Origin of the sequence: Porphyromonas sp. COT-108 OH2963 (genome assembly GCF_000768895.1) — a bacterium.
Taxonomy (GTDB): domain Bacteria; phylum Bacteroidota; class Bacteroidia; order Bacteroidales; family Porphyromonadaceae; genus Porphyromonas_A; species Porphyromonas_A canoris.
Genome location: NZ_JRAP01000006.1, coordinates 1 through 199,586, shown reverse-complemented (window position 1 = coordinate 199,586; position 199,586 = coordinate 1). Strand labels below are relative to the sequence as shown.

Here is a 199,586-nt window from a genome sequence, read left to right as displayed (position 1 = left end):
TTCCGGCTTAACGTGTTTAATTTTTCAATGAACACGTTTACCGATTTCATTAAACACGTTTACCGGATTCGATTAACGTGTTTAGCCAAAATCATTAAAACGCTATACATCAGCATCTTATGTGTTTTCACCCTAAAATGTACCCGAAAAGGCAAATTTCTTTATTAGGAAACATTTACAGGTAAAGGTGTTAAATTTCACACCTATTAACGCGAAAACAGCCCATGAAATGCTCTAAGAAAATTTTTTCTCCGAAGATGAGATTTTACCATATCGCTCTCATTCAAAAGATCTTATCTTAAAACGACTTGGCAAATTCGCCTCCTCCAAGCCGAAAATCACCCCTTCTCCCCTCCGTTTTCCGCATGACGTTTTTATATAAAAAGACCGACGCGCTCCTCCAAAAGCACATCGGTCTTCTACCTTGTTCCTAAAATAATTCTGCCGAACTAAACCAGCTGTTTCGAGTCTTGGATAAACTTTGCCAAGCCGGTATCGGTAAGAGGATGATTGAGCAACTTCAGAATAGAGTCCAAAGGCGATGTAATGACATCCGCACCGATCTTTGCACAAAGTGTTATATGCAGCGGAGAACGGATGGAAGCCGCCAAAATCTCAGTAGTGTATCCGTAGTTGTCAAAGATCACACGAATATCTTCTATAAGATTAAGCCCATCCTGACTAATATCGTCCAAGCGTCCCAAGAATGGCGATACATAGGTAGCTCCTGCTTTTGCAGCCAAAAGTGCTTGTGCCGGAGAGAATATAAGAGTGCAGTTTGTTCTGATACCTTTTTCTGTCAGCTCCTTGATCACTCTTAATCCATCCTTAATAATGGGAACTTTGATGACAATCTTTTCCGGACATATCGCAATAAGCTCTTCGGCTTCTGCCATCATCTCTTCGTATGTAGTAGAGAGAACTTCAGCGCTAACCTTGTCTTCCACTATGTCGCAGATAGCCTTGTAATGTTTCATGACAGCATCTTTTCCGGAGATTCCCTCTTTTGCCATCAGGGATGGATTGGTAGTAACCCCATCCAAAATACCAAGTTCGTGGGCTCTCTTGATCTCGTTCAGATTCGCTGTATCTACAAAAAACTTCATATATAAATGGATTGATATAATGTTCTGTTCAAAAGTAGTGAAAAAAGCGGAGAGCGACAATAGGCTCTTCCATACCTTAGTCCCTATATATAAGAGCCGTAGCCATGGCGGCAATACCCTCCTCGTTCCCTGTGGCATCGAGCCTTTCGTGAGTGGTTGCCTTGATCGAAATATCTTCTTGAGGGATATTCAGGACTCTTGATATATTGGCTTGCATCTCCGGGATATGAGGGTTCATCTTCGGAGCTTGAGCTATAATGGTGGAGTCTATATTGCCTATGGCGTATCCTTTATCCTTGAGAAGGGCTGCGACCTCTCCGAGCAAAAAGAGACTGTCTGCCCCTTTGTACTTGGGGTCTGTATCGGGAAAATGGTAGCCGATGTCCCTTAGGTTTGCCGCCCCCAAAAGCGCATCGGAGATGGCATGAAGGAGAACATCCGCATCGGAATGCCCTAAAAGTCCGACCGAATGAGGTATGCGAACCCCTCCGATAATGAGATCTCTATCCGGAACAAGCCTGTGAATGTCGTATCCGAACCCTACCCTTATGTTCACTCCCATAGTCTTATCTTTTTGTTTCTGTGGATGAATGGATTAAAACGAGCCGGTAAGCGAAAGACGGAGCGTACCATTCTGAGGATTGCGTGCGCTTATGGCAGCAAAGTAGGCAAAGTCGAAACGGACGAACTTGTACTTTACGCCGACACCCATAGAGAATCCACTGTCCGATCCTTTCGAGGGATGCATATACTTGTAACCGAGACGAAGAAAAGCCAGATCGTTGTACCCTGCCTCGATACCCAGTGCCGGTGTGTACTCTCTAAGCTCTTCACCAAACCCTTCCGGAGCATCAGAGAATGAGGCAAATATGCCTTGAAGTGCGGTAGTGGAGTAATACTCGTCTATGAGATCCGTGGTTCCGTCCGAGTCTTTCCCAATAGGATAAGATGGCACAAGCAGTTTTTCCAACTCCAGATAAGATGCCAAGGAGATATTTTTGGCAAATCGGGTCTGATACCCGACCCCTGCGCGCAACATGGTCGGCATGAAAAGAGACTTACTGCTCTCGCCTATCTTCAGCTTCGGACCGATATTCAGGAGAGATGCTCCGGCGGTCAGTTTGTGCTTCTTTTCGGCATCCAGATAGTCGGTGAAAAGTGCTCCCAAATCGAAAGTAAAGTTACCCACAGAGGGATAGTAGGAGAGATGCCCCGATGATCCTGCGGTATAGAAATATCTCAACCCCGTTCCAAAAGACCACTTATCGGAAAGAGCATAAGCGTAAGAGAGCTGTGCCGATGCTTCAAAAGGGCTGAAGGTATGTGTGATAGAGCCGGACTTCCCAAAGACATGCACATCGTCAATATTCATTCTACGGAGGGAAACGCCGAAAGTATGCTTCCGCTCCGCTCCCAGAAAGGATGGACGGAAATATCCGGTCAGGTCTGCTATACCGATTCCATCCGTTATTGCACTCAGCCATGAGAGATAAGCGACAGAAACGCCATAGGAGTTACCGGTACGAGAGAGCTTTGCGGGGTTGAAGTAAGCAGAGACAGCATCCGCTTCCGTTGCGACACCAAGACCTCCTAATGCCGCACTGCGAGCATCCGTGACTATGGATAAGGAAGATGCGGCAGTAACAATGGGAGAGAGAGCCGGCAGATAAACATCCGACGATGAAGCGGTTTGGGCGGAGAGCTTATTGATGCTCAGGAATGAGACCAAAAAGATCAGCAGGAAAGGATTTACAAAGTAAGCTCGCTGTCTCATAACGTATGCTGTATAGTGTCAATATTTTTTCAAAAAAGAAGAGGTGTACCAAGTGCCAACCATAAGCCCTCCTCCCACGATATTACCAAGGGTTGCCGGCAGAAGGTTACCCCAAAGGAAGTCTGTGAGAGAAACATCCGCACCCTCCATCATACCGAGAGGGATGTAGAACATATTGGCGACACAGTGTTCGTAGCCCAGCGCCACGAATGTCATTACCGGCCACCAAAGTCCCCAAATCTTACCTATCGTGGTCGTAGCACTAAGCCCCATCCAGATGGCCAAACAGACCAGCCAGTTGGCACCAATCCCTTTCACGAAAACTTTCCAAAAGGGAGCGGAAGTTTTATACTCCGCTATTCCGATGATCGTACTGTGCCAAGGGTCTTGCGCAAAGAGTCCCACGAGATAGACCAAGAGGTACGCAAAGCAAACCGCACCTACAAGGTTCATGATGAAGACCAGTGTCCAGTTCCGAAGAAGCTTTTTCAGACCAAAGTCTTTATTCCAAAATCCCGGCATCAAGACAGCATTGTTGCTGGTGAAAAGCTCTGCCCCTGCAATAACGACAAGGATAATGCCCACGGGGAAAGTCATTCCCGACAAGAGCATTCGCAGTCCGGGGTTCTCGGCAGTAAGTGCCGGCATTCCTCCGGAGACAAGAACGGAGAGCGTCCCTCCCATTGCGATGAAAGCTCCACCGAGAAAGCCCAACAGAAGTGTCTTTATGAGCGAATAGTTTGCTTTTGAAATGCCCAGATCTTTTGCAGCCATCACTATGGCATCGGGCGATAATATATTCATTGTTTAGCTAAGTTCTAATGTGTTCTTTATCGAAGAGACAGTCTGGTCAAAAGCTGTGCTTCTTCTTTTTGATTTGTGTCCTCCAATAAGAGGCAGAGGTTGTCTCCTATAGCTGCCGTGTCGAATGCCTGCCGGAGAGGGAGCAGGAAAATGTCTCCAATCTTAATGGTGTGATACCTGCTTAGACGAGCAAGAGTCTCTTCTGCTTTGGTCAAAAGCTCGACGGGGATATGAATCTCTTCTTGCGCTTCTCCTTTTTGATGGAAAACTTTCACCGCACCATTCTCCCTGATAAGTTCGGGGGAGAATCCTGTCTCGCCCCAAACCAAAGCACCATCGAAGCCGTAAGCAGAGAAGGTCGGTACTCCTTGGGAAGAGAGTGTGTCGAGCAGCTCAGGCAATAGAAGAGAGTAACCAACGGTTATGGCAGAGTAGTAACGATGTATAAATCTGGGAGCGATGCTCTTGCCTATACGATTCATCTTCAATACCAGCACAGGCATTACGGCAACAGGCTCGCCCTCTTCAATGGGAGGGAAAACCGGCTTTCCGCTCTTTACATAAGCAGAATCGGGTAGGAGAACCACAGCATCATCCGAAAACTCAGACTGTGTTCTCTTACCCGAATACAAATGTCCCGAAAGACTGAATATCTTCATTTATTATCCGTTTCTACCTTGCCTTGTACACCGGCAGTCTGTACAGTGTCAACTCTTGAGTCTGTTGAACATCACTGCAAGATGTGCATACATGGAGGTATTTTGCACTACAATATCTTCAGGAACTTTTATCCGAAATGGGGTAAAGTTCCAAACGGCTCTGATACCTTTGCTCACTACAATATCCGTCACTTCTTGCGCTTTAGAGATCGGGACGGTAAGCACTCCGATAGAGCCGGGAGTTTCTTTCATCACCCGATCCAACTCGTCCAAATGATAAATAGGAGTGTCCGAAATGGTCGTTCCACAGATAGACGGATCGACATCAAAACCTGCGACAATCTCCATGCCGTACTGGCTCAGTCCTTTATCCGCCAAAAGAGCAGCACCTAAGTTGCCCACCCCGAACACGTAAGCCTTGTGAGTCTGAGTGAAACCCAGAAAAGACTCTAAGACAGAAACCATCTGATCCACCCCATAACCGACACGTGTCTTACCGGAAATATCCACGTAAGAGAGGTCTTTGGCTACCAAAGCCGGATCTATACCTATACACTTTGCTATGGCAGTAGAGGAAATACTTTTGAGTCCTTCTGCTTGCATCAGTTTTACATGAGCCAAATACCACGGCAATCTGCGCAGTGTTGGCTCCGGTACTTGAGTTTGTTTGTCTATTCGTCCCATCTGAAGTTTTATTCTACCTCTAATTTATCATATAAACAGCAAGATCATCAGCTGTGCGACCACTACTCGTAGAAACATTGTCAGCGGATAAACGGTTGCGTATGCAATGGCAGGGTCATCATTTGTGGCAGTTGCATTGGCATAAGCAAGCGCAGGAGGATCTGTGGTACTACCGGATATAAGTCCCATCAACTTTAGATAGTTCACCTTGAAGACTCCTCTCGCAATAGCTCCGACAACGAGTAGCGGTAAGACGGTTATGATAAAACCATATCCTATCCACTGCCAACCTCCTTGATTTACGATTGTATCTATAAACCCGTTACCGGCTCCGATACCAACGCAAGCCAAAAAGATGCTTATACCAATCTCTCGCATCAACAAAGTAGCACTGTGGGTGGTATAAGTAACCATCTTAAATCTGTATCCAAAGCTACTAATAAGTATGGAAATAACCAATGGACCGCCTGCCAATCCTAACTTAATAGGTTGAGGAATACCTGGAACAAGAATAGGAATAGAGCCGAGAATAATACCCAAAGCAATACCTATAAATATGAAGAACAAGTTGGGCTCGTGAAGATGCTTTACCTTATTCCCCATCATCTTTTCCACTTGAGCTATTGCAGGATCACTACCAACAATGGTAAGCTTATCTCCAACCTGAATATGCAAGTCCGGAGAAGCTACAAGGTCTATACCGGAACGTGTAAGTCGGGTAAGATTCACACCATAAAGTTTTCTCAACTGCAGATCAGCGATTTTCTTTCCGGACAGTCTGCCATTCGTTACCAGGATTTGGCGGCTCACAAACTCCGCATGAGCCGGAACCCACTGCTTTCTATCCATGACGATCTGCTCTCCTATGATGGTTGTGATGGCATCGACATCGTCTCTCTGTGCGATCACAAAGAGCTTATCTCCGGTATGCAGCTCGGTTTGTCCGTTTGCCACCTCTATCTTTCCGGTCTGACCGGAGAGATGACGCGAGACAACAAAATCTCTTCCTTCCAATGCTTTTACTATATCAATGATAGTACGACCATTCAGAGCCGGATTTGTAACGAGTAAGGACAACGGAACGAGAGTTTGAGTTTCTTCTTCCGCTCCTACTGTTCTGCTTTTCTTCTCTTCTTCAAGATTGATTCTGAAAACAACCCTTATCAGAATAAGAGAGAGAATAATCCCGACGACACCCAAAGGATAAGCTACCGCATACCCCATGGCAATGGTAGGATCCGCAGCTCCGGTAACGTCGGAATAAGCTTGTTGAGCAGCTCCCAAACCTGGAGTATTGGTAATGGCACCGGACATGATCCCGACCATCGTAGGAACGGGAATCTTTGTCATATAATGTATGGCAAGGGTTGTAATGGCTCCCAAAAGGACAATCGAAGCCGCCAGCAGGTTGTAGGTAACTCCCCCTTTCTTAAAGTTGGAGAAGAAACTCGGTCCAACCGCCATACCTATCGAATAAACAAAAAGAATGAGACCAAACTCTTTGAAAAAATGAAGGACTTCATGATTGACATGCCATCCTAACTCTCCAAAGAGTATTCCCACAAAAAGAATAAAAGTAACACCAAGACTGATCCCGCCAATCTTGATCTTACCCAACTGGATGCCCAGTGCTATCGTCAGCGCTATAATAAGAACAGACTGTGCGACACTTTGCACCGTAAATAACTGAGTAAACCACTCCATAATTCAGACCTAAGTTTAGTTTGACTCTTTCAAGTATATAATGTTAATGTTGTAAGGTTCTTATTAGATTTACCGGCGGGACAAAGGTAACAATAATATACTAAAGTCAAAAGATGTCAAGGCTGCAACTAACGCGGTTTTTGTATCTCTTTCGGCTGTAATGTTTCTACCGGAACACCCTTAAACGGGAAGAGGGAAAAGCAGACACGGAAAGGGAGCATGCGGAGGGAATAAAAAGAGAGATCTCGCCCCTCTTATTCAGAGGACGAGATCTCTCACAAATTATTATTAACACCAAAAACTTCTACATAAAATTGTTTTGAAGATTGTGTTTCAGAGGATAGCCAAAGAGAATATTACTCTTGTGTAGCTGCAACCTCTTGTTCAGCAGCTTCTGCCACAGGCGCAGACTCAGATACCACTTCAAAAGGAATCTCCACACTAACTTCTTTGTGAAGAGCAATCTTAGCGATATAGCTACCAACTTCTTTGATATTACCCGGAACTGAAATCTTCTTACGATCTACGCTGTAACCTTTTTCTTCAAGTTTTTCAGCGATCATAATATTGTTTACAGATCCAAAGATTGTTCCTTGTGCACTTGTCTTAACCGTAATGGTTAGAGAAACACCGTCCAGCTTTTGAGCAAAATCCTCAGCGTCTTTCTTGATTTGAGCAAGCTTGTGCGCTCTTTGTCTAAGGTTTTCAGCTAGTACTTTCTTGGCAGACTCTGATGCTATCACAGCCATACCTCTAGGGATTAGAAAGTTGCGGCCATAACCATCCTTCACCGTAACGATATCGTCCTTGAAGCCAAGGTTCTGCACGTCTTCTTTCAAAATAACTTCCATATTCTGTCTCCTTTATATTAGTTGTTTCTTACTATTACTACAAAAACTCTTATTTCATAAGGTCTGTCACGTAAGGCAACAACGCGATATGACGAGCTCTCTTCACAGCTTGAGCCACACGACGTTGGAACTTGAGTGAGTTACCTGTGATACGACGAGGAATAATCTTTCCTTGTTCGTTAAGGAATTTCTTTAGGAACTCCGGATCTTTGTAGTCTACAAACTTAATACCGGCTTTCTTAAACCTGCAATACTTCTTCTTGTTAACGTCCACAGAGAGTGGAGTAAGATAACGGATTTCTGATTGTGATGCCATAATATTAAGCTTCTGTTTGTTCTTCATTAGGGGTTACTACTTGAGCTTCTGTTGTGCTCTTGTTGCCTTTGAGTTTTCTTCTCTTTTCGGCATACTCTGCGAAGTGTTTGTCTTGGCGGAAAGTCAAGAAACGTATAACACGTTCGTCACGACGGAATTGCAATTCCAATGTCTCAATAAAAGAAGGCTCTGCCTTAAACTCTACAAACTGATAAAAACCGGTAGATTTCTTAAGGATTGGGTAAGCCAACTTCTTTAGGCCCCAATTTTCGTGGTTTACAAGTTCTCCTCCGTTTGTTTTGATGAGGTCTGTAAACTTATCTACCGCTTCCTTCATCTGAACTTCAGACAAAACGGGAGTTAAAATGAAAACGGCTTCGTAATTGTTCATAAAACGTTTACTATAAATAAATTATACGTTAATATTTTTGTACCGGCAGGGCTATATCCTGCCACGCGAGGCACAAAGTTAGATAAAATAGCCGGAATAGACAAACCTCCCCGCCATTATTCAATTATCGCCAATGCGTTTCAGGGTAATGACAACCTCCTCATCCGGCATTGCAGAGCGGTCTCCCAATATACTTGCATCGGTCAGTTTGAGCACCAAATCCTCTTCTGTCGAAGAGATGATGTCAAACTTTGCCGAAGCCATCCCGGCACTTAGAGAGAAGACACCGTCCAAAATCTTCCAGTTGAGCGTCCACTCTTCCGGCATGATATTCATCTGTTTAAGCACCGGAAGGTCCGGGAAGATCTTGTTCAAGTCTATGTTGGCAATGTTTATCGTACCGTTTGCCTTCAGGTCTATGCTCGGACTGTCGGACACCTCAATGCTTTTTGTACCCAGTTTGAGTTCGGTTGCACTCCATTTGCCTGCCAGATTTTTCTGTGCTTCCTCATCTCCTTTCTGACAAGCGGTAAAACCCAGAAAGACAACCATGAGAAGCAGTAGGGTATTTACCCTTTGGATCGTTCTGTTCATGTTCCTAATTATATATGTATGATGTTATACTCACTCTATTGCTCCACGCCATCTCTTTTGAGCAGCGCATCTATCTTGGCATCCCGACCTCTAAACTCTCTGTAAAGAATATCCGGATCCCGAAGATCTCCCTGCTCCAAAATGTGATGTAGAAACTTTGAAGCCACCGTTCCGCTCCATAAACCCTCCTCCAAGAGGTAGTCGAACGCATCGGCATCCAGCACTTCCGCCCACTTGTAGCCATAATATCCGGCAGCATATCCCCCGCTGAAGATGTGGTTGAATGCCGTTGAGATTGCTACCTCAGAGGGTGTATCTATCAAAGTGGTAGCCTTGCAAGCCTCGGCTTCTGCCTCTGCCACCGTCGGGATAGCCTCTATGTCCGACAGCGTATGCCAGAACATATCGAGATACCCAAAGTTCAGCTGACGAAGCCCTGCATATCCGGAAAGGAAGTTTTGGGTAGACAGCAGCTTCTCCAAAAGCTCTTTCGGAAGCGGCTCGCCCGTTTCGTGATGATGCGCAAACGATGCCACATAATCCGGCTGACGCAGAAAATTCTCCATCCATTGCGAGGGCAACTCCACAAAATCCCGTACTACATTCGTTCCGCTTAAAGATCCATGCTTCACTCGGGTCAGTAGTCCGTGAAGAGCGTGTCCGAACTCATGCAGGAACGTATTCACCTCATCGTAGGTGAGCAGAGAGGGCTGAGTGGAAGTGGGAGGAGTAAAATTCATGACGATACTCACCACCGGCAGATGGGCAATACCCTCTGCATCCATCCAATGTTCCGAAAAGTTGGTCATCCATGCCCCGTTTTGCTTACCCGGATTGGGGAAGAAGTCCGTGTACAGAATACCCACGACCTCTTCGGTAGAAGTGCGTACCACTCGATATGCAGCCACATCCTCTCTGTAAACAGGAGCATCGGAGTCCGGGCGAAACTCTATGCCGAAGAGTGTCGTAGCCAGTCCGAACACCGCCTTTATCACCTTATCCAATGAGAAATAGGGGCGAAGCTCTTCGGCATCGAACTTCAACATACGTTGGCGATACATTTCGGAAGCAAAAGCCCAGTCCCAGGGCTGAAGACGATCCTCTTTCCCGATAAAGCCTTCCGAGACAAAGAAGCGTCTCACCTCTTCCAGCTCTGCTTCCGCTTTCGGTTTATATGCCGCTTTGAGGCTGTCGAGCATTTTATAGACCCCTTTCGGAGAGTGTGCCATCTTCTTTCTCAGAGAGAGATGAGCGTAGGTCGGCTCTCCGAGTATCTGTGCCATTCTGAGTCGCAGTCGGGCTATCTCTCTCAGGAGATCCCCGTTGTAAGTCTCCGACTTTTCGGGATGATTGCCCAGCGTCTGCCTTTCCATATAAAATTTACGGCGCAGCTCCCTATCCTCGGCGTAGCTCATCACGGCAAGGAAAGAGGGTGCGGAAAGGTCGAAAACCCAGCCGTTCAGCCCTTTGCTCTTGGCTTTCTCGTGAGCTATGGCAAGTGCCGTGGCAGGGATACCCTTAAGATCCGCTTCGTTCTCCGTACGAAAAATGAAAGCGTTCTGCTCTACCAGCACATGGTTGGCAAATGCAAGTGTATGGCTGCTAAGGGCAGACTTGATCTCTTCCAGCTCTCTCTTCTTCTCCTTTTCGAGGTATGCACCGCTGTCTCTGTACCCCTCGTAGGTGCGTTGAAGCAGTCTGCGGTCTGCTTCGTCTTCGGGGTGAGGTTGTTTCTCATACACTGTTTTGATGAGCCGCGCCAGATCGTCGTCATACTTCATGGCATTGCTCCATTCGGTCAAGAGGGGCACAAGACGCTCTGCCTCTGTCTGACGCTCATCGGTACTGTCCGTATGCAGGAGGTTAAAGAAAAGATTGCTTGCCTGTTCGAGTGCTTGTCCGCTCCGTTCAAGGGCAAGAATCACGTTTTCAAACGTAGCATCCTTTTCCGCTACGCTCTTTATCTCCGCCACTTCTCTCTTATGTGCTTCTATCCCTTCCGTGATCTTCCGGCTGAGAGATGCCGTGGAAAGATCGGAAAAGTCGGGATAAATTATCGTTGATTCAGATTTCATATTTTCCATTATTATCCGGACAAAGTTACTATTTTTGGACGATGCTCTATCTAAAATACCTGATAACGGTGGTGATACCCATTTCCCTGGTTGCCACACTCCTCTACCGCCTGTACCTCTACGGTAAAAGGCGAAGAGCCTCCGCATCTTTCAAAAAGGGCAGTAGGCTCTATCCCGAACCGGGAACACCTTCTTCCGCTCTCTCTGCCCGAACGCTTCTCCGCTATCTGCCCCAAAGCGACAACCCCGATAAGGCAGGAAAATACCTTATCATAGATGTGCAGACAACCGGACTATTCGATAAACAGCGCCCCGATACGGATCCGCCCCTGCCTTTGGAAGCGACCCTGCTGTTGGCTGATGGAGAGCTTTCTCCCATCTGTTCGCACACCTCTCTGATCTACCAAGAGAGTATCGGCTCTCCCGAAGCCGTAAGCGTGCACCGGCTTTCTGCGGAACGTGTCCGGCGATACGGCTTGCCCATAGACGCTCTTGCCCCTGTCCTGCTCCGGTATATGGAGCGGGCGGATATTCTTGTCGGGCACAATCTACCGTTCGATCTGGCTGTACTCCGCCACGCACTGCCCCGACACGATGCTCTGCACACTCTCATGGAGCAGAAAGAGCAGCTCTGCACGATGGCTCTTGCCCTGGAGAAGCTGCCGGAAGAGGTATCGCAAGGGCGATTCTTCTCTCTAAAGCAGCTGTCCCGACTCTTTGGCGCAGAGTGGCACGACAAAGCAAATAGTGCGGTGTCCTACGCCAATGCTCTCTACACTCTCTTTGTCTTAAAAAAGTTGAGCTGAACGCCCACCCTTCCAGGCTGAGATTTTTATATATTCCATCCCTCTCCGTCTGTGCCCAAATTGCGCTCTCTATTTTGATCGGAGGGGTCGTTTTCAGAGTACGACCAAATTGTTAAATTTACCCCATTTTATTAACACAATTTCCGATATAGGTTCACTCAAAACACTAAACGAGCATATTGTTTCGGCTTAACGTGTTTAATTTTTCAATGAACACGTTTACCGATTTCATTTAATACGTTTACCGGATTCGATTAACGTGTTTAGAATTTTTACTTATAACATTGACAATTAAGACTTTGAGGTTTTTCATCCTCTTTTTGCCACTTTTCGACCGAAAAATGAGTTAGGATTTATTCACAGATGAGGGTGTTAAAATTTACACCTATTAACTCGAAAACAGTCCATCAAACGGACTAAGAAAAAATTTTTTCCAAATTCGGGCTGATTTTATAAGCAGCTATCAAACAACAAGATAAGAGAAAACAAGAGGCGCAATAGAGAAAAAAGCATCTAAAAAAGTGAAAAATCGGGGCAAAAAAAACCGGTTTTCATTTTTGTATAAAAATTTCACTCTGAACGGCATTCTTGTTCAAGCAAGGTACTGTCCCGGCATACATCGCCGGCTACTGTTTTTCCATTTTCAGGCAGGAGTAAAAAGAGCTTTGCCGAGACATTCGGAAAGGGAACGAAAGAAACATCCGGAGTGCGGAATACCCCCCTTAAAGCAGGAGGCCGGAAACAAAAAAGCGTCCGGAACAAAGATCCGAACGCTTTCCGTATCATCTCTCCGTAAAAAGAGTATCCTTTTTCTCAGCAACAGCCACAACCGCCACTGCTGCAGCCACCACTGCCACAGTCTCCGCCGCTACAGCATCCGCCGTTTTGAGGGAAGAACATCTCGATCTCTTCCGTAGTGGCTTCGTGTACTTCTGTTATCTCTCCGATGAAGTGCAGGTCATTTCCGGCAAGAGGGTGGTTAAGATCCACTCTTACGTGTTCATCGGCAACTTCGACCACCGTACCTATCAACTGATGACCTTCAGCATCCATCAAAGGCACTTGCGCTCCTTCAAAAACCATCTCGCTATCGAACTCACCTTCTACCATGAATATCTCTTTAGGAAGATTGGTGATGTATTCGTCGGAATGCTCTCCGTAAGCATCTTTTGAAGAGAGTACGAAGTCGAACTTATCTCCCGGCTCCAAACCAAGAAGGTGTTGCTCGAAAGCGGGCAACATCATGCCCAGTCCGTGAATGTACTGAAAAGGTACTTCGCTTGTAGTCTCTTCTACCAGCTCTTCCCCTTCTACGCCTTTGGTCTGAGCATAAAGCTTATATTGTGCTTCAACAAATAGATTTTTGTCTACTTTCATTTTGGTGTTACTTTGATATTGAATTTGTTGTATTGGAAATATTTCCGGTGTCAAAGATACGCAGTTTTTTGCAATTATACCGAACATATACCGCTCTTCCTTTTTCTTTTTGTACTTTTGTATGAGGACTTTTAGAGGAGAAAGCTTATGCTGTATGCCGTAGGATAAAGGTCTCACTATGTTTACAACACGAAGATTCTGAGATAAAGAAAATGAAATCCCTTACAAAGTTCGTCATCAATATCGGTCTGATGATTCTTCTTGCCATAGCAGGCATCTGGATCATCATGGCTCTGCTGAAAGTGTACACCAATCACAACGATGCGGTAGTGGTTCCCGATATCAAAGGTATGACGATAGAGGAAGCACAGACCCTTTTGGCATCGCAAGACTTGATGCTGAACGTAACAGACTCAGTGTATAGCTCCACCCATCCGAGAGGGGTTATCTTGGAGTTTACACCCGGTGGAGGTGCCAAGATTAAAAGGCATCGCTCCGTCTATGCTACCATAAATACATTCCAGATAGCACAAAAACGCATCCCGAAGATCAGCGAAGTCTCTATGAGACAAGCAGAAGCTCTGCTCCGCAGTAGCGGTTTTACCAATATCACCATCTCTTATGTGAGCGGGCCGTATAACGATCTTGCCCTGCGTGTAACAGATGCTTCGGGACGAGAACTCAAGGAGGGAACGCTGGTTGCATACAACAGCAAGCTCATCTTGGAGGTCTCTTCCAATAACATCAATTCGCTCTACAATGAGGATGCCATGCTTGCTCCGGAAGATTCTTTGGGAACAGGCGAAGATGAAGCACAAATAGATGAGGACTTTCTCTGATGCAGGACTTGGATTTAGACAACTCGCCTCTGTCGGATGAAGAAGATGAGGTCATAGAGCTATACGAACACTTCAGCGTCAAAGTGGATAAAGGGCAAGCCCCTTTGCGTATAGACAAATACCTCGTCCACCGTATGCCGAACGTCTCACGGCATCGCATACAGCAGGCAGCCGATGCAGGCGCTATCTTTGTATTCGATCGTCCGGTCAAGAGCAACTATAAAGTAAAACCTCTGGACGAGGTAAGTCTGCGTCTCGAAAGGCCTCCTTATGAGTTTGAAATCATTCCGGAAAACATCCCACTGGAGATCGTGTATGAAGACTCCGAGCTGCTGGTGGTGAATAAACCTGCCGGGCTGGTGGTGCATCCGGGTCATGGCAACTATACAGGCACGCTCCTGAATGCGCTTGCCTACTATTTGAAGGATGATCCGAACTATGATCCGAATGATCCGAGAGTAGGTCTGGTGCATCGGATAGACAAGGACACGAGCGGACTGCTCGTGGTGGCAAAAACGGCTGAAGCCAAAACGCATCTCAGCAGACAGTTTTTCGACAAGACCACAACAAGGTCTTACCGCGCGTTGGTATGGGGACGACCCGAACCCAAAGAGGGTACAATAAAAGGAAACATAGCGAGAGACACGAAAGACCGAATGCAGATGGCGGTCTATCCGTACGAGGGAGAGATAGGAAAGAGTGCCGTTACACACTACAAGACATTGGAGACGCTGGGCTACGTAACATGGATAGAGTGCAGGCTCGAAACGGGACGAACCCACCAGATACGTGCACACATGAAGCACTTGGGGCATCCGCTGTTTGCAGATGAGCGGTACGGTGGTGAGAAGATACTCAGAGGACAGTCCACGGCAAACTATAAAAAGTTTGTGAGCAACTGCATGGCGATATGTCCCCGACAGGTATTACACGCCGCAACTCTCGGATTTGGACATCCCGTTACAGGCGAACAGATGGAGTTTTCTGCCCCTCTACCCGATGACATCTCCATGTTGCTGGAGAAGTGGAGACGATATGCCAACGAGGGCATAGAGTAGTAAATAGCACGAGTAAACGAATATGAAGCAAGGAGCTGAAATGAATAAAATCAACATAGCCGTTATAGCCGGAGGAGATTCCGGTGAATATGGTGTCTCTCTAAAGAGTCAGGCAGGTATCTTATCCTTTTTGGACAAGGAAATGTTCTCTGCCGTTCCGGTCATCATCACCTCTAAAAAGTGGGTGGCAACGGATGAAAACGGCAAGGAGTACCCGATAGATAAAAACGACTTCTCCTACTATCCCAACGGAGAAAAGGCTCGGTTCGACTTTGCCTATATTACCATCCACGGCACTCCGGGTGAAAACGGACTTCTTCCGGGCTATTTCGAGATGCTTGGGATCCCTCATTCCACTTGCCCTGCTTTCGTTTCCGCTCTGACCTTTAACAAGTTCTTCTGCAACAGAAGCCTTTCGACTCTTGGTTACAATGTTGCCAAAGCGATTCTTCTTCGCGAAGGAGACACCTACGATAAGCAGGAAATCGTCAAAGAACTTGGGCTTCCGCTATTTGTAAAGCCGAATGCCGGAGGCTCCAGCGTGGCTACAACCAAAGTAAAAAAGGCAGAAGAGCTTGAAAAAGCCGTAATGGATGCCACCGCAGAAGGAGGAGACGTGATCCTCGAACAGCTCCTGACCGGCACGGAAGTAACGTGCGGCTGCTACAAGGATAGCGATGGCATACATGTGCTTCCGGTAACCGAAGTGGTGAGTAAAAACGAGTTTTTCGACTTTGATGCGAAGTACAACGGACAGGTTGAAGAGATCACTCCGGCACGTATCCCGGCAGAACAGTTTGCTCTAATCCAAGACCTGACCGTTCGCATCTATTCTACTCTCAATGCAAAAGGCATCATCCGGATAGATTACTTCATATCTCCCGAAGGCACACCCTATCTGGTGGAAGTCAATACCACGCCCGGCATGACCCCCACAAGCTTTATTCCGCAACAGGTAGAAGCTGCAGGACTGTCCATGAAAGAGGTCTTGAAAGAGATCATCCTGTACAACCTGAACGCCTGAGTATATGCCCCGATAGAGCAGACACTATCGCACTGATCAACCAACACAAAATCGAAACTGAAAGTATGGAAACAACCAACATATCCAACGATCTTTACAAAGACATAAGACCGCTAAACGAAACAGAGATACCGGAAGCATTTGCACAGCTATTGCAGGATGAGACGCTTCGTGCCCTTATTCCTCTGATGCTGCCGGGGCATACGGCAAAAGATTTGGAAGCGTTGCAACCGCGGATCCGAACCATTTACGACTTCAAGAAACACATCTCTCTTCCGGTCGTAATGCAGATCGCCAAGAAAAGTTGCTTTTCTCTCTCTGCTTCCGGCATGAGTAAAATAGAGGGAGATAAGGCTTACACCTTTATCACAAACCATAGAGACATTGTCTTGGATGCCTCTTTCCTCAGCGTCTTACTCTTTCAGAACGGCAAGCTGTTCCCTCAAATCGCGATAGGCGATAACCTTCTCATCAAGGAGTGGATAAGGCAACTCGTCAGGATCAACAACTCTTTTATCGTCAAACGAGCGGTATCCGTCAGAGAGATGCTCGCCGAAAGCAAAAAGCTCTCTTCCTATATCCGCCACACCATTACCGAGACCGGCGAACCGGTATGGATAGCTCAAAGAGAGGGTAGAGCCAAAGACTCCAACGACCGGACGCAGACAGCCATGCTGAAAATGCTGACGATGAGTTCGGACAAAGATACCGACACCGCTCTCCGGGAGTTGAAAATCGTTCCCGTATCGCTCTCTTACGAGTACGACCCATGCGACTATCTCAAAGCGCAAGAGATGTTACAGAAAAAGATCAATCCGGATCACAAGAAGAGCCAGATGGATGATCTCAAAAACATGCAGCAGGGTATCGTAGGCAAGAAAGGGCGTGTACACCTTTCCGTATGCGATCCGATGGGCGACTTTAGTACCGGACTCCCGACGAAAGAAGCCCTTCAAGCCTGGGCAGAAGAGATAGACAAGCGGATACACAAAAGATATAGACTCTATGAAATAAACTACATCGCCTATGATCTTCTCAACGGAACAAAGAAGTATCAAGGCAGTATGTACGGAGAAAAAGATCTGGAAGAGATAGAGCGTTACTTCGCCGAACAGATTGCGAAGATAGAGATATCGGGAGGAGAAAAGGATGAAGCATTTCTCAGAGAACGCATTCTGGAGATGTACGCCAACCCTCTCATCAACAATCTCAATGCGTAAAGAACAGACACAGAACATGAAAACACTATTGATCGTAGATCCACAAATAGACTTCATATCGGGATCATTGGCTGTACCCAAAGCTGAAGCGGCAATGCTGAAGCTGACGGAACGGATAGAGAAAGAGGCTCTTGCTCCCACCCAAGCGTGGGAACAGATCGTAATTACCGTGGATGCTCACCCGATAGACCACTGCAGCTTCGTGGCTCAAGGCGGAGAGTGGCCGCCGCACTGCATCAAGCAGAGCGTGGGAGCTGCTATATACGAACCGCTGATGCAGGCTCTCATCAAGCTAAAGGGCAGTTCTGCTGCTCCTCGCATCACTATTGTGGAGAAAGGGAAGCTGCAAGAGAAAGATGAGTATAGCGCATTCGGAGAGAGCCTGCCCGAATATCTCCGATCCTCTTCCTCTGTCGAAGTGTGCGGCATAGCAGGCGAATATTGTGTCTTCACCACGCTGAGCGATCTCATCAAGCATGGTATGCCTCCCCGGAATATCGTCATACTGAAAGAGTGCATCGGCTCTTTCGACGACGGAGAAACCGTAGAAAAATTTGCACAGACACATCAATGTAACATAGCATAACAGATATAAAGAACAACGAAAATGAATTGGTTTGAATGTAAAGTAACCTACGAGAAAGAAGAAAATCAGGACGGAAAGATGAAGAAAGTGTCCGAAATCTACCTTTTGGATGCTCTTTCCTTTACCGAAGCAGAGAATAGACTTGCCGAAGAACTCGGTCCGCGTGGTCCGTTCATCGTGGACAGCGTGAAGAAGGTAAAGTATGCCGAGATATTCACAGACGAGAACGGCGACAAGTTTTACAAGATGAAGGTCGGCTTCATCTCTTTGGACGAGAAAGCAGGAGTAGAAAAGAAGAAGTACGTCAATATGCTTTCGCAGGCAGCAGACGTAGAAGGTGCCATAGCTCTACTGCACAAAGGAATGAGCGGAAGCATGATGGACTACGAGCTTGCCGCCGTCAGTGAAACCATGATAATGGACATCCTTAGAGGTAACGCATGAGCATCCGAGAAAATATAGAAGCTATCCGGCAGACACTTCCGCAAGATCGGAGTGTCACGCTGGTGGCTGTCTCAAAATATTATCCGGTCGAGGCTCTCATGACAGCCTATGAGAGTGCCGGTCAGAGAGTGTTCGGAGAGAACCGTGTACAGGAGTTGAGAGCCAAGTACGAAGTAGCACCGAAAGACATCGAATGGCATCTGATAGGTCAGTTGCAGCGTAACAAGGTGAAGTATATTGCGCCTTTCATCCACACGATCCACAGTGTGGACTCTGAGTCGCTACTGGAAGAGATAGACAAGAGAGCAGGACAGGCAGTGGGTCGCACGGCTCCGCTCCGTGTCTTGTTGCAGATCCATATCGCACAGGAAGAGACCAAATCCGGACTCTCACCGGAAGAGTTTCGCGCCCTTATCGCCTCCAAGCCATGGCAGAAGTACAAGAATGTCGAGTTTGCAGGCGTGATGACCATGGCAACCAATACGGACGACGAAGCACAGATACGCTCGGAGTTCAAACAAGTATCCGATCTCATGAAAGAGGTACAGGCAAAAGCCGACGAACTTGAGCTGCCTGCCACATTCAAAGAGCTTTCCATGGGAATGAGCCACGACTACAAGATCGCCCTCGAATACGGCGCAACCATCGTAAGAGTAGGTTCCAAAATCTTTTCGGAGTGAATAAGATCGTCATCCTCTACATCGGCAAGACGGACGACAAAGGTTTGGAGTCTGCCACACAAGAATACTACAAAAGATCCGGAAGGTATATCTCTGTGGAAGAGATAGCCATTCCGGATATAAAAAACAGGAAATCGCTCGACCCCGAAGAGCAGAAAAAGAGAGAGGGCGAACTGATTTTGAGCAAACTCGAAACATCGGACAGAATAATCCTTTTGGATGAAAGAGGCAAGGAGCGAACATCGTCCGAAATGGCGGTTTGGCTCGATGGACAGATACAATCATCCTATAAAAGAATGGTCTTGATCATTGGCGGACCTTACGGATTTTCGGATGAAGTTTATGCCGTGGCACACGAAAAAATCTCTCTTAGCAAGCTCACATTTTCCCACCAAATGATACGCCTCTTCCTTGCAGAGCAGGTGTATCGCTGGATCTCCATCATCAAAGGTCTCCCCTATCACCACGATTGAGAGACGGATCACATCCGACCCTCACTCCTGGCACACTCCTCCAGCTCTCTCTACCTGTCAGCCGTCAATCTTGAAAATAAGACCTTTGAAAAAGAGAGCTTCTTGGCAAAAGATCTCAAAATAGCACCTTCTCTCCCTTTCCTCCTCTGTCCGACTGTCGCTTTACCTAAAACGACAAAACTCATCTTCCATGCTTCTCTTCCTGTCTATCATCGAAAAGAGAAGTGAAAGCAGAACAAAAAGAAACTTAATCCGTTCCCAAACAGAAACGATAGTATTAAAAACTTGCTCTAAACGTATTCTGTTCTGTAAATCAAGGCTCGATTTACAGAAATCAAAACCTAACTCTCACAAATCAAAGCTTAACTCCTACAAACCAAGCCTTGTCTGTTACAAATCAAACTTTGCTTTCTATTTTTTTACTCGTTCAGAAGAGAAAATAAACAGGAAGAGCGATCTTTTTAGACCGCTCTATAACAACTTTTATACACTGATTTTGGGAAGACTCTGCTACTTCCTCTCAAGCAAAGAGAGTAAAAAGCTGAGAGCTGCTTCAGTTAGAGCTTGGATGCGCTCCTGCCTGCTCTCTTGAGGTGGTAAGGTTACTTTCAGCGTGTGTATCTCTCCACACACCACAGCTGCTACCCACATCTCTCCGGGCAGATGCCCACAATACGGAGAATCACCGGCTACTCCGGTAGTGGATAGCGTTATGAGAGAGGAGGATGAAGAGCCTCTCTCCCATAGAGACTGCGCCATAGCCACAGCAACATCCTCTCTTACAAGATCGCTGCTCCACTCTTCACGCCATTCGCTCAACAGCCATTCTCTTTTGGTTTCAGGCGTATAGGTTACCATGCCACCACCGAACCAGAGAGAAGATCCATCTGTTTCCGTAAGGCGGTGAGAGATATTCCCTCCGGTACAGCTCTCGGCTACTCGCAGGGTGCAACCACGTTCCAAGAGAAGTTGTGCTATCTCTTGCACCTGTTTTAGTGTATTCATCTAAATGCTTACTCTGGAGTAAGGCTCCAAGTCGAAACCGCTTCTCTCTCCTGCTTTATAAGCAAAAGCACCTGCCATGGCTACCATCGCAGCGTTGTCCGTAGTGTATGCAAACGGAGGAATATAGATGTTCCAGCCATAGCGTTTACCGTAATCTACAAATGCAGAACGAAGACCGGAGTTGGCAGAAACACCTCCGGCTACTGCCACTTCCTTGACTCCATACTGCTTGGCAGCCTTAACCAGTTTCTGCATCAATATCTCTATGATGGTGTGTTGAAGCGATGCGCAGAGATCTTCTTTGTTTTTCTCAATAAAGTCAGGGTCTTTTTCCAGCTCGTCTCTCAGTGTATAGAGGAAAGAGGTTTTGAGTCCGCTGAAGCTGTAATCGAGTCCGGCAATCTGAGGCTTCGCAAAAGCAAATCTTTTCGGATCTCCCTCTTTTGCCAACCTGTCCACAACAGGACCGCCGGGATAACCGAGTCCCATAACCTTTGCACACTTATCGAATGCTTCTCCGGCTGCATCGTCAATGGTCTTGCCCACAATATCCATCTTGGAGGGAGACTCTACCAAAATGATCTGAGAGTTGCCACCGGAGACGAGAAGGCAGAGAAAAGGAAACTCCGGAACAGCTACACGAGTGTCGGGAGTCTGGATATAGTGCGCCAGAACGTGTGCCTGCAAGTGATTGACATCTACCATAGGAATTTTAAGCCCCATTGCCATCCCTTTTGCAAACGAAGTGCCCACATGGAGAGAGCCTAAAAGTCCCGGTCCTCTCGTATAAGCGATGACGTCTATATCTTCTTTCTCTATACCGGCACGCTTGATAGCCTCCGAGACAACCGGTACAATATTCTGCATGTGAGCACGTCCGGCGAGTTCGGGCACTACGCCTCCATACGCCTGATGAACAGCCTGACCGGCTATGACGTTAGTGAGTATCGTATCCCCTCTAAGTACTGCCACAGAAGTGTCGTCGCAGGAAGACTCTATCCCTAAAATGACTTTATCGGTATCTATGAGTGATGTTATATCCATTGTTGTTCTGAGTTGTTATAATTTGAGAATGTCCACAGCGATCTATACAACGCGAGGCACTTCTCGTCCTCCGTGGAAAAATCCGATAACGGCATCGGACAGCTCTTTGAGCATCTCCATACGGGCATCCACGGTCTGTGTTCCAATGTGTGGAGTAAGAGATACATTGGGCAGAGAGTAGAGTTCCAATGAGGGAATATCTTTATTTTCAAATACATCCAACCCGGCTGCGGCAATAGTGCCACTGCGTAAAGCCTCCACAAGAGCCGCTTCGTCCACCAATGCTCCTCTGCCTGTATTGATCAGAATAGCAGTAGGCTTCATCATCTTCAATGCTTTAGCATCTATGAGGTGATGCGTCTCTTTGGAGTAAGGAGCATGAAGAGAGACCACATCCGCCTGCTTAAGGATCTCCTCCACAGAGGCGTAGGTGAATGCAAGTCCGGCTTCTTCCGCTTCGGGATAGCGTGTGCGTTTATTGTAGAGAATCTTCATGCCACACGCTTGTGCCCTGCGAGCAAAGGCCTTTCCAATATTACCCATTCCGATAATGCCAAGCGTTTTGCCATGGATGCCTGTTCCAAGATTGGTCAAACGGGAAATCTTCAAGGCGTGCTGCTCTTTCCGCATCAGCGCATCCCAGCGAGAGATGTTTCGTGTAGCATCCAACAACAAAGAGAGAGCAAGGTCGGCAGTGGGTTCTACTACCGATCGAGGAGTGTTGGTAACGGCAATCCCTTTAGATGCTGCATACTCTATATCTATATTGTTATAGCCTACGGCGTAGTTGGAAATAAGTTTGAGCTTCTTTCCGGCATCTATTATCTCTCTATCTACGGGGATATCAAATACCGAGCAGAGCACATCGCAGTCTGCCACTTGTTCTACAATCTCATCGTGTGTAAAGTCTCTACCTTCGGGAGGGAATACGACTTCAAAATGTTGTTGAAGCTCATCCCAGCCCTCTCTAAGCATATTAAAAGCGACTAATAGTTTCATCTTTCTGCGCTGTATAATATTGATATACCTATTTTTTCTCTATTCGTCTAAGAACCATAGCCGTACGAGCCGGCAAGTATAAAGACAAAATCCCCTTGCCCTCTATCGTATAGCTGACATCTGGAGCGGTAAAGTGATGTACTGTTTTATCTATCCGATCGTAGCCGCCAAAGGCTGTGTCATCGGAAGAGAAAAGGACTTCGTACTCACCGGAAGGGGCTATGATGTTATAGTCTGTATAAGAATTGGACGGACTGAAGTTGTAAACAAACATATACTCACCTCTTGTGTAAGCCAACACCTGCTCTTCATTCTGTTCCCAGATAGAGTTTAGAGGAAGAGAAGCAAAGTCTCTGATACCGGAGATAAAGTGTATCATCTTCTTGTCAAACTCATCCAGGAGTTGATACCTCAGAAATCCGTTCTCTCGAAGAGACCATTGGCGACGAGCATACTTATAGCTCCAATCATTGCCTTCACGGGGAAAGTCTATCCATTCGGGATGTCCGAACTCATTTCCCATAAAGTTCAGGTAACCTCCATTTATGGTTGTAGCGGTAACCAGACGTATCATCTTGTGCAACGCAATACCACGCTCCACGTTCATATTGGAATCTGCTCTATCCATGTGCCAGTACATATCGGCATCTATAAGGCGGAAGATGATGGTCTTATCTCCTACCAATGCCTGGTCATGGCTTTCGGCATAGCTTATTGTCTTCTCATCGCCTCTCCTGTTGGTACACTCCCACCAGATAGAGCCCGGTGTCCAATGTTCGTCCGGATACTCTTTGATGATCTTAATCCAGAAATCGGGGATATTAAGAGCCATTCTGTAATCGAAGCCATATCCGCCACTCTTTACCGGTAAAGCAAGACCGGGCATACCGCTGACATCTTCCGCAATGGTAACAGCTTCGGGATAGACTTCATGCACAAGCTCATTTGCCAAAGCCAAATAGGTAAGAGCATTTTCGTCCTGCATATCGTTGTAATAGTCTCCATAGGTACAGAAAGAAGCTCCGATACCATGGTGCAGATAGAGCATAGAGGTTACGCCATCGAAGCGGAAACCATCAAAGCAAAACTCTTCCAGCCAATACTTGCAGTTGGAGAGTAAGAAATGAAGGACTTCATTCTTACCATAATCGAAAAGTTTCGTGCCCCACTCGGAGTGTTCTCCCTTTCCTCCGGGATAGAAATACTGCTCTTCAGATCCGTCAAAACGAACCAGTCCGTCCACTTCATTGGCTACGGCATGGGAGTGAACAATATCCATTATCACTTTTATGCCCAATCGGTGCGCTTCGTCAATAAGTGCTTTCAACTCATCAGGCGTACCATACTTGGAAGATGGAGCAAAAAAAGAGGAGACCTGATAACCAAAGGAAGCATAGTAGGGGTGTTCGTGTATTGCCATCAACTGTATGGCATTGTAACCCGATTCGGCTATCTTCGGAAGGACATTCTCTCTAAACTCATTGTACGTTCCTATCTTCTCTTCTTCGGTAGCCATTCCGACATGACACTCATAAATTAAGAGTGGCTGATGATTGGATGTCGGTCTGCCGTGCTTAAAGGCAAAAGGAGATTCCGGCTCCCATACCATCGCAGAAAAGATGGCGGTATCCGGCATTTGGACAACATACTTCGCCCAGGCAGGTATGCGCTCGCCACTACCTCCGTTCCACTCTACAAAGAGTTTGAAATGATCTCCATGCTTGAGAGCATTCAAAGGAAGAGAAAGCTCCCATATACCATGATCTAACGGATGAAACTTAAATGCCTCCTCTATCTTCCAGCCATTGCCATCGCAAAGAAGGTAGAGAGCTGTGGCGTTAGGTGCCCACTCTCTGATAACCCAACCGGTCTTCTCTCTGTGAAGACCGAAATATAAATATCCGTCAGCAAAGCGAGAAAGTGAGCCGGACACGTTAGAGGTCAGCTCTTCTCTCTTACTCTTTATGTTCTGATTTCTCTTGTTTATTATATCAGCATAAGGCTTAAGCCAAGGATCATTCTCTATTATCGGAAGATTCATACGTCTGCTCTAAAATCTTTTGTTGTCTCTATATCTCAATGACAGGTCTGCAAAAGCATCTATTCGTCTATCTCTCAAGAAGGGCCACCAACGACGGACATTTTCTGAACGGCGTAAGTCCACATCAACGACTCTGACCTCTTCTTCTGTATTGGAAAACATTGCCAGAAGTTCTCCTTGCGGTCCGGCAACAAAAGAAGAACCCCAAAATGTTATACCATTTGTACGTCCGGAAGGATCTTCTTCATAGCCTACTCTATTTACTGCTACCACAGGAAGTCCATTGGCAACAGCATGACCTCTCTGCACGGTAATCCATGCCTCTCTTTGTCTATCTTTCTCTTGTGGAATATCGGTGCTTTCCCAGCCTATCGCCGTTGGATAGATGAGCATTTCGGCTCCTGCCAAAGCCATAAGCCGTGCTGCTTCCGGATACCACTGGTCCCAACAAACCAAAACACCCAGCTTACCCACAGAGGTTTCTATGGGATGAAAGCCAAGATCTCCGGGTGTGAAATAAAACTTTTCGTAGTATGCCGGATCATCCGGAATGTGCATCTTTCTGTATATTCCGGCAATAGATCCATCCTTTTCATGTACTACCGCAGTGTTGTGATAGAGTCCGGTGGCACGCTTTTCAAATAGTGAAGTTACCAGTACAACACCTGCCTCTTTTGCAATAGCCCCGTAGAATGTGGTCGATTCTCCCGGTATAGGTTCTGCCTGATCGAAGATGTTCACATCTTCTTCTTGGCAGAAGTAAAGACCATTATGCAGTTCTTGCAAAACAACCAACTCGGCTCCTTGCCGGGCGACATCCAATATTTTACCACGTAAACGCTGTTTGTTCTCTTCTCTATCGGGAGTATTGTGCTGCTGTATGAGTGCTACTTTCATATCTTAGATGTTTTGAACAAAACCTTTAGGAAACTGCATCGTGATACAATGCAACGATCCGTGCTGACGCACAACAGTGAAACAGTTTATTGCGACCACCTCCCTGTCCGGGAAAGTTTCTTTTATGACCGCTATTGCTTCCTCATCTTCGGGAGCGTTGTATACTGGGAGTAAAACCGCTCCATTGATCAAGAGAAAGTTTGCATACGTAGCAGGCAGTCGCTCTCCTCGCAAGGGATCATAAACAGGAGAAACAAAAGGCAGCTTTACCAAGCGATAAGGCTCTCCCTTAGTATTTCTCATGGCTTGAAGTTCTTGCTCCATCCGCACCAATGAATCGAAATGAATATCACTCTTATCCTTAGGAGCACCTACGTAAGCTATGGTATCCGGACTGCAAAATCTTGCCAATGTATCTATATGTCCATCTGTATCATCTCCGGACATTGCGTCGACAGAAAGAGAGACCACCTGTTCTACTCCAAACTCCTCCTTCAGCACATCAAGGATCTCCTGCTTGGAGAGTTTGCTATTCCTATTGGGCTCGTACTGTACAGAGCTTGTCGTAAGTAGCGTGCCGCATCCATCGGTTTCTACTGCCCCCCCTTCGCAGACAAAATCTTTCTTTCTGTGGCAACCGACATTCGGGGCAAACACGCCATGTTTCTGCAGTGAGGCTGTTATCTCATTATCCTTATCCCAACCATACTTCAAGCCCCAGCCATTGAAAGCAAAGTCAAGAAGCAGAGGCTTGCCATCTTCCATCAAAGATAAAGGAGCTGTATCCCTTGCCCATGTATCATTCAAAGGAATATCGGTAATTATCCGCAACGTGTGTGGGAAAGATAACTCCTGAAGATGGAGAAGAGTTTCCGTAGGCTCTATGCAGGCAATGACCAGAGGTTGAAATCTCAAAATCGCTTTGGCAATCTGCTCATAGCAATGCTCTATATCGGAAAGGATGTAGTTCCAATCCATACTCTTATGAGGCCAGCAAAGCAGCACTGCATCTTGAGGTTCAAATTCGGGAATAAATCTTCTACGCTTATTGATATTGTCGGACATATGCAGTCTGTTATTTAATAAAAGAACAAAGGATCTCACCCTCGGAATCAAAAACCGGGGAAGATCCTTTGATGCTATAAAAAGATGGCTATTCCGAAGAGTAGCTACATCACTATCTCTATTTTATAATCTATCCTTATTATTGTACAGCAGTATCTCCCGGTGTTGTAGTCTCTGTAGCCGGAGTAGCTGTCTCTTCAGGAGTTGCACTGAAAGGAGTTGCTTCTGCAGGAATTGGCATAGGAGCCTTTTCTACCATCTCTTCAATGTCGGATACTTCTCTTGTACTTTGTGTTGTGGGAGCGTATCTTGCTGCAATGATAGAGAAGAATACCAAAAGTCCGGCAAGAGTCCATGTCGCCTTTTCAAGGAAATCTGTTGTCTTGCGCACACCCATGATCTGATTGTTTGAAGCAAAGCCGGCAGCCAAGCCACCACCTTTAGACTCTTGTATGGTTACAATAGCAATCAGCAAAAGAGCCAATACAATTATTAAGATAGATAAGAATGTGTACATTTAAGTTCTATTATTTGTTATTAATCTATTCAGAAACCGAATTTGCTCTGCAAAGTAACTATTTTTTTGCGGATATTTCAAACGCAGAGAAGAAATTATCTTCTTCGCCTGCTCATATTTACCTTGTCTTATATATAGTTTTGCCAGAGTTTCCGTAAGGAGTTCATCTTCTTCGGGCAAAGTGGCATCATCATTCTTGACGATGCTTTCAGCCGTACTCTTTTCCTCTGCCGGATGTTCCACCGGAGCAGATAGATCGTATTCCGGTATCGCGTATAAAGGCAACGGTTCTACCGGACTTTCGGCAAGATTACTCTCTGCAGCCGTCTCTTGGATAAGAGAAGTTATCACATCCCAAGTCTCATCTTGAGAGGCGGAAATGCTCTTACTTTTATCGCCGTGGGCTTGGGGCTCTTCGCCATACCATGTCAAGCCATACTCTTGTCCTTTCAAAAGAAAAAAGAGTCGCTCCGGACGGGAGATGTGAATACTTCTCCGCCGAAGTTCGGATGCAAATCGAAGGTCTTTACATTTATAAAGAGCCTTCAGCAGCAACATGTGCAGAGGAGTAGCATACGGATAAGTGGCAGACAGAGAGTACAAGTCTTCTATATGTTCTGCCTGTATATCCTCCGGATTTCTGAGTAGAGAGTAGAGTTGGTCTAAGGTCATATCAATCGTTCTATCTTACCAGTCTTCCACCGTAGCATTGAAGATCTGATTGATAATATCTTTAGAGATGTCATCCACCAACGCATCCTGCACATCGTTGAACATGAGTCCGCTGTCAAATGAAGCGTATGCCGTAAACTCTCTTTCAAAGCTCTTTTTCTCCTCTTTGTTATTGACGTAGCGCACCTTCACTCTCATTGTCAGACGTGTCTTTGCTGCGTAAGCATTTTCCTGTATCGCCTCTGCCGTAAGATCGTATCCTACTATTTCGCCTTCAAGCTCCAGGTCTCCCCTGTCCTTGTTCTGTGTAAGACGGGTTCGCTTCTGGAATTGGTCTCTAAGCTCTTCCGAAAACCTTGTTGCCAAAGGAGGATAAACGGTTGGAGCAAGATTTCCAAAATCCTTTATGGAGATACTCTTTATCTTGGTGTAGTCTATACTTGTTCCGCTCAGCTTATACGAGGGGATGCAGCTGCTCACGGCAAAAGAAGCCACCGAGATCAATAGTATAAAGAGAGAGAAAACAATCCTCTTTTCGGCTATCTGTTTCATATCGCATTCTATCCGGTTCTTACTCTATCCGGTGTTCTTTGAGTTTTCTATAAAGTGTTCGTTCCGAAATCTTCAAATCTGCTGCACTCTTCTTTCTGTTTCCTCCGTTTCTGGAGAGCACTTGAAGGATATACTCTCTCTCCATCTCATCCAGCGTGGGAGGAGTTTCCGCTTCCGGTATCTCCTCTACATCCTCCACCTCATGGAGGAAGCTGTTTTGCGGAACAGTCATCGAGGGAGATTTGGTCGGGAGCAAAGCCTGAGAGACATGTGCATAACCGGAGTGTGAAGGCATACCGCTTATTCCACCTGATGCTGCTCCTGCCATGCTGTCCTTTAGCATCCGGGAGAGTTCTGCCACTTCCATCTTCAGGTCTATAAGCATCTTATAGAGGATCTCGCTGTTACCCGTATGCCCTTGCCCGAATGGAGGTATATCCCAGCCGTTCTGTTCCTCCATCTTGGAGTGTTGCTCCACCACGGCAGGCAGTCTCGTAAGAGCATTGGACGGCAGATAAGAGAGCAGCATATCTCTCGTAATCTGCCTCTCATTAGAGACCACACTGATGCGCTCTACCAGATTGCGCAGCTCGCGAATGTTCCCGGGCCAAGAGTAGAGCATGATGGCTCGTTGCGCTCCTTCGTCCAAGCGGATGGGAGGCATACGATACTTGTCTGCAAAGTCTGAGGCAAATTTCCGGAATAGCAACGGGATATCCTCCCCTCTATCCCTTAAAGGAGGAAGCTCGATAGTAACCGTATCGAGACGATAGTAGAGATCCTGTCTGAACTTTTTCTTCTTTATCGCCTTGTCCAACTCTACATTGGTTGCCGCCACAACGCGGATATCGGTTCGTTTTACTTCGGAAGAACCCACTTTCATAAACTCTCCGGACTCCAACACTCTTAGCAGACGGGCTTGTGTCGGCATCGGTAACTCTCCCACCTCATCCAGAAAGATCGTACCGCCGTTAGCCACTTCAAAGTAGCCGTTACGCTCCGAAACCGCATCCGTAAACGAGCCTTTCTTATGCCCGAAAAGCTCCGAGTCTATCGTCCCTTCGGGTATAGCACCACAGTTTACTGCTATATAAGTCCCGTGCTTACGTGCGCTATTCTGGTGTATAATCTGTGGAAAAACCTCTTTCCCGACACCACTTTCTCCCACGACAAGTACGGAGACATCCGTCTTTGCAATCTGAAGAGCCACCTCTATGGCTCTGTTGAGAGCATCACAGTTGCCTATAATTCCGAATCTTTGCTTGACTTGTTGAAGTTCCTGTTGAGATATCATGACCTATTCTTCCTCATTCGTATGTCCCGCTCTTGCCTCTTGCCGTACTACGCAAAAGAGCAAACCAAGACCCCATACAAAGTTACTATTTTTCTTTCAATCCAAGCAGAGCAGGCATCCTCTTCTATCTCTGCTTATTCATAGGGTGATGCAGCAGAATTTCCTCACGGAGAGACTCCCGGCTGATGTGTGTATAGATTTCGGTCGTAGTGATATCGGCATGTCCGAGCATTGCCTGAATGGCTTGCAGGTGAGCACCGCCTTCGAGAAGATGAGTAGCGAAAGAGTGGCGAAAAGTATGCGGAGAGATCGGTTTCTGAATATCTGCCGCAGCTGCTATCTTGCGGACAATGACAAACACCATCTGCCTTGTGAGTGCTTGTCTGTTGCGACTGATAAACAGATGATCCCTGTATCCGGCTTTCGGTTCAAGTGCATAGCGATCTTTTTGCAAGTACTCTTCCAAACGTGAGATACCTAAAGGAGAGACAGGCACGAGACGCTCCTTGGAACCTTTACCCAGAATGCGGAGATACCCTTCTTCCAGAAAAAGTTGCGAAAAAGTGAGTTCACACAGCTCCGAAACCCGCAATCCGCAGCTGTACAAAAGCTCTATGATCGCGAGGTTTCGCCGTCCGTAGGGGTCTTCTTCCGGGTCTATTGTGGAGAGCATGCGGTCTATCTCCTCCGTTGTGAGCACTTCGGGCAGACGCATACCTATCTTGGGAGCTTCCAAAAGCTCGGTAGGATCTTCCGTGATAAGCTCTTCCAGAAAAAGGAATCTGTAAAAAGCCTTCACTCCCGCCACTATACGAGCTATCGAACGAACCTGAATACCAAGATCGTAAAGGGTGGCAAGAAAGTGTTGTAGATTTTCGTAGGAGAGAGATAAAGGGTTCAGAGAAAGGGATTGTGCGTACTCGTAAAGATGTTTAAGGTCGGAAAGATAGGAGTCGCATGTATTTGGAGAGAGCTGCCTTTCCGCTCTCAAATGGAGGTAAAAATCTTCTACCAGCCCGTTGGTTTCTCTTAGGAATTTTCCTGTCATCCCCTCTTGAGCCATGACACAACCTGTTCAAACAGCTCTTCGGAAACGGTTGCCGGCAGGAAATATGGGATAACCCGATCTTTGCGCAGGCTTTCTCGCACAAACGACGAAGAGATCTCCATCATCGGAGCATCTATAAGTCGGATTCTGTGAGCAAGGTGGTTCAGCTCCGCAGGTACTTCCCCGGTATATCCGGGACGCGGATAAGCCCATATCTCAATCTCTGCAAGCAGATCCGATATTCCGTACCAACGTGGAAGCTGTTCCAGATTATCCGTACCGACAAGAAGCACAAACGACCGCTCCGGACGGTTCTGCTTCAATGCCCTGACGGTATGCAGTGTATAGCTGGGGCGTGGCAGTGTGTCCTCCACGAGTGATAAACCGAATCGGGGATAGCCTGCTATGGCACTCTCAACCCAAGCCTTTCTCAGCTCATCGGGCAACAGATGATTCTGTTCCTTGAGCGGATTGTGCGGCGATACCATAAACCACAGTTCCTTAACCTCATCCATACACTCGCAAACATAGTTTGCCAGCGCAAGATGACCCATGTGCATCGGGTTGAAAGAGCCGGGGAAAAGCACCGTTTTATCCTTCATGACGCTATGAAACGAGTGAAAATCTTTTCCGCTTCATTGCAAGCGGTGGAGAGGTCATCATTGACAACAACGGCATCGAAGCGGTCTGCATGCCCGATCTCCCACTCTGCCTTGGCAACGCGCTCGGCTATCTTGTCCGCTTCATCTGTGGCTCTTGCGGAGAGTCGCTGCTCCAAAGCCTCTATGCTTGGCGGCATAATGAAGATGGTCTTTGCTTCATCGCCGTAGATTTTCTTCACATTGAGTGCACCCACTACATCTATATCGAGAACGACATTAAGACCGGCAGCCACTTTTCTATCCACTTCGCTGCGCAGCGTACCGTAGTAGCGTCCTTTGTAAACCTCCTCATATTCGAGAAACTCCCCGGCAGATATTTTGGCTTCAAACTCTTCGGGGGTCAGAAAATAGTAGTGCTCGCCCTCTTTCTCCTCGCCTCGTGGAGGACGAGAAGTGGCTGAAACAGAGAAAACAAACGGAATACCTCTCTCTCTCAATGCTGATATAATGGTGGACTTACCTGCTCCGGACGGAGCGGAAAAGATGATTATTTTGCCTCTTTTTGCCATACTTTTCTGTTTAGAGAACATTCAAAACCTGCTCTTTGATCTGTTCCAACTCATCTTTCATCTTTACAACAATCTGTTGCATCTCTGCTTGGTTGGACTTGGATCCCATTGTATTGATCTCCCGACCGATCTCCTGAGCTATAAAGCCGAGTTTCTTACCTGCGGCAGGCTCTTCCATGGTTTTCAGGAAGTATGCCAGATGATTCTCCAGTCTCTTTTTCTCCTCCGTAATATCGAGCTTCTCTATATAGTAGATAAGCTCCTGCTCCAGCCTTCCGGCATCATAAGAGACATTCTGCAGCTTTTCGAGCGACTCCGTGAGTCGGACACGAATATCGGCTACTCGCTGCTCTTCGTAGAGAGAAATACCTTCGTAATGTTGGCGAATATTCTCGATATTTCCACGCAAAACGCCCTCCAGCATCACCCCTTCCTGCGTACGGAAAGCCTGCAACGCCTCTATGGCAAGAGCCAATGCCTCAAAGAGCGTATCACGATAAGATGCGGTCTCCTCCGGAGCCGTCTCGTTATTGACGGAAATAGCGTCCGGCATACGCATGATAGAAGCTGTTACATCCAGAGGATGGGGCATACCGGTCTCCTGACACAGGGCAGAGATCTCCTCCCAGTACTGAAGTATCACTTCTCTGTTCAGTGTGGCAGATCCTTTCTTTTGCTGTCCTTCCATCGAGACAGCCACCTCTACCTTTCCTCTTACTACCTGTGCTGCAACCTCTTTACGCAACTCTATCTCAAACTCTCTCAATAAGTTCGGCATACGAACGGAAAGATCGAGCTGCTTAGAGTTGAGCGTTCTTATTTCTACTGAGATTTTCACACCATCGTTTTGGCTTGTTCCCTTACCAAAACCGGTCATAGACTGTAACATTACTTCCTCCTTCTATAATGGTTTATCTCTTCAAAGTTAAGAAAAAATAGGGAGTTTCGGACACGGCTCTCGTTGGGGAGAGGGGACGATTCTTTTATTTTTATATATTCCATCCCTTCGCCTCCTCCTATTTTTCCGCTCTCTATTTTGATCGAAGGGGTTGTTTTCGGAGCACGAGAGAATTGTTAAATCAGCCTCGTTTTATTAACACAAATTCCGATACAGGTTCATCCAAAACGCTAAACGAGCATATTCTTTCGGCTTAACGTGTTTAATTTTTCAATGAACACGTTTACCGATTTCATTTAATACGTTTACCGGATNTCATCCAAAACGCTAAACGAGCATATTCTTTCGGCTTAACGTGTTTAATTTTTCAATGAACACGTTTACCGATTTCATTTAATACGTTTACCGGATTCGATTAAAGCGTTTATCCAAAATCATTAAATCGCTAACAATCAGCCATCTACGCATTTTTACCCTAAAATGCACCTGAAAAGGCAGATTTCTTTATTAGGAAATATTTACAGGTATGGGTGTTAAAATTCACACCTATTAATGCGAAAAACGCCCATGAAACGGACTGAGAAAAAATTTTTTCCAAATTCGCGATTTCCCATAACAATCTAAATACAAGGCCATTATAAAACAGAACCTCAACGCTTGCCGGAAAAAACAGAGAAAAGAGAGCCTTTGGAGCCACTTTTTTCAAGTGGCACTTTTATATAAAAATTCGGGCAAAATGAGAGAAAAACACCCTCATTCTGCCCGAATATGAGACTATATTTATAATATCATCCTATATTTTGAGAGGAGTTGGAGCTGCTCTACGATGCTTTCAACCGCCATCGTGAAGAGAACCTGCTCTCTCTGCGATTACCTTTTCCCTACTCACTGCTTGGAATAGGTGTGAGGGAAGATAGCATGATGCACAACCTCCGCTACGGTAGGATGCGGAAACGGAATACGGGTAAGCTGATCCAACGTGAGTCCTAAAGAGACCGCCATGGCAACAGGCGTGATGTACTCGGAAGAGAGATGCCCGAAGATATGCCCTCCGACGATACGTTCTCTCTTGCCATAAGTGATGATCTTGCAAAAACCTTCGTTCTCCCCAAACTCTATAAGATGACGACCGGCGTATGCAATGGGCACTTTGTGGATGTTGTACCCTTTTCGCCCGATGGTATCCTGCTCCGTCATCCCCACTCCAGAGGCTTCGGCATGAGTGTAAACCACCTGAGGAATATCCTTATAGCTCATGCCGTCTTCGATGTTCAGGATATGATTGATGGCTACTTGGGCTTCTCTACGTGCCGAATGCGCCAAGAGAGAAAGTCCGTTGATGTCTCCACAAGCGTAAAGCCCTTTGAGAGAGGTCTCCAAGTGCTTGTCCACAAGGATATAACCTTTCTTGTACTTCAGACGAAGCTCTTCCAAACCAAGCTCTTCCACATTTGCACTTCTGCCCATGGCTATAAGAGTGGCATCGGAAGTAACGTTCTTCTGCCTGCCTTGATGCTCGAATGTGATGGTATGACCCTGAAACTTCTTCAGCTTGGTTCCGGTATAGAGCTTTACTCCATGCCGTACAAGCTCTTCTTCGACAGCGGTACGAATATCTTTATCCATCTCTTTGAGAAGATGAGGAGAGCGTTGGATAAGTGTGGTCTTCACGCCCATGTTCACAAAGAACGAAGCCATCTCGACTGCGATAGTGCCTCCGCCCACAACGGATATGGACTTCGGAAGCTCTTCGAGCATGAGCACGTCACTGCTGGTCCAGTATGGGCAGGTCTCTATCCCCTCAAAAGTCGGGACAGAGTTACGGGATCCGGTAGCCAACATCACCTTACGAGCTTGGTAGCGTTCCTTTTTGCCTTTTACTCCGATCACAAACGTTCCATCCTTGAGACGGCTATCTATGTAGGCGTGACCAAAGCACTGCTCCACACCCATCTCTTTGTAAAACTCCTCGATACCTGCTCCAAAATCTTTCACATAAGACTTCTTGCGCCTCTGAAGAGCTTTCATGTTCACGGAAAGTGCATCTATCTCCAGCGCATGCACCTTTGCACTCTTCAACGAGTGATAAAGATGCGCCGTGTGCAGCAGGATCTTCGAGGGGATACACCCTTCATTCAGACAGGTTCCTCCGTAGTGCTTCTTCTCAAAAAGAAGCACACGAAGACCGTTTCGAGCAGCATACTCCGCAGCATTAGAACCGGCAGGACCGCCTCCAATAATGGCTATATCGTATGTCATGGCTCTCTACTTTCTCTCCTTGATCCAGTTATAAGCATTGACAAATGCTTCCATCCAAGGCGTTACATCTGCTCCATACCCTTCGCCAATGTAGTCCGCCGCTTGCCAAGGGAAGACACATCTTTCGGGGTGAGGCATCATCGCGAGGTGTCTTCCGCATGGAGACGCCAGCGCAGCGATATTATAATCCGAACCGTTAGGATTACCGGGATACTCGGCATAGCTGTACTGTGCCACCACGTTGTATTCGCTCACCGGCAGAGGCAGGGCAAAACGTCCCTCTCCATGTGCTACCCAGACGGGGATAGAGCTGCCGGACAGAGAGCCGAACATAACACTCTTATTCGCCGGAATGTCTACGCTCACGAATGAAGACTCAAAACGTCCGGAGCGATTGTGCTCCATCCGGTGCTTTTCCGTATGAGACGGATAAAGTACACCCAGTTCCGCCATCAGCTGACAGCCGTTACAGATACCCAGACTAAGGGTATTTTCTCTGGCATAGAAGGCATCAAGAGCTTTTTTTGCAAGCGGATTATGAAGAAATCCTGCCGCCCAACCTTTAGCCGAACCGAATACATCCGAGTTGGAGAAGCCTCCGCAGAATACGAGGAAGTCTATATCTTCCAGCGTTTCACGTCCTGAGGTGAGGTCTGTCATGTGTATATCTTTGACATCGAAGCCGGCAGTGTAGAGGGCATAAGCCATCTCCCGCTCTCCGTTGGTACCTTTATCTCTCACGATGGCAGCACGTATGCCGGAGGCTTTATTCTCTCTGTCCGGAACGATACCGAGACTATCGAATGTTCCCTTAAAGTTTGAACCGAACTTATATTTCAACGGTTGGAAGCCCAGATTGCGTGCTCTCGACTCGGCTTCCGCCTTAGAGCTTTGAAGTGTTTCCATACTGAACGATGGAGCAAACCATGCAGCTCGCATCTCATCCACAGGAATTGAAGCAGAGAATGCCTTACCGACAGAGATTTCGAGCTTTCTATCTTCTATCAGAGAGCCTATCTTTTCGTATGCCACACCTGCTTCGTCCAGGATCGAAGCCACTTTTGCAAGATCCGAAACCTGTACAACGACACCCGGATTCTCGGCAAACAGTCTGGCTATGGCATCGCATCCTTCGGGCTGAGTGAGATTAACCTTAAGCCCACCCTTGCTATTGGCAAACAACATCTCCAGTAATGTTGTAACGATACCACCTGCAGAAATATCGTGAATGGCATCTATGAGACCTTTTTTCACGAGCGACTGCACTGCTTCAAAGGCATCCGCAAAATATTCTGCGGATCCCACTTCCGGTGCATCCGTACCAAGAGCGTTCAGCGACTGATAGAAAGCAGAACCGCCCAACGCCAACGGAGCAAACGAGAAGTCTATATAGAGTATGGAGGAGTCCTTTTTACCATTTTGTATAACCGGAGAGACTATCTTTCTTACATCCGACACCTCTCCGGCGGCAGAGATAATAACCGTTCCCGGAGAGAGTACCTGCTTGCCGTCGGGATACTTTTGGGTCATGGAGAGAGAGTCCTTACCGGTAGGGATATTGATGCCCAAATCTATTGCCAACTCGGCACAAGCCTCCACCGCATTGTATAAGCGTGCATCTTCTCCCGGATGCTTGCAGGGCCACATCCAGTTGGCAGAAAGAGAGATAGAGGAGAGCCCGTCCCTCAGAGGTGCTCCCACGATGTTGGTCAAGGCTTCGGCGATAGCCATTTCAGAGCCTTTCCGGGAGTCGATAAGTGCCACTTGAGGCGCATGACCTATTGATGTTGCCACACCTGCCTTTCCTTTGAAATCGATAGCCATGGCTCCGAGATCCGCCAACGGCAACTGTAGCTCGCCCACACACTGTTGCATAGCCACTTTACCCGAAACCGAGCGGTCCACTTTATTTGTAAGGAAGTCTTTACATCCTACCGCTTCCATCGCCAATACTTCCGGCAGATACTCCATGAACTTCTTCTCATCGTAAGAAGCGTTGGCGTACTTACGCTCTACGCTGTTATCCGTCATCACGGTCTTGGGTGCAGAGCCGAACATATGTTCAAGCATCAGGTCGATAGGGCGTTCGCCATTATCCTTTTCAAAGATGAATGCCATGTCATTGGTCGTTTCGCCCACGACATAGAAAGGAGCACGCTCGCGCTCTGCTATCTTCTTCATCTCTGCTATATCCTCTTTGCCGACCAAGAGACCCATACGTTCCTGACTCTCGTTACCGATGATCTCTTTCGCCGAAAGTGTAGGATCTCCAACGGGAAGCCTGTCCACGTTGATTTTACCTCCGGTCTGTTCGACCAGTTCGGACAGACAGTTGAGGTGTCCGCCGGCTCCATGGTCGTGGATAGATACTATCGGATTGGAGTCTGCCTCTGCCATTGCACGTACGACATTGGCTACACGCTTTTGCATTTCGGGATTGGAGCGTTGCACTGCATTCAGTTCGATGGCTCCGACATAGTGTCCGGTGTCCACGCTGGATACCGCTCCACCGCCCATACCGACACGATAGTTGTCTCCGCCCATCACCACAACGCTCTCGCCCGGCTTCGGTTCTCCCTTGAGGGCATCGCGTTTATTGGCAAAGCCGATACCTCCGGCGAGCATGATCACTTTGTCATAACCATAAGAGGGTTGCCCTTGCTCTTCATGTTCGAAGGTGAGAACGGATCCGCAGATAAGCGGCTGTCCGAACTTGTTTCCAAAGTCGGAAGCTCCGTCCGATGCTCTGCTCAAAATATGTGAAGGGCTATGATAAAGCCACTTACGCTCTGCTATATTCTTTTCCCAACCGTGACGGCTCTGCGGATGACGGGTATAAGAGGTCATGTAGACCGCTGTTCCTGCAAGCGGAAGACTGGCACGTCCGCCGGCGAGACGGTCTCTAATCTCTCCTCCAGAGCCTGTTGCCGCACCATTGAAAGGCTCTACGGTTGTAGGGAAATTGTGTGTCTCTGCCTTGAGAGAAAGTACGGTCTCTATCTCTTTAGTCTTGAAAAGAGAAGCGCGATCCGCTTTTTCGGGAGCAAACTGCATGGCTTTCGGGCCACGGTTGAATGCTACGTTGTCTTTGTAAGCAGAGACAAGATTGTTTGGATTCTGCTTCGAGGTCTCCTTTATCATGGAAAAGAGAGACATCTCTTTCTCTTCGCCATCCACCACGAAACGACCTCCGAATATTTTGTGACGGCAATGCTCGGAATTGACTTGTGAGAATCCGAACAGCTCGGAATCTGATAACGGTCTGCCAAGCTGCTCTACAACACCTTTAAGATAGACGATCTCCTCTTCGCTCAAAGCCAGCCCCTCCTGTTCGTTATAAGCCTCGATGTCTTCGATGTAGTGTATCGGTTCAGGCTCGCAATCCACACGGAACAGCTCCTCATCCAATCTTTCATAGCAGCTGCTCAAAAGAGGATCAAAGTCTTTTGCGCCCGGAGTGAATCGCTCTATACGATCGACGCCCGAAAGGTTCATGTTCTGAAGCACCTCTATTGCATTCGTGCTCCAAGGGGTGATAAGCTCCGGTCTTGGTCCTATAAAGGGTCCGGCAACCGACTTTTCCTGCAAATACTTGGCACCTCCGAACAGCCATTCGAGGCTTGATATCTGTTCGGCACTGAAAGCGTCTCGGTGTCTGAGCGCATAAACATCTCCCTCAGGATGGCGAAAAAAGGATAGAATCATGTCGTTTATAACGTAAAGATTAAAAGCGGAAGGAGCATTCCCTGCCACACATATTAAGTAAGAGACAAAAATAGCAATTTTTAGCCGATTTGCATGGTGTTGTTCAAAGAGGATTCTATCCCGTAACGGCAGGATGATTTTGATAAGATTATCTTCCGGCTTTTACCCAAAAGTCTATCTTTTTCACCCTGAAATCTCCCACTCACGAGAGGTACTTTTATATAAAAACGAAGCTCTGAGATTTCTCCCCAAAAGGGTCTGTTTTCTCTCGAAGAAACGGAGAAAAAAGAAGATTGATAGAGTAACCAACTCACAATAAGATCATTACAAATCAGCTCGAATTCGGAGAAAATTTTTTCTCAGTCCGTTTCATGGGGCTTTTTCGCGTTAATTGGTGTGAATTTTAACCCCCACTTCTGTGAACGTTTCCTAATAAAGAAATCTGCCTTTTTAGGTGCATTTTAGGGTGAAAATGCGTAGATAGCTGATTGTTAGCGATTTAATGATTTTGGCTAAACACTTTAATCGAATCCGGTAAACGTATTAAATGAAATCGGTAAACGTGTTCACTGAAAAATTAAACACGTTAAGCCGAAAGAATATGCTCCTTTACCGTTTTTGCTTAACAGGTATCGAAATTTGTGTTAATAAAACGGACTGATTTAACAAATTTGGTACCCCTCTGAAAACGACCCCTCCGATCAAAATAGAGAGCCGAAAAAAAGTGAGCATTTTTCGGGATGGAATATATAAAAATGAGGATTGGAAAGCCTCTCTGTTTTGCTCCCGAAAAAGTAGCGAAAAGGATATAAAAAAGCGGAATCCCGATATTTCGGATCGGGCTTCCGCTTTATGGATTTCAAGCATCCCTTAGCTTGGGAAGCTGTATAGTTGCTTAAACGATTATAAGTTGCGTCCGTGGCATTGTTTGAACTTCTTACCGCTACCGCAAGGACAAGGATCGTTGCGACCGATACGCTCCGGTGCGACATAAGGTTGAACACGTTCACGTCCTGCCGCAGATGCTGCCATTCCGGCTTCTCTTTGGGCATCCTGCGCCTGCTGTACATCATCTTTGTGCTCGGTGTAGCGGGTGCGAGGCTTCGGCATATCTCTATCCGGAGCTTGTCTCAGTGCGGCTGCACCCTCCGGCTGTCCCTCTTCCTGCGGAGGGATAGGCAGCTTACCACGCATGATAATGGCGGTGGCTTTCTTGTTCATATCCTCTACCATGGTCTTGAAAAGCTCGTATGCCTCCACTTTGAAGATGACAAGAGGATCTTTATTCTCGTACGATGCGTTTCTTACGGCACGTTGGAGCTCGTCCATTTCACGCAAGTGTTCTTTCCAAGCCTCGTCTATCGTATAGAGCAGAATGGTCTTTTGGAATGCCTTAACGATAGCCTGACATTGTGTGGAATCTGCTTCCGCAAGATCGACAGGCACGTTATACACGCTCTTTCCATCCGATATAGGTACGTGAACAGTGCGTATGGCGTGTCCCTGTTCCTCGAATACACGATGAATAACCGGGTAGGTATCGGACTTTATCTTCTCCGATCTTCTCTTAAGAGCCTCCAATGCGGCATCTGTCAGATAGTCTCCGATCTCAAGCGGAGAGGCTTTCTTGAACTGCTCTTCCGTGATAGGACTTTGGATCGCAAACACTCGAAGCACCTCCACAGTGAAGTCTTCGTAACGTCCGCTACCGGCAAACTGCTCGCCAATAGCGTCGGCACACTGGTTTATGGTGTTCATCACATCCAGAGTGATACGCTCTCCCAAAAGTGCGTGATGTCTTCGGGTGTAGATCACCTTACGTTGAGAGTTCTTCACATCATCGTATTCCAAAAGGTGTTTACGGATACCGAAGTTGTTCTCTTCCACCTTCTTCTGTGCGTTTTCCACAGCTTTGGATAGGTAACCACTCTCCAATACATCATCTTCACCGAAGCCGAGCTTGTCCATCATCGGAGCCAAACGCTCGGATGCAAACAGACGCATGAGTTTGTCTTGCAGTGAAACGAAGAAGATAGATGAGCCGGGGTCTCCCTGACGACCTGCACGTCCTCTGAGCTGACGGTCTACACGACGGCTCTCATGCCTTTCCGTACCGATGATGGCCAGACCTCCGGCAGCTTTTACTTCGGGTGAGAGCTTGATGTCGGTACCACGACCCGCCATGTTGGTAGCGATGGTTACGGTACCTTTCTGCCCTGCAAGCGCAACGATTTCCGCTTCTTTCTGGTGCAGCTTGGCGTTGAGAACATTGTGCTGAATCTTACGAAGCGTGAGCATACGGCTGAGAAGCTCTGAGATTTCTACCGATGTCGTACCCACAAGTACGGGACGCCCCTTATCCACTAGCCCTACGATCTCTTCTATCACAGCGTTATACTTGGCACGATCGGTCTTGTAAACACGGTCGTTCATATCGTTTCGGAGGATGGGTCTATTGGTTGGTATCACCACCACATCCAGCTTGTAGATATCCCAGAACTCTGCTGCTTCCGTCTCTGCCGTACCGGTCATACCCGCCAGCTTCTTATACATACGGAAGTAGTTTTGAAGAGTGATGGTCGCCATAGTCTGTGATGCAGACTCTACACGCACTCGCTCTTTGGCTTCTATCGCCTGATGAAGACCGTCCGAGTAGCGACGGCCATCCATGATACGCCCTGTCTGCTCGTCCACGATAAGTACTTTGTTCTCCATCACGACGTATTGATCGTCTTTCTCGAACAGGGTGTATGCTTTCATCAACTGGTTCAGGGTGTGCACTCTTTCACCCTGCACGGAGAAGTTGGATAGCAGTTCGTCTTTTCTCTGACTCTTTTCCTCTTCCGTCAAGGCAAGGTTTTCCAGTTCCGACATCTGCGATGCAATATCCGGAAGGACGAAGAACTGCGCATCACCCGTAAGCTTTGCAAGGAAATCCAACCCCTTGTCGGTAAGGTCTATCTGGCTGTTCTTCTCGTCTATAACAAAGTAAAGCGGATCGGTAACGATATACATCTGACGGTTGTTGTCCTGCATGTAAAACTCTTCGGTCTTGATCATGCCCGCCTTCATGCCCTCTTCGCTAAGGAACTTGATGAGAGGTTTGTTTCTCGGAAGTGCCTTAAAGCTGCGATAAAGCAGTAGAAAACCCTCTTCCTGTACCTTCTTGTCTTCGCTCTTGATCTTCTGTTTTGCTTCCAACAAAAGCTCTGATGCCAACTTCTTTTGTGCTTCGACAATAGCTTCCACAAAACCTCTGTACTCTTCAAAGAGTTTATCGCCGGAAGACTCTATCGGTCCGGAGATGATGAGAGGAGTACGTGCATCGTCGATGAGAACAGAGTCCACCTCGTCGACAATAGCGTAGTTGTGCATGCGTTGCACCAAGTCGTCAGGCGAAGAAGCCATGTTATCTCTCAAATAGTCGAAACCAAACTCGTTATTGGTACCAAATGTGATGTCGCAGTTATAGGCACGCTTTCTGGCGGCAGAGTTAGGCTCATGCTTGTCGATACAGTCCACCGAAAGTCCGTGGAACATATACAGAGGCCCCATCCACTCCGAGTCACGCTTGGAGAGGTAATCGTTCACGGTAACAACGTGCACCCCGTTGTGGGTAAGCGCATTCAAGAAGACCGGCAGAGTAGCTACAAGTGTCTTTCCTTCCCCCGTAGCCATCTCGGCAATCTTACCTTTATGAAGAACGACACCGCCAAAGAGCTGCACATCGTAGTGAATCATGTCCCAGACAATCTCGTTTCCACCGGCGATCCAGCGGTTCAGATAGATTGCTTTGTCTCCTTCTATGCGAATAAAATCGTGCGATACGGCAAGATCTCTATCAAAATCGGTTGCCGTTACAACAATCTCTTCATTGCGTGTAAAGCGAGTTGCTGTCTCTTTCATGAGGGCAAAAGCTTTGGGAAGAAGCTCATTAAGCTTATCTTCCAGCTTGGACAGGATGGTATCGTTAATCTTATCCACCTTTTCCCATGCCTCTTTCCGAGCATCTATTTCAAGCTCCTCGATCTTTGCTTTAAGAGCTTCTATCTCTGCTCTTTCTGCTGCCACATGTGCTTGCAGATCGTTCATCATCTCCTGCGAAATGGCTCGAAGCTCGTCGTGGGACAGCTTCTCCATCCCCTTGTGTGCTTCAAGAATCTGCTTTACATAAGGCTCTATCTCTTTTCTGTCCCGTTGTGCTTTGTTGCCGAATATCTTGGACAATATATTTACCAGTGCCATTGAATATTATGTTTTTGTTATTTTTCTTTTTTGTTCGTGTGTAATAATAGTGGTATCTGCTTGGGAATGTCCGGTTCGGCATTCGGAGGTCTTATGCGAAGTGCATAAGCTAAAACAGAAGAGACGGAGAGGGTCGAAGTAGCATCGCCTATAACTTCCGGTGTCTTAATATCTCTCCATACCAAAATGAGCGGAGAGGCAACGGCTGTAACCCTTTCGTGATCCCAAGCGTTGCGCTGTCTGCTATTTTCCGTACCGCATGCCCATCCTTGCAAAAGGGAGTATAACAGCTGCGGTCTGTTCTTTGATACGGAGTGGTGATAGAGGTAAGATTGACGGGAAGAGAGCTGTCCGTTTTTTATCTGCGTGGATGTAACGACATCTTTAATGCCCGAAAACTCTCTCAAAAAGTCTGCGGCATCTTCTTCCAAATCTTTTACTGAAACATTGTACTGCTTTGCCGCTTGCAGATTAAGATAAACTTCTCCCCTGTCGGATACATCCAGAACCCAATCTGCACGCCCATACTTCGGATTGAGATAGAGGTTAAGAAGTGTCTTGCAGCGGTCTGTGAAGAATGTTCCTACGGAATGTCTGAGGCTCTCTCTGTCTCTTGCCAATCCGGTGCCCGAAAGCATATAGATCACCTGATCTTTATGGTAACCCAGCTTATACTCCACAGCTCTCAGGATGTCCGCAACCGCCTTATCCAATCGGAAGTATGCGTCCTGTGTGGCAAGGAGAGGATTTTCTTCGTGATCGTGTGCAACAGAGAGTTGGACATTGAGCAGATCGGGAATTTCATCTGCTCCCAATTCACTACTTCGCAGTATAACATTGGTCAGCATTGCAATCTCCTCATTGATCATGGGAGATGCTTTGAATCTCCGGACAGCATCCACATCCGATCCGAAACCGACAGAGAGCTTGACCTCTCCACTCTTATTCTTCGCCGGAAGATGCCTGTACGTTGTGGGATAAGCGTTGTAGAGCAACTCCCATTTGAGTCCGGAAAGCCTGCTATTCAGGGATGATGTCCCGTTGTTGTACTGATCTATGGCATTCTGAACCGCATGAGAGGCCGGCTTATAGTAGGTTGTGGAAGCCCATTTCCCGGAATTGCCATCCAGCCAATAGGAAGCATCTGCTCGCCTTCCGCCCATTACAAGTGCTTCTTCCGGCTGAATGCCGACGGCATAGACAAGACTCTTTCCACTCCAATTCTCTTTCAGTTTATCCCCAAGCGTGGAGACATTCAGAGCCAATGGCGAGAGTTTGTCATTGGTTGCATATCCGATATATTTATCATCGTAAAAGACAGATCTGCTACGCTCTCTTCCGTTACCGACAACAGTAGTCGGATAGCGATGTGTTATGTGATGATCCGCCGGAGTATGCCCGGTCTGAAGCATCGCCATAGCACTTAATACATTGCTCTCAGTAAGCGGAGACTTCAGCTGTTGGTAGTAGAGGCCTTCTTTGATCAGCTTTGTCAAACCATCCTCACGCATTTCCGGTAGAAGAGTTTCCAGATAATCTGTTCGGAGATCTTCTACTGTAAGCCAGACGACTAAGCGAGGCAGCGAGACTTGTGCCTGTGCCTGACAAAGCGTCAAAAAGGCTATGAGAGGGACTATTGCTTTCTTCATTCCGGGAGTAATCTATGCTTTAGCTTTCTTGTATAGTCTCCGCATATTCTGTGCCAATTCTCTGTGAGAGTAGCACAAGAGCAACAGAAATGCCAATAAATATATGGGAACGGATAGAGATTGTACTCCAAGGAAGAGAGTGATAAGTATGCAGAGAAGGATGAGACCGGCAAGGAGAATAGTCCACCTCCGAACAAGTTGTGAGCCGTTATCCTTTTTCCAAATCATCCAAACGGTTATAAAATGGAACGGATGCAACAGAAGCATATTGTAGTTGGGAAAAGTAAACGGATGATTTGATAACAAAGAGATATACCAAATAACACAACCAGCTATGCCGGCAAGGATAAGCAAAAGAGTTTCTACACTTTTCACCACCGTAAAAGAGTTTTTACGATAGCTTGCCACAAGAATAACAAGATGCAGAAGCAACAGCAAAGAAAAGAGAGAAGTGGGTGTAACAATATCTGTCCACGTCTTCAGAGCGGTATTTTGAAGCGATGGGGTGGGCGTAAAAAGGACTTCCTCCCGAACGATAAGAGGCTTCTCCCCACGATCCATCCACCTCCCGTTTCTAAGAGTTTCTTCTACCATCACCGGCAAAAAGCGATCTGCCAAAGTATCAGGATAGCTATCCGTACCTGCACCAAGTGCAAGATTGATTCCAAAAATCTGCCAAGGGTTATTTTTAGTACACTCCTCTATCCACTCTCTAAAGGTCCGGTTATTTTTTAACGGAACCAGCTCTATCTTTCCCAATACCGACTCAAACAGCATCATGGGTCTATTGGTGCAGTTATCAAAAATGAAATTGTAGAGATACCTGCAATTCTCGGGTAGAATATTCTCTTCTAAAGCTGCCACAATAAGTTCTGCCTCAGCATCTGTAAGGTTCAAGATCTGCTGACCAAAGCCTCTGTTGAAGTAGGTATATTCGTAGAAAAAATCGCCGTAACTCCTTTTATCCACCCAATATTCCGGCTTCCCCTGAATGAAGTTGAGCATAAAATTGGGTTCATTGAAGTCAAAAACGCCATAGTTATACACCGCATCCGTTCCGGCAATATGGTCTATCACTCTTACCGCAGTGTGTCCGTAGAGTGTATAAGGAGCTTCCGGACTTGGAGATACAGTGATCACAGAAATCTCATACCTCGGTATGGCAGGGAGTTCTTCACCCATAGTCTCCTCTGTCTGCGCTTTCACCAAAGAGGGGAAAGAGAGCAAAAGCAGAAAAAATACAGCCAAGAGCCACACTCTCCACCTTGCATCAACGCCCGGATATTGCATTATGATACTCTTCATTACAGCTTTACTAAAAAATTGCTCCACTTCCAGGCATCCGGTTGCAGAGACTTATTAAAAATAGCCATCCCTTTTGGCAGAAGAGAGTTGGCACGATTACCCAACTGCTTTATCCAGCCCAAAGGAAGACTTTTATAGGTAAGAAGCACTATTCCTTTAGGAGCATCTACGGAGATATTCTCTCTTTTAAGATAGTCCAATGCCTGTTCCTCTCCTATATCTACCATAGGATAAGGATGAGACAAGCGGGAAGACAGTGCCCATGAGTGCTGAGGGATAAGATCCTTACCCTTGAACTCCGCAACAGGTATTCCTGCTTGAACGATCCGACTCTTGCTTCTTGAATGAAGCAGTTGAAGGATTGGGGCGGAGGTCGAAGGTAGGGCAAAAATCTCACCTGAAGGTGTTTCCCAAATCAGATCTAACGGTATGGATGTTGCTTTTTCCACTTCCACTTTCGGGTGTCGAAGAGTTACGACTCCTTTCTTAGCCTTGGGAAAAGAGTTGTTTTGTTCTGTTCCTCCACATTTTCTAACCGCAAAGATGCTGAATCCTTCAGAGTCTGTTTCAGACGGTAAAGCCCTATAAATGCCATCACCGGAAGTGAAGATTCCACTTGCTGAATGGGGCTCAAAAGGTTCTAAAACCTCAGCATCATACTCGGATAAAAGGTGTGAGAGCATCTGTTCATTCTCTTCCCTGTTGTACGTACAAGTACTGTAAATCAATACTCCACCCTCTCGGAGCATCTTCCAGGCAGCATCCACAATCTCTCGTTGCAGTTCCGAGCAGTGAGCTATAAGTTGCAGACTCCATTGAGATACACTCTCCGGCTCTTTCCGAAACATCCCTTCTCCACTGCATGGAGCGTCTACGACAACTGCATCTGCCACTATCCCCGAATCTGCCAAAGCTGGGACACTTCCATGAGTGATGATTACATTCTCATGTCCGAGACGGGTCATGTTTTCTTTCAGAACCTGAACACGAGAAGCATCCCATTCATTCGAGATAAGTAGCGTATCGGCAGGAAGCGCATCCCTAAGCAGAGAGCTTTTCCCTCCCGGAGCGGCACAAAGATCCACCACGACACCGCTAACCGGCTCGATGTGTCCGATATACTGATTCAGCATCATGCTTCCGGCCTCCTGAACATAGTATGCACCGGAGTGCCACCACGGGTCTGCCGTAAAGACCGGACGAGATTCAAGATAAAAAGCGTTATCGGAACACCACGGCACTCTACGTATATCTCCCATAGAAGATAGAGCCACACCTTTGCTTCTATGCAGTCTCACGGAAACAGGAGAAGGTTTATGGAGAATAGCCTCAATAAGAGCAAGACCTTTATCTTGCCCGAAGCCATCGGTTACAGAACAGACTCTTGAGCAAAATATCTCCGGGAGCTGCTGCTTTTGTTCCATTTCGTTCACTATGCCGTCTCTGCTTCTGTTGTTCTTTTTAGATGCCAAAGTTACACATTTTCAAGGAGAATACAGATACTTTACAATTCATCGCAGTCTCTCTTCTCCTATCCGACTTAAAGTTATGACTGCTCCTCTTTTGCTCGAGACGGATCAGATCCATCAAAACACATCGACAAAGAGAGAGGTGTACCACATTGATCAAAAAAATCAAGCGTATCGGAGTGGTATTCCAATACGCTTGAGAGATATTATAAAAGCTATAAAAGAGACTTTTAAGATTATTCCGAATAGCTCCAGTGATACTCTTTCAACGGAGTTACGATCCAAGAAGCCAAATCCATTCGGTGCTTTTGTAGAGGAACAATGCTTAGACCGGGGAACAGATGTTCTTCACAAGAGCGTTTTGCCTCGTCTATCGTACTATTCTGCATACCCTCTTCAAGATCTCCATACAGTATCCACTCTTCTGAGGAAGCGTCCCACGCCATCCATGCGGTATCATTATTACGAATATAGAATGTGATAGCCGCTCCTCCTTCCGGTACAGGAGCAATTCCGCTAAAGAAGTTTTCGATTCTTGCTTTCTCTTCTCCTGTTTGAAGATCATAGACCAAAAGAGTTCGGATATTACCTGTGCCCTGGCTCACGACAAGAGAATTTCCCGCAACGGTCTCAAATATTGTACCCTCCGGTGTCTCAAAACTTATTCCGTCCTTGTATTTAGATTGTACTATAATATAGAATGTATCATCGGTTTCATGATCCACAAGACGCACATCTTCGTTTTCAAGGCAGACTGTCTGCCCATCTTCAAGAGGAGGCAACTCAATCGTCCTTTTGTCTGCTTTGGAACAGCCGGTCAGCAGAACGAGCAAAAGTGATAGTGTAAAAGTCAGTTTCTTCATACCATTATCGTTTGAAAGTAAATTATTCAGATTATTCGTCCGACAAGCAGTGCCGTCTACTCTTGGCTGTACTGCATCATATCCGCGGTAAGAAGAGGATAAGTCAGTTCCTGTCTTGCCTTTTTCACCTTTTCAAAAGTCTCTTCCGTGATTTTCGGTTCGGCAAGTAATATACGTACCAAACTCGCTGTCGGACTATCGGGATAGCTGCTGACGAAGCGTTCGTACTCTGCTTTCACTTCGGAGTTCAACCGTTCGTTGTTTTCAAATTCTGTAATAGGGCTGTTATCCAAACCATAAATATAAGCGGCCTGAACAAGAGCATAACTTCTACTCATGGAAACAATCACATCAAAAAGATCTTTATTTTCGGCGGCATAAGCTTCATACTTTGCAAGAAGTTCTCCAAGCTCTTTCCATGGAACCATCACTCCGGCATCGTTGAAAAAGGTTCTCGACTTCAACGAAAGAGACCAAATCTCCCTGTATTCGTCGGGCAGATGTTTCACAATCTCCTCATAGAACTTCTCTCCGGCAGAAATCTCATAGCTGCCTTCTCCGGTATAGACAATATCCAGCCCCATTTCTTTGTAATGCTTCTCCTTTTGCAAGATAGAGTCTTGAGGTGCTATTCCATTCTCTTTCTGATCATACATTGCACTGGAATAGGCTTGAAGAAAAGAAGCTTCACGTTCAGAAACAGAGAACAGCTCTCCTTCGACACACCCTTCCAAGAAGTAAAGACAATGGATTGCATCCGTTGGTATAAGTTTGTCCATATTGGAAAGGAGAGCATTTTTCATCTCCAACACTCTGTCCGTAGGAGGAGTTGTAATATCTTCAGAGTAATACAGCTCTTTCAGTACCGAAACCTTCGTATCGTGAGACACCATTACACTATCTATTCCGCCCTCATTATCGGATCCGTTTCCTGCCTTTTTGCCACAGCTTGAAACCAAAAGGAGGAGCATAAAAATGTATGTTATTCTATGTATCATAAGCATCTTTTACTACTTCAGTCCGTTAAATGTTGCATCAAAAGAGATTTCGCGAACGCGGGAATAGAGTCCGGGCGAATTGTTGATGATGAAATACTTTCCACGTTCGCTCGTTTCATCGGGCTTCTTGGTCTTAAGAACATAGAGAACGTCCGGACTGCTTTTACCTTTTGTAAGCACATAAAGGTAAAGAACAGTGGTTTGATAGTCGTTGGAATAACCGTATCGGCGTCCTTTGTCTACTGTTACTTCTACGGTATAAGGCTCTGTGGGATTGTACCCATTCTCGTGTGTTGCGCCCTTTAGGTAGGCTGCCATCTGATAAGGACGTGAAGAGTTGTCCTTGCTAAAGATTTGGTCCAACTGCCTTACGGCACTACTGTTTTTCCCTGAGTTGGATAGTGTGTTGTTCAAACGTATGCACTCCAATCCTATTTCCGGGTTTCTCCGGTACATTTCGTATGCCATGATTTGGAGAGCAACGGCACCATGAGGTTCTACTGCAAGTATCTCTCTAACCTTTTGAAACTCCTCCACTGTTCGAGGAAATCTGCTGAAAGTAACAGATGCACGTTGTCCTTCGGTGTAGGTGTTATGGTCTATGGTCCCTTCCATAGAGATTTTTATATCAGATACTACTCGTTCCGTCTGTGCTTTTCGAGAGTTACTTTCCGCATCGGAGGAGTTTTCCCCATTGTTGTTATCCTGAACAAAAGGATTTAGAAGCACTAAGGCTATGGATAAAAAAAGAGTTGTCATAAGCATAATATTTTTATTGTTAAAAACTTTTAGTGGTTATAATGGAGCAGTATAAAAGCTCCAAGAAGCTCTATTTTCCTGCTCCTCCTCATCCTCATTGGCTTTTGAGCGGTTCGGATCTACGGCTTTTTTATTCAAAACGTATGGGACAATTTCATCTCCTTCTATGGTCCACATATCAAAGTTTATACCCTCAGCGCCACCATCCTTCAGAAGAAAGACAAGAGTGTTATCGCTCCTTTTCAAGAAACATTCCACTACATACTTAGGATAGTAGCATCCTTCATCATCCACACGCCAAGTAGAGACTTCATCGTAAGATCTGTGTTCTTCCAAGACAGCGAAGCCATCGGGGGTCTCTATTGCAATGACGCCGAGTGCTTGTCCCATTTCCACTTCAAACTGCATCGCATAAAAGTAAATTCCTTTCTCCCGAATGGATTGATAGCAGGAGATTCCTTTGATGCGGCGTTCGTACTCTTCTTCAAATACGTTCTTTACCTTTCTTTCGGCAGAAGTCAAATCTTCCCGCACTTCAGCCAATGAAGAAGATCCTTCTCGCTCTTCTGTTTTCACATTAACCAGCTCAAAGTCTCTCATAAAAGCATCATTACAAAGCAGAGCATAGACCCACTCGTACTCATCTACCTTTATGAAGTTCTTTGTAGTCTCGAACAAAGCTCCACTCATATAGTAGAAGTTCTGGGTCGTTTCCCTTCCGTTATCTCCCGGATGCTGTCGTTTCATTTTGACGAAGCGTATCGGATAAGTTTTACCCTCATATATCGAGTGGGTAAAATGCTTAAAGAACGAAGAGTTTTTGCCATTGTTATGCACAATAAACTGCTTTCCGTCATCGCTCCCAACCGCCATGGTTACCATGTATTCATCGGTAGAAGTATGATCTTCTTCCGTATAGACTTCAGTAGAATCCCCCTTCACGACCTCTTCTTGAGTCATTTGCTCGGATTCATTACTCTTATTGGCCTTATCGCAGGATGTTATCAATAAAAATGCGATAGCCAAGCCAATGTATCTCTTTAGCATATCTGTTTCTGTTTTATTTCTGTATTATAGTATGGTCTCTTTAGAACGAGAAAAAGAAGAAAGCGACCGCTGCCCACTCTTTCTTCACTCCCGATGCACGCCCAATGCTGGAGTTGCGGCTGTTACGTACGGTACCATCCGACTCTATCTTACCCAAATATCTGTTTCCGGAGTCTCGCACCGTGCCGTCAGAGTTGATCTTCCCTATATTGGAGCCACTGCGATCTCTCACTGTACCGTCCGACTCTATCTTGCCTATCTGCTTATTGCTACGATCATAGATATTCCCGTCGGAAGCAATCTTCCCTGCATAGGCTCCGTTTTTACTTCTTATCTCTCCGCTTGAGCTGATACTTCCGATCTGCTCATTGCTGTTTCCGCGAAGGATCTGACCATTAGCACACAGAGGCATAGCCAAACAGAGCAGTATGCCAACAATAAAGATGTAAATTGAACGTCTCATTTTTCATTATGATTTTAGAAGTTATATTTTATGTCCCAACTTAAAATCTGCTCGAAGCACCACCTCCACCGGAGCTGCCGCCCCCCCAAGAGCCTCCACTGCTTGAGCTTCCGCCTCCGCTCCAACCATCTCTATAAGAGCTTCTAACAGCAGAAATCTGTGTGCGATAATCCACTACTCCATCCCGATAACCTCCTCCGAAGAGTTTTTTATCCGAGAGTCTGATGGAGGTTTGCTCTATATGATTGTGCCCGCAAGCGGTACATCGAAACTCGTGTATCTTTATTCCCGAAGAGGCGACAGAGGGTTCTTTCGGGACGGAATTGCCCACATACCTGGTTGTTCCTGCTTTTCCGCAAGCCTCACAGACAAAAGCTCTTCGGAAGCGGATCTTAATGACCCAAAACCATACCACCATTACAATCAGAGCCGGAATAGAACAACACAAAATAGTGCTCCAAACTATTGTGGAGAAGTAAAATGGCGACTCTCTGAGCTTGACCATCGTAAGGTAAGGATCGTGAACAGATTTTTTCATCTCTCGAAGTACCAATTCGATGCTCATACCATAAAGAAGAACCCCTCCGACAAGCAGTAAAATGACAATAAAAGCCCACATCATAACCTCTCCGATCCAGTCATCTCCGGCAGACTCCTCGTACTCTTTTTTCAGGGATGATACCCCGCCAAAGACCTTATCCACCTCTTCCACACCGGCAATAAGCCCTTCGGCTGTGTTACCCTCTTTCAGTAGAGGGATCATAGCCTCTTGCTGAATGAGATAACAGAGTCCGTCCGGCAGATCGGCTTCCAATCCGTACCCCACCTCGAAAGTGATACTCCTCTGGCTTTTATCGGTGATATAAACCATCAGCAATCCTCTATCGGTCTCTTTGTTCCCAATCTTCCAGGTATTGAACAGCTTGTTTGCAAAATCTCTTTCGGACGGATACTTTGAAGTATCTATCCGCGGTATCACCACGACAGCTATCTCAACGTCTCTTTCCTTCATTACTTTTGCAATGGCAGCATTGAGGCGCTCTCTCATAGATGAGGAGATCGTCTCCAACGGATCGCTGACATACTGATCTTTATCTTGAAGATGAACATTGGGGACATCTTCCACATCGTAAACTTCCTGTCCGTATAAGGAAAAAGAGAAGAGAGAAGCAGCTAAAAGTAAGGTAATTAAGATATGTTTTCTCATTATTCTGTCGATGTGATGCGCTACAGGTTCTAAGCTGTGGAAAGGTTTCACAGTGCAAACATACAAGAAATTGCATTTATCTCTGCCACATTTGCCGAAGAAATTGATTTTTTTTAAGATATGAGATACTTTTACTGCTCTTCTCTTTTACTCTTTTTATCCCCTTTTTCTCCCCATACCGCGCCTCTTTTCAAAAGAGATTTTTATACATTCCGCCCCGAAAAATGCTCCCTTTTTTCTTGTTCTCTATTTTGATCGGAGGGGTAGTTTTCAGAGCACGAGAGAATTGTTAAATTCGGGCTGTTTTATTAACACAAATTCCGATGCCTGTTCATCCAAAACAGTAAACGAGCATATTGTTTCGGCTTAACGTGTTTAATTTTTCAACGAACACGTTTAGTGATTTCATTAAACACGTTTACCGGATTCGATTAACGTGTTTAGCCAAAATCGTTAGAGCGCTCATTATCAAAGCATTATGTATTTTTACCCTAAAAAGCACCTGAAAAGGAAAATTTCTTTATTAGTAAACGTTTACAGGTTTAGGCGTTAAAATTCACACCAATTAACGCGAAAAAGCCCCATGAAATGGACTGAGAAAAAAATTTTTCCAAATTCGCGATTTCCCATAAGATTCTGATTACAAAAAGATTGCAAGGGTCAAGCAAAAATCCGGAGTAGAAAAAGCGATCCGAAAAGAGCTTTTTCGCCCTCCGACCGATGCTCCATTTTTATATAAAAACTCCCTTTCAAGAGCTCCAAAACAGAGGCTCTCAAAAGAGAGTTTTCTATATTTAGACAGGGAGAAATCCGGTTTCAGGTCAGATTCAGATAGCCTCGAAAAAGCTGTGTTTCCGCTCGGTGTCCGCCAATGACCAATGCGCAATGGTAGAGATCCAGGACAATGCAGTGAGAGATCCGCTTCCTGAGACACTCTCTCCATATCCGATACTCCTCTTTGTTACGACGGATGCCGTCGATAAGGAGCATGGGACGATGAATAGACGCTTCTCTTCTGCGCAGCAATCCCTCGTTGGTCTCAAGAAGATCCGCAGCAAGAGAGGGGGTGGGCGCATAAACCAGCAGCGGAGAAGCGGTCGGTGCTATCTCTTCGGAACGCTTCACTTCAGTGTGTATGCTGTCGGGGGCTGCACGCTTTCCCCATAGAGGTATTCCGGTGGAGGCGTTGTCCGTGAGGTAAAAAACCTCTCCTTTCGGAGCATGAGCCAAAAGACGAAACAGAAACTGCCCTACTCTCACCTCTCTCTCAGGTGTATCTTTCGGCAAACTATCGGCTATCTCCTCGAAAGCATAAAAGGGTATGGAGCAGGAGGAGACACTGCCAACAAGAGCAAATGCCAAGGGAGAGTGTACGCCATGCCCGGCTCTGTATCTGAATCGACGCAGAGCATCTATGGCATAAATCGTATGGTATCCGAACGGTTTCATGCTCCGGCAAAAGTAGTAAAAATATCTGCCTCTTCGCTAAAAACGTTTTTCCACAGCCTTATGGCTGAGCTTTCTTCCGGGAGAGCTCTCTTTGGCTTTTCCAAACTTATAGGAAACAGAGAGGTAGAGCGTGGGAAAAGAGTAGTTGTTATCAAACTCAAACTTTGTGTCTCCCACATAAGCAGTACCGCTGTAACTCGAATTGAGCAGTTCGAGACCGGCAAGAGAGAGAGACAAAGCTCTGTTGAAAAAGAATGCCGTAACTCCGCAACTCAACTCATATTCCGGATCAATATCCGCTATCACGGTAGATCTCTTGCCCATATAAGAGCCGGAAAGAAATCCCGTAAAGGTTCTCGATTTGTTGAAGACGAAGTTGAGGTATCCATCCACACCCCACTTCACGCTCTGTTTGCTCTTTTGGAGTTCGGGCAGATGGCTTGTGTAGAGCGTGCGACCATAATAGGCATCCAAAGATGCGGTCATCCACGAAAGTTTATCGAAGTAGTAAGAGCCTTTTAGAGCCAAGAAGCGACTCTGCTGGGCATTCATCGGAGTTTTGTAGATCACACCATCCTTTATACGGGTAACGGATGCAATGATATCCCGTTCCCATTGAGCCTGAGCGGCAAGAGAGAGCACGCCTCTGAATGTATAGCCCAAGTCCATCCGATAAGCGGTTTGCGGTTTAAGATCGGGATTGCCAAAGAGGACGGAGAACGTAGTAGTCTTCCACTCGAACGGGTTCAGATTGTCAAACTGCGGACGCTGTATATCGGAGTTGAGCGTGTAGTAAAACTTATGTCTCCGGGATGGTGTATAGACGATATATGCAGAAGGGAGGAGATGCATCCGTCCTTTCCCCTCTTTGTAGCCGGCATTATCGAGAGACGTTGCCGTAGAGGTGTAGGGAAGTTTGGCTCCAAGACGCAAGAGAACCTCATCGCTCACGGCAAACGTGGTGCTAAAGTAGGGAGAGTAGATGCGCTCCACGACTGAAAAAAGAGCTTTCTGCCTCTGCTCTTCTGCGTCAGACTTGTCCAGATCGGCATAAGGATAGTAGGGTGCTAATGGGTTGTTCGCAGGCTTCCAATAGGCATGGGCATGAGATCTGCGGTTGTCGGTTGTGGAGATCTGCGCACCAAAACCGGCATCCAATACCCACTTGTTGTCCGGGAGAAGCGGTATGGAGAGGTCTATGTTGGAGGCAATTCCGGATGTTTTGACCCTGTCCAAGTCTCTGTAACCGAAGTAGGGCGACTGCACTCTGCTTATAAAAGAGGGATTTCCCGGATCGGGCGAAACAGGTGTATAGGATATTTTGCTTCCGAAGTCCGTTTCTCTGCTTTCGGTATAGCTGTAATAGGAGAGATCAGCCCAGATCTTTGCTCCCTTGGGAGACAGTGTGTGCTCCCAATAGGCGGCTACGGCATACTTCGGCACGGTATCTCTGTAAATGTTATGGTTGTTCAGAGTGGAGTCTGTATGGAGCGTCTCTCTGTTACGAAAAAGCTCGGTACTCTCGAAAACATTTTCCACTCCGGTGCGTTTAAGCTCGGCATGAAGACCTATGTTGCCCAAGCTGCTGTAATCGTACTGTAAGTTCAGATTGAGACCCGCATTGCGTCGTTCTCCGGTACTTGGATTGTTGATGCTGTGTAAGGACTTGGGATGATAATAGACCGCATTCTCAAAAAATTCGGTCTCGCTCCGGTTGGAATAAGGACTTCCGGCGAAAGAAAATCTACCCAGATTGAGAAAAGCAGAAGCATATCCACCATAACGAGAGTTCTGCATCTCTCCCGTCATAATCTCCGTTCCAACCACTCCCCCGACATAGTTCAGAAACTCCGACTCCATGGATAGAATAATCATAGCCGTGTTGCCGTCCTTGTCATACTTCAAAGGGGGTTGCATAAGAACCTCCACACTTTTTATGAGTCGGGCATCGTAGCCTTTCAATATACGTGGCAGGCTCTCCGGAGTTGCACGCTGAACAACATTGCCAATCTTGAGTATGATCTGCTTCTTTCCTGGAATGAACAGCTCCTCTCCACGCACAAATATATTGGGAAGCCCTGCCAGCAGATCCAGAGCATTGTTTCTCTCCTCCCGTATCTTCGTTACATCAACCTTGAATCCGGTTTGAGTACTTCTTACGGTCATGGATCTGCCTTGTACCACAACGGTTTGCAGCTCTGTGGGATCTTCTTGAAGGGTAATCTTCCCCATATCCAGATCTTGGTTCGGAAGCAGAGTTATCTTGGAGACATAGAGTTTATAGCCCAAATGACTGACGCCGAAAAAATAGTTTCCCGGAGCCATCGAGAGCGAGAAACGCGCAGAAAGATCCGTATGTGTGCGTTGCAGGATCTTCTCTTCGCCGTCTCTGACTTCTCCTACAAATACTTCCGCGTAAGGGATAGGGGCATTCCGGCTGTCCATGACCGTGCCCGAAATTCTAGATAAGGCAGTCTTATTCTGCGCCGATATGGAGGTAGAAAGCAGAACAAACAGCGTTAGTATGGTGATGATTTGCTTTTTCATGTCAAAGATTTTTTGTCTGTATCACGTAGAGTTCAAAGGTAGTATTTTTCTTAAAAATAGATGGATATAAAGTATAAATGGTGAGTATCTTGTTCAAATGATTAACTTTGTTACTACTACATGAATGTCTAACCTTTTGATAACTTTGAGATATGATGAAATACAAAAGCATTATAGCAGTATCCGTTCTGCTTCTATCGGGCATGGCAAGTCTGTTTGCACAGAGCCCTATCTACACCGCAGCCCAACTGCAACAAGCCAAAGTATATAGAACAGGTGCCGAGATGAAGCACCATGTCTCTACTTCCGTCCCTAAAGGAGCGTCTGAAATAGTAATAGGCCAAGTATCCAATGTGATGGACATCTCCACCTTAAGAGTATTGACCAATGCTTCGGGATTGATGGTTTTGTCTTCGGAGTTTGTTTCAGAATACAAATGGCCCTCCAATATTGACGTCAATACACCGGAAGGGAAAGTTTTTGCCGAAAAAGTGGCAACACTGGAACAGAAACTTGAAAAAGCCATCATCGAAAAAGAGACAAAGAGCAAGGCAATAGAGATGATGGACGGAAATGAGTTTGTTGGTAACAAAGGAGCAACGAATGTCGCACAGTTTCGCGAGCTCCTCTCTTTCTACACCTCACAGCGTATCCAACTGAGCCTTGAAGTGAAAAAGTTGGAGAAAGAGATAGCTGCACTGAAAGCAGAACTGAGTACCCTTAAAGGCAATACCCAAGAAGACGATGAAGAGAACAAGAGCAACAGCAGCAAGAGTGCCATAGTGGTGCGCGTCTCAAGCAATGTAGCTCAGAACGTGAAGCTGAATATCGAGTACCTGACTCGCTCTGCTTCTTGGAGCCCATCGTATATGCTGCGTGTTGCATCCGAGAAAGAACCGGTGGAGATGTCGCTTAGAGCAAATGTGAGACAAGGCAGCGGTATCAACTGGAAAGGCGTAAACCTGACACTTGTAGACGCAAGACCGACAAAGCGTGTGAATGCACCATCCGTACACCCATGGTTTATCCGTCTGGAAAACCCGAACGACATGAGGCTGGAATCTATGAAGAAATCTGCTCGAGCAGTGGCTTACAACACTGTTGCCGAAGAGATAGCCTATGCGGAGTATGATGTGGGAGCGCAGTCTGTGTCCAATATGATGAATCAGAGCTTTGTCGTAAGTACGCCTTATGATATTTATAGCAACAACAGAGACCATCTGATAGTTCTAAACAGCGAGCGCATCAAAGCCTCCTACCACTACTTCGCTTATCCTGAAGATGATAGCCGGGCTTTCCTTATGGCTCATATCAAAGATTTGGGTAAGAGTGGACTGGTCGTGGCTCCGGCAACAGTGATCATGCAAGGTATGCAGGTAAGCGAGACTCATATAGATCCGGCAAAGTTTGAAGACGGATTGGATCTCACCCTTGGAGAGGATACCCGCCTGAGTGTTTCCCGCAAACAGATTTCGGATAAGAGCGGTACAAAATTCTTCTCATCGGAAAAAGAGGAGACTCGCACGTATGAAATCTCTATCGTGAATAATAAGAGAGAGAGTGCCGAGATAGAAGTGAAAGATAGAATACCGGTAAGCACGGCGAACAATATTAAGGTAGAACTCCTTGAACAAAGCGGAGCCGAACTGGATGCAGAAACAGGAATATTGACATGGAAACTGAATCTATCCGGTAACTCTACGAAGAAACTTCGGGTGAGCTTCAAAGTAAGATACCCTAAGGATATGAATCTTTCAGGATTCTGATCCCCTATTATATAAGGTATGGAAAGCGGACAAATCGGAGAGTTTGTCCGTCTTTTCATATCTTTGCAGTTATGATAAAAGCAGTTTTCATAGATTTAGACGACACTCTTTGGGCAACAAAGCAAAACAATAGAGAGGCTTTAGAGGAGCTTTTTCATAAGTATGGTTGGGGTGGTAAACCCGGAGATTTGTATCCCTCTTTCGAGAAATTCTACGAGGTTTATCTTCCTTATAACGATCTGCTATGGGGGAAATATGCACGGAAAGAGATTAGCAAAGATGTGTTGAAAATAGATCGCCTTCGTTATGTCCTTTCTCCGCTGTACGAGTATAGCGATGAAACCTATATGGAGATCCATAATGAGTACTTTGCTATTGCAAATAACAAAGAAGCACTTATACCTCATGCTGTGGAGGTGATGAAAGAACTTCATCACAGCTATCCCGTTGTGATAGTAAGCAATGGATTTATAGAAGTTCAACACAATAAGCTTGCAAAAGCCGGACTTACCCCTTACGTGGATCATGTAGTACTTTCTGAAGATGTAGGAGTGAGTAAACCCTTTAAGCAGATCTTTGCAAAAGCACTTTCGTTGGTAGGTTGCAAGCCTGACGAGGTAGTTATGATAGGAGATGCTTGGGAGACTGACATCGAAGGAGCTTTACGCATCGGCATTCATCCGATCTGGCTTAGGCATGACTACACCCCCTCTTCTACGAAAGAGAAAGATGTAACGGAGATAACATCGCTGCAAGAAGCTCTCCCGGCTATCAAAGCAATCAATATGCGTTTACTGGTACACCGGACTTCGGTACGGTTTCCCGGCAAGAGCAAAATGAAATTAGGAATACAGAATATATGACCCAAAAGAAAAGAAAGACATTAAAACAGCGAATAGCACAAACACTCCTGAAGTGGCTGGGATGGAAAGCTCTTGTACCGGAATCACGTCCTCTGAAAAGTGTGATCTGTGTAGCTCCGCATACCAGCAATATTGATTTTATCATCGGGAAACTCTACCATAATTTTACCGGTGTTGGAAGCCATTTTATGATGAAAAAAGAGTGGTTTGTATTTCCTTTAGGACATATTTTCCGTGCAATGGGCGGTATTCCAATAGATAGAAAACATAAAATGTCACTGGTAGATCAGGTGGCAGAGACCATACGCAAAGCAGAGCGATTTCACTTGGGAGTAACACCGGAAGGTACTCGCTCGAAAGTGGCAAAGTGGAAAACCGGATTCTACTACATGGCACTGAAAGCAGGTGTCCCCATAGAGCTTGCCAAAATAGACTACGCACAGAAAGAGGTGGGGATATTTGAGATATTCAATCCGACAGGTAATGCCGAGCAGGATATTGCCTATATCCACTCTCGCTACAATAAAAATATGGCTCGTGTCCCGGAATATTTTTCGGAATATTAAATGCACTCATTCAAACAGATAACATCGGAAACTTTTATGAAACCTATCACATACAAAGGGGAACCACAGGAAGAACTCAATGTAGCCATTATACAGATGTCTTTGGAACATCTCAACCCGTCTGAAAATGCCCATGTCATAGATATTCTACTCAAAGATCTCGAACCGATAGAGGATGATCCCATCGATCTTATCATACTGCCGGAAATGTGGAATACGGGATATGTAACCGGAGACGAAAAGATCGAGTCCGAATGGTTTTACGAAAGTCTGGAGTGGATGAAGCAAAAAGCCCAACACTACAACACCGCTATCTTCGGCTCCATGATACATATAGAGAATGATGTCCGTACGAATAGAGGGGTGTGGGTATATCCCAACGGAGAGACTCTATACTATGACAAGATGCACCTTTTCGGCCCGGGAGGAGAAGCCAAACACTTTTCTTCCGGCTCTGAACGCTTGTTGGTAGAGTATAAAGGGTGGAAACTGTTCCCGATTATCTGTTATGATCTTCGCTTTCCGGTATGGTGCCGATGGACTAAAAAGCATGATTATGATGCAATAGTTTGTGTGGCAAGCTGGCCTCAAGCGCGTCGTTCTCCTTGGAAAGCTCTTCTAAGAGCAAGAGCATCTGAGAATCTCTGCTATGTTTTGGCTTGTAATCGTGTGGGCGTAGACAGCTACCGACAGGTATATAGCGGGGATAGCCGGATAATAGACCCAAAACTTTCGTTGGTGAAAAAGCTGAACAAAGGAGAGATAGGCATACTATTAGGACGTATAGACAAGAGACAGGTAAGCGATCTACGCAAGAAATTTCCTGCTCTGGAAGATGCCGACGAGTTTACACTACACTTCTGAGTTAATCCCGTAAGGCGATATAGAGAATGATTCTGAACTATATTTGGATCGGTTTTTTCGTCCTTGCTCTGATTGTCTGCCTTTTCAAGCTGATATTTACGGGCGATTTAGAGACCTTGAATGAGGTATCTAAGGCTCTTTTTAGCAGTGCTACCACAGCTTTTGAACTCGCTCTCGGTCTGTCCGGAATACTTACACTCTGGATGGGACTCCTTAAAGTAGGAGAAAAGAGCGGGATGGTTTCTGCTTTGGCAAAAGGGACATATCCTTTCTTTAGAGTGTTGTTCCCCTCTCTCCCCAAAGATCATCCTGCCCTGGGAACCATAATGCTGAACTTCTCTGCCAATCTTTTGGGAATAGATAATGCTGCTACTCCTCTCGGATTGGAGACGATGAAGCATCTGCAAAAAGAGAACAGTGCCACACCGGATCGTATCTCGGATGCCATGATTATGTTTCTCTGCATCAACGCATCCGGTCTTACGCTTATTCCGATCTCGATCCTGATGTACAGGACAACCATGGGAGCCGCTGTGCCAACGGATGTCTTTATCCCGATATTCATTGCCACAGCAGCCAGCACCCTGTTTGCTATATGCGCCGTAGCTTACAAACAGAAGATCTCACTCTTTCAACGAGCGTTTCTGATACCCTTATTGATACTGCTGTCCGCCATTGTACTCAATTTTATTCCTTGGGGCGGTGATGGAGAAGTAAGTGGAGAGTCCCTTCAAAAAATATCTGCTCTCATCGCCAACGGTATTATCTTATCTGTGGTTGTGATATTTCTGGTATATGGATTATGGAAAAAGCTTGATGTCTTTTCCGTTTTCATAGAAGGTGCAAAGGAAGGATTCAAGACAGCGATCAATATTGTACCATATCTTGTAGCCATTCTTGTCGGAGTGGCAGTCTTTAGAGCTTCGGGAGGGATGGATTATATTGTTTCCGGTATAGAGGCTTCTTTTTGCTTCTTCGGCTTACCAAGCGATTGGGTTGGAGCACTTCCAACCATACTGATGAAGCCTCTGAGCGGAAGCGGAGCACGTGGACTGATGATAGATGCCATGCAAAATTATGGCGCAGACTCCTTTGTCGGAAGACTTGCTTGCATGTGTCAGGGAGCATCCGACACTACTTTTTATATCATTGCACTCTATGCCGGCAGCGTTGCAATACGTAACACGCGCTACACTCTTGGCATCTGTCTGTTGTCCGACCTTGTCGGCATGATTGTTTCAGTACTGTGCGCCTACTTTTTCTTTGCTCCTTAAAAGAGATATGAACAGGTTTCCGATAGGTATATTCGACTCCGGATATGGAGGCTTGACGATATTGAAGGCTTTAGAAAAGGCTTTCCCTCAATACGACTTTGTCTACTTGGGAGACAATGCGAGAGCTCCATACGGTCCAAGATCCTTTGAAACCATCTATAAATTTACCTCTGAAGGGGTCGCCTTTCTTCTTAAGGAAAAGAAGTGCAGGCTCATTATCTTAGCTTGTAATACGGCATCAGCCCGAGCATTGAGGCAGATACAGCAGACCTCTTTTAAGCCTTGGGCAGAAGAGGGATACCGTGTACTTGGAGTAATAAGACCTACAATAGAATCGCTTGCACCTTTCAGTCGGACCAAACATATCGGTCTTTTGGCAACCTCAGGCACGGTAGCTTCCGAAACCTATCTTCGTGAAGGAGAAGAGTATGCCCCGGATCTCACTATCATACAACAAGCCTGTCCGATGCTTGTCCCCCTTATAGAGAGTGGCGAATGCCATTCTGAAGGGACGCGTTTCTTTGTCAAGACCTATCTTGAAGAGCTTTTGAGTAAAGATGTGGAAATAGATACCATTCTACTGGCATGTACTCACTATCCGCTTATCAAAGAGATGATTTCGGAGATTGCACCCCCTCATATCACAATTTTGCCACAGGGAGAGATTATAGTGAACTCTCTTAAATCCTATCTCGAACGCCACCCCGAAATGGAGCAACTACTCTCCAAAGGAGGGCAACACCTTTTCTTTACAACGGAAGAGTCTCATGCCTTTGAGCAGGCAGCTCGTCAGTTTGTCGGAAGAGCCATTTCTGCTACGACAGTCAATATTGCCGGAATGACTCTTGACAGAGATTGCTGATCCGTTTTTTCCATACCACTGCTTATTTCGCACACTGTTTTTCTTTCGATAAGATCTGTTCAGACCATAAAAAAGTCTGCAAACCTCTCTATCTCTACAGATAGATAAAGTTTGCAGACTTTTATTCTTTAAGAGTTTGGATAGTCTCTCTTCTCGTTCTTACTTCTTAAGGTAAGCTGTAAGCATCCAAACTAATTTTTCTTGTCCCTGAAGATACTCTGAAAGTAGTCCTACAGTAGTATCGTCTCCATTTTCAGCAGCCAAAGCAACTCCTTCTCTTTCGATCTTTATGAATAGAGAGATAGATTCCAACACCTGCTCTACAATATCGTTTTCGTTGCTTACGTTTACAGCTTGCTTAAGTGTAGCCAACGATTCGATGTCTTTGTACAAACGTACAGGAGTACCACCAAGTTGGAGGATACGTTCTGCGACCTCATCTATATTCTCTGCGAGTTCATCGTACATTTTCTCAAGCTGTTCGTGAAGGAGAAAGAAAGAACGGCCTTCTACATGCCAGTGAAATGCTCTAAGGTTAGAGTAGTAAATGTGGAAGTTTGCAGCAAGCTGATTCAACTTCTCTACTGCCTTTACAGTATAGGCTTCATTCAAGTGAAGAAAATTTGTTGTTTTCATATCTTGTAATTATTTAGTTATCATGTTTATAGTGCAAAGATATAAATATATACATGCAGATACAACAGATACAGTCTATAATAGTATAGACAAAATCTAAAACTCGCTTGTGAAGTGGAAACGAATATCCGGGAAATCCTGCCTTGCCATCTGAAGCACGTATGGAGAGTCTGCAAGATAAACGTCTCTTCCCTCTCTGTCGACAGCCATATATTGTGCCTTACGCTTCTTAAAGTTTTCAAGGATGGCAAGATCATCGCTCTCTATCCAGCATGCTTTGTAAAGGCTTACCGGCTCCCAGCGACACTTTGCCTGATATTCGTGCAAAAGTCTATACTCTATCACCTCGAACTGGAGCTGCCCTACCGTTCCGATAATCTTACGACCATTGAACGTACTGGTAAAGATCTGAGCAACGCCTTCCCCCATAAGCTGTTCAACTCCTTTCTGAAGCTGTTTGGTGCGCATGGGATCGGCATTTTCAAGATACTTAAACATTTCCGGAGAGAAGCTGGGCAGACCTTTGAAATGAAGGATCTCTCCCTCCGTGATAGTGTCTCCGATCTGGAAGTTTCCCGTATCTGGCAGACCGATGATATCCCCTGCAAATGCTTCGTCCACGGTCTCTTTCTTCTGCGCCATAAAGGCAGTAGGACTGCTGAAGCGAAACTGCTTTCCAAGGAAACGCATGTGGGCGTATGGTTTATTCCGCTCAAAGCGACCGGAGCATATCTTCAAGAACGCGATACTGCTGCGATGATTAGGGTCCATATTCGCATGAATCTTAAATATAAATCCGGTCAATGGCTCCTCGTAAGGGTCTACGGCTCTCTCTATTGCATCAATAGGGCGGGGAGAAGGCGCAAGGCGGACAAAACAGTCGAGCAGCTCTTTCACACCGAAGTTGTTCAGAGCAGAGCCGAAAAATACCGGAGCCACTCGTCCTGCAAGATAAGCCTCCTCGTCAAGCGAAGGATACACTTCCGAAAGAAGTTCAAGATCATCCCGGAGCTTATCTGCCTGTGCATCCGAAATATGTTGGGTCAGTTCGTCGGACTGCAAATCATCTATGTGCACACACTCTGTTACTTGCTGCTTGCTCGGTTTATAGAGATCCAATCCACCCACATATCGGTTGTAGACTCCTTTGAAACGTTCTCCGGAATCTATTGGCCATGTTTGAGGAGAGACGGCAATACCGAGTTCTTCCTCTATTTCATCCATCAAATCGAACGGATCCCGTCCTTCGCGGTCCATCTTATTGACAAAGACCATCACGGGAGTATGTCGCATACGACACACCTCCATCAGGCGGCGAGTCTGTTGCTCCACCCCTTTGGCAGAGTCCACCACGATGATTACACTATCCACAGCAGTAAGTGTACGGTAAGTGTCTTCGGCAAAATCCTGGTGACCGGGCGTATCGAGGATATTCACTTTATACCCTTCATACTCAAAACCCATGACAGAAGTCGCTACGGAGATACCTCTTTGTTTTTCTATCTCCATCCAGTCACTGGTTGCGCTCTTCTTTATCTTATTGCTTTTTACTGCGCCGGCTATATGTATCGCGCCTCCGAAAAGGAGTAGCTTTTCGGTCAGAGTAGTTTTCCCCGCGTCGGGGTGAGAGATAATCGCAAACGTTCTGCGACGTTTTATTTCTTCTATATAAGACATCTGTATAATATTCGTCAAAAAGGAAAGATAAGGCTACTCGAAAACCTTGTTCTCCGAACCTCTTGGGTTGTAGCTTATTCCTGATTGTACACCTGCTCCAAAGAGCTTTTCCAATCGTGTACCGAGTCCGGAAGTATTGCCTCTATCTTACTTGTATCCAATACACTGTATAGAGGACGGACAGCTACCGTGTCATAATCTTTTTGCAGACACTTCTCCATGGATAAAGAAGCTGTTTTAGGATCCAAATCCAATATGGCACGAGCAAAATCGTAACGAGAGACAGCTCCTCTGTCGGCAAAGTGATAGAGACCAAACGGTATCTTTCCCTCTTTGGATTTGATGCGCAAAAGAATGCGTATGATAACGTGTGCAAGATTGAGTGCAGAAGTCGGGCTTCCGACTTCATCCGTAACGAGACGCAATTCACCCTGACTAAGGGCTACTCGCCGTATCTTGGTGTAAAAGTTGTTGCCATAAGCAGAGTAAAGCCATGATGTACGAATGACATACGAACGCGGACAAGACTCCTGCACAGCGATTTCTCCCTCATGCTTGCTCTTTCCATAAGCATTGCAGGGAGCGGCAGGATCTTCCTCTTTCAGTGGTGAAGAAACCGGCTCTCCGCCTCCAAAGACATGATCCGTACTGATGTGCATCAAAATCTTCCCTTTATTATGACACAGTTCGGCAAGGAACTTGGGTACCTCATAGTTGATTCTCCGCAATTCGTCCGGGTTATTCTCGGCGGCATCTACCGAAGTAAAAGCTGCGGCATTAAGTATCACATCCGGCTTATAGAGGTCAAAAAAGCGTTGGACATTGGCTCTATCGCTTAGCTCTATCTGGTCTCTTGTCGTTGGTAACCACTCTATCTCATCATTCGGAGAGTAGTTCCGCATGATAGCGTTCCCCAACTGACCTGCGGCTCCGGTAAGCCACACTCTCATCTTTTTCTTTATTCTGCTCATATCTGCCACAAAAATACAAAAAGAAAGGGATATTTTCGTGATTCTTTCTACATCTTTGAACGCAAAAATATCTCATTAAAAACTCATAATTAGAGAGTTGTACAACAAACAAGAAAATACTATCTTTGGAAAAACCTTCAATACTATGGCAAAAATATTAGACACCCCACCTCAAGAGGTACAAGAGAACCTCAACACACTTAAAAGAGATCTGGATGAAAAGATTCCATCCAAAAAGTTAGACAAAAACCTGCTTATTGCCAGCTGGAACATTCGTGGTTTCGGCGACCTGACACGAGAATGGGCAAGCAAAGAGGACGACTCCCCCAAACGAGATCTGCACTCCACCCTCTGCATAGCAGAGATCATCAGAAGATTCGATGTTGTTGCCGTGCAGGAGGTCAAAGCCAACATACGGGCATTAAGGGATACGCTGAAAGTTTTAGGAAGCGACTGGTCCATGATCCTTACGGATGTCAATAAAGGCGATGCCGGCAACGGAGAACGGATGGCGTACCTCTTCGACACAAGAAGAGTAAATCTTTCCGGGCTTGCGGGCGAACTCGTCGTGCCGGATCAGTGGCGAAAAGGTGTTTCGGAGAATGTAATGACGGAGCAGTTCGTACGCACCCCTTATGCCGTAAGCTTCAGATCCAAGAATCAGACCTTTATCCTCATCACTCTGCACGTGATCTACGGGAAAAAGTCTAAGGACAGACTCGGAGAGCTGAAAGGGATAGCCCAATGGCTCTCCGGTTGGGCAAAGGACGTTAATGCCTATCACCAAAACCTCATTGTCTTGGGAGACTTCAATATAGATGCTCGTGGAGATCTGCTGAACAAGACTTTCCTTTCGGAGGGGCTCTATGTCCCGGAGGATTTGCAGAATCCGGAGGTTACCCGTTCCATATTCGATAAAACCAAATTCTACGATCAGATCGCATGGTTCAACGGCAAAGATGGAGAGCCGAAACTCTCTTTGGAGTTTGTCCAAGGCGGTAGTTACGACTTTGTTCCAACGGCTTTGAACAACAGAGGACTCACGAAACAGCAACTCTCATTCATGATTTCGGATCACTATCCGTTGTGGGCAGAATTTAAGCTCTAACGCCTCGACACAAAAATATAAAAATGCCACCCGATACACTCTTCTCGGAAGGGTATGTCGGCTGGCACTTTTATATAAAAACGAGAGCTGAATTTTCCTGAATACAGAATCTCTTCTTCAATCGTTTTCACGCCCCCGACTCTCACCGATAAGCCCCAAGAGCCTAACAGATAAGCAGATAAAAGAAATCGTCATCTTTCAAACTTTTTTCCTTTTGGTCGGATTTAGGGCTCATTTTACGCACAATAAAAGTTAAAAATAACACCTCTGATCGTAAACATTCTCTAACAACAAAAATTGGATCAAAGAGAAAAAAACAGGAGAAAATAGCTAAAGCACTAATAATCAAACAAGTAATCAAAATTTCTAAACACGTTAATTGAATCCGGTAAACGTGTTTAATGAAATCACTAAACGTGTTCATTGAAAAATTAAACACGTTAAGCCGACAAAATATGCTCGTTTAGTGTTTTTGCTTAACAGGTATCGGAATTTGTGTTAATAAAACAGCCCGAATTTAACAATTCTCTCGTGTTCTGAAAACGACCCTTCCGATCAAAATAGAGAGCAAGAAAAAAGGGGGCATTTTTCGGGATGGAATATATAAAAATGAAGATTGAAAATCTCTCCCGAACAGAGAGCAAAGAGAGCAAAAAGAAGATAAAGAAGGAGTTATTATATAAATCTCTCATGAAATCCAAGATATTATTGCTATATTTGAGACCTAAGAAAAAAATGAAAAAAAGAGATTTCACATATGGAATATCTATGGAACTTGAAGAGCTTGACCTCGGAAGAGGAGCGAGTTGCGGCGGAGCTGTCTTCGTCCTCGATGCTTCTACCCATGGTCGCGAAGCTCTTTGTCCAGCGAGGTGTTACTACTCCAGAGCAGGTACGGATGTATCTACAACCGGAGATAGAGGATCTGCACGATCCGTTCCTTATGCTGGGCATGCGAGAAGCCGTGGACCGTCTCAACAAAGCCTTAGGGCAGAAAGAGAGGATCTTAATATATGGAGACTACGATGTAGATGGAACCACTTCGGTGGCACTGATGTACAAATTTCTCCGGCAATACACAACCCAACTCTCCTACTACATACCGGAACGCTACAATGAAGGCAGTGGCATCTCTTTCCAAGGCATAGATCATGCCGAGAGAGAGGGGTGCAAGCTAATGATTGCACTTGATTGTGGCGTAAAGGCAGTAGAGAAAGTGCTATATGCAAAGGAGAAAGGAATAGACCTTATTATCTGTGATCACCACGTCCCGGATGCAGAACTTCCGGACGCTGTGGCTATTCTTAACCCCAAAATACCCGGATCCACATACCCGTTCGATGAGCTTTCCGGCTGCGGTGTGGGGTTCAAACTCTTACAGGCATTTACTATCGACAATGGAGGTGATCTCCGTCAAGTCTATGATCTATTAGACCTCGTGGCGGTGAGTATCGGTGCAGACCTTGTAAGTCTTACGGGAGAAAACAGGGTAATGGCCTGCCACGGACTGAAGATTCTGAACAAAAATCCGAGACTCGGGCTACGGAGCATCATGGATGTCAGTGAGATAAAGACCAAACGAATAACCATGAACGAAGTGGTCTTTAAGATAGGTCCGCGAATCAACGCATCGGGAAGAATGCAAAATGGAAGGGAGTCTGTGGATCTACTTCTTGCCGCAACGGCAGGAGAGGCACGCAAGATGACCAAAAACATAGATAGCTACAACTCCCAACGCCGAGAGTTGGATAAGTCCATCACCGAACAGGCTTTGGAAAGAGTGGAAACAGAGACAGCCACAAGTCCTACAGGAGAACCTCTTGCCAAACAGAAGATTATAGCCCTTTACGATCCGTCATGGCATAGAGGCGTGATAGGTATTGTGGCTTCCAGACTTACCGAGCATTTCAACCGTCCGAGTATTGTCCTCACTCAGACCGGAGGCGGTGAAGATTTGGTCTGTGGCTCGGCAAGAAGCATTGGCGGATTCGATATGTATGCCATCATAGACCAGTGCAAAGATCTGCTGATCAACTTCGGCGGACACACTTATGCCACCGGCTTCACTCTCCATAAGGACAACGTGGAAGCCTTTATAAAACGGATAGAAGAGCTGGGAGAGAAAGAGGTGAGCAATGAAGTGCTTACGCCTCAAATCAACATAGACTTGGATATCAAGCTCTCCGATATTACATCCACTTTCAGAAAGCAATTACGCGAAATGGCACCCTACGGTCCTCACAACGAGAAACCGGTATTCCGCACCACAAATCTGGAGCTTGCCTCCTCGCCCAAGTTTATGGGAAAAACAAAGAGCCACGTGAAGCTGGCCCTTAAAGAGGATGGAACGGACGAGATATTCAACGCCTTTGCCTACAACTCCCAGTATAAGATAGAAGGATATAAGAGAGGAGCACGCATCGACATCGTCTATACCATAGAAGAGTATAGCCGTATGGGTAAGAACATGGCGCAGCTCCTACTCCTCGATTTTAGAGTACTCTCCTGATGGAACGGCAGTCCGCCAATGAAGCTGCAAGTGTATCTCCTTTGGATATACTCCAATGCTATTGGGGTTACGATGAGTTTCGCCCGATGCAGGAGGATATCATCCGCTCCATACTGAACGGCTACGACACTCTGGCACTCATGCCTACCGGAGGCGGTAAGAGCATTACCTTTCAGGTGCCGGCTCTTATGTTACCGGGCATTACCGTCGTTATCACTCCCCTTGTAGCCCTGATGCGAGATCAGGTAAGCAGGCTTCAAACATTGAAGATCAAGGCAGAGTATCTCCACTCAGGGATGTCGTCCGGAAAGATTATAGAGGCTCTCGACAACTGTCTCTATGGGGAATATAAGCTGCTATACGTCTCTCCGGAACGGCTCGTATCCGAAACCTTCCTCCGCCGAATAACCAACATGAATGTCTCTCTTATTGTCGTAGATGAGAGCCACTGCGTCTGTCAATGGGGATACGACTTTCGACCCAATTATCTCAAAATAGCCGACTTCCGTACTCACTTCCCCGATACACCGGTCTTAGCCCTTACCGCAACGGCAACGACAGAGGTGGTTGCAGACATTCGGGACAAACTGATGTTTCGGCAACCGGCAAAGCTGTTCCAGCGGAGCTTTTACAGGAAAAACCTCAGCTATGTTGTCAAACCCACGACAGACAAGCTGTCGGATCTGGTGAATATACTCAACAGTGTCAAAGGATCGGGACTGGTATATGTGCGTTCACGAAAGAAAGCGAAGCTCTATTGTGATCTGCTCAACGAGAATGGTATAGATGCGGCATACTTTCATGCCGGTCTTTCGCACGATAGCAAGGTTAAGAAGCAGAAAGCATGGATGAACAATGAGACCCGAATAATGGTCTGCACAAACGCTTTCGGGATGGGGATAGACAAAGAAGATGTTCGGATCGTGGTGCATCCCGAACTTCCTACCGCTTTGGAGGACTACTATCAAGAAGCCGGACGGGCTGCGAGAGACAATAAACCCTCGTATGCCGTTCTGTTATTCGATCCGGCGACAGACCTTTCTGCCGTAGAGAAAAGAGTGTCAAGCGGTTTTCCCCCTCGAGAAAAGATACAAAAGATATATGGAGACATCGCCAGCTTTTTGCAGATAGCGGAAGGAGCCGGGACAGGGCACCTGTTCGAGCTGAATATTTCTCTCTTCTGTCATCTGTTCCGACACTCTGTACTGGAAGTGCATGCCGCTCTTTCGCTCTTGGATATAGCAGGATATATAGACTTTGAAGTGGATCAGAATATGCCATCAAGAGTGAAGATCACCCTCTCCCGTCATGAGTTGTACCAAGTGATGGACGAGGCTTCAGATCTGCATTACAGGGTAGTGGAACTGCTACTAAGGAGTTATACCGGTCTGTTTACAGAGCATGCCATAATAGACGAGCCCAAACTACGCACACAGTTGGATATGGATGCAGATACTTTTTACGGAGCCATGCTGCATCTTAACAGGTGGGGCGTTCTGGACTATATACCGGGCAAGCGAGCCTCTTATATCCGTTACAAAAGACCGCGATGCCTTCCGGAAAGCATACATATCTCCTACGACAGCTACGAAAAACGGCTACAAAAAGAACGCGATAGAGCCGAAGCGTCTATCGCGTATGCTTCTTCCTCGGCAAGGAAATGCCGTTCGCAGGTTCTTCTAAACTATTTCGGGGAGACTCACTCCCTGCCTTGCGGTTTGTGCGATGTGTGTCGGGAAAGGAAACCATCCGGACTCACCTTTCGCACGATGGAGGTTATTCTGGATTTTCTATCGCAAGCCTCGTTGCCCATAAACCTGTCCGAGGTATGCAAATCTCTCAATGCCCCGAAAGATTATATACTCCAAAGCATCTCTTTTGCCAAGAGGGAGGGTCATCCTTATGAGGTTCGGGAGGATGGCATGATATTGAAAAAGAGAGCCGAAACGGATTAAAGTATCACAATCTTCATACCCGGATTTTTCCCTCGTACTTCCGGCATTTCGGTAAAGAAGTCGTACTTGATCTCCACATTCCCGATACGGGATATTCTGTCCGAGCTGAAATCATAATCTATCCGGTATGGTCCTATCTGCTCTACCCTGTCGTTGCTGAACTTGTACTTGATCGCGTATGGACCTATCTTTTCCAACTTGTTGTCCCTAAACCGATACTGCAGCTCCCAATTACCTATCCGAGCCAGACGACCGCGATAGTCGTATGAAAGTCTTGCATATCTGTCATTGTTTTCCCTCATCACATGATCATAAATGACCCTTCTGCGACGGAGGATTTGAAAGTTGGTCAGCTGTCCCTCCACTATCATAAAACGGACTTCTCCATTGATGGTGATATGTGCAGACCTGCCGGTTGGACGAGGCCCGAACGTAAAGTCGGGTTCTTCATCCCTATCCCATTCATCCAGATACTCCCATGTTCCATCGGCATGAAGCAGTACTTCTTCGCCATCTCTGGTTACGGCTATCTTTTGAGCATAAGCAGACGCTGTCGTTCCAAGCACAAGAAAAAACAGGATAAGAATCGAGTGGTATCTCTTCATGGCTATGTACAGTTTACTGTTAGGTTTTCTTTTCCGGTCTCTATGCGATCTCTTCACGATCGCTCTGTGGCAAAGGTAAAAATAAAGGGAGAGCTTTGCAAGACTCATACTGTTACTCCCTTATTTTACTATCTTTGTTTTCAACTTATATCAGAATTACAAGTCGATGACAAACAGACAACAAAACGATATTATAGTAGCCATAGACGGACATTCTTCTTGTGGAAAAAGCACTATGGCCAAATGGCTTGCCAAAGAGACAGGATACAGATATATAGATACCGGAGCCATGTTTAGAGCAGTAACGCTGCACACCATGCGCAAAGGTCTTTGGAGAACAGATGGAACAGAACCGGCCATCTCCGATGTAGAGAAAAGCCTCGGCGATATCTCCATAGACTTTAATCCTGACAACGGACACACGCTTCTCTGTGGGGAAGATGTCGAACAGGAGATAAGGGGCATGGAAGTCTCTTCCAAGGTTTCGTTCATCTCCACAATACCTGCAGTGCGAACGCTGCTCCTGGAACAGCAACGTACCATGGGTGCTCAAAAGGGAGTCGTTATGGATGGAAGGGACATCGGGACGGTGGTATTTCCGAATGCCGAACTAAAAGTATTTGTAACGGCAAGTGCGGATGTTCGTGCCGAAAGACGCTTCAATGAACTGACAGCAAAAGGAGAAAAGGTCTCTTTTGAGGAGATCCTTCACAACGTTCAAGAGCGAGACCGGATAGACTCATCCCGTGCAGTAGCCCCTCTTAAACCGGCAGAAGATGCAATCATGCTCGATAACAGCGATCTTTCGATAGACGAACAAAATGAAATCATGCTGTCGTACTTCCACGACACCCTAAAAAAAAAAGTTCCTCTAACAGATCCCTCAGCATAGAGATAGATGAAGGATCCGGCTTCTGTTTCGGTGTAATCAATGCGATAAAGCATGCAGAGAAAGAGTTGGAATCGGGAGAAGCACTCCAATGCCTTGGGGATATTGTTCACAACAATCAGGAGGTGGACAGACTCGAAAAGAAAGGTCTCAAAACGATTGACTACTCTAATTTTAATACTCTAAATGGCGGCAAGGTTCTGTTTAGGGCACATGGCGAACCTCCGGCAGTATATGAGTTTGCCCGCCAACACAATATCACTGTGGTTGATGCCACTTGCCCCGTCGTATTGGCACTTCAACGCAACATCAAACGCACCTTTGAGAAAACACGAGATATAGATGCACAGATTGTCATATTCGGAAAGCACGGACATGCGGAAGTGAATGGTCTTGTAGGGCAAACCGGAGGAAAAGCCATTGTAGTGCAGAACATGAATGAAGTTTCCAAGATTGATCTCGACCGCCCTATCGTGTTATTCTCTCAGACCACGATGTCCATAGCTGGATTTGAAGAGCTTATCTCCTACATCGAAACCCATAAAGGTGCAGATGTCATATTCCAATACAAAGACACGATATGTCGGCAAGTTTCCAATAGAATACCTAATATCGAGGAGTTTGCCAAGAAAAAAGATTGGATCTATTTCGTAGCAGGAGACAAGAGTTCCAACGGCAAAGTCCTCTTCGGACACTGTAAAGCGGCAAATTCCAACTCCTACTTCATCTCCTCCGCAGAGCAAATATCAGAACCGCTACCACTATGGGTCAATAGCGTCGGTATATGTGGTGCAACCTCTACACCCAAATGGTTGATGGAAAAGATAGCTGAAAAAGTGGCACAGATCAATAACACAAAGCCGGAGCAGGCAGAACAGTAATCGAAATAAAAACGATACGAAAAAATCCCGAATGGCAGAAGGTCATACCTTGAAGCCATTCGGGATTTTACTTTATGCCCCTCTCAAGAAAAAGGATGTCTACTGCTGTTTGTCCGGATGTGCAGGTCTCTTTGTGGGAATGGCACCTCTATACCATTTGCATTAAATTCATTAAATATCGCATAGTAGAGTTCGCTCTTCAGCACTGTAGGTCTTTGGATGTAGGTAGAAGTCCAGACGATCAACTCAAATTTCAATGCGCTGTCTCCATACTCCACAAACCAAAAGTCCGGAGCCGGTTTACTCAGCACACCGGGGTGATTGCGAGCAACGTTCAACACAATCTCTTTCACTCTCTCCGGCTTTTCCTTATACGCCACACCCACCGGATAACGAAAGCGAACAAGTCTGTCGCTGTGAGACCAGTTGATCACATTTCCATTTATAAACTGTGAGTTCGGCACGATGACCGATATATTGTCATTCGTTACTACCGTTGTGGCTCTCATGGATATCTCTACCACATCTCCCGATATATCGCCAACCTGAATGCGATCTCCCACTTTAATGGGACGTTCAAACAGGATAATGATACCCGACAAAAAGTTATTGGTGATATTCTGAAGACCGAATCCGATACCCACTCCAAGTGCTCCCAAGAGCCAGCTGAAAGTACCAAGTTCAAAACCGGCAGACTTAAAGATGAGCAGGAACCCCAAAAACAGTATCAAATATCTGATGATGGTAACGATGGCAGCACGCGTCCCTCGCTCGGAGATACGCACCAGAAGCCTGTTGTCCAAGAGTTTGGAAATCCGCCGTACAAGAAAGATGAGAACGGAAGATGCTACTATCAGATAGAGTAGCGTCAGCAGTGTAAAGGTGCTTCCCTTAACATCGAATATGACAAAGTTCATAATCTCCTGAAGCTTTGTCCAGATGTCAGTCATTGTAGTAGAAAGGTTCATAAGGTTAAAGATCATCTTGAAAATAAATGGAGAATTTCCCGTGAGAGTCATAAACAAAAATAGGAATAATATTCCACTTTCAATTCTGTTTCCATCACGGATAAGAGACATTATGATGCCTATATAAATGAATTAAAAATGATTATCTTTGTTCAGTTTACCAGTAATAAAGGAAACACTCACAACAAAAAAACTATATCTTATGAAAGCATTTGTATTTCCGGGTCAAGGTGCACAGTTTGTAGGCATGGGAAAAGAGCTTTACAACAACAATGCCGAAGCCAAAGCCATCTTTGATAAAGCAAACGAAGTACTCGGATTCTCCCTCACAGACATCATGTTTGAAGGAACAGCCGAAGAGCTTAAGCAGACCAAGGTAACCCAGCCTGCTGTTTTCACTCACTCCTATGTTTGTGCCAAGATATTCGGAGCAGACACCCAACCCAATATGGTAGCCGGACACTCTTTAGGAGAGTTCACTGCTCTTGCGGTAGCGGGCGTATTGGAGTTTGAAGATGCACTTCGTCTCGTGTCGGAGCGAGCTCTTGCCATGCAAGACGCGTGCGATGTAGAACCAAGCACCATGGCAGCGATCCTCGGATTGGATGATGCTGTTGTAGAAGAGGTTTGTGCCGGTATCTCCAGCGGTGTCGTCATCCCGGCCAACTATAATTGTCCCGGACAAGTCGTGATATCCGGCTCTAAAGCAGCCATCGAAGATGCTTGTATCGCTCTTAAAGAAAGAGGAGCAAAGCGCGCATTACCTCTGCCCGTAAGCGGTGCATTCCACAGCCCATTCATGGAACCGGCTCGTCAACGTTTGGCGCAAGCGATAGCAGCGGCTGCATTCAAGGCTCCGAAAGTACCGGTTTACCAAAACGTGGATGCTCGTCCACATACCGATCCGGAAGAGATCCGCACCAACCTGATAGCTCAACTCACAGCTCCTGTACGCTGGACACAGAGCGTACAACAGATGGTAGCTGATGGAGCAACAGAATTTATAGAATTCGGACCCGGCAATGTCCTTCAAGGTTTAGTCGGGAAGATTGCATCAGGAATGGCAACAAAGGGGTACTCATAAATAGTAACCAGTTTATGGTAAGAACACAGCAATAATTGTAACATAAACATAGAAGCTTAGAGGGTGTGCCCAAACAGTAATTTGTTCACACCCTCTTTCTTTTTGTTGATATTCGATGCCCGTTTTTGAATCGAGGCTGTGCCAAAGTTCAACTTTGACACAGCCTCGACTTATTTTAATTGTAAGATCTGGCCCGAGCACTATATCCTTTCGGATAATTTTGGAAGTCGAACCTAAACCTTCCAAGTTTTGTTTACCATCACATAAATCCTATATATCAATGCGAACAGAGAATGAAAAATTATTAAAATCTTTTTTAGACGCAATCTGATATGCAAAATCCAAAGAACAAATAGAGTATCTATACCCGGCTCCCATTGTATATTTTGAAAAGACTCCTTGGCGATAGTAGCCGGAGCGTAGAGCTATACCGCTTGAAGTTGAGGCTTCTAAGCCTACCCCTCCATACAGCGGATAACGTTCTGATGAATGAAGTAAGTAACTTCCCATTGCTGCCAAGGTCAATTTATACTTAGTTGAACATTGAACCGATACAGAGCTACCGATCTGAACTTTTGATGAAAAGAACCACTTCTGCTCAGCTTTAGGAGCAAATAAAGCACCAATATCCGCCATTTTTACGGTAAAAATATAGTCCGCCGGCAGTGTTTTGTTAGCTAAGTGGAATCTTCCCTTATAGGAACTACCAACTGAAGCCACAAGAGCCCTGCTAAGATCTCCATAATGACTCTGAAGATATGAAATTCCGGTAAAGGCTGATAGCTGTTTGGAAATCATGGTTGATGTCCCAAAATCCGCACTCCAAACGATAGGATGAATAGTGGCTCCTTCTCTTCCACTCATATCGACAGAGGGAATAAACAGCCCTGACTGGTACCTCATCCCAGCCATGATATTGAAGCGATCAGATATGGGACAACCTAATTCAATCGCATGTGTCTTAAGTCTTCCATTATCGCTCCGAGGAAGAAGTCCCAAGGAGTAATTGGCATAAGGTCCAACGGAAGCACTGCGAGAAATTGGCTGACTGCCATATAGACTTAAAGTATTACCTAAGCCTAAGTATGCCTCACCAAGAGCCGCCCCTTTTACATTGACATTTGTCTGTAACAGATCAAATATCGGTCTTTCTTGTGCGTGAACAGAAAGAGTGATACCACTAAATAAAAGCAGACCAACAAAAATATTCTTTATTCGTATCATTATCTTAGTTGATTTTTATAAAAGGACGCTTTACTCGCTTGCCATTACCCTCCACAATTAAGAAATAAGTTCCGGCAGAAAGATGCCCGATTTGAAGTGGAATCAATCTACCTTCTTCATTCTCTATTGATACATGTTGTAAAAGCATTCTTTGTCCGTTTTGAGAGTAAACTTCGACTTTGGCAGAATATATATCATCCGATAGTCTGACATTCAACTCTTTCTGAGCTGGAATCGGATAGACCAAATAGACAATATCATCCTCTACAAGTTGGAGATCAAATGGAATTCTTGCTACCGCTCCATGAGGATCCTTAGCTGTAACCTCCATGTGAACAAGCCCTTTCTTTTCCGCTTTTATTGATAATTTATCTCCATTTATCACCGGAATGGCAATTGTTGGATTATAGGAATGTGCCTCAAAGCTTAAATCCTCACCCTCAAAGTCTGAAAAATACTTCATCAACTGAAGTTCAAAAGAAGAAGCTTTGGTAATGGGTATTATTTTAGAAGAAATCTTCTCTACTACATTAGGTGCTTTATTGACTGCTACTGTGAAAGGAATATCCAAAACACTCCGACTAAAATCATTAAAGACTATCAGCTTGATGTTATATCTTCCAACAGGCAACACTCTGTGAAAACGGAATTTAATAAGATTTCCTTTCCTTTCAGCCTCCACGCCTTTTGTTTCTCCTTCTATTTTATACTTCCAATCATATCCGTCAGAATCTTCGACTGCAACATCAAGACACGCAGGATCCGATCCCACGAGAAGGATATCTTTATTGCTAGAACGGGAAAGTTTAGGAGGAATTGTTTTCAGAGTTGTAGAATGAAAAAAGTATGGTTTAGATTGATGTCCCCATCTGTCCATTGAAATAATAGCCATTGAATATTCAGAGTCTTGTTCAAGAGAAGATAGCCTATACTTTACAACATCTCCGGACTTAAGCTGAGGTTGGCAAATCTCAATTCTCTTTGCTTTCAAAATATTTTTCTCATTCAACTCTTTATCTTTAAGACAGCACAGATAGTAAAGAATGGCAGTTTCGTCATCTTCATCGGCAACTGCTCGCCATGTGAGGTCTAAATAGTTAGGTCCTCTTTCGACATTAACATTTTCAACCATCTCCGGCTTCTTGTTTTCATCTATGCTAAGGGCCTTTGCGGCATCTATAATCCCGATCCCTAATTTTCCCACAAAATTGGGATTAAAAGAATAAAGATCAAACGGTCTCAATGAAGAGAGCAAACGCTTCTTCAAATCTTCATTGGTAAAGCCTTTTCCTCCAAATTTTGAAAGAACCAAACCGGCAACTCCGGATACCAACGGCGCCGCTTGAGAAGTCCCTTGCATATAGCCATACTGATTGTCCGTAACAGTGCTTAAAATGAGAGCATCCGGATTTCCATAGTCATAATCCCCTCCAGGAGCAGCAATATCTACCCAAACTCCACTATTGGAATAAACAGCACGTTTTCCTGCCGGTCCGATAGAAGAAACTGCAACAACCCGGCTGTAAGATCCGGGAATATACCAGATCTCCTTCGCATTGTTACCTGCGGCAAAAACTACGACTCCTCCTTTCATCGGAGATCCAGAAGCTTGCTCTCCTGTTTTAGGATCTATACCCGCCATATCAATAAAATAGTCAATAGCCACTTTATATGATCTGGGCAACTCATCAGGACCCGAAGAGCCTCCCATTCCCCAAGAACATTGGGCTACTACGGCTCCATGCTCCGCGGCATAAACAAAGGCACGAGGTGCGGCAGCAGGATTATTTCCTTGATCGGAGAAGACCTGGCATGACATTATCTTCACTCCTTTCGACGAGACATCTCCACCTGCGACTCCCGCGACACCAATTCCATTCATCCGACGAGCTGAGATGATTCCTGCAACATGAGTTCCATGATCATCAGGCTCTATATTCCCATTATTAAGGACAAAATTATACCCATTCACATCATCGCCATACTCTCTTGTTTCCGGAGGATTGACCCAGATATTTTCTTGAAGGTCTTCATGAGTTACCTCTACACCTCCATCCAACACAGCAATGATAACATTTGGCTTACCGGTCTCTATCTCCCATGCAGCCAAAGAGTTGATATCTATCCCCTTCACATATAATGGAAGCTGTTGAACATTGGAGTGATGCCATTGATATGGGAGGCGGGGATCTGCTTTAGGATTTTCGGATCTTAATGCAAAAGAATTATTGGCTCGTATCGGTACACTCTCCGGTTTAATCGGCTTATATATAGGCTCTGTGTAAGAAAAGACATCCTTAAGATCTTCTGCGGATCTGCCGGCACGAAGAACAGTAGTTTTCTCTTTGTCAAACTGAATATCATACCAAAGATGAAGCCCTGCTGCACGCCTGTATTTCTCATAAGCGCCTCCATTTCCGGGGAATACAGGTGTCATAGACTTCGCACCAATAGATGAGAGAAAAAGATCGAGACTGGACGAGCCGGTTCTTAGGCCATCCTTATTTCCTGTTATGGAAAACTCTTTCTCCAACTCAGGAGTCAGCATGACTCTCAGATATCCCTCTTCTATAAAAGCTTTGTTAGATTCTATTTTTTCAACCTCCGGTTTATTATCTCCCTTATCGGGACGCTCCGGATATTCATCTTTCCGACATCCCATAACTCCTACTGCAAATACAATAAGTATTGCTACAAGATTTTTATGAGATACCATTTTCATTTTTATCTTTCTCATAGCAGCCTATTATTCTTGCATTGGGAGGAACATCATCATTACCGAAGGAAGACCGCCGTTAACCTCTTTCACAGAGCTAACACGAACTCCTAAAAGAAGCTTTTTCTCTTTATGTGGATAAAATCGTCCAAACTCATCTCCCGTAATGATAGGATCCCCAAAGCCTTCTTTTTTAAGAAGAGCCTTAAACTCATCTGTTGGGATATAATTATTCTGATTGGATCTATAGAAAAACTTGCTAATATCGTAAGTGAAACAGACCATATTGGCAAGCCCTTTACCATCTTGATTAAAGATGTAATATCTACCGATGTAGGTATTGTCATTTACATCAAAATAGTAAAAATTATTTGCAGATTTTTTTTCTGAGAACTTTCCACCATGAGTAGATTCCCATGCCACTACAGTATTAAGATTTGTATTTTTTGAAAGATCTCCGTATCCGAATGGCAACCTTTCAAAGGTTGGCATCGGTCCCGGTTGACGTCGAATGAAATTGAATTCTATTCTGGGTTCTTGACGAGGGACATCATAAATGACATTAGCTACGATTTCATAGCGAGTGCCATTGGGCAATTCCTTCCTTACGGCATACGCCCTCTCCTTACCATTATCTCCTTTCAATTCAAATCCCTCTTTAAGAAACAACTGATGAAATTCCGGTTCAATCAACATTGATTGTTCACGAGTACGCAAAGTAGCACCTATCAGTTGCTTTGTGCTGAAAGTATATTTAATATCCAGAATAATAGGACTTTTTACATTGTAAGTGTGGGATCCGCCATTGAGATAAGAAGAGTTATGTTCTACCGAATTTCCTCTGCTTTCCTCAAGTTCTTCCACTTCTGCCATAGTAGCTTCCGGGATCAATATAGGAAGGATGTAGTGAATCAATCCTTTCTGAAGGACTTCAATCTCACGTACTTTATCTCCACTTTTCAAAAAGATTTTTGCATTTCGCTCAGATGGGTCGTTGTTTTCTTCAACCTTTACAACAAGAGTATTATCTCCCGGAACATGTGAAAGTTGAATCCAACTTGCGTTGGTTTCACTCTTCCACTCCTTATTATTGGTAATAACGGTTATTCGAGTGGTGCTTTCTCTCTGCAAAAGGTCTATACGATCTTGAGATACTGATATTTCAGTAGGAACTCCCGCTTGAGCTATCGGGATTTTTCTCAACAATCCTCCTGCAACAACAGATACTTCCGCCTCTCTTTTCTGTACAGTCGTGTTCGGTTCAATATTTATGGTTAGTTCTCTACTCGTTTGATTTGTCTTTACCCACTCTGCATTGGAGAATGCTCCCCATTCTTTTTGGTTAGTGGTTATAACAATTATTTTACTTCCTCCTTCTACAGAAAAGTCCAATGTAGAATAGTGCGAAAGTTCCAATTCGAGAATATCCATTTTAGAATGGTTGCAGCCCGATAGGATCAACAATAGTATAGTAGAAAAAATGAATAATACTTGTTTAGATTTCATTATTTGTATTTTCTAATTAGTCAGACATAAAAACTTAATTTTTCGTTTTAACATCCACGAGTTTAGGATCTGTGAAAATACCACGATCTTTATCAATTCCAAAAACCATTATCACATAGTCTCTATTTTTTCTCATAGGATGAGTCGTTGGAGTTATAGTTATCTCCCCTTGACTAAATTCAAAGTCCTTTTTTCTTAAGTGAATTGATGCCAATTCATACCCTACGGCTTTCAGCTCCTGAGGTGTTCTATTAGGGGCTCTTCCGTCAATGAAGGACTTTCTTTCATGAACGACCATATAGGTATAATTGCTATTTGATGGAGTAACTTTCGCAATGATTCCATTGTTAAGTACTTCTTCGATTTTCACATCAAACGTAAGATCACTGACAGATTGTTCCGGTAGAGTTTTAATCTCTTTATAGAAAATTTCAGAAGTCTCCGTACCATCATAATTGACACCAAAAGCATACACAATGTAAGAGGTTCCCGGTCGTGCCAGTGAAATTCCTGAATAACTCAAATTCTGATTCAACCGAGACCCTTTCGTCGTAAGTTGCCTTAAGGCATCTTCAATAGAACCGGCACTGTTCCAAAAATGTCTTTCATACTCCAAAATACCATTAGCGCCACCTATTTTATCCCACTCTTCCTTTAAAATAGAAGAGAAGTAATAGATACTCTCTTCATCCGAAGGAACAATAGAGAAGTTCGCATCTATTGCTTGTATTCCGTTTATCGTGATATCAAAAGTCAAAGAAAATTTTGGATTTACGACAACTTCGCAAACAGCCTTTACTGATCCTATGGTTGCAGTAATAGTAGCATTGCCTCTGGAGACTCCTCTAACATTTCCATTTTCCACGATAGCAACTTTTTCGTTTGAAGAAGTCCACACAATACGATCGGTAGAAATAGAATTTGGAGTAATTCTGGCTTCAATCACAAAGCTTTCGCCCTCCATTATCTCTTTTGTGGTAGGATTCAAAACGATCTCAGAAGGCACCGGATTAGGAGTAGGATTACCTGACTCTTTTGAGATAACGAAAGTCTGTCCCTTAAATACTATGATGATCGACTTATCTGTCTCCGTAATCTGTAGATCGGAAGTGCTGCCTCCTGTAGCCTCAACAGGTTCGTTGTCTGAGTTCAATACCAGATGCCATGAAGCTCCTCCATCCACACTATATTCCCAATAGTTATTTTTTTTGTTTACTCTCATTATGGGAGTTACTCCGTTTGCTCCATCTTGCCCGGAAGCTTTGATCTTATTGCCATCCGAGTCATACATGTACTGACCATTGATAGTCCAGTAGAACACCCCATCTTCACCACGCTTTACTCCCATTGATGAATTTGTTCCGTCTGTTCCGTTTTTCAAGACAATCTTATCTCCATTACTCATTTCGAGAAGATAACCACTATTGTCATCGAGGGGGCGATAGCTTTTAATTGAAATATTGGAGCCTTGGGTCTCTAAAAGAGTTTTCATCGCCTTGATGTCTCTATTAGCTCCATCTGTCAATTTTTCAATCTTTGCCAGTCTGGTTTCAACTTCATCCAATCTTCTGTAAACATCCTCAAGATTACTGCAAGCCGATAGCATTAGCATACTAAGGAATAAAAAAAGCATTGTTGTGCATTTTGTTCTCATTAACTTCTCCTTTTTTTAGTTGTTAAAATATAGTTGTCTGATCTGTTCGATCTTCTTTCAAACTCAAGCCTCCCGATAAAGTGTAAATTTCAGAAACGGTTATCTGTTCTCAAGTAGTCCGAACTCCCTGTACAGTTATGCCGAGAGGATAAGCCTCTCATAAGAGATCTATTCCTGTTTTTTTAGAGAGCCAAACAATCCCCATACCAGACTTTACACCAACACAATTCAAGTATAAATGGTTTTTCCCGGCAAAGGTAATATTTATTGTGAATAAAGAGGAGCTTCTTTCCATTTTTTTATTCGGCACTTCCGACTTTATCCATTTGCACACATAATTGGCAAAAAAGTCGTTCAAAAGCACTCCTCGTAGATATACACCTCACAACGGATACATTGAAATGTTTCACATATTTCAGACTCATCCATCGGGGCATAAAGAAACGGTCCGGAGCCAAGTATTCACAGACTGAAAGGCGAACGCTTTAGAAGATACAACCTCTGCACATCAATCATAAAAGCACAAGCCGGCTCCTCCCTCAGACCATATCTACTCCGGCTTTACCGCAACACTTTCTACCCGACTCTGCCCAACGCTTTAAAAGAACAGTTTTCTGGTATTTTCATTTTGTTCATGCCATACTTTATATGGTTTAGAGAGCGAAAGCAAATACCTTTTTATGTATTTCCGAAAAAGTTGATTTATAAGACGTTGATAGAAAGGCGTATCAGCTGCCACTCTATCGTAATAGGTCTGCAGAGTGTCTCTCCTAAAATGCAGAATCTCTTCGAGATTATCTCCATCCGCATACAGCCCACAGTGATAGTTTCGCTCGGCAAAAGCTTTATCAGGAAAGTCGAGAGCGCCCAAGCCTCTTATCTTAAAGTTTTTCTCCAAAAGCTCCTTGTACGTTGTCCGGCAAGACTCTCCTCCTCCAAGATTAAAGATATGTCCTCTAAGCTCTTCCCGATGATCCACGGCAGCCACTAAGGCACGAGCCGCATCTTGAGGTGTAATGATCTCTATGGGGGTAGACAAAGGCATATAGAACATAATCTTGGAGAAGTGATGGTTACTTGCACCCATCACCATAGTCAAGCGAAAGATGCTCCAGTCGAGCCTGCTTTTCTGGAGCAACTCTTCCATTCGGATTTTGCTCTCGCCGTAGTTGTCCGGATAAGGAGGAAGCAAAGGATCTCCGACACGAATATTCGGATTATTGAGCCGATCTCCATACACAGCCACAGAAGAGGTCATCACCACAAAAGCATTCGGGGAGTTTTTGGTCAGCAAGTCTATTAAGTTCTCCGTGCCGAAGATGTTCACTCTGAATGTCAGATTGGGATCTTCATAGGCCTTAGGAGGAATCACCGAAGCAGTATGAATACAGACATCTACGCCTTTGGTCGCTTCTTCCAGATCTTCCGGCCTTCTGATATCTCCGTAGAACGACTCAATACGATCCCGATACCTGTTCAGAAAAGCCTCGCCTTTACGAGTCTTCAAATCAAAAGCTCGGATATTGTACTTGTGCGACTCGGACAGAAAAAGCTCCAGCGCCCTACTTCCGACCGTCCCGGATGCTCCTGTAATCAGAATGGTTCGCTTCATATTGACATCTTCATTTTTTTGGTTTGTCATCACACACTTTCATATTATAGCCTCCTACGACTCTATCATTCACCGATCGGCTCAACACAAGGGGGATAAAAGGGGTGGTATACTCTGTCTCAAGACAGAAACTCTGCTTTTAGCCTCTTTCCTCTAAAAAAAATCGACTCAGAGAAGAAGCCTTAGCTTGACATTTTGGCAACAACCATCTGCCAATATTCTTCCGATTCTACTCTCCCCTGTTCAAAACAGAATAGACACCGAAGCTCCGGACTATTCTCAAAGGTGGGATACTACTTGGGAGAGCAAACGATACCAATGGTGAAAGCACTCTCTATCGTCTAAGCAATAAACCGACAAATCTGTCTCGGTCTTCTATCAAATCATTTTCTCTTACTTACATACAACACAAAAATAACATTTTAAGTCCAATATATCAAATAAATAGCACCAAATATTTGTTTCATATTCTTCTTCCATTTCGTCTCCGAACAGGCTCTTTACAGCATCGCTCCTCGTGATCCGATTTGGCTAATTGAAATATCGTTGCTATCTTTGCATACCAAATGGAAATAACGGTTCCTTGGCCGAGTGGTTAGGCAACGGTCTGCAAAACCGGAGACGGCGGTTCAAATCCGCCAGGAACCTCTACAACAGATGCTCCGAAATCTTTCAGTAAGGTTTCGGAGCGTTTCTTTTTCGCCCTTCCACCTTGTCTGCCTATTTCCTTGAGCTTTTTACTCGGTCTCTCTTATCCCCTACTTCCAAAAGGGTAAATCTCCTCCCAGAAAAACGTTCTCTGTTTTGAGAAAAAAGGGCAAGCCTATACCCCGTTTTTCTCACCCGAAAAGAGGAGGTTTCCAAAACTCATTTTTATATATTCCATCCCGAAAAATGCTCACTTTTTTCTTGCTCTCTATTTTGATTGGAGGGGGTGTTTTCAGAGCATGACCAAATTGTTAAATCAGAGTTGTTTTATTAACACAATTTCCGATACCTGCTAAGCAAAAACGCTAAACGAGCATATTCTTTCGGCTTAACGTGTTTAATTTTTCAATGAACACGTTTACCCATTTCATTTAATACGTTTACCGGATTCGATTAACGTGTTTAGCCAAAAACATTAAAATACTAAAAATCAATCATTTACGTATTTTAACCCTAAAAAGCCCCTAAAAAGGCGAATTTCTTTATTAGGAAACGTTTACAGACATGAATGTTAAAATTCACACGTATTAACGCGAAAAACGCCCATGAAATGGACTGAGAAAAAATTTTTTCCAAATTCGCGATTTTTCATAATCACAGTATTATCAACTCCTTATAGAGGAAAAATCTCTTTTTGCTCTTGAAACAGGAGAGCCGACGAAGCCATTCAAGAGAAATGTCGGGACTCCATTTTTATATAAAAGTTCCCGACAAAAAAGGTGCTTTTATAGGGGTACGGTTACTCCAAAAGAGTACCGATACCTTTGATGATCCACATCAACGCACCCACGATATTGAGCGACACTTCCGGAGCAGCTTTATTGGTTATCGGGTTGTATCGGTATGCCACTCCCAGCTCAACCGGTCCGCAGCCCGGAATATTGTAGCCCAAACCGCCCCCAAGAACGGGTGAGTAGAGCAGCCCGTAACGTTGAGGGAAATATCCGGGTAGAGAAGTGAAAGAGCTTGCCGCCGATCCGTAGAAATAGACTCCGGCATCCATGGTGTACTGAAGCCTTAGACCTCCGTAAAACTCACGTCCGGAAAACTGCGATGCATACGGAAGCGTGAAAAAGGAAGCACCTCCGTCAAGGTTGAGCCTGAGGTTTTGCGTGAGGAGGATTTGGGAATGAAGTCTGGGATTGATATAGGTCTGCCCCATGTAAGAGCCGAGCGCAACACCTCCCGTAAGTATCCACTTCTCCGTGGGAGTGTAGCTAAGGCCGGAGTAGATCTCTCCAAACTTTTGGTGTGTAGGAAGATGAAAAGAGGAGAGTAGCCCCATGGAGAGATAGTTGTTCCAAGAAAGATCTTTGCGTAGCTTGAGATCAATGCCGATGGTACGGGAGTCGTGCCGGGTGTTAAAGGCATCTTTCCATTGATGGCTTGAGGCATGCGATTCGAGCCGGAAGCCATTCCAGTCCACCTCCAAAAGTTTAGGGCTGTTGAGCTGAAAGTTGAAAGCCGGAATGCCAAACTGAGAACCGGAGAAGCGTCCCTGCATTGGTCTTCTCCCCTCTTGCTTTATGCCGGCAATATCCACAGTGGGCCGGATGTCGTCTATCTGCTTCCGAACCTGTTTCAGAAGCGCGTCCTCCAGATCTTTAGGGAGCTTGTTGCCCACAATGCCTTTGCGTTTGAGAGTATCTGTCGGTATAGAACTGTCCGTCTGGGCCGCTGCGGTAGTAACGATAAAAGTCATCGCAAGCAAGACCAAACAGATGAATGGTTTCGGGAAAGGGCTACACTTCATCACTTGTAAGAGTTATTCTCTATTGTATATGGATGCAACTTATCGGTTCAAAGGTAGAAAAATATAAGTTGAACGGCAATGACAACAATTATAAATAAGCACTCTTTTCACATTCAAGAAGTTAAATATAAAAAAATCCTCCCCGGAAGAGGACGCTGTCTGTGTCCCGACCGGAGAGGATATGCTCTTGCTTCATAAAACCTCTACTTATGGAGGCAGGATATTACCTCACATCTTTCACCTTGATGATGATCTTCCTCTGCACTCCTTCCCCTACAAGCGGAGAGTGGGGGTCTTCGGGAAAAACGATGGTAAGCGTCCCCACGGGCATCGGCAGCGTAAGAGCCGGAGTGTCTTCCCATAGAAGATAATCGCCTTCCGCATCATAAGGCTGACGGATGCTCTTACAGAGGTCTTCCGAACTCCAGCCCATACTTTCATCGAACCTCAACGGCACATGGATGTCTATGTACTCCCGATGCTGCTCCATAGGGATAAGTCTGTCGGGAGACATAGCTACCTCTGCGACGTTGGCGTATATGTTGTCCCCGTCTATCTCGTTTCGTCCCGTAGGCAGAGCGGACAGATCGGTGCTTCTAAGCCAACCGGCTACCGCCTCGAAGTGCGGATTCAACGGAAAGTATCTTTCAAGCTGTTCTAACGTTGTGATAATCATGTTTTGTAAAAAGTGATGAGGTTAGAAATTTTCGCTCTTCATGTCTACATACTTAGGGCGAAGGATGGTGATCTGTAGCAGTAGTGCCACCAGGACGATACCGGCAAGCATGGCAAATCCAAGCCCTAAGTTGCCCTCTCCGGTCCATGCACCGAGTACCTGAGTAATGAGTGCGCCGGAAAATACTCCTACCATGTTCATGAAACCATAAGCGGTAGAGCGAAGGTTATCCGGGACAAACTGGCAGAGGATAGGCATATTGTTGGCATCGAACATACCGTATCCCACCCCGAAACATAGGGCTGCACCGATGATCGTAACCATACCATGCCCCAAACCTAAGAAGATAAGCGCAGGGATGGTGAGTGCCAAACCTATGGCTCCGATATAGACACGCCCTCTGAGATTGCGCTGTACCCAACGGTCGCTAAGCATACCGCCCACAATGACACCGACGAAAGAAGAGAAGGCGATAGATATAGTGCTCAACGGTCCGGCGTGTTGCATGTCTATGCCAAGGCTGTCTCGGAAAAGTGTCGGCAACCAGTTTTTGGTAGCCCATCCGGGTAGGCTCGGTGCGGCAAAGTAGATGAGGATAACCCAGAAAGCGACATTGCCGAACAGTCTTTTCAGTCCCTTACCGAACGGAATGGCATCAGGATTGGTAACAGCACTTTTCTGTCCGATGGCTGAAACCTCTCTCTTGTCCCGAAGAGCCATGGCAAGCACAAAGGCATAAACGACTCCGGCAAGACCGAAAGAGATAAACGTGGTCTGCCAACTGAAGTGATGCGCCACCGTAGCCCCAAAGCCACCCAATGCCTGCCCCATGTATAGACCGGTCATGTGTATTCCCACGGCAAGAGAGCGTGTCCGCCCGGTGTGGTACTCGGTGATGAGAGCTAGTCCAGCAGGAATATAGAGAGCTTCGCTGATGCCCATAATGGCACGAAGAACAAAGATCGTATTGTACGAAGAACTCATCCCCATAAGGAATGTAACGGCAGACCAGACAAGGAGACTGCCTACAATGAGCCATTTCCTACTCATGCGGTCGGCTATGACTCCCGCTAAAGGACTCATAAGACCATATATCCATAGGAAAACTGCCATGAGATAGCCAAAATACTTAGGGTCTTGAAGCTCGGATATATCCACCTTCATGCTGTCTGCCATAGTGGATAACATCTGTCTGTCAAGGTAGTTGAGCAGAGCCACAACCCAAAGGAGTGCGACCACTATCCAGGGATATATCTTTCCTGTGATCTGTTTTGATGTTGTCATAAGAGTATAATGTCTGTGATATAAGCATTAGGGCCGCCCCTTCTAACGGCAAAGACCGAAGGAGCGACCCTAAAGTTAGTCATATTCTTATCTTATTCGTACCCTTCGGTTTGCTTGATAAACTCAGGGTCTTCTGCTATCATTTCTCTGGAGATAGGATAGTAGATGAGGTGTTTTTTGTTCTTGTCGAGCTTCTTGACATACTCAAACACAAGATCATCTCCTGCACGAACAAGATCCCACCAACGCTTGCCTTCTCCGATGAACTCTTTCAGACGCTCATCCAATATGGCTCGCTTGCCTTGAAGCTTGTCTCCATTGTGAACATACTTCTCGAAATCGCTCTCCTTTGCAGCACGTTGGCGCACTTGGTTGATCTCTGCTGAAGGATCTTCTCCAAGCTGATTCTTCGCTTCCGCAAGTAGGAGCAGAGCATCGGCATAACGGTAGATCGGAATATTTTCGTAGTACTTACGAGATCCGTCGCTCTCCAATACACCCATGAACTTAGCGAGGATAGCACCGCGATAGTTCTTTTCATCCTTAAGATTCTTCGGGTCATACTCTCCCTGTTGAGAGAAGAAGAGGATGAAAGTATCCTGTCTCTTGTCCGGTGTCGAGTAGAGCTTTTCTATAATATCAAAGGAAACACCGTTTCTGTTGTGTCCGTTGAACTTGTACTTCTCAAGCTTTTCACCATTCAAATCCACAAAGTTGGCAACGTCTGTGTTACGTGCCGTAAACGTGGAGTAGAAGTGTTGAGCCTGATCTTGTTGGTAGTCTATCGTGAAGATAAACTCCTTATTGCGTTCATTGGAAAGACCCCAAAGGCTTTCGTAAGAAACCAAAGAGTAACCCTCTATGGCAGATAAAGCTTCTTTCGCAGCACGGAAGTCTGCATCTCCACCGCCTAATACCTGACCCTTCCAAAGGAGAGCATCGCCTTTGAGCATAAGAGTGGCAGCTTTTGACCAATACACTTGGTTGTTTTTCCACTTACCGTTTGTGCCGGCATAAAGCTCCAAAGACTTTTCGATATCCTTGAGGATAAGAGCCATAACATCCGCTTTGGGCGAACGTGCTCTACGCAGTTTGGAAACATCCTTAAGCTGCTCTTCGTTCAGAGGCTCGGTAGTGATGATGACATCTCCCCACGCTTTAAGCATGGTGTAGTAGATAAAAGCACGCATACCGTAAGCCTGCGCCATCATGTTGGAACGCTCAGACTCGTTGCCGAATGGCGCTCTCGGTGCATTGGTAATAAAGTCATTCAACTGGTGGATATAGCCATAGAAGCCAGCCCAATTGGTAAAGACGGTATTCGTTGCATTGAAATCGTTATCGATGAGTATCTGATTTTGGGCAGACTCTGTGGTTATACCACCCCAAATATCCGATCTTGCTTCTCCCATTAAATAGAATGTCGATACAAAATTTCTGAACTGCGCAGCCAAACCAACGTGTGCGCTTCGTACTCCTTCTTCTTGTTCCCAAAATCCGTTGTACGTAAGTTCTGATTTAGGCTTGAAGTCCAAGTTACAAGCCGTAGCGATGACTGCAATCAGAAGTGTATATATATACTTTTTCATATTTTAATCAGTCTCAAAAGTTAGAAAGTAAGATTTAGACCCAAGGTGAATGTCTTAGGAAGCGGATACCTTCCGGTATCAGATCCTCTGGCTTCTTCCGGGATGCTACCGGAATACTTGGTAAAATAGTGCAGGTTAGCTCCTGTAATATAGAATCTCGCATCTTTGATAAGCTTGTTGAAGATAGGCTTACCAAGGGTATAGCTGAGTGTTACTTCACGTAGAGCAAGATAGTCGCCCTTTTCCAATGTTCTTGTAGAGCTGTTCACGAAGTCTCCTTGGTCGGAACCTGCCGCAAGGTGATTCTTTTGCGGGTCGGTAAATCCGTAACGAGGGATATTGGAATCCGGGTTGGTAGGAGACCATGTATCTTTAATCTCCACAGGGCCATTCTGATTACCTTGTGTCTGAGCCAATCCCTTCATACGGCGACCGTTTACAAGATAGTGTCCTACGGCAAAGTCCGTCTTCACATAAAGAGAGAAGCCTTTGTAGTTAAGGTCAGTAGAAAGACCTCCGACAAGCCATGGAGTAGTACGTCCAACCACTATGCGGTCGCGGCTATCTATGATATTGTCTCCATTAAGGTCTTTCCAGCGAGTGTCTCCCAAGAAACGTTTGGTCTTGTTATAGGCAAACTCCACTCTACGATCCTTGTGTTCGTCAAGTTCGGCTTGTGTTTTATATACGCCGTCAAAGACATAAGCAGTAACAAGATCGTAGCCGAGGCGTTCTCCTTCTTGTAGTCCTCCCACGTAGATAGTCTTTGTAGGATCGTTAGGAGACCAGATCTCTCTACCACCTTGTCTGTTCTTATCGAGACCATTATTCGGAAGAGACTTTGCGTAAGACTTAACAGACGCAAAATTGGCGTTGATGTTCCACTTGAAATCCTTGGTCTTGATTGCTTCTGCATTGATTTGCAGCTCGAATCCCCTGTTTTGAAGCGTACCGTTGTTGGTCTTAATGCCTGAGAAACCTGTCCATATAGGAAGCGTTTGGTCTGCCAACTTATCCATAACATCACGTATGAAGAAGTCTCCGATCAAGGTAATTCTGTTGTTGAACAATCCTAAATCAAGACCGGCATTAAGTGTAGTAGATCTTTCCCAACGAAGTCCGAGGTTTGGAAGAGCTGTATTGACATATCCCTTTTCCGAGTTGTAAGTGTTTGTCAAGCTGTACAAACCTTGAACCGTATAGTTGCCAAGAACGTCGATGTTACCATTAACACCATAGCTCAAACGTGGCTTCACGCGAGAAAGGTAGCGGACAAGAGACTCGTTTTCTCTGAAGAACTGTTCGTTGTGAAGGTTCCATCCCACAGAAACACCGGGGAAGAAGCCGTACTTGTTCGTACCCAAACGAGATGTTCCATCGTAGCGGAATGTGAAGCCGAACAGATAACGGAAGTCGTAGTCGTAGTTCACTTGTCCGAAGATAGAAGCAATAGCATACTCTGTTTTTGAAGAAGATGGTTTGCCGGAAGCCTCTGCACCTGCATTCATGGTGTGGATAAGGTCTGTCGGAGAAAGTCTTGTAGAAGCATCGAAGGCAAATCCGGAGTTGATGAAATACTCTGACCCTAAAAGGGCAGCTACGTTGTGCTTGTCGAAGAAACGGTCTCGATAGTTTGCAAGAGCCGTAAACTGGTTACGCAACAAACGGTTATGTCCGACCGAAGATGTTCTGTCTGTTCTGAGTGTTCCACCTTCAAGATAAGCCTTGTTGAAGGCCTCGTCGGAGTCGTTTACCGTAAAGTGGCTGCCCTTTGCAGTCAATGTGATCTTATCCGTAAGATTGTAATCCAACTGAACATTCGCACTCAAGCGTTGTTCCAGGTTGGTTGCGGGGAACTTGTCATGGTAATAAAGCGGGTTACCGAAGTTGTAGCTTGTTCCCGGATGCGGTTTATCCGAGTCTGTTCCATCCGGATTGGTGTACCAGATACGAGTGGTCGGAGCCATACCGGCAGAACGTTGGAACAGCTCGTATATTCCGGTATAAGGGTTGTTCAAGTTGGAATGTGCATAAGCCACACTGGAAGAAACCTTGATTCTGTCCGTAATCTTATAAGAGCCGTTAAATGTTCCGGATACACGCTTAAAGCCCGACCCTACAACGAGACCCTTATCATCCAAAAGACCAAGACCGAGATAGTAAGTCGCTTTATCGTTACCACCGTCAAAAGAGAGCGTATAGTCTTGAGCGTAGCTGTTTTGATAGAAGAGCTGAGAGTGGTTGTTCGCCTGGAAGATCAGCTTCTTGGTCGGATCCAACGGGTCTTCGATAGAAGTCCAAGTACCTTTACCGAGAAGGTGTTCATTCTCCGGAGTGAGATACATGGTTGTATAGATGCTGTTGGTTGCGTTGTTTCCAACACCGGCACCATTACTTCCGTTCAAGAATGCAGAGAAAATCTTCGGGTCGTTACGAACAATCTGAGTGTCCTTTATCGCCAAACGGTTGAAGCGAACATAGTCCTCGGCATTCAAATAAGTCATCGGGTCTACCGGACGATTGTTAAAAGTGTACTTGGTACGAAAGACTATGCTGGAGCGTCCTGCCTTACCTTTCTTGGTGGTAACGAGGATAACGCCATTTGCCGCACGAGCACCATAGATAGCGGTAGAGGCAGCATCCTTCAACACTTCCATAGACTCGATGTCGTCCGAATTGAGTGCGTAGAATGAGCTTGGCACTCCGTCCACAAGGATAAGAGGTGCGCCGGAACCATCGAAGCTGGTACCACCACGCAATACCATGGAAGGAGTAGAACCGGGTTGCCCTGTATTTTGAGTTACCTTAAGACCCGGAATAGTTCCTTGCAACGCTGTGGCTGCATTCGATCTGGGTGCACTCTCCAATACTTTTGTGTCGAGCTTCGATACGGAAGTGGTCATCTGGGCACGCTTCTGCGTAGAGTAGCCCGTTACGACCACTTGGTCCAACACCGTGGAGTGTTCCTTAAGAACAACGTTGATGATCGTGCGTCCGTTAACACGTTCCTGCTGTTCTTCCATTCCGGCGTATGTAAATCTCAAAACGGCATCTTTGGCAACGTTTTCGAGCTTAAACTCTCCTTTCACATTCGTGTACATACCACGAGCAGTACCCATCACACGGACAGTAACGCCCGCCAATGGTTCTTTGTTTGTGCCTACCACTGTTCCCGACACGGTAATACCCTGTGCATAAAGGGAAAGAGGAAGGAGCATGAGCAGCATGAGCAACATGCTTCGGAACGCATGATGCGTGCATTTAATCTGTTTCATGATCTTGCAAAAATTATTGATTTGAATTAAACAGTATTTTTATGTCTTTTCTATTGCTTACTTATCTCATCGCACAGAAGCGATGCCTTTACCAACATTCTGGGGATATGGAACGGTCCCTTGAAGATATTTCCCTTTGCAGGCTGTGCCACCGTACCATCGCGATGCAGATAGCCGTACCACTCGCCATACTCTTTATCGGGGAAGTGTGCGTATGTCCAGTCGTGTACCTTCTTGTGCCAGTCGAGATACTTCCTATCACCTGTCAGCTTGTAAGCATAAAGCAGGGCAATGATTGCCTCCGTCTGAGGCCACCAGAACTTCATGTCCTGAGAGTAGTCCTGATGAGGGAATCCCTTGGCATCTTTGAAGTTGATGATACCACCATACTCCTCATCCCATCCCCACACCAAAGCATCATCGAGAATGGTAAGCCCGAACTCTTTCATCTCCTCTGCGATGGAGAGTTGTGGGAACAATGCTGCCGCTTCCATAAGAAACCATGCCGTCTCTATGCAGTGTCCCGGATTGATGGTGCGCCCCATGCAGCTGTCTATCATCGTTCCGTCGCGGTTTACAACCTCCAGCAGCGTGCGGTACTCCGGTTTATAGAGTTTGTTCTTTATCAGATCGAACGAAGTGCGAACCTGTTCCGCAAGAGCCGGATCGTCCGAAACATCGCTTATGACACCTGCCACACCAAGCATTATCATTGTGGGGCTGTGTCCTATGCAGTCCATCACCGGAAGATATTTCGGTTCCAAAATACCAGGAGTAGATAGCCACTCCTGCATCTTCTTGAACAACCTTACCGCTTTCTCCGCATACTCCCGATCTCCGGAAGCCTTGGCATACTCTGCAAAAGCGATTGCGGCGAACGACTCGCTGAATATGTATCTTCTCTTTCTCAGGGGAGTTCCGTCTGCCATCACTTCAAAGAACATCCGTCCATCCTTATCGAAGCAGTGCGCTTCCAAGAAAGCGATGATATGTTTGGAAGCATCAAGCCACTCCTGCCTTTTCTCTATATTATTATAGGCATAAGCAAAAGAGAATGCTCCCCTTCCCTGAAACCAGACAGACTTTGTACCATCCATCAGTGTGCCGTCTCTGTCCACACAGGTATATATCCCTCCGTGAACACGATCCAGACCATATTTTAGCCAAAAAGGAAGTATATCCTCCTTCAACTGAGAGGAATAAACCTCTCTATACTGCTGTATCTCCATTTTCTACTCCGTTACAGCTTATTGCAGTGAGTAAAAAAGTCTATGGCTTCAAGATCTGCAAGAAGCTGCTTCTCTTCTTGTTCCGTTACGTTACGGAATGGAGTTCTGTTCGGACCGAGATCAAGCCCGATAAGCTTCATGATACGCTTTCCGCCCACAATGTTTCCTCTGTACTTTACAATGACATTGATCACATCCTGAGCATAGTTTTGCAAGCGACGAGCCTCTGCAATGTCTCCCTTTTTCCACGCTTCTATGATACCCACAAGGCATCTGCCGTTGTAGTTGGTAGTACCACCGATACCGCCTTGCGCACCTCCCATGACAAGAGAAGAGAGGATAGTCTCATCCTGACCATGCAGCATATCATACTTTCCGTCCTTGTAGAGCATACACTGGTTGTATTCGTAAAGGCTCTCGAAGGTGTACTTGATTCCGGCAAACGTAGGCACTTCCACCTCCATCTGCTTGATAAACTCCAACATAGGCAGGAATGCTCCGTTGAATGCAGGGATATGATAATAGTAGAAAGGAAGCTCCGGTGCTCCGGCAGCTATCTCCTTGCAGTACTGTACCAGCTCTTCCACTCTGCCGATCTTCGGAAATGGAGGTGCCATGGCACCGATACCGAACGCGCCGATCGCTTGGGCATGTTCCGCCAATCTGCGACTGCTCTTCACGCAAGTGGATCCGACGTGTACAATCAACTTGAAATCGTCCCACTTTATGGCAGATTTCCAAGCATCCGCAAGCTGGATGCGCTCTTCTTCCGTAAGCATATAGCCCTCGCCGGAAGAGCCATTGATGAAAACACCTGAAAGTCCGTTCTTATGCAGCATCTCTGCATAAGCCGGGATCTTTTCGTAGTTCACTTCGTGCGTATCCTTGTGGAACGGTGTAAATGGAGCATCTATAAGCCCCTTTATTTTCTCAAAAAACATGGTAATAAAGTTTGTCTATTCTTCTATAAAAGGTGTATTCTCTCTTTGTGAAACCATTATGACGCAAAGATAAGTATAGTTTTTATTCAATCGTTATATTTTACCTCCCAATTTGAGAACAAACTTTGATTGTAAATTTTAATTAGTAAATATTTTAAGCCAAATCGAACACCATTATAGCCAGACAGCATATTTTCTAAAAATATAGACAGATAGAAGAGCAGAAAAAAGCGATTGGCAGAGAAGCAAATATCGGATAGAAATCGGGATAAACGTTAAGACTATTTGATTTTATCCCGTTTAGAAAATGAGTTCATAAGGTTCGGAAGTTCAAGTCAAGGCTTAAAGGTTGCGATTCAAACTTTGATTGATAAAAATCAAGGCTCGGTTTCTGTCCGTCACGCCGTGAAAATGAGATTTGAGCGGATTAAACCGAATTTATATCCCTGTTAAAACAATGTTCTTAAAGCAGTCGGCACAAGTTGGTCAAGCGGTATCTTTCCCCGAAAAAGCGACAAAAAAACCTTGAAAACAGAGTCTCGTCTCCTGCCTTCAAGGTTCATAAGAACAGCCGAATGGTTCCCGGCTACTTCTTTCTATTTTTTCTTTGGATGAAGTAGCGGATATTCCGCTTCATTCCACTCCATTTGGTGCGCGTGAGAGAGGTGCCAAAGAACATGTCTCCATACTCTTTCTCCTCCATTTTGGAGAGCATCTCCAGCGAAAGATCGAGCAACGACTCTTTGGGCAACAGCTCCAACTCCGTCGTCGGAGGTACGTTCTTGTTATAGGGACACACATCCAGACAGGTATCGCAACCCACAAGACGAGAAGCCATTTTGCAGTTGATCTCTTCGGGGATCTCTTCCGAGCGGTTTTCTATCGTCCAATAGTTGATGCACTTTCTGGCATCCAACGAAAAGGGAGACAAGGCTCCCGTGGGGCAGGCACGGACACAGCGGTCGCACTCCAAGCAGATGTCCGCTCCGGTATCGGGGAAAGAGAGTGCCTCTTTTCGAGGCAGATCGGTTACCCTTACGGAGGTAAGCAGAGATCCTATCACGCACCAAGAGCCCATGCCGGGTACTATCAGGCAGGTGTTCTTTCCTATCTGCCCCACCCCTGCACGTGCTGCCCAATATCTTTCGGGTATGGGTGCGGTGTCCGTTACACCCCTGTAAGTGTGGGGAAATCTCTGAGAAAGTTTTTCGGCAAGCATCTCTATCCGTTTTTTCAACACCTTGTGGTAGTCTCGCCCCAAGGCGTACTTCGTAATCTTCGGAGCGGATGCCGCCTGCTTCTGAAGAGGAGCGTAGCTCAGTGCGATGATGATAAGTGAGTTAGCTTCGGGCAGTAAGGCTTTGGGCGTTCGCCGTACATCTTCGTAGCGAGTCAGGTATTCCATATCCGCGTGTTGCCCTTCCTCTATCCAGCGATCGAAGCGCTGCTGATACCATGAATCCACATCGGGATTTTCCTCAAGGTCTATTACGCCGATGTTGAATACATTGATCTCCTCTGCCAGAGCTTTGAGGTCTGAAAAAGAAATGGTTGGGAAAGACATCTGTAACGCCTGATCTACCGGAAAAGAGAGAATGTGTATCCCTCCGAAAGAAGAAAGTCTATGGCTTTAGGCAGGGCATATCTCAGATTTGCCTCGCTTTTGATGGAGTCGTGAAAGACAATGATAGAGCCGTTCTGCACGTACTTGCGGACGCTTTCGAGTGTTCCCTCCGGAGTCTGACACTTGCTGTAATCTCGTGTAACGATGTCCCACATCACCATCTTATATCTCCTCCTAAGACGGAAAAACTGACTCCATCTGAGGTGTCCGTGAGGAGGTCGGAAGAGAGAGGTGTTGAGCCATCTGTCTGCCTTCTCCGTATTTTCGATGAAAGCATTGAAGCCCACTTTCCAGCCCTGCAAGTGATTGAAGGTGTGGTTACCGATGTCGTGCCCTTCCGCTTTGACCTGTTGGAACACCTCCGGATATTTCCGGACATTATCCCCTACACAAAAGAATGTTGCCTTTACTCCTTTCTCTCTAAGCACGGAAAGCACCCAAGGTGTAACCTCCGGTATGGGTCCGTCATCGAATGTAAGATAAACGACCTTCTTGTCTCTTTGAGGAAGACGCCACAATGCGCCAGGGAAAAGGGCACGATAAAGCCGGGGAGGATGTTCGACCAAGGCCGTACACCAAGCAGGCCACATCCCTTTACGTCTACGAGTTTCCACCGAAATAGCTGAGATATTTAAGAACGTCCGGCTCTATGGACTTGTAGTATTCCTCGTTATAAATCTTGCTGATACGAGCTATCGTGGTTGAGACAAGCAGGGCTTCGTCTATCTCTCTTGAGCTTCCGGTCTGTCCATCGATGGATTGCGAAGCCGCCCAACGCAGAATATCAAGAGAGCGGGATACCATCTCTTTGGAGAGAGCAAGTGCCTCTTCTTCCATGCCTGCATTGTAAAGCGCATCCACCATCGGGATAGAGGTGCGTGTGTGCGGTATCACCTCAGCCGGCAACACCTGCAAGCCTTTCTTGAGAACCTCTTGAGCACGAACGGTATCGCCCTTTGCCACCAAGGCATTGGCAAGTACGGCAAACACTTCTGTCCTGTATCCTTCAAACATTCGTCTCGCATTCTCATCCATGTAGACGCCTTTGCGATCCGCGCCACCCCATCTGAACTTGTTCATGACATTGTCATACATTCTCTCCGTATCCACTTGGGTGGCAATGCTGTCGCCTGCACGGAAAGGAAGTACCCTGTATGCAAGACCGGTCTGACGGAAGTACGGCTTCATGCCAACGTATTCACTGTCCGGTACGGTAGTGCAATAGTAGATGGGACGTTCAAAGTTGTTGTTCGCCATGATATTCAATATCACACTCTCGTGCTTACCTAAAAGCTGTTTCTCTTTCATGTTGAAGATCATCTTTCGAGAGGTCGGAATGAATGCGGTATCGGCAAAATAGATTGCACCCTTGCGGATCAGATCATCCGGATCATATTGTAAGCTGAATGTTTCGGTAGGGATATAGTCTATCTGACGATTGACATTCGGCAATGTTTTATTCTTCGGATCTGTGCTTGTGGCAAAATCGAGAGCCTTGTCGAGCGCAACGGTGTCTTGCAGGATAGGCACCACATAAATCACGGAGAGCTTCTCCCCGGCATACTGATTCGGATGCCAGCTTATCGGAAGCGCTTTACTGTCGTACATATCCTTCTTCATCTGATCCACGTACCAGTCTGCTTGCAAGTACGAAGTATTACATACCCTGAGGTCTCGACGTACTCCTTCCACCTCTTGAGCGTACCAAAGTGGGAACGTATCGTTGTCTCCGTTACAGAAGATTATGCCATTGGGCTCGCAAGATTCGAGATAGTTGTATCCGAAATCCGAAGCCAGCGTACGCCCATGCCTGTTGTGGTCATCATAGTTCTGCGCAAAGACAAGAGCCGGAACGAACATACAGAGCAGCGTTGCTATGATCGGAGCTTTCTTGCTTTCTGTTCCCTTGAAAACGTAATAGTCTATAATCTCACTGATATATGCCACTCCGAACGCAATCCAAATAGAGAAAGCGTAGAAAGAAGCGGCGAAAGTATAATCTCTTTCACGCACTTGGTAAGGCGACTGATTGATGTACAGGATAATGGCCAAACCTGTCATAAAGAAGAGCATGAATACGATAAAGAGTGTTTCCAAGCTCTTCGGACTCTTGGACGCATTCCTCGAAACGAGCAGGAAGAATATACCCAGCAGACCCAAAAGGAACGGCAGCATGAAATACTTGTTCTGTCCCTTGTTCTGCTTCATGTGCTCCGGCATGCTGTCCAGATCTATACCGAGCAGAATGTTATCCAGCGGAGTGATACCGGTGATCCAGTTTCCTCTTGTCGCTTCACCCTGTCCGGCAAGGTCATTTTGCCTTCCGCTGAAGTTCCACATAAAGTATCTCCAGTACATGTAACCCACCTGATAACGGAAGAAATAGGTAAGATTGTCTCCAAAAGTAGGCACCACCACGGTCTTCATCTGCCCACCATCGTTCACGCTCATCGTTCTTCCCTTGTGGTCGCTCCACATTTTGTAACCTTGTGGAAAGTGTGCCTGCGTGCTGTTAAAGACACGAGGGAAGAGCATATTCATATCCGATCTGTATACCGGCTCCTGTACTGTCAGTTTTTCGTAGCGGTCTTTGTCTGTCTCGGAGCTCTTTGAAGCGCGCTGCCACTGTACCGACTCTTTGAACTTAGTGGAGCCGTCGCTGTTTCTTTCCGGCAAAGACGCATAGGTTTTACCGTAAAGATGCGGAGTGGATCCATACTGCTCACGAGAAAGATACCTCTTCAAAGTAAAGACATCTGACGGATTGTTCTGATTGAGTTGAATATCCGAATTGGCACGGATAAGGATTACCCCATAAGTGGATACACCGACAAAAAACACCGCAAGGCAGAGCATTGCCAGATTCATCAGCTTTGAGGTGAAAGAGGGACGGGTAAATGCCCACCATGCGATAAGCACAATGATAAGCACCGGCACTATCCAGCTGCTTCCCATGAAAGGGATACCCATCAGGATCACCACAACAAGGAAGATTGCCTGCATCAATCGTCTTCTCGGTTCGATGCGAATACTCTCCACATAACCCACGATGAGCAGCAGAGAGAGCACTATCAGATAGAGGATAAGACCGCTGTTGAACGGCAATCCCAAGAGGTTCACGGTAAACAGCTCAAACATTCCTGCCACAGCCGGAGCACCCTGAACGATACCGAACATAACGATGGCGATAAGCGCAAAAGAGCCCAACAGAGCCCCGATAGAGCCTTTGAAGGTAGGGTTAGGAGATCTCTTGTAGTAGTAGATAAGCCCCATCGCCGGCAAGCAAAGCAGATTGAGCAAGTGTACTCCGATGCTAAGCCCCATCAGGTAAGCGATACCCACAATCCAGCGATCCGCCGTACTGCTGTCCGCAGCCGCTTCCCACTTGAGCATGAGATAGAATACAAGCGCCGTAAAGAGGGAAGAAAAAGAGTAAACCTCTGCCTCCACCGCGCTGTACCAGAACGTATCGGTAAACGCATAGAGCAGAGAACCCACCAGGGCAGACCCTAATGCCACATAGCTCATATAGCCTCCCATGCGACCCTCAGCCTGCTCCTCTTCCGAGCGCACAAAGCATCGGCGCACGAGGTGAGAGATACTCAAGAAGAGCAGCATCACGGTAGCCCCACTCATCAGCGCGCTCACCGTATTGGCTGCAATGGCTACATGATTGGAGCCGATGGGAAGAATGGTAGAGAAGAAGTTGTACACCAACATATAGAATGGTGCTCCGGGCGGGTGTCCGACCTCCAAACGGTCGAAAGTGGTAATGAACTCCGGACAGTCCCAAAGGCTGGAACTCTTCTCCATAGTCAGTATATAAACAATAGAAGAGAGTAGCATCACCACCACTGCTCCTATCATCTCTATTCTCTTGAATATCTGTTGTTTCATACTTCTGCTGTTTTTACTACGTTTCAGAGTAGTTTAGCCGCAAAGTTAATCATTTTGACGCATTTGGTACATCTATTCTCCGTTTATGCCTCTCCCTTTCCCCTTTTCTTCCATTCGCCTCTCCTCAAAAAAGTCAAAACCATGTCCCGATTTCCCGACCGCAACAGAGCATTTGAGGTGGGAGCTTTTATATAAAAACGGATGCCTGAAAACCTCTCCGAAAAGATCGTTCCGAAATCCGATTTTTGAACTCAAAGGAGAAGAGAGACTTGTAAACATCATGTTTTCAACCTAATACGAAAAATCTCAAATTCGGAAAAATTTTTTCTTCAGTCCGTTTCATGGGGCTTTTTCGCGTTAATTGGTGTGAATTTTAACACCCTTTCCTGTGAACGTTTCCTAATAAAGAAATCTGCCTTTTCAGGGGCTTTTTAGGGTAAAAATACATAAACGATTGATGTTTAGCGTTTTAATGATTTTAGCTAAACACGTTAATCGAATCCGGTAAACGTGTTTAATGAAATCAGTAAACGTGTTCATTGAAAAATTAAACACGTTAAGCCGAAAAAATATGCTCGTTTAGCGTTTTGGCTTAACAGCTATCGGAATTTGTGTTAATAGAATGGGGCAGATTTAACAATTCGGTCGCGCTCTGAAAACGACCCCTCCGAGCAAAATAAAGAGACCGAAAAAAGTGAGCATTTTTCGGGATGGAATATATAAAAACAGAGTTGAAGAGGGAGGTATAAGGCATGCTTCGGAGCATAAAAAATGATCCCGAAAAGAGCATCTCTTTCCGGGATCATTCCATAACATATCGTTCGGAAGGTGTCCTACCTGTAAATCTTCTTGGGATCTACCACAACCACCTCTCCAAGCTTTGCAAGAGCTTTCATATCGAGCTTCTTAGGATTGCCCACTACGACATAAGCCCTCGGATGACTCTGCTGTAACTTCTCCGATATATACCGGGCAAAGTCCGATCGATCCACGTCTTCTATCCGGTTCAACAACCATAGAGCCGGATCTTCATCGAATCCGCGTCTTACGGCTCTCACCGCCGTCTCACTCTTTTTACGGAATGTAGGATAATTGTTGGATGCGGCACTTCTTAGAGCTTCTTGTGCATACTCTATCCGTCCTGCATCATCGGGCTTCACGTTCAGTAGGGAGTCCAGTAGCAGCAAAGCCTCCGTAGCTTTGTCTCCTTGTGTGGAGAGATGCGCCTCCAATATGGTTGCTTTGCTTGTCTGAGAACGTTTGGAGGGGAGATAGCTCACGGAGTATGCTCCGTATGCAAGCGATCTCAACTCGCGCACTTCTTGGAAAAGCAAAGAGTTCATACCGCCTCCCAGGTAGACTCTGTATAGTTCGACATAAGCACGCTCCTTGTCGCTCTCGAAAGGAGGAGCAAAGAGATAACCTTTGATAATGGTCTGCGTGCTCTTCTTGTCGGGCAAGATGTAGAGGTAGGGCTTCTCAGGCACAACGGCATCAAGGTCTATGGGATTGGCTGTCCGCTCTTCGACCTTATCCAAAGGCAGGTACTGCTTCAGCAGTGAAGCCACTTGCTCCGCAGACTCATTACCCACATAGTGGATGTCGCACTCTTTGGAGAGAACGCTTTTCAGCTCTCCCACAAGGCGGTCAGCTTTAAGAGCTTTTATCTCTTTTAGGGACAGCTGTGTTGCGTAGGTCGATTTATCTCCGAAGCGAACCCATTCGGAGAGCGCCTCACCCATATCTTGCGAAGACTTCAAGATGGCTTTTCGGGAGATTTTCTTATTCTCCACCAACTTCTTCAAAGCCTTCTTTTCTCCTTTCACATCGGTCAGGAAGTGTCCGAGAAGCTCAAGAGTCGGTTTCAGTTGCGCGTCAAACCCTCTCACGTTGATCGTAAAGGTTTCGTTGTATGCCTCGAAAGAGAGTGTCGCTCCAAGCTGTTGGAGCTTGTCCTTAAACTGATCGCTACCATGCCGAGACGTGCCCAGCAGAGAGAGATAGAAGGCAACCTGTTCGAGAACAGGGCGTTCGTAGACTCCGACCTGATAGTTCAGCTTGAGCGTGAACAGGTCGTTTATAGGATTCGCTCCCGTATAGAGCTTCACCAGATCGTTGCCCTCTATCACGCTTACCGGCTTGGCATCTGTCTCGAAATCGAGGAAACGAAGATCGCTGTTGCCTACCGGAAGTGTTTCGAGAAAGCGTGCAAACTCCGACTTAGCCCCCTTGTTGTGAAGAGGTAGAGGCGCAAAAGGAGGTTTCTGTATCCGGTCTTTGGGGTATCTGCCCGTCTTCTTGGAGACTTGCAGATAGTTTCCGGTGAAGTAGCGATTCACCACATCCACCACATCCTGCTTGGTAAGGCTGCGTACTCTCTCCAGCTTTTGGTGATGAGAAGACCAATGCTCTCCTGCGGCAAAGAGAGAAGCGTATGTCCTGCCTCTGCTTGTGAGATCTTCCAAAAGGGTTGTGTAGTCTTGCAACATCTCATTCTTGAGCTGTTGGAAGAGATCATCGCCAAACTCTCCTCTTTTGACCTGCTCCAAGATCTTTGTTGCCTCTTTCTGTGCAGAGGATATGGTGCCGAACGGAAGCTTTGGAACAAAGAAGATAGCCGCGGCTCCCATATCGTTCATATTGTTAAACTGTGCGCCGGCAGTCATTACCTTGCCCGTCCGATAGAGTTTATCCAAAAGCCCGGTCTCCCCTTTGTTGGAGAATATACGGATAGCAACCTCCATGGCAGCCTCATCTTCGTGTCCGCTTGGCACTCCTCGCCAAATGAGGACACGCCCCTGAATGAACGGTATAGGGAATTTGACGGAAAACTGCTCTACCCCATTGAACGGACGAGGCTGTTCGCACACCGGACGAGGCGGATTGCCGGGACGGATGCGCCCGAATGTCTTTTCCAAGACAGGAAGCACCTCTTTCTCCGAGAAGCTGCCGCAGAGGATAAGACCCATATTGCCTGCAACGTAGTACGTGTTGTAGAACTCCTCCATCTTCGCCAAGTCGGGCTTCTTGAGGTTCTCCGTACTTCCGATTATGGTGTACTGGTAAGGGTGTGGAGCGGCTACTCGTGCTATCACTCTGTCCATAGCCTCTCTTCCCATAGCATCGGAGTACATGTTCTTCTCCTCATAGACGGTCTCCAGTTCGCTTTGGAAAAGTCTGAATACCGGGTTGATGAGTCTCTCGCTATTGAGATAACACCAGTGCTCAAGGTATTGAGGAGAGAAGGTATTGAAGTAAGCCGTATGGTCCCAGCTCGTATAGGCATTCAGTCCGGAGCCTCCATACTTCGAGATGAGATTGGTAAACTCATTCGGGATAGCATATTTGGCTGCCTCTATGGATAGCGTATTGATGCGCTTCTGAATATCTTCGATCTCTTTCGGATCCGATGTTTCGCTCAGCAGGCTGTACTGTTTCTTGATTTCGTCAAGTAGCGGTTTCTCCTTCTCGTAATCTACCGTACCGATCTTATCCGTCCCTTTGAACATGATGTGTTCAAAGTAATGGGGAATACCGGTATTGGGAGAGTCTTTCGCACCGATACGTACAACGAGGGTGCCGATCACTTTGTTTTGGGAGTGATCCTCGTTGAGCCAGACGGTAAGACCGTTAGAGAGACGATGCTCTGTTACTTTGGAGTTTTGTGCATTCAGTGAGGGAATGGTCATAAGCAGTAGAAGTAAGACTTGCTTAACGCGCAAGGAGGAAGCGAATATCGTCTTCATGGCTCAACTCTTTAATCTCTTCTCCATACTTAAACAGGCGCATGGTGCGTTCTCCCAAGAGTTCGATTTTTTCTCCTTCCACCCATAGACGAGAGCCTTCACGCAGTCCTGCGACATACATGTGCGGATTAGCCTTGATGTATTCCAAGATACGCTGCTCTCTTGTCTCTCCTCCGTGACCGTCGGGATGAGCATCAAGATAGTGCGGATTGATTTGGAAAGGAATAAGATTAAAGGCACGGAAGCTCTCCGGTTCTACGATAGGCATATCGTTGGTCGTGCAGATGGTCGGACATGTTACGTTACTGCCGGCACTCCAACCGATATATGGCACTCCTGCCAATACCCTTTCGCGGATGGCTTGTATGAGTCCCATCTGTTGCATCATCCTGGTTAGCATAAACGTGTTACCCCCTCCCACGAAGATGGCAGACGCTTTCATGACGGCTTCTATCGGATTGGAGCAAGTGTGTATGCCCGTTACTTTCACACCGATAGCCGCAAGAGCATTGTTCACCTTAGCCGTATAAGCGTCATACTCTACGGTAACGCCGGCAAATGGAATAAAGATGATATTATCTGTTACTGCGCCAAGAAAACGCTTGATATCCTGTAAAGGTTTTTCGAGATAGCTCTCTCCGGGAGAGGCTGAATTGGAAATAAGAAGAAGTTTCATACTCTGTAGTTTTTATTGGTTTATATTCGTTTTACTCTTTCGATGCTTCTATCAAGGCATCCACAAGGCTCTCGATCTTGGCTTTAGACGGTTCGAGAGCCACGGTGTAGCCATGCTTTCTCAAAGCGTTGGATGTTTGCGGTCCTATGGAAGCCATCTTACACTTCTCCGCCCATGCTCTAAGGTCGTGCCTTTCTACCAGTGACGCAAAGTTTTCTACGGCAGAAGAGCTGCAGAAGAGTATCCAGTCCGGAACAGAGGAGTGCATCATCTCTATACGCTCACTGTAATACTCGATGGGGACATTATCGTACAGTGGCACGAAGCGACACTCTGCACCGAGGGCGTTAAGCTCTTCCACGAAAAGGTTTTTCGTCAGCAGAGAGCCGGAGACAAGTATTCGTTGCGAGCGGATTTCCGGATGCGTCTCCGCAAATGTACGTATAAAATGTTCTGTTTTATGGTATGGAGGAGTAAAGTCGGGCAGGAATCCGAAGTGTCCCAATGCCTCTGTGGTTACTTTCCCGATAGTGGCAAAGCGAAGATGAGACAGGATCCGGAAATCGACTTTTGCCTCTCGGAGTCTCTTAAAGAAAAGCTCCACACCGCTGACGGAAGAGAATATCACCCAGTCCGTACGGGATAGATCGGATAGTGCGGATGTGATCTCTTCGCTCTCTGTTACGGGAGCAACCTTCATGGTAGGCAGCACAAACACCTCCGCTCCATGCCCTTCCAACGTATCTGCCAGTGTGGACGACTGATTGTAAGAACGGGTAACAATGATACGCTTGCTTGCCAAACTGCCCGGCTTGACCCACTCATACGCATTGTGAAAATCCACGACATCTCCTATCACGATAAGACCCGGAGCGAGTGTCGAATAGTCTGCATAATCGGATGTAAAGGCATCCAGCCGGTCGCTGATGATTCTCTGCGTAGGCAATGTTCCCTCCGAAATGATCGCCATGGGGGTAGCAGGATCCATGCCTGCCTTAATCAAGTTTTCGGTAATAATGGGAGCGGTGTTGGTCCCCATATAGAACACCAATGTCCCTTTCATGCCTGCGAGAGCCTCCCAGTTGAGTTTCGGGACGCCGTGATGCTTGGAAAACCCGGTGATGAGAGAGACCGAAGTGGCGACACCTCTGTGTGTAACCGGGATGCCGAAGAAGGCAGGCACGGACACTCCTGCCGTTACGCCCGGCACGATTTCGTACTCCAATCCCGAAGCATGAACAGCCATCATCTCCTCTCCTCCTCTTCCGAAGACAAAGGGGTCGCCTCCTTTCAAGCGGAGGACGCTATATCCGGCTTGCGCTTTCTCTATCAATATATTGTTGATCTCCTGTTGCTTGAAGCAGATTTTACCGGAACGCTTCCCGACATAAATAAACTCCGCTTCCGGATTGGCATCATCCAGAATAGCCGGATTCACCAATGCGTCATACACTATAACGTCTGCTTCCTTTACCAGTTGGGCACAACGGACGGTCTGCAGCCCTATGGAGCCGGGACCTGCGCCTGCCAGATAGATCTTTCCTTTCTTTATCATTTCTACTTTTTAGCCTCAAGGGCATTTATAAATCGCTCTATTTCTACTTCGTAAGCTGCCTTATCTTCTCTTCTCAAAGAGGAAAGGCGGTTCAAATCTTCCTCCATCTCTTCCGGGATGGTCGCCTTGAAATGCTTGGCAAAAGCCTGAAGCACTCTGGGCTGCTTATATTTTGTTCGCAGAGCCAGCTGCAATCCTTCCTTCTCGAAAGAGAGTGGAAACTGAACGGGAGAGAAGTCCGCCCTGCTAAGATCCATATAGAGAAGAGAGTGTATGGCTGCTCTCCGACAGACGGACTCGTTCAAAGAGGGATCGTCTGTTGCGGCAATCACAATCTCGAAACCATCCAATGCTTCTCCCCGATAGGCTCTCTGCTCCAGTCTCAATGCGTTGTCCGAACGGTGCCGGAGCAGTCTCTCCGAAAAAGCAGGAGCCATGACCGTGGTCGCCACACCGTAACGCAACAGCGTCTCCACCTTTATGGCTGCCCCTTCGCCCCCGCCTATCACCAGAGCCGAAAGCCTGTCCGGTCTGAGCATCAAGGGAAGATAGCCCCTCTCGCACGGCTCCGGCTCGAACACCGGATGCTTCCACACTTTTCCATGTAGCGCATAAGGCCTTGCCAGATGCGCCTCTTCCGGCAGTGTCGGATGCAGAAAAAGCTCTTCGGGGGAGAGTCTTGCCGCCAGTTCGCCTCTGTTAATCACCCACACTTCATCGCCCCACGCATACGCCAGATCGGCATCGTGAGTGGAGAGAAGTACGCCCTTGCCTTCTGCCACAAGGCTGTCTATCAGAGCCATCACCTTTTGAGTGTAGAGATGATCGAGGTTTGCCGTAGGTTCGTCAAAGATGACAAACGATGGATCAAGCACTAAAACCGAAACGATGGCAACCCATTTCCGCTGTCCGTCACTCAACAAATGAGGCGGTTTTTCTGCCAAAGCGGTAAGCTCGTACTGCTCAAGGATCTCATCCAAAAGAGATTCAAACCGTTTGTCGCCCCGTCTTCCCGCTCCGCTGTTGATGAGTCCGAAAGCGATCTCATCCCTGACCGAAGGGGTAAAAAGCTGGTGATTGGAGTTTTGAAAAACAAAGGCAACCTTCTGCCGGAGCACCTCCTGCCCCCGTTTTCCATGCGGAATCTCCTCTCCATCGAGCAGGATAGCCCCCGAAAGAGGAGGCAAAAGACCCGTAAGTGTCTTGAATAACGTGCTCTTCCCCGCACCGTTGCGCCCCATTACCACCACTTTTCTGCCGGACTCCACAGAGAGTGAAAGATGCTCCACAACCCTTTTGCCCTTTTCGTAGCCAATGGCAAGATCTTGGAGCCGAAGCGTCATCCCGGACTGCCTGCCCCCTTGTACCGGTTCGGACATCCCGTAAGAGCGAGAGTAAAGCCCGTCCATCATTTTGTCCGACTCGTGCAGAGCCAGCACAACGGTCTGCCCCAAGAGAAGAGCCGCATGCCCGGAGCGTTCGCTCCGAACAGCATATCCGCCTCTCAACTTCTGAGCCGTAAAGATCTGCTGAGCCGTCTCCATAAGGATATGAATATAGCGGTAAACATACTCCATCAGCTCCACAGCCAGGGCAGGCACTTTAAGCCGTCGCATCTCTTGGATCATGGAGTAGAACGGGACGAGATGAAGCAGAGCCAGCAGCACGGAATAGCCGGCAAAGCAACGCGCCAAAAGCAGAAGAAACATATCAATGCCGGAAGAGGTTATCCCCCACCCGTATCTGCTCCATACCACTTCGTCCGCCACGCTTCCGGGAGGAACTCGCTCTATGAGTACCGGCAAGACTCCCAAAAGAATGAACAGAGGGACAAGGATAAGCCCTCTCTTGGATCTGCTCTGCCCTTTTACCGGGACAAAGAGAAGCACGCCGAGAATGGAAACAAACACCGCCAACAGCATCTCTATCCATGGGACAGCTACCACCACGACTATCAGCAGCAGTGCAAGCAGAAGTATCGTTCTATTATGTCGGTCAGGTAAGATCACGAACCTTTTTTCACCAACTTCTTATATGCAATGGCAAAAATAGCGATGCCTATCACGATCTGAACAAAGAACAGCACCGGCTCCATCGTTTCCGAAGGCTCATAACCGAAAGAGAAATCCATAGGCTCGAAGCCCGGTACCAATGTAGAGATCATTTCTCCGGCGGCATCATCCGTTCCCTCTCCGAAGTCGATAAAGTTGCCCACTACAGGTACAAGAAGAAACAGAATGCTCAGGATGACAAGAAGAATGGTGTACTTATGCTTTTTCATGACTAACGGCTTTTGATGTGAAATAGGTGGAAACACCCTGACGTACCAGTATGCGGTACACAAAAAGGGTGATAACGCTCTCGACTATGGCTAATGGAACTTGAGTAACAGCAAAGATACCCAAAAACTTCATCGCCGCACCGAAGACTCCGGTGGCAGACTCCGGCAAAAAGAGAGCCAGCTGAAACGATGTGGTAACATACGTAGACATGGAGCCGATAAAGGTAGCCAGAACAATGCCGACACTATCGGACAAACCGATCTTCTTAACACCCTTGTACACGCCATAGGCTACAAAAGGTCCTACAATACCGAGAGAAAAGACGTTCGCTCCCAATGTGGAGAGACCGCCATGCGCAAGCAAAAGGGTCTGAAACAGCAGAACGATGACACTCACGAGCGGTATGGCTTGCGGTCCTACAAGCACCGTACCGAGAGTGGTACCCGTAAGGTGGCTGCTGCTACCATTGACAGAAGGCAGCTTGAGCGCACTCAGGATGAAGACAAAAGCTCCGGAAAGAGCAAGCGTCAGCTTTGCTTTGGGGTCTTGAGCCACTCGCTTACGAATGTAGATAAAGCTCCAAACCACAAACGGAAGGGATAACACGTACCAAATGGCACACCAGTTCAACGGCATATAGCCCTCCATGATGTGCATAGCGTGTGCAGGCGTGGCAAAGAGCACCGCTAAAAGAAGAGCATAAAAAAGTTTGTTCATCTGTTGTAATGTTGATTTCTGTTTATACTGTTAGTTGCAATGCAGTCTCTTTCAAGCTCAAAAAACCTCACTCTCTTCGGCATCTCCACACCGGGAAAGTGTCATTCCGTCTTAGAAAAAGTCTTAAAACCAAAAAGATAAACGAAGATACGAAAAGTTTACGGATTCTTTCGGCAGGATGATACCCGACAACTCTCACCTCTTCACTTCTTTAAGAGCAGTCCAAAGCTCCGGAGCACTCCCCTTTCTTCGTTACACAATTCGGATAAACCCTATAAATAGTTCTGATGAATGGAGTAAAAAGCTGCTCCGATCCCTTTAATATCTCAAAATCCGGATTTGAAGCGTGGAAATCAAAGCGTAGAGTGTGGCAATCAAGCCATGAAGTGTACAAATCAAGATTCGACATGTGGCAATTGAGCCGTGAAGTGTACAAATCCAAGCCATGAAGTGTACAAATCGGCACTTGAAAAGCAAAAACCAAGCCTTGACTTCATCTTCCAAACATGATAAACCGTTCTTTTAATGCCTTTTAGCTGCTCTTTTGAACCCGTTCCGAACAAATCTCATCGCCACAACTCCAAATCTCCACAACAATATCTTCCCCAAAACACCTATCGCATCCCCCAACCGATTCCCGATACTCCGAAAACAGAACGCAACCACCACCATCCCCAAACAGCATCGGCTCATCCCAAAAGAATCTCGTGATGCTCTATAACCACAACAACCCATCATTCCAAAACAGCTTCAGCTCACCCTCCTATCTTTTCTCTTGTTATGGTCTATCTATTTATCTTTCTATCCTTGTATTCACCCTCTATCAGCAATAACACTTTCCTCTTGTATTTTCTAAGCAATATCATGAAGTTTACTTATACCCCTTCAGTTCAAATGACACCCGATAAGATGGGTATCAATGAGTTTTTCAGTGAGGTTTTCCCATAATCCTTCAATTCAGCCCCTTTTTACTATCCCAACAAAATAGTACTCACCCTTCTTATAGCATACTCGCCTCCAAACCTCTATTTCACAAAAAAAAGAGAGGTGCAAGCATCGCTCGCACCTCTCAATATATTCAAGTTAGATTTAGAACCCAACTGTGATCTCAAAGTCTATTAGATACCAGGTCTTGGAACAATCTTGAAGACTGCATAACCCTTAACTCCGGCATAACCGCGTCTGAATGTAGCCCACAAGCCATTAGGAGCTTCTCCTACTACAAGTGTAGCCGGATTACCCTTTATTCCATTGAAACCTTGTTGGATTGCTGTCTTGTTAAGGACAGGAATACGGAACCAGATTTCAGATGTAATACCTGTCAAGTTTCCTTGCCATTCTACAGTCCAAGTATCCTCGTGAGTAGCACTATCATATGCTCCTACGATATCAATGAATCTCGGATGGTGTGTAGAAATAGATGTCATATCTTTCGGAATTGGTTGCCATGTAGCACCCTTATCGTTAGATACTTCCATGTACTTGTAGTCAATATGAGTATCATCTCTCAATGGGAATGTTAGACGCTCTTCAAGACCATACCATTGAGCAAGTTTCTTAGGAGCAAACTTAGCATCTCCATTGATAGTTTCAGAAGGATCAAATCTTGCTACCAAGTGACCAATACCTTGAGAGTTTGTAACTCCTGCATCACCATGGTCAAACAGACCGCGATAAATCTTAGCAGAAGTATCTCTTGTATGGAAGTTAAACTCGAATGTTTGCTTATCTTGCTTATCTGTCAACACAACAGTAGTAAACTTAACACGTAGAGCTCTTTCAAACTTCACAGCGAAGTCCTTAATGTAGTAATAGTTGTTATTAGCAAACTTTTCAGGATTCGGATCTGTATCAGGAGCCTCATGGTTGATGTCTGTAACCATACGCACCTTCAAGAGTTTCTCCATGTCGTCTACACGTTCAAGAGAAGAGTCTTCTGCATCGGTAGTAAGCATATTGTGAGGATAACCTACAGAGTGAGGTCTGTGGTTGCTCATCAAGTAACTGTATAGACGGTCTCCACCTGTAGAGATAGAAATACGCAAGCGTTCCCATCCGTCAGCATCTCTTGCGATCCAAGCAGCTATATTAGAAGGCTGATCTTTCACGTAGATCTGAGTCAAATAGTTCTTATCATCACGCTTAAATACGAAACCAGCGTCAACAAGATCTTGATCATAAACGAACTCGAATCTTGCTCTGTATTGTGGAGCCTCACCTGGTTCTACGCTATTAGAGTCAACAATCTTTTCAGTAGTTATAAGGATGTTAGACTTATCATTTTCAACCAACTTGAATGCTTCAGTAAGGTCTACCTTATAGCCATTTTCAGACAAGAATTCATAACCACCTGCAATAGTGTTTTGGATTCTTGCATATTGAGCTCTGATGATATCTGTATTCGGGATCCAGTTATGAGCATTTTCTGCCTTGCTAACAGAGATTTCACGAAGCGCAACACGGAACTTGAATGTCAAGTAAAGGTCACGACCTTGTTGTACATTACCTGTCTTGTATTGTAGCTTGTAAGTGATGCTATAATCACCGGCCGGAGCCTTATCGTCTACATAAACGATAAACGAGTTAGCATCAAATTCATATCTGATAAGAACATGGTCGAAGGCATCAACTTCATCAACACCCGTAGCATCAACATTTTCAGTATCATTTACATGGTTATAATCTGCTGCCTCGAAAGATTGCTCAATTATTTCAGAGTTATCACCATTGATAATGTAAGCACTCTTGAACTCTGCTGCAGAGTTGATTGTAGGCAACTGCTTCAAGATAGGATTGATGTCACCAGGGTTAGGAAGAGCATTAGAAATACCCCAAGAATTCTTCGCATTCAATGGGTTCATCCAACGTGCAACCACAGTGTTATCATTAGCATTTTCGAAGTTTACAATTTGACCTCCTACAGGCTTATCAGTACCAAACATCTTGTGATAGTAAGGAATGTTTCTGTAAGAAGTGAATTCATCTGCATCTTCCTCAGGCTTATCTTGAGTGAAGTCAAATGTCCAGCGAGCATCGCTCCAACCTGTTGTAGATTCTACAATCTTAACAACCAAATAACCTACAGGCTGACGAACGTCACACTTAGAGTTAACTTGTGTAACCTTAACAATCACCTTCTTGTTGTTAGAAGCAGAGATTTGATCAGCTTTAACTTTAAGCTTGCTACCTTCGATAGTTGTATAAACGTGAGTAGTGTTTGTATTACCATCAATGATAACAATATTGTGATTATCATCTTCGTATGCTACTTGCTCAAATTCGTAAACAGGCTTAGCATAAACCGGTTTGTCTGTGTATGGTTCACCAAATGCACCAAACTCATTGTAGAAATGGCGGAATGGATCTCCAGTAACAACCTTTTCATTCTTATAATCACCGCCATCTTGAGGATAGTAGAAAGATGTTACATAGTCATAAAGATCGATCTCTCCTTGGATAGGAGCAGCATTTGCAATAGGAGTACCGGACCACATAAGAACGTTCCAGTTCTTTTCATCGTTTCCAAGAACGGCTTCGTCCTCATTTGCCCAAGTAGTAGCCTCAGCAAGAGTTCTCTTAAGAAGACGAGATGTCAAAACAGGCTTACCCGGTTTACCCAACTCTACAAGACCCTTTTCACCAACAACTTCAGCAAGTTTGATTTGAGTAGGGATAAGTTGAGTATTAACGTGTTCTGTAGACTTCACACGAAGCTTAGCAGGAGTTTGTCCTTCTTTTCTCTTAATATCGTTAGTAAGAGCTGTAACAACGATAGAAAGACCTCTTTTGCCACCCTTTGCTCCATAGTTAACATTAGGAGTAGTAGCGTCTTCGTCCACGGTCATAACGATACGCTCAGTGAAGTTGCCCGAGGTAAGAACATTCTCACCATGGAAGAATTCATTACCCCACCAAGTGTCGTTACCAAACACTTCACAAGCTTCTGCTCCCTTAATATGAACAGGAATGTAGATGATATCACCCTTTTGAGTAACCTCACCATTGATGTGAACATCAACCTTAGAGGAGTGATCTTCTACACCATCGTCAGCAGAACGAGTAGTGATTTGGAAGTTCAAGCTTTCGATAGTAAAGTCTTCACCAAGCTTTGCATTAGATGGGCTAACGCGATACATCAACACGTGATCAGCTGTATAGTCACCTGCAAAATAGTACAGCTTCATAGTCTTTTCAGAAGGAAGACCACGAGTTGGGATGAATGTAAGGCCTTCAAGCTGCTTAGAAAGTGTAAGGATGTTAGCAGCGTTGAATCCGATCATCTTTTCCAACTCTTTATCCTTATCGTCCAATTCTTTCTTATAACGCTCAACCTTAGCATCCAAATTCTCAATAGCAGTCTTGTTTGCTTCGATGAGACCCTTAAGTTCGTTGTACTTCTCTTGCAATTCGGTTTTAAGAGCTTCGATAGCGGCCTTGTTTTCGTTAATCTTAGCAAGGTGATCTTCAAGAGACTTATCGATACCATCAAGTCTGGCATTGATTTCCTTAAGCACTTCAGACTCGCCATTAACAAGCTTCAAGACTCCTTCCAAAGCAGCAATTCTCTTACCAAGTTCATCTTCAACCTTAGCGATCTTTGCATTAAGTCTATCTTCCAAAGCCTTAACTTCGTCTTTTGTAGCAGCCTTAGCAAGCTTAGCTTCGAGATCAGCCAACTTAGCATCTACTTGAGCCTTATAAGCATTGAATGTTTCAAGGGAAACAAGCTTAGCCATAAGCTCTTTCTTTGCATCTTCAAGCTCCTTCTTTGTAGCGGCATTAGCCTCCACTGAAGCAACTTTTTCCTCAAGAGCTTTCACCTTGCCTGCAACAGCAGTCACATCACCTTTAAGGTCTGTGATCTTCTTTTCAAGCTCAGCTTTCGTAGCCTTAAGATCGTTAGCAGCACCAGCCTTGTAAGCTTCTAGAGCTGCCTCGATTTTCTTAATATCATCATCATAATCCTTACAACTTGTCACAGTGAAAAGCACAGCAACAAGCGCAAGCATAATGAATCTGAAAGAAAAGTTTCTTTTCATAAAACAATAACATTTAGAGTTAGTAAATAAAAATTTGATTCGTATGCTGTATTGGGTTAATACTTCTAGTTTATCAATATCAATTCGATCCTTTTGAGAGATCCGTTATTTCAACACCTGAAGATCTTTCTAAAAGATGCCGCACCACACTTCTAAGACAAAAATCTTATGATAGACAATGAGACATCCACTTTTAACATATTCACCAATGAGAGAAAGAAAAAAAAGAAGAAAATTTTAGGCAAAAAGCAACAAAGCCCAAAGATAAGAGAGATAAAAAGACGACAAAAACGAACCATAAATGTGGCCACAGATGGACGCTAATCTCCTTAATATCTCATACTTACGCCAAAGCAGACTTCTTCTCGTCTTACTCTACAAGAGCAAAGGTAGGAAATATTATCATAAATACAAACATTTCCACAGCCAAAACCGCGTATAAAAGAGGAATAGAAGCACCGAGGACGAGAGAAAATCCCCCCTTTGGTTCTGTTCTCTGAATAGAGATTTGACTTTACCTCTATTCACTATTCTTAAATGTCTAATCGAGAAAGTGTGCAAGAATTGATCTCCAGATGATTAAGAACGCTTCCCTCTTTACACTCCTCCTGACAACGATACAAGAATAACAATAAAAAGGGGGTGTCAGATGAATCTGATACCCCCTTTGAATGTATATCTAAATATAGTTTATCGTAAGAGTTACGCTTCTGCTGCCTCAGATTGAGGTTGAGCTGCAGGAGCAGACTCTGTTGCCTTCTTGCGTGAACGACGTGTACGAGGTTGCTTAGCAGTCTCTTTCTTTTCCTTAAGCATGTTTTCGTTGTAGTCCACAAGCTCTATAATACACATCTGAGCATTATCACCAAGACGGAACCCTGTCTTGAGGATACGAGTGTAACCGCCCGGACGATCCGCAACTTTTTGAGATATATTTTGGAACAACTCTGTTACCGCATATTTATTTTGCAAATAAGAGAAAACAGTACGACGAGAGTGTGTTGTGTCTTCTTTAGAACGATTGATAATCGGTTCTACATACTGTCTTAGTGCTTTTGCCTTGGCAAGAGTGGTCTGAATCCTCTTATGCATAATAAGAGAAGTTGCCATATTTGAAAGCATTGCGTGTCTGTGAGCTGTCTTACGGCCAAGGTGATTGAATTTTTTTCTATGTCTCATCTTCTTATAATTCTTTATCTAATTTGTACTTGGCTACATCCATACCGAACGAGAGTTCCAAACGTTCAAGAAGGTCTTCCAATTCTGTAAGAGACTTCTTACCAAAATTGCGGAACTTTAGAAGGTCTGCCTTAGTGTGCGCAACAAGTTCTCCAAGAGTTTCAACTTCCGCTGCCTTCAAACAGTTGAGAGCACGAACGGAAAGATCGAGTTCAGATAGCGGAGACATGAGCAACTGGCGCATGTGTATCGCATCTTCATCAAATTCGGAGTTATCATCCGCGACATCACTCTCTAATGCGACATAATCTTCTGCACAAAGAGCGAAATGAGAGATAAGAATCTGTGCTGCACCTCGCAAGGCATCTTTGGGAGAGATAGAACCATCTGTGGTAATCTCTAATGTTAGCTTGTCGTAGTCTGTACGTTGCTCCACACGAGTATTTTCCACTTGGTATTTGACCTGTTTGATGGGTGTAAAGATAGCGTCAATCGCGATCTGTTGAGGGTCATCAAACATTCCCATCATCTCTTCCGCAGGAATCCAAGAGCGTCCTTTTATAATGGTAAGTTGGATGGTAAAGGATACAGATTTATCCAGATTGCAGATAACCTGATCCTTGTTGAGCACTTCAAAACTACTTAGCTTTGCAGAAATATCTGCTGCGGTAAACTGCTCTGTATTTTGAACCTTTATACTAACGGTTTCGCCCTCTTCCCCTTCGACAATACGCTTAAAACGCACTTTTTTCAAATTAAGAATGATGCTGGTAACATCCTCGATCACACCGGGAATGGTAGCAAACTCGTGCTCAACGTTGTCTATCTTGATTGAGTTGATAGCGTAACCCTCCAGAGCCGATAGAAGAATCCTTCTCAAAGCATTACCCACAGTAATACCGTACCCCGGCTCCAGCGGTCTTAGCTCGAACTTCCCGTATGTAGGGGAATCTTCAAGCATGACTACCCTTTCAGGTTTTTGAAATGCCAATAAAGCCATATACTACGTTACTTTGAATAGAGTTCTACAATCAGTTGTTCTTTGATATTTTCAGGGATATCCTCTCTGGAAGGAATGCTAAGAAGCTTACCGGAATAAGAAGCCTTATCCCATTCCAACCATGGATACTTACTTCCGCCGCTTGATGCAAGAGAGTCAACAATCACTTCAAGAGACTTAGATTTTTCTCTAACACCAATCACTTGACCTTGTTTTACGCTATAAGATGGGATATCTACGACCTTTCCATCAACGATAATATGACGGTGGTTAACCAACTGACGTGCAGCAGCACGAGTCTTAGCGATACCAAGACGATACACTATGTTGTCAAGTCGTTGTTCCAGCAATTGAAGAAGAACCTCACCCTTTACACCTTTAGAGCGAGACGCTTTATCGAAAAGATTTCTAAACTGTCTTTCTAAAACACCATAAGTGTATTTTGCTTTCTGTTTTTCGCGCAGCTGAATACCATACTCAGAAGTCTTACGTCTTCTGCTATTGCCGTGTTGTCCCGGAGGATAGTTCTTCTTAGACTTTACGGAGCCAAAGATAGGCTCTCCGAATTTGCGAGCAATTCTCGCCTTAGGGCCTGTATATCTTGCCATAATAAAATTTGATTACATGAAAGCGTACGCATACAGCCGCGATTGTGAGAGATGCTCAATCCATTTATATTTATACGCAGCCTTCATTCTTAATGATTTAAGTAAGTAAAGTGTATTATACTCTTCTTCTCTTAGGAGGACGGCATCCATTATGTGGTAGAGGAGTTACGTCTATAATCTCCATAACCTCTATACCTGCACCATGAATAGATCTGATAGCAGACTCACGGCCGTTACCCGGTCCTTTTACATAAACTTTCACTTTACGCAAACCAAGGTCGTATGCAACCTTAGCACAGTCTTGAGCAGCGAGTTGAGCTGCATAAGGAGTATTCTTTTTAGAGCTTCTAAAACCCATCTTACCTGCACTTGACCAAGAGATAACTTGACCTTCTGCATTGGCAAGAGAGATGATGATGTTGTTAAAAGAAGAGTGGATATGCGCTTGCCCAATAGCATCAACGCGAACAACTCTCTTCTTTGCGACTGTCTTTTTTGCCATATTATCTTAACGTATTATTTAGTAGCTTTCTTCTTATTCGCAACTGTTTTCTTCTTTCCTTTGCGAGTTCGGGCATTGTTCTTTGTGCTTTGACCACGCAAAGGGAGATGAAGACGGTGACGTATACCTCTATAGCAACCTATATCCATAAGTCTCTTGATATTAAGAGTCACCTCTGTTCTAAGATCTCCTTCTACCTTATATTCGGCCCCTATAATTTCACGGATCTTAGCTGCCTGATCATCTGTCCAGTCTTTCACCTTGATATCCTTGTTGATACCGGCTTTGTCTAGAATGGAATTAGCACTACTTCTACCTATACCGAAGATATAGGTAAGAGCAATCTCGCCTCTCTTGTTTTGTGGTAGGTCAACACCTACAATTCTTATTGCCATAATATGAGTATATTAATTCCGTTTTAGGAGTGCAAAAGTACGAATTATTTTTGACGTTGTTTCATTTTAGGGTTCTTCTTATTGATAATGTATAAGCGACCCTTACGTCTGACAATCTTACACTCCGGAGTGCGTTTTTTTAGGGATGTTCTTACTTTCATGATGAAATGTATCTTTGTCTTGTTTTATTTGTATCTGAATGATATACGACCTTTTGTAAGATCATACGGAGACATCTCAACCTTCACTCGATCTCCAGGAAGGATTCGAATGTAATGCATACGCATCTTTCCGGAAATGTGAGCTGTAACAACGTGACCGTTGTCCAACTCAACCTTAAACATTGCATTGGAAAGAGCTTCAACGATGACTCCATCTTGTTCTATTGCCGCCTGTTTTGCCATGAACTATAATGATAACTAAAATGTTTGGTAACCTAAGACTTCATATATATAATCAAATGTAGAAAGGACATCTGCCTTACCATCTACAACAGCCACACAATGTTCAAAATGAGCAGAATATTTCCGGTCTCTGGTCCAAACAGACCAACCATCATCCCCGTTTACAATATTCTTAGATCCCATATTGATCATAGGTTCTATACAGATGCATAGTCCTTCTTTCACTTGAAATCCGGTACCTCTTCTTCCATAATTGGGAACTTGAGGTTCTTCATGCATTTCTCGACCAATACCATGCCCAACAAACTCACGAACAACAGAAAAACCCGCCTTTTCGCAATAGTTTTGTATCGCATAGCCTATGTCTCCAAGCCGACGACCGACTTGTAGCTGCTCGATTCCTAAAGCAAGAGAATCTTTAGTTGTATTCAGAAGTTTCTTTACTTCGGAAGAGACTTCTCCAACAGGAAAAGTAAAAGCACTATCACCCGTAAAACCCATTAGCTTTGTTCCACAATCTACCGATACAATATCTCCCTCTTTAAGTATCACCTTATCGGAAGGAATACCATGTACTATATACTCATTAGGAGACGTACAAATAGATCCGGGAAATCCTGCATATCCTAAAAAAGCAGGAGTAGCCCCATGGTCACAAATGAACTCATTTGCTACAGTGTCAAGTTGCTTAGTTGAAACACCCGGTTTTATATGTTTAGCAACCTCTGCAAGCGTCCGACCAACAAGTTGGTTGGCTGCTCGCAGAAGTTCAATTTCTTCTTTTGTCTTTAGATATACCATAGTCTGAGATCAGTACATGGCACTTGAGCGTCCTTTAATACGTCCACTCTCACTAAATCCGTCATAATGGTGCATGAGCAAATGAGACTCTATCTGTTGAAGAGTGTCAAGAACAACACCGACAAGAATAATTAGAGATGTACCACCAAAGAACTGTGCAAAAGCAGGGTTTATACCCATAGATTCAGACATCGCAAATGTAGGTAGTATTGCTACAACAGCAAGGAAAATAGCTCCGGGAAGAGTGATTTTACTCATCACATCATCCAAAAAGTTCTTTGTTGCCTTGCCTGGTTTTACTCCGGGAATGAAACCATTATTTCTCTTGAGATCTTCTGCCATTTGCGTAGGATTTATCGTAACTGCTGTATAGAAGTACGTAAACAGAATGATCAACAGCGAGAAAACGACTGCGTACAAAACACCTCTACCATGCATAAAATCAGTAAGCAAAGCAGATGGTTCTGAAGAAGCAAAGGAGTACAAACTCACCGGTAAAAACATAATAGCTTGAGCAAAAATGATCGGCATCACATTTGCAGCATTAACCTTCAAAGGAATGTACTGACGTGCACCACCATATTGCTTATTTCCTACCATTCTCTTGGCATATTGTACCGGAACTCTACGTGTTCCTTGTACCAACAAAATAGCTCCTGCAATAACAAGCAGAAGGAATACAATCTCAAGGATGAAGACATACAGACCTCCTTCGCCTCCAAGTCTTAGAGAAAACTCATTGATGACCGCTTCAGGGAAACGAGCTATGATACCTATTAGAATGATAAAAGAAACACCATTGCCTATACCTTTATCCGTTATCTTCTCTCCAAGCCACAACACAAACATAGAACCAGCAGTAAGAATTGCCGTTGAAACGACCATAAATCCTAACGTTGAAGGCATAATCACACCTTCTGCCGCCAATGTATTTCGAGTACCAATAAGGTAAACAGGACCTTGAACAAGAAGAATTAAAATCGTAAGATAACGAGTATATTGATTCATCTTTCTTCTACCACTTTCTCCCTCACGCTGCATCTTTTGGAATGATGGAACCACTATCGCCAAAAGCTGCATTACAATGGATGCGGAAATATATGGCATGATACCTAACGCGAAAATTGATGCATTTGAGAATGCCCCTCCGGAAAACATATCTAATAGCGCCAAAAGGCCCTCTGATGTAGAGTTCTTCAAGGCTAATAGTGCGTTAGGATCTATACCGGGTAGAACAACAAATGTCCCTAACCGGTATAGAATTACCAAGAAAACAGTGGTAAGGATTCTAGTACGAAGATCCTCAATTTTCCAGATATTTTTGATTGTCTGTACTGCCTTCATTGCGTATTAGTTTATCACTGTAGCTGTTCCGCCTTGGGCCTCAATAGCCTCTTTTGCGCTTTTTGAGAAAGCATGAGCTTCAACCTTGATAGAGATAGAAAGCTCTCCTCGTCCCAAGACTTTAACTCTATCATTCTTTCCACACAAACCTCTAGCTACAAGTGTGTCTATATTAAATTCTTTGATATTATTCTCTTGTGAGATCTCGGCAAGAGTATCGAGATTAATCGGAGTGTACTCCACTCTGTTGATATTCTTGAAGCCAAATTTCGGAAGACGACGCTGTATCGGCATCTGTCCCCCTTCAAATCCGATCTTACGAGAGTATCCAGAGCGAGACTGTGCTCCCTTGTGACCTCTGGTAGAAGTACCACCTTTACCAGATCCAGGACCACGACCAACACGCTTACGAGACTTTGTAGATCCTTCTGCAGGACGTAAATTTGATAAGTTCATATCTTCAATATTTTATGCCTCAACGATCTCTATGAGGTGTCTCACTTTATGCAAGTTCCCCCTTGTAGCATCATTGTCCGGTAGTTCAACCACTCTATTCAACTTATTGAGACCAAGTGAGTCTAGAGCCGCCTTCTGATCTTTCGGACAACGAATACGACTTCTGACTTGTTTAACTTTTACTGTTTTCATCTTTCTCAGCCTTTAAATACTTTTTCTACTGATATACCTCTGGCCTGTGCAACATCCAATGGGCTTCGGAGTTCTGAAAGTGCGGTTATCGTAGCTTTCACCAAGTTATGAGGGTTAGAAGATCCCTTAGATTTCGCCAAGACGTCAGTTACCCCAACACTCTCAAGAACAGCACGCATCGCACCACCGGCCTTTACTCCGGAACCGGTAGAAGCAGGTTTGATAAAAACACGAGCACCACCAAAGCGAGCATATTGTTCGTGAGGGATGGTACCATTATATACAGGAACTTGGATGAGATTTTTCTTTGCGGCTTCAGCTCCCTTAGCTATTGCAGCAGTAACTTCTCCAGCCTTACCAAGTCCCCAACCAACGATACCATCTTCATTTCCAACAACAACAATTGCAGAAAATGTAAATGTACGTCCTCCCTTGGTGACCTTTGTTACTCTGTTTATTGCGACAAGCCTATCTTTAAGCTCCAAGCCATTTGCAGATTTCACTTTATTCATTTCGTTACAGACTTTTACTATTAAAACTTAAGACCAGCTTTACGCGCAGCATCTGCTAGTTCTTTTACTCTACCATGATAAAGGTAGCCATTTCTATCGAACACAACAGTGCTCACACCTGCTTTCATTGCATTTTGAGCAACTATCTCACCCACCTTGGCTGCGATCTCTTTTTTAGGGAGTTTTTCTTCCATCGGGAGAGAGCTTGCAGCTGCAAGAGTTTTGCCAGTTGCATCGTCTATTACCTGAGCATAAATCTGCTTATTACTTCTAAAAACGGTCAAGCGAGGCTTTTCAGCAGTACCAAAAATATTCCTACGCACACGTCTTTTTATTTTTTGTCTTCTTAGAATTTTTGTATTCATAACAATGTTTAGTTTACGTAGAGAGATTATTTACCTGCTGTTTTACCAGACTTTCTTCTGATCACTTCTCCTTCAAACTTAACACCCTTACCCTTGTATGGTTCAGGTTTTCTGAAGCTACGGATCTTTGCACAAACCTGTCCGAGAAGTTGCTTGTCTGCCGATTCAAGAATAATTAGAGGGTTTTTATTTCTCTCCATCTTAGTTTCGACTTTAACCTCAGAAGGAAGTTGAAGATATATCATGTGAGTAAAGCCAAGGGACAACTCTAGAACTTGACCTGTATTTGCGGTTCTATAGCCCACACCAACAAGTTCCAATGTTTTAGTATATCCTTGAGATACTCCAACAACCATATTATTTATAAGAGATCTGTAAAGACCGTGAAATGCATTGTGTTCTTTTGTCTCTCCTGTCTTATTCACAGTAAGTTGACCGTCATTGATTTCTACCGCAACTCTACTATCCATCTTCTGTGAAAGCTCCCCTTTAGGACCTTTTACCACAATCTGATCGTCATTTACGTTTACGGTTACACCAGCGGGTATTGATATAGGTAATTTTCCAATTCTAGACATAATACTTTCCTCCTAATCAATAAACGTAACACAATACTTCTCCGCCAACTCTAAGTTCGCGTGCTTCCTTGTCTGTCATAACTCCCTTAGAAGTAGAAACGATTGCGATACCAAGACCATTAAGAACACGAGGAAGATCTTTATAACCCACATAACGTCTAAGACCTGGCTTAGATATTCTTTGTAGCTTCTTTATGGCATTAGTTTTAGTAGCCATATTATATTTCAAGGCAACTTTAATAGTACCTCTAGCGCCATCTTGTTCAAACTTATAGTTGAGAATATAGCCTTTTTCAAAAAGGATTTTAGTCATCTCTTGTTTAAGTTTAGACGAAGGGATCTCCACCACTCGGTGATTAGCGCTGATTGCATTACGCAATCTAGTCAGATAATCTGCTATTGGATCTGTCATAAAACTTTTAATTAAATTGATCCGAACAATCGGACAATATTTAACACTTGCTTCAAATACTCAGACGAAAAGAAAGCAGCCAGTTAATTACCAGCTTGCCTTCTTTACTCCAGGGATAAGCCCCTTTGAAGCCATTTCTCTAAATTGAATACGAGAAAGACCGAATAGTCTCATATATCCCTTAGGTCTTCCTGTAATCTTACACCTGTTATGAAGGCGTACTGGTGAAGCGTTTTTAGGAATAGCCTGCAATGCCTCATAATCGCCCTCTGCTTTAAGGCGAGCACGTTTATTAGCATATTTAGCTACCAATTTTGCCCTTTTCACTTCACGGGCTTTCATTGATTCTTTTGCCATGCTCTTAGTATTTAGTCTTCTTTCTTAGCATTATTGAATGGAAGGCCAAAATGCTTCAACAAAGCGTAACCCTCCTCATCAGTTTGTGCCGATGTTACAAAGGTAATATTCATACCCATTATTTTAGTGATAGAATCCAAATTAATTTCAGGGAAAATAATCTGTTCGCTCACACCCAAAGTATAATTACCTCTACCATCAAGCTTACTATTAATACCCTTAAAGTCACGGATACGAGGAAGAGCAACACGCACAAGTCTTTCTAGGAACTCATACATTCTTTCTCTTCTAAGAGTTACCATAACACCAATAGGCATCTTCTTTCTCAACTTAAAGTTTGAGATATCCTTCTTAGAAAGAGTTGCAACTGCTTTCTGTCCTGTAATAGCTGTGAGTTCAGAAATAGCAACATCTATGAGCTTCTTGTCTGCCACAGCCTGACCGATTCCTTGATTGATAACAATCTTCTTAATAGCAGGAACCTGCATTACTGTGGAGTAGCCAAACTCTTTCATAAGAGCAGGAACAATACGCTCCTTATAATCTTTTTGTAGGTTATTTACAGTACTCATTACTTTATCAGCTCTCCAGATTTTTTAGAATAACGAACCAAATTGCCTTTACCATCATCCTTACGACCTATACGAGTAGGTTTTCCCGTAGATGGATCAACCACATTGAGGTTTGAAATATGGATAGGAGCTTCTATCTTAACCAGACCGCCTTGTGGCTGTTTTGCATTAGGCTTAGTAGCTTTAGTAATAACATTTACGCCTTCTACTATAGCTCTCTTTTTTGTGGGATCTACACTGAGTACACGTCCGGTTGCGCCTTTATCTTCACCAGCATTCACATACACAGTATCGCCCTTTTTAATATGTAGCTTACTCATTGTCTTTATGTATATATGTGTATATAATAGTGAAAGAGTTATAGCACTTCGGGTGCCAATGATACCACTTTCATGTTTTTAGTTCTAAGCTCACGAGCTACAGGACCAAAGATACGACTACCACGGATATCGCCGGCTGCATTAAGAAGGACACATGCATTATCATCAAATCTAATGTATGAGCCATCCGGACGTCTGATCTCCTTCTTTGTGCGAACAATAAGAGCTTTCGATACAGCTCCCTTCTTCACATCTGAAGATGGGATCACACTCTTCACTGACACAACAATAACATCTCCTATACCTGCATATCGTCTCTTTGTTCCCCCAAGAACACGAATACAAAGGACTTCCTTTGCGCCGCTATTGTCGGCTACGACTAGTCTTGATTCTTGCTGTATCATGATTATTTCGCTCTTTCAATTATAGAAGTCAATCTCCAACGCTTAGTCTTACTCAAAGGTCTTGTTTCCATGATCCTTACAGTATCGCCTATGTTGCACTCATTTTTCTCATCATGAGCGTGATACTTCTTAGTTTTGTTTACAAACTTACCATAAATGGGGTGTTTCTCTTTCCACTTTACAGCAACAGTTATGGTTTTATCCATCTTATTGCTAGAGACAACGCCCTGTCTTACTTTTCTTAAATTTCTTTCCATAAGGTAGGGACATTAATTAGTTTCTGATATTCTTTCGTGAAGAATAGTTTTAAGTCTTGCCACGAATTTACGCTTAGCTGTAATATCCGATGGCTTGTCTAGTGGAGTAACAGCATGAACAAGAAGCATCTTATTGTAAGCTTCTTCTTCAGCTTGGAGTCTTTCCTTTAGCTCCTCTATGCTCAGCTCTCTTATTTCTTTACTCTTCATTTTCGATTACGCATTAGTTTTGTGTTCATAATCTCTGCGAACAACAAATTTTGTTGTTACAGGCAACTTCTGTGCTGCAAGTCGAAGAGCTTCTTTAGCCACGGCAAATGGAACTCCTTCTACTTCGAACAGCATACGACCGGGAGTAACTGGTGCCACAAAACCTTCCGGAGCACCTTTACCTTTACCCATACGCACTTCGGCTGGCTTCTTAGTAATAGGCTTATCAGGGAAAATACGTACCCAAACTTGACCTTGACGTTGCATATATCTTGTTACAGCAATACGAGCAGCTTCAATCTGTCTACCGGTAATCCACTTGCTTTGAAGCGATTTGATACCAAAAGAACCGAAAGAAAGCTGATTACCTCTCTGAGCCACACCTCTCATGCGACCTTTTTGCTGCCTTCTAAATTTAGTTTTTTTAGGTTGTAACATGATGATAAATCTTTCTTCTTACATTAACGGTTCTGTCTTCTTCCTCGGCGAGCATCTCTACCACCTCTATTATTTTCACGTCTGCCGGATTCCTTAGCAGCTGTAAAATTAGGAGTCAACTCTCTCTTACCGTACACTTCACCTTTACAGATCCAAACCTTTATACCAAGTAGACCTACCTTAGTAAGAGCTTCCGCATGACAATAGTCAATATCCGCTCTCAAAGTATGAAGTGGAGTACGTCCTTCTTTAAACATTTCCGAGCGAGCCATTTCCGCTCCGTTAAGACGTCCGGAGATTTGAATCTTGATACCTTCTGCTCCGGCTCTCATAGTAGAAGCAATAGCTGTCTTTATAGCTCTTCTGTAAGCCATCTTACCCTCCAACTGGCGAGCAATAGTATTTGCTACAATAACAGCATCAAGTTCAGGTCTTCTTATCTCAAAAATATTAAGCTGAACATCTTTATCTGTGATCTTCTTAAGCTCCTCCTTCAACTTATCAACCTCTTGACCTCCCTTTCCGATAATAAAACCGGGGCGAGAAGTACAGATTGTTATTGTGATAAGTTTGAATGTGCGCTCTATAACGATACGAGATACACTTGCCTTAGCCAAACGAGCATCGAGGTATTTACGTAGCTTGCTGTCTTCATAAATTGTATCGGCAAAATCTTTCTTTTTGCCAAACCAGTTAGAATCCCATCCACGTACGATACCCAAACGGTTACTTATTGGATTAATCTTTTGTCCCATCTAAAATTAGTTTTTTACAGATGAATTAAGTGTATCTACATATAGAGTTACATGATTAGATCTCTTACGGATTCTGTAACCTCTTCCTTGTGGAGCAGGTCTCAATCTCTTCAGAGTCACAGCCTCATCAACAAATACTCTACTCACAAACAGCTCACCATCGTCGGCACGACGTTCGTTCTTTGCTTCCCAGTTGGCAATAGCAGAACGGAGCAATTTTTCAACTCTTCTTGAGGCTTCTTTGTTTGAAAACTGAAGCACACCCAGAGCTCTGTTTACTTCCATTCCTCTTACCATATCCACTACATATCTCATCTTACGAGGAGATGTAGGAACATTGTTAAGCTTTGCGAAGTAGAGTGTTTTATTATTTTCTTTACGTGCGTTTGCCGACACTTGTTTTCTTTTACCCATAATGTGTTCTTAGTTGTTCTATATTACTATTACTTACTTTGGGATCGCTTAACGCTTCTTATTGCCACCATGTCCACGGAACGTACGTGTTGGAGAAAACTCCCCAAGCTTATGCCCTACCATATTTTCTGTGATGAAAACAGGGATAAACTTGTTACCATTATGGACAGCAACTGTATGACCCACAAAGTCCGGAGAAATCATCGTAGCTCTTGACCACGTCTTGATCACAGACTTCTTACCGCTTTCATTCATGGCAAGAATCTTCTTCTCCAACTTCACATTGATATATGGTCCTTTTTTTAATGAACGACTCATAGTTTTTCTTTTCTAAAATAAGTTTACTTCTTTCTTCTTTCTATGATGTACTTAGAAGAGTGCTTTTTAGGAGCTCTTGTCTTCAAGCCCTTAGAATAAAGACCTGTACGAGAGCGAGGGTGACCTCCGGAAGCACGTCCTTCACCACCACCCATTGGGTGATCCACCGGGTTCATTACCACACCACGGTTATGCGGTCTTCTACCCAACCAGCGAGAGCGACCGGCCTTACCGGAACGTTCAAGAGCATGGTCAGAGTTACCGACACCACCAATAGTTGCTTTACAAGCAGAAAGAATTCTACGAGTCTCTCCTGAAGGCATCTTAATTACAGCATAAGTACCTTCTCTGGAGGTAAGTTGAGCAAACGCACCGGCACTTCTCACAAGCTTAGCACCTTGACCGGGTCTAAGTTCGATATTGTGAATTACAGAACCGATAGGAATGTTTTGAAGTGGCAAGGCATTTCCTACTTCGGGAGCTGCCTGGCTACCTGACATCACTGTTTGTCCCACTTGCAAGCCGTCAGGTGCAACGATATAAGTCTTCACACCATCTACATAGTAAAGTAGGGCAATACGAGCAGATCTGTTTGGATCGTACTCGATGCTCTTAACGGTTGCTGGGATACCATCTCTATTTCTCTTGAAATCAATAAGTCTGAAACGCTTCTTGTGACCGCCACCAATATAGCGCATTGTCATCTTACCGGTGTTGTTACGACCACCGGTACGCTTCTTACCCACAACAAGAGATTTCTCTGGCGCACTTGCAGTGATCTTATCGAATGCGCCAATAACTTTGTGTCTCTGCCCAGGGGTAGTGGGCTTCAATTTACGTATTCCCATTTCTTAAATTAGATATTGCTATAGAAGTCTATTGTTTGACCTTCCTCAATGGTAACAACAGCTTTCTTAAATGCACTTTTTCTACCGCGGATTACTCCACCTTTTGTATATCTTACTTGTCTCTTACCATCATAGTTCATGGTATTAACGCTCTTAACGTCCACACCATAAAGTTTCTTGATGGCATTCTTAATCTCGATTTTGTTCGCATCACGAGAAACACGGAAGCCATACCTGTTAGGCATGTTTTCAGTAATTTCTGTTTGCTTCTCAGTGATGATAGGCTTAATTAGAATACTCATTGCTTACGTCGTGTTATTATTATGCGTTCAAAACATTAACCATTTCACCAAGTGCGCTCTCTGTAATGACCATATATTTAGACTCCAAAACCTTGTAGGTGTTCAAGAGTTTAACATTCATAAGGCTCACATTGGGAATATTACGAGCGGACAAATATACAAAATTATCCGCATTATTCAAAACCATCAATGTACGCGCAGCATCCACCTTAAGGGCTTTAAGGATACCCACGAACTGTTTTGTCTTAGGAGATTCAAAAGAGAAATCTTCTACAACAATCACCTCTTGGTTCTTTGCCTTATAGCTCAAAGCAGAAGCTCTTGCAAGGTTTTTCACCTTCTTGTTCAACTTCTGACGGTAGCTTCTCGGTTGAGGGCCAAACACTGTAGCACCACCACGAAGAAGAGGAGAGTTAATATCACCTCTACGCGCTCCACCTGAACCCTTTTGACGGATCAGCTTGCGAGTACTACCGCTGAGCATGCTTCTTTCCTTAGTGGCATGTGTTCCTTGGCGTTGGTTTGCTCTATATTGCTTTACAGCCAAATAGATAGCATGGTCATTAGGTTCAATGCCAAATAGACTCTCCGGAAGAGTTACTGTTCTGCCGGTTTCTACACCGTTGATATCTAAAACTTTTACCTCCATGTTTACTTTTCTATTAATACGATTGAACCATTAGCTCCCGGTATGGAACCCTTCACAAGAAGCAAATTGTTTTCTGGAAGGACCTTAACTACTTCCAAGTTCTGCATAGTTACTCTCTTATTTCCTGTCTGACCAGCCATACGAGTACCTTTGAATACTCTTGCAGGAGTAGAACAAGCACCGATAGAACCCGGAGCACGCAAACGGTTGTGCTGACCGTGAGTACTTTGACCCACACCACCAAAACCATGACGTTTCACGACGCCTTGGAAGCCTTTACCTTTAGACTTGCCTATTACGTCAACAAAGCCTGCATTTTCAAAGAAGTCGACAGTAAGGACATCGCCCAACTTGTACTCTTCTTCATAGTTTTTGAACTCGGCCAAGAATCTCTTGGGTGTAACACCACTTTTCTTGAAGTGACCTTGAAGAGGTTTGGATGTGTGCTTTTCCTTCTTGTCCACAAAGCCAAGTTGGATAGCTTCATAACCATCTGTCTCCACAGTCTTCACCTGAGTTACAACACAAGGACCTACTTCGATAACAGTGCATGGTACATTTCTACCCTCGGCACTGAAAACGGAAATCATTCCGATTTTTTTTCCTAATAATCCTGGCATTTCAGTTGAATATATAAATAATGAACATTAAATATTTGTCTTAATCTCGATCTCAACACCACTTGGCAACTCCAAACGCGCCAAAGCATCAACAGTTGAAGGAGTAGCATTCAAGATGTCGATCAATCTCTTAAATGTAGAGAGCTGAAACTGCTCACGGCTCTTCTTGTTTACGAAAGTAGAGCGGTTTACAGTGAATATACGCTTGTGTGTTGGCAATGGAATAGGACCACAGATAGTTACACCTGTTGCACTCACTGCTTTTACGATCTTTTCAGCCGACTTATCTACGAGTTGATGATCGTAAGACTTAATTTTGATTCTTATTACCTGACTCATAATATGTATGATTCAAAAATGAACTATTTCTAATTACTTAATAAGGTCTACACGGCCTTGTACTTCTGTAAGCACCTCTTTAGCGATGTTAGCAGAAACCTCAGCATAGTGAGAGAATGTCATTGTAGATGTTGCTCTACCTGAAGTGATAGTACGCAAAGCTGTTACATAGCCGAACATTTCAGCAAGAGGAGCTTTAGCCTTAACGATTCTTGCTCCGGTACGATGGCTTTCCATACCTTCTACCTGACCTCTACGCTTGTTAAGGTCGCCGATCACATCACCCATACTCTCTTCCGGAGTTACAACCTCTATCTTCATGATTGGTTCAAGAAGTACAGGTCCTGCCTTTTCGGCTGCACTCTTGAACGCCTGAATAGCACAGATTTCGTAAGAAAGCTGGTCAGAGTCCACGGGGTGATAAGAACCATCTATCACGGTTACTTTCAACTTATCAAGCGGATATCCTGCAAGCACACCATTCTTCATAGCGCGAAGGAATCCCTTCTGAATAGATGGAATAAATTCTCTTGGAATGTTACCACCTTTCACTTCGTCAATAAATTGAAGTTCACCTTCAAACTCAGCATCGGCAGGCTCTACGCGAACAATCATATCCGCGAACTTACCACGACCTCCGGTTTGTTTCTTATAAGTCTCACGAAGTTCTACGCTCTTAGAGATAGCTTCCTTGTAAGACACTTGAGGCTTACCTTGGTTACACTCAACCTTAAACTCACGTTTAAGACGGTCAATGATGATCTCAAGGTGAAGCTCACCCATACCGGAGATAACGGTCTGACCTGTCTCTTCGTTTGTTTGAACGGTAAATGTCGGGTCTTCTTCTGCAAGCTTAGAAAGACCAACACCGAGCTTATCAAGGTCTTTTTGAGTCTTAGGCTCTACGGCAATACCGATAACAGGATCGGGGAAGTCCATAGACTCCAACACCATCGGATGTCCTTCTGCACAGAGTGTGTCTCCTGTACGAATATCCTTAAATCCTACACCGGCGCCAATGTCTCCACAACCGATAAAGTCTTTTGGATTTTGCTTGTTAGAGTGCATTTGGAACAAGCGAGAGATTCTCTCCTTCTTGTCGCTTCTTGTGTTATAAACATAAGATCCTGCATCCAACTGTCCGGAATAGACACGGAAGAAGCATAGACGGCCCACATAAGGGTCAGTTGCAATCTTAAATGCCAAAGCACACAAAGGGGCATCAGGCGATGTCGGTCTTACTACTTCTGTATCAGGATCACCCGGAAGAGTTCCCACGATTTCAGGAGTATCTACCGGACTTGGAAGATAAGCACAAACAGCGTTTAGAAGTGTTTGTACTCCCTTATTCTTGAAAGAAGAACCACAAAGCATCGGGTTGATCTGCATTGAGAGTGTTCCCTTACGGAGAGCCACACGAATCTCTTCCTCTGTGATTGTTGATGGATCTTCAAAGTACTTCTCCATGATCGCATCATCAACATCGGCAAGAGTTTCAAGGAGCTTATCTCTCCACTCTTCTGCTTCAGCTTGAAGATCTGCAGGAATATCCTCTATCGAGTAGTCTGCACCCATTGTTTCATCGTGCCACAAGATCGCCTTCATTGTTACAAGATCGACAACGCCTTTGAAAGTCTCTTCGGCTCCGATAGGTATTTGGATAGGACATGGATTGGCACCCAATACATCCTTTAGTTGGCGAACCACTTCAAAGAAGTTGGCTCCGCTACGGTCCATCTTGTTTACATAAGCGATACGAGGCACTTCGTACTTGTCTGCCTGTCTCCAAACTGTTTCGGATTGAGGCTCAACACCACCAACCGCACAGAAAGCAGCCACAGCACCATCAAGAATACGGAGTGAACGCTCCACTTCCACAGTAAAGTCAACGTGTCCCGGAGTGTCGATAAGGTTGATTTTGTACTTATCGCCGTCATAGTTCCAAGATGTAGTTGTTGCTGCAGATGTGATAGTTATCCCTCTTTCCTGCTCTTGTTCCATCCAGTCCATAGTGGCTGCACCATCGTGCACCTCACCAATCTTGTGTGTAAGACCGGTATAGAACAGGATACGTTCAGAGGTTGTTGTTTTACCGGCATCGATGTGAGCCATGATACCGATATTTCTTGTAAGTTCTATTCCTTGTTTTTTTGCCATTGTCTTTTCCTTATCTATTCACAAACTCTACGCAATCTTCGTGCTCTTCATTCCTTTTGTAACCATACCAAAATGAGGCATTAGATATAGAAGTTTTTCTGAATGTTTTCTATTGTTATTACGTGAGCTGTGTCTTTTTCTTTTATATAAGAGTGGAACTTAGAATCTAAAGTGAGCGAATGCACGGTTAGCTTCAGCCATACGGTGCATATCTTCTTTTCTCTTGAATGCACCTCCTTGGTTGTTATAAGCATCTACAATCTCTGCAGAAAGCTTATCCGCCATAGTCTTACCACCTCTTTTTCTTGCGTAGCCGATAAGGTTCTTCATTGAAAGAGACTCTTTTCTTTCGGGACGGATTTCCATAGGCACTTGGAATGTAGCACCACCCACACGGCGGCTCTTCACTTCTACTTGAGGAGTGATGTTATCCAAAGCGATCTTCCAGATCTCAAGAGCAGACTTCTCTTCGTTAGGAAGCTTTGTCTTTACGATCTCTAATGCTGAATAGAAAATATCGTAAGACAAGTTTTTCTTTCCATCGTACATAAGATGGTTTACAAACTTACTTACTTTTACGTCACCGAAAACAGGATCTGGCAACACCTGTCTTTTCTTTGGTTTAGCTTTTCTCATTTTGGTCTAAAAATTTTCGTTTTGTCATTGGTTGTTCCTTCTTCTGTCTTCAACACTACCGCCGTAGCATTTACTCAACCTTGGGAGCCTATCCAATATTACTCAAAACATCGTTTAGTAATAATTGTCTCTTCGTCTTTCGAGCGAAGTAGAAAAGGGGAAATTTTGTTTTGCTCTCTCGTGAGAGCTTTTCTGAAGCCTCCTATGTTATATATGTATAGGAGTTCAAGACAAAGGCGATGGATTACTTAGACGCCTTAGGTCTCTTTGCTCCGTACTTAGAACGACGTTGGGTACGACCATTAACGCCGGCAGTATCCAATGTACCGCGAACGATATGGTAACGAACACCCGGAAGGTCTTTTACACGACCACCACGAACAAGTACGATTGAGTGCTCTTGCAAGTTGTGTCCTTCTCCCGGTATGTAAGAGTTCACTTCCTTACCATTTGTCAGACGCACACGTGCCACTTTACGCATTGCCGAGTTTGGCTTCTTAGGTGTTGTGGTGTACACACGCACACAAACGCCACGACGCTGCGGACAAGAGTCAAGAGCAGGAGACTTTCCTTTCTCTTCGATTGTTTTCCTTCCTTTTCTAACTAACTGTTGAATTGTAGGCATTTTAAAACTGTTTTTATTTCTGTGTTATATCGTATTTGATACTTCTTTTATCGTATCTCCGCCATAGGATACACGATTGAACGCACAAAGGTAAGCATAATTATCTGATTATACAATAAATCAAGCAGATAAATTATTTTCACCCCCCTTATTTCAACTCTTTTGAGAAAAGAAGACTTCCGGAAGGGAGATACTTTTCTCTATCCTGAAGAGAAAAAACGATACTCTTTTTGAGGTAATATACCCCTGTTAAAACTGCTCTAAAACCGCCCTTTCAAGAGAGCGATTTTTATATATTCCATACCGCCGATAGAGCCTCTTTTTACCCTCTCTCTATTTTGATCGGAGGGGTCGTTTTCAGAGCGCGACCGAATTGTTAAATCCGCCCCATTCTATTAACACAAATTCCGATACTCGTTAAGCAAAAACACTAAACGAGCATATTCTTCCGGCTTAACGTGTTTAATTTTTCAATGAACACGTTTACCGATTTCATTAAACACGTTTACCGGATTCGATTAACGTGTTTAGCCAANAGCATATTCTTCCGGCTTAACGTGTTTAATTTTTCAATGAACACGTTTACCGATTTCATTAAACACGTTTACCGGATTCGATTAACGTGTTTAGCCAAAATGATTAAAACACTAACTATCAGCATATTATCTATTTTCACCCTAAAATACCCCTGAAAAGGCAGATTTCTTTATTAGGAAACGTTTACAGGAGGGAGCGTTAAAATTCACATCTATTAACGCGAAAAAGCCCCATGAAACGGACTGAGAAAAAATTTTTTCCAAATTCGCAATTTTTCAAATCTCACTGAAAACAAACAGATTAAGCGACAACCCGAAGGAGATATATTCAGAAAGCAACTGTTTCCAACAGAAATATTCGATATCTCTCAAACTCCGTTTTTATATAAAAATTCCGGCAAAAACAGTCCTCTTTCAAGGCAGGAAAAACCGAATATCGTATGTCCGAATTTAAGCTTTAATGTTGCCGAGAATCGGGAAAAGACAAGACGTAAAAAGAAAGCCCTTTTTACCTCTCCTTCTTTGGCGGCAAACATGAAAGATCTTGACGTTTTGCCACAAAAAAAGAGCTATGCCAAACTTACGCTTGGCATAGCTCTTCTATTGCTAAAGAACAGTTCGGAGCAGCGCGCTCCACCGGTTCTTATTATCTTCTTGTTATGGGAGTTTGTTCCAGAAAGCGATGTTAGAAACACGCTCTATGGTTATCTTTCTGTCTCCTTCACGAACATCGTCAGACTCGGATGCAGGTACGGCATTCACTTTCTTGCCTACCCCTCTCCACTTCAGCATGCTTGCAGGTACACCTCTCTCGATAAGAGCATTGACCACAGCTTGTGCGCGCTTGCGAGAAAGCTCAAGATTGTATGCCTGATTGCCTTGAGCATCGGTATAACCGGTAATAAGGAAGTATTGACCAGACTGCTTTTTCAACATCTTAGCAGCATTATCCAATGCTTTTTCAGATTCCGGTGTGAAGTCGTATCTGTCGAAACCGAAGTTGATATTCTCCAAAAGATTACCTACTTGTGGTTCTGCCTCCACAAAGACCTTCTTCTCTACAATCTTCTCCACGATCTTTTCGACCGGTTTTTCTACCTCCACATATTCTATACGTGGCTGCGGACGCTTGTCTTTGCCTCCGAAGCGGAAAAGGACATTGAGAGAAACCTGTGCAAAGCGAGGAAGCTCCTTGCGTATAGGCATGATATACTCTCCTTGAAGCCCAAGACCCACGCTGTTGTTAAGCCAGGCATTGACACCGGCACCAACTGAGATGGGGAAGAATTGGTTCTTGTCCTCCAACTTATCCTTGCCATTCCAAGTGTCTTTAGACGACCAGCCTGCCTGTCCTGTAGGATCCTGACTGAAACGTCCTATGTTTCTCGCTTGAAAATCTTTCCAAAGATAGTTGGCTCCGACTCTTAAATAGGGCTCTACATACTCGGATCCGAATAGCGGACTAAGTCTGAACTGCAAACCGGGACCTCCCATAAACAAGAAGCTGTGCTTGCCCGACTTTCCTGTCTGTTCGGGGTTGTTGTATGTGATACCCATAGTTCCTTGAAGATCGAGATAGAACCACTTGTTCAGCTCTCTGGCTACGTATAGCTTTGCGCCTCCCATAAGATGATCTACTCTGAAGTTGTAGAAGTAGTCGTCTTGTCTGCTTTCAAATCCGGAGATAGAGACTCTGTTCCAGTTGATAAGAGCACCTCCGACACCTACTTCCCACGCTTTCTTCGCAGGCTTAGCCTCTTGGGCTTGCAGCGTAGTACTGCAGAACCCAAGAGCCAAAGCGGCAAGTGTATATATTGTATATCTTATTTTCATTGTCTTGTTGTTTTATCTATTACATCCTGATGGTGATATCCCACACTTGTTCGTTTATGATCAAGGAAGATCTTGCTGAGGAATAACAATAGGAGCATTTACACCATAGAAGTCTTTGAACTCAAACTTCGGATCTTGAATAGTAGTGATGTAGTATGGAAGAGCTCTATAAGGAGAATATCCGGCACCAAGGATTCTCTCATCCTTCTTAACCTGAGTCAACTGTCCATAACGGTCTCCCTCCAGATAGCTCATTACAGACCAAACACCGCCATCACGTGGTGCAAGAAGCTTGTAAAGAGGATTGTTATCCTTAAGAGAGATATCTGTTTCGGTCGTAACATTGTTGTTTCCTTCTCGCTTGAATGATACGATCTTATACTTGAAGTTGTTTCTGTATGAAGGAGTATCTCTTAACAAGCTGCCCGGAAGTTTGTCTGATGTCCAAACTTTTACAGGAGTTGGTTCCAGTTTGTACTTCAAATAGAAGTCCGGCAAACGGTCTATAACATCAAGTTCTCCCCAGATAGTAGTCTGGCCATGTACGACAGCTATCTTCGATCCGGTAAAGACCGGAGTAGGATGGATTTCCGGAACGTGTATAGGCTCAGGAAGAACCGGCTTCTCTCCGTAGAAGTATCTTTCACCGACAATAGTAAAGTAGTTCTTCTGACCGTTCCACTCATACTGTCTTACTTGCAACACTCTCTTATTATAGTCATGAATTGCAGGATTAGGAAGTGGTCCTGTCTTCTCTATATCCATTAGAACGATAGGACGTATAATCATCACAATGTTCTTATCTCTTGCTTGATTGAAGTCTGCATAGTAACCATCCTTAGATACGAGCCATCTTTTCGTCTCATCGTTGAATGTGATGTTTTCGATCGTTGGAAGTTGAGTAGGATCATTTACTTTACCTGTTCCAAACTCAGGTTTCGGCAACTCTGCCGGATATTCACCCCAAACACCATCTACTTCACGCTCGTACTTGTAATGCACTGCAGTAAAGTGTGCAAAAGGATAGCTACCACCTCCAAGATTGACGTGAGTCTGCTGACGCAGGTAAACAAGGTCTGTGGATATTCTGGTCTTTATCTTGTTTGGTACAAGTGTGTTCTTTGCAGACTCCATGGTTTCTCCTCCAATCTTAACACGAGTAGAACCAAGTCTTTCTGCTTCCGGCTTCTTATATGGCAACTTATCTACCGAAACTTTGAATCGGCCATCGGTATCGGTAACAAACTTTTGTCCCGGCATAGCAGGCATATTATCTACCTCTGTTCCCGCAGGAGCAGGCTTTCCTTCCTTGTCATAAACGATGTACCATACACCGCCATCTTCCGGATCTACATACTCTTTCAAAGATGCATTGTAGTATTGAGCTACGACGTTAGCCTTGCCAGTTACAAGACCGCTGGAATCCTTTCCATTCTCTCCGTCTTTACCATCTTTACCGTCTTTACCATCCTTACCATCTTCACCATTTCTACCACGAAGATAATGCCAGAAGTCTGCAAGGCTTGTCTTTTCGCATGGCCATTCATAGCCCGGATTATGAGGGTCCATAACAGGTGCTGCGCTACCTTCGCAACCGGCTTTTACGGTATCAACCCACATTTCGTAAGCACTCTTACCATTTTCGCCATTCTTGCCATCTTGGCCATTTTGACCGTCTTTACCTCGAGCAGAAACTCCGGTATTTACATCTCCAATCCACCAGTTACCGTCAGGACCGATACGTGGAGAGACTCCATCTTGTCCGTTTTGACCATCTTGACCATTCTGACCATCTTTACCTTTGGCAGGAACACCGGTATTTACATCTCCGATCCACCAGTTACCATCAGGACCGATACGTGGAGAAACACCATCTTGACCGTCTTGGCCATCCTTACCATCTTTACCTTTGGCAGGAACACCGGTGTTTACATCTCCAATCCACCAGTTACCATCAGGACCGATATGTGGAGAGACACCATCTTTGCCGTCTTGTCCATCCTTACCATCTTGACCGTCTTTCCCTTTTGCAGCAACTCCGGTATTCTTATCTCCTATCCACCAGTTGCCGTCAGGGCCGATATGCGGTGTTCTTCCCGCTTCTCCTGTTGCGCCTGTAAGGAATCTCCAGAAGTCAACTACACTATTCTTATTAGCATCCCACTTCTTTCCTGGATTGTGCGGATCATCAACAGTTCCGGTTGCTACCGCTTCCTTCCACTGTTCGTATGCACTTTGACCATTCTTTCCGTCTTTTCCATTCTGACCATCTTTACCTTTCAAAAATTTGAAATAGTCGGCTACGCCTACTTGATCTTTAGGCCAGTTTATAGTACCATCTGCTACTTTCTCTTTCCAAAATTCAAAGGCAGACAAACCTGTATCTCCCTTTGGACCTTTAGGCATTACTACATCTACTTGCGTACATGCCCCCACTATGCTGGTGATGAGCACAAGCAATAGCGACAAATAAAAAAATTGCCTTTTCATGAACTAATTAAATCTATTGAATAATATTTATTGTGTGTGTTTTCTTAAATTCGAGCGCAAAGATAATATATTTGGACACAATAATCAAAAATCAAAATGATAAAAAAACAAAAACAAGACCAATAATTACATAAACAAGCACACTAATATCAAAATAAAGGCAGAAAAATCATCAAAAACAGATTCATCATTTCAAATAAATGCACACAAAAGACAATATAGAGCATATTTTGAATAAAAAATAGGGAGAGGCGTTTTTTATACACCTCTCCCTATCATTATATTCTCTTCAGATGGATCTATTACTTCTTCTTGAGAACAATATTATCCACTCTAAAACCATTTTTATTTTCGGCTCCTTTTGAATTGAATTTAATGGAGATCTTTCCTTCTGTCAGTGTCGGAGCGACTATCTCGACACTCTTCTGCTGATACTCGTTCTGCTTAGGATTGGTGAGAGATACCTTTTGAGTTTTACCTCCTACTATCACTTCCAAAACACTTTCTGTATCCCCCGACTTATTTGTAGCGAGATCGAATGTCAATACAAGTGTATTTGCTTCTCCCGGAACAGAGATATTACCGACTTGGAAGAAGGTATCAGGCTCCTTAGGAAGCCAGATATGCCCATCCAAATGAGAGGTAGCACGAACATCTGCACCGGAGATCTCATAAAGATACCCCTTATCTCTGTTTTCTGTATCTATATACTTCAATAGGTCATCCAACGTTTCAGCTTTATCCTTTGAGCCTTTAGGCATATTGCCGAACCCTTCTTTGAAAAGAGCTCCTTCGGGAGATGGATCCGGATTGACACCTTTTTGAGTGAGAGTAAACTGCAATGTCTCTTCTCCTGCCTGTACACGGATGATTGCTTTACGCTCTTGACTGTCGGTATTGGGAGATGGAGAAACCACAAACTGTCCGTTTCCGGTACCGGAAAGAGGAGATACAGACACCCAGCTTTCCGATGTTGAAGCATTCCAGGCAACACCCTCTCCTGCGGTTACATTCACAGTTATCGGAGAGGTCGAAGCAGCTTCTATCGTAGCTTCGGAAGGAGTTATTGCAAACTCTTTCTTTTCCGGACGCAGTTCGTGAGTACCGCCATCTACATCACTCCATGGTTCTATTACAGTACCCAATTCGTTTACCTCAATATTTCCTTCCGGTGTGATATTCAGCGTAAAGGTGTATCTCTTACCTCTCTCAAAATTCATTCTGCTAAAATCGCAGTGATACTTCTTACCGCCGGTATCGGAAAGATACAGCTTCATCTCCACATCATTTTGAGGGATTAGGACTGAAGAGAACGAGTAGCCGTCTTCAGAGAGCTTCGCCCATACCACCTCTGCTTCTTCATAATCGGAGAATGCTCCATCTTGAAGGTTGAACTGTCCCTTTCTATGGAAGCCGGAGATACCGACAGAAAGAATCTTTACAATTTTCTCTTTAGCCTTCGGAGTGAATACAAACTGTACAAAACTCATTTGATGACGGAAAGAGAGTTTGAACTGAGATGTAGGAGTCATACTGTTTACTCCTTTCAGATTGTTGGCATAAATCAAATCCAAAGCCTTTTGGTCAGACTGATTCGACACATCCAACTTGATCTTCCTCTGATTTACATCTGCTCGGTAAGGATGATAAGCCACGAAATCGACATTCATTCCATCCTCCGGGAGAAGGATCTTATCGCCTTCTGTTTTGGGGACAAATAGTGCCTCTGCTCCACCCTCTGCGGTAATATATGCCGCATTCTCTTTTGCTTCTCCGGCAGCAGGCAGCATATAAACGCCGATTTGATCTTTCGCTTCAAAAGCCGTCTCTGTTGCACGAGAAGTAGAACCGATGATGGACGATTTGAAAGCCACAGGTTCTTTTCCGAAACCATCCGTCGGCATATCCGGCTTGCTGTTACAAGCAGCAAGGGCAAATACGCCCAGAGCTCCTAATAGTAGTTGTTTAAGTTTCATTTTTAATTCATTTTATGGGATTAAAACTCAATAAATACTCTGTATATATCACCAAAGATGATCTTCTATTTTATTCTTCACTTCATCTTTCAAGAATGGGAAAAAGGTAAATCCGGTCTTTCTTTCCACCTCCTTTACCGTACACTTGTATTTCATATAATTATCACCTGAAATCTCGGAAGTATTTTTCATGATAAATCCTATCGTATGAAATTCTCCATGTTTGTCCATCTTAGCCAGCACCTTATAGTAATAGTGCGGAGCAGGACAATCGCGTCCGTCATTATCCTGAGCCATGTGTACCGGTTCGCCATCCTCCATACCGGCTCCGGTAACCACATATAGCGTATCTTTTCCCACTCCATTGGCAACCAGTCCGGCTTGCCATGTTCTGATCTGTCCCTCTAATCTCTGCCAGATCCGCTGGTTCAGATCGCTTGCTTGAGGTGTCATATTGGTTGCATAGAAGGTAGCATCGTTCAGCTTTCGACCTGCTGTCCTGTCTCCGCTTGGGAGTTGATGCCCTCTATCATACTTTATTCCATCCTTGCTCTGATACCCTCTCTTATCAAGACGAGCCTGATACTCTTTCGGGACATCGGGGTCAAAGTCAAAGTTATTCAATCTCTTGAAGTTGCCCAAATAGAATCCGTGGAGAGGATAAGCCACCCAATAGGCAAACTTAAGCTTGGTGTCGAGCAGGAATGTGTAGTTTCTTGCACCATTCAGCTCGGTTGAGAAGTGAGTATGAACGAGCGTATTGGGCAAAGAACGCTTTTGGGGCAGCTCCCGATAACCGACCTTGTCGTCCGGGATAAGTCCTCCCGGCTTAAGATTGATACCATAACTATATTCATATCCCATCTGAAAAGCATGGCTATCCACACGGATATTCCATATATACTCTTTTCCGGAAGGCAGCTTAAACAGCACTCGCATTGCACTACTCTTTTCCGAAGGCAGGATGAACGCTTCGGCTCTCACCTCCGATCCTGTTCCGTCTATCTTGGCCGTAACAGTCTCTCCGGCCGCCGGCTCTATACTCCATGTGCGAGAGAGGAGGTCAAAACGCCCTTTTGTAGGAAATCCCTGCAGAGTTACCTGCAATCCTTCAAGAGAAGAGCCATCGGTAGAGCGCACATTAAAACGCACTTTGGACAACGCATGGCGGAAGACCAGATCCGCTGCACTGCTTTTACTGGTGATACCATTCAGATTATCGGCATATAGAAGATTGATCTGCTCCGGAGCAGACTGATCCGAAACGGAAAGCGAAACACTCTTCTCATCGAGGGGAGTTCTATGCGGATAGTAGGCAAGTATGTCTATCTTCTGCCCTTCCATCAGATGTATCTCGTCCGAACTCGAAGCCGGGCGGAAAATGGCACGGCTGCCGCCTGTCTCATTTATAAACAGATTATTATCTGCTATCAGCTCTCCTTTGTTCCATACAGCTTCCGGACGGCTCATTCTCGTAAAGACTCCGATTTTATCTCCGGATGCCCACTCTCCATCAAGGGCACGTAAACTCTCGTCTGCAAAGTTTGCAGAAAAAGTAAGTCCGATCTGCTCTTTCTTTTGAGGCACTTTAATACCGCTCTCCTGCTTACAAGAAACCGTTCCGAAAGCGACCAAAAAGAGAAGTAGCATGGCTCCACTCAGGGAAGCCCTATGTTCTTCTTTTGTGTACATCATACCTAAAGTATCTTTTTGCCACCATCGCCCTTTTCTTCTATCACAAGCTCTCCATACTTTATATGCTCAAAGATCCACCGACAGGTCGGTGCTTTATCACGAAGGGCGACTATTGTGTAAAACTTTCTGTCTGTTTTCTAATCCTTATTTTCTATTCCGTTTCGTTTCTTCACGCCTTATCTCTTTTCGAGAGACAATAGTAACACTTTTTTCCGTTCTGTTTATGCTTGTATGCGACGTACCATATTCCGTACCCAACTCCTTGGAGCAAATCTTCCCGAAAAGACCAACAGCCGGTTCCATACGCCATGAATGGCAACCACCTGCCCTCTCATCATTGCTTCGTAACCAAATCGCGCCACATCTTGAGGCTCGCTCACCTTTAGATTCCTAAACAGTCCCGAAGCCAAGAGATCGGCTCTCGCCTCAAAGCCCGTCCGTATAGGTCCGGGGCATAGAGCCGTCACGGAAACACCCGTTCCCTCCAGCTCTGTTGCAAGAGCTTCGGAAAAAGAGAGGACAAACGCCTTTGTCGCATAATAAATACTCATGTACGGACCGGGCTGAAAAGCCGCAATGCTGGCAACATTCAGTATCCGCCCCTTCTTGAGCCATACCATCTCCTGTCCGAAAAGATGACAAAGCTCCACCACGGCAGAGATGTTCAGAGCGATCATCTCCTGTTGTTTTTTCAGATCGGAGGTACAAAACGGAGCAAAATCGCCAAACCCCGCATTGTTTACAAGGATCTCTATCTCGAAGCCTTGCTCTCTAACCAGATCGTAAAGCCTGCGAGGAGACTCGACAAGAGCAAGATCCATGGCAACGATATCGGCAGAGACCCCGAAGGACTGCTCTATGTAGAGCTTCAAAGAAAGCAATCTCTCCTCGTTTCTTGCTACCAAAACGAGGTGATGACCATTGCTCGCCATCAGCATCGCAATCTCCATACCAAGACCTCCGGATGCTCCCGTTATCAATGTTCTTCTCTTATCCGACATAAAACAACAGTTTGTATATACGAATGTAAAGAAAAACGATGATACCTTTCCCGAATTTCCTATTTTTAACCTATGTTTCCATTCCGCACCACAGCTCTGTTTTTATATATTTAGTACCAAAAAAAGCTCTCTTTTTTCCCTCTCTCTATTTTGATCGGAGGGGTCGTTTTCAGAGCACGACCAAACTGTTAAATCGGAGCTGTTTTATTAACACAATTTCCGATACCTATTCATCCAAAACGATAAAGCAGTATATTTTGTCGGCTTAACGTATTAAACGAAACCGGTAAACGTATTTACCGATTTCATTTAATACGTTTACCGGTTTCAATTAAAGTATTTAGCCAAAAACATCAAAACTCTCAATATCAACCAATTAAGCATTTTCACCTTAAAATGTACCTAAAAAGGCAGATTTCTTTATTAGGAAATATTCACAGGCGCAGGCATTGAAATTTACACCTATTAACGCGAAAAGCGCCCATGAAACGGACTGAGAAAAAATTTTTTCCAAATTCGCGATTTTCCATATACATTTGAATATAAAAGAGTTAATACACCTCTTCATTTTTTCATGCCCTCCAACCGGGAGAAAAAGCGGAGCAAAAAAGAGGAACTCCGGCTCTCCGTTTTTATATAAAAGTTCTCCTTAAAAGAGCCTAAAAGAGTACCTGAAGAGGGAACATCTCTTCCCTCTTTTACGGAAAATATAACTATCTTCGTGAAGCCTTTACAACAAGGTTTTGTGTCAGGCATCAGACACCTAACAGACAACAAAAGAAGAAAGATATGAGTCACGTACATTTTATATCCTCCAAGCGTAAAAGCATTCGCAAGTTTGCTCCCGTCCCTGTCCCTCAAGAGGCTGTACAGGAGATATTAGAGGTAGGGCTTCGTGCGCCATCCTCGATGAGTACCAACGCCACACGTTTTATTGTAGTAGAAGATAAGAGCACGCTGGAAGCGTTGTCCAAGAGTAAGAAGATGGGCAGTAAGTTTTTGGCAGAAGCTCCGTTGGCTATCGTTGTGGCTGTGGATCTCAATAAGTCGCGCCGTCCGGAAGCAGAAGCCGCCATCGCTGCCACTATGATGCAGCTCGCCGTTACCGATCTGGAGCTTGGCTCATGCTGGATACACGTGGCAGACTCCACCTCTCCCGACGGAGAAGAGAGCGAAGCCGTCGTGAAGAGAGTACTGAACATCCCTCCGAGCATAGGAGTCCTCTGCATCCTTGCACTCGGTGTCCCTGCCAATGATGAAGATCTCGCATTCCGTGATATAGAGATAGACTGGGGACGTGTATCCATAGACACATTTAAGGATATAGAAGACTGATTCCGCTCTCCATGTACACCTTCTGTCTTGTAGGCTCCGGCAATGTCGCCACCCACATAGGGACAGCTCTCTCAAAGGCTAATCTCCGATGTTTGGGCGTGATGAGTGCCACGGCAAAGCACGCAGAAGCATTGGCTCGGAAGCTCGACACCAAAGGAGTAACAAGAGTGGAAGAGCTTCCCCGAACGGCAGACATCTACCTCCTGTCCGTTACGGACACCGCCTTAGCCGCTCTTGCCGGGCAGCTTTGCCGGCATATCTCTCCCGATGCAGTGCTTCTGCACACGGCAGGAAGCATTCCCATGCAGACACTTTCTCCCCATCCCCATATCGGTGTGTTCTATCCGTTGCAGACGTTTTCACGCTCCAGAGCGTTGGATATGTCCGATGTTCCTCTGTTCGTAGAGGCTTCCGACGAAAAAGCAAAGGAGGCTATACAGACACTTGCCTCTGCTCTTCAGAGCAAGCAGATCAGGGAGACCGGTTCCGGAGAACGGCTTATCCTGCACCTCGCAGCGGTTTTTGCCTGCAACTTTTCCAATAATATGCTGCACTCCGCAGCCCTTCTGCTCAAGAGGTATGGGCTGGAAGAGACCCTTCTGAACCCTCTCATACAAGAGACCATGGCTAAAGCGATGGAGATGGGAGCGGATAAGAGCCAGACCGGACCGGCGGTAAGAGGAGACCGTAACGTGCTTTCGCGCCACCTTTCACTGCTGGAAGAGGAGGGCTTGCCTTCGCTTACCGAAGTGTATAGGAGCGTTAGCCATAACATCCAACAGTTGTCGCACCACACAAAAGATTCAGATGAGTAGAATTTTAGAAGACCTAAGACCATTCAAAGCAGTCATATTCGATGTCGATGGAGTACTTTCCAAGACCACCATCGATATGGATGAGAGTGGCATTCCAAAGCGTACCGTGAATGTTCGAGATGGCTATGCCATCAAGCAAGCCACAGATCAAGGGCTCATTTTAGGTATCATCACAGGAGGCTATTCTCCCTCCCTGCCGTTGCGATACAATGCACTCGGCATGACGCACGTCTATATGAAAGCCTCCAACAAGACAGAGCAGTGGGAAGACTTCTTACAAAAGACCGGGCTACAGCCTCATGAGGTGATCTATGTAGGCGATGATATTCCGGACATACCGGTAATGTCGCGTAGCGGACTCGCCGTTGCACCTGCCGATGCTGCTCCTGAAGTGAAAGCAATAGCGCACTACATCTCTCCGGTGGAAGGAGGCATGGGAGTTGCCAGAGACGTATTGGAACAGTTGATGAAAGCCAAAGGGCTATGGCTAACCGGGGATGCCTTTGGATGGTAAATATAGAATAACAAAATATGCCACGTACTAAGATAATACTTGGAAGCAGCTCCCCAAGAAGAAAAGATCTTCTTCGGAAAATGGGGTATAAGATAGAGGTTCGCACCGCACCCTGTCAAGAGGACTTTTCTCCCGAGATGGACCCAAGAAAAGTCCCTGAATTTTTGGCAGAGAAAAAGGCTCGTGCCATAGGTCCGTTGGTTTCAAAAGACGAGCTGCTCATTACGGCAGACACGATAGTCCTCCTCGATGGAGAGATCATAGGCAAACCGAAAGATAAAGAAGACGCTGTACGCATCCTCTCGCTCCTGTCCGGGAAAATGCACGAAGTGATTACCGGCGTGGTGCTATCCTATAAAGGGAGGGTCTGTAAGACAAGTGCCGTGACAAAAGTATATTTTCGCCCCCTCTCCCAAGAGACCATCCGCTACTATGTGGACGCCTACTCCCCTCTGGACAAAGCCGGTGCATACGGCATACAAGAGTGGATAGGGCTCATAGCGGTAGAGAAAGTGGAAGGATCTTTCTACAATGTGATGGGGCTGCCAACCTCTCTACTCCGTCATGAGATAGAGAAATGCCTTTCCGGGGTATCCAAGTAAAAAGCAGGCAAAACCTCTAAAAGGCTATTATTCAACATTATTTTGTACCTTTGGGAGGATGTTTTGCCACGAGGCTCAAACATAGAATCGTATATTCCATAACACATAAAACTTATAAGAACATGAAGATTAAACAGCTCACAAGCTTAGTGTTGGCAGCTCTTATGGGAGTAGCCATGTTTGCTTGTACGCCTTCGGAGAAATCGACGTCCGAAAAAGACAACATCATTAAAGTCGAAGTCCCGGAAAGACCGGCAGGTCAGGAGCACGTATTGGAGCTTGCCACCGAACCGCTTCCTACCGTAAGAGTCGGATTTATAGGACTTGGTATGAGAGGCCCCGGTGCCGTATATCGCATGATGAACATACCGGGAGTGGAGATCGTGGCACTATGCGACGTAGAGCAGGATCGTGTAGAGAAGGTCAATGCAAAGCTTGTGGAAGCAGGCTTGCCCAAGGCTCAAGAATTTTATGGAGACACTGCGGTATGGCGTAAGCTCTCTGCAATGGAAAATCTGGATCTTATCTACATCGCCACAGACTGGTCTTCACACGCGAAGATGGGTGTTCAGGCGATGAACGATGGCAAGCACGTGGCTATCGAAGTACCTGCTGCGATGACCATGGAAGAGATTTGGGATCTTATCAACACTTCCGAACGCACAAGGAAACACTGTATGCAGCTTGAAAACTGCGTATATGACTTCTTCGAGCTTACTACTCTGAACATGGTTCAACAAGGTCTGCTTGGTGAGGTGATACATGGCGAAGGCGCGTATATCCACTCTCTGAACGACTTCTGGAGCGCATACTGGAACGACTGGAGACTGGACTACAACCGCAAGCACAGAGGCGATGTATATCCTACACACGGTCTCGGCCCGGTTTGTCAGGCGATGAACATTCACCGTGGAGATAAACTCAACTACCTTGTCAGCATGGACACAAAGCCTTTGCAGATTCCGGCTCTTATCAAAGAGAGAACAGGAGAAGAGGTAAAAGACTTCCGCAACGGCGACCATACGATGACAATGATCCGCACCGAAAAGGGTAAGACCATCATGATTCAGCATGACGTTGCTTCTCCAAGACCATATAACCGTCTGTATCAAATCTCCGGGACAAAAGGATTTGCCAATAAATATCCCACTCCGGGCTTTGCTCTTAGCGGAAAGGATCTGGATAAGGAGACTACCCTGAACCACGAAGATCTCGACACACACAACTTTGTTCCGGACGAAGTACGCAAGCAGTTGATGGAAAAATACCGCCACCCGATCGTGGATGTAGAACTTGAAGAGACTGCAAAGCGTGTCGGAGGACACGGTGGTATGGACTTCATCATGGACTATCGCTTGATCTACTGTCTACAAAAGGGTCTTCCTTTGGATATGGACGTGTACGACCTTGCAGAGTGGTGCTGTCTGATTCCGCTTACAGAGATTTCTCTCGACAACGGTTCTGCTCCGGTAGAGATTCCGGACTTTACTCGCGGTCACTGGAATAAGCTATCCAAGCTGGAGTTTAAGAAGTAAACCTCTAAAATATCTGCGGATTCGACACTCCGTATTCGCAAACAGAAGAGAGGGCTATCCGATATTTTCATCGGGTAGCCCTCTCTTTTTATGGTTGTATCCGCTGCGCAATTATTTTCTTATCCCGTTCAAAACTTTCTCTTATAGTAATAAAAAAAGAGTCTGAACAGATTCAAACAAGAAAATCAAGGTTGGAACAGCAAGATTCAAGACCTGAATTGCAGAAAGTGAGCCTTGATTTTTACCATTCAAGCCTTGAAGTGAGGATTTGATAAGGTTCAAAGAGACTTTTTTACCTGTTCAGAAGAAGTTTTATATGCTCTCAGACCCTTTTTTCATCATGGAATGAGAGAAAAAGAGAAGAGCAAACCGGCAAGAAAGCTACTATCCAAGAGAGGAAACAAAGCTCTTTTGTCCGAAGGCTGTTTACCCTGCAAGGCTTTTCTCTTCCCGCCTTGCTCCTATAGAAATTGTTTGTATTTTTGTAACATATTTGGGACACCCCATATATTCTACATATACCTATTAAAATCTGAATATGAGTAAAGAACGAGATTTTCTGATCTTCTCAGGAACAAACTCCCGATACTTGGCAGAAAAAATATGTCAAAGCCTCGGTTGTGAACTTGGAAAGATGCAAGTAGACCGATTCGCAGACGGAGAATTCAGTGTCTATTATGAAGAGTCCATTCGTGGAAAAGATGTCTATTTGGTACAGAGTACGGTACCGACATCGGATAATCTTATGGAGCTTTTGCTGATGATAGATGCGGCAAAGCGTGCAAGTGCCCACTATATCGTGGCTGTCATCCCTTACTTCGGTTGGGCGCGTCAAGACCGTAAGGATAAACCTCGTGTCTCCATCGGTGCCAAGCTGATAGCCGATATGCTTTGTGCTGCCGGAATATGTCGCTTGATCACCATGGACCTTCATGCCGATCAGATTCAGGGATTCTTTAATGTCCCTGTGGATCACCTTTACGCATCGAATGTCTTCTCCAACTACATTCAGGAGACATTGAGCATGGACAATCTCGTTATCGCAACTCCGGATGTGGGTGGTACCAAGCGTGCCAACTCTTATGCCCGCTATCTGGGAGTCCCAATGGTTATCTGCCACAAGAGCAGGCTTAAAGCCAATGAGGTTGCAGAGATGCGCATCATAGGGGAAGTAGAAGGAAAAGATGTTCTGCTTATCGATGACATCGTAGACACAGCAGGAACAATCACCAAGGCAGCCAACCTCATGCTGGAAAATGGAGCGAAGAGCGTCCGTGCGATAGCCAGCCACGCCGTGATGAGCGACCCGGCAACCGAACGTGTTGCAGCGTCTGCCTTGTCGGAAATGATCTTCACAGACTCCATTCCATACCGTAAAGAGTGCCATAATGTACGCATCCTCAGCGTTGCGGATATGTTTGCGGAAGCCATCAAGCGGGTATCCTGCCACGAGTCTATAAGCTCATTGTACAACATCTAAGTGTGTCCGATGTTCCTTAAAGGAGTAGAGAAAAATAGAACAAAAGAGAAGAGCGAAAGGGCAAGCCTCTTTCGCTCTTCTCTTTTACGGTGGTACTCGGAAAACGGTAGAGATCTGCCTTGGAGACAGACCCAAGATCCGTACAAGATATGGATATCCGAGATCATCCTCCAACAGACACAGGTAAAGCAGGGATGGGGTTACTATCTCCGTTTTGTAGAGCGTTATCCGACAGTCCGATCGCTTGCGGAAGCTCCCGAAGAGGAGGTCTTACATCTGTGGGAAGGGTTGGGCTATTACTCTCGTGCGCACAACATGATGGAGGCAGCAAGGCAGATCTGCAACGAGAAAGGGGGCATCTTTCCCTCCACATACCGAGAGCTGCTCACGCTTAAAGGTGTGGGGGCATACACCGCTGCAGCTATTGCATCCATTGCATTCGGTGAAGCTGTTGCCGTAGTGGATGGGAATGTTTATCGAGTGCTTTCCCGCTTCAACGGCATAGATACTCCGATAGACACCACAGCAGGGAAAAAGCTCTTTGCAGATATGGCTCAGGAGTACATGGATGAGAATGAACCTGCTCTCTATAACCAGGCAATCATGGATTTTGGGGCATTGCAATGTCGCCCTAAAGGGACTGTCTGCGAAGAGTGCCCCTTAGAGCGTGAGTGTCTGGCTCGCAAAGCGGATCTGGTGGATCTTCTGCCCAGAAAGGAGAAGCGTGTGGCGGTAAAGGAGGAGAGCATCCGGTACCTTCTCTGCTTCTCTCAAGATGGGGAGCTGATAGTGCGGCAGCGAGACAAGAAGAGTATCTGGAAGGCGTTGCATGAGTTTCCGACGCTCTCTCCGGAGGATACAGACTCTCCGGGATATGAGCTGTTATGGGAGACGACACACCAGCTGACACACCGCAGACTGAACATACAGATATATACTTCGGAGCAGAAAAAGGAAGAACTGCCAATGCCTCCGTTCTTTTCCATTCCCCTTGAGTCGCACAACAGAATAGCTTTTCCAAAACCGCTGAGAGAGTTTCTGGACAGACACTTTCCACTACACCTCTCTTCGGAATAGGATAGATTTCCCCTATATAAGATTCAGCATCTAATGCATAAAATAGTATCTTTGTGGAGTATGAGAGTTTTATTCGAGAACTAACAGTCTCAAAACAACAGAACAACCTATGAAAAAAGCATATTTGATACTCCTTTCCGCTCTTGTGGTACTGATGTTTCAAGGCTGCAATTGGCTATTCAGAGGCGGACGATTCGAGGAAGGGAAGATACATATCCCCCATTACGTGTTGGGCTATCTGGATAATGCAAAAAATCTGGAAGCGACCTATTACTCCTATGAGAACTCCATCAACATCCGATGGGCACATAGCGTGCTGGTTTTGGGCTGGGATTCCAAAGGTGAAGATCTCGCCGGATACAAGGCGTTATGCAATAAAAACAAGGATACAAAGTACGATGCTCTTACCTATACTATCAAAGGAGATGCTTTCCGATCCTTTGGTCGCAGCTACAGATACTACTATAACTCAAATGCCATTACCGGGATAAACGTAACAAGTGACGCGGCATGGGACGATGCTCATCCGGCAGGAGCTTCTCTGAATGATATTATAATCTTCTACTCCAATGCTCTTGATCCGTTTATCCAATCGGGGTATAAGGAAGAGTTTGCCTGGGATGAGAAGAAACAAAAATTCGAGCCGATCAAAAAAGAAGACCCTAATGTGGAAGAGCTTGCAGGCAGGATAGAGTGTTTATTGTCCAAGTTCGACTTCTCCTCTTGCCGTCTTCTTGGCTTGGGCGAGATGACGCTATGCCGTCTGAAGATCGCCCCAAAACCGACAAAAGAGCTGAAACACATCATCAAGATAGAGATTCTGTTTGAAGACGGAACGAAGACATTCAAACAGCTCAGTATCAATTTCCCGACAGAGAAACGCTCCTGAAATTCGACCATTACGGCTTCCGGCTCTTTGCTCCTCTCTTTCTATTGCGCTTGTAAGAGTGTCTGTAAACGATGTAACCTGAGATAAGAATAAAGGTAAAAAGGAGTCCGAACAGAAAGATAAAGAGATCCGAGAAAGGCCCGATCACCGGATTGTATGCACGCCCAACGTGTATCTCCAAAGCAGTATGCCATAGTGAGAGTCTTCCTTTTTTAAGGATCTCCGGCATCTCTGCAAAGGCTGATCCGTCCGATGTTTGCGCTCCGGTATTATAGCTGAACACAATCTCTTTGCCGGCAGAAAAGTCTCTACTGTATCCGCTGACCTGATTATTAAATACAGGTCTGCCTGCAGGCTTTCTCTTTTTCGGTACCACCTCTCCGGTCTGACGGTCCGTGATAACACCATTGACCCTGTCCCAGGAAAAAAGTCCACTGAAAGATCCCACCGTCCAGCCGTTTGGAGCAGGCTCCATACAGTTTATACCCATCACGCTGACGGGAGGAGTGTAAGCGACAGGGCGAGGAACAGCATCCAAAGAAGCAAGAGAGAAAAATCCGGAAGAGGTGTACAACAGCCAGTCGGAAGTGTTGGCATCGTAACGCAAATTGCGCAGTTTGTCCCTCCAAGGGTTAGGATCGTCCAGCACAGAGCCGGGCAGAGGTTTCACGTCAGAGCGGATAATGGCAATCAGAAGCGGAGGACGCAAAAAAGTACCCGTAATGCCCAGAACAAGGAAGAGCACCAAGAAGAGTGCGCCAACCTTATTGTGCCACTTGATAGAGAGCTTGAGAGCATTCATTGCAGGTTTTATCGCCAGCTGTTTCTTGCGTCTGTAACGAACGAGTTTCGGGATGAAGGTGAATGCTATCCCGGTCAAGCACATCACTATAAGCAGTACCCCAAGAAAATCAACCAATAGCTGTCCCGGCAGACCGAATAGCTCGCCACTGTGTAGCAGCCAAAATGTACGGAACAGAGAGGTTTTCGCAACGTATCCTTCCGGCTCTTTGATTTCGTGAGAGTGAAAAGAGAGGTAAGGATAAGCGGCATGATACACCTTTGAACGGGTCAGCACAACCAGCGTATCACCTTTGACCGTGAGGTCGGATATACGTTCATCTATCCCTGCACGTGCTGTGAGATTTTCCCATCGGTTATCTGCGCCAAGTCTGTACAGATCGAATGTGGTGATTGCATACCGCTGCTCATCCGGTGTGGATACTACTCTGTTCACGATTCTATTATCTGCGCCCGTGAGAAGACCGGCATTAAACGCCGCAAAGGAGCGATGCAACGTATCGGACAACAACATCCCGGCAGTGCCGTAGAGCAGTACGGAGTCTCCACCAAGCCTGATAGTCCCTTTCACTGCTCCGTTGTTCCAGTTGGTATAACCATAACTCGCCGGCAGTGCCGATCTTGGAATATCTATGCGTGAAACCGCTCTCCGGTGATTGAGAACAATGCCGGAAAGAGCAGACAGAATAATAAAGAAGCAAACAAACAGCCCTATCCATTTGTGGTACTTCTTAAAAGCCCTGTTCATATCAGTAGAAATCTGTTTTTAGATGAGTATCTGTTTTCGTGCAAAAGTAGCAAATAAATCTCTCGAAAAGCTGTAACATAAATCACGATAAACAATAAAGAAGTCTCCTATATTTGCATAAACAAACACTCAAACCAATTAGAATTATGGAAAAAAGAGCAACATTTCCCTCTGCAACCGTATTTGGTCTTTCTAACGAAATCGAATACTCCGAAGGAGGAATCATAAGCAAGCAGATACTCAAAAACGATGTAGGCAACGTTACACTCTTCTCATTCGACAAAGGACAAGGACTAAGCGAACACACTGCACCCTTTGACGCTTTGGTACAGATCATAGAAGGAGAAGCAGAGATACGTATAGGCGGAAAACCTCATAGCGTGAAAGCCGGTGAGATCATCATCATGCCTGCCAACGTTCCGCACGCTCTGCAAGCGGTGGAAAGCTTTAAGATGGTTTTGACAATGATTAAAGGAAAGTAAACCATGAGCGAATATATCAACAACTCATCCCAAAGAAAAGAGATGCTCAAGCATCTTATCCTCGAACTTCACCGAGGTACAGCACCCGAACAAGTGAAGAAAAGACTCATGGAGATGCTGAAAGCCGTTCCCTACAACGAGGTTGTGGAGGTAGAGCAAGAGCTGATAGCCGAAGGTCTCCCTGAGAGTGAGATCTTGAAGTTATGCGATATACACGCCGCAGTACTCGATGGCAGCATAGACACTTCACACGCTAAGAATGTTCCTCCGGGGCATCCGGTAGACACGTTCAAGCAAGAAAACAGAGCGTTGGAAGCTCGGATAGTGAAGATAGAAGAGATACTGGAAAATCTGCCCAAACTCGATCCAAACGATTGGGAAAAGAGTCTCTTGCAGATACATGCACTCTTTAACGAACTCTCCGATGTAAATAAACACTACCTCCGAAAAGAGTACGCCCTCTTCCCTTACCTCGAAAAAGCCGGCATTACAGGGCCTCCAAAAGTAATGTGGGGCAAGCATGACGAAACTCGTGCCTACCTTAAAGCCGCACACGAACTATTGGGTCGCAAACCGATGCCTACCATTCAGGAGTTTTGCGCAGCAGTACCGGACGTTATCGTACCCGCTATTGAGGCAATACAAGGAATGATCATGAAAGAGGAAGAGATCCTGCTCCCGATGTGCATGGACACCCTTTCGGAAAAAGAGTGGTACAGCATCTATGTCGAAACACCCCAGTTCGGCTTCTGTCTTTATGACCCTACAACCGAATGGCAACCCACGGAAGAAGTAGCAAACGAACCCACTTACCTTTCCGGTGATGCCATAAGACTGTCATCCGGTAGCTTCGATATGAAAGAGCTCGAAAGCCTCTTCGTTACCCTACCGATAGATATCACCTTTGTGGACAAAGAGGATAAAGTAAAGTTCTTCTCCCATAGTCCGAAGCGTGTCTTTGAGCGTAACCGTTCCATCATAGGCAGGGATGTCCGAATGTGTCATCCTCCTCACAGCGTTCACATAGTAGAACAAATCATCAACGACTTCAAGTCCGGAGCCGAGAACAAAGCCGCTTTCTGGCTCTCCAACTTCATGGGCAGATTTATCTATATAGAGTACACCGCTCTGCGAGGAACAGATGGAGAGTATCTCGGAGTAGTGGAAGTAACGCAAGATATTACCGAACTGCGCAGACTGGAAGGCGATCAACGCCTGCTATCATACTCGGAGAAGTAAGCTATTCATAATAAAAAAAATAGAAAAGAGAGAAAGTATCAAACCGGATGAGCTACTTTCTCTCTTTTCTTATTGATTCAAAAGACTATAAAACTATCTTCTCCTATTCTTTCATTTGTTCAGAAAAAGAGGGATTTAAGTATTTCATTCTCATATAAGCAATATGAATAACAGATGGAATAATGACTCTATAAGCCGGTCCTGCTATATCAAAGGCTGTCCATATCGCAAGAATTGTCCAACCTATTGGTCCGGAAAAAATACTTAAAGCACGTGTCAAAGTAGCATTAAGAATCAGAGGAAGTCCTCTACCAAGAATAAGCTTTGCAATCTTATTGGCAATCACAACAACCATCTTGTAATAGTAGAATCCTTTTCTTCTTATTTCAGCTTGTATGAGTGCTATTATTGCTTCCTTCTCTAATCCTGCAGTATGAATCTGCATTTCTTTAGCCATCTTCTCCAGATCCTCCATACTTGCATTTTCTATTGAATCCGTCAAGATCTTTTGGAGAAGATATGTTTCAATAACCTCTACTGAAGATTCCTTTTTGAAGTTTACTTTTTTCTTTTTTGCAACCTTAATCAGAATCTTTTTATACTCAACTCCGCCTCCTCTTATTATATTAAGAAACGTATTTCCTCCAAATCGTTGCAATTCATCAATAATTGATTCCACCATGAGATTCAGGTTGTGAGGATAATACTTCTTATATTCCTCTGTTTCTGTCAGACATTCCGTCAGTCTGGCATCTCCATTTTTATTTTTGGTTAAATAGTCAACCAAAATGCGAAGATCTTCATTCTCCGCATGATAAAGAAATTCCAAGTCTTTTTTTGTAGCCATAAAATTTTATTTTTCATTAGTTATACGTATCACATCTGCCATATTCTTTGCCTAACTTAGAGTATAAGCCTACAACAGGCAATAGAAAAAGAAAAAAATCAAAACCGACATTACAGGTTGAGTTGCTGTAATTTTTTTCAACAGAAGCATTTTCTGTAATTGATTTAACTTTATTCACAAATATAAAGCCTGGGAATTAGACAAAGTAGCCATAATATTTCTTTTTATGAACTATTTCTGCTATTTTTGAACAAAATATCAATTCCTCAGAAACAATATTTATAACTATGGCAATAGAACATCCCGAACGAAAAATTAGGCAGATTCGAGAATTACAAGACATTACTCAGGAATACATGGCAGATAATCTTGGTATTTCTACTCGTGCGTATTCTAAGATAGAAACAGGAGAGACTCAACTAACTATTGGACGCTTAAATCAAATCAGCGAAATCCTTAAAGTAGAACCAATACAAATATTGGGATTTGATGATAAGAAAATATTCAATTTCAATAATACAGCTCCCAATAGCACATGGCACAACTATGAAGAATACCATAACTCTCCTTCTGAAAAGCTTATAGAGCAGTACGAAGCAACCATCGAAGCATTGAATGGTCAGATTACATTGCTCAAACAAATCTTACAAGAAAAGGAATAAGAGGATCACATCTACTTATTATCTTTCATTGGAGGAAGAAGAAAAAATATCAAACAGATAACCCTCATTTATTTTAAGTTTCTTTCTCAATGAACGGCTTTGTCTTGTTATACATTTATCCATAAAAGAGCGAGCATAAATATCCAAAAATATCATTTAATAATAGGAAGAAGGAAATTTATAGCCCCGAATCGGAACCCATTTTTATATATTCCATCCCTCCTCTCTTCCCTCTTTCTATTTCACTCGGAGGAGGTGTTTTGAGAGCACGACCGAATTGTTAAATCCGCCCCATTTTATTAACACAATTTCCGATACCTGTTCACTCAAAACACTAAACGAGCATATTCTTCCGGCTTAACGTGTTTAATTTTTCAACGAACACGTTTACCGATTTCATTAAACACGTTTACCGGATTCGATTAACGTATTAAGAATTTTAACTTATAATGCTGATAATTAGAATATTAAGAATTTTCACCCTCTTTTTGCCGTTTTGGGGCATAAAATCAAGTTAAAGTTTATTTACATATTACCCTGTTAAAATTCGCATATATTAACGCGAAAAAGCCCCATGAAATGGACTGAGAAAAAATTTTTTCCAAATTCGCGATTTTTCATATCTACCTAATTATTAGAACCTTATTGCGATCTTCAAATTTTAGGAGGAGGAAAAAGGGGAAGAAAGAGGAGATTTAGGACGAATTTCGGAGAGGTCGTTTTTATATAAAAGCTCTCCAAAAACAGAAGAGCATCCCAAGCCAAAACTTAGGATGCTCTTTTGTATATTTTTCGGCGGGAATGCTACCCGATAAAGTTTTCGCAGTATGCGCAGAGCTTTTCGCCGTTGTGCTCGATGTACTGAGCATAAAGCGGCTCGGAGGCAGTGATGCAGACCGGATTGGAGCAGCGGTGATCTCCTCTGTGCGTTCCATGTGCAATGCGTGGCACTTTAGGCTCCAAGGCGATACCTTCGGCGGCTCGGAGGAGTGTAAGGATAAGTGCCATGCGGATGTATTTGCCGTTTGCCACCTGTCGGAAGTAGGCACTTCGGGGGTCGTTGTCTATCTCCGGCGATATTTCGTTCACGCGTGGAAGTGGGTGCAGGACGATCATCCTTTCAGGGGCAAGCGCCATCTTTTCTTCGTCCAAGATGTAGAGATCCTTTACCCGATCGTATTCGGCGATGTCCGAAAAGCGTTCTTTCTGTACGCGTGTCATGTAGAGAATGTCCAACGTCCCGATGACGGCTTCGATGCTGTCGCTTTCGGTATAGGAGAGACTTGCCTGACGCTCCAGCTCTTTCCGCATATAGTCCGGCAGGCGGAGCGAGTCGGGCGAGATGAGAACGAAGTGTATGTTCTCGAATCCGGACATTGCTTTGATAAGAGAATGCACCGTGCGCCCATACTTGAGGTCTCCGCAAAGACCGATGGTGAGCTTGTCGAGTCTGCCCAGTTCACGATGAATCGTCAGAAGATCCGTTAGTGTCTGTGTGGGATGAGAGTGGCTACCGTCTCCGGCGTTAATGACCGGGATGGAGCCGTACTGCGATGCGACCAGGGCGGCACCCTCCTTAAAGTGTCGCATGGCTATGATGTCTGCATAGGTAGATACGACACGAGCGGTGTCGGCAACGGTCTCGCCTTTGGAGACAGAGGAGTTTTGTGCATCGGAGAAGCCGAGAACATTTCCTCCAAGCTCCATCATCGCAGCCGTGAAGCTGAGTCTGGTGCGTGTGCTCGGCTCGTAGAAGAGCGTTGCCAACTTCTTTCCCCTACACACTTCGGCATAGGCAGCCGGGCGGGCTATCATATCTTCGGCAAGGGCGATGAGGTCTCGCACTTCTTGCGAAGTAAAATCGGTAGGTTCTATACAGTGTCTCATGAGAAAGGAGAGGTTAGGGATTACTGTCTGATCCAAGATTCGTCCGAAGGGTTGTTACGGAAGGCGATCACCTGTTCCTTCTCTTCGGGCGCGATGTACCCTTTCTCCACGGCAACTTCCACGAGAGTGTCCACGTTGGAGAGGGAGACATTTTTGACACCGGCGGCTTCGAGGCGGTCGATACCCTTCTTCATGCCATAAGTGAAGATGCTTACGATGCCGAGCACATCGGCTCCGGCTTGGCGCAATACCTCGACAACGTCCAGAGAGGAGCCGGCTGTGGAGATGAGATCTTCCACGACGACAACTTTTTGTCCCGGTTCAAGGTGTCCTTCGATCTGGTTGGTTCGTCCGTGGTCCTTGGCACCGCTGCGGACATAGCCCATGGGCAGATCGAGAATGGTGGCTGTGATGGCTGCATGAGCGATGCCGGCGGTGGATGTTCCCATGAGCACCTCCACGTCCGGATAGTGTTCGCGGATGAGAGTTGCGAGTCCTTCCTCCACCGCTTCCCTAATCTTCGGATAGCTCAAAGTGAGGCGATTGTCGCAGTAGATGGGGCTCTTGATACCGCTTGCCCACGTAAAAGGAGCTTTCGGGCTCAAAAAAACTGCTCTGATAGAGAGGAGTTTTTCCGCTATATCTCTTGATAGATTTTCCATGTCTTCTTTAATATCTGTTTTGAGGTGAATGTATATGTTGTGCCGAGGGTGAAAAAGCGTGCAGTCGGTCTCTCCGAATTTGGAGATTGTCATTGCTGTTTTTTATCATTCGGGCGGCTCCGTTTTTTTCTTCTTCCTTTAGGGGAAAAATTTCTTTCCGCATAGAAATTTATTTTCGTCCGCATAGAAATTTTGCCCTTTCCGAAAGGAAATTTCAATTCCTTTACATCAAGCTAAAAATCAGAACGCTGTACACGTTTTCAGGATGCGACTTTTTTCATCGCTGCAAGAAGTCTCGACAGACCCTCCGATAAGCCTCCACCGGATCGGGAGCAGCAGTGATGGGACGCCCCACCACTATGTAGTCCGACCCGATTTCGCGAGCACGTTCGGGGGTGGTTACGCGTACCTGATCGCCTTTATCCCCATCAGCAAAGCGTACACCGGGCGTGATGGTCAGGAAAGAGGGGTGTGTTGCTTCTTTCACACCCGCCGCTTCGAGCGGAGAGCAGACCACGCCATCGAGTCCGGCACGCTCGGCATTTTTTGCATAGTGAGCTATGACGTCGTTGATATCGCCTTGTATGAGCAGATCTTCATTCATGCGCTCCTGCGAAGTGGACGTAAGCTGCGTTACCGCAATGAGCAGCGGACGAGAACCATCCGGTCTGGTGAGTCCCTCAACGGCGGCACGCATCATCTCCACCGTACCGGCAGCATGAACGTTAGTCATATCCACATCCAGCTTGGAGAGGACAGCCATCGCTTTCTTTACGGTATTGGGTATGTCGTGAAGCTTGAGATCCAAGAAAATCTTGTGTCCGCGCTTCTTTATCTCTCTTACGATTTCGGGACCTGCAGCGTAGTAAAGCTCCATCCCAATCTTGACATAAGGCTTCTCGTCCCGGAAAAGATCCAGGAAACGGAGCGTAGCCTCTGCGCTCTCGAAGTCGCAAGCTATGATTACATCTTTTGCCATGTTGTTCTGTTTCTGACTATAATAGTGTTCTTTTACTCTTATTCTGCCACACCGATAATCTCCCTGAGGGATGAGATGCCCAGCTTCTCCATCTCCGCCGGAAGCGCTTCGATGATCTCCTTAGAGGCATAGGGATTGATGAGATTGGCGGATCCGACCTGCACGGCAGTGGCTCCTGCCATCATCATTTCCAGAACATCCCGTGCCGTCATCACGCCTCCGCATCCCATGATGGGGATCGAGACCGCCTTGTGTGTCTGATACACCATGCGAAGAGCTATGGGAAATATCGCAGGTCCTGAGAATCCGCCCGTACCATTGGCAAGGATGGGACGACGCTTTTTGAGGTCAAAGCGCATGCCCAAAAGCGTATTGATCAGACAAAGACCATCTGCACCTTCCGCTTCGCATGCCTTTGCAATGGAGACGATATCCGTAACGTTCGGACTCAACTTGATATAAACCGGTTTCTTGCTTACGGCTTTCACATGCTTGGTTACGAGTGCAGCCTGATCGGGATAAGTGCCAAAACTCATCCCTCCGTGCTTGACGTTGGGACAGCTGACGTTGATCTCGATGATGCCGACCTGCTCCACTTCGCTCATCAACTCGGTACAATAGACATACTCTTCCAATGAAAATCCGCTGATATTAGCCACCAACGGTTTCTTGAAGATCTTTGCCAGTCGGGGAAGTTCCTCTTCTATCACCTTATGAACGCCGGGATTTTGCAACCCGACCGCGTTAAGCATTCCCTCCGTGCACTCTGCAATGCGAGGGGTAGGGTTACCGAATCGAGGTTCTTTGGTAGTCCCCTTGAAAGAGATGGAGCCAAGTATGTTGAGATCATAGAAAGGAGCGTACTCCTGACCGAACCCGAATGTTCCGCTTGCAGGGATAATGGGATTATCCAACTCCACTCCGCTAAGATTTACAGATAAGTCTACCATACGATCTCCTCCTTTCTGAATACAGGGCCTTCCAAGCAAACTCGCTTGTATCCTTCTGTTGTCTTGTGTGTGCATCCCATACATCCTCCAAAGCCGCAGCCCATTCTCTCTTCAAAAGAGAACTGCCCGGTGAAAGGCAGAGCATGGAGAGCTCTCAGCATGGGTGTCGGTCCGCAGGTGAAAAGATAGTCTGCACTCCGACACTCCGGGCTGTCCATGATAAGCTCCGTAACCAATCCTTTGAATCCATGGCTGCCATCCACCGTGGCGACATATACCGTTGTTCCGGGAATCTCGGCAAACTTATCGGCATAGAAGATCTCTTTCTCGGTATTAAAACCCAACACCACGATTGGCGCAGCTCCATTATCGGAAAGATCCTTACAAAGCCTGTAAAGAGGAGGTACACCCACTCCCCCCCCCACAAGAAGCGGACGGGAAGCAGATACAGATATATCGAAGCCGTTACCAAGACCTGTCAGGAGGTCAAGCTCGACTCCTGCATTCATCTTGGAGAGTATATCCGTCCCGGAGCCAAAGACCTTATATATAAGAGTCATAGTGCCGTCATCATAGTCGCAAACAGAAATGGGACGACGCAGGAAATGCCCTTGGACAAGGATATTGACGAACTGACCGGGACGGGAAAGGTATCGGGTATCTCCCTCCAATATCATCTGCCAGACATCCTTGGCGATATTGACATTACTAAGGATAGTATATCTTCCTTTCTTGTACATTATATTCGTTTTATTTATTCGGCATCTATGGTCGAAACTTTAAGAGTGATCTCTTCCAGCACATCCAGCAACACTTTCACGGTTTCCAATGCGGTGAAGACGGTAACGTTGTTCTCCACAGCGGCTCTACGTATTTCGTAGCCATCCAGACGGGTATTGTGCTGATTTACATCTATCGAGTTGATCACATAGCTCACATAACCTTGTCTTAGAGAGTCTATAATCTCTGTGCTGCCTTCGCTCAGCTTGTGCAGTGTGCGTGTCCGGATTCCGTTTTCTCTCAAATATTTTGCCGTACCGGTAGTGGCTTCTATGTTAAAGCCAAGGTTGTAAAAACGTCTTATGAGTGGAAGAGCTTTCTCTTTAGCGGCATCGGCAAGTGTAACAATCACGGTTCCGTAGTTTGCCACATTCATTCCCGTAGCTTGGAGAGCTTTATACAACGCACGAGTAAGCGTTTTGTCGTACCCGATAGCCTCGCCGGTGGATTTCATTTCCGGGCTGAGATAAGAGTCCATACCCCTTATTTTGGCAAAGGAGAATGTCGGAGCTTTCACATACCAACGTTTCTTTTCTGCCGGATACTCGGAGCTGTATCCGAGTTCTTTCAGACTCTTGCCCAGCATAACCTGTGTAGCCAAGTGAGCCATCTGGATTCCGGTTGCTTTGGACAAGAACGGCACAGTACGTGAAGAGCGAGGATTAACCTCAATGACGTAAACCTCCTCTTTGTCGTCCACGATAAACTGGATATTGAACAGTCCTCTTATACCGATTCGCAAGCCCAACTGCTTGGAGTATTCAAGGATGGTCTCTTTCACTTTCTGGCTTACCGAGAATGTCGGATAGACACTGATGGAGTCTCCGGAGTGAATACCTGTTCTCTCCACGTGCTCCATGATACCCGGTATAAAGACATCCGTTCCATCACAGATGGCATCTATCTCAAGCTCTTTACCTATAATATATCTGTCCACAAGCACCGGCTGATCGGTGTTAAGCTCTACCGCATTTTGAAGATAGTGGCGCAGTCTCTCCTCATTGGATACTATCTGCATGGCTCTACCACCAAGAACGTAGCTCGGTCTCACGAGTACCGGATAGCCTATGCGTGCTGCTGCTTTCACACCATCCTCTATGTTGGTTACGGCTTCCGCTTCCGGTTGAGGGATTTTCAGCTCTTCCATGATGCGCTCAAAGCATCCACGGTCTTCTGCGTTGCGTATTGCCTCCACATCGGTACCGATAATGGGCACACCAAGTTTATGTAGTGGCTCTGCAAGGTTAATCGCTGTCTGTCCTCCGAGAGACACGATAGTGCCGACAGGTTTTTCCAGATCGTACACATTCATGACATCTTCCACCGTGAGCGGTTCAAAGTATAACTTATCGCTTGTAGTATAGTCCGTAGATACGGTTTCCGGGTTATTGTTGATGATGATAGCCTCATAACCGGCTTCTCTGATAGACCATACGGCATGAACGGTAGAGTAATCAAACTCCACTCCCTGCCCTATACGTATAGGACCTGAACCCAATACGAGAATCTTTTTCTTATCGCTCGGAGTAGATTCCGACTCGCTCTCGTAAGTGGAATAGAAGTAAGGAATGTCTCGATCGGTCTGCCCTGCACAGCTATCCATCATCTTATAGACCGGATAGATGCGGTGTTCTTTGCGGAAAAGATACATCTCTTCCTGACTCATGTTCCAGAGCATTCCCACATACTGATCACTAAAGCCCAGCTTCTTCACCTCTTTCAGAACAGCGGCATCCCTGACATTATTACGAACCAGAACCTCATGTTCCACTATGTTTTTGAACTTCTCAAGGAAGAACAAGTCTATCTTCGTATTGTTGTAGATAAGAGAAAGGTCTACTCCGTTGCGGATAAGCTGAGCGATCGCATAGACACGTTCATCGGTCGGAGTCTTAATGTATTCCAAAAGTTCCGCAGTGGTCTTGTCGTCGAAGCTCTTCTTGTGAACGTGGCATACGCCCTGCTCCAAACTGCGGATAGCCTTAAGGAAAGACTCTTCCATGGTACGTCCGATACTCATCACCTCTCCGGTGGCTTTCATCTGCGTACCGAGTACATTGGAAGCATCGCTGAACTTATCGAATGGGAAGCGAGCCACCTTTGTTACAACATAGTCTATCGTAGGCTCACAGCAAGCCGGCAGATCCTTGATAAGGATTTCATCCAGATGCATTCCCACAGCAACCTTTGCCGTAACACGAGCTATCGGATAGCCTGTTGCCTTGGAAGCCAAAGCCGAAGAGCGAGAAACACGAGGATTGACCTCTATCAAATAGTAGTTGAAAGAGAGTGGATCCAAAGCAAACTGCACGTTACATCCTCCCTCTATCTTCAGTTCACGGATGATACGAAGGGCACTGTCTCGCAACATCTGCACCTCCTTATTGGTCAGTGTCTGGCTTGGTGCTACCACGATAGAGTCTCCCGTGTGTACGCCTACCGGATCTATATTCTCCATGCTACAGATTGCCATTGCGGTGTCGTTGCTGTCTCGCATCACTTCAAACTCGATCTCCTTGTAGCCTTTGATGCTCTTCTCTATAAGAACCTGATGAACGGGAGAGAGGAACAGTGCATTGCGCATAAGCTCTCTAAGCTCATCTTCATCATCTGCAAAACCACCACCGGTACCTCCGAGTGTGAATGCAGGACGAAGCACCACCGGATATCCGATCTCCGCAGCCACTTCCACACCCTCTTCTATGGTGTGAGCGATCTTGGACGGAAGCACCGGTTCACCCAGCCCTTTGCACAACTCCTTAAAGAGATCTCTGTCTTCCGCTCTCTCTATACAGGTAAGAGAAGTACCAAGCATCTCTACCTTACACTCGTCCAATATACCTTTCTTGGCAAGCTGCATGGACAGATTAAGCCCTGTCTGACCTCCCAAGCTTGGAAGAAGGGCATCGGGTCTCTCATAGCGAATGATCTTTGCGGCATATTCCAGTGTAAGAGGCTCCATATAGACTTTATCTGCCATGTTGGTATCCGTCATGATTGTTGCCGGATTGGAGTTGAGAAGAATCACTTCATACCCCTCTTCTTTCAAGGCGATGCAGGCTTGTGTTCCTGCGTAGTCAAACTCCGCAGCCTGACCTATCACGATAGGACCGGAGCCTATCACCATTATCTTCTTTATGTCTGTTCTCTTTGGCATCTTCTACTTATTTTTTCATCAGATCTATAAAACCGTCAAACACCTCTCTGTAATCTGTTGGTCCGGGATTACTTTCCGGGCAGAACTGTGTTGTCATCACCTTATCCTCTTCGCAGATCATCCCTTCAATATCCTTCAGTACCACATTGCGGTGAGTAGCAACAAGCTTTGTGCCTATCAGGCTACCCTCTCTCATAGAGTATCCATGATTTTCCGCTGCCATCTTTACCCTGCCTGTTCGTAGATCCTTAACCGGGAAAGATCCTCTATGACCCACACGCATCTTGTAAGATGTTGCACCATAAGCGTGTCCGATGAGCGTATGTCCGAGAGAGATTCCCAGCATCGGCACTTTTCCCTTAAGCTGTTCTATCGTCTCCAGCACACTTGGAAGATCGGCAGGATTACCGGGTCCGCCGGCAAGGACTATACCGTCCGGAGCAAAGGCGAGAATCTCTTCCGCCGTTGTATCGAATGGCACTATCGTAACATTGCAGCCTCGTCTGTTAAGACTTCTGATGACGTTATACTTAACGCCCAAATCGAGCACGACCACATCGTAGATATGTCCGGGTGTACGGGTCAGCCATCTTTTCTTACAGCTTACACGAGAAACACCGTCTGTCGGAAGCGCCCAAGCGTCCAACTTTGCCTTAGCCTCTTCTACCGGTGTATCGGGTGAAGTAAAGAGCACTTTCTGTGCACCCTCTTGTCTTATTATGCGTGTCAGGGCACGGGTATCCACTCCCGCTATTCCGGGAATATTGTACTCCTCCATCACTTCACTCAGCGTTTTGGTATATCTGAAGTTGCTGGGAGAGTCGTTGTACTCTCTTACCACAAATCCTCCTGCTACAGGATACTTTGCTTCATAGTCTTCATCCGCCACGCCATAGTTTCCTATAAGCGGGTATGTAAGCACTACCGCCTGATCCACATAAGCCGGATCGGAGAGGATCTCCTGATAACCAACCATGGCAGTATCGAAGACCAACTCCCGGATTGCTTCTACTTTGGCTCCAAAGCCGTAACCATAAAACTCCCTGCCGTCGCTGAGGACGATCTTTGCGGTGTATGGCGTTATCGTTGTCGTCATCTTCTGAAAAAATATATCTGTTAAAGTCTTTCTGACATCTTGTTATCTACATAGACATGCTTACCCGAAACTACGGTGAGCATCGTTTTACCCTGTACATCCCATCCGGTAAACGGAGTGGCTCTACCTTTGGAGAGGAATGTTTCGGGGTCCACCTTGTACTTCGCATCCAAGTCCATCACCACAAAATCCGCGCTGTCTCCCACGGCAGTACCACCATCTATACGGAACAGACGGCGAGGATTGTTCGCCATCAAGTCCATAAGATGTTCAAGAGACATCTTTCCTGCAACGACAAAATACTTGTACATGAGAGGGAATGCTGTTTCCAGTCCGACAATACCCATATTGCTTCCTGCCAGTCCACGGCTCTTTTCCTCTGCCGTATGCGGTGCATGATCCGTGGCAATACACTCCAATGTGCCATCCATAACACCTTTGAAGAGTGCTTCTTGGTCTTCTTTGCTTCTGATAGGCGGATTCATCTTAAATCTTCCATCCTCTTCTATCTCTACATCGGTAAGAAGAAGATAGTGAGGAGCCGTCTCTCCACTCACACGCAAACCTTTTGCTTTGGCTTGTCGGATAAGCTCCACGCTCTCTTTTGTAGAGACATGGCAAACATGATACTGACAGCCGGTGCGTTCGCTGTACTCTATATCCCTCTTGACCTGAAGCCACTCGCTTTCCGAGCAGATCCCTTTGTGTCCGTGAACTTTGCAGTACTCTCCATCGTGGATATATCCTCCCTTTATCAGCTCTTCCACTTCGCAGTGAGCCACAATGGGTCTGTTCACCACGGCGCATCGGCGCATCGCCTCTTCCATCAAGGCATCTTCCTGCACACCTCTGCCATCATCGGAAAATCCTGCCACTCTTGCCTCTATCCCGGCAAAGTCCACAAGAGTTCCTCCACCCTTCTGTCCCATCGTGATACAACCTATCGGATAGACCTTTACCACAGCCTGCTCCTCTATCATACGCTCCTGTACCGCCAGTGTCTCGCTGCTGTCAGGTGCAGGATTGAGGTTCGGCATCGGACAGATAGCGGTAAATCCGCCATGAGCAGCGGCAGCCGTTCCGGTGGCATAGGTCTCTTTCTCGGAGAATCCGGGTTCACGCATATGCACATGAACGTCTACCAAACCGGGCAACAGCGTAAGACCGGAAAGATCTATCACTTGCTCTTCCGGCTCCATAGGTTCTATCACCGCCTCCACTGCCTCTATCTTTCCGTCTCTCACTGCTACGTCGAAGCGTCCCAGCTCTTTCTTATCTGTGCGGTACACAGTTGCATTCTTGTAGATTGTTCTTGATCTGTTCATCTTGGTTCTTTAATACAAAAAAGGGTAACCGAACAACTCGGCTACCCTAACAGTAAATTGAGGAAATATCGTAAGAGTAAAAAAGGAAAAGGAGCAAGATCCGCCCGTGTTACAGACTTGGGCAAGGCTACACTGCATCCCTGTATGACTCCTTAGTCTCTCCATTGTGTACTATATGATTTGCTCTTACAAAGGTAGTGCAAACTTTTGGGTTGCGCAAGCCTGAAATACTCTTTTCATTATCTTTGTGAAAGAACAAAAAGAGTTGGCTCATGATGATGAAAATAATGGACTCTTCCACCCTGCGGAAAATCCGTTGGTCTCCATACATTTTAAGGTATATCTTCCCGCTCATTCTCCTTATGACAGGCACCATTTATGTCGTGAGAAAGGTTTCGACCAGCTCTATCACGCCCTACTATTATAAGGAGATGGAAAGAGTCTCTCCCGAAGAAGGGCTGAAGCTGATGAGCTACAAGGGACGGTACAACACCGCTTTCAACGACCTCAATGAAGAGCAGCTGATCGTGGCACAACGGCTGGGCATAGAGCCGATGCAGAGCAGAGAGGATCTGGATAGCAGAAGGAGCGATCTGGTAGAGGTGAAAGACACCCAAAACTACAGCCTTGCCACTCTCTCCCACTCCGTACCATTCCTGGTGCCGAAAGCCAAAAATCTGTTGGACGAAATCGGTGCAAGATTTTCGGAAAAGCTCTATCTCTATGGGCAAAAACCGTATCGCCTTCAGATAACGAGCATCACTCGTACCATTGCGGATGTCAAAAGTCTGGCGAAAAACAATGTCAACTCCACCCCAAACTCTACGCACCTCTACGGGACAACCATAGATATTTCGTGGGCTACGTTCGTGGATCCGCCCTCCGGTTACACAGCGATCAATGGCGAGAAAGACCTCTCGCCGGAACAACTCAAAGGAGTGCTGGCACAAGTGCTCGATGAACTTCGGCAGGCGGATCGCTGTTTCGTGAAACACGAACGCAAACAACCCTGCTTCCATATCACGGTACGATAACAGCCCGATGAGCAAAATGGGAGGATATTCATTTTTATATATTCCATCCCGGTGCTTTTCCCCTATTTTTGCTCTCTCTATTTTGTTCGCATCCCTCGTTTTTAGAGCACGACCGAATTGTTAAATTCGAGCTGTTTCATTAACACAATTTCCGATACCTGTTAAGCAAAAACGCTAAACGAGCATATTCTTTCGGATTAACGTATTTAATTTTTCAATGAACACGTTTACTGATTTCATTTAATACGTTTACCGGATTCGATTAACGTGTTTAACCAAAACCATTAAAACACTAACAATCAGCCTACTACGTATTTTTACCCCCAAATGCCCCTGAAAAGGCAAATTTCTTTATTAGAAAACGTTTACAGATAGCAGTGTTAAAATTCACACCAATTAACGCGAAAAAGCCCCATGAAATGCTCTAAGAAAAAATTTTTTCCAAATTCAAGATTTTCCATATCTTACTGACCACAAACTTCTTACACAATCTTCAAAAATTAGAGACTGATTTTATGACAGAGGTATCACCCTTTCAGAACCTCTTTTTAAGGAAAAATCGACAGAGTGGGTGAGAACTTTTATATAAAAATAGAGGGGAGAAAAAACGTCTGAACCCTATTAAAAGAAAAAGCAAGAAATCTTGGCAAACAAAAAAACTGCAAATCTTCATCTTCTAAGAGCAGAAAATTTGCAGGTTTTTCTCAAAGTGCCACCATGCCGGGCGACCATATCTGAAAAATCAGAGGTGTCTCTACCCATAAAAGAAGAGACCCGAAAAGAGCTTCCGAAACTACTTTTTGATCAAAACATAGTTTTGTGCCAACTCTCCCTCAGGCTCTACGCCATTGGAATCGCATAATACCGCTCTGTCTTCATAGATATTGAAGTATCTGGTTTCTGTCTCCGGAGAAGAGAGTTCTATAGTACGACGATTTTCCAAAAGGGTAAACTTTCCACTCTCTTGAAAGGTTGAGTTTTCCTCTCCCATATACTCCATAGTAAGGGAAAACTCCTCCCCGGAAAGAATCAAAGACATGCGAATGCCTTCACAGTCCGCACAAGGGATAACACCTTCAAAGGTTCCTTGCAGCACTTCAGCCATAGCTTCCTCGCTAATAGACCATTCCACGGTAGTTTCTGTAGTAGTCTCGCTACTACTCTTGTTGCCGCAGCCAACAAGGAAGATCGCACTAAGAGCGATCATAAGAGATCTTTTTTTCATCTTGCTTATATGATTTATTATGTGATAATAGGATAACGCAAAGATAGTCATTCTGTTTAGGAGAATAACAAATACCCGAAACAGATGGTGTAAATAAAAACAAAAGAGGATGTCTCACGACACCCTCTTTGTTTCTGTTCTGTTATTTGATAACCTTAAAAAATCTAATACCATGAAAAACACACTGCAAAGTTAAAGCCTTTTTTCTTTCCATCCAACGCTTTATTTGCTTTTTTTTGCTATTTCAATGGCACTATCATGTTAAAGTTTCATAATTTATAATTCGTATTTAACTTTCTGCTCTTTGATATAGGCCTCTCTGTCCGATTGAGTCGGAGAGAAGAACGAAATTGCAGCCATTCTATCAATAACTTCCTTAGCCTTATCATCCATTTGGGTAGGAACATGGATGCTGATATGTACAAGCAGATCGCCCTTGATTCCTGAACGTAAAGATGGTAGGCCTTTGTTTCTAAGGCGCAAAATCTTACCGGGTTGAGTTCCCGGCTCTATCGTTACTTTCACCTTTCCGTCTATTGTCGGCATTTCGACCTTTCCACCTACCACTGCTTCCGGATAAGAGATAAGCAGATTGTAAATAATGTCGTCTCCATTTCGGATAAAGTTATCATCCGGCAGCTCTTTTATGACAACGATAAGATCTCCCGGCTCTCCGCCTCTCGGTGCAGCATTTCCTTTTCCCGAAACGGTAAGTGCCATACCTTGCTGTACACCCGCCGGGATGGAGAACGCGACCACTTCTTCTCCCATTTCGGTACCTTCTCCATGGCAGTGTCTACACTTCTTGTCTATGGTCTCACCGGTTCCTTTACAAGAGGGACACACCTGTTGAGTCTGGATGGTTCCCAGAAAACTCTGCTGTGTATGGAATACCACCCCACTACCACCACAAGTAGCACAAGAGTGTACATCAGAAGGGCTTTCGGCTCCCGTACCTCTACATACGGAACAAGTATTGCGTTTCTTTACCTTGATCTTCTTATCGACTCCTTGAGCAATCTCTTTAAGACTCAGAGATACGGTTACACGAATGTCTCCTCCTCGCGAACGACGAGAGGAAGAAGCAGATCCGCCAAAACCGCCAAAGCCTCCGAAATGTCCTCCAAAGATGTTTCCAAACTGAGCAAAGATATCATCCATGCTCATGCCACCTCCATAAAAGTCTCCGAAGCCACCGCCCATTTCAGGACCGTTATGTCCAAAGCGATCGTACTTTGCACGCTTATCAGGATCGCTAAGTACACCATACGCCTCGGCTGCCTCTTTGAACTTCTCTTCGGCTTCCTTGTTGTCCGGGTTTCTATCCGGGTGATACTTAATAGCTGTCTTCCTGTAAGCTTTTTTTATCTGGTCGTCCGTAGCATCTTTTGAGACGCCTAAGACTTCATAATAATCTCTTTTCCCTGCCATAATAAATATCTGCTACTGTACAGAAAGTTACTGTCCCACTATCACTTTAGGGTGTCTTATCACCTTGTCGTTCAGGGTGTACCCTTTCTGTACACACTCTATCACTTTACCTTTCTTATCGGCATCTTCCACAGGGAACATGCCCACCGCATCGTAAAGATCGGCATCGAATGGTTCGCCAAGCACTTCCATCTCCGAAACACCCTGTGCTTTCATCGCAGAAATAAACTTGGTACGAATTATATCTATTCCCTCCGCAACGGCATCTATATCTGCTGCCTGACGGAGATTAGCCACAGCAAGATCGAAGTCGTCCGCAACACTTATAAACTGTGTCAAGATACGCTCTCCGGCGGTTCTGATAAGTTCGCTCTTCTCTTTGAGTGTACGTTTGCGGAAGTTGTCATACTCCGCTCTGAGACGAAGGTGAGTATCTTCCAACTCTGCCAGGCGTTGCTCCAACGTTGGTTGCTCTTCCGCTGTCTCGTCTACACCCTCTTCTTTCGGCAGATCCGCTTTCGGCATCTCCTTTTCCAACTCTATATCTATCTCTTCTTTTTTTTCTTTGCTCATTGTATTTGTGTCTTAGTTTTTGTTTGTTCTCCTACTTTCTTCTATGCAAAAGCATTGCCAAACTAAAAGCAAAACCTACGCCAACATCTGCCCCACCCTTATCTCATGCATCTCAATGGGAACAACAGAACGAATAAGCTCGCACAGATGACTCACAATACTCTCTCGGACGTAGCTCTGAGTATGCACCAAAGAGATCGGACGCACGGGTCTCGGAATGGCAAAAGGTCTTAGTAGCTCTTTCTGTGCCTTGGACATTGTGGAGACAGCAAGTTCCGGAACAAAGGTTATCCCATATCCTCCTTCGACCAAGTGCATATAGGTTTCTATTCCTCCAAGTTCATAGTCTATGCGTCTCTCCTTCACGGCAGGAAGAGAACAGAATCGGAGCAGCTGATTTCGAAAACAGTGCCCCTCGTCCAAAAGCCATAAGGTCTTCGGATCTATTTCCGTACTCTTGATTTTCTCTTCTGCAAAAAGAGGCTCGTTGCGGCTTACATATCCGATAAACTCCTCGTAATAAAGAGAATGAAGAGCAAACCCATCTCCTTTTAGATCTCCTGCAAGGATAGCAAGGTCTATATTTCCCGCACATAACTCCTGCTCACACTTTCCGGTGGTAAGCTCCACAAAGTGGATATTCAGAGAAGGAGCTATCTTCTTCTGTGCTGTGATGATTCTGGGCAAAAGAAATGGAGCAATGGTAGGCAGTACTCCTATCCGGACACTTCCGCTAAGTCCCTCTTTCTCCTCGGCAGCCAACTCTTCGACGCTTCTTATCACGCCCAAAAGGTCATGCGCTTTTGCTGCTATTTTCTCTCCTACGGCTGTAAGTCTTATGGGTTGATGCGCTCTATCCACGAGAGTTACACCAAGCTCTGCTTCCAGCTTCTGTATCATGGCACTCAAGGTAGGTTGAGTAACATTACATGCCTCGGCTGCCTTTACAAAGTGCTTATGCTTTTTCAAAGCATGCAGATATTCGAGTTGTTGAAGGTTCATTCTGTATAATCTTTATTCTGATCTTCTCTTTTTATCTACAATCGGACTACTCTTCTCTCCATATTCTCCAAGCCTCTTTGGCTTGCTCTACCAGCATCATATATCCATTAAAGGTATGAGCACCATACTTCTGACACAACGCCATAAAGCGAGTAATTTCCGGGCTATAAACCAAATCAATAGCGATAGTTCCTCTTCCGTTTATCCTCTCGTAAGGTAAAAGAGGGGCAGTAGAGATATTGGGAGTCATCCCCAAAGGTGTACACTGAACAATGAGAGGGAAGCTCTCCATGACACCATCTTCATTCAGGGATGAATAGGAAACGCCATTGGTTACGGCATCCGGCGTTCTGCTTACCACATTATAGTCAATACCCTCTTGCTTGAGACAGTAACAAACCGAACGGGCAGCACCTCCGCTTCCGACGACAAGAGCTTTCGAGACATACGGATTTCCGGACTGCCGTAAAGCGTGTTCAAGCAGCTTTGAAAAACCTGCGACATCGCTATTGTAGCCATACCATAGAACTTTTCCGGTCAATGCCTCACGCTTCACCTTGACAACATTGACAGCTTGAAGCTCAGCTGCTTCGGGAGATAATGCGTGCAGGTAGGGGATGATGTCGGATTTGTGGGGACTTGTTACATTAAAGCCGGCAAGAGAACCGGACATATCCTGATTTCTTTCTATCTCAGCGAGAAAGTCGGCTATTTCTTTATAAGAAAAAAGAGCATAATGAGCAGAAATACCCTCTTTTGAAAAGAGAGTATTAAAAAAGGCAGGACTCTTGGAGTGTTCTATCGGATACCCTAATAGTCCATATAGAACCGGACTACTCATTTTGTTCTATTTATCTCCTACATATAGCACACAGACTCCCGGAGAGAAAGAGTAGAAGCGTGCATTTTGAAATCCGGCATCAGACATCAGTCGACACATATTCTCTCGCATCGGGACAGTCTTTATACTGTCGGGGAGATACTGATAAGCCTGCTTGTCGTGAGCCACCGCTTTTCCGAGCAGTGGAATGAAATACTGCGTGTAGATCTTGTAAAATGGTTTCAATATTCGTCTGGAAGGCTCCGCCAACTCCAATACACAGAGGCGTCCATCCGGGCGCAGGACGCGAAAGATTTCGGATAAGCCACGAGAAATATCCTGAAAGTTTCGGATGCCGAACGCGGTGGTAACAGCGTCAAAGCTCTGATCTTGGAAAGGGAGATCAAGAGCATCTCCACGAACAAAAGAGACTTCTTTAAGAGTGTATCCCATCTCCGCCGCTTTGTACTGAGCCACTTCGAGCATTCCTTCAGTGAGGTCAAGTCCCACAAGAGAGGCATTGGGATTGGCTTCTTTCAGTGCAAAAGCCAAATCTCCTGTGCCCGTAGCCAAGTCAAGAATATTATGCGGAGCATTCTCCGAAGCCTTCTGCACACACAGCTTTCGCCATCTCTTATCTAAACCGAGAGACATTATCCCATTGAGTTTATCATACTCTTGGGCAATGTTATTAAACATAGAACGGATAGACTCTGCCTCTTTATGGTAGAGTCTATCCCGTTCTATCTGTTCTTGTTGCGACATTATATCTAAAAGAGGATTGATCTTAAAGACTATCAATAGCCTTACAGATAGCTCCCTCTATGCGTTCTGAAAGTTTTGAAGTATCTCCTTTTACAAACTTCTCGCCTATGATATTCTCATAAAGCTCTATATAGCGTTCGCTGATACTTTCTACGTATTCATCGGTAAACTCAGGCATTACATCGCCATCTCTTCCTTGGAAGTTGTGATCTATGAGCCATTGGCGAACGAACTCCTTAGAGAGTTGTCTCTGAGGTTCTCCATTTTGGAATCTCTCCTCGTATCCTTCGCTGTAAAAGTAGCGAGAAGAGTCGGGTGTATGAATCTCATCTATAAGGTAAATCTCTCCGTCTTTCTTTCCGAACTCATACTTGGTATCCACCAAGATCAATCCTTTCTCCGCTGCCAGCTCTGTACCACGTTGGAAAAGGGCATAAGTAATCTCTTCCAGACGTTGATAATCTTCCGCAGATACCAGACCGGAAGCGATGATCTCTTCTTTAGAGATATTTTCATCGTGTCCTTCGTCCGCTTTGGTAGTAGGAGTGATAATGGGTTGAGGAAACTTTTCGTTTTCTCTCATGCCTTCGGGGAGTGTGATACCGCACAATGTACGTTCTCCATTCTTGTATGCTCTCCAAGCACTTCCGGTAAGATAGCCACGAATAACCATCTCAACCTTGAACGGCTCGCACTTGTGTCCTATGGTAACCATCGGATCAGGAGTGGAGATTTTCCAGTTCTGAACAATATCCGCAGTTTTATCGAGATGATATGCAGCTATTTGGTTCAAGACTTGCCCTTTGTAAGGGATACCTACGGGAAGAACGACATCAAATGCCGAGATACGGTCGGAAACGACCATAACCAGTATATCGTTTTCTATCGTATAGACATCTCTCACCTTGCCTATATACTTTGCGGTTTGTCGAGGCAGGTTAAAGTCGGTTTTTGTTAATGATTTGCTGTTCATAGCTATTGGGGTATGATTTATAAACTTGAGTTTTTTGAGTTCTCGCTCTCTTTTTTCTCTTTCTTAGCCTTTTCTTGTTTGTCAAACTTATCATAAGCATTCACGATCTTCTTCACCAGAGGGTGTCTTACGATATCTTTGGCATTATAATCTATGTGTCCGACCTCCGTTATTCCTCTAAGGATATAAAGTGCTTGTTTTAGACCGCTCTGAGTACCGGTGGGGAGGTCTATCTGCGTCATATCTCCCGTGATGATCATCTTTGCATTGTTTCCCAAGCGAGTCAGGAACATCTTTATCTGATGCGGCGATGTATTTTGGGCCTCATCGAGGATGATGATCGCATCCGAGAGCGTTCGTCCTCTCATGAAAGCGAGAGGCGCTATTTGGATCACACCCATCTCCATGTACTCTTTGAGCTTCATGGGTGGAATGAGTTCTCCGAGTGCATCGTACAGAGGTTGGAGATAGGGATCCAGCTTGTCTTTCATCTCTCCGGGAAGGAAACCGAGCTTCTCTCCTGCTTCGACAGCCGGACGGCTGAGGATGATCTTGCGGATTGTTTTGTTCTTGAGAGCTTTCACCGCGAGGGCGATAGCCATGAATGTCTTTCCCGTTCCGGCAGGTCCGGTTGCGAAGACGAGGTCATGCTCTTCGACCAGGCGCACCATCTCTTTTTGGTTTTCATTTCGGGGCGATATGGGTTTGCCGTTAAGTCCGAAGATCAACACATCGTTGGATGGTGTAGAGGAGGAGACATTGTTGTCTCCTCCTCTTGTATGTGCGAGTATCACCTCTTCCGATAAGGAGTTGAAAGTCTCTGTGTATCGTTCCAGTGTTCGCAGCAGGGAGATAAAGGCAGACGTTTCTTCTTCCTCTCCCATCACCTTTATGAGGTTGCCTCTGGCTATGATTCTCAGCTTCGGATGTAAATCTTTCAGCAGCTGGATGTTCTTGTTGTTCAGCCCGAAAAAGATTATCGGGTCTGCGTCATTCAGAACAAAGATCCTTTCCAACATCTGCATGGGTGGCCTTACTCTTATCGGATATTACTTTTTAAGAACCTCTTCTATCTGCTTTTTGAACACGTCGTAAGGAAGATTTCCTGTATTCATAAGCGGTTTACCTTTCATTGGGACGACGAGAGTCATCGGTATGGAGCGTACTTTGAATGCTTCGGCGAGTTCTCTGTTGGCATCCACGTCCACTGCATAGATGTATATCTTGCCTTTGTACTCTTTTGCGAGGCGTTCGAGAGTAGGCTTAAGCTGACGGCAGGGTCCGCACCAGTCTGCATAGAAATCTATGATACATGGAATGTCTCCCTTATAATTCCACTCGGCACTGCTCTTGTAGTCGTGTATTTTTACTCTGAACGTTTCTGCGTTAAGTTTAATGATACCGCCCTCTGCCTTTGAGTCCTTTTGTGCGGACAGTGAGGAAGGGAGCAGAAAAAGTGCTACGGCAAGTACTGAAAGTAGTGAAAATAGTCTTGTTCCTTTCATGGTTGTTTTTTCGTTTTTAACTGATTGGTATAATAATAATTCATCATGTCTGCCGACCGCAAATATAGTGTTTTTCCGCCTTATTTTTTACAGACGGAGCAAAATGATAGCCATCGCCTCAAGATTGATAAGGAGCAATCTGAAAAACAGTAATTACCAAACCAAAGAACGGTAATTACTAAACCGAAGAATAGTAATTACTAAACCGAAGAACGATAATTACCAAACCGAAAAACAGTAATTACTAAACCAAAGAACGGTAATTACTAAACCGAAGAACGGTAATTACTAAACCGAAGAACGGTAATTACTAAACCGAAGAACGGNAAGAACGGTAATTACTAAACCGAAGAACGGTAATTACCAAACCGAAGAACGGTAATTACCAAACCGAAGAACGGTAATTACCGATTTTGAAAACCATAATAATCCCCCGAAATACGGCTCATAACTCCACAAAAAAGAGACCAAGCTCCGGAACCCGGATGCTCGGTCTCTTCTTTCTTCCGTTATACGTGCGGAGCAATCTCCCAAAATAATCGCCTCGCTTTCGGGCTGCTATTTCCCGCTGCAACTCTTCCCGCGAGACAGCAGCAGCTCCGCGATCTGCACGGCATTCAGAGCCGCTCCCTTGAGGATCTGATCACTCACACACCAGAAAGTTATGGCATTCGGAGAGCAGAGATCTTGGCGAATACGACCGACAAAAACCTCATCTCTGCCGGAAAGATCCCTCGGCATCGGGTAAGATTTACTTGACGGCTCGTCCAAGACAATCACTCCCGGTGTGCGGAGAAACAGTTCGCGAGCCTGTTCGGGCGTCATCGGATCCTTCATCGTAACCCAAATGGATTCGGAGTGTGCACGAAGTACGGGGACTCTCACGCAGGTAGCACTCACGTTCAGATCCGGAGCATGCATGATCTTCCGCGTCTCGTGGAACATCTTCATCTCTTCCTTCGTGTAGCCATTGTCCGTAAAGACATCGACCTGAGGGATAAGGTTGTGAATGAGAGGATAGGCAAACTTCTCGGCACGAGGCTCTCTGCCGTTTGCAACAGCCACGGTCTGCTCCTCCAACTCCTGCATCCCGGTGGCTCCTGCTCCACTTGCAGCCTGATAAGTGGAGACATGTACGCTCTTGATCGGACTCACCTTATGCAGCGCATTGAGAGCGACAACCATCTGAATGGTCGTACAGTTCGGATTGGCAATAACGCCCTTCGGATGCTTGAACGCATCTTCCGGATTCACCTCCGGAACAACCAAAGGGACATCCGGATCCATCCGAAAAGCGCTTGAGTTATCTATCATGATCGCTCCGTGCCTGGTGATCGTCTCGCGGAAACGTTCCGAAGTGCTCCCCCCGGCAGAAGTAAACGCGATGTCGATACCTTTGAAATCGTCATTCTCCTTCAACTCCTTTACCACATACTCCTTACCAGCCACCGTATAGGTCGTACCCGCACTCCGGGCAGATCCGAAAAGAGTCAGAGACGTGAAAGGAAATGCCCTCTGCTCCAAAACCCGAAGAAGCTCCTGCCCAACGGCACCACTCGCTCCTACTACTGCTATGTTCATATCATTATTTCTTTTTTAAGAGTTAATTATTGCTCTGCAAATGACAGAGCGTTCCGATTATTTGATCCACTTGATGGGTTGGATTCCGTGCTGAACAAGGAAAAAATTTGCCTTACTGAAAGGCTCGCTTTTCCAAAAACCATTGTGCGCCGAAAGAGGCGATGGGTGCGCAGATCTTATCACATAATGCTTCGACGTGTCTATAAACTGCTGCTTCATCCCGGCTTTACTGCCCCACAGGATGAATACCAGATGCTCTCGCTCCCGGCTCAAGACCTCGATGACTCTGTCCGTAAATATCTCCCATCCCATTCTGCCATGAGATGCCGCCATCCCCTGCCTTACCGTAAGAATACTGTTAAGTAAGAATACACCCTCTTCTGCCCAATGGGTGAGATCTCCGCTCATCGGCTCCGGGACTTTAAGATCCGATGCAAGCTCCTTGAATATGTTTTTCAGCGATGGAGGGATAGGACTTCCGGGAGAGGTAGAAAATGCCAATCCGTCCGCCACACCGGGAGTATGGTAAGGATCCTGACCTAAAATGACAACCTTTACTTTATCAAAAGGACAGAGATCGAAAGCCCTGAAAATATTCTTCGCCTCAGGCGCCACCGGCTCCGAACGATATGCGGCTTTTACTTGAGAAACAATCTGCTCGAAATAAGGGCGGTCAAACTCCTCTTTCAGTCGCTCTTTCCAAGACGGTTCTATCTTTACATCCATGTCGATATATACTATTGTAGTTGGCTTCGCAGCTCCTTCAAGTCCAAAAACATCCCCTCATTGGCTGCGATTGTTCTGGGATGATGTTCGGCAGCTTCACTTCGCAGGCGTTCCATATCAATAGAGCGAGAGTAGCGCGCCGAGTAATGCCCTATCAGCAGATGACCCACCTCTGCTGCTGCGGCTATCTTCCCGGCATGTTCCGTTGTGGAATGAAAAGTCTTGGCAGCACGCTCCTTCAGACTTTTCTCAAAGGTCGCTTCATGATAAAGCAGATCCACTCCCCGTATGTGTGGAACTATCGAAGGAGAGTATGCCGTGTCGGAGATATAAGCGTAGCTATAAGGCTTCCGAGAGGGATGAGTAAGACGAGAGTTGGGAATAACAATGCCATCTTCGGTAATAAAATCTGCTCCCGACTTTATCCGATTGAACCAATAAACGGGAACACCATAAAAATCGGCAGATGACCTATCAAGAGCTTTCAACAAGTTTTTTTCTCTGAACAGATATCCCACAGCAGGCATCCTGTGTTTTAGAGGAATGGCTTCTACCGTAATGCTCTTATCTTCAAAAACAACCATAGGAGCAGCTTTATGATCTATCTCATGAACATGAAACCGAAGCTCTTCCTCGGCGCAGAATGTCCGAACAATATAATCCACAAAGTCGGCTATCCCTTTTGGACCGTAAATATGCATCGGAAATGTCAGCTTCTGCAATGCCATCGTACTGAGCAGTCCGGGAAGACCAAGACAATGATCTCCGTGCATGTGCGAAATAAAGATACGATGCAAAGAAGAGAACGGCACCCTATATTTCAAAAGTTGTATTTGAGTTCCCTCTCCACAGTCCATCAAGAAACATTTGTCTCGCAAACGCACCATCTGAGCACTTGGGAAGTGCGACAAAGAAGGCTTGGCAGAGCCACAACCTAAAATGTGGACACACATGCCATCTCCCGTGTAGTGCAATGTAGATTTCTTAGAAGACATTTATAATTATAGTGATTAGGATATAGGAATCAAGTATCTTTGTTTGTAATGGCATCTCTTGTTCTTACTTTCTAAAGAGTAAAAATAGAGAAAATTTCTCTTCCTCTAATCATCTAAAACAACAAAGGGCTGTATCAAGATTCATATTCGTCCCGATACAGCCCTCATGCTTAATCTTAATCTTAATATTATATCACTTGAATATTTTCTTCAGAAAGAGGAAGATCTGCCATAGGAGTGATCAACTTATACCCCTTACCATGTATATTGATAATCTCAACATTAGGATCATCTTTCAATAGCTTACGAAGCTTTGTGATATAAACGTCCATACTTCTTGCGTTGAAGTAAGTATCTTCATTCCAAATAATGTTCAAAGCATAGTTTCTCTCCAGTACATCATTGGCATGGCTGCAAAGAAGAGTCAAAAGTTCTGTCTCTTTTGTAGTAAGTTTGGTAGACTTATTACCAATAGAGAGGATCTGCTTTTGAGTATCAAACAAGAACTCTCCGATCTTATAGAAAGGAGTCTCTTTGATCTTTTTACCTTTCACGCGACGAAGAACCGCTTCTATACGCATTACCAACTCTTCCATGCTGAACGGCTTGGCAAGATAGTCGTCCGCACCAAGTTTGAAGCCCTCCAAAACATCTTCCTTCATATTCTTAGCTGTGAGGAAAATGATAGGAAGATCCGGATTGATATTACGGATATCTTGAGCCAAAGTGAAGCCATCTTTCTTAGGCATCATTACGTCCAATACACAAATATCATACTCTGTCGGGTTTTGAGCTATTTCATTATAACCGGCCTCTCCATCAGGAAATAGTGTAGCCTTGTAGCCTTTTGCTTCAAGATACTCTCTTAGAAGCAAACCTAAGTTCTCGTCATCTTCACAGAAGAAGATTCTAATTCTTTCATCCAAGTTCATAGTATAAATGTTTTAAAGGGTTATATAATTTTTCTGTCTTTATTTTTACTATCTGCATTTACTTGTTCTTTATAATAGGGAGATAAATAGAAAACTTCGTCCATTGACCCGGCTCGCTTTCCGCTTTGATGCTTCCGTTCATCTGTTGCATAAGATTTGCCACATAAGAGAGCCCCAATCCGTATCCTTTGACGTTATGAACATTTCCGGTAGGGACTCTGAAAAAACGCTCAAAAATCTTCTTCAAATACTCTTTTTTGATACCTATCCCATTATCCAATACATAAATACACAGTTTATCTCCTTCATTAGCCGTACCGATCTTCAGCTGCAACGGGACCTCTTCACGCCTGTACTTTATAGCATTATCCAGCAAGTTGGTAATGATATTTGTCATGTGAGTACGATTGACAAAGACATCATTTTCCGTAGCATCCAATTCTATATCAACAGTTCCTCCAATGCCTTCGACTTTTATGCTGTATGTATTGGCAATCTCAAGAATCAGTTCCTGAATATCCAACTCTTCCATTTTCAGAACAGTGGAATTCTTATCCAAAAGCGAGGTATAAAGAACCTGATCCACCAGATTACTCAGCCGTTTCGTCTCCTGATCTATTACTTTGAGCCTGTTCTGTACTTGCTCCCGTGACAGATTCAAGTTGTTATCCATGAGAAACTCGTTTGCAAGGCGAATGGTACTCACCGGTGTCTTCAGCTCATGCGTCATGTTGTTCACAAAATCATTCTTAATGATAGCTAATTTACGCTGCCTGGTAGCCCGTACGGTAGTGTAAACAAACATGCCCAATACGAAAATCGTAAACAGAGCACTCGGTACCCAAAAGTCTATCGTCTCATACAGATAATCTCCTCGTCCCGGGAAATAAACTCTCAGAAACAGATAGCGAGACGGCCTGTCTTTCTTAAAAATGAGCTGCGAGAACGTAGACTCTGCTTCTCCTTTCGGTATTTTTCCCGTTGAGAAATAGCTGTGATTGTTCTTATCTACAACATCATAAACGTAGTAAAGATTCACACCATTATTTTCAAGCTCAAATGCAAGAGTGTTTTTAAGTTGAGTACGAGAAATTCTCTCATATATAGGAAGCTCGTCATTCTGGGTAATCATATCCAAAACAACCTCATTCATAATCTCCTTTTGATACTCAAACTTCTTTCGCAACTCCTCCTGCAACTTCGAAGAAGTAGCCACAAACTGATCTTCTTTCTTCGCCCAATGAGACTGGCTGACCTCGGGAAGCTGATCAAGCTGGAACAGCTTAGGGTCGATAGTTGTGGTATAAAGGCTCGTGCCACTGCCGAGCAGATCGGTCGAAGGAGTGGATTCTGTTATGGAAACCTTTCTCCCAAGCAGCTCGCTCTGTAATATCCGTCGAGCTTCATCATATTCCAATTGTCTGCTCACATTGCTAAGAGCTCTCCTGACGGCAGAATTAAACTGCTCTGCACGAGAGTCATACATAATGGACACATAGTTGATTTGCATTACCAACAAACCTACAAGTGTGAATACTGCCAGAACAACGATAGGCCATATGATGGACTTTCTCATGTTGCAAATTAAGAGAATAAAATCTTGCTTTTAATATAATAATAGTTAAATATTAAGCTTCGCTTTGTTAATAATGCTTGTTTTGAGGAAGAGTAGAATCTATTTGACTCTTTCATTCTATTCACGGACAGGTACTAAAAGACTTAACTAAGGGATCTAAATAAAAAGTTGAGAACCTACCTCTTATCAATTGCTGTCTGATAAGAGATAAGCCCTCAACAATATCTGCATTACTTCTTCCGAAGTATTATTTCAATTTCGGTCCTGCCTCCACAAGAGCCTTACCGACTTCGTTACCTGTAAACTTCACAAAGTTCTTTTGGAAACGCTCTGCCAAATCGACAGCCTTCTTATTCCATTCGGAAAGATCTGCATAAGTATCTCTCGGATCGAGAATCTTAGGATCTACGCCCGGAAGTTCGGTAGGCACCTTAAAGTCGAACATTGGGATGTTCTTGGTTGGAGCCTTATCGATAGATCCTTCAAGGATAGCATCGATGATTCCTCTTGTATCCTTGATAGAGATACGCTTTCCTGTACCATTCCATCCTGTGTTTACGAGGTAGGCTGTGGCACCGGACTGCTCCATTTTCTTCACAAGCTCTTCTGCATACTTTGTTGGGTGAAGAGAGAGGAATGCTGCACCGAAACAAGCAGAGAATGTAGGAGTTGGTTCTGTGATACCACGCTCTGTTCCTGCAAGTTTGGCAGTAAATCCGGACAAGAAGTAGTACTTGGTTTGTTCCGGAGTAAGGATAGAAACCGGAGGCAATACTCCGAATGCGTCTGCCGACAAGAATATCACCTTATTGGCATGTCCTGCTTTCGACTTTGGTCTTACAATGTTTTCGATGTGATAGATCGGGTAAGATACACGTGTATTTTCGGTAACACTCTTATCCTCGAAGTCGATCTTTCCGCTCGCATCCACTGTAACATTCTCCAACAAAGCATCACGACGGATAGCGTTGTAGATATCCGGTTCGTTCTCCTTGCTTAGGTTGATAACCTTAGCGTAGCAACCGCCCTCAAAGTTGAAGATACCTTCATTATCCCAACCATGCTCGTCATCACCGATAAGTCTGCGCTTAGGATCGGTAGAGAGTGTTGTCTTTCCTGTTCCGGACAATCCGAAGAATACGGCAGTCTCTTTACCATCCATGCTGGTATTTGCAGAGCAGTGCATTGAAGCCATACCATTTAGAGGAAGAAGATAGTTCATGTAAGAGAACATACCTTTTTTCATCTCACCACCATACCATGTATTAAGGATGATTTGAATCTTCTCTGTAAGGTTGAATACCACTGCTGTCTCCGAGTTAAGACCAAGTTCGGCATAGTTGTCCACCTTTGCTTTGGAAGCATTGATAATCACAAAATCCGGTTCACCGAAGTTCTTGAGTTCTTCTTCGGTAGGACGAATAAACATATTGGTAACAAAGTGAGCTTGCCATGCCACTTCCATGATAAAGCGAAGTTTAAGACGGCTGTTCTCATTCGCACCGCAGAAAGCATCGACAACAAAGAGTCTCTTATCCGAAAGCTCGTTTGATGCAATCTTTTTAAGTTCATCCCACGCTTCCTTAGTGATAGGTTTGTTGTCGTTCTTATACTCTTCAGAAGTCCACCAGATAGTATCTCTGGTTGTATCGTCCATCACAAAGAATTTATCTTTTGGAGAACGTCCCGTATAAACGCCTGTCATCACGTTTACTGCGCCAAGTTCTGTTACCTGACCGCGTTCAAAACCTTGAAGATCGGGTTTTGTCTCCTCTTCATAAAGCAGATCATAAGAAGGATTATAGACAATCTCTTTGACATTGGATATGCCATACTTTGATAGATCTAATTTTGCCATAATGTTAGATTATAAATATTTAGATGTTGTGTGTTACTATATACTACAATAATTTCATTTAGTGGATTACGATAATGGAGACCAAAACAGAAAGTACCTCTACTCAAGAAGAATTGTCATCTCTGACTCCTTGAGCAAAGGTACTTAGATTTATTCTACTGACCAATAAATAAGCCTACTTATTTATTGTCAATTTATTCATTGATCCAGCCGGCTATATTGTACATATGGGCTTGAAGCGTGTGTATATCGGTCTTAGCTTGTGCTTCTTTCTCCTGACGTTCCACCTCTCTGTCGTAGATCAAATCGGGGACATCACGGATCACACCCAAAGCGATAGGCATATCATCCGACATCATTGCGAGCATACGATGCAAGGTATCATCCTTACAATGTGCGTCGTGAACCAATATATCGTCTTCCGTATAGCCATCTTCACCTATTGTAACGGATTTAAGACGCAAGCCATCCAGTACAAGACCTTTATTCTTATCCGCTCCGTAGATCATCTTTTTACCATGTTCGAGGTAGATGGTACGGTCTGCACGAACCTCTTTTGCCGAATAATCGCGGTGAGTACCATGGTTAAATATCACACAGTTTACAAGCACTTCGGTTACGGAAGTACCCTCATGATTGGCTCCTGCAAGCATGCACTGCTGCATCATCTTCATATCCACGTCCAATGCACGGGCAAAGAAACGTCCGCGAGCACCGAGAGCAAGCTCTGCCGGTATAAACGGATCTTCCACTGTACCCATCGGGGAACTCTTGGAAACGAATCCACGTGCAGATGTAGGAGAGTATTGTCCTTTGGTCAAACCATATATCTTGTTGTTGAACAACACGATATTGATGTTGACATTCCGTCTCACCGCATGGATGAAGTGATTACCACCGATGGCAAGACAGTCTCCGTCTCCTGTTATAAGCCAGACATCGAGTTCGGGATTTGCGGTCTTCACTCCGGTTGCAATGGCTGCACCTCTACCGTGTATAGAGTGAAAGCCATAAGTGTTCATGTAATAAGGCAGACGAGAAGAACAGCCGATACCGGAAACCACTACGGTATTGTGAGGCGCCACACCTCTTTCCGACATTGTTTTGTGTATGGTTGCAAGCACACCGTGGTCGCCACATCCGGGACACCAACGTACTGCTTGCGCGCTCTTATAATCTTTTGCCTCGTATTTGGTCGTTGCAATATCTTTAGTATCCATTCGTTTAAGCGTTTAAATAGGTTTTTAACTCTTCTACTAATCTCCCCACCTTGAATGGCTGTCCTTTCACTCTGTTCAGTGTATGTATATCCAACATCGGGAACTTTCCTCCCAAATATTGAGCGAATTGACCCAAGCTCTGCTCGATAACCACTATTCGCTTATACTTTCTAAGGATAGCCTCTGTGTTACGAGGCAGAGGATTGATATACTTAAACTGAGTCATTGCAACCTTATGACCCTCTCTGCGAAGTGTTTCACAAGCTGTATATATATGTCCGGCAGTACTTCCCCAACCCACTACAAGCAGATCTGCGTTCTCATCACCTTGAACTTTCTGTATAGGAAGCGTATCTGCTATGCGTTCTACTTTCTCTTTACGAGTAAGCACCATACGTTGGTGGTTGTCCGGATTGGTGGATATTGCACTGGTGTTATAGTCTTTTTCCAGACCGCCCACACGGTGAGTATAGCCTTCCATACCCGGAACAGCCCAATATCTTACCTGTGTTTCGGAATCTCTTCTGTAAGGTTTCCAATCTTCCAATGCACCTTTATAATGAGTAGGAGCATAGGGAGGCTTGATTTCAGGATATTTATCCAAATCCGGAATGCGCCAAGCGGAAGAACCGTTTGCAATATAGCTGTCTGTAAGAAGGATCACCGGAGTAAGATGTTCGAGAGCAATCTTCGCCGCTTCAAATGCAGCATCAAAACAGTCCGAAGGCGATGTGGCAGCTATTACCGGCATAGGGCTTTCGCCATTGCGTCCATAGAGTGCCTGCAAAAGGTCTGTTTGTTCCGACTTGGTCGGCAGTCCGGTAGAAGGTCCGCCTCTCTGTACATCCACGATCACAAGCGGAAGCTCTGTCATAACCGCCAAGCCCATTGCTTCACTCTTTAGAGCAAGACCGGGACCCGATGTGGAAGTTACGGCAAGGTTTCCGGCAAAAGATGCACCTATGGCAGTACAGATACCTGCAATCTCATCTTCAGCCTGAACAGTCTTTACACCAAGATGCTTCAGCTTAGCCAACTCGTGCAAGATATCCGTAGCCGGAGTAATAGGATAACTACCAAGGAAGAGCTTCAAGCCTGCTTTCTCAGCCGCTGCAACCAATCCGAGGGATGTAGCCTTATTACCATTTATATCCATATAGTGCCCCTTTTCTCCCGTCTTACCTTCTATGCGGTAAGTCATCGCCGATGCGTGAGTGTTGGCACCATAATTATAACCATCTGTAAGAGCCTTTATATTGGCTGCAAGAACCTTCTCTTTTCGCGCAAATCTCTTTGCAAGGAGTTTCTCTGCATGGTCGATCTCTTTTCCGAAAAGCCAGCAAACCAATCCCAAAGCGAACATATTCTTACAGCGCAACTTGTCTTTCGGTTCCATGTCAAACTCATTGAGCCCCTCTTTAGTCATAGAAGAGATGGGCACTTCCATGATCTGCGCTTGCGTCAATTTGAGTTCTTCAAATGGATTTTCCGTGGCATACTCTGCCTTCTTCAAGTCTGCCGGGGTGAAAGAGTCCGAATCGCAAAGGATGATTGCGTTCTTCTTAATTTGGTTAACATTGATTTTTAGTGCAGCCGGGTTCATTGCTACAAGGCAGTCTGCTAAATCTCCGGGGGTATGAACAGCGTCCGTTCCAAGGTGAACCTGGAAGCCGGAAACACCGCTGAGAGTACCTTGAGGAGAACGAATCTCTGCCGGAAAGTCCGGAAACGTTGAGATCTGATTGCCGAGTATTGCGGCAAGGTCGGAGAAAAGGTTGCCAGTGAGCTGCATTCCGTCTCCGGAGTCTCCGGAGAAGCGCACCACTATATCCTTTACAACCAAAACATCCGGGTTTTTGTCCATAATGTTACGTTTTTAATGTGTTGAATGTTGTGCAAATGTAGTGAGTTTGCACAGTATTTTCAAAATTATTAGCTATTCCTTTCGTAATGCTCCCAAACACCCCTCTTTATCTCTCTTTTCAGAGGGTCATCCTCCGGGCGGTCTTTACGTACAACTTCAACCAAAACACTCTCCACATCGTGGACAATTCGAAGAAGTGATCAGACGACCAAAGGCTGACTACAACAGAAAGATGCTATAATAGTAAAATGTAATCGTTTGTTTCTCTTTCAAAGTGATGCAAAGTTACTATTTAATTCATTGAAAATTCAAATATTATTGAAGAAAAACATTCTCGCAGCAGAAAAGAGGAGAATCTCCCGGAAAGAAATGGGGTTGGTATAAAAAATTAAAGGATGTCTCACGACATCCCCTAACCATCTTTGTTAACCTTAAATCTAATACTATTATGAAAAAACCACGATGCAAAGGTAAGGACTTTATTTTTAATATGCAAATCTTTTCGGGAGAAAAGAGCATAAAAGTAACAATTTTATTTTGACGAGCAAGCAGAAACGTAGATATTTCGCCACTTTCAAGAGAAATCATATAGTTTGTTTCAAAACAATAAAAAATCACAACCACTACATTTGATAGTGATCACACCACAAAAACAGGAGCTTAAAACAGTATCTGAACAGGCAAACAAGATGGTTTTATCCCGTTAAAAACCTGCTCTGAAGCCTTTCGGATCTACACATCAAAGCCTGAAATCCAAAAATCAGGGTTTGACTTGCAGAAATCAAAACATGAGTTGCAGAAGTCAAGACACGATTTTCACATCTGAAAAGGTTCACGAACAGATCTCAATACGTTTACCATACCTTATATATGTACTAAAGCTCTTTAGCACACCCGACTCTCATCGGAAAAATGAGAACAGATGCCGTAAGCAATAACAATAAGAGACACAAACAACAAGAGGAAAAACCGACAGAAACAGACAGAAAAACGGCAACACCCTTGAAAACAGACAGCTCCGACGAGCAGAGCCTGCATCAAAACAGCGTTAAAGTGTTGCGGTCTCCATTTTTTTCATTTATTTTGCAAGTAAGAACCATATCACTCTTTATAATTAAACGGTAACACATGGAAGAAAAGAAAGAAGATATGCTCCCTCAGGATAATGAGGTAGCAAGCATAGGCATAGAAGAGATAGCCAACCGAATGGAGGAGCTATTGAATGCTAACGAAGTACCTTCCCGTGAAGATGCAGACAGACTATCCGCTTACTACTACCGCCTAACCCCATCTGCCGATGGACAGGAGGGTTCGGAAAACGAAGCAGCGGTGCTCCGGTACATGCAGATCCTGACAAGGTATAAAGAGGTTCGTGCGGTTCAGCAAGAGCGCATTCGTGAAGAGATTCGTCGGCATACGGAAGAGAAAGGCAAACTCCTCGACCGGATGCAGGAGTTGCTCTCCTCAACGGAAGATATGTCCGTTATCAAGCAACAGTTCAACAGCATCAGAGAGCAGTGGGATGTGCTGGGAGAGGTAGACCCGACGGTGAAGTCCGAGTATCTCTCTCGCTATTCCAAGCTGATGGAAGAGTTTTACGAGCTTAAAAATCTTACCAACGAGTTTCGCGACTTAGACTTCCAAAAGAACAAAGAGATCAAAGAACAGCTCATCGCAGCAGCGGTAAAGCTAAGCGAGAGCGATGATCCTATATCTGCCTTTAATGCTCTCCAGCTTCTTCACGACAGGTGGAAAGAGACCGGTCCGGTGGCTCCGGATCTCAGAGAAGCCATGTGGAAAGAGTTCAAGGATGCTACTGTGATCGTGAACAAAAACCACTCCTCCTTCTTTGAAAAAAGAAGAGAAAACGAGAAGAAAAACCTTGAGAAAAAGACGGCTCTGTGCGAAAAGGCTGAAGCCATCCTTAATCCTCTCCCCTCTACGGGCGAACAGTGGAAAGCCGCAGCTGCTCTCATCGAAGCACTGAGAGAAGAGTGGAGAACCATAGGCCCGGTTCCGAAAAAAAACAATACAGAGATATATAAGAGATTCAGAGAGGCTACGAACAGCTTCTTTGCACAACGACGGACATCCGCAAAGATGTTCAGAGAAAAGATCGACAAGCATCTGGAAAAGTATGCTCAACTCTTGGAAAAAGCGGAAGCCCTTAAAGATAGCACCGATTGGGTACCTACGAGCCAAAAACTGATGGATCTGCAAAAAGAGTGGAAAGAGCTTGGAGGTCTTGGTGTAAAGAGTGCGGAGGCCAACAAGCTGTGGCACGCCTTCCAGGCAGCCTGTAATCACTTCTTCGACAGAAAGCAGGCAGACCTGAAAGATCGTAATACAAAAAGAGAAGCCAACCTGAAACAGAAGAGAGAGATAGCTTCCAAGATGGAGAGCCTGTCTGCTTCCGAACTCTCTCCGGAAGAGTTGGCAGAACGCATTGCCGAGTTGCAGGAAGAGTGGTCTAAGGTGGGGCTTGTTCCGGCGAAGCATAAAGATGAGATCAATGATGCTTTCTACTCTGCGCTCAGAGCGGCTCAGGCAAAAGCCCACAAGGGAGAGCCGGGCAAAGGTCGCCACTCGGGTCCTCGTTACAGCACTCCGATAGAGGAGATGGACAACGACACTATCAACGGCGAAATAAGAAGCCTCAACACACTGCTTGAGAAGATGGAGCATGAGTTGAAGCAATACGAAAACAACCTCAGCTTCTTCAGCGCATCGGGAAGCGGCAAAGATGCCCTACTGGCTCCCGTTATAAAGAAGATGGACAACCTGAAAAGAGAGATAGAGAGACTTACAGAACGCAGAAAAGCTCTCCAAAAGGCTCTTAAAGGATAAGGCATAAACAAGATGTGTAGTACTCTCTTTGTATTCAATCCGGGGTATGAAGAGAGTCTTCTACCGCACTTGCGAGGAGGCTATACCCCTCCTAAGCAGGTTCAAAAGATGAGGGAAGACCTTGCATTGCTCCCGTTCTACTTGGGAGCAAAAAGTGGGGATTCTCTCTTTTCTTTTTGTCCCGAAAGATGGAAGAATGCACAAATGCCGATATGCGGAACGCCTGTTTCGGAGCTGTTGCCCCGAAAAGAGAAGCAGTACAACCTTCTTCCATGGGGTTGGAGTCCGGATCTGCATGACATTCCTTATAATATAGGAAGTATTCCATCAATGGATGAGATGCGCCTTTGGGGCAGCAGAAAAAGCAGCTATATACTGCTTGATGCTCTGCTGGATAGCTATCCGGAGAGATTTCGACTTCCGAGGGAAGCATTCAAAACCATCTCCACGCAGGATGAATTGGAGCAAGAGCTCCGGACCAATACGCCGAAAGTGATAAAGAGTCCTTACTCCTCTTCGGGCAGAGGGGTCTTTTTCTTGGAAAAGGGGATAAACCGAGAGGATTATCTCTACTCTTCTCTCACAGGGCTTCTAAAAAAACAAGGGGAGCTATACGTAGAACCTTTTCTCGAAAAGGAAAAAGATATGGCTTTCGAGTATTACAGCTCCAATAAGAGTGAGGAAAAGTTTCTGTTTCTTGGACGTTCGGAGTTTATCACAGAAAGAGGTAGATATATCGGGAACAGAGTCAGCCCGGAGTTGAAGTCCGACAACGCCGAAGATCTGGCAGAGATCATCCGGCAAGCTCTCCCCTCTGTTCCGGCTCTTGATACCTACGAAGGATTTTTGGGTGTGGATGCCATGAGATACAGAATAGGCAATAGTGAGATCGGATACCACCCTTGTGTAGAGCTGAATATTCGCCCGACGATGGGACATATCGCTCTGTTTCTCTCCGATTACTGCACAGCCGGCACGTACAAGATAGTCTACTTTCCCAAAGAGGGCGAAGCATTGGAGTACATATCCGCCCTACAAAAGTCGGCAATCATAGAGGGAGGAAAAATAATAAGGGGAACAACACCGTTGCTCCCCGTCGATAATAAGACCCAATTCCTTGCTCTGCTCAGCGTTTCCGATTCCCGATAAAGTGGCAAAGAGCTATAAGATCTCTTTTTGCCTCCCCTTCAGGGACGAATCGCTCCAATATCGCCACTGCCTCGGCAATATATCTGTCCACCTGTTGCTGGGCATACTCTATTCCGCCATTCTCTCTTGCAAAAGAGATAAGAGCAGCAATCTGTTCGTCCGAAAGCTTCTCCTCCTTGAGAATCTCTCTATATTTCTCTGCATCGGACGCTTTCTCCAACGCGTGTATAAGAGGAAGGGTTACTTTATGTTCACGAAGATCATTTCCGACAGGCTTACCCAAATCTTTGTTTGAAGAGGCTTCCTGATAATCGAAAATATCATCTTTTATTTGGAAAGCATAGCCCAACAGAATACCTGCATGGAATATCCTATCTATCACTTCCTCGTCCGTAACATCGGATAGCAACACTCCGATCTTCATCGCAGAAGCTATGAGATAAGCGGTCTTCTTCTTTATGATGTTCAGATACTGTTCTTCGGTAGGCGCATCGGTGTGTGCCAAATCGAGCTGATAAAGCTCTCCTTCGGAAAGTTCACGCCCCAAAGCCATCAAAACGTCCAGCACAGCCATGCTATTGCTCTTGACCGCAAGATAGAGACTCGTAGATAAAAGATAGTCTCCAACCAGGACTGCCGCCTTGTTGTCCATGATAGAGTGCAACGCCGGAATACCTCTACGTCTGGGAGTGTTATCCACAACATCATCGTGGATAAGCGTTGCCGTATGAAGCAGCTCGATATACACGGCGGCATCCAATATCGGATCGGAGATTGGTTTGAAGCATTTGGCCGTGAGCAACAAAATGGCAGGACGAACCTGCTTACCCATAGAGGCATACAGATGCCCCAATGCGGTAGACAGTGTAGTAGATCCACTATCCAACGCCTGCATATATCTGGTTGCAAAGAGAGCGAGCTCACGCTCTACGGAAGAGATTATTTCTTTCAAAGCCTTATTGATATGATGTGGACAAAGAGCTTCTCTGCCCTCGTTTTAGCTTTCAAATATAATAAAACTAACGCGTAACGTGGCTATGGTAAGAGAAAAAGAAGGTGTACTCTTGCCGTATCGAAAAAAAAGTATATCTTTGCACAGAATTTACACGGCATAGCGATGCCACACAGCAGACCCGTTTAAGGATCTACTCAAGATTGGGGCTCTTAGCTCAGCTGGTTTAGAGCACCTGCCTTACAAGCAGGGGGTCAATGGTTCGAATCCGTTAGGGCCCACTTTTATTCCTCACGTTCTTCATGTTTGGCATTCTCTCTTTACTTCGGTGAAGATGATGCTCTCTTTGAATACGGAAACCGAAATATATTTCGGGCTCTTAGCTCAGCTGGTTTAGAGCACCTGCCTTACAAGCAGGGGGTCAATGGTTCGAATCCATTAGGGCCCACAACCAACACTTCCGGATAAAAAGATAAGGAGACGTGATCGGGCTCTTAGCTCAGCTGGTTTAGAGCACCTGCCTTACAAGCAGGGGGTCAATGGTTCGAATCCGTTAGGGCCCACAGGTTAATTGAGAGACAAGAAAGCTATCAGAAGTAATGATTCTTGTTTTTTTATGAAACCTTTTGGTTGATAAAAAGTTTTTCTTAACTTTGCAACGTCGAAAAGAGAGGGTCTCTTTTCAAGACAAAAAATTGCGGAAGTAGCTCAGTTGGTAGAGCATAACCTTGCCAAGGTTAGGGTCGCGGGTTCGAGTCCCGTCTTCCGCTCAACAAAAAAGAAGAATAACGCCTTGAAGTTTCAGGGCGTTGTTTTTTTGTGCAAAAAAGGCAAAAGAATATTTAAGCTTCTTTTTCAAATCTCTTTTTCAATTGCTATCTTTGTAGTTGACTTCTCATAGAACATCACTCTTTCTTGTTTTTCTTCTCACAAGCAAGTGTTTGTATAAGGAAGAAAAACGCTCTGAAAGGAAAATATAATATACACATACAGTCCTCGTAACAGAGGGACAGTATTTCGCTCTAATGCTCAGGACGTGAGTTCGCGGCATTGGAATCTCCGGGAGAGGGCTTCTAAAGGTCTCTCCTCTGGAGATTACTTTCGTTTTTTATACAAGTTGTTAGTAGGATGCCACGGATCGAGAGATTTGTGGCATCCCTTTTATATATTCACTCTTTCCATTTATTTTTAATCCAATACCATTATTCAACAAAAAATAAGGTATATGAAAACCAGTATCAGATCTACAAAAAAGCAGCCCCACACATTGTGCAGGGCTGCTTGATATTTTAGTTCTCTTCTCTATTATCAGAGAAAAAAGAGGTCTGTTCGGATTATTTCAAAGCTGCTATTGCTTTAGCATAGTCCGGTTCTTGTGCTATTTCAGGAACAAGTTCTGTGTAAATCACTTTTCCCTCTTCGTTCAAGACGATCACCGCTCTTGCTGTAAGAGCAGCCAATGGGCCTTCAACCATAAGAAGATTGTACGCTGCGTCAAACTCTTTTGCACGGAAAAGAGAAGCAGGCACTACATTTTCCAGACCCTCTGCACCGCAAAATCTCGCCATTGCAAAAGGAAGATCCTTAGAAAGACAAAGTACCACTGTATTTTCAAGATTGCTTGCCTCTTTGTTGAATGTTCTTACACTCTGAGCACAAACTCCTGTATCTATACTTGGGAAAATATTTAGAACTACTTTCTTGCCCTTATAATCTGAAAGTTTCACGGTAGAAAGATCCACTTTCACTGCTTCAAAGTCCGGAGCCATTGCTCCTACGGCTACCATTTCGCCTTGAAGGCGGATCGGGTTACCTTTTAATGTTACTTGACTCATACGTTTTTGTGTTGTTTTTGGTAGTTGTGATACGGCTATCGGAGCGATAGCCATTACAAATGTACAAAATAGTAGCGATACGACCAATCCGTGTTTTCTAAATGCTTGCATGACGTTGTTGGGTTCTTGTATAATGTTTTTCCATGTCTTCCATCTCTTTTTTGAGCAGGATGAGTCTGCCACAACCTTTTATGGCATCCATAGCAGCAGAGGAGAGTGTAAAAGATGGAGCTTTACCTTTGGGAGATAAAAGTTGTACTTTAATCTTACCCGGCATGGTCTCCATAGAGCCTAAGAGGGCTGCCAGTTCAAGGACATTGTTCTCCGGATAAGTGATCCGCTCGTAGGTGATACCGCCATCCGTAAAGCGGTAATTGACTCCGCCGTCATACTCTATCTCATCTGAACGGAACTCAAGCCCGCTCTTCTCATCCACCACAAGGAATCCGGTATGACCATATCCCTTACCGGGAGCAGCACATCCGGAGATAAGCTGAATCTTCATCTCCTTTTCCTTGATGTACACATCCAGGAATGGAGCTGAAGGGGCAGTGATGCCATCAAAGCCTTTGAAGCGCAAGAGCGTTTCATCGGCAAACTCTTTATTTTCTATTCTCGTGAACAGCTCCTTCTCCATCGCGCTTATCTCTTGCAGCTTGATAGGTCTGAGGCTGTCTATATAAGCCATATCTCGTGTACAGATACGGTCTATTGCTTCTTTTCGGATAGGCTCCATGGCTTTTCGGGCAGCAATCTCTTTTGGGAATGTACGGTGCAGACTATCCGCCAAAATCGTAGCATCCTCCAGAAGACCTGCATCCAAAGCCTGTTGCGCAGCCTCTACCAACGAGTTCGCTTGCTTTCTACTCTCCGAGGCACAGCCTGTAAAGAGTAGCAGTAAAAGTGTCAATAGGGAAATCTTCTTCATAATATCATACTTTTAGATCCGAATATTTCTGTTTTCGGGCAATGCGATACGCCCACAATATAGACGATGAGTGAAGCTTCCGATACGCTATCATCTTCTCCTCCGAAGTGAGTTGCAAGCTCGTTTTTAAGGGTTTCATCTTCAAGAATGCCACCCATGCTTTCAGTACGGCAACGGCATCTCTCGGCTTTCCGGAAAGAGCAAACACAACCGCAGCAAGAGCATCAAGCAACAGTCTTATAGCGAAAACGACAATCCTCTTTCCGGTTGGAAGGTTTTTCTTGAGCATGAGCAGATTGTTCCGAAAGTTAAGAAAAGTCTTGAACGGATTCTCTGCCGAAAGAGATGCTCCACCTACATGATAAACCACCGATTGAGGTTCGCAGCAGAGTTTATACCCTTTTCCAAGCCACCTCCAACAGAGATCTATCTCCTCCTGATGCGCAAAAAAACGATCATCAAAACCGCCCAAACTCAAAAAAGCATCCCTTCTAACCAGCATTGCTGCCCCCGTTGTCCAAAACACCTCTTCCCGGGTATCGTACTGCCCTAAGTCTTTCTCTATGGTGTCAAATATCCTGCCACGGCAGAACGGATAGCCGAACAAGTCCAAATGTCCTCCCGCTGCACCGGCATACTCAAAGGCAGATCTCTCACGATAAGAGCGTATTTTAGGTTGGACGGAAACAATATCCGAATCTTGCCGGATACGATTCCAAAGAGGCTCCAACCAGCCCGGAGTAACCTCTATGTCGCTATTAAGAAGCAGTATATAGGGATAGTCGATTTCCGCTATTGCTCTATTGTATCCTTCTGCAAACCCCCAGTTTTTCTTGAGATCGAGTGTCAGCACAGAAGGGAAATCCTCTTTCACGATCCGGAGAGAAGAGTCTTGCGAACCATTGTCTGCCACCACAATATCCGCCAAGTCCGGATTGGTGTTTTCGATCAACGAGGGTAAAAACTCTTGCAACATCTGTGTACCATTCCAGTTGAGTATCACTACCGCTACCGGCTTACTGCTTTTCTCCATCTTCCACATGGTTTATCTCATCCGTAAATACCGTTACCGCATCTTCTCCCAGAAGAGATGCAGCCGACTCCGGTGTGTGCTTCCACCGCTTATGAGACCAGAGCCAGATCTCCGGTTGATGCTCTATGCGACGCTGCACACCGAGCATATAACGGCGTGTAGCCTCGCCCCATGGCAGATCTTGAGGTGCTTTGGCTATGAGCGAAAAGGTTGCTTCATAAACGCCTCTCTTCTTACGACGAACATCCAAGAATATCATCGGGATATTGAGTTTACGGGCAAGCCTTTCTGCACCAGTAAACATCGCTGTGGTCTGACCCAGAAAAGGAGCAAAAAGATGAGCATTGGGCAGAGAGGGTGTCTGGTCTGCAAGGAAGACCACACTGCTTCGATGTTCGCGATTTCGGTTCAAAGAGATAATAGAGACAGGCGCTCTGTTTTTGTCCAGACAGCGAGTACCCAGATGCTCTCTATTTTTAAGCATCACTTCCTCTACCGCTCCCTTCATCGGCTTATACAGCTCGTATATATCTATATCCCTGAAAAAGACGGATGATCCACTGAACCACTCCCAGTTGCCGGTATGCCCCATCAAAACAAATGTAAGGTGATGCCCCTCGGCATAGATGGCTTCCACCACTTCGGGATTGGTGATGCGCGCATATTTTTGCATCTCTTTCTCCGTAAAACGAGAGAACATCATGGTTTCCAGAGCCAGGTCCACAAGATAGCGGTAGTAGTTTCGCACAATTCGCTTTTGCTCCTTGAGACTCTTCTCCGGGAATGATCTCCGGATATTGGAAAAGACTACGCCATATCTGTAACGCACTACCCTGTAAAGGAGCAGAGAGAGAAAATCGGAGATTGCATAAAGTACGGCTCTTGGAACCAAGGCGACCAACCGAAAGAGCCACCACAGACAACGTCCTCCGAAAGATATTTTCTTATCAGCACACATAACCTTCTGCGAGTTCCTCTTCTCCCACCTGTTCTCCCACTTTTACCTTAATGATTTCTCCCTCGGAGCTTGCCACCTGCTCTCTTGGGATACGCAAGCGGATATAGTTTTCGGTATATCCGTACAGATAGTTCTCATCATCACCGGCCTCCAACAGCAGTCTGCGCACAGAGCCGGCTTGTTCCATGTAGAAGCGTGCCTGCTTCATATCCGAAAGATCAAGGAGTGTCTTGCTCCGTTTGTGTTTCTCTTTCGCATCCACCACCGGCTTTATGCTCAGAGCCATGGTGCCGGGACGCTCGGAGTAACTGAACACATGAAGACGGGATATGGGAAGACTCTCGATGAAAGAGCGGCATACCTCGAACGCTTCTGCCGTTTCTCCTCTTGAGCCGACAATGACATCCACTCCGATGTAAGCATCCGGCATCAGTCGCTTGATCTCCTCCACCTTATGTCTGAAAAGGGCGGTATTGTATCTTCTTCGCATCAGCTTGAGCACCTCATCGCTTCCACTCTGCAACGGGATATGGAAATGAGGAGCAAAACGTTTGGATCGAGCCACGAAAGCGATCACCTCATCCGTGATGAGGTTAGGCTCTATGGACGATATTCGAAAGCGGTCTATCCCCTCCACTTCATCCAATGCCTTGATGAGATCTATAAAGCTCTCTTGGGTGCTACGCCCGAAGTCTCCCACGTTTACACCCGTAAGAACAATCTCCTTACCTCCGTCTCGCGCCACACTTTCGGCTTGAGCCACGATGCTCTGTATGGATCCGTTTCGGCTCTTGCCTCTGGCTTTCGGGATGGTGCAGTAGGAACACTTATAGTCGCAGCCGTCTTGTACTTTCAAGAAATGACGGGTACGCCCCTCCGCAGAGAGCGATGGAGCAAACTCCACGATGTTCTCCGTTGCCGAGGTTATCACCTTTGCCGTATCTCCTGCACGGTCTATCTGCGCAAGGTAAGAGACCAAATCTATCTTCTGATCCGTACCCAACACCATATCCACACCCTCCAACTCTCCGACCTCTTCGGGCTTCAGCTGAGCATAGCAACCCGTTACTATGATCTTTGCATTGGGATAATCTCGATGTATCTTTCGTATAGCGTGTCGGCTCTTTTTATCTGCCAACTGGGTAACAGAACAGGTATTTATCACACAGATATCGGGCACTTCTCCCTCACGGGCTTTACGTATCCCCACCTCTAAAAGGCTTCTCCCGATCGCCGATGTCTCAGCAAAATTGAGCTTACACCCAAGCGTAAAGAAAGCAGCCGTTTTGTATTCAAATATACTATTGTCTATCATTTTGGTGTTAAAATAGTTCGCGAATATGATTTCGCTTTCAAGGGGCAAAGATAACGATTTTCACACGCATACCGACACAGCAAAAAGCTGTCGTCTTTAAGAGTCTCTTCCCCTTTTTTCTCCTTTGAAACCGATTTTTCCATACCCTCATTTTTATATATTCCATCCCGAAAAATGCTCACTTTTTTCGGTCTCTCTATTTTGATCGGAGGGGGTGTTTTCAGAGCATGACCGAACTGTTAAATTCGGGCTGTTTTATTAACACGATTTTTGATGCAGGTTTACTCAAAACGCTAAAGCAGTATATTTTGTC

General features: G+C 45.2%; 176 protein-coding genes and 5 tRNA genes. 42 read left to right on the top strand and 139 right to left on the bottom strand.

Annotated elements, in window-relative coordinates; translation table 11 throughout:
- Positions 1–449: 449 nt before the first annotated feature.
- The 12 genes from fsa to HQ39_RS02780 form a co-directional block, all read right to left on the bottom strand.
- On the bottom strand, positions 450–1,106 hold the full coding sequence (gene fsa, locus HQ39_RS02835; protein ID WP_036789778.1) for a fructose-6-phosphate aldolase: 657 nt from the start codon (positions 1,104–1,106) through the stop codon (positions 450–452).
- 76 nt (positions 1,107–1,182) lie between these two features.
- Positions 1,183–1,662, bottom strand: coding sequence for a 2-C-methyl-D-erythritol 2,4-cyclodiphosphate synthase (gene ispF, locus HQ39_RS02830; protein ID WP_036863578.1), 480 nt, complete (start codon positions 1,660–1,662; stop codon positions 1,183–1,185).
- A gap of 39 nt (positions 1,663–1,701) precedes the next feature.
- Positions 1,702–2,880, bottom strand: a complete 1,179-nt coding sequence (gene porV / locus HQ39_RS02825; RefSeq protein WP_036863500.1) for a type IX secretion system outer membrane channel protein PorV — start codon at positions 2,878–2,880, stop codon at positions 1,702–1,704.
- Between the two features lie 18 nt (positions 2,881–2,898).
- The gene (locus tag HQ39_RS02820) at positions 2,899–3,684 is read right to left on the bottom strand and encodes a formate/nitrite transporter family protein (RefSeq protein ID WP_036863497.1); all 786 of its coding nucleotides are present in this window, start codon (positions 3,682–3,684) and stop codon (positions 2,899–2,901) included.
- A 26-nt stretch (positions 3,685–3,710) separates the two neighbouring features.
- Positions 3,711–4,343, bottom strand: a complete 633-nt coding sequence (locus HQ39_RS02815; protein ID WP_036863495.1) for a hypothetical protein — start codon at positions 4,341–4,343, stop codon at positions 3,711–3,713.
- 48 nt (positions 4,344–4,391) lie between these two features.
- Positions 4,392–5,027, bottom strand: a complete 636-nt coding sequence (locus HQ39_RS02810) for a redox-sensing transcriptional repressor Rex (protein WP_036789768.1) — start codon at positions 5,025–5,027, stop codon at positions 4,392–4,394.
- Positions 5,028–5,054: 27 nt separating this feature from the next.
- On the bottom strand, positions 5,055–6,731 hold the full coding sequence (locus HQ39_RS02805; protein WP_036863492.1) for a putative transporter: 1,677 nt from the start codon (positions 6,729–6,731) through the stop codon (positions 5,055–5,057).
- Positions 6,732–7,087: 356 nt separating this feature from the next.
- Positions 7,088–7,582: a 50S ribosomal protein L9 gene (rplI, locus tag HQ39_RS02800; RefSeq protein ID WP_052079376.1), complete on the bottom strand. Its 495-nt coding sequence runs from the start codon at positions 7,580–7,582 to the stop codon at positions 7,088–7,090.
- Positions 7,583–7,631: 49 nt separating this feature from the next.
- On the bottom strand, positions 7,632–7,901 hold the full coding sequence (rpsR, locus tag HQ39_RS02795) for a 30S ribosomal protein S18 (RefSeq protein WP_200878513.1): 270 nt from the start codon (positions 7,899–7,901) through the stop codon (positions 7,632–7,634).
- 1 nt (position 7,902) lies between these two features.
- Positions 7,903–8,289, bottom strand: a complete 387-nt coding sequence (gene rpsF, locus HQ39_RS02790; protein ID WP_052079375.1) for a 30S ribosomal protein S6 — start codon at positions 8,287–8,289, stop codon at positions 7,903–7,905.
- A 120-nt stretch (positions 8,290–8,409) separates the two neighbouring features.
- A complete protein-coding gene (locus HQ39_RS02785) occupies positions 8,410–8,883 on the bottom strand; it encodes a hypothetical protein (protein ID WP_036789763.1) in 474 nt (157 codons plus the stop codon).
- Positions 8,884–8,918: 35 nt separating this feature from the next.
- Positions 8,919–10,958 carry a M3 family metallopeptidase gene (locus tag HQ39_RS02780; protein ID WP_036847036.1) on the bottom strand — a complete coding sequence of 680 codons (2,040 nt, stop codon included), beginning with the start codon at positions 10,956–10,958 and terminating at the stop codon, positions 8,919–8,921.
- A gap of 41 nt (positions 10,959–10,999) precedes the next feature.
- Between HQ39_RS02780 and HQ39_RS09505 the strand changes: the two genes are divergently transcribed.
- The gene (locus tag HQ39_RS09505) at positions 11,000–11,764 is read left to right on the top strand and encodes a 3'-5' exonuclease (RefSeq protein ID WP_036863490.1); all 765 of its coding nucleotides are present in this window, start codon (positions 11,000–11,002) and stop codon (positions 11,762–11,764) included.
- Between the two features lie 813 nt (positions 11,765–12,577).
- Here HQ39_RS09505 and HQ39_RS02770 read toward each other — a convergent pair.
- Complete coding sequence (locus tag HQ39_RS02770) at positions 12,578–13,141, bottom strand: peptidylprolyl isomerase (protein WP_036863574.1); 564 nt, start codon at positions 13,139–13,141, stop codon at positions 12,578–12,580.
- Between the two features lie 212 nt (positions 13,142–13,353).
- On the opposite strand from HQ39_RS02770, the gene HQ39_RS02765 reads away from it, so the two are divergent.
- The 8 genes from HQ39_RS02765 to rlmH all read left to right on the top strand — a co-directional run bounded on the left by HQ39_RS02765 (position 13,354) and on the right by rlmH (position 19,465).
- Positions 13,354–13,980, top strand: coding sequence for a PASTA domain-containing protein (locus tag HQ39_RS02765; protein WP_052079373.1), 627 nt, complete (start codon positions 13,354–13,356; stop codon positions 13,978–13,980).
- The gene (locus HQ39_RS02760; protein ID WP_036789732.1) at positions 13,980–15,038 is read left to right on the top strand and encodes an RluA family pseudouridine synthase; all 1,059 of its coding nucleotides are present in this window, start codon (positions 13,980–13,982) and stop codon (positions 15,036–15,038) included. Before HQ39_RS02765 ends, HQ39_RS02760 begins: the two co-directional genes overlap by 1 nt.
- Before the next feature lie 40 nt (positions 15,039–15,078).
- Positions 15,079–16,062: a D-alanine--D-alanine ligase gene (locus tag HQ39_RS02755; protein WP_036863568.1), complete on the top strand. Its 984-nt coding sequence runs from the start codon at positions 15,079–15,081 to the stop codon at positions 16,060–16,062.
- 65 nt (positions 16,063–16,127) lie between these two features.
- On the top strand, positions 16,128–17,282 hold the full coding sequence (locus HQ39_RS02750) for a 1-acyl-sn-glycerol-3-phosphate acyltransferase (protein ID WP_036863487.1): 1,155 nt from the start codon (positions 16,128–16,130) through the stop codon (positions 17,280–17,282).
- A 16-nt stretch (positions 17,283–17,298) separates the two neighbouring features.
- On the top strand, positions 17,299–17,868 hold the full coding sequence (locus tag HQ39_RS02745; RefSeq protein WP_036863484.1) for an isochorismatase family protein: 570 nt from the start codon (positions 17,299–17,301) through the stop codon (positions 17,866–17,868).
- A gap of 21 nt (positions 17,869–17,889) precedes the next feature.
- Positions 17,890–18,312 carry a DUF4494 domain-containing protein gene (locus HQ39_RS02740; protein WP_036789726.1) on the top strand — a complete coding sequence of 141 codons (423 nt, stop codon included), beginning with the start codon at positions 17,890–17,892 and terminating at the stop codon, positions 18,310–18,312.
- Entirely contained in the window at positions 18,309–18,992 is a 684-nt protein-coding gene (locus tag HQ39_RS02735; protein ID WP_036863481.1) for a YggS family pyridoxal phosphate-dependent enzyme, read from the top strand. The genes HQ39_RS02740 and HQ39_RS02735 overlap by 4 nt, the downstream gene beginning before the upstream one ends.
- Positions 18,989–19,465 (top strand): 23S rRNA (pseudouridine(1915)-N(3))-methyltransferase RlmH, encoded by a 477-nt coding sequence (rlmH, locus tag HQ39_RS02730; RefSeq protein ID WP_036789717.1) that lies wholly within the window; start codon positions 18,989–18,991, stop codon positions 19,463–19,465. The genes HQ39_RS02735 and rlmH overlap by 4 nt, the downstream gene beginning before the upstream one ends.
- 510 nt (positions 19,466–19,975) lie before the next feature.
- Here rlmH and HQ39_RS02725 read toward each other — a convergent pair.
- The 28 genes from HQ39_RS02725 to HQ39_RS02590 all read right to left on the bottom strand — a co-directional run bounded on the left by HQ39_RS02725 (position 19,976) and on the right by HQ39_RS02590 (position 56,633).
- A complete protein-coding gene (locus HQ39_RS02725) occupies positions 19,976–20,470 on the bottom strand; it encodes a CinA family protein (RefSeq protein WP_052079371.1) in 495 nt (164 codons plus the stop codon).
- Positions 20,471–21,514, bottom strand: a complete 1,044-nt coding sequence (tsaD, locus tag HQ39_RS02720; protein ID WP_036863479.1) for a tRNA (adenosine(37)-N6)-threonylcarbamoyltransferase complex transferase subunit TsaD — start codon at positions 21,512–21,514, stop codon at positions 20,471–20,473.
- A 42-nt stretch (positions 21,515–21,556) separates the two neighbouring features.
- Positions 21,557–22,513: an NAD(P)-dependent oxidoreductase gene (locus HQ39_RS02715; protein WP_036863476.1), complete on the bottom strand. Its 957-nt coding sequence runs from the start codon at positions 22,511–22,513 to the stop codon at positions 21,557–21,559.
- A gap of 28 nt (positions 22,514–22,541) precedes the next feature.
- Complete coding sequence (locus HQ39_RS02710) at positions 22,542–24,554, bottom strand: alpha amylase C-terminal domain-containing protein (RefSeq protein WP_036863473.1); 2,013 nt, start codon at positions 24,552–24,554, stop codon at positions 22,542–22,544.
- Positions 24,555–24,563: 9 nt separating this feature from the next.
- Entirely contained in the window at positions 24,564–25,451 is an 888-nt protein-coding gene (locus HQ39_RS02705; RefSeq protein WP_036846668.1) for a carbon-nitrogen hydrolase, read from the bottom strand.
- Positions 25,452–25,454: 3 nt separating this feature from the next.
- Positions 25,455–26,516: an agmatine deiminase family protein gene (locus tag HQ39_RS02700; RefSeq protein WP_036863471.1), complete on the bottom strand. Its 1,062-nt coding sequence runs from the start codon at positions 26,514–26,516 to the stop codon at positions 25,455–25,457.
- A 139-nt stretch (positions 26,517–26,655) separates the two neighbouring features.
- Positions 26,656–27,033, bottom strand: coding sequence for a preprotein translocase subunit SecG (gene secG, locus HQ39_RS02695; RefSeq protein ID WP_036789703.1), 378 nt, complete (start codon positions 27,031–27,033; stop codon positions 26,656–26,658).
- Positions 27,034–27,705 carry a hypothetical protein gene (locus HQ39_RS02690; RefSeq protein ID WP_036863468.1) on the bottom strand — a complete coding sequence of 224 codons (672 nt, stop codon included), beginning with the start codon at positions 27,703–27,705 and terminating at the stop codon, positions 27,034–27,036. It lies immediately after the preceding gene.
- A 15-nt stretch (positions 27,706–27,720) separates the two neighbouring features.
- Positions 27,721–28,257 (bottom strand): LptE family protein, encoded by a 537-nt coding sequence (locus HQ39_RS02685; RefSeq protein ID WP_081965362.1) that lies wholly within the window; start codon positions 28,255–28,257, stop codon positions 27,721–27,723.
- A gap of 19 nt (positions 28,258–28,276) precedes the next feature.
- Positions 28,277–29,548: a sigma-54 interaction domain-containing protein gene (locus tag HQ39_RS02680; RefSeq protein ID WP_036789852.1), complete on the bottom strand. Its 1,272-nt coding sequence runs from the start codon at positions 29,546–29,548 to the stop codon at positions 28,277–28,279.
- 127 nt (positions 29,549–29,675) lie between these two features.
- Entirely contained in the window at positions 29,676–30,599 is a 924-nt protein-coding gene (locus HQ39_RS02675) for a tyrosine recombinase (RefSeq protein ID WP_052079381.1), read from the bottom strand.
- On the bottom strand, positions 30,596–31,201 hold the full coding sequence (nadD, locus tag HQ39_RS02670; protein ID WP_036863465.1) for a nicotinate (nicotinamide) nucleotide adenylyltransferase: 606 nt from the start codon (positions 31,199–31,201) through the stop codon (positions 30,596–30,598). Before nadD ends, HQ39_RS02675 begins: the two co-directional genes overlap by 4 nt.
- Positions 31,198–31,770 carry a guanylate kinase gene (gene gmk, locus HQ39_RS02665; protein WP_036789848.1) on the bottom strand — a complete coding sequence of 191 codons (573 nt, stop codon included), beginning with the start codon at positions 31,768–31,770 and terminating at the stop codon, positions 31,198–31,200. Before gmk ends, nadD begins: the two co-directional genes overlap by 4 nt.
- Before the next feature lie 10 nt (positions 31,771–31,780).
- The gene (locus HQ39_RS02660) at positions 31,781–32,659 is read right to left on the bottom strand and encodes a YicC/YloC family endoribonuclease (RefSeq protein WP_036863462.1); all 879 of its coding nucleotides are present in this window, start codon (positions 32,657–32,659) and stop codon (positions 31,781–31,783) included.
- A gap of 894 nt (positions 32,660–33,553) precedes the next feature.
- Entirely contained in the window at positions 33,554–34,927 is a 1,374-nt protein-coding gene (locus HQ39_RS02655) for a dihydrolipoyl dehydrogenase family protein (protein ID WP_036863460.1), read from the bottom strand.
- Between the two features lie 6 nt (positions 34,928–34,933).
- Entirely contained in the window at positions 34,934–38,629 is a 3,696-nt protein-coding gene (gene purL, locus HQ39_RS02650; RefSeq protein WP_410524593.1) for a phosphoribosylformylglycinamidine synthase, read from the bottom strand.
- A gap of 906 nt (positions 38,630–39,535) precedes the next feature.
- On the bottom strand, positions 39,536–42,877 hold the full coding sequence (secA, locus tag HQ39_RS02645) for a preprotein translocase subunit SecA (RefSeq protein WP_036863454.1): 3,342 nt from the start codon (positions 42,875–42,877) through the stop codon (positions 39,536–39,538).
- Between the two features lie 17 nt (positions 42,878–42,894).
- Positions 42,895–44,526 carry an alkaline phosphatase family protein gene (locus HQ39_RS02640; RefSeq protein ID WP_036863452.1) on the bottom strand — a complete coding sequence of 544 codons (1,632 nt, stop codon included), beginning with the start codon at positions 44,524–44,526 and terminating at the stop codon, positions 42,895–42,897.
- Between the two features lie 12 nt (positions 44,527–44,538).
- A complete protein-coding gene (locus tag HQ39_RS02635) occupies positions 44,539–45,831 on the bottom strand; it encodes a DUF4105 domain-containing protein (protein ID WP_036863450.1) in 1,293 nt (430 codons plus the stop codon).
- Positions 45,831–47,303, bottom strand: a complete 1,473-nt coding sequence (locus tag HQ39_RS02630; RefSeq protein ID WP_152565488.1) for a methyltransferase RsmF C-terminal domain-like protein — start codon at positions 47,301–47,303, stop codon at positions 45,831–45,833. Before HQ39_RS02630 ends, HQ39_RS02635 begins: the two co-directional genes overlap by 1 nt.
- 233 nt (positions 47,304–47,536) lie before the next feature.
- Positions 47,537–48,163, bottom strand: coding sequence for a hypothetical protein (locus HQ39_RS02625; RefSeq protein ID WP_036863447.1), 627 nt, complete (start codon positions 48,161–48,163; stop codon positions 47,537–47,539).
- Positions 48,164–48,219: 56 nt separating this feature from the next.
- Positions 48,220–49,161 (bottom strand): hypothetical protein, encoded by a 942-nt coding sequence (locus HQ39_RS02620; protein ID WP_152565487.1) that lies wholly within the window; start codon positions 49,159–49,161, stop codon positions 48,220–48,222.
- A 12-nt stretch (positions 49,162–49,173) separates the two neighbouring features.
- Entirely contained in the window at positions 49,174–49,920 is a 747-nt protein-coding gene (locus HQ39_RS09145; RefSeq protein ID WP_152565486.1) for a DUF6935 domain-containing protein, read from the bottom strand.
- A gap of 36 nt (positions 49,921–49,956) precedes the next feature.
- Entirely contained in the window at positions 49,957–50,967 is a 1,011-nt protein-coding gene (locus tag HQ39_RS02610; RefSeq protein WP_036863441.1) for a hypothetical protein, read from the bottom strand.
- Between the two features lie 40 nt (positions 50,968–51,007).
- Positions 51,008–51,430, bottom strand: a complete 423-nt coding sequence (locus tag HQ39_RS02605) for a 5-fold beta-flower protein (RefSeq protein WP_036863438.1) — start codon at positions 51,428–51,430, stop codon at positions 51,008–51,010.
- A 40-nt stretch (positions 51,431–51,470) separates the two neighbouring features.
- Positions 51,471–52,637 (bottom strand): TPM domain-containing protein, encoded by a 1,167-nt coding sequence (locus tag HQ39_RS02600; protein ID WP_036863435.1) that lies wholly within the window; start codon positions 52,635–52,637, stop codon positions 51,471–51,473.
- Between the two features lie 816 nt (positions 52,638–53,453).
- Positions 53,454–54,086 carry a hypothetical protein gene (locus HQ39_RS02595; protein ID WP_036863433.1) on the bottom strand — a complete coding sequence of 211 codons (633 nt, stop codon included), beginning with the start codon at positions 54,084–54,086 and terminating at the stop codon, positions 53,454–53,456.
- 36 nt (positions 54,087–54,122) lie between these two features.
- The gene (locus HQ39_RS02590; protein ID WP_036863430.1) at positions 54,123–56,633 is read right to left on the bottom strand and encodes an outer membrane beta-barrel family protein; all 2,511 of its coding nucleotides are present in this window, start codon (positions 56,631–56,633) and stop codon (positions 54,123–54,125) included.
- Positions 56,634–56,785: 152 nt separating this feature from the next.
- Between HQ39_RS02590 and HQ39_RS02580 the strand changes: the two genes are divergently transcribed.
- From HQ39_RS02580 to murI, 6 genes are all read left to right on the top strand, one after another.
- Positions 56,786–58,399: a DUF4139 domain-containing protein gene (locus HQ39_RS02580; protein WP_081965361.1), complete on the top strand. Its 1,614-nt coding sequence runs from the start codon at positions 56,786–56,788 to the stop codon at positions 58,397–58,399.
- Positions 58,400–58,470: 71 nt separating this feature from the next.
- Positions 58,471–59,262 carry a YjjG family noncanonical pyrimidine nucleotidase gene (locus tag HQ39_RS02575; RefSeq protein WP_052079368.1) on the top strand — a complete coding sequence of 264 codons (792 nt, stop codon included), beginning with the start codon at positions 58,471–58,473 and terminating at the stop codon, positions 59,260–59,262.
- The gene (locus HQ39_RS02570; RefSeq protein ID WP_036789671.1) at positions 59,259–59,828 is read left to right on the top strand and encodes a 1-acyl-sn-glycerol-3-phosphate acyltransferase; all 570 of its coding nucleotides are present in this window, start codon (positions 59,259–59,261) and stop codon (positions 59,826–59,828) included. The genes HQ39_RS02575 and HQ39_RS02570 overlap by 4 nt, the downstream gene beginning before the upstream one ends.
- Before the next feature lie 36 nt (positions 59,829–59,864).
- Positions 59,865–60,692 (top strand): nitrilase-related carbon-nitrogen hydrolase, encoded by an 828-nt coding sequence (locus HQ39_RS02565; RefSeq protein ID WP_036863423.1) that lies wholly within the window; start codon positions 59,865–59,867, stop codon positions 60,690–60,692.
- A gap of 26 nt (positions 60,693–60,718) precedes the next feature.
- Positions 60,719–61,966 (top strand): nucleoside recognition domain-containing protein, encoded by a 1,248-nt coding sequence (locus HQ39_RS02560; protein WP_036863421.1) that lies wholly within the window; start codon positions 60,719–60,721, stop codon positions 61,964–61,966.
- A 7-nt stretch (positions 61,967–61,973) separates the two neighbouring features.
- A complete protein-coding gene (murI, locus tag HQ39_RS02555; protein ID WP_036863418.1) occupies positions 61,974–62,828 on the top strand; it encodes a glutamate racemase in 855 nt (284 codons plus the stop codon).
- A 159-nt stretch (positions 62,829–62,987) separates the two neighbouring features.
- Here the strand turns inward: murI and HQ39_RS02550 are convergent, their stop codons facing one another.
- The 3 genes from HQ39_RS02550 to rfbD form a co-directional block, all read right to left on the bottom strand.
- Complete coding sequence (locus tag HQ39_RS02550) at positions 62,988–63,464, bottom strand: Dps family protein (protein WP_036863415.1); 477 nt, start codon at positions 63,462–63,464, stop codon at positions 62,988–62,990.
- A 96-nt stretch (positions 63,465–63,560) separates the two neighbouring features.
- A complete protein-coding gene (locus HQ39_RS02545) occupies positions 63,561–65,141 on the bottom strand; it encodes a peptide chain release factor 3 (RefSeq protein ID WP_036863412.1) in 1,581 nt (526 codons plus the stop codon).
- Positions 65,142–65,215: 74 nt separating this feature from the next.
- Complete coding sequence (gene rfbD / locus HQ39_RS02540; protein WP_036863410.1) at positions 65,216–66,112, bottom strand: dTDP-4-dehydrorhamnose reductase; 897 nt, start codon at positions 66,110–66,112, stop codon at positions 65,216–65,218.
- Between the two features lie 145 nt (positions 66,113–66,257).
- Here rfbD and HQ39_RS02535 point away from each other — a divergent pair, with 145 nt between their 5' ends.
- The 3 genes from HQ39_RS02535 to HQ39_RS02520 all read left to right on the top strand — a co-directional run bounded on the left by HQ39_RS02535 (position 66,258) and on the right by HQ39_RS02520 (position 71,684).
- A complete protein-coding gene (locus tag HQ39_RS02535) occupies positions 66,258–67,220 on the top strand; it encodes an endonuclease/exonuclease/phosphatase family protein (protein ID WP_036863407.1) in 963 nt (320 codons plus the stop codon).
- 757 nt (positions 67,221–67,977) lie between these two features.
- Positions 67,978–69,729 (top strand): single-stranded-DNA-specific exonuclease RecJ, encoded by a 1,752-nt coding sequence (recJ, locus tag HQ39_RS02525; RefSeq protein ID WP_036863401.1) that lies wholly within the window; start codon positions 67,978–67,980, stop codon positions 69,727–69,729.
- Entirely contained in the window at positions 69,729–71,684 is a 1,956-nt protein-coding gene (locus HQ39_RS02520) for an ATP-dependent DNA helicase RecQ (RefSeq protein WP_081965359.1), read from the top strand. The genes recJ and HQ39_RS02520 overlap by 1 nt, the downstream gene beginning before the upstream one ends.
- Here HQ39_RS02520 and HQ39_RS02515 read toward each other — a convergent pair.
- The gene (locus HQ39_RS02515) at positions 71,681–72,397 is read right to left on the bottom strand and encodes a hypothetical protein (protein WP_036846770.1); all 717 of its coding nucleotides are present in this window, start codon (positions 72,395–72,397) and stop codon (positions 71,681–71,683) included. The genes HQ39_RS02520 and HQ39_RS02515 overlap by 4 nt on opposite strands.
- 58 nt (positions 72,398–72,455) lie before the next feature.
- Here HQ39_RS02515 and cmk point away from each other — a divergent pair, with 58 nt between their 5' ends.
- Together cmk and HQ39_RS02505 are read left to right on the top strand one after the other, a co-directional pair.
- On the top strand, positions 72,456–73,181 hold the full coding sequence (cmk, locus tag HQ39_RS02510; RefSeq protein WP_036863398.1) for a (d)CMP kinase: 726 nt from the start codon (positions 72,456–72,458) through the stop codon (positions 73,179–73,181).
- A complete protein-coding gene (locus HQ39_RS02505) occupies positions 73,178–74,059 on the top strand; it encodes a 4-hydroxy-3-methylbut-2-enyl diphosphate reductase (RefSeq protein WP_036789654.1) in 882 nt (293 codons plus the stop codon). The genes cmk and HQ39_RS02505 overlap by 4 nt, the downstream gene beginning before the upstream one ends.
- 83 nt (positions 74,060–74,142) lie before the next feature.
- On the opposite strand, the gene HQ39_RS02500 is transcribed toward HQ39_RS02505, so the two are convergent.
- Positions 74,143–75,027, bottom strand: a complete 885-nt coding sequence (locus tag HQ39_RS02500; protein ID WP_052079379.1) for a mechanosensitive ion channel family protein — start codon at positions 75,025–75,027, stop codon at positions 74,143–74,145.
- A 202-nt stretch (positions 75,028–75,229) separates the two neighbouring features.
- On the opposite strand from HQ39_RS02500, the gene fabD reads away from it, so the two are divergent.
- Positions 75,230–76,111 carry an ACP S-malonyltransferase gene (gene fabD, locus HQ39_RS02495; RefSeq protein WP_036863395.1) on the top strand — a complete coding sequence of 294 codons (882 nt, stop codon included), beginning with the start codon at positions 75,230–75,232 and terminating at the stop codon, positions 76,109–76,111.
- Between the two features lie 270 nt (positions 76,112–76,381).
- Here the strand turns inward: fabD and HQ39_RS02490 are convergent, their stop codons facing one another.
- The 5 genes from HQ39_RS02490 to HQ39_RS02470 all read right to left on the bottom strand — a co-directional run bounded on the left by HQ39_RS02490 (position 76,382) and on the right by HQ39_RS02470 (position 84,853).
- Positions 76,382–77,335, bottom strand: a complete 954-nt coding sequence (locus HQ39_RS02490) for a hypothetical protein (RefSeq protein ID WP_036846779.1) — start codon at positions 77,333–77,335, stop codon at positions 76,382–76,384.
- Between the two features lie 4 nt (positions 77,336–77,339).
- The gene (locus HQ39_RS02485) at positions 77,340–80,072 is read right to left on the bottom strand and encodes a S8 family serine peptidase (protein ID WP_081965358.1); all 2,733 of its coding nucleotides are present in this window, start codon (positions 80,070–80,072) and stop codon (positions 77,340–77,342) included.
- A 9-nt stretch (positions 80,073–80,081) separates the two neighbouring features.
- On the bottom strand, positions 80,082–81,482 hold the full coding sequence (locus HQ39_RS02480) for a BACON domain-containing protein (protein ID WP_036863388.1): 1,401 nt from the start codon (positions 81,480–81,482) through the stop codon (positions 80,082–80,084).
- Between the two features lie 109 nt (positions 81,483–81,591).
- On the bottom strand, positions 81,592–83,211 hold the full coding sequence (locus HQ39_RS02475; protein ID WP_081964528.1) for a PL29 family lyase N-terminal domain-containing protein: 1,620 nt from the start codon (positions 83,209–83,211) through the stop codon (positions 81,592–81,594).
- Positions 83,212–83,809: 598 nt separating this feature from the next.
- Positions 83,810–84,853, bottom strand: a complete 1,044-nt coding sequence (locus HQ39_RS02470; protein WP_200879165.1) for an NAD-dependent epimerase/dehydratase family protein — start codon at positions 84,851–84,853, stop codon at positions 83,810–83,812.
- A gap of 157 nt (positions 84,854–85,010) precedes the next feature.
- Between HQ39_RS02470 and HQ39_RS09580 the strand changes: the two genes are divergently transcribed.
- The gene (locus tag HQ39_RS09580) at positions 85,011–85,148 is read left to right on the top strand and encodes a hypothetical protein (RefSeq protein WP_160216100.1); all 138 of its coding nucleotides are present in this window, start codon (positions 85,011–85,013) and stop codon (positions 85,146–85,148) included.
- 252 nt (positions 85,149–85,400) lie between these two features.
- A tRNA-Cys gene (locus HQ39_RS02465) sits at positions 85,401–85,471 on the top strand.
- Positions 85,472–86,270: 799 nt separating this feature from the next.
- On the opposite strand, the gene HQ39_RS02460 is transcribed toward HQ39_RS02465, so the two are convergent.
- The 16 genes from HQ39_RS02460 to HQ39_RS02380 all read right to left on the bottom strand — a co-directional run bounded on the left by HQ39_RS02460 (position 86,271) and on the right by HQ39_RS02380 (position 110,775).
- Positions 86,271–87,284: a hypothetical protein gene (locus tag HQ39_RS02460; protein WP_036863383.1), complete on the bottom strand. Its 1,014-nt coding sequence runs from the start codon at positions 87,282–87,284 to the stop codon at positions 86,271–86,273.
- A 223-nt stretch (positions 87,285–87,507) separates the two neighbouring features.
- The gene (locus HQ39_RS02455) at positions 87,508–87,960 is read right to left on the bottom strand and encodes a YhcH/YjgK/YiaL family protein (RefSeq protein ID WP_036863381.1); all 453 of its coding nucleotides are present in this window, start codon (positions 87,958–87,960) and stop codon (positions 87,508–87,510) included.
- A gap of 21 nt (positions 87,961–87,981) precedes the next feature.
- Positions 87,982–89,244 (bottom strand): MFS transporter, encoded by a 1,263-nt coding sequence (locus tag HQ39_RS02450; protein ID WP_036789631.1) that lies wholly within the window; start codon positions 89,242–89,244, stop codon positions 87,982–87,984.
- A 92-nt stretch (positions 89,245–89,336) separates the two neighbouring features.
- A complete protein-coding gene (locus HQ39_RS02445) occupies positions 89,337–90,833 on the bottom strand; it encodes a RagB/SusD family nutrient uptake outer membrane protein (protein ID WP_036863378.1) in 1,497 nt (498 codons plus the stop codon).
- A 20-nt stretch (positions 90,834–90,853) separates the two neighbouring features.
- Positions 90,854–94,108, bottom strand: coding sequence for a SusC/RagA family TonB-linked outer membrane protein (locus HQ39_RS02440; protein WP_081965356.1), 3,255 nt, complete (start codon positions 94,106–94,108; stop codon positions 90,854–90,856).
- A gap of 50 nt (positions 94,109–94,158) precedes the next feature.
- Complete coding sequence (locus HQ39_RS02435; protein ID WP_036789629.1) at positions 94,159–95,337, bottom strand: AGE family epimerase/isomerase; 1,179 nt, start codon at positions 95,335–95,337, stop codon at positions 94,159–94,161.
- 11 nt (positions 95,338–95,348) lie between these two features.
- On the bottom strand, positions 95,349–96,278 hold the full coding sequence (locus tag HQ39_RS02430) for a dihydrodipicolinate synthase family protein (protein ID WP_036789626.1): 930 nt from the start codon (positions 96,276–96,278) through the stop codon (positions 95,349–95,351).
- A gap of 586 nt (positions 96,279–96,864) precedes the next feature.
- Positions 96,865–97,842 (bottom strand): tRNA epoxyqueuosine(34) reductase QueG, encoded by a 978-nt coding sequence (gene queG, locus HQ39_RS02425; protein WP_052079366.1) that lies wholly within the window; start codon positions 97,840–97,842, stop codon positions 96,865–96,867.
- A 14-nt stretch (positions 97,843–97,856) separates the two neighbouring features.
- On the bottom strand, positions 97,857–98,492 hold the full coding sequence (locus HQ39_RS02420) for a polysaccharide deacetylase family protein (RefSeq protein ID WP_036789624.1): 636 nt from the start codon (positions 98,490–98,492) through the stop codon (positions 97,857–97,859).
- Between the two features lie 10 nt (positions 98,493–98,502).
- Positions 98,503–101,799 carry a DUF2723 domain-containing protein gene (locus HQ39_RS02415; protein ID WP_052079365.1) on the bottom strand — a complete coding sequence of 1,099 codons (3,297 nt, stop codon included), beginning with the start codon at positions 101,797–101,799 and terminating at the stop codon, positions 98,503–98,505.
- 833 nt (positions 101,800–102,632) lie between these two features.
- Positions 102,633–105,545: a M16 family metallopeptidase gene (locus HQ39_RS02405; protein ID WP_052079364.1), complete on the bottom strand. Its 2,913-nt coding sequence runs from the start codon at positions 105,543–105,545 to the stop codon at positions 102,633–102,635.
- A complete protein-coding gene (gene pepE, locus HQ39_RS02400) occupies positions 105,511–106,221 on the bottom strand; it encodes a dipeptidase PepE (protein WP_036863373.1) in 711 nt (236 codons plus the stop codon). The genes HQ39_RS02405 and pepE overlap by 35 nt, the downstream gene beginning before the upstream one ends.
- A gap of 31 nt (positions 106,222–106,252) precedes the next feature.
- Entirely contained in the window at positions 106,253–107,776 is a 1,524-nt protein-coding gene (cobA, locus tag HQ39_RS02395) for a uroporphyrinogen-III C-methyltransferase (protein WP_036863370.1), read from the bottom strand.
- A gap of 2 nt (positions 107,777–107,778) precedes the next feature.
- On the bottom strand, positions 107,779–109,785 hold the full coding sequence (locus HQ39_RS09140) for an ATP-binding cassette domain-containing protein (RefSeq protein WP_052079363.1): 2,007 nt from the start codon (positions 109,783–109,785) through the stop codon (positions 107,779–107,781).
- Complete coding sequence (locus HQ39_RS02385) at positions 109,782–110,057, bottom strand: energy-coupling factor ABC transporter substrate-binding protein (RefSeq protein ID WP_036789616.1); 276 nt, start codon at positions 110,055–110,057, stop codon at positions 109,782–109,784. Before HQ39_RS02385 ends, HQ39_RS09140 begins: the two co-directional genes overlap by 4 nt.
- Positions 110,044–110,775: an energy-coupling factor ABC transporter permease gene (locus tag HQ39_RS02380; protein WP_036789610.1), complete on the bottom strand. Its 732-nt coding sequence runs from the start codon at positions 110,773–110,775 to the stop codon at positions 110,044–110,046. Before HQ39_RS02380 ends, HQ39_RS02385 begins: the two co-directional genes overlap by 14 nt.
- Positions 110,776–111,300: 525 nt before the next feature.
- On the opposite strand from HQ39_RS02380, the gene HQ39_RS09500 reads away from it, so the two are divergent.
- The gene (locus HQ39_RS09500; RefSeq protein WP_152565484.1) at positions 111,301–111,486 is read left to right on the top strand and encodes a hypothetical protein; all 186 of its coding nucleotides are present in this window, start codon (positions 111,301–111,303) and stop codon (positions 111,484–111,486) included.
- Between the two features lie 407 nt (positions 111,487–111,893).
- On the opposite strand, the gene HQ39_RS02375 is transcribed toward HQ39_RS09500, so the two are convergent.
- The 39 genes from HQ39_RS02375 to HQ39_RS02190 form a co-directional block, all read right to left on the bottom strand.
- Positions 111,894–115,814: a zinc ribbon domain-containing protein gene (locus HQ39_RS02375; protein WP_152565483.1), complete on the bottom strand. Its 3,921-nt coding sequence runs from the start codon at positions 115,812–115,814 to the stop codon at positions 111,894–111,896.
- 702 nt (positions 115,815–116,516) lie between these two features.
- A complete protein-coding gene (gene rplQ / locus HQ39_RS02370; RefSeq protein ID WP_036789603.1) occupies positions 116,517–116,993 on the bottom strand; it encodes a 50S ribosomal protein L17 in 477 nt (158 codons plus the stop codon).
- Between the two features lie 4 nt (positions 116,994–116,997).
- The gene (locus HQ39_RS02365; protein ID WP_036863364.1) at positions 116,998–117,993 is read right to left on the bottom strand and encodes a DNA-directed RNA polymerase subunit alpha; all 996 of its coding nucleotides are present in this window, start codon (positions 117,991–117,993) and stop codon (positions 116,998–117,000) included.
- A gap of 8 nt (positions 117,994–118,001) precedes the next feature.
- Positions 118,002–118,601 carry a 30S ribosomal protein S4 gene (rpsD, locus tag HQ39_RS02360; protein ID WP_036789600.1) on the bottom strand — a complete coding sequence of 200 codons (600 nt, stop codon included), beginning with the start codon at positions 118,599–118,601 and terminating at the stop codon, positions 118,002–118,004.
- 115 nt (positions 118,602–118,716) lie between these two features.
- Positions 118,717–119,103: a 30S ribosomal protein S11 gene (gene rpsK, locus HQ39_RS02355; protein WP_036789598.1), complete on the bottom strand. Its 387-nt coding sequence runs from the start codon at positions 119,101–119,103 to the stop codon at positions 118,717–118,719.
- A gap of 14 nt (positions 119,104–119,117) precedes the next feature.
- Complete coding sequence (rpsM, locus tag HQ39_RS02350; RefSeq protein WP_036789593.1) at positions 119,118–119,498, bottom strand: 30S ribosomal protein S13; 381 nt, start codon at positions 119,496–119,498, stop codon at positions 119,118–119,120.
- Positions 119,499–119,542: 44 nt separating this feature from the next.
- Positions 119,543–119,659 (bottom strand): 50S ribosomal protein L36, encoded by a 117-nt coding sequence (gene rpmJ, locus HQ39_RS09375; protein ID WP_081964525.1) that lies wholly within the window; start codon positions 119,657–119,659, stop codon positions 119,543–119,545.
- A 24-nt stretch (positions 119,660–119,683) separates the two neighbouring features.
- Positions 119,684–119,902, bottom strand: a complete 219-nt coding sequence (gene infA / locus HQ39_RS02345) for a translation initiation factor IF-1 (protein WP_036789590.1) — start codon at positions 119,900–119,902, stop codon at positions 119,684–119,686.
- 15 nt (positions 119,903–119,917) lie between these two features.
- Positions 119,918–120,703 (bottom strand): type I methionyl aminopeptidase, encoded by a 786-nt coding sequence (gene map, locus HQ39_RS02340; protein ID WP_036789588.1) that lies wholly within the window; start codon positions 120,701–120,703, stop codon positions 119,918–119,920.
- 9 nt (positions 120,704–120,712) lie between these two features.
- A complete protein-coding gene (secY, locus tag HQ39_RS02335) occupies positions 120,713–122,047 on the bottom strand; it encodes a preprotein translocase subunit SecY (protein WP_036789585.1) in 1,335 nt (444 codons plus the stop codon).
- Between the two features lie 6 nt (positions 122,048–122,053).
- Entirely contained in the window at positions 122,054–122,503 is a 450-nt protein-coding gene (gene rplO, locus HQ39_RS02330; RefSeq protein WP_036789582.1) for a 50S ribosomal protein L15, read from the bottom strand.
- Between the two features lie 12 nt (positions 122,504–122,515).
- The gene (rpmD, locus tag HQ39_RS02325; RefSeq protein ID WP_036789580.1) at positions 122,516–122,695 is read right to left on the bottom strand and encodes a 50S ribosomal protein L30; all 180 of its coding nucleotides are present in this window, start codon (positions 122,693–122,695) and stop codon (positions 122,516–122,518) included.
- Positions 122,696–122,700: 5 nt separating this feature from the next.
- A complete protein-coding gene (gene rpsE / locus HQ39_RS02320) occupies positions 122,701–123,207 on the bottom strand; it encodes a 30S ribosomal protein S5 (protein ID WP_036789577.1) in 507 nt (168 codons plus the stop codon).
- A 20-nt stretch (positions 123,208–123,227) separates the two neighbouring features.
- Positions 123,228–123,572, bottom strand: coding sequence for a 50S ribosomal protein L18 (gene rplR / locus HQ39_RS02315; RefSeq protein ID WP_036789575.1), 345 nt, complete (start codon positions 123,570–123,572; stop codon positions 123,228–123,230).
- A gap of 26 nt (positions 123,573–123,598) precedes the next feature.
- Positions 123,599–124,150, bottom strand: a complete 552-nt coding sequence (gene rplF / locus HQ39_RS02310; protein WP_036863360.1) for a 50S ribosomal protein L6 — start codon at positions 124,148–124,150, stop codon at positions 123,599–123,601.
- 16 nt (positions 124,151–124,166) lie between these two features.
- Positions 124,167–124,562, bottom strand: a complete 396-nt coding sequence (gene rpsH / locus HQ39_RS02305; protein WP_036789571.1) for a 30S ribosomal protein S8 — start codon at positions 124,560–124,562, stop codon at positions 124,167–124,169.
- 87 nt (positions 124,563–124,649) lie between these two features.
- Positions 124,650–124,919 carry a 30S ribosomal protein S14 gene (gene rpsN / locus HQ39_RS02300; protein WP_036846851.1) on the bottom strand — a complete coding sequence of 90 codons (270 nt, stop codon included), beginning with the start codon at positions 124,917–124,919 and terminating at the stop codon, positions 124,650–124,652.
- 11 nt (positions 124,920–124,930) lie between these two features.
- Positions 124,931–125,491 (bottom strand): 50S ribosomal protein L5, encoded by a 561-nt coding sequence (rplE, locus tag HQ39_RS02295; protein WP_036863357.1) that lies wholly within the window; start codon positions 125,489–125,491, stop codon positions 124,931–124,933.
- Entirely contained in the window at positions 125,491–125,811 is a 321-nt protein-coding gene (gene rplX / locus HQ39_RS02290; RefSeq protein ID WP_036789556.1) for a 50S ribosomal protein L24, read from the bottom strand. The genes rplE and rplX overlap by 1 nt, the downstream gene beginning before the upstream one ends.
- Positions 125,812–125,849: 38 nt before the next feature.
- Complete coding sequence (rplN, locus tag HQ39_RS02285) at positions 125,850–126,215, bottom strand: 50S ribosomal protein L14 (protein WP_036789550.1); 366 nt, start codon at positions 126,213–126,215, stop codon at positions 125,850–125,852.
- A gap of 2 nt (positions 126,216–126,217) precedes the next feature.
- Positions 126,218–126,472, bottom strand: a complete 255-nt coding sequence (rpsQ, locus tag HQ39_RS02280; RefSeq protein WP_036789548.1) for a 30S ribosomal protein S17 — start codon at positions 126,470–126,472, stop codon at positions 126,218–126,220.
- 12 nt (positions 126,473–126,484) lie between these two features.
- Entirely contained in the window at positions 126,485–126,682 is a 198-nt protein-coding gene (gene rpmC, locus HQ39_RS02275) for a 50S ribosomal protein L29 (RefSeq protein ID WP_036789544.1), read from the bottom strand.
- Between the two features lie 6 nt (positions 126,683–126,688).
- Entirely contained in the window at positions 126,689–127,120 is a 432-nt protein-coding gene (gene rplP, locus HQ39_RS02270) for a 50S ribosomal protein L16 (protein ID WP_036789542.1), read from the bottom strand.
- Between the two features lie 23 nt (positions 127,121–127,143).
- Positions 127,144–127,875 (bottom strand): 30S ribosomal protein S3, encoded by a 732-nt coding sequence (gene rpsC, locus HQ39_RS02265; RefSeq protein ID WP_036789540.1) that lies wholly within the window; start codon positions 127,873–127,875, stop codon positions 127,144–127,146.
- Between the two features lie 6 nt (positions 127,876–127,881).
- A complete protein-coding gene (gene rplV / locus HQ39_RS02260) occupies positions 127,882–128,289 on the bottom strand; it encodes a 50S ribosomal protein L22 (protein ID WP_036789539.1) in 408 nt (135 codons plus the stop codon).
- 48 nt (positions 128,290–128,337) lie between these two features.
- Complete coding sequence (rpsS, locus tag HQ39_RS02255) at positions 128,338–128,607, bottom strand: 30S ribosomal protein S19 (RefSeq protein WP_036789537.1); 270 nt, start codon at positions 128,605–128,607, stop codon at positions 128,338–128,340.
- Between the two features lie 23 nt (positions 128,608–128,630).
- Positions 128,631–129,455 (bottom strand): 50S ribosomal protein L2, encoded by an 825-nt coding sequence (rplB, locus tag HQ39_RS02250; RefSeq protein ID WP_036789534.1) that lies wholly within the window; start codon positions 129,453–129,455, stop codon positions 128,631–128,633.
- Positions 129,456–129,463: 8 nt separating this feature from the next.
- The gene (rplW, locus tag HQ39_RS02245) at positions 129,464–129,757 is read right to left on the bottom strand and encodes a 50S ribosomal protein L23 (protein WP_036789532.1); all 294 of its coding nucleotides are present in this window, start codon (positions 129,755–129,757) and stop codon (positions 129,464–129,466) included.
- A 19-nt stretch (positions 129,758–129,776) separates the two neighbouring features.
- Positions 129,777–130,406 carry a 50S ribosomal protein L4 gene (gene rplD, locus HQ39_RS02240; protein WP_036846856.1) on the bottom strand — a complete coding sequence of 210 codons (630 nt, stop codon included), beginning with the start codon at positions 130,404–130,406 and terminating at the stop codon, positions 129,777–129,779.
- A gap of 2 nt (positions 130,407–130,408) precedes the next feature.
- Entirely contained in the window at positions 130,409–131,026 is a 618-nt protein-coding gene (rplC, locus tag HQ39_RS02235) for a 50S ribosomal protein L3 (RefSeq protein ID WP_052079362.1), read from the bottom strand.
- A 27-nt stretch (positions 131,027–131,053) separates the two neighbouring features.
- The gene (rpsJ, locus tag HQ39_RS02230) at positions 131,054–131,365 is read right to left on the bottom strand and encodes a 30S ribosomal protein S10 (protein WP_036789519.1); all 312 of its coding nucleotides are present in this window, start codon (positions 131,363–131,365) and stop codon (positions 131,054–131,056) included.
- Between the two features lie 33 nt (positions 131,366–131,398).
- Positions 131,399–133,522 (bottom strand): elongation factor G, encoded by a 2,124-nt coding sequence (fusA, locus tag HQ39_RS02225; protein WP_036863354.1) that lies wholly within the window; start codon positions 133,520–133,522, stop codon positions 131,399–131,401.
- Between the two features lie 159 nt (positions 133,523–133,681).
- Positions 133,682–134,158, bottom strand: a complete 477-nt coding sequence (gene rpsG / locus HQ39_RS02220; RefSeq protein ID WP_036789512.1) for a 30S ribosomal protein S7 — start codon at positions 134,156–134,158, stop codon at positions 133,682–133,684.
- A 244-nt stretch (positions 134,159–134,402) separates the two neighbouring features.
- A complete protein-coding gene (gene rpsL / locus HQ39_RS02215; protein WP_036789510.1) occupies positions 134,403–134,783 on the bottom strand; it encodes a 30S ribosomal protein S12 in 381 nt (126 codons plus the stop codon).
- A gap of 1,193 nt (positions 134,784–135,976) precedes the next feature.
- Entirely contained in the window at positions 135,977–137,152 is a 1,176-nt protein-coding gene (locus HQ39_RS02210) for an OmpA family protein (RefSeq protein ID WP_036789508.1), read from the bottom strand.
- 60 nt (positions 137,153–137,212) lie between these two features.
- Positions 137,213–139,642 carry a hypothetical protein gene (locus HQ39_RS02205; RefSeq protein ID WP_052079361.1) on the bottom strand — a complete coding sequence of 810 codons (2,430 nt, stop codon included), beginning with the start codon at positions 139,640–139,642 and terminating at the stop codon, positions 137,213–137,215.
- 302 nt (positions 139,643–139,944) lie between these two features.
- Entirely contained in the window at positions 139,945–141,618 is a 1,674-nt protein-coding gene (locus tag HQ39_RS02200) for a fimbrillin family protein (protein WP_036863351.1), read from the bottom strand.
- A gap of 48 nt (positions 141,619–141,666) precedes the next feature.
- Entirely contained in the window at positions 141,667–143,313 is a 1,647-nt protein-coding gene (locus HQ39_RS09135; protein WP_052079360.1) for a DNA/RNA non-specific endonuclease, read from the bottom strand.
- Positions 143,314–143,534: 221 nt separating this feature from the next.
- Positions 143,535–144,314, bottom strand: coding sequence for an SDR family NAD(P)-dependent oxidoreductase (locus HQ39_RS02190; protein ID WP_036846865.1), 780 nt, complete (start codon positions 144,312–144,314; stop codon positions 143,535–143,537).
- A 789-nt stretch (positions 144,315–145,103) separates the two neighbouring features.
- On the opposite strand from HQ39_RS02190, the gene HQ39_RS02180 reads away from it, so the two are divergent.
- From HQ39_RS02180 to HQ39_RS02145, 8 genes are all read left to right on the top strand, one after another.
- Positions 145,104–145,649: a nitroreductase family protein gene (locus tag HQ39_RS02180; protein WP_036789492.1), complete on the top strand. Its 546-nt coding sequence runs from the start codon at positions 145,104–145,106 to the stop codon at positions 145,647–145,649.
- 11 nt (positions 145,650–145,660) lie between these two features.
- On the top strand, positions 145,661–146,464 hold the full coding sequence (locus tag HQ39_RS02175; protein ID WP_036863346.1) for a Rossmann-like and DUF2520 domain-containing protein: 804 nt from the start codon (positions 145,661–145,663) through the stop codon (positions 146,462–146,464).
- Positions 146,457–146,978, top strand: coding sequence for a KdsC family phosphatase (locus tag HQ39_RS02170; RefSeq protein WP_036789483.1), 522 nt, complete (start codon positions 146,457–146,459; stop codon positions 146,976–146,978). The genes HQ39_RS02175 and HQ39_RS02170 overlap by 8 nt, the downstream gene beginning before the upstream one ends.
- Positions 146,979–146,995: 17 nt before the next feature.
- Positions 146,996–147,580 (top strand): Maf family nucleotide pyrophosphatase, encoded by a 585-nt coding sequence (locus HQ39_RS02165; RefSeq protein WP_036863343.1) that lies wholly within the window; start codon positions 146,996–146,998, stop codon positions 147,578–147,580.
- Positions 147,581–147,702: 122 nt separating this feature from the next.
- Positions 147,703–149,115 (top strand): Gfo/Idh/MocA family protein, encoded by a 1,413-nt coding sequence (locus HQ39_RS02160; RefSeq protein ID WP_036789481.1) that lies wholly within the window; start codon positions 147,703–147,705, stop codon positions 149,113–149,115.
- Between the two features lie 538 nt (positions 149,116–149,653).
- A complete protein-coding gene (locus tag HQ39_RS02155; protein WP_036789478.1) occupies positions 149,654–150,595 on the top strand; it encodes a ribose-phosphate pyrophosphokinase in 942 nt (313 codons plus the stop codon).
- A 9-nt stretch (positions 150,596–150,604) separates the two neighbouring features.
- Entirely contained in the window at positions 150,605–151,672 is a 1,068-nt protein-coding gene (gene mutY, locus HQ39_RS02150) for an A/G-specific adenine glycosylase (RefSeq protein ID WP_036863341.1), read from the top strand.
- A 109-nt stretch (positions 151,673–151,781) separates the two neighbouring features.
- Entirely contained in the window at positions 151,782–152,561 is a 780-nt protein-coding gene (locus HQ39_RS02145; protein ID WP_036863338.1) for a hypothetical protein, read from the top strand.
- A 10-nt stretch (positions 152,562–152,571) separates the two neighbouring features.
- On the opposite strand, the gene HQ39_RS02140 is transcribed toward HQ39_RS02145, so the two are convergent.
- Entirely contained in the window at positions 152,572–154,110 is a 1,539-nt protein-coding gene (locus HQ39_RS02140) for a PepSY-associated TM helix domain-containing protein (RefSeq protein WP_036789469.1), read from the bottom strand.
- 146 nt (positions 154,111–154,256) lie between these two features.
- Here HQ39_RS02140 and HQ39_RS02135 point away from each other — a divergent pair, with 146 nt between their 5' ends.
- The gene (locus tag HQ39_RS02135) at positions 154,257–154,592 is read left to right on the top strand and encodes a cupin domain-containing protein (RefSeq protein ID WP_036846882.1); all 336 of its coding nucleotides are present in this window, start codon (positions 154,257–154,259) and stop codon (positions 154,590–154,592) included.
- Positions 154,593–154,595: 3 nt separating this feature from the next.
- A complete protein-coding gene (locus HQ39_RS02130; protein WP_036863334.1) occupies positions 154,596–155,831 on the top strand; it encodes a DUF438 domain-containing protein in 1,236 nt (411 codons plus the stop codon).
- A gap of 103 nt (positions 155,832–155,934) precedes the next feature.
- Here the strand turns inward: HQ39_RS02130 and HQ39_RS02125 are convergent, their stop codons facing one another.
- Positions 155,935–156,678, bottom strand: coding sequence for a DUF3944 domain-containing protein (locus tag HQ39_RS02125; protein WP_036863331.1), 744 nt, complete (start codon positions 156,676–156,678; stop codon positions 155,935–155,937).
- Between the two features lie 287 nt (positions 156,679–156,965).
- On the opposite strand from HQ39_RS02125, the gene HQ39_RS02120 reads away from it, so the two are divergent.
- Entirely contained in the window at positions 156,966–157,340 is a 375-nt protein-coding gene (locus HQ39_RS02120) for a helix-turn-helix domain-containing protein (RefSeq protein ID WP_036846891.1), read from the top strand.
- Positions 157,341–158,144: 804 nt separating this feature from the next.
- Here the strand turns inward: HQ39_RS02120 and pyrB are convergent.
- From pyrB to HQ39_RS02080, 8 genes are all read right to left on the bottom strand, one after another.
- A complete protein-coding gene (pyrB, locus tag HQ39_RS02115) occupies positions 158,145–159,227 on the bottom strand; it encodes an aspartate carbamoyltransferase (protein ID WP_036863328.1) in 1,083 nt (360 codons plus the stop codon).
- A gap of 20 nt (positions 159,228–159,247) precedes the next feature.
- The gene (pyrE, locus tag HQ39_RS02110) at positions 159,248–159,889 is read right to left on the bottom strand and encodes an orotate phosphoribosyltransferase (RefSeq protein WP_036863521.1); all 642 of its coding nucleotides are present in this window, start codon (positions 159,887–159,889) and stop codon (positions 159,248–159,250) included.
- A gap of 277 nt (positions 159,890–160,166) precedes the next feature.
- Complete coding sequence (gene pyrF / locus HQ39_RS02105; protein WP_036863326.1) at positions 160,167–160,868, bottom strand: orotidine-5'-phosphate decarboxylase; 702 nt, start codon at positions 160,866–160,868, stop codon at positions 160,167–160,169.
- 38 nt (positions 160,869–160,906) lie between these two features.
- Complete coding sequence (locus HQ39_RS02100) at positions 160,907–161,818, bottom strand: dihydroorotate dehydrogenase (protein ID WP_036863325.1); 912 nt, start codon at positions 161,816–161,818, stop codon at positions 160,907–160,909.
- Positions 161,812–162,558, bottom strand: coding sequence for a dihydroorotate dehydrogenase electron transfer subunit (locus HQ39_RS02095; RefSeq protein ID WP_036863322.1), 747 nt, complete (start codon positions 162,556–162,558; stop codon positions 161,812–161,814). Before HQ39_RS02095 ends, HQ39_RS02100 begins: the two co-directional genes overlap by 7 nt.
- A 14-nt stretch (positions 162,559–162,572) precedes the next feature.
- Positions 162,573–165,755 carry a carbamoyl-phosphate synthase large subunit gene (carB, locus tag HQ39_RS02090; protein ID WP_036863319.1) on the bottom strand — a complete coding sequence of 1,061 codons (3,183 nt, stop codon included), beginning with the start codon at positions 165,753–165,755 and terminating at the stop codon, positions 162,573–162,575.
- A gap of 7 nt (positions 165,756–165,762) precedes the next feature.
- Complete coding sequence (locus tag HQ39_RS02085; protein ID WP_036863316.1) at positions 165,763–166,851, bottom strand: carbamoyl phosphate synthase small subunit; 1,089 nt, start codon at positions 166,849–166,851, stop codon at positions 165,763–165,765.
- A gap of 20 nt (positions 166,852–166,871) precedes the next feature.
- On the bottom strand, positions 166,872–168,176 hold the full coding sequence (locus HQ39_RS02080) for a dihydroorotase (protein WP_036863313.1): 1,305 nt from the start codon (positions 168,174–168,176) through the stop codon (positions 166,872–166,874).
- A 272-nt stretch (positions 168,177–168,448) separates the two neighbouring features.
- Here HQ39_RS02080 and HQ39_RS02075 point away from each other — a divergent pair, with 272 nt between their 5' ends.
- The gene (locus HQ39_RS02075) at positions 168,449–169,210 is read left to right on the top strand and encodes a DUF5715 family protein (protein ID WP_052079359.1); all 762 of its coding nucleotides are present in this window, start codon (positions 168,449–168,451) and stop codon (positions 169,208–169,210) included.
- 793 nt (positions 169,211–170,003) lie between these two features.
- On the opposite strand, the gene HQ39_RS09130 is transcribed toward HQ39_RS02075, so the two are convergent.
- The 17 genes from HQ39_RS09130 to HQ39_RS01990 form a co-directional block, all read right to left on the bottom strand.
- Complete coding sequence (locus HQ39_RS09130) at positions 170,004–170,435, bottom strand: copper resistance protein NlpE (protein ID WP_160216099.1); 432 nt, start codon at positions 170,433–170,435, stop codon at positions 170,004–170,006.
- Positions 170,436–170,711: 276 nt separating this feature from the next.
- Complete coding sequence (dnaJ, locus tag HQ39_RS02065; RefSeq protein ID WP_036789424.1) at positions 170,712–171,866, bottom strand: molecular chaperone DnaJ; 1,155 nt, start codon at positions 171,864–171,866, stop codon at positions 170,712–170,714.
- Positions 171,867–171,893: 27 nt separating this feature from the next.
- Positions 171,894–172,439 carry a nucleotide exchange factor GrpE gene (locus tag HQ39_RS02060; protein ID WP_036863309.1) on the bottom strand — a complete coding sequence of 182 codons (546 nt, stop codon included), beginning with the start codon at positions 172,437–172,439 and terminating at the stop codon, positions 171,894–171,896.
- 75 nt (positions 172,440–172,514) lie between these two features.
- Entirely contained in the window at positions 172,515–173,441 is a 927-nt protein-coding gene (locus HQ39_RS02055; RefSeq protein ID WP_036863306.1) for a hydrogen peroxide-inducible genes activator, read from the bottom strand.
- A gap of 46 nt (positions 173,442–173,487) precedes the next feature.
- A complete protein-coding gene (locus HQ39_RS02050; protein ID WP_036863303.1) occupies positions 173,488–174,282 on the bottom strand; it encodes a shikimate dehydrogenase family protein in 795 nt (264 codons plus the stop codon).
- 6 nt (positions 174,283–174,288) lie between these two features.
- Positions 174,289–175,026: a bifunctional demethylmenaquinone methyltransferase/2-methoxy-6-polyprenyl-1,4-benzoquinol methylase UbiE gene (gene ubiE / locus HQ39_RS02045; protein ID WP_152565482.1), complete on the bottom strand. Its 738-nt coding sequence runs from the start codon at positions 175,024–175,026 to the stop codon at positions 174,289–174,291.
- Between the two features lie 22 nt (positions 175,027–175,048).
- Entirely contained in the window at positions 175,049–175,999 is a 951-nt protein-coding gene (locus HQ39_RS02040; protein WP_036863302.1) for a phosphoribosylaminoimidazolesuccinocarboxamide synthase, read from the bottom strand.
- Positions 176,000–176,016: 17 nt separating this feature from the next.
- The gene (locus HQ39_RS02035; protein ID WP_036863513.1) at positions 176,017–177,018 is read right to left on the bottom strand and encodes a PhoH family protein; all 1,002 of its coding nucleotides are present in this window, start codon (positions 177,016–177,018) and stop codon (positions 176,017–176,019) included.
- Between the two features lie 30 nt (positions 177,019–177,048).
- Complete coding sequence (locus tag HQ39_RS02030; RefSeq protein WP_036846943.1) at positions 177,049–177,504, bottom strand: thioredoxin family protein; 456 nt, start codon at positions 177,502–177,504, stop codon at positions 177,049–177,051.
- A 558-nt stretch (positions 177,505–178,062) separates the two neighbouring features.
- Complete coding sequence (locus HQ39_RS02025; protein ID WP_036863301.1) at positions 178,063–179,085, bottom strand: aspartate-semialdehyde dehydrogenase; 1,023 nt, start codon at positions 179,083–179,085, stop codon at positions 178,063–178,065.
- A gap of 57 nt (positions 179,086–179,142) precedes the next feature.
- Positions 179,143–179,811, bottom strand: coding sequence for a uracil-DNA glycosylase (locus HQ39_RS02020; RefSeq protein WP_036863299.1), 669 nt, complete (start codon positions 179,809–179,811; stop codon positions 179,143–179,145).
- Between the two features lie 11 nt (positions 179,812–179,822).
- Positions 179,823–180,806 (bottom strand): ribonuclease Z, encoded by a 984-nt coding sequence (locus tag HQ39_RS02015; RefSeq protein WP_052079353.1) that lies wholly within the window; start codon positions 180,804–180,806, stop codon positions 179,823–179,825.
- A gap of 188 nt (positions 180,807–180,994) precedes the next feature.
- Positions 180,995–181,738 (bottom strand): response regulator transcription factor, encoded by a 744-nt coding sequence (locus HQ39_RS02010; RefSeq protein ID WP_369794005.1) that lies wholly within the window; start codon positions 181,736–181,738, stop codon positions 180,995–180,997.
- Between the two features lie 58 nt (positions 181,739–181,796).
- Positions 181,797–183,314 carry a sensor histidine kinase gene (locus tag HQ39_RS02005; protein ID WP_036863296.1) on the bottom strand — a complete coding sequence of 506 codons (1,518 nt, stop codon included), beginning with the start codon at positions 183,312–183,314 and terminating at the stop codon, positions 181,797–181,799.
- Positions 183,315–183,561: 247 nt separating this feature from the next.
- Positions 183,562–185,172: a phosphoenolpyruvate carboxykinase (ATP) gene (gene pckA / locus HQ39_RS02000; RefSeq protein WP_036863295.1), complete on the bottom strand. Its 1,611-nt coding sequence runs from the start codon at positions 185,170–185,172 to the stop codon at positions 183,562–183,564.
- Positions 185,173–185,366: 194 nt separating this feature from the next.
- Complete coding sequence (locus HQ39_RS01995; protein WP_036863293.1) at positions 185,367–186,392, bottom strand: 2-oxoacid:ferredoxin oxidoreductase subunit beta; 1,026 nt, start codon at positions 186,390–186,392, stop codon at positions 185,367–185,369.
- A 4-nt stretch (positions 186,393–186,396) separates the two neighbouring features.
- Entirely contained in the window at positions 186,397–188,256 is a 1,860-nt protein-coding gene (locus HQ39_RS01990) for a 2-oxoacid:acceptor oxidoreductase subunit alpha (RefSeq protein ID WP_036863290.1), read from the bottom strand.
- A gap of 1,128 nt (positions 188,257–189,384) precedes the next feature.
- Between HQ39_RS01990 and HQ39_RS01980 the strand changes: the two genes are divergently transcribed.
- Together HQ39_RS01980 and HQ39_RS01975 are read left to right on the top strand one after the other, a co-directional pair.
- A complete protein-coding gene (locus tag HQ39_RS01980) occupies positions 189,385–191,103 on the top strand; it encodes a DUF349 domain-containing protein (protein WP_036863287.1) in 1,719 nt (572 codons plus the stop codon).
- 12 nt (positions 191,104–191,115) lie between these two features.
- On the top strand, positions 191,116–192,252 hold the full coding sequence (locus tag HQ39_RS01975; RefSeq protein ID WP_036863284.1) for a hypothetical protein: 1,137 nt from the start codon (positions 191,116–191,118) through the stop codon (positions 192,250–192,252).
- Here the strand turns inward: HQ39_RS01975 and HQ39_RS01970 are convergent.
- Positions 192,230–193,204 carry a polyprenyl synthetase family protein gene (locus HQ39_RS01970; RefSeq protein WP_052079352.1) on the bottom strand — a complete coding sequence of 325 codons (975 nt, stop codon included), beginning with the start codon at positions 193,202–193,204 and terminating at the stop codon, positions 192,230–192,232. The genes HQ39_RS01975 and HQ39_RS01970 overlap by 23 nt on opposite strands.
- Positions 193,205–193,410: 206 nt before the next feature.
- Here HQ39_RS01970 and HQ39_RS01965 point away from each other — a divergent pair.
- The 4 genes from HQ39_RS01965 (at position 193,411) to HQ39_RS01950 (ending at position 193,974) form a co-directional block, all read left to right on the top strand.
- Positions 193,411–193,485, top strand: a tRNA-Val gene (locus HQ39_RS01965).
- 92 nt (positions 193,486–193,577) lie between these two features.
- Positions 193,578–193,652: transfer RNA gene (locus tag HQ39_RS01960), tRNA-Val, on the top strand.
- A 40-nt stretch (positions 193,653–193,692) separates the two neighbouring features.
- A tRNA-Val gene (locus tag HQ39_RS01955) sits at positions 193,693–193,767 on the top strand.
- A 134-nt stretch (positions 193,768–193,901) separates the two neighbouring features.
- Positions 193,902–193,974: transfer RNA gene (locus HQ39_RS01950), tRNA-Gly, on the top strand.
- A 564-nt stretch (positions 193,975–194,538) separates the two neighbouring features.
- On the opposite strand, the gene tpx is transcribed toward HQ39_RS01950, so the two are convergent.
- The 5 genes from tpx to mtaB all read right to left on the bottom strand — a co-directional run bounded on the left by tpx (position 194,539) and on the right by mtaB (position 199,273).
- Positions 194,539–195,039 (bottom strand): thiol peroxidase, encoded by a 501-nt coding sequence (gene tpx / locus HQ39_RS01945; protein ID WP_036789788.1) that lies wholly within the window; start codon positions 195,037–195,039, stop codon positions 194,539–194,541.
- Between the two features lie 97 nt (positions 195,040–195,136).
- Positions 195,137–195,967: a hypothetical protein gene (locus HQ39_RS01940; protein WP_036863276.1), complete on the bottom strand. Its 831-nt coding sequence runs from the start codon at positions 195,965–195,967 to the stop codon at positions 195,137–195,139.
- A gap of 4 nt (positions 195,968–195,971) precedes the next feature.
- Positions 195,972–197,000: a glycosyltransferase family 2 protein gene (locus tag HQ39_RS01935; RefSeq protein ID WP_200879164.1), complete on the bottom strand. Its 1,029-nt coding sequence runs from the start codon at positions 196,998–197,000 to the stop codon at positions 195,972–195,974.
- Positions 196,984–197,958: a lysophospholipid acyltransferase family protein gene (locus HQ39_RS01930; RefSeq protein WP_052079351.1), complete on the bottom strand. Its 975-nt coding sequence runs from the start codon at positions 197,956–197,958 to the stop codon at positions 196,984–196,986. Before HQ39_RS01930 ends, HQ39_RS01935 begins: the two co-directional genes overlap by 17 nt.
- Positions 197,948–199,273: a tRNA (N(6)-L-threonylcarbamoyladenosine(37)-C(2))-methylthiotransferase MtaB gene (gene mtaB, locus HQ39_RS01925; RefSeq protein ID WP_052079350.1), complete on the bottom strand. Its 1,326-nt coding sequence runs from the start codon at positions 199,271–199,273 to the stop codon at positions 197,948–197,950. Before mtaB ends, HQ39_RS01930 begins: the two co-directional genes overlap by 11 nt.
- Positions 199,274–199,586: the final 313 nt, after the last annotated feature.

Excerpts from the sequence above, each read along its gene's own strand:
- fsa (WP_036789778.1), bottom strand. The coding sequence starts at position 1,106 with ATGAAGTTTTTTGTAGATACAGCGAATCTGAACGAGATCAAGAGAGCC.
- porV (WP_036863500.1), bottom strand. The coding sequence starts at position 2,880 with ATGAGACAGCGAGCTTACTTTGTAAATCCTTTCCTGCTGATCTTTTTG.
- HQ39_RS02820 (WP_036863497.1), bottom strand. The coding sequence starts at position 3,684 with ATGAATATATTATCGCCCGATGCCATAGTGATGGCTGCAAAAGATCTG.
- HQ39_RS02815 (WP_036863495.1), bottom strand. The coding sequence starts at position 4,343 with ATGAAGATATTCAGTCTTTCGGGACATTTGTATTCGGGTAAGAGAACA.
- HQ39_RS02810 (WP_036789768.1), bottom strand. The coding sequence starts at position 5,027 with ATGGGACGAATAGACAAACAAACTCAAGTACCGGAGCCAACACTGCGC.
- HQ39_RS02805 (WP_036863492.1), bottom strand. The coding sequence starts at position 6,731 with ATGGAGTGGTTTACTCAGTTATTTACGGTGCAAAGTGTCGCACAGTCT.
- rplI (WP_052079376.1), bottom strand. The coding sequence starts at position 7,582 with ATGGAAGTTATTTTGAAAGAAGACGTGCAGAACCTTGGCTTCAAGGAC.
- rpsF (WP_052079375.1), bottom strand. The coding sequence starts at position 8,289 with ATGAACAATTACGAAGCCGTTTTCATTTTAACTCCCGTTTTGTCTGAA.
- HQ39_RS02785 (WP_036789763.1), bottom strand. The coding sequence starts at position 8,883 with ATGAACAGAACGATCCAAAGGGTAAATACCCTACTGCTTCTCATGGTT.
- HQ39_RS02780 (WP_036847036.1), bottom strand. The coding sequence starts at position 10,958 with ATGAAATCTGAATCAACGATAATTTATCCCGACTTTTCCGATCTTTCC.
- HQ39_RS09505 (WP_036863490.1), top strand. The coding sequence starts at position 11,000 with ATGCTCTATCTAAAATACCTGATAACGGTGGTGATACCCATTTCCCTG.
- HQ39_RS02770 (WP_036863574.1), bottom strand. The coding sequence starts at position 13,141 with ATGAAAGTAGACAAAAATCTATTTGTTGAAGCACAATATAAGCTTTAT.
- HQ39_RS02765 (WP_052079373.1), top strand. The coding sequence starts at position 13,354 with ATGAAATCCCTTACAAAGTTCGTCATCAATATCGGTCTGATGATTCTT.
- HQ39_RS02760 (WP_036789732.1), top strand. The coding sequence starts at position 13,980 with ATGCAGGACTTGGATTTAGACAACTCGCCTCTGTCGGATGAAGAAGAT.
- HQ39_RS02755 (WP_036863568.1), top strand. The coding sequence starts at position 15,079 with ATGAATAAAATCAACATAGCCGTTATAGCCGGAGGAGATTCCGGTGAA.
- HQ39_RS02750 (WP_036863487.1), top strand. The coding sequence starts at position 16,128 with ATGGAAACAACCAACATATCCAACGATCTTTACAAAGACATAAGACCG.
- HQ39_RS02745 (WP_036863484.1), top strand. The coding sequence starts at position 17,299 with ATGAAAACACTATTGATCGTAGATCCACAAATAGACTTCATATCGGGA.
- HQ39_RS02740 (WP_036789726.1), top strand. The coding sequence starts at position 17,890 with ATGAATTGGTTTGAATGTAAAGTAACCTACGAGAAAGAAGAAAATCAG.
- HQ39_RS02735 (WP_036863481.1), top strand. The coding sequence starts at position 18,309 with ATGAGCATCCGAGAAAATATAGAAGCTATCCGGCAGACACTTCCGCAA.
- HQ39_RS02725 (WP_052079371.1), bottom strand. The coding sequence starts at position 20,470 with ATGAATACACTAAAACAGGTGCAAGAGATAGCACAACTTCTCTTGGAA.
- tsaD (WP_036863479.1), bottom strand. The coding sequence starts at position 21,514 with ATGGATATAACATCACTCATAGATACCGATAAAGTCATTTTAGGGATA.
- HQ39_RS02715 (WP_036863476.1), bottom strand. The coding sequence starts at position 22,513 with ATGAAACTATTAGTCGCTTTTAATATGCTTAGAGAGGGCTGGGATGAG.
- HQ39_RS02710 (WP_036863473.1), bottom strand. The coding sequence starts at position 24,554 with ATGAATCTTCCGATAATAGAGAATGATCCTTGGCTTAAGCCTTATGCT.
- HQ39_RS02705 (WP_036846668.1), bottom strand. The coding sequence starts at position 25,451 with ATGAAAGTAGCACTCATACAGCAGCACAATACTCCCGATAGAGAAGAG.
- HQ39_RS02700 (WP_036863471.1), bottom strand. The coding sequence starts at position 26,516 with ATGTCCGACAATATCAATAAGCGTAGAAGATTTATTCCCGAATTTGAA.
- secG (WP_036789703.1), bottom strand. The coding sequence starts at position 27,033 with ATGTACACATTCTTATCTATCTTAATAATTGTATTGGCTCTTTTGCTG.
- HQ39_RS02690 (WP_036863468.1), bottom strand. The coding sequence starts at position 27,705 with ATGACCTTAGACCAACTCTACTCTCTACTCAGAAATCCGGAGGATATA.
- HQ39_RS02685 (WP_081965362.1), bottom strand. The coding sequence starts at position 28,257 with ATGAAACAGATAGCCGAAAAGAGGATTGTTTTCTCTCTCTTTATACTA.
- HQ39_RS02675 (WP_052079381.1), bottom strand. The coding sequence starts at position 30,599 with ATGACAGGAAAATTCCTAAGAGAAACCAACGGGCTGGTAGAAGATTTT.
- nadD (WP_036863465.1), bottom strand. The coding sequence starts at position 31,201 with ATGAAGGATAAAACGGTGCTTTTCCCCGGCTCTTTCAACCCGATGCAC.
- gmk (WP_036789848.1), bottom strand. The coding sequence starts at position 31,770 with ATGGCAAAAAGAGGCAAAATAATCATCTTTTCCGCTCCGTCCGGAGCA.
- HQ39_RS02660 (WP_036863462.1), bottom strand. The coding sequence starts at position 32,659 with ATGTTACAGTCTATGACCGGTTTTGGTAAGGGAACAAGCCAAAACGAT.
- HQ39_RS02655 (WP_036863460.1), bottom strand. The coding sequence starts at position 34,927 with ATGACATACGATATAGCCATTATTGGAGGCGGTCCTGCCGGTTCTAAT.
- secA (WP_036863454.1), bottom strand. The coding sequence starts at position 42,877 with ATGGCACTGGTAAATATATTGTCCAAGATATTCGGCAACAAAGCACAA.
- HQ39_RS02640 (WP_036863452.1), bottom strand. The coding sequence starts at position 44,526 with ATGAAGAAAGCAATAGTCCCTCTCATAGCCTTTTTGACGCTTTGTCAG.
- HQ39_RS02635 (WP_036863450.1), bottom strand. The coding sequence starts at position 45,831 with ATGAAGAGTATCATAATGCAATATCCGGGCGTTGATGCAAGGTGGAGA.
- HQ39_RS02625 (WP_036863447.1), bottom strand. The coding sequence starts at position 48,163 with ATGAAGAAACTGACTTTTACACTATCACTTTTGCTCGTTCTGCTGACC.
- HQ39_RS02620 (WP_152565487.1), bottom strand. The coding sequence starts at position 49,161 with ATGATACATAGAATAACATACATTTTTATGCTCCTCCTTTTGGTTTCA.
- HQ39_RS09145 (WP_152565486.1), bottom strand. The coding sequence starts at position 49,920 with ATGACAACTCTTTTTTTATCCATAGCCTTAGTGCTTCTAAATCCTTTT.
- HQ39_RS02610 (WP_036863441.1), bottom strand. The coding sequence starts at position 50,967 with ATGCTAAAGAGATACATTGGCTTGGCTATCGCATTTTTATTGATAACA.
- HQ39_RS02605 (WP_036863438.1), bottom strand. The coding sequence starts at position 51,430 with ATGAGACGTTCAATTTACATCTTTATTGTTGGCATACTGCTCTGTTTG.
- HQ39_RS02600 (WP_036863435.1), bottom strand. The coding sequence starts at position 52,637 with ATGAGAAAACATATCTTAATTACCTTACTTTTAGCTGCTTCTCTCTTC.
- HQ39_RS02595 (WP_036863433.1), bottom strand. The coding sequence starts at position 54,086 with ATGAAACCGTTCGGATACCATACGATTTATGCCATAGATGCTCTGCGT.
- HQ39_RS02590 (WP_036863430.1), bottom strand. The coding sequence starts at position 56,633 with ATGAAAAAGCAAATCATCACCATACTAACGCTGTTTGTTCTGCTTTCT.
- HQ39_RS02580 (WP_081965361.1), top strand. The coding sequence starts at position 56,786 with ATGATGAAATACAAAAGCATTATAGCAGTATCCGTTCTGCTTCTATCG.
- HQ39_RS02575 (WP_052079368.1), top strand. The coding sequence starts at position 58,471 with ATGATAAAAGCAGTTTTCATAGATTTAGACGACACTCTTTGGGCAACA.
- HQ39_RS02570 (WP_036789671.1), top strand. The coding sequence starts at position 59,259 with ATGACCCAAAAGAAAAGAAAGACATTAAAACAGCGAATAGCACAAACA.
- HQ39_RS02565 (WP_036863423.1), top strand. The coding sequence starts at position 59,865 with ATGAAACCTATCACATACAAAGGGGAACCACAGGAAGAACTCAATGTA.
- HQ39_RS02560 (WP_036863421.1), top strand. The coding sequence starts at position 60,719 with ATGATTCTGAACTATATTTGGATCGGTTTTTTCGTCCTTGCTCTGATT.
- murI (WP_036863418.1), top strand. The coding sequence starts at position 61,974 with ATGAACAGGTTTCCGATAGGTATATTCGACTCCGGATATGGAGGCTTG.
- HQ39_RS02550 (WP_036863415.1), bottom strand. The coding sequence starts at position 63,464 with ATGAAAACAACAAATTTTCTTCACTTGAATGAAGCCTATACTGTAAAG.
- HQ39_RS02545 (WP_036863412.1), bottom strand. The coding sequence starts at position 65,141 with ATGTCTTATATAGAAGAAATAAAACGTCGCAGAACGTTTGCGATTATC.
- rfbD (WP_036863410.1), bottom strand. The coding sequence starts at position 66,112 with ATGAGCAGAATAAAGAAAAAGATGAGAGTGTGGCTTACCGGAGCCGCA.
- HQ39_RS02535 (WP_036863407.1), top strand. The coding sequence starts at position 66,258 with ATGGCAAAAATATTAGACACCCCACCTCAAGAGGTACAAGAGAACCTC.
- recJ (WP_036863401.1), top strand. The coding sequence starts at position 67,978 with ATGGAATATCTATGGAACTTGAAGAGCTTGACCTCGGAAGAGGAGCGA.
- HQ39_RS02520 (WP_081965359.1), top strand. The coding sequence starts at position 69,729 with ATGGAACGGCAGTCCGCCAATGAAGCTGCAAGTGTATCTCCTTTGGAT.
- HQ39_RS02515 (WP_036846770.1), bottom strand. The coding sequence starts at position 72,397 with ATGAGTCTTGCAAAGCTCTCCCTTTATTTTTACCTTTGCCACAGAGCG.
- cmk (WP_036863398.1), top strand. The coding sequence starts at position 72,456 with ATGACAAACAGACAACAAAACGATATTATAGTAGCCATAGACGGACAT.
- HQ39_RS02500 (WP_052079379.1), bottom strand. The coding sequence starts at position 75,027 with ATGAACCTTTCTACTACAATGACTGACATCTGGACAAAGCTTCAGGAG.
- fabD (WP_036863395.1), top strand. The coding sequence starts at position 75,230 with ATGAAAGCATTTGTATTTCCGGGTCAAGGTGCACAGTTTGTAGGCATG.
- HQ39_RS02490 (WP_036846779.1), bottom strand. The coding sequence starts at position 77,335 with ATGATACGAATAAAGAATATTTTTGTTGGTCTGCTTTTATTTAGTGGT.
- HQ39_RS02485 (WP_081965358.1), bottom strand. The coding sequence starts at position 80,072 with ATGAGAAAGATAAAAATGAAAATGGTATCTCATAAAAATCTTGTAGCA.
- HQ39_RS02480 (WP_036863388.1), bottom strand. The coding sequence starts at position 81,482 with ATGGATATTCTCGAATTGGAACTTTCGCACTATTCTACATTGGACTTT.
- HQ39_RS02475 (WP_081964528.1), bottom strand. The coding sequence starts at position 83,211 with ATGAGAACAAAATGCACAACAATGCTTTTTTTATTCCTTAGTATGCTA.
- HQ39_RS02470 (WP_200879165.1), bottom strand. The coding sequence starts at position 84,853 with ATGACAAACCAAAAAAATGAAGATGTCAATATGAAGCGAACCATTCTG.
- HQ39_RS02460 (WP_036863383.1), bottom strand. The coding sequence starts at position 87,284 with ATGAAGTGTAGCCCTTTCCCGAAACCATTCATCTGTTTGGTCTTGCTT.
- HQ39_RS02455 (WP_036863381.1), bottom strand. The coding sequence starts at position 87,960 with ATGATTATCACAACGTTAGAACAGCTTGAAAGATACTTTCCGTTGAAT.
- HQ39_RS02450 (WP_036789631.1), bottom strand. The coding sequence starts at position 89,244 with ATGACAACATCAAAACAGATCACAGGAAAGATATATCCCTGGATAGTG.
- HQ39_RS02445 (WP_036863378.1), bottom strand. The coding sequence starts at position 90,833 with ATGAAAAAGTATATATATACACTTCTGATTGCAGTCATCGCTACGGCT.
- HQ39_RS02440 (WP_081965356.1), bottom strand. The coding sequence starts at position 94,108 with ATGAAACAGATTAAATGCACGCATCATGCGTTCCGAAGCATGTTGCTC.
- HQ39_RS02435 (WP_036789629.1), bottom strand. The coding sequence starts at position 95,337 with ATGGAGATACAGCAGTATAGAGAGGTTTATTCCTCTCAGTTGAAGGAG.
- HQ39_RS02430 (WP_036789626.1), bottom strand. The coding sequence starts at position 96,278 with ATGTTTTTTGAGAAAATAAAGGGGCTTATAGATGCTCCATTTACACCG.
- queG (WP_052079366.1), bottom strand. The coding sequence starts at position 97,842 with ATGTCTTTCCCAACCATTTCTTTTTCAGACCTCAAAGCTCTGGCAGAG.
- HQ39_RS02420 (WP_036789624.1), bottom strand. The coding sequence starts at position 98,492 with ATGTGGCCTGCTTGGTGTACGGCCTTGGTCGAACATCCTCCCCGGCTT.
- HQ39_RS02415 (WP_052079365.1), bottom strand. The coding sequence starts at position 101,799 with ATGAAACAACAGATATTCAAGAGAATAGAGATGATAGGAGCAGTGGTG.
- HQ39_RS02405 (WP_052079364.1), bottom strand. The coding sequence starts at position 105,545 with ATGAAGACGATATTCGCTTCCTCCTTGCGCGTTAAGCAAGTCTTACTT.
- pepE (WP_036863373.1), bottom strand. The coding sequence starts at position 106,221 with ATGAAACTTCTTCTTATTTCCAATTCAGCCTCTCCCGGAGAGAGCTAT.
- cobA (WP_036863370.1), bottom strand. The coding sequence starts at position 107,776 with ATGATAAAGAAAGGAAAGATCTATCTGGCAGGCGCAGGTCCCGGCTCC.
- HQ39_RS02385 (WP_036789616.1), bottom strand. The coding sequence starts at position 110,057 with ATGAAAAAGCATAAGTACACCATTCTTCTTGTCATCCTGAGCATTCTG.
- HQ39_RS02380 (WP_036789610.1), bottom strand. The coding sequence starts at position 110,775 with ATGAACAAACTTTTTTATGCTCTTCTTTTAGCGGTGCTCTTTGCCACG.
- HQ39_RS09500 (WP_152565484.1), top strand. The coding sequence starts at position 111,301 with ATGCCTTTTAGCTGCTCTTTTGAACCCGTTCCGAACAAATCTCATCGC.
- HQ39_RS02375 (WP_152565483.1), bottom strand. The coding sequence starts at position 115,814 with ATGAAAAGAAACTTTTCTTTCAGATTCATTATGCTTGCGCTTGTTGCT.
- rplQ (WP_036789603.1), bottom strand. The coding sequence starts at position 116,993 with ATGAGACATAGAAAAAAATTCAATCACCTTGGCCGTAAGACAGCTCAC.
- HQ39_RS02365 (WP_036863364.1), bottom strand. The coding sequence starts at position 117,993 with ATGGCTTTATTGGCATTTCAAAAACCTGAAAGGGTAGTCATGCTTGAA.
- rpsD (WP_036789600.1), bottom strand. The coding sequence starts at position 118,601 with ATGGCAAGATATACAGGCCCTAAGGCGAGAATTGCTCGCAAATTCGGA.
- rpsK (WP_036789598.1), bottom strand. The coding sequence starts at position 119,103 with ATGGCAAAAAAGACAGTCGCAAAGAAGAGAGTTGTTCGCGTTGATGCT.
- rpsM (WP_036789593.1), bottom strand. The coding sequence starts at position 119,498 with ATGGCAATAAGAATTGTAGGTGTTGACCTACCACAAAACAAGAGAGGC.
- rpmJ (WP_081964525.1), bottom strand. The coding sequence starts at position 119,659 with ATGAAAGTAAGAACATCCCTAAAAAAACGCACTCCGGAGTGTAAGATT.
- infA (WP_036789590.1), bottom strand. The coding sequence starts at position 119,902 with ATGGCAAAACAGGCGGCAATAGAACAAGATGGAGTCATCGTTGAAGCT.
- map (WP_036789588.1), bottom strand. The coding sequence starts at position 120,703 with ATGGTATATCTAAAGACAAAAGAAGAAATTGAACTTCTGCGAGCAGCC.
- secY (WP_036789585.1), bottom strand. The coding sequence starts at position 122,047 with ATGAAGGCAGTACAGACAATCAAAAATATCTGGAAAATTGAGGATCTT.
- rplO (WP_036789582.1), bottom strand. The coding sequence starts at position 122,503 with ATGAACTTATCAAATTTACGTCCTGCAGAAGGATCTACAAAGTCTCGT.
- rpmD (WP_036789580.1), bottom strand. The coding sequence starts at position 122,695 with ATGAAAACAGTAAAAGTTAAACAAGTCAGAAGTCGTATTCGTTGTCCG.
- rpsE (WP_036789577.1), bottom strand. The coding sequence starts at position 123,207 with ATGAATAAAGTGAAATCTGCAAATGGCTTGGAGCTTAAAGATAGGCTT.
- rplR (WP_036789575.1), bottom strand. The coding sequence starts at position 123,572 with ATGAATACAAAAATTCTAAGAAGACAAAAAATAAAAAGACGTGTGCGT.
- rplF (WP_036863360.1), bottom strand. The coding sequence starts at position 124,150 with ATGTCTAGAATTGGAAAATTACCTATATCAATACCCGCTGGTGTAACC.
- rpsH (WP_036789571.1), bottom strand. The coding sequence starts at position 124,562 with ATGACAGATCCAATAGCAGATTATCTGACTAGATTGCGTAATGCAATC.
- rpsN (WP_036846851.1), bottom strand. The coding sequence starts at position 124,919 with ATGGCAAAAGAATCAATGAAAGCCCGTGAAGTGAAAAGGGCAAAATTG.
- rplE (WP_036863357.1), bottom strand. The coding sequence starts at position 125,491 with ATGAGTACTGTAAATAACCTACAAAAAGATTATAAGGAGCGTATTGTT.
- rplX (WP_036789556.1), bottom strand. The coding sequence starts at position 125,811 with ATGAGTAAGCTACATATTAAAAAGGGCGATACTGTGTATGTGAATGCT.
- rplN (WP_036789550.1), bottom strand. The coding sequence starts at position 126,215 with ATGATACAGCAAGAATCAAGACTAGTCGTAGCCGACAATAGCGGCGCA.
- rpsQ (WP_036789548.1), bottom strand. The coding sequence starts at position 126,472 with ATGGAAAGAAATTTAAGAAAAGTAAGACAGGGCGTTGTCTCTAGCAAT.
- rpmC (WP_036789544.1), bottom strand. The coding sequence starts at position 126,682 with ATGAAGAGTAAAGAAATAAGAGAGCTGAGCATAGAGGAGCTAAAGGAA.
- rplP (WP_036789542.1), bottom strand. The coding sequence starts at position 127,120 with ATGTTACAACCTAAAAAAACTAAATTTAGAAGGCAGCAAAAAGGTCGC.
- rpsC (WP_036789540.1), bottom strand. The coding sequence starts at position 127,875 with ATGGGACAAAAGATTAATCCAATAAGTAACCGTTTGGGTATCGTACGT.
- rplV (WP_036789539.1), bottom strand. The coding sequence starts at position 128,289 with ATGGGTAAAAGAAAACAAGTGTCGGCAAACGCACGTAAAGAAAATAAT.
- rpsS (WP_036789537.1), bottom strand. The coding sequence starts at position 128,607 with ATGAGTCGTTCATTAAAAAAAGGACCATATATCAATGTGAAGTTGGAG.
- rplB (WP_036789534.1), bottom strand. The coding sequence starts at position 129,455 with ATGGGAATACGTAAATTGAAGCCCACTACCCCTGGGCAGAGACACAAA.
- rplW (WP_036789532.1), bottom strand. The coding sequence starts at position 129,757 with ATGAGTATTCTAATTAAGCCTATCATCACTGAGAAGCAAACAGAAATT.
- rplD (WP_036846856.1), bottom strand. The coding sequence starts at position 130,406 with ATGGAGGTAAAAGTTTTAGATATCAACGGTGTAGAAACCGGCAGAACA.
- rplC (WP_052079362.1), bottom strand. The coding sequence starts at position 131,026 with ATGCCAGGATTATTAGGAAAAAAAATCGGAATGATTTCCGTTTTCAGT.
- rpsJ (WP_036789519.1), bottom strand. The coding sequence starts at position 131,365 with ATGAGTCAGGTAATAAGAATCAAAATTAAGTCTTACGATCATCAACTC.
- fusA (WP_036863354.1), bottom strand. The coding sequence starts at position 133,522 with ATGGCAAAAAAACAAGGAATAGAACTTACAAGAAATATCGGTATCATG.
- rpsG (WP_036789512.1), bottom strand. The coding sequence starts at position 134,158 with ATGAGAAAAGCTAAACCAAAGAAAAGACAGGTGTTGCCAGATCCTGTT.
- rpsL (WP_036789510.1), bottom strand. The coding sequence starts at position 134,783 with ATGCCTACAATTCAACAGTTAGTTAGAAAAGGAAGGAAAACAATCGAA.
- HQ39_RS02210 (WP_036789508.1), bottom strand. The coding sequence starts at position 137,152 with ATGAAAATAAGATATACAATATATACACTTGCCGCTTTGGCTCTTGGG.
- HQ39_RS02205 (WP_052079361.1), bottom strand. The coding sequence starts at position 139,642 with ATGAAAAGGCAATTTTTTTATTTGTCGCTATTGCTTGTGCTCATCACC.
- HQ39_RS02200 (WP_036863351.1), bottom strand. The coding sequence starts at position 141,618 with ATGAAACTTAAACAACTACTATTAGGAGCTCTGGGCGTATTTGCCCTT.
- HQ39_RS09135 (WP_052079360.1), bottom strand. The coding sequence starts at position 143,313 with ATGATGTACACAAAAGAAGAACATAGGGCTTCCCTGAGTGGAGCCATG.
- HQ39_RS02190 (WP_036846865.1), bottom strand. The coding sequence starts at position 144,314 with ATGTCGGATAAGAGAAGAACATTGATAACGGGAGCATCCGGAGGTCTT.
- HQ39_RS02180 (WP_036789492.1), top strand. The coding sequence starts at position 145,104 with ATGAGTCACGTACATTTTATATCCTCCAAGCGTAAAAGCATTCGCAAG.
- HQ39_RS02175 (WP_036863346.1), top strand. The coding sequence starts at position 145,661 with ATGTACACCTTCTGTCTTGTAGGCTCCGGCAATGTCGCCACCCACATA.
- HQ39_RS02170 (WP_036789483.1), top strand. The coding sequence starts at position 146,457 with ATGAGTAGAATTTTAGAAGACCTAAGACCATTCAAAGCAGTCATATTC.
- HQ39_RS02165 (WP_036863343.1), top strand. The coding sequence starts at position 146,996 with ATGCCACGTACTAAGATAATACTTGGAAGCAGCTCCCCAAGAAGAAAA.
- HQ39_RS02160 (WP_036789481.1), top strand. The coding sequence starts at position 147,703 with ATGAAGATTAAACAGCTCACAAGCTTAGTGTTGGCAGCTCTTATGGGA.
- HQ39_RS02155 (WP_036789478.1), top strand. The coding sequence starts at position 149,654 with ATGAGTAAAGAACGAGATTTTCTGATCTTCTCAGGAACAAACTCCCGA.
- mutY (WP_036863341.1), top strand. The coding sequence starts at position 150,605 with ATGTTCCTTAAAGGAGTAGAGAAAAATAGAACAAAAGAGAAGAGCGAA.
- HQ39_RS02145 (WP_036863338.1), top strand. The coding sequence starts at position 151,782 with ATGAAAAAAGCATATTTGATACTCCTTTCCGCTCTTGTGGTACTGATG.
- HQ39_RS02140 (WP_036789469.1), bottom strand. The coding sequence starts at position 154,110 with ATGAACAGGGCTTTTAAGAAGTACCACAAATGGATAGGGCTGTTTGTT.
- HQ39_RS02135 (WP_036846882.1), top strand. The coding sequence starts at position 154,257 with ATGGAAAAAAGAGCAACATTTCCCTCTGCAACCGTATTTGGTCTTTCT.
- HQ39_RS02130 (WP_036863334.1), top strand. The coding sequence starts at position 154,596 with ATGAGCGAATATATCAACAACTCATCCCAAAGAAAAGAGATGCTCAAG.
- HQ39_RS02125 (WP_036863331.1), bottom strand. The coding sequence starts at position 156,678 with ATGGCTACAAAAAAAGACTTGGAATTTCTTTATCATGCGGAGAATGAA.
- HQ39_RS02120 (WP_036846891.1), top strand. The coding sequence starts at position 156,966 with ATGGCAATAGAACATCCCGAACGAAAAATTAGGCAGATTCGAGAATTA.
- pyrB (WP_036863328.1), bottom strand. The coding sequence starts at position 159,227 with ATGAGACACTGTATAGAACCTACCGATTTTACTTCGCAAGAAGTGCGA.
- pyrE (WP_036863521.1), bottom strand. The coding sequence starts at position 159,889 with ATGGAAAATCTATCAAGAGATATAGCGGAAAAACTCCTCTCTATCAGA.
- pyrF (WP_036863326.1), bottom strand. The coding sequence starts at position 160,868 with ATGGCAAAAGATGTAATCATAGCTTGCGACTTCGAGAGCGCAGAGGCT.
- HQ39_RS02100 (WP_036863325.1), bottom strand. The coding sequence starts at position 161,818 with ATGGTAGACTTATCTGTAAATCTTAGCGGAGTGGAGTTGGATAATCCC.
- HQ39_RS02095 (WP_036863322.1), bottom strand. The coding sequence starts at position 162,558 with ATGTACAAGAAAGGAAGATATACTATCCTTAGTAATGTCAATATCGCC.
- carB (WP_036863319.1), bottom strand. The coding sequence starts at position 165,755 with ATGCCAAAGAGAACAGACATAAAGAAGATAATGGTGATAGGCTCCGGT.
- HQ39_RS02085 (WP_036863316.1), bottom strand. The coding sequence starts at position 166,851 with ATGACGACAACGATAACGCCATACACCGCAAAGATCGTCCTCAGCGAC.
- HQ39_RS02080 (WP_036863313.1), bottom strand. The coding sequence starts at position 168,176 with ATGAACAGATCAAGAACAATCTACAAGAATGCAACTGTGTACCGCACA.
- HQ39_RS02075 (WP_052079359.1), top strand. The coding sequence starts at position 168,449 with ATGATGATGAAAATAATGGACTCTTCCACCCTGCGGAAAATCCGTTGG.
- HQ39_RS09130 (WP_160216099.1), bottom strand. The coding sequence starts at position 170,435 with ATGAAAAAAAGATCTCTTATGATCGCTCTTAGTGCGATCTTCCTTGTT.
- dnaJ (WP_036789424.1), bottom strand. The coding sequence starts at position 171,866 with ATGGCAGGGAAAAGAGATTATTATGAAGTCTTAGGCGTCTCAAAAGAT.
- HQ39_RS02060 (WP_036863309.1), bottom strand. The coding sequence starts at position 172,439 with ATGAGCAAAGAAAAAAAAGAAGAGATAGATATAGAGTTGGAAAAGGAG.
- HQ39_RS02055 (WP_036863306.1), bottom strand. The coding sequence starts at position 173,441 with ATGAACCTTCAACAACTCGAATATCTGCATGCTTTGAAAAAGCATAAG.
- HQ39_RS02050 (WP_036863303.1), bottom strand. The coding sequence starts at position 174,282 with ATGAGTAGTCCGGTTCTATATGGACTATTAGGGTATCCGATAGAACAC.
- ubiE (WP_152565482.1), bottom strand. The coding sequence starts at position 175,026 with ATGTCGCAACAAGAACAGATAGAACGGGATAGACTCTACCATAAAGAG.
- HQ39_RS02040 (WP_036863302.1), bottom strand. The coding sequence starts at position 175,999 with ATGAACAGCAAATCATTAACAAAAACCGACTTTAACCTGCCTCGACAA.
- HQ39_RS02035 (WP_036863513.1), bottom strand. The coding sequence starts at position 177,018 with ATGTTGGAAAGGATCTTTGTTCTGAATGACGCAGACCCGATAATCTTT.
- HQ39_RS02030 (WP_036846943.1), bottom strand. The coding sequence starts at position 177,504 with ATGAAAGGAACAAGACTATTTTCACTACTTTCAGTACTTGCCGTAGCA.
- HQ39_RS02025 (WP_036863301.1), bottom strand. The coding sequence starts at position 179,085 with ATGAACATAGCAGTAGTAGGAGCGAGTGGTGCCGTTGGGCAGGAGCTT.
- HQ39_RS02020 (WP_036863299.1), bottom strand. The coding sequence starts at position 179,811 with ATGGATGTAAAGATAGAACCGTCTTGGAAAGAGCGACTGAAAGAGGAG.
- HQ39_RS02015 (WP_052079353.1), bottom strand. The coding sequence starts at position 180,806 with ATGTCTTCTAAGAAATCTACATTGCACTACACGGGAGATGGCATGTGT.
- HQ39_RS02010 (WP_369794005.1), bottom strand. The coding sequence starts at position 181,738 with ATGAACTTGGATGAAAGAATTAGAATCTTCTTCTGTGAAGATGACGAG.
- HQ39_RS02005 (WP_036863296.1), bottom strand. The coding sequence starts at position 183,314 with ATGAGAAAGTCCATCATATGGCCTATCGTTGTTCTGGCAGTATTCACA.
- pckA (WP_036863295.1), bottom strand. The coding sequence starts at position 185,172 with ATGGCAAAATTAGATCTATCAAAGTATGGCATATCCAATGTCAAAGAG.
- HQ39_RS01995 (WP_036863293.1), bottom strand. The coding sequence starts at position 186,392 with ATGGATACTAAAGATATTGCAACGACCAAATACGAGGCAAAAGATTAT.
- HQ39_RS01990 (WP_036863290.1), bottom strand. The coding sequence starts at position 188,256 with ATGGACAAAAACCCGGATGTTTTGGTTGTAAAGGATATAGTGGTGCGC.
- HQ39_RS01980 (WP_036863287.1), top strand. The coding sequence starts at position 189,385 with ATGGAAGAAAAGAAAGAAGATATGCTCCCTCAGGATAATGAGGTAGCA.
- HQ39_RS01975 (WP_036863284.1), top strand. The coding sequence starts at position 191,116 with ATGTGTAGTACTCTCTTTGTATTCAATCCGGGGTATGAAGAGAGTCTT.
- tpx (WP_036789788.1), bottom strand. The coding sequence starts at position 195,039 with ATGAGTCAAGTAACATTAAAAGGTAACCCGATCCGCCTTCAAGGCGAA.
- HQ39_RS01940 (WP_036863276.1), bottom strand. The coding sequence starts at position 195,967 with ATGAAGAAGATTTCCCTATTGACACTTTTACTGCTACTCTTTACAGGC.
- HQ39_RS01935 (WP_200879164.1), bottom strand. The coding sequence starts at position 197,000 with ATGGAGAAAAGCAGTAAGCCGGTAGCGGTAGTGATACTCAACTGGAAT.
- HQ39_RS01930 (WP_052079351.1), bottom strand. The coding sequence starts at position 197,958 with ATGTGTGCTGATAAGAAAATATCTTTCGGAGGACGTTGTCTGTGGTGG.
- mtaB (WP_052079350.1), bottom strand. The coding sequence starts at position 199,273 with ATGATAGACAATAGTATATTTGAATACAAAACGGCTGCTTTCTTTACG.